Annotated in this window: 249 protein-coding genes, 1 tRNA gene, 2 pseudogenes, 2 riboswitches and 1 other annotated feature (2 of these 255 only partly in view); of the genes and pseudogenes, 218 read left to right on the top strand and 34 right to left on the bottom strand. The window is 44.9% G+C overall.

The genetic code is table 11. The features are described from left to right. A protein-coding gene (locus tag QMA13_RS21440) for a metallophosphoesterase family protein (protein WP_282935768.1) crosses the window boundary here: on the top strand, nt 1-196 show its end. 746 nt of this gene lie to the left of the window's left edge; the window shows 196 of its 942 coding nt (coding positions 747-942); its start codon lies off the left edge, out of view; the stop codon is at nt 194-196. A 64-nt stretch (nt 197-260) separates the two neighbouring features. On the opposite strand, the gene QMA13_RS21435 is transcribed toward QMA13_RS21440, so the two are convergent. Further along, a complete protein-coding gene (locus QMA13_RS21435; RefSeq protein ID WP_282935767.1) occupies nt 261-1,529 on the bottom strand; it encodes a glucuronate isomerase in 1,269 nt (422 codons plus the stop codon). A 326-nt stretch (nt 1,530-1,855) separates the two neighbouring features. After that, complete coding sequence (locus tag QMA13_RS21430; protein ID WP_282935766.1) at nt 1,856-2,062, bottom strand: DUF1657 domain-containing protein; 207 nt, start codon at nt 2,060-2,062, stop codon at nt 1,856-1,858. Between the two features lie 177 nt (nt 2,063-2,239). Here QMA13_RS21430 and QMA13_RS21425 point away from each other — a divergent pair, with 177 nt between their 5' ends. From QMA13_RS21425 to QMA13_RS21390, 8 genes are all read left to right on the top strand, one after another. Next, nucleotides 2,240-3,097: a DUF421 domain-containing protein gene (locus tag QMA13_RS21425; protein ID WP_481858003.1), complete on the top strand. Its 858-nt coding sequence runs from the start codon at nt 2,240-2,242 to the stop codon at nt 3,095-3,097. 49 nt (nt 3,098-3,146) lie between these two features. Continuing rightward, nucleotides 3,147-3,620 carry a stage V sporulation protein AC gene (spoVAC, locus tag QMA13_RS21420; RefSeq protein ID WP_282935764.1) on the top strand — a complete coding sequence of 158 codons (474 nt, stop codon included), beginning with the start codon at nt 3,147-3,149 and terminating at the stop codon, nt 3,618-3,620. Nucleotides 3,621-3,624: 4 nt separating this feature from the next. Next, complete coding sequence (spoVAD, locus tag QMA13_RS21415) at nt 3,625-4,638, top strand: stage V sporulation protein AD (RefSeq protein WP_282935763.1); 1,014 nt, start codon at nt 3,625-3,627, stop codon at nt 4,636-4,638. Between the two features lie 15 nt (nt 4,639-4,653). Next, nucleotides 4,654-5,004, top strand: coding sequence for a stage V sporulation protein AE (gene spoVAE, locus QMA13_RS21410; RefSeq protein WP_282943490.1), 351 nt, complete (start codon nt 4,654-4,656; stop codon nt 5,002-5,004). 253 nt (nt 5,005-5,257) lie between these two features. Next, a complete protein-coding gene (locus QMA13_RS21405) occupies nt 5,258-6,247 on the top strand; it encodes an AAA family ATPase (RefSeq protein ID WP_282943488.1) in 990 nt (329 codons plus the stop codon). Nucleotides 6,248-6,249: 2 nt separating this feature from the next. Beyond that, nucleotides 6,250-7,497, top strand: a complete 1,248-nt coding sequence (locus QMA13_RS21400) for a DUF58 domain-containing protein (protein ID WP_282935762.1) — start codon at nt 6,250-6,252, stop codon at nt 7,495-7,497. Beyond that, nucleotides 7,494-9,719, top strand: a complete 2,226-nt coding sequence (locus QMA13_RS21395; protein ID WP_282935761.1) for a transglutaminase TgpA family protein — start codon at nt 7,494-7,496, stop codon at nt 9,717-9,719. Before QMA13_RS21400 ends, QMA13_RS21395 begins: the two co-directional genes overlap by 4 nt. Before the next feature lie 128 nt (nt 9,720-9,847). Continuing rightward, complete coding sequence (locus tag QMA13_RS21390; protein WP_282935760.1) at nt 9,848-10,822, top strand: patatin-like phospholipase family protein; 975 nt, start codon at nt 9,848-9,850, stop codon at nt 10,820-10,822. Nucleotides 10,823-10,852: 30 nt separating this feature from the next. On the opposite strand, the gene QMA13_RS21385 is transcribed toward QMA13_RS21390, so the two are convergent. Together QMA13_RS21385 and QMA13_RS21380 are read right to left on the bottom strand one after the other, a co-directional pair. Then, nucleotides 10,853-11,119 (bottom strand): hypothetical protein, encoded by a 267-nt coding sequence (locus QMA13_RS21385; protein WP_282935759.1) that lies wholly within the window; start codon nt 11,117-11,119, stop codon nt 10,853-10,855. A 23-nt stretch (nt 11,120-11,142) separates the two neighbouring features. After that, entirely contained in the window at nt 11,143-12,021 is an 879-nt protein-coding gene (locus QMA13_RS21380; RefSeq protein ID WP_481858240.1) for a DUF1385 domain-containing protein, read from the bottom strand. Nucleotides 12,022-12,216: 195 nt separating this feature from the next. Here QMA13_RS21380 and QMA13_RS21375 point away from each other — a divergent pair, with 195 nt between their 5' ends. The 6 genes from QMA13_RS21375 (at nt 12,217) to QMA13_RS21350 (ending at nt 17,050) form a co-directional block, all read left to right on the top strand. Next, on the top strand, nt 12,217-12,723 hold the full coding sequence (locus QMA13_RS21375) for a YqhR family membrane protein (RefSeq protein WP_282935757.1): 507 nt from the start codon (nt 12,217-12,219) through the stop codon (nt 12,721-12,723). 115 nt (nt 12,724-12,838) lie between these two features. After that, complete coding sequence (aroQ, locus tag QMA13_RS21370) at nt 12,839-13,285, top strand: type II 3-dehydroquinate dehydratase (RefSeq protein ID WP_282935756.1); 447 nt, start codon at nt 12,839-12,841, stop codon at nt 13,283-13,285. A gap of 3 nt (nt 13,286-13,288) precedes the next feature. Next, complete coding sequence (locus QMA13_RS21365; protein ID WP_282935755.1) at nt 13,289-14,362, top strand: M24 family metallopeptidase; 1,074 nt, start codon at nt 13,289-13,291, stop codon at nt 14,360-14,362. A gap of 77 nt (nt 14,363-14,439) precedes the next feature. Continuing rightward, nucleotides 14,440-14,997, top strand: coding sequence for an elongation factor P (efp, locus tag QMA13_RS21360; protein WP_028548793.1), 558 nt, complete (start codon nt 14,440-14,442; stop codon nt 14,995-14,997). A gap of 224 nt (nt 14,998-15,221) precedes the next feature. Beyond that, nucleotides 15,222-15,656, top strand: coding sequence for a VanZ family protein (locus tag QMA13_RS21355; RefSeq protein ID WP_282943486.1), 435 nt, complete (start codon nt 15,222-15,224; stop codon nt 15,654-15,656). 137 nt (nt 15,657-15,793) lie between these two features. After that, a complete protein-coding gene (locus QMA13_RS21350) occupies nt 15,794-17,050 on the top strand; it encodes an aspartate kinase (protein WP_282935754.1) in 1,257 nt (418 codons plus the stop codon). Between the two features lie 2 nt (nt 17,051-17,052). Here QMA13_RS21350 and QMA13_RS21345 read toward each other — a convergent pair whose 3' ends face one another. The 3 genes from QMA13_RS21345 to comA form a co-directional block, all read right to left on the bottom strand. Further along, a complete protein-coding gene (locus tag QMA13_RS21345) occupies nt 17,053-17,517 on the bottom strand; it encodes a DUF441 domain-containing protein (RefSeq protein ID WP_282935753.1) in 465 nt (154 codons plus the stop codon). A 71-nt stretch (nt 17,518-17,588) separates the two neighbouring features. After that, nucleotides 17,589-18,329, bottom strand: a complete 741-nt coding sequence (locus tag QMA13_RS21340; protein WP_282935752.1) for a 2-phosphosulfolactate phosphatase — start codon at nt 18,327-18,329, stop codon at nt 17,589-17,591. Between the two features lie 101 nt (nt 18,330-18,430). Beyond that, a complete protein-coding gene (comA, locus tag QMA13_RS21335) occupies nt 18,431-19,264 on the bottom strand; it encodes a phosphosulfolactate synthase (protein WP_282935751.1) in 834 nt (277 codons plus the stop codon). Nucleotides 19,265-19,431: 167 nt separating this feature from the next. On the opposite strand from comA, the gene QMA13_RS21330 reads away from it, so the two are divergent. The 26 genes from QMA13_RS21330 (at nt 19,432) to spo0A (ending at nt 41,511) form a co-directional block, all read left to right on the top strand. Beyond that, nucleotides 19,432-19,698: a YqhV family protein gene (locus QMA13_RS21330; RefSeq protein WP_282935750.1), complete on the top strand. Its 267-nt coding sequence runs from the start codon at nt 19,432-19,434 to the stop codon at nt 19,696-19,698. A gap of 72 nt (nt 19,699-19,770) precedes the next feature. Further along, nucleotides 19,771-20,871 carry a stage III sporulation protein AA gene (gene spoIIIAA, locus QMA13_RS21325; protein ID WP_282943485.1) on the top strand — a complete coding sequence of 367 codons (1,101 nt, stop codon included), beginning with the start codon at nt 19,771-19,773 and terminating at the stop codon, nt 20,869-20,871. Next, complete coding sequence (spoIIIAB, locus tag QMA13_RS21320; RefSeq protein WP_282935749.1) at nt 20,865-21,383, top strand: stage III sporulation protein SpoIIIAB; 519 nt, start codon at nt 20,865-20,867, stop codon at nt 21,381-21,383. The genes spoIIIAA and spoIIIAB overlap by 7 nt, the downstream gene beginning before the upstream one ends. A 124-nt stretch (nt 21,384-21,507) precedes the next feature. Further along, nucleotides 21,508-21,711, top strand: a complete 204-nt coding sequence (spoIIIAC, locus tag QMA13_RS21315; RefSeq protein ID WP_079910804.1) for a stage III sporulation protein AC — start codon at nt 21,508-21,510, stop codon at nt 21,709-21,711. Between the two features lie 16 nt (nt 21,712-21,727). Continuing rightward, nucleotides 21,728-22,117, top strand: coding sequence for a stage III sporulation protein AD (gene spoIIIAD, locus QMA13_RS21310; protein WP_282935748.1), 390 nt, complete (start codon nt 21,728-21,730; stop codon nt 22,115-22,117). A gap of 26 nt (nt 22,118-22,143) precedes the next feature. Next, nucleotides 22,144-23,385 (top strand): stage III sporulation protein AE, encoded by a 1,242-nt coding sequence (spoIIIAE, locus tag QMA13_RS21305; RefSeq protein ID WP_282935747.1) that lies wholly within the window; start codon nt 22,144-22,146, stop codon nt 23,383-23,385. A gap of 30 nt (nt 23,386-23,415) precedes the next feature. Continuing rightward, entirely contained in the window at nt 23,416-24,153 is a 738-nt protein-coding gene (spoIIIAF, locus tag QMA13_RS21300) for a stage III sporulation protein AF (RefSeq protein WP_282935746.1), read from the top strand. Between the two features lie 34 nt (nt 24,154-24,187). Continuing rightward, a complete protein-coding gene (gene spoIIIAG, locus QMA13_RS21295; protein ID WP_282935745.1) occupies nt 24,188-24,823 on the top strand; it encodes a stage III sporulation protein AG in 636 nt (211 codons plus the stop codon). Between the two features lie 40 nt (nt 24,824-24,863). Further along, nucleotides 24,864-25,655 carry a SpoIIIAH-like family protein gene (locus QMA13_RS21290; RefSeq protein WP_282935744.1) on the top strand — a complete coding sequence of 264 codons (792 nt, stop codon included), beginning with the start codon at nt 24,864-24,866 and terminating at the stop codon, nt 25,653-25,655. A gap of 169 nt (nt 25,656-25,824) precedes the next feature. Then, complete coding sequence (gene accB / locus QMA13_RS21285; RefSeq protein WP_282935743.1) at nt 25,825-26,316, top strand: acetyl-CoA carboxylase biotin carboxyl carrier protein; 492 nt, start codon at nt 25,825-25,827, stop codon at nt 26,314-26,316. A 129-nt stretch (nt 26,317-26,445) separates the two neighbouring features. Next, nucleotides 26,446-27,804 (top strand): acetyl-CoA carboxylase biotin carboxylase subunit, encoded by a 1,359-nt coding sequence (gene accC, locus QMA13_RS21280; RefSeq protein WP_282935742.1) that lies wholly within the window; start codon nt 26,446-26,448, stop codon nt 27,802-27,804. Nucleotides 27,805-28,002: 198 nt separating this feature from the next. Beyond that, nucleotides 28,003-28,413: an Asp23/Gls24 family envelope stress response protein gene (locus QMA13_RS21275; RefSeq protein ID WP_028548779.1), complete on the top strand. Its 411-nt coding sequence runs from the start codon at nt 28,003-28,005 to the stop codon at nt 28,411-28,413. A gap of 76 nt (nt 28,414-28,489) precedes the next feature. Next, entirely contained in the window at nt 28,490-29,050 is a 561-nt protein-coding gene (gene amaP / locus QMA13_RS21270; protein WP_282935741.1) for an alkaline shock response membrane anchor protein AmaP, read from the top strand. Nucleotides 29,051-29,064: 14 nt separating this feature from the next. Further along, nucleotides 29,065-29,304 carry a DUF2273 domain-containing protein gene (locus QMA13_RS21265; RefSeq protein ID WP_282935740.1) on the top strand — a complete coding sequence of 80 codons (240 nt, stop codon included), beginning with the start codon at nt 29,065-29,067 and terminating at the stop codon, nt 29,302-29,304. A gap of 142 nt (nt 29,305-29,446) precedes the next feature. Next, complete coding sequence (gene nusB / locus QMA13_RS21260; protein ID WP_282935739.1) at nt 29,447-29,899, top strand: transcription antitermination factor NusB; 453 nt, start codon at nt 29,447-29,449, stop codon at nt 29,897-29,899. Nucleotides 29,900-29,946: 47 nt separating this feature from the next. Further along, nucleotides 29,947-30,816: a bifunctional methylenetetrahydrofolate dehydrogenase/methenyltetrahydrofolate cyclohydrolase FolD gene (folD, locus tag QMA13_RS21255; protein ID WP_282935738.1), complete on the top strand. Its 870-nt coding sequence runs from the start codon at nt 29,947-29,949 to the stop codon at nt 30,814-30,816. A 3-nt stretch (nt 30,817-30,819) separates the two neighbouring features. Further along, complete coding sequence (xseA, locus tag QMA13_RS21250; protein WP_282935737.1) at nt 30,820-32,196, top strand: exodeoxyribonuclease VII large subunit; 1,377 nt, start codon at nt 30,820-30,822, stop codon at nt 32,194-32,196. Further along, on the top strand, nt 32,171-32,428 hold the full coding sequence (gene xseB / locus QMA13_RS21245) for an exodeoxyribonuclease VII small subunit (RefSeq protein ID WP_282935736.1): 258 nt from the start codon (nt 32,171-32,173) through the stop codon (nt 32,426-32,428). Before xseA ends, xseB begins: the two co-directional genes overlap by 26 nt. Continuing rightward, nucleotides 32,425-33,330: a polyprenyl synthetase family protein gene (locus QMA13_RS21240; protein WP_282935735.1), complete on the top strand. Its 906-nt coding sequence runs from the start codon at nt 32,425-32,427 to the stop codon at nt 33,328-33,330. Before xseB ends, QMA13_RS21240 begins: the two co-directional genes overlap by 4 nt. 181 nt (nt 33,331-33,511) lie before the next feature. Next, nucleotides 33,512-35,398 carry a 1-deoxy-D-xylulose-5-phosphate synthase gene (gene dxs, locus QMA13_RS21235; protein ID WP_282935734.1) on the top strand — a complete coding sequence of 629 codons (1,887 nt, stop codon included), beginning with the start codon at nt 33,512-33,514 and terminating at the stop codon, nt 35,396-35,398. Between the two features lie 29 nt (nt 35,399-35,427). Beyond that, entirely contained in the window at nt 35,428-36,261 is an 834-nt protein-coding gene (locus tag QMA13_RS21230) for a TlyA family RNA methyltransferase (RefSeq protein WP_282935733.1), read from the top strand. A 154-nt stretch (nt 36,262-36,415) separates the two neighbouring features. Beyond that, nucleotides 36,416-36,817: a hypothetical protein gene (locus tag QMA13_RS21225; protein WP_282935732.1), complete on the top strand. Its 402-nt coding sequence runs from the start codon at nt 36,416-36,418 to the stop codon at nt 36,815-36,817. Between the two features lie 82 nt (nt 36,818-36,899). After that, nucleotides 36,900-37,349 (top strand): transcriptional regulator AhrC/ArgR, encoded by a 450-nt coding sequence (gene ahrC, locus QMA13_RS21220; RefSeq protein ID WP_079910785.1) that lies wholly within the window; start codon nt 36,900-36,902, stop codon nt 37,347-37,349. Between the two features lie 14 nt (nt 37,350-37,363). After that, nucleotides 37,364-39,058, top strand: a complete 1,695-nt coding sequence (recN, locus tag QMA13_RS21215) for a DNA repair protein RecN (protein WP_282935731.1) — start codon at nt 37,364-37,366, stop codon at nt 39,056-39,058. A gap of 115 nt (nt 39,059-39,173) precedes the next feature. Then, on the top strand, nt 39,174-40,502 hold the full coding sequence (spoIVB, locus tag QMA13_RS21210) for a SpoIVB peptidase (protein WP_282935730.1): 1,329 nt from the start codon (nt 39,174-39,176) through the stop codon (nt 40,500-40,502). 208 nt (nt 40,503-40,710) lie between these two features. Then, on the top strand, nt 40,711-41,511 hold the full coding sequence (gene spo0A, locus QMA13_RS21205; protein WP_282935729.1) for a sporulation transcription factor Spo0A: 801 nt from the start codon (nt 40,711-40,713) through the stop codon (nt 41,509-41,511). Nucleotides 41,512-41,738: 227 nt separating this feature from the next. Here spo0A and QMA13_RS21200 read toward each other — a convergent pair whose 3' ends face one another. The 3 genes from QMA13_RS21200 to QMA13_RS21190 all read right to left on the bottom strand — a co-directional run bounded on the left by QMA13_RS21200 (nt 41,739) and on the right by QMA13_RS21190 (nt 43,988). Then, nucleotides 41,739-43,076: an MFS transporter gene (locus QMA13_RS21200; RefSeq protein ID WP_481858239.1), complete on the bottom strand. Its 1,338-nt coding sequence runs from the start codon at nt 43,074-43,076 to the stop codon at nt 41,739-41,741. A 320-nt stretch (nt 43,077-43,396) separates the two neighbouring features. After that, nucleotides 43,397-43,579: a DUF2524 domain-containing protein gene (locus tag QMA13_RS21195; RefSeq protein ID WP_282935727.1), complete on the bottom strand. Its 183-nt coding sequence runs from the start codon at nt 43,577-43,579 to the stop codon at nt 43,397-43,399. 58 nt (nt 43,580-43,637) lie between these two features. Beyond that, complete coding sequence (locus tag QMA13_RS21190) at nt 43,638-43,988, bottom strand: hypothetical protein (protein ID WP_282935726.1); 351 nt, start codon at nt 43,986-43,988, stop codon at nt 43,638-43,640. 111 nt (nt 43,989-44,099) lie between these two features. Between QMA13_RS21190 and QMA13_RS21185 the strand changes: the two genes are divergently transcribed. The 4 genes from QMA13_RS21185 (at nt 44,100) to QMA13_RS21170 (ending at nt 47,354) form a co-directional block, all read left to right on the top strand. After that, nucleotides 44,100-44,378 carry a hypothetical protein gene (locus QMA13_RS21185; RefSeq protein ID WP_282935725.1) on the top strand — a complete coding sequence of 93 codons (279 nt, stop codon included), beginning with the start codon at nt 44,100-44,102 and terminating at the stop codon, nt 44,376-44,378. Between the two features lie 267 nt (nt 44,379-44,645). Next, the gene (steA, locus tag QMA13_RS21180) at nt 44,646-45,743 is read left to right on the top strand and encodes a putative cytokinetic ring protein SteA (RefSeq protein WP_282935724.1); all 1,098 of its coding nucleotides are present in this window, start codon (nt 44,646-44,648) and stop codon (nt 45,741-45,743) included. A gap of 13 nt (nt 45,744-45,756) precedes the next feature. Continuing rightward, nucleotides 45,757-46,458 carry a glycosyltransferase family 2 protein gene (locus tag QMA13_RS21175; RefSeq protein ID WP_282935723.1) on the top strand — a complete coding sequence of 234 codons (702 nt, stop codon included), beginning with the start codon at nt 45,757-45,759 and terminating at the stop codon, nt 46,456-46,458. Further along, a complete protein-coding gene (locus QMA13_RS21170) occupies nt 46,452-47,354 on the top strand; it encodes a hypothetical protein (RefSeq protein WP_282935722.1) in 903 nt (300 codons plus the stop codon). Before QMA13_RS21175 ends, QMA13_RS21170 begins: the two co-directional genes overlap by 7 nt. Nucleotides 47,355-47,385: 31 nt before the next feature. On the opposite strand, the gene QMA13_RS21165 is transcribed toward QMA13_RS21170, so the two are convergent. Next, nucleotides 47,386-47,655, bottom strand: coding sequence for a DUF2627 domain-containing protein (locus QMA13_RS21165; protein ID WP_282935721.1), 270 nt, complete (start codon nt 47,653-47,655; stop codon nt 47,386-47,388). Between the two features lie 163 nt (nt 47,656-47,818). Here QMA13_RS21165 and lpdA point away from each other — a divergent pair, with 163 nt between their 5' ends. From lpdA to QMA13_RS21145, 4 genes are all read left to right on the top strand, one after another. Then, on the top strand, nt 47,819-49,240 hold the full coding sequence (gene lpdA / locus QMA13_RS21160; RefSeq protein WP_282935720.1) for a dihydrolipoyl dehydrogenase: 1,422 nt from the start codon (nt 47,819-47,821) through the stop codon (nt 49,238-49,240). 147 nt (nt 49,241-49,387) lie between these two features. Beyond that, nucleotides 49,388-50,398: a thiamine pyrophosphate-dependent dehydrogenase E1 component subunit alpha gene (locus QMA13_RS21155; protein WP_282935719.1), complete on the top strand. Its 1,011-nt coding sequence runs from the start codon at nt 49,388-49,390 to the stop codon at nt 50,396-50,398. Between the two features lie 3 nt (nt 50,399-50,401). Further along, the gene (locus QMA13_RS21150; RefSeq protein WP_282935718.1) at nt 50,402-51,382 is read left to right on the top strand and encodes an alpha-ketoacid dehydrogenase subunit beta; all 981 of its coding nucleotides are present in this window, start codon (nt 50,402-50,404) and stop codon (nt 51,380-51,382) included. 173 nt (nt 51,383-51,555) lie between these two features. Continuing rightward, nucleotides 51,556-52,911 (top strand): dihydrolipoamide acetyltransferase family protein, encoded by a 1,356-nt coding sequence (locus tag QMA13_RS21145; RefSeq protein WP_282935717.1) that lies wholly within the window; start codon nt 51,556-51,558, stop codon nt 52,909-52,911. Nucleotides 52,912-52,944: 33 nt separating this feature from the next. Here QMA13_RS21145 and prli42 read toward each other — a convergent pair whose 3' ends face one another. Continuing rightward, complete coding sequence (gene prli42 / locus QMA13_RS21140; protein WP_282935716.1) at nt 52,945-53,043, bottom strand: stressosome-associated protein Prli42; 99 nt, start codon at nt 53,041-53,043, stop codon at nt 52,945-52,947. A gap of 70 nt (nt 53,044-53,113) precedes the next feature. Here prli42 and QMA13_RS21135 point away from each other — a divergent pair, with 70 nt between their 5' ends. Both QMA13_RS21135 and QMA13_RS21130 read left to right on the top strand, forming a co-directional pair. Further along, the gene (locus QMA13_RS21135; RefSeq protein ID WP_282935715.1) at nt 53,114-54,247 is read left to right on the top strand and encodes a M20/M25/M40 family metallo-hydrolase; all 1,134 of its coding nucleotides are present in this window, start codon (nt 53,114-53,116) and stop codon (nt 54,245-54,247) included. A 197-nt stretch (nt 54,248-54,444) separates the two neighbouring features. Further along, complete coding sequence (locus tag QMA13_RS21130; RefSeq protein WP_282935714.1) at nt 54,445-55,590, top strand: DUF3866 family protein; 1,146 nt, start codon at nt 54,445-54,447, stop codon at nt 55,588-55,590. Here QMA13_RS21130 and QMA13_RS36675 read toward each other — a convergent pair. Then, the gene (locus QMA13_RS36675) at nt 55,490-55,765 is read right to left on the bottom strand and encodes a hypothetical protein (protein WP_481858238.1); all 276 of its coding nucleotides are present in this window, start codon (nt 55,763-55,765) and stop codon (nt 55,490-55,492) included. The genes QMA13_RS21130 and QMA13_RS36675 overlap by 101 nt on opposite strands. A gap of 205 nt (nt 55,766-55,970) precedes the next feature. Here QMA13_RS36675 and QMA13_RS21125 point away from each other — a divergent pair, with 205 nt between their 5' ends. From QMA13_RS21125 to fur, 4 genes are all read left to right on the top strand, one after another. Continuing rightward, nucleotides 55,971-56,534: an NUDIX hydrolase gene (locus tag QMA13_RS21125; protein ID WP_282935713.1), complete on the top strand. Its 564-nt coding sequence runs from the start codon at nt 55,971-55,973 to the stop codon at nt 56,532-56,534. Nucleotides 56,535-56,536: 2 nt separating this feature from the next. Then, nucleotides 56,537-57,724: an endonuclease Q family protein gene (locus QMA13_RS21120; RefSeq protein ID WP_282935712.1), complete on the top strand. Its 1,188-nt coding sequence runs from the start codon at nt 56,537-56,539 to the stop codon at nt 57,722-57,724. A gap of 103 nt (nt 57,725-57,827) precedes the next feature. Further along, complete coding sequence (gene spoIIM / locus QMA13_RS21115) at nt 57,828-58,469, top strand: stage II sporulation protein M (RefSeq protein ID WP_282935711.1); 642 nt, start codon at nt 57,828-57,830, stop codon at nt 58,467-58,469. 137 nt (nt 58,470-58,606) lie between these two features. Then, nucleotides 58,607-59,065 (top strand): ferric iron uptake transcriptional regulator, encoded by a 459-nt coding sequence (fur, locus tag QMA13_RS21110; protein WP_079910764.1) that lies wholly within the window; start codon nt 58,607-58,609, stop codon nt 59,063-59,065. 52 nt (nt 59,066-59,117) lie between these two features. Here the strand turns inward: fur and lepB are convergent, their stop codons facing one another. Further along, entirely contained in the window at nt 59,118-59,744 is a 627-nt protein-coding gene (gene lepB, locus QMA13_RS21105; protein ID WP_282935710.1) for a signal peptidase I, read from the bottom strand. A 202-nt stretch (nt 59,745-59,946) separates the two neighbouring features. On the opposite strand from lepB, the gene ald reads away from it, so the two are divergent. The 5 genes from ald to QMA13_RS21080 all read left to right on the top strand — a co-directional run bounded on the left by ald (nt 59,947) and on the right by QMA13_RS21080 (nt 64,522). Continuing rightward, entirely contained in the window at nt 59,947-61,083 is a 1,137-nt protein-coding gene (gene ald / locus QMA13_RS21100) for an alanine dehydrogenase (RefSeq protein ID WP_282935709.1), read from the top strand. 60 nt (nt 61,084-61,143) lie between these two features. Then, nucleotides 61,144-61,377 carry a DUF4227 family protein gene (locus tag QMA13_RS21095; protein ID WP_282935708.1) on the top strand — a complete coding sequence of 78 codons (234 nt, stop codon included), beginning with the start codon at nt 61,144-61,146 and terminating at the stop codon, nt 61,375-61,377. A 102-nt stretch (nt 61,378-61,479) separates the two neighbouring features. Continuing rightward, nucleotides 61,480-62,394 (top strand): site-specific tyrosine recombinase XerD, encoded by a 915-nt coding sequence (gene xerD, locus QMA13_RS21090; RefSeq protein WP_282943482.1) that lies wholly within the window; start codon nt 61,480-61,482, stop codon nt 62,392-62,394. Nucleotides 62,395-62,497: 103 nt separating this feature from the next. Beyond that, the gene (deoB, locus tag QMA13_RS21085) at nt 62,498-63,673 is read left to right on the top strand and encodes a phosphopentomutase (protein WP_282935707.1); all 1,176 of its coding nucleotides are present in this window, start codon (nt 62,498-62,500) and stop codon (nt 63,671-63,673) included. A 21-nt stretch (nt 63,674-63,694) separates the two neighbouring features. Continuing rightward, nucleotides 63,695-64,522, top strand: coding sequence for a purine-nucleoside phosphorylase (locus QMA13_RS21080; RefSeq protein WP_282935706.1), 828 nt, complete (start codon nt 63,695-63,697; stop codon nt 64,520-64,522). A 125-nt stretch (nt 64,523-64,647) separates the two neighbouring features. Here QMA13_RS21080 and galU read toward each other — a convergent pair whose 3' ends face one another. Genes galU through QMA13_RS21060 form a run of 4 tightly spaced genes read right to left on the bottom strand, consistent with a single transcriptional unit; the run spans nt 64,648 to nt 69,171 of the window. Then, nucleotides 64,648-65,571, bottom strand: a complete 924-nt coding sequence (gene galU, locus QMA13_RS21075) for a UTP--glucose-1-phosphate uridylyltransferase GalU (RefSeq protein WP_282935705.1) — start codon at nt 65,569-65,571, stop codon at nt 64,648-64,650. Then, nucleotides 65,568-65,975, bottom strand: a complete 408-nt coding sequence (locus QMA13_RS21070; protein ID WP_282935704.1) for a GtrA family protein — start codon at nt 65,973-65,975, stop codon at nt 65,568-65,570. The genes galU and QMA13_RS21070 overlap by 4 nt, the downstream gene beginning before the upstream one ends. Further along, a complete protein-coding gene (locus QMA13_RS21065; RefSeq protein WP_282935703.1) occupies nt 65,968-66,951 on the bottom strand; it encodes a glycosyltransferase family 2 protein in 984 nt (327 codons plus the stop codon). The genes QMA13_RS21070 and QMA13_RS21065 overlap by 8 nt, the downstream gene beginning before the upstream one ends. Before the next feature lie 33 nt (nt 66,952-66,984). Beyond that, complete coding sequence (locus QMA13_RS21060) at nt 66,985-69,171, bottom strand: ArnT family glycosyltransferase (RefSeq protein ID WP_282935702.1); 2,187 nt, start codon at nt 69,169-69,171, stop codon at nt 66,985-66,987. Nucleotides 69,172-69,433: 262 nt separating this feature from the next. On the opposite strand from QMA13_RS21060, the gene QMA13_RS21055 reads away from it, so the two are divergent. From QMA13_RS21055 to sigF, 9 genes are all read left to right on the top strand, one after another. Further along, the gene (locus tag QMA13_RS21055) at nt 69,434-70,117 is read left to right on the top strand and encodes a response regulator transcription factor (RefSeq protein WP_282935701.1); all 684 of its coding nucleotides are present in this window, start codon (nt 69,434-69,436) and stop codon (nt 70,115-70,117) included. Then, entirely contained in the window at nt 70,114-71,613 is a 1,500-nt protein-coding gene (locus QMA13_RS21050) for a sensor histidine kinase (RefSeq protein ID WP_282935700.1), read from the top strand. The genes QMA13_RS21055 and QMA13_RS21050 overlap by 4 nt, the downstream gene beginning before the upstream one ends. 356 nt (nt 71,614-71,969) lie before the next feature. Continuing rightward, nucleotides 71,970-72,371: a flagellar protein gene (locus tag QMA13_RS21045; RefSeq protein ID WP_282935699.1), complete on the top strand. Its 402-nt coding sequence runs from the start codon at nt 71,970-71,972 to the stop codon at nt 72,369-72,371. Nucleotides 72,372-72,589: 218 nt separating this feature from the next. Then, a complete protein-coding gene (locus QMA13_RS21040) occupies nt 72,590-72,967 on the top strand; it encodes a cupredoxin domain-containing protein (RefSeq protein ID WP_282935698.1) in 378 nt (125 codons plus the stop codon). A 107-nt stretch (nt 72,968-73,074) separates the two neighbouring features. After that, nucleotides 73,075-74,406, top strand: coding sequence for a pyrimidine-nucleoside phosphorylase (locus QMA13_RS21035; RefSeq protein WP_282935697.1), 1,332 nt, complete (start codon nt 73,075-73,077; stop codon nt 74,404-74,406). A 140-nt stretch (nt 74,407-74,546) separates the two neighbouring features. Further along, nucleotides 74,547-75,728 (top strand): D-alanyl-D-alanine carboxypeptidase family protein, encoded by a 1,182-nt coding sequence (locus QMA13_RS21030; RefSeq protein ID WP_282935696.1) that lies wholly within the window; start codon nt 74,547-74,549, stop codon nt 75,726-75,728. A 153-nt stretch (nt 75,729-75,881) separates the two neighbouring features. Further along, nucleotides 75,882-76,235 carry an anti-sigma F factor antagonist gene (gene spoIIAA / locus QMA13_RS21025; RefSeq protein ID WP_282943481.1) on the top strand — a complete coding sequence of 118 codons (354 nt, stop codon included), beginning with the start codon at nt 75,882-75,884 and terminating at the stop codon, nt 76,233-76,235. Beyond that, complete coding sequence (gene spoIIAB / locus QMA13_RS21020) at nt 76,232-76,678, top strand: anti-sigma F factor (protein WP_282935695.1); 447 nt, start codon at nt 76,232-76,234, stop codon at nt 76,676-76,678. The genes spoIIAA and spoIIAB overlap by 4 nt, the downstream gene beginning before the upstream one ends. Nucleotides 76,679-76,690: 12 nt before the next feature. Further along, nucleotides 76,691-77,446, top strand: a complete 756-nt coding sequence (sigF, locus tag QMA13_RS21015) for an RNA polymerase sporulation sigma factor SigF (protein WP_282935694.1) — start codon at nt 76,691-76,693, stop codon at nt 77,444-77,446. Nucleotides 77,447-77,544: 98 nt separating this feature from the next. Here sigF and QMA13_RS21010 read toward each other — a convergent pair whose 3' ends face one another. Continuing rightward, nucleotides 77,545-77,754 (bottom strand): DUF378 domain-containing protein, encoded by a 210-nt coding sequence (locus QMA13_RS21010; RefSeq protein ID WP_282935693.1) that lies wholly within the window; start codon nt 77,752-77,754, stop codon nt 77,545-77,547. 167 nt (nt 77,755-77,921) lie between these two features. Here QMA13_RS21010 and QMA13_RS21005 point away from each other — a divergent pair, with 167 nt between their 5' ends. The 25 genes from QMA13_RS21005 (at nt 77,922) to QMA13_RS20885 (ending at nt 103,626) form a co-directional block, all read left to right on the top strand. Next, nucleotides 77,922-78,554, top strand: coding sequence for a stage V sporulation protein AA (locus tag QMA13_RS21005; RefSeq protein ID WP_282935692.1), 633 nt, complete (start codon nt 77,922-77,924; stop codon nt 78,552-78,554). Beyond that, nucleotides 78,551-78,976, top strand: a complete 426-nt coding sequence (locus tag QMA13_RS21000) for a stage V sporulation protein AB (protein ID WP_282935691.1) — start codon at nt 78,551-78,553, stop codon at nt 78,974-78,976. Before QMA13_RS21005 ends, QMA13_RS21000 begins: the two co-directional genes overlap by 4 nt. A gap of 28 nt (nt 78,977-79,004) precedes the next feature. Beyond that, nucleotides 79,005-80,717 (top strand): spore germination protein, encoded by a 1,713-nt coding sequence (locus tag QMA13_RS20995; protein ID WP_282935690.1) that lies wholly within the window; start codon nt 79,005-79,007, stop codon nt 80,715-80,717. 116 nt (nt 80,718-80,833) lie between these two features. After that, complete coding sequence (lysA, locus tag QMA13_RS20990; protein ID WP_282935688.1) at nt 80,834-82,165, top strand: diaminopimelate decarboxylase; 1,332 nt, start codon at nt 80,834-80,836, stop codon at nt 82,163-82,165. A 130-nt stretch (nt 82,166-82,295) separates the two neighbouring features. Next, nucleotides 82,296-82,727, top strand: coding sequence for a peptidylprolyl isomerase (locus QMA13_RS20985; protein ID WP_282935687.1), 432 nt, complete (start codon nt 82,296-82,298; stop codon nt 82,725-82,727). Nucleotides 82,728-82,884: 157 nt separating this feature from the next. After that, on the top strand, nt 82,885-84,000 hold the full coding sequence (locus QMA13_RS20980) for a phosphodiester glycosidase family protein (RefSeq protein WP_481858237.1): 1,116 nt from the start codon (nt 82,885-82,887) through the stop codon (nt 83,998-84,000). Nucleotides 84,001-84,700: 700 nt separating this feature from the next. Beyond that, nucleotides 84,701-84,859, top strand: a riboswitch (FMN riboswitch). A 276-nt stretch (nt 84,860-85,135) separates the two neighbouring features. Continuing rightward, on the top strand, nt 85,136-86,275 hold the full coding sequence (gene ribD / locus QMA13_RS20975) for a bifunctional diaminohydroxyphosphoribosylaminopyrimidine deaminase/5-amino-6-(5-phosphoribosylamino)uracil reductase RibD (RefSeq protein ID WP_282935684.1): 1,140 nt from the start codon (nt 85,136-85,138) through the stop codon (nt 86,273-86,275). Further along, entirely contained in the window at nt 86,256-86,924 is a 669-nt protein-coding gene (gene ribE / locus QMA13_RS20970) for a riboflavin synthase (protein WP_282935683.1), read from the top strand. Before ribD ends, ribE begins: the two co-directional genes overlap by 20 nt. A gap of 25 nt (nt 86,925-86,949) precedes the next feature. Next, complete coding sequence (locus tag QMA13_RS20965) at nt 86,950-88,158, top strand: bifunctional 3,4-dihydroxy-2-butanone-4-phosphate synthase/GTP cyclohydrolase II (protein WP_282935682.1); 1,209 nt, start codon at nt 86,950-86,952, stop codon at nt 88,156-88,158. Between the two features lie 64 nt (nt 88,159-88,222). Next, complete coding sequence (ribH, locus tag QMA13_RS20960) at nt 88,223-88,690, top strand: 6,7-dimethyl-8-ribityllumazine synthase (RefSeq protein WP_282935681.1); 468 nt, start codon at nt 88,223-88,225, stop codon at nt 88,688-88,690. Nucleotides 88,691-88,806: 116 nt separating this feature from the next. Next, nucleotides 88,807-89,595 (top strand): segregation and condensation protein A, encoded by a 789-nt coding sequence (locus QMA13_RS20955; RefSeq protein ID WP_282935680.1) that lies wholly within the window; start codon nt 88,807-88,809, stop codon nt 89,593-89,595. Continuing rightward, nucleotides 89,564-90,172: an SMC-Scp complex subunit ScpB gene (gene scpB, locus QMA13_RS20950; protein ID WP_282935679.1), complete on the top strand. Its 609-nt coding sequence runs from the start codon at nt 89,564-89,566 to the stop codon at nt 90,170-90,172. Before QMA13_RS20955 ends, scpB begins: the two co-directional genes overlap by 32 nt. Nucleotides 90,173-90,351: 179 nt before the next feature. Beyond that, nucleotides 90,352-91,029: a DUF2953 domain-containing protein gene (locus QMA13_RS20945; protein ID WP_282935678.1), complete on the top strand. Its 678-nt coding sequence runs from the start codon at nt 90,352-90,354 to the stop codon at nt 91,027-91,029. Nucleotides 91,030-91,154: 125 nt separating this feature from the next. Further along, nucleotides 91,155-91,628, top strand: a complete 474-nt coding sequence (gene ytfJ, locus QMA13_RS20940) for a GerW family sporulation protein (protein WP_282935677.1) — start codon at nt 91,155-91,157, stop codon at nt 91,626-91,628. A gap of 155 nt (nt 91,629-91,783) precedes the next feature. Beyond that, the gene (locus QMA13_RS20935) at nt 91,784-92,878 is read left to right on the top strand and encodes an HD-GYP domain-containing protein (RefSeq protein WP_282935676.1); all 1,095 of its coding nucleotides are present in this window, start codon (nt 91,784-91,786) and stop codon (nt 92,876-92,878) included. Further along, nucleotides 92,878-93,567, top strand: a complete 690-nt coding sequence (locus QMA13_RS20930) for an SOS response-associated peptidase (RefSeq protein ID WP_282935675.1) — start codon at nt 92,878-92,880, stop codon at nt 93,565-93,567. The genes QMA13_RS20935 and QMA13_RS20930 overlap by 1 nt, the downstream gene beginning before the upstream one ends. A 215-nt stretch (nt 93,568-93,782) precedes the next feature. Continuing rightward, nucleotides 93,783-94,955 carry a D-alanyl-D-alanine carboxypeptidase family protein gene (locus QMA13_RS20925; RefSeq protein ID WP_481858001.1) on the top strand — a complete coding sequence of 391 codons (1,173 nt, stop codon included), beginning with the start codon at nt 93,783-93,785 and terminating at the stop codon, nt 94,953-94,955. 26 nt (nt 94,956-94,981) lie between these two features. After that, nucleotides 94,982-95,602, top strand: coding sequence for a nucleoside recognition domain-containing protein (locus QMA13_RS20920; protein WP_282935674.1), 621 nt, complete (start codon nt 94,982-94,984; stop codon nt 95,600-95,602). 6 nt (nt 95,603-95,608) lie between these two features. Then, on the top strand, nt 95,609-96,142 hold the full coding sequence (locus QMA13_RS20915) for a spore maturation protein (protein WP_282935673.1): 534 nt from the start codon (nt 95,609-95,611) through the stop codon (nt 96,140-96,142). A gap of 421 nt (nt 96,143-96,563) precedes the next feature. Further along, complete coding sequence (locus tag QMA13_RS20910; protein ID WP_282935672.1) at nt 96,564-97,310, top strand: pseudouridine synthase; 747 nt, start codon at nt 96,564-96,566, stop codon at nt 97,308-97,310. Between the two features lie 64 nt (nt 97,311-97,374). Next, entirely contained in the window at nt 97,375-97,905 is a 531-nt protein-coding gene (resA, locus tag QMA13_RS20905; RefSeq protein ID WP_282935671.1) for a thiol-disulfide oxidoreductase ResA, read from the top strand. Nucleotides 97,906-98,120: 215 nt separating this feature from the next. Then, the gene (resB, locus tag QMA13_RS20900) at nt 98,121-99,800 is read left to right on the top strand and encodes a cytochrome c biogenesis protein ResB (RefSeq protein WP_282935670.1); all 1,680 of its coding nucleotides are present in this window, start codon (nt 98,121-98,123) and stop codon (nt 99,798-99,800) included. Between the two features lie 2 nt (nt 99,801-99,802). Beyond that, a complete protein-coding gene (ccsB, locus tag QMA13_RS20895; RefSeq protein WP_282935669.1) occupies nt 99,803-101,032 on the top strand; it encodes a c-type cytochrome biogenesis protein CcsB in 1,230 nt (409 codons plus the stop codon). 28 nt (nt 101,033-101,060) lie between these two features. After that, nucleotides 101,061-101,777: a response regulator transcription factor gene (locus QMA13_RS20890; RefSeq protein WP_282935668.1), complete on the top strand. Its 717-nt coding sequence runs from the start codon at nt 101,061-101,063 to the stop codon at nt 101,775-101,777. A 1-nt stretch (nt 101,778) separates the two neighbouring features. After that, nucleotides 101,779-103,626, top strand: a complete 1,848-nt coding sequence (locus QMA13_RS20885; protein ID WP_282935667.1) for an ATP-binding protein — start codon at nt 101,779-101,781, stop codon at nt 103,624-103,626. A gap of 131 nt (nt 103,627-103,757) precedes the next feature. On the opposite strand, the gene serA is transcribed toward QMA13_RS20885, so the two are convergent. Next, nucleotides 103,758-105,344 carry a phosphoglycerate dehydrogenase gene (serA, locus tag QMA13_RS20880; protein ID WP_282935666.1) on the bottom strand — a complete coding sequence of 529 codons (1,587 nt, stop codon included), beginning with the start codon at nt 105,342-105,344 and terminating at the stop codon, nt 103,758-103,760. 135 nt (nt 105,345-105,479) lie between these two features. Next, nucleotides 105,480-105,732, bottom strand: a binding site (T-box leader). 267 nt (nt 105,733-105,999) lie between these two features. Here serA and QMA13_RS20875 point away from each other — a divergent pair. After that, nucleotides 106,000-106,326, top strand: a complete 327-nt coding sequence (locus QMA13_RS20875) for a rhodanese-like domain-containing protein (protein ID WP_282935665.1) — start codon at nt 106,000-106,002, stop codon at nt 106,324-106,326. 144 nt (nt 106,327-106,470) lie between these two features. Here the strand turns inward: QMA13_RS20875 and QMA13_RS20870 are convergent, their stop codons facing one another. Continuing rightward, nucleotides 106,471-107,388 (bottom strand): hypothetical protein, encoded by a 918-nt coding sequence (locus QMA13_RS20870; protein ID WP_282935664.1) that lies wholly within the window; start codon nt 107,386-107,388, stop codon nt 106,471-106,473. A 66-nt stretch (nt 107,389-107,454) separates the two neighbouring features. Between QMA13_RS20870 and QMA13_RS20865 the strand changes: the two genes are divergently transcribed. Continuing rightward, the gene (locus tag QMA13_RS20865) at nt 107,455-108,048 is read left to right on the top strand and encodes a CPBP family intramembrane glutamic endopeptidase (RefSeq protein ID WP_282935663.1); all 594 of its coding nucleotides are present in this window, start codon (nt 107,455-107,457) and stop codon (nt 108,046-108,048) included. Continuing rightward, entirely contained in the window at nt 108,049-108,264 is a 216-nt protein-coding gene (locus QMA13_RS20860) for a hypothetical protein (RefSeq protein WP_282935662.1), read from the top strand. It abuts the gene before it with no gap. Nucleotides 108,265-108,336: 72 nt separating this feature from the next. Here QMA13_RS20860 and QMA13_RS20855 read toward each other — a convergent pair whose 3' ends face one another. Then, nucleotides 108,337-109,203 (bottom strand): polysaccharide deacetylase family protein, encoded by an 867-nt coding sequence (locus QMA13_RS20855; RefSeq protein ID WP_282935661.1) that lies wholly within the window; start codon nt 109,201-109,203, stop codon nt 108,337-108,339. A gap of 105 nt (nt 109,204-109,308) precedes the next feature. On the opposite strand from QMA13_RS20855, the gene QMA13_RS20850 reads away from it, so the two are divergent. The 62 genes and pseudogenes from QMA13_RS20850 (at nt 109,309) to QMA13_RS20545 (ending at nt 157,812) form a co-directional block, all read left to right on the top strand. After that, a complete protein-coding gene (locus tag QMA13_RS20850) occupies nt 109,309-109,647 on the top strand; it encodes a hypothetical protein (RefSeq protein ID WP_282935660.1) in 339 nt (112 codons plus the stop codon). A gap of 200 nt (nt 109,648-109,847) precedes the next feature. After that, nucleotides 109,848-110,456, top strand: coding sequence for a genetic competence negative regulator (locus QMA13_RS20845; protein ID WP_282935659.1), 609 nt, complete (start codon nt 109,848-109,850; stop codon nt 110,454-110,456). 124 nt (nt 110,457-110,580) lie between these two features. Beyond that, nucleotides 110,581-111,034 (top strand): annotated as a pseudogene (locus QMA13_RS20840) (Glu/Leu/Phe/Val family dehydrogenase); the annotation flags it as partial. A gap of 24 nt (nt 111,035-111,058) precedes the next feature. Then, nucleotides 111,059-111,751, top strand: a complete 693-nt coding sequence (gene prsW / locus QMA13_RS20835) for a glutamic-type intramembrane protease PrsW (RefSeq protein WP_282935658.1) — start codon at nt 111,059-111,061, stop codon at nt 111,749-111,751. Between the two features lie 51 nt (nt 111,752-111,802). Further along, entirely contained in the window at nt 111,803-111,964 is a 162-nt protein-coding gene (locus QMA13_RS20830) for a hypothetical protein (RefSeq protein ID WP_282935657.1), read from the top strand. A gap of 126 nt (nt 111,965-112,090) precedes the next feature. Next, nucleotides 112,091-113,449, top strand: coding sequence for a germination protein YpeB (gene ypeB / locus QMA13_RS20825; RefSeq protein ID WP_282935656.1), 1,359 nt, complete (start codon nt 112,091-112,093; stop codon nt 113,447-113,449). Nucleotides 113,450-113,667: 218 nt separating this feature from the next. Next, nucleotides 113,668-114,321: a flagellar brake protein gene (locus QMA13_RS20820; protein WP_282935655.1), complete on the top strand. Its 654-nt coding sequence runs from the start codon at nt 113,668-113,670 to the stop codon at nt 114,319-114,321. A gap of 65 nt (nt 114,322-114,386) precedes the next feature. Next, a complete protein-coding gene (locus QMA13_RS20815) occupies nt 114,387-114,599 on the top strand; it encodes a hypothetical protein (protein WP_282935654.1) in 213 nt (70 codons plus the stop codon). 145 nt (nt 114,600-114,744) lie between these two features. Then, the gene (gene cmk, locus QMA13_RS20810; protein ID WP_282935653.1) at nt 114,745-115,425 is read left to right on the top strand and encodes a (d)CMP kinase; all 681 of its coding nucleotides are present in this window, start codon (nt 114,745-114,747) and stop codon (nt 115,423-115,425) included. Nucleotide 115,426: 1 nt separating this feature from the next. Further along, a complete protein-coding gene (locus tag QMA13_RS20805) occupies nt 115,427-116,011 on the top strand; it encodes a lysophospholipid acyltransferase family protein (RefSeq protein ID WP_282935652.1) in 585 nt (194 codons plus the stop codon). A 128-nt stretch (nt 116,012-116,139) separates the two neighbouring features. Next, nucleotides 116,140-117,375 carry a 30S ribosomal protein S1 gene (rpsA, locus tag QMA13_RS20800; RefSeq protein WP_282935651.1) on the top strand — a complete coding sequence of 412 codons (1,236 nt, stop codon included), beginning with the start codon at nt 116,140-116,142 and terminating at the stop codon, nt 117,373-117,375. 100 nt (nt 117,376-117,475) lie between these two features. Next, complete coding sequence (gene fni, locus QMA13_RS20795) at nt 117,476-118,531, top strand: type 2 isopentenyl-diphosphate Delta-isomerase (protein ID WP_282935650.1); 1,056 nt, start codon at nt 117,476-117,478, stop codon at nt 118,529-118,531. Nucleotides 118,532-118,771: 240 nt separating this feature from the next. After that, nucleotides 118,772-119,275 carry a hypothetical protein gene (locus tag QMA13_RS20790; RefSeq protein WP_282935649.1) on the top strand — a complete coding sequence of 168 codons (504 nt, stop codon included), beginning with the start codon at nt 118,772-118,774 and terminating at the stop codon, nt 119,273-119,275. A gap of 17 nt (nt 119,276-119,292) precedes the next feature. After that, nucleotides 119,293-120,207: a YIEGIA family protein gene (locus tag QMA13_RS20785; protein WP_282935648.1), complete on the top strand. Its 915-nt coding sequence runs from the start codon at nt 119,293-119,295 to the stop codon at nt 120,205-120,207. After that, entirely contained in the window at nt 120,208-120,399 is a 192-nt protein-coding gene (locus QMA13_RS20780; protein WP_282935647.1) for a capping complex subunit for YIEGIA, read from the top strand. 107 nt (nt 120,400-120,506) lie between these two features. Continuing rightward, nucleotides 120,507-121,829, top strand: coding sequence for a ribosome biogenesis GTPase Der (gene der / locus QMA13_RS20775; protein WP_282935646.1), 1,323 nt, complete (start codon nt 120,507-120,509; stop codon nt 121,827-121,829). A 13-nt stretch (nt 121,830-121,842) separates the two neighbouring features. Beyond that, nucleotides 121,843-122,436, top strand: coding sequence for a glycerol-3-phosphate 1-O-acyltransferase PlsY (gene plsY, locus QMA13_RS20770; RefSeq protein WP_282935645.1), 594 nt, complete (start codon nt 121,843-121,845; stop codon nt 122,434-122,436). 17 nt (nt 122,437-122,453) lie between these two features. Next, nucleotides 122,454-123,497 carry an NAD(P)H-dependent glycerol-3-phosphate dehydrogenase gene (locus QMA13_RS20765; protein ID WP_282935644.1) on the top strand — a complete coding sequence of 348 codons (1,044 nt, stop codon included), beginning with the start codon at nt 122,454-122,456 and terminating at the stop codon, nt 123,495-123,497. 71 nt (nt 123,498-123,568) lie between these two features. Next, entirely contained in the window at nt 123,569-123,868 is a 300-nt protein-coding gene (locus QMA13_RS20760) for a stage VI sporulation protein F (RefSeq protein ID WP_282935643.1), read from the top strand. A gap of 123 nt (nt 123,869-123,991) precedes the next feature. Then, complete coding sequence (locus tag QMA13_RS20755) at nt 123,992-124,171, top strand: DUF2768 family protein (RefSeq protein WP_282935642.1); 180 nt, start codon at nt 123,992-123,994, stop codon at nt 124,169-124,171. A gap of 30 nt (nt 124,172-124,201) precedes the next feature. Continuing rightward, complete coding sequence (locus tag QMA13_RS20750) at nt 124,202-124,495, top strand: 2Fe-2S iron-sulfur cluster-binding protein (RefSeq protein ID WP_282935641.1); 294 nt, start codon at nt 124,202-124,204, stop codon at nt 124,493-124,495. Between the two features lie 33 nt (nt 124,496-124,528). Next, entirely contained in the window at nt 124,529-125,119 is a 591-nt protein-coding gene (locus tag QMA13_RS20745; RefSeq protein WP_282935640.1) for a nucleotidyltransferase domain-containing protein, read from the top strand. A 40-nt stretch (nt 125,120-125,159) separates the two neighbouring features. Continuing rightward, entirely contained in the window at nt 125,160-125,495 is a 336-nt protein-coding gene (locus QMA13_RS20740; RefSeq protein ID WP_282935639.1) for a 2Fe-2S iron-sulfur cluster-binding protein, read from the top strand. Beyond that, nucleotides 125,496-126,236 carry a hypothetical protein gene (locus tag QMA13_RS20735; protein ID WP_282935638.1) on the top strand — a complete coding sequence of 247 codons (741 nt, stop codon included), beginning with the start codon at nt 125,496-125,498 and terminating at the stop codon, nt 126,234-126,236. Between the two features lie 254 nt (nt 126,237-126,490). After that, nucleotides 126,491-127,969 (top strand): stage IV sporulation protein A, encoded by a 1,479-nt coding sequence (gene spoIVA / locus QMA13_RS20730; protein WP_282935637.1) that lies wholly within the window; start codon nt 126,491-126,493, stop codon nt 127,967-127,969. 288 nt (nt 127,970-128,257) lie between these two features. After that, nucleotides 128,258-128,530, top strand: coding sequence for an HU family DNA-binding protein (locus QMA13_RS20725; RefSeq protein WP_036745644.1), 273 nt, complete (start codon nt 128,258-128,260; stop codon nt 128,528-128,530). Between the two features lie 138 nt (nt 128,531-128,668). Then, a tRNA-Pro gene (locus tag QMA13_RS20720) sits at nt 128,669-128,745 on the top strand. 171 nt (nt 128,746-128,916) lie between these two features. Then, on the top strand, nt 128,917-129,843 hold the full coding sequence (locus QMA13_RS20715) for a phosphatase PAP2 family protein (protein WP_282935636.1): 927 nt from the start codon (nt 128,917-128,919) through the stop codon (nt 129,841-129,843). 101 nt (nt 129,844-129,944) lie between these two features. Beyond that, nucleotides 129,945-130,172 carry a trp RNA-binding attenuation protein MtrB gene (mtrB, locus tag QMA13_RS20710; protein WP_028548673.1) on the top strand — a complete coding sequence of 76 codons (228 nt, stop codon included), beginning with the start codon at nt 129,945-129,947 and terminating at the stop codon, nt 130,170-130,172. 102 nt (nt 130,173-130,274) lie between these two features. Beyond that, complete coding sequence (locus tag QMA13_RS20705) at nt 130,275-130,802, top strand: hypothetical protein (protein ID WP_282935635.1); 528 nt, start codon at nt 130,275-130,277, stop codon at nt 130,800-130,802. A gap of 89 nt (nt 130,803-130,891) precedes the next feature. After that, nucleotides 130,892-131,755: a heptaprenyl diphosphate synthase component 1 gene (locus QMA13_RS20700; RefSeq protein WP_282935634.1), complete on the top strand. Its 864-nt coding sequence runs from the start codon at nt 130,892-130,894 to the stop codon at nt 131,753-131,755. An 11-nt stretch (nt 131,756-131,766) separates the two neighbouring features. Further along, nucleotides 131,767-132,492, top strand: coding sequence for a demethylmenaquinone methyltransferase (locus QMA13_RS20695; RefSeq protein ID WP_481858000.1), 726 nt, complete (start codon nt 131,767-131,769; stop codon nt 132,490-132,492). A gap of 24 nt (nt 132,493-132,516) precedes the next feature. Then, nucleotides 132,517-133,389: a UbiA-like polyprenyltransferase gene (locus QMA13_RS20690; RefSeq protein ID WP_282943476.1), complete on the top strand. Its 873-nt coding sequence runs from the start codon at nt 132,517-132,519 to the stop codon at nt 133,387-133,389. Further along, complete coding sequence (locus tag QMA13_RS20685) at nt 133,386-134,018, top strand: UbiX family flavin prenyltransferase (protein WP_282935633.1); 633 nt, start codon at nt 133,386-133,388, stop codon at nt 134,016-134,018. The genes QMA13_RS20690 and QMA13_RS20685 overlap by 4 nt, the downstream gene beginning before the upstream one ends. Further along, complete coding sequence (locus QMA13_RS20680; RefSeq protein ID WP_282935632.1) at nt 133,978-134,841, top strand: menaquinone biosynthetic enzyme MqnA/MqnD family protein; 864 nt, start codon at nt 133,978-133,980, stop codon at nt 134,839-134,841. Before QMA13_RS20685 ends, QMA13_RS20680 begins: the two co-directional genes overlap by 41 nt. Further along, nucleotides 134,838-135,812 (top strand): heptaprenyl diphosphate synthase component II, encoded by a 975-nt coding sequence (hepT, locus tag QMA13_RS20675; RefSeq protein ID WP_282935631.1) that lies wholly within the window; start codon nt 134,838-134,840, stop codon nt 135,810-135,812. The genes QMA13_RS20680 and hepT overlap by 4 nt, the downstream gene beginning before the upstream one ends. 56 nt (nt 135,813-135,868) lie before the next feature. Further along, nucleotides 135,869-136,312 carry a nucleoside-diphosphate kinase gene (ndk, locus tag QMA13_RS20670; RefSeq protein WP_282943474.1) on the top strand — a complete coding sequence of 148 codons (444 nt, stop codon included), beginning with the start codon at nt 135,869-135,871 and terminating at the stop codon, nt 136,310-136,312. Between the two features lie 15 nt (nt 136,313-136,327). Further along, complete coding sequence (locus QMA13_RS20665; protein WP_282935630.1) at nt 136,328-137,107, top strand: CheR family methyltransferase; 780 nt, start codon at nt 136,328-136,330, stop codon at nt 137,105-137,107. A gap of 78 nt (nt 137,108-137,185) precedes the next feature. Continuing rightward, nucleotides 137,186-137,350: a hypothetical protein gene (locus QMA13_RS20660; RefSeq protein ID WP_197035428.1), complete on the top strand. Its 165-nt coding sequence runs from the start codon at nt 137,186-137,188 to the stop codon at nt 137,348-137,350. A gap of 267 nt (nt 137,351-137,617) precedes the next feature. After that, on the top strand, nt 137,618-138,781 hold the full coding sequence (aroC, locus tag QMA13_RS20655) for a chorismate synthase (RefSeq protein ID WP_282935629.1): 1,164 nt from the start codon (nt 137,618-137,620) through the stop codon (nt 138,779-138,781). 18 nt (nt 138,782-138,799) lie between these two features. Then, nucleotides 138,800-139,894 (top strand): 3-dehydroquinate synthase, encoded by a 1,095-nt coding sequence (aroB, locus tag QMA13_RS20650; RefSeq protein WP_282935628.1) that lies wholly within the window; start codon nt 138,800-138,802, stop codon nt 139,892-139,894. Between the two features lie 3 nt (nt 139,895-139,897). After that, entirely contained in the window at nt 139,898-140,275 is a 378-nt protein-coding gene (gene aroH / locus QMA13_RS20645; protein WP_282935627.1) for a chorismate mutase, read from the top strand. Nucleotides 140,276-140,535: 260 nt separating this feature from the next. Continuing rightward, entirely contained in the window at nt 140,536-142,074 is a 1,539-nt protein-coding gene (gene trpE, locus QMA13_RS20640) for an anthranilate synthase component I (protein ID WP_282935626.1), read from the top strand. A 106-nt stretch (nt 142,075-142,180) separates the two neighbouring features. After that, nucleotides 142,181-143,191 carry an anthranilate phosphoribosyltransferase gene (gene trpD, locus QMA13_RS20635; protein ID WP_282943472.1) on the top strand — a complete coding sequence of 337 codons (1,011 nt, stop codon included), beginning with the start codon at nt 142,181-142,183 and terminating at the stop codon, nt 143,189-143,191. Beyond that, nucleotides 143,181-143,978, top strand: coding sequence for an indole-3-glycerol phosphate synthase TrpC (gene trpC / locus QMA13_RS20630; RefSeq protein WP_282935625.1), 798 nt, complete (start codon nt 143,181-143,183; stop codon nt 143,976-143,978). The genes trpD and trpC overlap by 11 nt, the downstream gene beginning before the upstream one ends. Before the next feature lie 7 nt (nt 143,979-143,985). Further along, a complete protein-coding gene (locus QMA13_RS20625; RefSeq protein WP_282935624.1) occupies nt 143,986-144,693 on the top strand; it encodes a phosphoribosylanthranilate isomerase in 708 nt (235 codons plus the stop codon). After that, the gene (gene trpB, locus QMA13_RS20620) at nt 144,686-145,891 is read left to right on the top strand and encodes a tryptophan synthase subunit beta (RefSeq protein ID WP_282935623.1); all 1,206 of its coding nucleotides are present in this window, start codon (nt 144,686-144,688) and stop codon (nt 145,889-145,891) included. The genes QMA13_RS20625 and trpB overlap by 8 nt, the downstream gene beginning before the upstream one ends. Further along, complete coding sequence (trpA, locus tag QMA13_RS20615) at nt 145,878-146,693, top strand: tryptophan synthase subunit alpha (RefSeq protein WP_282935622.1); 816 nt, start codon at nt 145,878-145,880, stop codon at nt 146,691-146,693. The genes trpB and trpA overlap by 14 nt, the downstream gene beginning before the upstream one ends. A gap of 70 nt (nt 146,694-146,763) precedes the next feature. Next, nucleotides 146,764-147,864, top strand: a complete 1,101-nt coding sequence (hisC, locus tag QMA13_RS20610) for a histidinol-phosphate transaminase (RefSeq protein WP_282935621.1) — start codon at nt 146,764-146,766, stop codon at nt 147,862-147,864. A 57-nt stretch (nt 147,865-147,921) separates the two neighbouring features. Then, nucleotides 147,922-149,013: a prephenate dehydrogenase gene (locus tag QMA13_RS20605; protein ID WP_282935620.1), complete on the top strand. Its 1,092-nt coding sequence runs from the start codon at nt 147,922-147,924 to the stop codon at nt 149,011-149,013. A gap of 410 nt (nt 149,014-149,423) precedes the next feature. Then, nucleotides 149,424-150,014, top strand: coding sequence for an RNA polymerase sigma factor (locus tag QMA13_RS20600; protein WP_282935619.1), 591 nt, complete (start codon nt 149,424-149,426; stop codon nt 150,012-150,014). After that, nucleotides 150,011-150,643 carry an anti-sigma factor family protein gene (locus tag QMA13_RS20595; protein ID WP_282935618.1) on the top strand — a complete coding sequence of 211 codons (633 nt, stop codon included), beginning with the start codon at nt 150,011-150,013 and terminating at the stop codon, nt 150,641-150,643. Before QMA13_RS20600 ends, QMA13_RS20595 begins: the two co-directional genes overlap by 4 nt. 71 nt (nt 150,644-150,714) lie before the next feature. Beyond that, nucleotides 150,715-151,290 carry a histidine phosphatase family protein gene (locus QMA13_RS20590; RefSeq protein ID WP_282935617.1) on the top strand — a complete coding sequence of 192 codons (576 nt, stop codon included), beginning with the start codon at nt 150,715-150,717 and terminating at the stop codon, nt 151,288-151,290. A 149-nt stretch (nt 151,291-151,439) separates the two neighbouring features. Further along, entirely contained in the window at nt 151,440-152,576 is a 1,137-nt protein-coding gene (locus QMA13_RS20585) for a hypothetical protein (protein WP_282935616.1), read from the top strand. Between the two features lie 38 nt (nt 152,577-152,614). Next, a pseudogene (locus QMA13_RS20580) lies at nt 152,615-152,830 on the top strand (gamma carbonic anhydrase family protein); the annotation flags it as partial. Nucleotides 152,831-152,906: 76 nt separating this feature from the next. Continuing rightward, entirely contained in the window at nt 152,907-153,098 is a 192-nt protein-coding gene (locus tag QMA13_RS20575; protein WP_282935615.1) for an IDEAL domain-containing protein, read from the top strand. A 118-nt stretch (nt 153,099-153,216) separates the two neighbouring features. Beyond that, nucleotides 153,217-153,645, top strand: coding sequence for a DUF2487 family protein (locus QMA13_RS20570; protein ID WP_282935614.1), 429 nt, complete (start codon nt 153,217-153,219; stop codon nt 153,643-153,645). A 250-nt stretch (nt 153,646-153,895) separates the two neighbouring features. Then, nucleotides 153,896-154,444 (top strand): Rieske (2Fe-2S) protein, encoded by a 549-nt coding sequence (locus QMA13_RS20565; protein ID WP_028548645.1) that lies wholly within the window; start codon nt 153,896-153,898, stop codon nt 154,442-154,444. Nucleotides 154,445-154,460: 16 nt separating this feature from the next. After that, nucleotides 154,461-155,132: a menaquinol-cytochrome c reductase cytochrome b subunit gene (qcrB, locus tag QMA13_RS20560; protein ID WP_028548644.1), complete on the top strand. Its 672-nt coding sequence runs from the start codon at nt 154,461-154,463 to the stop codon at nt 155,130-155,132. A 149-nt stretch (nt 155,133-155,281) separates the two neighbouring features. Next, nucleotides 155,282-156,163 carry a menaquinol-cytochrome c reductase cytochrome b/c subunit gene (locus tag QMA13_RS20555; protein WP_282935613.1) on the top strand — a complete coding sequence of 294 codons (882 nt, stop codon included), beginning with the start codon at nt 155,282-155,284 and terminating at the stop codon, nt 156,161-156,163. A gap of 70 nt (nt 156,164-156,233) precedes the next feature. Beyond that, nucleotides 156,234-156,899: a DUF1405 domain-containing protein gene (locus tag QMA13_RS20550; protein WP_282935612.1), complete on the top strand. Its 666-nt coding sequence runs from the start codon at nt 156,234-156,236 to the stop codon at nt 156,897-156,899. Between the two features lie 43 nt (nt 156,900-156,942). Next, nucleotides 156,943-157,812, top strand: coding sequence for a sporulation protein YpjB (locus tag QMA13_RS20545; protein WP_282935611.1), 870 nt, complete (start codon nt 156,943-156,945; stop codon nt 157,810-157,812). 4 nt (nt 157,813-157,816) lie between these two features. Here the strand turns inward: QMA13_RS20545 and QMA13_RS20540 are convergent, their stop codons facing one another. Beyond that, the gene (locus tag QMA13_RS20540) at nt 157,817-158,686 is read right to left on the bottom strand and encodes a YitT family protein (protein WP_282935610.1); all 870 of its coding nucleotides are present in this window, start codon (nt 158,684-158,686) and stop codon (nt 157,817-157,819) included. A 185-nt stretch (nt 158,687-158,871) separates the two neighbouring features. On the opposite strand from QMA13_RS20540, the gene QMA13_RS20535 reads away from it, so the two are divergent. From QMA13_RS20535 to QMA13_RS20470, 14 genes are all read left to right on the top strand, one after another. Next, a complete protein-coding gene (locus tag QMA13_RS20535) occupies nt 158,872-159,210 on the top strand; it encodes a nucleotide pyrophosphohydrolase (protein ID WP_282935609.1) in 339 nt (112 codons plus the stop codon). Between the two features lie 47 nt (nt 159,211-159,257). Then, on the top strand, nt 159,258-159,773 hold the full coding sequence (locus tag QMA13_RS20530; protein WP_282935608.1) for a tetratricopeptide repeat protein: 516 nt from the start codon (nt 159,258-159,260) through the stop codon (nt 159,771-159,773). Nucleotides 159,774-159,813: 40 nt separating this feature from the next. Further along, a complete protein-coding gene (gene dapB / locus QMA13_RS20525; RefSeq protein WP_282935607.1) occupies nt 159,814-160,617 on the top strand; it encodes a 4-hydroxy-tetrahydrodipicolinate reductase in 804 nt (267 codons plus the stop codon). A gap of 85 nt (nt 160,618-160,702) precedes the next feature. Beyond that, the gene (gene mgsA / locus QMA13_RS20520; RefSeq protein ID WP_282935606.1) at nt 160,703-161,128 is read left to right on the top strand and encodes a methylglyoxal synthase; all 426 of its coding nucleotides are present in this window, start codon (nt 160,703-160,705) and stop codon (nt 161,126-161,128) included. Next, on the top strand, nt 161,125-161,823 hold the full coding sequence (gene bshB1, locus QMA13_RS20515; protein WP_282935605.1) for a bacillithiol biosynthesis deacetylase BshB1: 699 nt from the start codon (nt 161,125-161,127) through the stop codon (nt 161,821-161,823). The genes mgsA and bshB1 overlap by 4 nt, the downstream gene beginning before the upstream one ends. A gap of 26 nt (nt 161,824-161,849) precedes the next feature. Next, the gene (bshA, locus tag QMA13_RS20510) at nt 161,850-163,019 is read left to right on the top strand and encodes an N-acetyl-alpha-D-glucosaminyl L-malate synthase BshA (protein WP_282935604.1); all 1,170 of its coding nucleotides are present in this window, start codon (nt 161,850-161,852) and stop codon (nt 163,017-163,019) included. Nucleotides 163,020-163,032: 13 nt separating this feature from the next. Further along, complete coding sequence (locus QMA13_RS20505; RefSeq protein ID WP_282935603.1) at nt 163,033-164,322, top strand: CCA tRNA nucleotidyltransferase; 1,290 nt, start codon at nt 163,033-163,035, stop codon at nt 164,320-164,322. Nucleotides 164,323-164,327: 5 nt separating this feature from the next. Further along, the gene (locus QMA13_RS20500; RefSeq protein WP_282935602.1) at nt 164,328-165,320 is read left to right on the top strand and encodes a biotin--[acetyl-CoA-carboxylase] ligase; all 993 of its coding nucleotides are present in this window, start codon (nt 164,328-164,330) and stop codon (nt 165,318-165,320) included. Between the two features lie 279 nt (nt 165,321-165,599). Continuing rightward, nucleotides 165,600-166,454 carry a 3-methyl-2-oxobutanoate hydroxymethyltransferase gene (gene panB / locus QMA13_RS20495; RefSeq protein ID WP_282943470.1) on the top strand — a complete coding sequence of 285 codons (855 nt, stop codon included), beginning with the start codon at nt 165,600-165,602 and terminating at the stop codon, nt 166,452-166,454. Between the two features lie 16 nt (nt 166,455-166,470). After that, the gene (panC, locus tag QMA13_RS20490) at nt 166,471-167,334 is read left to right on the top strand and encodes a pantoate--beta-alanine ligase (RefSeq protein ID WP_282943467.1); all 864 of its coding nucleotides are present in this window, start codon (nt 166,471-166,473) and stop codon (nt 167,332-167,334) included. Between the two features lie 167 nt (nt 167,335-167,501). Further along, entirely contained in the window at nt 167,502-167,885 is a 384-nt protein-coding gene (gene panD, locus QMA13_RS20485; protein ID WP_282935601.1) for an aspartate 1-decarboxylase, read from the top strand. Nucleotides 167,886-167,948: 63 nt separating this feature from the next. Then, nucleotides 167,949-168,581 carry a tetratricopeptide repeat protein gene (locus QMA13_RS20480; RefSeq protein ID WP_282935600.1) on the top strand — a complete coding sequence of 211 codons (633 nt, stop codon included), beginning with the start codon at nt 167,949-167,951 and terminating at the stop codon, nt 168,579-168,581. Between the two features lie 86 nt (nt 168,582-168,667). Continuing rightward, nucleotides 168,668-171,520 (top strand): ATP-dependent DNA helicase DinG, encoded by a 2,853-nt coding sequence (gene dinG, locus QMA13_RS20475; protein WP_282935599.1) that lies wholly within the window; start codon nt 168,668-168,670, stop codon nt 171,518-171,520. 12 nt (nt 171,521-171,532) lie between these two features. Further along, nucleotides 171,533-172,138 (top strand): redox-sensing transcriptional repressor Rex, encoded by a 606-nt coding sequence (locus tag QMA13_RS20470; protein ID WP_282943465.1) that lies wholly within the window; start codon nt 171,533-171,535, stop codon nt 172,136-172,138. Nucleotides 172,139-172,206: 68 nt separating this feature from the next. Here QMA13_RS20470 and QMA13_RS20465 read toward each other — a convergent pair whose 3' ends face one another. Both QMA13_RS20465 and QMA13_RS20460 read right to left on the bottom strand, forming a co-directional pair. Continuing rightward, nucleotides 172,207-173,208: an inorganic phosphate transporter gene (locus QMA13_RS20465; protein WP_282935598.1), complete on the bottom strand. Its 1,002-nt coding sequence runs from the start codon at nt 173,206-173,208 to the stop codon at nt 172,207-172,209. Between the two features lie 27 nt (nt 173,209-173,235). Beyond that, nucleotides 173,236-173,856: a DUF47 domain-containing protein gene (locus QMA13_RS20460; protein WP_282935597.1), complete on the bottom strand. Its 621-nt coding sequence runs from the start codon at nt 173,854-173,856 to the stop codon at nt 173,236-173,238. A gap of 265 nt (nt 173,857-174,121) precedes the next feature. Here QMA13_RS20460 and QMA13_RS20455 point away from each other — a divergent pair, with 265 nt between their 5' ends. The 18 genes from QMA13_RS20455 (at nt 174,122) to gyrA (ending at nt 201,485) form a co-directional block, all read left to right on the top strand. Beyond that, nucleotides 174,122-175,423, top strand: a complete 1,302-nt coding sequence (locus QMA13_RS20455; RefSeq protein ID WP_282943464.1) for an amidohydrolase — start codon at nt 174,122-174,124, stop codon at nt 175,421-175,423. 41 nt (nt 175,424-175,464) lie between these two features. Then, nucleotides 175,465-175,956 (top strand): cell wall elongation regulator TseB-like domain-containing protein, encoded by a 492-nt coding sequence (locus QMA13_RS20450; RefSeq protein ID WP_282935596.1) that lies wholly within the window; start codon nt 175,465-175,467, stop codon nt 175,954-175,956. A gap of 180 nt (nt 175,957-176,136) precedes the next feature. After that, a complete protein-coding gene (locus QMA13_RS20445) occupies nt 176,137-176,670 on the top strand; it encodes a hypothetical protein (protein WP_282935595.1) in 534 nt (177 codons plus the stop codon). Then, nucleotides 176,663-178,168, top strand: coding sequence for an AAA family ATPase (locus QMA13_RS20440; protein ID WP_282935594.1), 1,506 nt, complete (start codon nt 176,663-176,665; stop codon nt 178,166-178,168). The genes QMA13_RS20445 and QMA13_RS20440 overlap by 8 nt, the downstream gene beginning before the upstream one ends. A gap of 275 nt (nt 178,169-178,443) precedes the next feature. Next, nucleotides 178,444-180,099: an N-acetylmuramoyl-L-alanine amidase gene (locus QMA13_RS20435; protein WP_282935593.1), complete on the top strand. Its 1,656-nt coding sequence runs from the start codon at nt 178,444-178,446 to the stop codon at nt 180,097-180,099. A gap of 13 nt (nt 180,100-180,112) precedes the next feature. After that, entirely contained in the window at nt 180,113-180,655 is a 543-nt protein-coding gene (locus QMA13_RS20430) for a GerMN domain-containing protein (RefSeq protein WP_282935592.1), read from the top strand. Nucleotides 180,656-180,707: 52 nt separating this feature from the next. Continuing rightward, complete coding sequence (locus QMA13_RS20425; RefSeq protein WP_282935591.1) at nt 180,708-183,440, top strand: S-layer homology domain-containing protein; 2,733 nt, start codon at nt 180,708-180,710, stop codon at nt 183,438-183,440. A gap of 215 nt (nt 183,441-183,655) precedes the next feature. Beyond that, entirely contained in the window at nt 183,656-184,321 is a 666-nt protein-coding gene (gene nth, locus QMA13_RS20420; RefSeq protein ID WP_282935590.1) for an endonuclease III, read from the top strand. Nucleotides 184,322-184,360: 39 nt separating this feature from the next. Then, entirely contained in the window at nt 184,361-184,633 is a 273-nt protein-coding gene (locus QMA13_RS20415) for an NAD/NADP transhydrogenase alpha subunit (protein ID WP_282935589.1), read from the top strand. A gap of 113 nt (nt 184,634-184,746) precedes the next feature. Further along, nucleotides 184,747-188,433 carry a dynamin family protein gene (locus tag QMA13_RS20410; RefSeq protein WP_282935588.1) on the top strand — a complete coding sequence of 1,229 codons (3,687 nt, stop codon included), beginning with the start codon at nt 184,747-184,749 and terminating at the stop codon, nt 188,431-188,433. Nucleotides 188,434-188,769: 336 nt separating this feature from the next. Next, nucleotides 188,770-190,617, top strand: a complete 1,848-nt coding sequence (locus QMA13_RS20405) for an ABC transporter ATP-binding protein (RefSeq protein WP_282935587.1) — start codon at nt 188,770-188,772, stop codon at nt 190,615-190,617. Continuing rightward, nucleotides 190,614-192,458: an ABC transporter ATP-binding protein gene (locus QMA13_RS20400; RefSeq protein ID WP_282935586.1), complete on the top strand. Its 1,845-nt coding sequence runs from the start codon at nt 190,614-190,616 to the stop codon at nt 192,456-192,458. Before QMA13_RS20405 ends, QMA13_RS20400 begins: the two co-directional genes overlap by 4 nt. Nucleotides 192,459-192,560: 102 nt before the next feature. Then, a complete protein-coding gene (locus QMA13_RS20395; protein WP_282935585.1) occupies nt 192,561-193,946 on the top strand; it encodes a M23 family metallopeptidase in 1,386 nt (461 codons plus the stop codon). 236 nt (nt 193,947-194,182) lie between these two features. Next, nucleotides 194,183-195,007: a GDSL-type esterase/lipase family protein gene (locus QMA13_RS20390; RefSeq protein WP_282935584.1), complete on the top strand. Its 825-nt coding sequence runs from the start codon at nt 194,183-194,185 to the stop codon at nt 195,005-195,007. Nucleotides 195,008-195,057: 50 nt separating this feature from the next. Then, nucleotides 195,058-196,023: an ABC transporter ATP-binding protein gene (locus QMA13_RS20385; RefSeq protein WP_282935583.1), complete on the top strand. Its 966-nt coding sequence runs from the start codon at nt 195,058-195,060 to the stop codon at nt 196,021-196,023. Continuing rightward, nucleotides 196,016-197,008: an ABC transporter permease gene (locus QMA13_RS20380; RefSeq protein WP_282935582.1), complete on the top strand. Its 993-nt coding sequence runs from the start codon at nt 196,016-196,018 to the stop codon at nt 197,006-197,008. The genes QMA13_RS20385 and QMA13_RS20380 overlap by 8 nt, the downstream gene beginning before the upstream one ends. 60 nt (nt 197,009-197,068) lie before the next feature. After that, nucleotides 197,069-199,042: a DNA topoisomerase IV subunit B gene (gene parE / locus QMA13_RS20375; protein ID WP_282935581.1), complete on the top strand. Its 1,974-nt coding sequence runs from the start codon at nt 197,069-197,071 to the stop codon at nt 199,040-199,042. Nucleotides 199,043-199,049: 7 nt separating this feature from the next. Beyond that, nucleotides 199,050-201,485 (top strand): DNA gyrase subunit A, encoded by a 2,436-nt coding sequence (gene gyrA, locus QMA13_RS20370; protein ID WP_282935580.1) that lies wholly within the window; start codon nt 199,050-199,052, stop codon nt 201,483-201,485. Here gyrA and QMA13_RS20365 read toward each other — a convergent pair. Continuing rightward, nucleotides 201,482-201,649, bottom strand: coding sequence for a hypothetical protein (locus QMA13_RS20365; RefSeq protein ID WP_282935579.1), 168 nt, complete (start codon nt 201,647-201,649; stop codon nt 201,482-201,484). The genes gyrA and QMA13_RS20365 overlap by 4 nt on opposite strands. A gap of 258 nt (nt 201,650-201,907) precedes the next feature. Here QMA13_RS20365 and QMA13_RS20360 point away from each other — a divergent pair, with 258 nt between their 5' ends. The 4 genes from QMA13_RS20360 (at nt 201,908) to QMA13_RS20345 (ending at nt 205,040) form a co-directional block, all read left to right on the top strand. Continuing rightward, nucleotides 201,908-202,315 carry a MarR family winged helix-turn-helix transcriptional regulator gene (locus QMA13_RS20360; protein WP_282935578.1) on the top strand — a complete coding sequence of 136 codons (408 nt, stop codon included), beginning with the start codon at nt 201,908-201,910 and terminating at the stop codon, nt 202,313-202,315. Nucleotides 202,316-202,354: 39 nt separating this feature from the next. Continuing rightward, a riboswitch (ZMP/ZTP riboswitch) is annotated at nt 202,355-202,435 on the top strand. Between the two features lie 62 nt (nt 202,436-202,497). After that, nucleotides 202,498-203,337, top strand: coding sequence for a bifunctional 5,10-methylenetetrahydrofolate dehydrogenase/5,10-methenyltetrahydrofolate cyclohydrolase (locus tag QMA13_RS20355; protein WP_282935577.1), 840 nt, complete (start codon nt 202,498-202,500; stop codon nt 203,335-203,337). A gap of 201 nt (nt 203,338-203,538) precedes the next feature. Next, nucleotides 203,539-204,294, top strand: a complete 756-nt coding sequence (locus QMA13_RS20350; RefSeq protein WP_481857998.1) for an ABC transporter ATP-binding protein — start codon at nt 203,539-203,541, stop codon at nt 204,292-204,294. Then, entirely contained in the window at nt 204,291-205,040 is a 750-nt protein-coding gene (locus QMA13_RS20345) for an ABC transporter permease (RefSeq protein ID WP_282935575.1), read from the top strand. The genes QMA13_RS20350 and QMA13_RS20345 overlap by 4 nt, the downstream gene beginning before the upstream one ends. Before the next feature lie 98 nt (nt 205,041-205,138). Here the strand turns inward: QMA13_RS20345 and QMA13_RS20340 are convergent, their stop codons facing one another. The 3 genes from QMA13_RS20340 to QMA13_RS20330 form a co-directional block, all read right to left on the bottom strand. Further along, a complete protein-coding gene (locus QMA13_RS20340; protein WP_282935574.1) occupies nt 205,139-205,840 on the bottom strand; it encodes an RluA family pseudouridine synthase in 702 nt (233 codons plus the stop codon). A 3-nt stretch (nt 205,841-205,843) separates the two neighbouring features. Further along, complete coding sequence (locus tag QMA13_RS20335) at nt 205,844-206,707, bottom strand: class I SAM-dependent methyltransferase (RefSeq protein WP_282935573.1); 864 nt, start codon at nt 206,705-206,707, stop codon at nt 205,844-205,846. A gap of 133 nt (nt 206,708-206,840) precedes the next feature. Then, a complete protein-coding gene (locus tag QMA13_RS20330; RefSeq protein ID WP_282935572.1) occupies nt 206,841-207,965 on the bottom strand; it encodes a peptidylprolyl isomerase in 1,125 nt (374 codons plus the stop codon). 213 nt (nt 207,966-208,178) lie between these two features. Here QMA13_RS20330 and glgB point away from each other — a divergent pair, with 213 nt between their 5' ends. From glgB to QMA13_RS20305, 5 genes are all read left to right on the top strand, one after another. Further along, the gene (gene glgB / locus QMA13_RS20325; RefSeq protein ID WP_282935571.1) at nt 208,179-210,104 is read left to right on the top strand and encodes a 1,4-alpha-glucan branching protein GlgB; all 1,926 of its coding nucleotides are present in this window, start codon (nt 208,179-208,181) and stop codon (nt 210,102-210,104) included. A gap of 5 nt (nt 210,105-210,109) precedes the next feature. Next, nucleotides 210,110-211,273: a glucose-1-phosphate adenylyltransferase gene (locus QMA13_RS20320; RefSeq protein ID WP_282935570.1), complete on the top strand. Its 1,164-nt coding sequence runs from the start codon at nt 210,110-210,112 to the stop codon at nt 211,271-211,273. A 15-nt stretch (nt 211,274-211,288) separates the two neighbouring features. Continuing rightward, entirely contained in the window at nt 211,289-212,389 is a 1,101-nt protein-coding gene (glgD, locus tag QMA13_RS20315; protein ID WP_282943463.1) for a glucose-1-phosphate adenylyltransferase subunit GlgD, read from the top strand. A 63-nt stretch (nt 212,390-212,452) separates the two neighbouring features. Further along, the gene (gene glgA, locus QMA13_RS20310) at nt 212,453-213,880 is read left to right on the top strand and encodes a glycogen synthase GlgA (protein ID WP_282935569.1); all 1,428 of its coding nucleotides are present in this window, start codon (nt 212,453-212,455) and stop codon (nt 213,878-213,880) included. A 93-nt stretch (nt 213,881-213,973) separates the two neighbouring features. Continuing rightward, complete coding sequence (locus QMA13_RS20305) at nt 213,974-214,813, top strand: HAD family hydrolase (protein WP_282935568.1); 840 nt, start codon at nt 213,974-213,976, stop codon at nt 214,811-214,813. Here QMA13_RS20305 and QMA13_RS20300 read toward each other — a convergent pair whose 3' ends face one another. Then, the gene (locus tag QMA13_RS20300; protein ID WP_282935567.1) at nt 214,814-215,038 is read right to left on the bottom strand and encodes a hypothetical protein; all 225 of its coding nucleotides are present in this window, start codon (nt 215,036-215,038) and stop codon (nt 214,814-214,816) included. Between the two features lie 226 nt (nt 215,039-215,264). Here QMA13_RS20300 and QMA13_RS36670 point away from each other — a divergent pair, with 226 nt between their 5' ends. Together QMA13_RS36670 and QMA13_RS20295 are read left to right on the top strand one after the other, a co-directional pair. Beyond that, nucleotides 215,265-215,357 (top strand): helix-turn-helix domain-containing protein, encoded by a 93-nt coding sequence (locus QMA13_RS36670; protein ID WP_481858236.1) that lies wholly within the window; start codon nt 215,265-215,267, stop codon nt 215,355-215,357. After that, nucleotides 215,339-215,464, top strand: a complete 126-nt coding sequence (locus QMA13_RS20295) for a hypothetical protein (RefSeq protein ID WP_282935566.1) — start codon at nt 215,339-215,341, stop codon at nt 215,462-215,464. The genes QMA13_RS36670 and QMA13_RS20295 overlap by 19 nt, the downstream gene beginning before the upstream one ends. A gap of 55 nt (nt 215,465-215,519) precedes the next feature. Here QMA13_RS20295 and QMA13_RS20290 read toward each other — a convergent pair whose 3' ends face one another. Further along, entirely contained in the window at nt 215,520-216,137 is a 618-nt protein-coding gene (locus QMA13_RS20290; protein WP_282935565.1) for a nitroreductase family protein, read from the bottom strand. A 427-nt stretch (nt 216,138-216,564) separates the two neighbouring features. After that, nucleotides 216,565-216,825: a hypothetical protein gene (locus QMA13_RS20280; RefSeq protein ID WP_282935563.1), complete on the bottom strand. Its 261-nt coding sequence runs from the start codon at nt 216,823-216,825 to the stop codon at nt 216,565-216,567. Between the two features lie 128 nt (nt 216,826-216,953). On the opposite strand from QMA13_RS20280, the gene QMA13_RS20275 reads away from it, so the two are divergent. Together QMA13_RS20275 and QMA13_RS20270 are read left to right on the top strand one after the other, a co-directional pair. After that, a complete protein-coding gene (locus QMA13_RS20275; RefSeq protein WP_282935562.1) occupies nt 216,954-217,658 on the top strand; it encodes a PIG-L deacetylase family protein in 705 nt (234 codons plus the stop codon). 32 nt (nt 217,659-217,690) lie between these two features. Beyond that, nucleotides 217,691-217,864: a hypothetical protein gene (locus tag QMA13_RS20270; RefSeq protein ID WP_282935561.1), complete on the top strand. Its 174-nt coding sequence runs from the start codon at nt 217,691-217,693 to the stop codon at nt 217,862-217,864. Nucleotides 217,865-217,903: 39 nt separating this feature from the next. Here QMA13_RS20270 and QMA13_RS20265 read toward each other — a convergent pair whose 3' ends face one another. Next, nucleotides 217,904-218,074 (bottom strand): hypothetical protein, encoded by a 171-nt coding sequence (locus tag QMA13_RS20265; RefSeq protein WP_282935560.1) that lies wholly within the window; start codon nt 218,072-218,074, stop codon nt 217,904-217,906. Nucleotides 218,075-218,207: 133 nt separating this feature from the next. Here QMA13_RS20265 and QMA13_RS20260 point away from each other — a divergent pair, with 133 nt between their 5' ends. The 13 genes from QMA13_RS20260 (at nt 218,208) to QMA13_RS20200 (ending at nt 228,708) form a co-directional block, all read left to right on the top strand. Continuing rightward, the gene (locus tag QMA13_RS20260; RefSeq protein ID WP_282935559.1) at nt 218,208-218,675 is read left to right on the top strand and encodes a DUF2306 domain-containing protein; all 468 of its coding nucleotides are present in this window, start codon (nt 218,208-218,210) and stop codon (nt 218,673-218,675) included. A gap of 205 nt (nt 218,676-218,880) precedes the next feature. Continuing rightward, a complete protein-coding gene (locus QMA13_RS20255; RefSeq protein WP_282935558.1) occupies nt 218,881-220,581 on the top strand; it encodes a molecular chaperone HscC in 1,701 nt (566 codons plus the stop codon). Beyond that, entirely contained in the window at nt 220,581-222,584 is a 2,004-nt protein-coding gene (locus tag QMA13_RS20250) for a J domain-containing protein (protein WP_282943461.1), read from the top strand. Before QMA13_RS20255 ends, QMA13_RS20250 begins: the two co-directional genes overlap by 1 nt. A gap of 25 nt (nt 222,585-222,609) precedes the next feature. Then, nucleotides 222,610-223,257 carry a DUF1266 domain-containing protein gene (locus QMA13_RS20245; RefSeq protein WP_282935557.1) on the top strand — a complete coding sequence of 216 codons (648 nt, stop codon included), beginning with the start codon at nt 222,610-222,612 and terminating at the stop codon, nt 223,255-223,257. Nucleotides 223,258-223,275: 18 nt separating this feature from the next. Then, nucleotides 223,276-224,355 carry a J domain-containing protein gene (locus QMA13_RS20240; RefSeq protein ID WP_282935556.1) on the top strand — a complete coding sequence of 360 codons (1,080 nt, stop codon included), beginning with the start codon at nt 223,276-223,278 and terminating at the stop codon, nt 224,353-224,355. Continuing rightward, the gene (locus QMA13_RS20235; RefSeq protein ID WP_282935555.1) at nt 224,352-224,999 is read left to right on the top strand and encodes a DUF1266 domain-containing protein; all 648 of its coding nucleotides are present in this window, start codon (nt 224,352-224,354) and stop codon (nt 224,997-224,999) included. Before QMA13_RS20240 ends, QMA13_RS20235 begins: the two co-directional genes overlap by 4 nt. A 112-nt stretch (nt 225,000-225,111) precedes the next feature. Then, nucleotides 225,112-225,813: an FAD-dependent thymidylate synthase gene (gene thyX / locus QMA13_RS20230; RefSeq protein ID WP_282935554.1), complete on the top strand. Its 702-nt coding sequence runs from the start codon at nt 225,112-225,114 to the stop codon at nt 225,811-225,813. Nucleotides 225,814-225,853: 40 nt separating this feature from the next. Further along, nucleotides 225,854-226,258, top strand: coding sequence for a GNAT family N-acetyltransferase (locus tag QMA13_RS20225; protein ID WP_282935553.1), 405 nt, complete (start codon nt 225,854-225,856; stop codon nt 226,256-226,258). A 55-nt stretch (nt 226,259-226,313) separates the two neighbouring features. Further along, nucleotides 226,314-226,664, top strand: coding sequence for a VOC family protein (locus QMA13_RS20220; protein ID WP_282935552.1), 351 nt, complete (start codon nt 226,314-226,316; stop codon nt 226,662-226,664). A gap of 119 nt (nt 226,665-226,783) precedes the next feature. Next, a complete protein-coding gene (locus tag QMA13_RS20215; protein WP_282935551.1) occupies nt 226,784-227,179 on the top strand; it encodes a DoxX family protein in 396 nt (131 codons plus the stop codon). Between the two features lie 55 nt (nt 227,180-227,234). Further along, nucleotides 227,235-227,783: a hypothetical protein gene (locus QMA13_RS20210; protein ID WP_349254156.1), complete on the top strand. Its 549-nt coding sequence runs from the start codon at nt 227,235-227,237 to the stop codon at nt 227,781-227,783. A gap of 99 nt (nt 227,784-227,882) precedes the next feature. Then, on the top strand, nt 227,883-228,335 hold the full coding sequence (locus QMA13_RS20205) for a hypothetical protein (RefSeq protein WP_282935550.1): 453 nt from the start codon (nt 227,883-227,885) through the stop codon (nt 228,333-228,335). 16 nt (nt 228,336-228,351) lie between these two features. After that, complete coding sequence (locus QMA13_RS20200; protein ID WP_349254233.1) at nt 228,352-228,708, top strand: barstar family protein; 357 nt, start codon at nt 228,352-228,354, stop codon at nt 228,706-228,708. A 20-nt stretch (nt 228,709-228,728) separates the two neighbouring features. On the opposite strand, the gene QMA13_RS20195 is transcribed toward QMA13_RS20200, so the two are convergent. Next, entirely contained in the window at nt 228,729-229,802 is a 1,074-nt protein-coding gene (locus QMA13_RS20195; RefSeq protein ID WP_282935549.1) for a CHAP domain-containing protein, read from the bottom strand. 376 nt (nt 229,803-230,178) lie between these two features. On the opposite strand from QMA13_RS20195, the gene QMA13_RS20190 reads away from it, so the two are divergent. Next, nucleotides 230,179-230,686 carry the 5' portion of an ABC transporter ATP-binding protein gene (locus QMA13_RS20190; protein WP_282935548.1) on the top strand. It continues 1,682 nt past the right edge of the window, so the window shows 508 of its 2,190 coding nt (coding positions 1-508); the start codon lies at nt 230,179-230,181; its stop codon lies beyond the right edge, outside the window.

Below are 230,686 nucleotides of genomic sequence, written 5' to 3'. Positions count from 1 at the left end.
CAAGCATGGCATTCGATTATGCTATGGCCGCGCTACAGGCTATAATACATACGGTCGAGAAGGATTTGCACACGGAGCGAGAATTATCAGATTACACCAAGGCAAGAGTGAATTCGAGACATGGATTCGCCTTGAAGACGGCTCTAGCTTGACCAATCAGCCGGAGCATCAGCCCGAGTACGTTCATTTATATTAAGAACTCATCTATCTGTTACTACAAAAGAAGGCGCCCCTGTTTTATCCAGGGACGCCTTTTATTATTAACGGTTTAATGCTGGGTCGGGCTTGCCAAGAAACTTCCAGAACGTGCCGCCTAGAAGATCTTCAACATCACGGCGGATTTCTTCTTCCTCCAAGCGCCATCCGGAAGCAAGCAAATCGCTGTATTTGTCGCAAAGAACTTTAGCAATAATTTCACGGGAATGATCCCATTTATACAGCAGCTGATCAAGAATACGGCAGTCCGAGTGCTGTGGAATGATGCTTCCACCCAGAAGCTCAAAGCGCATACGAGTAATTTCCTCGATTAAGCTTGGGTTGTTCAGGAACCACCAACAGCCAAAAATCAGCAGGTTGCGGTTTTTTCGAGCTGTAACTGCAAGCTCGTGTTGGTTCTCACGGGAAAGCATAGTCACGAGGAATTTAACATCCTGATACTTGCTTACGATGCGCTCAACAGCACCAATGTCGCTTTTGCCAAGGCTATCTCCTGCGTCTTTCAAGGAAGGATTCACTTTACGTTTTACGCCGATCATCATCGCAAATGGAATGCCTGCTTCACGAGCAACAGGTACGATACATTCATCGATAATACGTCCGCGAACGGAGTTCTCAGGATAAGCGAAGTCGTTAGGCAAAGAAACGGCCATATATAATGGATTCATACGAGAGATCCAATCATTCAGGAAGCGACGAATTTCTTCCATTGTGTTTCCGGATAAGTCTTGTTTGACGTCATAGCCCTGCTCAGCCAGCTTCGTCCAGCTTGTATCCCAAAGATTAAGCAGAGGATCAATTCTCAGTGCTGCGAGGAAACGAGGGTCCTGAGCGACATTAGCGTCCCATTTGCTGCGCTCGTATGCATCGAAAGGATCATTGGTCATTACAACGGTTTTTACTTTGGCAAGCTCCAGAATACGGTTGATGTAGTCTGCGGAGCTGACGCTGCTGAAATATTCACGGTAAGCATTCAAATCGCGGGATTTCAGGTCAAAGCCAAGACGGTTCAGTACGGTTACAACTCCGCGGCATGCTTCACTATATGGAGAATGTTCGATGAACAGCGTTTGCCAAATCAAATCGGCCTGCTCCTGCTTACTCATATTCCAGAATGCTTCATATGACAAATCGGAACGGAAACGGAAGGTTTCAGCGATTAAATAATGATAAGTAAGTAGTTCATCGACACCCCATAAGAGTAAATCCCCGAAAGATTCTGCGAATAAATGAGTATGTATGTCGGTTACTTGTGTGTTTTGAACGGTTTCCTTTACAAAGGAAATAAGCTGTTCCTTGCTTTGAATGGTCATAAATGAAATGCCTCCCGCAAAATAAGTTTATGTTAACGTGAACAATGAACTTATTATAACATTTTTTTTGGTATAGGCATATACACATTCGAATACAATTCGCCTAGCATACGATAATATGCATCAATGTATTCAATTGCTTCAAGATTGGAGCCGAAAAGTTTGATGGATAAATATACTTCATTGGTTGTCATCCTCGTGCTCTTCATACTGTTGTTGATTTTGTACGTTGTTTTTTTATGACAATGACCTTTTACGGGAATAATAAAACAGCCTCTTAGCCCTTGTTGGGGAAAAGAAGGCTGTTTTATTATGCTGGGGCAAAATTAGAAACCTTTATATTGAGGTTCTTCGTTTTCCAATTGTTGAATGCGGCCGCTAACTTGGTCGACAACGGATTGGGTTGTTTTTGCGGCTTGCTCGAACATGGTTTTTGCTTCTTGGTTTTGAGTGCTCAATGCGAAAGTTTCCAAGCTTGCTTGCGCGCTTTTTAAAGATGCGAGCGTCGTTTTTACGCTAGATGCTACAGTCATTTGTCTCACCTCCTCTTCAAGTCCTCTACTAATGTGTGCAGGATAAAAACATCTGATGACTGGTATAATATGGGAATTAAAATGGAAAAAACTAAGGCCGCGAACATTTTATAACGATCTGTCTTTTGACAAATAATTGATTAGTAAAGTAACTCGTATGAAAAGGAGACTATGGAGATGGAATGGCTACATATCGCATTAAGGTCGCTTGGCGCAATTGCCATGCTGTTCGTCATTACACGTTTGTTGGGAAAAAAACAAATATCGCAGCTTACCTTCTTCGAATATATAACCGGTATCACACTAGGCGAGCTGGCCGGATTTATATCTACGGATTTGGAAAATCATTATTCGCATGGTATCACTGCTTTGCTTGTCTGGTTTCTGGTGCCACTGACTATAGAATTAGTCACCTTGAAGAGTGTTACGCTGCGTAAATGGTTTGAAGGCAATGGAACAGTGATGATCAAAGACGGGAAAGTTATGGGAAAAAACCTAAAGAAGGAACGATATACAGCAGATGAGCTCTTAGAGCAGCTTCGTAAGAAAAGCGTATTTAAAGTAGCGGACGTGGAGTTTGCCGTTTTGGAAGCAAGCGGTGAATTGAACGTGCTTCTTAAAAAAGAAAATCAGCCGCTCACGCCTAAACAGTTGGGCATTAAGGTCGGACCGGAAAAAGAACCTCAAACCGTTATTATAGACGGGAATATTATGGACGAGCCGTTAGCTACTGCCGGATTTAGCCGTGCATGGCTGCGGACCGAATTGGAGAAAATAGGCGTTACCAAAGACAATGTATTTCTAGGGCAAGTAGATTCTTACGGAGCGCTGTATGTTGATTTGTACGACGATATGCTTCAAGTTCCAGCCAACAATGAAAAGCTGCTTTTGCTGGCCAATTTGAAAAAATGCGAAGCTGATTTAACGTTGTACGGCTTATCGACTCAAAACAGTGAAGCCAAAGCTATGTACGAGCAGTGCGTGACCCTCCTTCGTAAGGAAATCATTGATTTGATCCCTGTGTTAAAACGATAATTTTCGGTGTTGAGACAATCATCGTAAGGGTGAGAAAGGACGTGGGACTATGGCTACAAAAGCAAAGCAAAAGATGACTTGGACTCAGGAAGAATATCAAGAGCTGGCCAAAAGCAAAGAACCGCCCAGACCGGTAGCAAAAAACTGCTTTAGAGCTTTTTTAGTCGGAGGGCTGATTTGTATCATTGGTCAAGCATTAATGGAGCTTTTCATACGGGTTTTTGGTTTTACAGAAAAGACAGCGGGCAATCCGACGGTTGCCGTCCTGATTTTCATTTCTGTCGTACTGACTTGCTTCGGTGTATATGACAAAATCGCCCAGTGGGCTGGAGCAGGCTCAGCCGTTCCGGTTACGGGGTTCGCTAACTCAATGTGTTCCGCAGCGTTGGAGCATAAAAGCGAAGGCATCGTCCTTGGTGTAGGAGCGAATATGTTTAAGCTTGCCGGTTCCGTTATTGTGTTTGGTACCGTAGCTGCTTTCGTAATCGGTATTATCCATCTGCTAATTGGAATGGGGAGGTAATCGGATGCTGCAGGGACATCAAAGCTGGATATTCCGCAACAAGCCTGTCATCCAAGCGACAGCTACGGTTGTTGGACCTGACGAGAGTCAGGGACCGTTGGTGGAAGAATTTGATATTGTCCACGGCGACCTTACCTTAGGACAAGACAGTTGGGAGAAGGCCGAGCGAAAACTGATGGAGGAAGCAGGAAAGCTGGCGATTGAAAATGCCGGTTTAACGAAGGAACAAGTACAGTTTTACATCGGCGGCGACCTTATGAACCAGATCATAAGCAATACGTTTGCAGCACGAACGATGTCCATTCCGTATATTGGTATTTTCGGTGCTTGCTCAACCTCCATGGAAGGCTTGGCTCTGGCATCGTTAGTAGTGGATTCTGGGTCTGCCAAGTATGCTATGACTGGAACCTGCAGCCATAACTGTACTTCGGAGAAACAGTTTCGTTACCCGACCGAATATGGATCGCAAAAGCCGCCGACGGCTCAATACACGGTGACTGGGGCAGGAGCTGCAGTATTGTCTCGGCATGGAGAAGGGCCTGTCGTTACTGGAGCAACTATAGGGCGTGTCGTTGATATGGGGATTAAAGACCCGTTCAATATGGGGGCCGCTATGGCTCCTGCTGCTGTTGACACGATGCAAGCGCATTTTAGGGATTTTCGTCGTGAGCCTGGCTATTACGATCTTATCGTCACAGGAGATTTGGCATCAGTCGGTTATGAAATAGCCTGTGAGCTGTTGGATAAACATAAGGTTCCAATGAATCAAACCACTTATAAAGATTGCGGTCTGATGGTCTTTGATGTAGAAAAACAAGCCGTTATGTCCGGTGGAAGCGGGTGCGGCTGCTCAGCAGTCGTAACTTACGGACATATCATGAAAAAGCTGCGCAAAGGCGAGCTGAAGCGGGTGTTGGTTGTAGCAACCGGCGCTTTGCTGTCCCCGTTATCATTTCAGCAAGGGGAAAGCATCCCATGCATTGCTCATGCCGTAGCGATAGAAAGCGGGGAGGTATAGACCGTGGACACATTCATGCATTTCGTTTGGGCCTTCGTCATAGGTGGGGCAATTTGTGTTATTGGCCAGCTGTTAATGGATGTTGGAAAGCTGACACCAGCGCATACGATGAGTTCGCTTGTAGTTGCGGGTGCTGTATTGGACGGTGTGGGTTTGTATGAACCATTTATCAAGTTTGCCGGTGCAGGAGCGACAGTGCCGATTACGAGCTTTGGTAACTCGCTTGTACATGGAGCTATGCAGGAACTTAAGCTGCACGGTGCGATTGGGATTATTACCGGGATTTTCGAGGTGACGAGTGCAGGGATATCAGCTGCGATCATTTTTTCTTTCCTGGCAGCTCTGGTATGCAAACCTAAGGGATAAATATTACGTGATGAGCAACATAATTACAATTCACAGCGTCAGAATATATTGTGTGGTCATTTGCTCCGAGGAAGCTTTTTCCTCGGAGTTTTTTTCATTAAAACCTTCATGAGCGCGATTGAAATGGAGTATCCTGCTGAAAATGTACCAAAATGTGTAATTATACAAACAAATTTAGCATTTTTACATGTATACTGGTTTTTTTGAATCTTGTAGAATAGAATTAGGACTTATTATATCTTTATGACCCACTATTTCCAAAACCCCAAGGAGGATCAGGATCATGGAGCCTAACCTAAAAGAAGATATACAGACAATAAAGCGCATTCAAGCGAATTTGGAATCTTGCATCCTTGGTAAAACGGACGAGATTAAGCTTCTTTTGACAGCCATGCTGGCGGGAGGGCATGTCCTGCTGGAAGATGTGCCAGGGACAGGGAAAACGGTATTGATCAAATCACTCGCCAAGTCAATCCGCGGCCAATTTCGGCGAATCCAATGTAATCCTGATTTACTCCCAACAGACATTACGGGGGTTTCTATATATCATCCCAAAGACGAAGTTTTTATTTTTCGACCAGGTCCTATCATTACTAATATTTTGCTTGCAGATGAAATTAACCGGGCAACGACCAAGACCCAATCCGCGCTTCTGGAAGCGATGGAGGAGCGGCACATTACGGTGGACGGAGAAGCACATGAGCTTCCCAACCCGTTTCTTTTGCTGGCAACGCAAAATCCGATTGATTTTGAAGGGACCTATATTTTACCGGAAGCCCAGCTGGACCGTTTCATGATGAAGTTCAGCCTCGGTTACCCGGATGAAGCAACCGAAACAAAAATGATCCATTCGCAAAGCGTCGTTCATCCGATAGAATTGCTTCAGCCTGTAGCGGATGTTGAAGAGATCAGTACCATTCAGCAGCGCGTTAAGCAGGTCCATTTGGACGATGCGGTTGCTAGCTATCTTGTAGCCATAACACGTCAGACAAGAGAGCATCCGTCTATTTTCTTGGGTGCAAGCCCTCGAGCTACACTCGCACTAGTTCAAGCATCCAAAGCGTATGCGCTTCTTCAGGAACGGGACTATGTCATACCGGATGACATTAAATTTTTAGCTCCTTATGTACTAGGACATCGAATCCTGCTCCACGCAGAAGCAAGAATGGATGGGACGTCGGTGCAGTCCGTACTGCAATCCGTATTCCAGCAGGTTAGAGTGCCGATTCGATTGGAGAAATGAGCATGATGAGGGGATCGATCGTGCAAAAGTTGACGGAGCGGCAGCGTATGAGCAAGCAATTTTGGGCGGTTCTTACCAGCTTTATTGTGAGTCTCGGTTTTCTCTTGTTTCAGGGCGGGAAATTGGCGCTGATGGTTTTTGTAATTATCTGTTTACTGAGCGTTTATCTACTCTTGGGGCAATGGAGCGGGATTAAACGTACCCAGGGGACACGTATCCTTAACAATGTGGATCATGGAGGGACACTGGAAGCTGGAAGTTCACTGGGTGTCTCGATTCACCTGCAAATCCCCGGTTTTTGGCCTATGCCTTATATATTTGTTAAGGATAGGCTGTTTCACAAAAATGGTACGGAGCTTGAGTTCGAAGCAACTGTCGTTCCAGATTGGCGTCGCCGTGGTGAATGGGAATACCGTACCCCGGCTTTGCGCAGAGGTTCCTACACCTTCGGAACTACGGAATGTGTGACCGAGGATATCTTCGGGTTATTCGAGCATAGCGGCACCTTGAAGCTGCCCCATAGCATTGTAGTGCTTCCGCAAACCGTGGCTATTCGTGAGTGGCAGCAGTTCCATCAGATGATGAAAGGGACCAACCATCATTCCACAACAACTCGCGCCGTAAGAGAAACAACTCAAATTAATGGAGTACGTGAATATATTTATGGCGATCGTCTGTCAAGAATTCATTGGAATGCGACAGCGAAGACAGGAACGTGGAAGTCTAAGGAATTCGAGAGGGAATCACTTCCGAAGACCTATCTCATTCTGGATCGGGAACGGAAGGCATATAACGATCTGGATCAATTCGAGTTGGCAGTATCCGTGTCTGCCTCGCTATTTCAGTACGGTTCAACCCGAGGCTTAGCTTTAGGGCTGTTATCAACGGGTGCGGACGATGTGTATTATGAGCCGAAGCCAGGACAAAATCAGCATAAAATGGTCCAACATCATTTTATCCAAGTCGAGGCCGATGGGAGCTACAATCTTAAACAGGTGCTTAGGGAAAAAGCTCAAAACCTGGTTCCAGGCAGCTTTATTACGCTTATCACACCCGTTTATGGTGAGCCGATGCTGCAAATTATTAGTTTGCTTAAGCAGCTGCAGCTGAATCCATGTCATTTGTGGCTTTGTTCGGATCCTAGCAATAAGGAAAGATGGCTGAAGCAGCTCCAATCGATAGGTGTTGCGGGCTACGCGATACAATCTCTGCATGAGCTGCCGGTAATGTTAGGAGGTCGAACGGGATGAACGAGAAACCCTCCTTATTTAGTCGATTATTTCTCAATCAATGGCCGCATAGACTAAGCGTCTTGCTGGTAGGCATACTACTGCTTCAATACGTTTTATGGTTCATGAAGGAAGATCATCTGTGGCTTCCCGAGACGGTATTAATTGTCGAGCTAACATTGCTGGCTACTTTTATTTTGGAGCATTTGCCCAGAATTCATTGGTTAATAAGAGGCTTGCTTCAACTGGTCATGATCATTGTCATTAATAAACAGGTATTATCTCACTATCACGTTATTGAGAGCATGTCTGCATCAAGCTTTTTTACTTCACGTTTATTTCTGAATTTGTACCAACTCACACCTTATTTATGGTTCAGTTTGGCGGCATGGGTGGCCTACTTAGCTTTAATATGGTGGGTGGAGGTTAAGTGGCGTGTTTATGTACTGTTGATAGTCAGCGTACTAGCCATGTGCATTCGCGATTCCTTCTCCAGCATCTACTTGTGGCCTCAAGTCGCTATCACGATAGGATGCGGACTGTTCTTATTGATTCTTAGTCATTTTCAGCAGCTTCGCAAAAAAGACCCCATGGCTTGGAGCTATCTGGCTGATTATCCGGCATCGATTGCTGTACCCATCATTTCACTTATAAGCCTAACCGTTGTGATTGGGTCTATTATGCCGGAAGTGGGCCCGATGGTCACCGACCCATACACGGCTTGGCGTACATTAAGAGGAGAAACGGTTAATTTTACAACTGGAAAAGGAGTCGAAGTGGCAACATCCTCAGGCGACACTTCCTCAGGGTATAGCCGCAGTGATGCCGCGCTAGGGAGTGGGTTTCAATTCGACTATACTCCCGTCATGACAGTGGATACGACTCACCGCGGATATTGGAGAGGGGAAACACGTGCTCTCTATACCGGTAGAGGCTGGGAAGCGGGCGATACGGATAAACGAGCAGCTACAACAGGGGTTCGTCCCGATGCTGTCTTGACTCCGGACCCGAGAAGCTCTGGTAGTAAGATGAAAACCATCGAAGTTAAGCAGATTATCAGCTTCTTATCAGAAGACAAATATCCTGTATTGTTCGGAGCCTTTGATATTCAAAAAGTTACCGATATTAATGGGGTAAAGGGTGGATTTGAGCCATTACAATGGGCACCATCACAATCAGAGCTAAGATTGAATGGTTCTGCTAATCAGCAGTATCCCAAAACTTACACGGTCATCTCTCAAATGCCAGTAATTGATGAAGAAGGATTACGCAAGGTGACCGATACATCGGTTCGCAGCGATATGGGAGAATATCTACAGCTGCCTGATCAATTGCCTGGCAGAGTACGCCAGCTTGCTGCGGATATTACAAAAAATGCAGCGAGTCCATTCGATAAAGCGAAAGCAATAGAAAAATATTTGCGTGAGAACTATCCATACACGAATAAACCGGATTTGAGCAAAGGCCGAAGCCGCGATTTCGTCGATCGGTTTTTGTTCGAGATTAAGGAGGGCTATTGCGATTACTATTCATCTGCAATGGCTGTGCTATCCCGTTCTGTCGGACTTCCTACTCGATGGGTGAAAGGATACGCTTCCGGCCAGTCATCTAATATAGATGAGATGTTCGGAATGTTTGGGAATGAAGGGATGATGGATCCTGATGCTGCCGGGGTGTATACGGTACGTAATGCGGATGCCCACTCCTGGGTAGAGGTCTATTTCAATGGATGGGGGTGGATTCCATTCGAGCCTACCTCCGGATTTACATTACCACGCGCAGTACAACTTGAAGAGCTTTCTGCGGAATCCTCTGTTGTGCCTGAGGTTACACCTGCAGCGCCAGAAGCAACAGTGCTTGAGCGTCACGGGCAGTGGATAGGTATCTCTGCGATCGTAGTTGCCATAGCTGCTGTTGCCGCCTTCCTAGTATGGAAGCTGCAGCTGCTGGAGCTAATGCAAGAGAAGCTGGAACGACGACGGGCCTCCTTGTTAAAGCAAAAAGTAATTGTGGAGTGTGAACGATTGCTTCGCATATGCCGCCGTAATGGTTATATTCGTTATGAGCACGAAACGCTGCGCGAAGCAGTGCGTCGTTGGACCCAGCAAAGCAAATGGATGAAAGCGGACTTGGATCAAGTATTGGCTATTTTTGAAAAAGCAAAGTACAGCAAAGCGGAAATTACTGACGAAGAGTGGCAGCATACGGTCAACATCGTAGAGAAGCTTCGTTCACAATTTTAATAGTCTAGGAGACGTATGCTCGCAAGGAGCATACGTCTTTTTGCTTATATTGGACCGGAGACATACGTACAATCTCTCCCTGCATACATTTTCTATGGTGAAGATTATGTGCGGGAGAAGGGATGCGGATGAAAATCAATGCGGTATTCGAGGGCGGAGGGGTCAAAGGAATCGCTCTTGCCGGTGCCGTGCAAGCAGCAGAGCGTAGAGGGTTGACATTTCATCAGGTTGCCGGAACCTCATCGGGTGCCATTGTCGCATCCTTGGTTGCAGCAGGTTATACGGCGGAAGAAATGAAGAAAGTAATTATGGCAACACCGTTCAGTTCTTTTATGCAGCGAGCACCAATTTTTAATACGAAAATTATAGGCCCTTTATCCCGGTTGTTTATTAAAAAAGGACTTTATTCGGGAGAGGCTTTAGAGCATTGGATCCACCAGCTTCTTTTAGCCAAAGGGATTCGTACATTTAGCGATTTGAAAACAAATCAGCTGCGCATCATTGCCTCGGACATTTCGGATCGCAAGCTCTTGGTCTTGCCGGATGATATTGCTCAATACGGGATTGATCCTAATCAACTCCTTGTGTCCAAAGCGGTTAGAATGAGCACAAGCATCCCTTATTTTTTTGATCCTGTTATTATTCGAAAAGCACCTGACAAGAGATCCAAGAAGCAACCCTTTGCAGATCAGTTCGCCTATATCGTCGATGGCGGATTGTTGAGTAATTTTCCTCTCTGGATTTTTGATAAGGATCATGCACCCGCCATGGAGAAGCTTGTTCCCACAATTGGCTTTCAGCTCGTAGGGAGGGGGAGCGGCCAACCGAACACGATCGTGGGACCCGTTTCTATGTTTAAAGCATTGTTCTCAACTATGATGGATGCTCACGATGAACGTTATATTGAAGAGGTGAACCGGTTCCGGACGATCAAGATACCTACGCTTGGTGTAAGCGTAACGGATTTTGACATTTCGAATGAAAAAAGTCAGGAGCTATACGAAGCGGGGTATTTGGCAGGCGAGGTCTTCTTGAATAAATGGAAGCTGACGGACTACAAGCAAGGATTTGAGCAGCATGTTTTAAGGAAGAAGACGAATTGAACATAAAAAAAACGGCGATCAAGTCGCCGTTTAATGATATTTGGGAGGCTCCTCGGAGCTTCCCTTGTTACCGTCAATAACTCGGAAAGAAGCGTTGCGCGTGCGTTTTTCCTTTGTTTTACTTCCGCTTTTGGTGGAGAAAGAAGGCTTACGCCACCGGTTAGGCGGATATTTATAAAGCAAAAAGATAACCCCAAAAACAAATATCGGTATAAGCAACTGCAAAGCTTTGGAGGCGATTCCGATTAAGGCTAACCCCAGAACAACATAGGTGGCTATGGAAAATCGCTTTTTCATCGCTGCCCCTCCTTTAATCCATATTATGCTCTTGCTTGTTCGTCTAATTCTCTCATTCGGTTAAAAGAAGCGATGGATACTTCGACCATCGAATTATCCGGCTGTTTGGTGGTAAGCATTTGAAGCCATAAACCCGGATATCCAAGATATCGAAGAACAGGAACTTCACGCAAGCTGTTAGTAAAGCGAAGGACTTCATAAGAAACTCCGATAACTACAGGCAGTAAAACAATACGCTGTACAATCCGTTCCACGAAGGAATCGTAGGTAAAGAAAGAATAGATCACTACACCGACCAAGACTGTGAATACAATGAAGCTGCTTCCGCAACGGTAATGCAATGTGCTGAATTTTTGTACATTTTCAACGGTTAGATCGACACCGGCTTCATAAGCACTAATGACTTTATGTTCCGCTCCATGATATTGAAATAGTCGCTTGATCATCGGCGTTAACGAAATAAAGTAAATATAGCCGATCAACAAGATGATTTTGATAAGACCTTCCACTAAGTTATGGCCGATCTGATTTTCAAATACTTTGGAAAACAACAGCTGCTCAATTATTGGAGGGACCAATGTAAATATAAATTTACCAAACAAAAACGATAAGATACCGACCACGGCTACGCCTAAAATCATCGAAATGCGCCCAGCGGCGGATTCCTTTTTTTCTTCTTTTGGCGATCCGTCACCTTCCTCCTCAGCATAAGCTTCCGCAGAGAAGTTGAGATGCTGCGCACCTTTAGCACTGGCCTCAATAATGCCTACAATACCCCGAATGAACGGTATTTTCTTTAAAGGACGAACCCAACCGATTTCTGTCTTGGGCACTTCCAAATACTCAATGGAATTATCTTTACGGCGAACGGCCGTCACGTTTACATTTTGGCCTCCGAACATAACCCCTTCAATCACGGCTTGACCACCGTAAATGGTGCATGGTTTCTCTTTTTGTGACAACGACTACACCTTCTTCTGCTAAATATAAAATGGCGACTCTACATTATTGTATCGGATTCAAAGCGAGAATGCTACCGTTTAGGGGACAAATATTTGTATATACTAACGGTATTCGACCGTAATAGGAGGAACATCATGAATGATCCGAGAGCCAAAGTCCCTTCCAACCGCTGGTTGTTTTCGTTAAATATTGGATTTTTTGCCGGCTTGATTTGGGGTGCGGTGAAAATGCTGGAGCATTATCTGCACTTTACCAGTCTGCCGCCGGGCTTTTTAGTGGAGTCGTTTTACAAACGATCATTTTTGAACAGCTTTCAGGGATATATGGTAGGATGGGTAACTTTTATCGTTTTTTCCATTTTGGCTTCCTTATTGTATACAGCATTGTTTTCAAAGTCTACCGGACCTTGGCCGGGGATAACTTACGGTGCAGTCTGGTGGGTATTGATTTTTCTATTGATCGGACCGGTAACGGGAATGATGAACTGGATAGCATTTTTGGACTGGAATACCATTATTACAGAGATCTGCTTGTTTATCGTTTGGGGGTTGTTTATCGGATACAGCATTTCGATGGAATTCAACGATGAGCGGGAAAGGGAGCCCTTTAACACCAATAATCAGGAGCCTCAGCCAGAATAATTCAGCCGCACCGCGGTATGCTGCAAAAAACAGTTCTCAAACGGAAGAAAGTTATGGTAAAATAATCGGGTGTGTATTTCTGTATAGGATGAGTAACATGGATGGAGGGACCGGATTGAAAAAAATATTGGTGTTAAACGGTCCGAATTTGAACATGCTCGGCATTCGTGAGCCAGGCGTGTACGGCACTACGTCACTTCAAACGATTGAACAGCGGCTCAAACAGCTGGCGGATGAGTTATCGGTTGAGCTGGAATGCTTTCAATCTAATCATGAAGGAGCCTTAATCGATAAGATTCACGAAGCTTTCTCGGATAAAGACGGCATCGTGATGAATCCAGGAGCTTTCACTCATTATAGCTACGCGATTCGCGATGCAATCGACGCTGTTCGGATTCCGACTATTGAAGTACATATATCGAATATCCACAAAAGAGAAGCGTTCCGCCATACTTCGGTGATCGCTCCCGTTGCACTCGGCCAAATAGCCGGTCTAGGTGTAGATAGCTACGAGCTCGGTCTTCGCGCCATTGTAAGCCACCTCAATTCCTTGGAGGGATAACAAATGCATCAAGCACGTATAGAACGCCTTCGCACTGTTTTGCAAGAGCAAGGACTAAAGGCGCTTTTAATTACCAATGCAGTAAACCGCCTTTACATGACGGGCTTTACCGGATCCTCCGGCATTGTGTTAATTTCCGAGACCAAAGCGTACCTTTTGACGGATTTTCGCTACATGACCCAAGCACCTGCTCAAGCTACGGCGTATGAAGTTGTTGAACACGCACCAAATCCGATGGAGACCGTAAAAGATCTGCTCACTAAGCTGGGGATCTCTATGCTCGGATTTGAACAAAACGACATGACCTATGGAGCTTACCAAACCACCGCAAAGGCTTTGAGCGGCATTGAACTGTCAGCAACTGACGGAATTGTCGAAAAGCTGCGTGTTATCAAGGATGAGTCTGAGATAGCTATTCTTCAGGAAGCGGCTGATTTGGCTGACCGTACCTTCACGCACATTTTGAGCTTTTTGAAGCCAGGTGCCAAAGAATCGGATATTGCTTTAGAAATGGAGATGTTCGTACGCAAAAATGGAGCGGCTTCCACTTCGTTTGAAACGATTGTCGCGTCCGGGGAACGTTCAGCATTACCGCATGGCAAAGCAAGCGATCGTATTCTTCAGACAGATGAATTTGTCACATTGGATTACGGCGCTTATTATAAAAGGTACTGCTCCGATATCACGAGAACCGTAGTCGTGGGCAAACCTACAGATAAGCATAAAGAAATTTACAATATCGTTCTTGAAGCGCAAATGACGGCTTTGGACAAGATCAGACCGGGAATGACGGGCCGAGAAGCGGATGCTATTGCAAGAGATATCATCCAGCGCTACGGATACGGAGACTATTTCGGTCATGGTACAGGGCATGGCCTTGGAATGGAAGTCCATGAGGCGCCGCGGCTTTCCAAGAACGGAGACACGGTTTTAACGCCCGGAATGGTTGTAACGGTCGAACCTGGCATCTATTTGCCAGGCTTCGGTGGAGTTCGGATCGAAGATGATATCGTCGTTACAGACACCGGAATTAAAATATTGACGCATTCAAGCAAGGATTTGATTGCATTGGATTAGCACAACATCTTGGTAGAAGCTTGAAACCGAATGGGTAGTCAGGTCTTCTGCTCACATTTTTAGGGAGGTATTTTTCAGTGGTATCAGTAAACGATTTTAAGACAGGCTTAACAATTGAAGTTGACGGTGATTTGTTCACTGTAATTGATTTTCAACACGTAAAACCAGGTAAAGGCGCAGCTTTCGTTCGTTCCAAATTGAAAAACCTGCGTAACGGTAACACCGTTGAACGTACTTTCCGTGCGGGTGAAAACGTAGGTCGTGCACATATCGAAAACCGTGAAATGCAATACCTGTATGCAAGTGGTACAGAGCATACTTTCATGGATACAGAAACTTATGACCAATTCAGCTTGCCAGCAAAACAATTGGAATGGGAATTGAACTTCCTGAAAGAAAACATGATGATCCATATCATGAGCTACCAAGGAGAAATCCTCGGTATCAACCTGCCTAACAGCATTGAGCTGAAAGTTGTTGAAACAGAGCCAGGTATTAAAGGTAACACCGCTACAGGTGCTACAAAAAGCGCTAAGCTTGAAACTGGCTTGAGCGTTCAAGTTCCTTTGTTCATTAACGAAGGCGATGTATTGCTGATCGATTCGCGTGAAGGTAAATACATTTCTCGCGCCTAGTCTTTGTTAGTTTCGAAAACCTGCCATTGCGGCAGGTTTTTTTGTTTTGAAATGAAGAATCTACAGACTGAAGTTTTGTAGCAGGAAGTTAGGCTCTTATCAGGAATTTTGTGGTATTATTTTCCCTAAGGAGCGTTGTCGTTTAATAATAACTCTTACCTTATTTTTTCAAAAAGGTGCTGATTCCATTGAGACAGATCTTGCAGTTAAAGTCGTTAATCAGGATGGCTTGGCTTCTCTTCTTTTCGTATACCTTGCTGATGATATACTTGCTTTTTTTCGGGTTCTCAAGAGGAGCTCGTACAGAAAGGCTGTACAATCTGACACCATTCAAAACGATTTGGAGCTATGTAGCGGATATTCAATATTATAACTTGGATATCTGGGTTATTAATTTGTTTGGCAACGTTGCTGCGTTCGTACCGTTCGGATTTTTGATTCCTTGTTTATTCCGTTCTTATGCAAAATGGTACAAGGTAACGAATCTGTTATTTTGGGCATTGTTATTGGTAGAAACCATCCAGTTAATATTCAAGGTAGGCAGTTTCGATGTTGACGATATTATGTTAAATGTAATAGGTGGGCTTATCGGGTATTATATGTATGCATTAACGGTAGGGCGTAAGAGACAAGGCCTAGAATGCCGTAATCATTCGTGATTTACCAAAAGGGAAAAAAAGGCAGGGGAATGGGATGTAGCGTGGGATAATCCGACATTTTTCTACTTCAACCTTAGGCGTTCTTATGGTATAATGATACATTGTTATGCAAAAGTTTCGGTAGGGAGTGAACAGCTTTGTCTCTTATAGTGATGAAATTCGGCGGCAGTTCCGTTGGTGATGCGGAACGAATGAAACGTGTAGCCAATCGTGTAGTAGAGAGACAGCGGGAAGGCAACCAATGTGTTGTTGTCGTTTCTGCCATGGGTGATACAACAGATGATTTGATAGACTTGTCGAAGCAAATTTGTTCGGTAACGCCTCCTGCACGTGAAATGGATATGCTGTTGACTACAGGCGAGCAAGTGTCCGTAGCTTTGCTGTCCATGGCAATCCAAAGCTTGGGTCAACCGGCTCTTTCCTTTACCGGATGGCAAGCGGGTATGTACACAGAAGCTGTACATGGAAAAGCAAGAATTACAGATATCCAGCCAGAAAGAATCTTGAAGGCTGTAAATCAAGGCAATGTTGTTATTGTAGCCGGATTCCAGGGAATGACTACGGAAGGTGAGATTACGACGTTGGGCCGCGGTGGTTCCGACACGACGGCTGTTGCTTTAGCAGCTGCAATCCAAGCGGATGTATGCGAAATTTTCACCGATGTAGACGGCATTTACTCGACGGATCCACGTGTAGTCAAATGTGCGCGCAAGCTTCCGGAAATTACGTATGACGAAATGCTGGAGCTGGCTAATCTGGGTGCTGCGGTGCTGCATCCGAGAGCTGTTGAGTATGCTAAAAATTACAATGTGCCGCTGGTCGTCAGATCCAGCTTTAACCATAATGCAGGTACGAATGTGAAGGAGGAAGCAGCGATGGAGCAAGGAATCGTTGTTCGTGGGATTGCAAGCGATAAGAATGTGGCTAGAATCAGTATCCTCGGAATAGAAGAAAAACCGGGGCAATTGGCTAAAGTATTTACGGCTTTGGCTAAAGCACAAATTGATGTGGATATTATTGTACAGAGCGGCATCATGAACGGACAAGCTGACTTTTCCTTCACTGTATCTCTTACGGATAAAGACAGAGCTTTGGAAGTTATTCAAGGCATCCGTTCCGAAGTGGGCTTCCGCGAAGTTTCTTCTCAGGAGAATCTTGTTAAAGTATCCATCGTCGGCGCAGGTATGGTAAGTACGCCAGGAGTAGCTGCGAAAATGTTCGAGGTTATTTCTGATCTTGGTCTTAGCATCAACATGGTAAGCACTTCAGAGATCAAAACCTCTTGCGTCATTGATAACAGCCGCTTAAACGAAGTAATCCAAGCTCTGCACACGGCATACGGCTTGGACACAGATCAAACGGTATATGTTGGCGGACCTCAGGATCGTCGCTAAGATCACTTCAACTTGTCGAACATAAAGGTAAATAGCTTCAATAAGAAAGCGGTAATTCCTGCGGCCATTAGCGGACCGACAGGAATTCCTTTTAGAAAGATAATCCCGAAGATAGAACCGATAACAAGGCCCACAACCAGTTGTGGGTCTATTTTTAACAGCTCCAATCCTTTTCCATTCATGTAGGTTGCTATGGCGCCGCCAAGAAGTGCTAAAATCCCCGGCCATGTCGTAAACATGCTGGTTATATCTTTATAAGTGATCCGTTGGCTGGCAAACGGAACAAGTACACCCATTGTTAAAAAAAGTAGTCCCAGCTCTAATCCTCGACGTTCGATTGACGGCAGATAGCGTTCCAGATGGATTAGTTTTACAATGAGTAGGACACAGGCAGCCGTCGTAATAATGGGCGAGCGCCCTATAAGTCCGATAATAATGAGAACTAACAGTAGTATGTCTCCGTTCATCGTAGGACCCCTTGTCTCATAGACTTCTTTACTAATTGTATGAGGGGGACGAGTTTTTAGAACAAGGAGCTCTATGTGCTATGTTGAGAGACGGTGGAAACGACCAATTTTCCTTCACGGACAATTGGAACTAATGGAATGGTATTCATCTGTGAACAATATTTGATGTCCTCCAGAAACCCCAGCTTACAAAGTCTTTTACCGTTGGAACATTGAAGCAATGCTTCTGTTAAGTTGTGCTGAACGTGACGATAAGCATGCAGCATGCTGAGTCCGAAATCATTGATGCTCAGCTCCGTTCTATACTCCCCAGTTGCATTCAGAAGTTCATCCACCAGTTGACCTGCGCAAACGCCATCCTCGAAGGAGTATACATCCTGTGTACCTGAACAGAGGATGACGATGTCTTTTCTCAAGCTTAAGGCTTCCTCCGCACAAGCCTTCCCATTTAATAAAGAAGCGGCAAGAATGGTTCCTGCTTTTCCGGCTTTTTGAATAGCTCGAGTTCCGTTGGTCGTTGTCATGATCAGGGTTTTGCCTGCAATACTTGCGTCGGTGTATTCCAAAGGAGAGTTACCTAGATCGAACCCAGGAATTTTTTTGCAAGCCCGCTCTCCCCCAAGAATATATCCGGGCTGATACAGCTGTTTAGCTTGCAGTACGGTTTCAACGGGATAGATCGCTTTGCATCCATAGGCCAGCGCAGTCAAAATCGTGCTCGTGGCTCGAAGGACATCGATGACGATGACGGTTTTGTTGACTAATTCATCTGCTCGTGCCTCGTTGACGCTGGGTAATACTGTTATGTCCACGCTTGGTGCCTCCTAAGAGTTTTTGCTAGCTCAAACTGTCTGTGATAGCACACACTGAGTTTTTGTAAAACTTGTGATGAAAAGCAGAGCTCGAATCCAGCTTATATTTCCCAGTTTCCATTGTAATCTGATGCCGTCTCCTGACCTAGATGAAGTGTATCCGATCTCAAGCCTCGCCGAAGAGCCTCCAACGATATCAAATCGGAAGGCGCAACGTTGCCTAAGTGGATGTCCGTACCTAATGTATTCAGCAGATGGACCTGCTGTTCTTTGTGAGGCGCCTCCCATAACAGCAAATGCTTACTAGGCACTTGATTGAGCACCAGTTCGATATCGGCATCTTTGCAGCCGCCGTTCTCATCAAAGATTCCTACGCCTTTGCCTGATTCACGTCCCTCAATTGTAATCAGACTAGCCCCTAGTTCGGAATCGATAACAACGGTTTCGATTAAATCCTCAATCTCGATGGACGAGCCCCAGCATTTTTTGCCATACTCCGTAATCACCGTATAGCCAAGCTCCCGACCACGACGGATCAATTCACTTCGTACGGATCTTTCCACCTCAATAGTACCATCCGAGATCTCCAGTCCATTAAAACCAAGAAAACCGGCCATATCGAAAAATTCATCAACAGCACCTTGACACATAGCGACTTCAAGAAAGGTTCCACCGGGGTATACCAAAATATTGTGCTCTTTAGCCATTTCAATTTTCCGTCTCAACAGAGACGTTGAATAAAGCGGTGATGTCCCGAAACCAATTTTTAGCATGTCAACATAATCTCCAGCCGTCTGCAATAAATCTTCAAGAGCATGAATGCCCAAACCTTTATCGATGACCATTGTTTTTCCAAGTGCTCGTGGTTTGTCAGTACGCTTCCTTGTCGGATCGCTAAGTAGGGGATGCCACTTAATATGTGACGTAACCTCCATGATCTATCGCCTCGCTGTTTACATTTTTTGTATTGATTTTCTGTGTCATCATATGCAATTGGATTTAGGGGTGTGCCCATGATGCCTAAAATGAGACGAGCCTGCATAGATTAATAGAGAAGCTGTCATCAGCTCAATAGATGAAGGATATAAGGAGGGAAGAAGCGGTGATCAATAAAATTGTACTCAGTATGGCCTCTCTGCGATTATTTTCAGGAACTATCGAAATATTGGCTGCCTTATTAATGCTCCGCTTGAATCAGATTGATAAAGCTTTAATGGTGAATACTGGGCTGGCAATGGTAGGGCCTCTCGTTCTATTGACCACAACGACGCTTGGACTAGTAGGACTAGCAGAAAAGCTATCTTTTGGCAAAATGATTTGGGTTATAGCCGGGGTGAGCTGTATTTTTATTGGCATTCTAAAAAAGTAAATAGTCATAATTACATCGGCCAAGCATACACATGATTATGAAAAGATTGGACAGCTTGGGGGGATGAACGAAATGCATTCGCTTCTCCGGCTTTTTTCTGTCCCTCTGCGCCAAAGACTAGCAACTCTACCAGAACAGGTCATTCAAGAAATACAAGAGATTCGAGTTCGGGAAGAGCGTCCATTAGAGATTGTATGGGGACAGAAGTACAGCTTTGTGGCAGCCCTCTCGGGTCTGTGCGAAGATCCTACACTTGCATACAGGCCTACTCGGGAGGATTGCTCAACATTGCTTGAGATGCTGACACAGCATTCCCTCTATACCTTCGATGAAGAACTGCGTCGCGGTTATATTACCGTGCAGGGGGGACATCGGATCGGACTTGCGGGTAGAGCTATTTTGGAGCAAGGAAAAGTCAAGCACCTGAAAGAAATCACGAGTTTCAATATCCGAGTTGCTAGAGAGTTAAAAGGGGCTGGAAGCCACGTGCTTCCATTCTTGGTGGACACCTCGTCAGTCAGCATCCATCATACCTTGATCGTTTCTCCGCCGCAGCAGGGTAAGACAACCTTAATTCGCGACCTAGCAAGACTAATCAGCGGGGGAACAGCTTCAGGCTCGATCTACGGTCTAGGCAGAGGCTTGAAAGTTGGCATTGTCGATGAACGCTCCGAAATTGCTGCATGTGATAGAGGGGTTCCACGCTTTGATCTGGGACCGCGTACCGATGTGCTTGACGGCTGTCCGAAGGCCGAAGGGATGATGATGATGATCCGATCGATGTCTCCTGAGGTTCTAATCGTAGATGAGATCGGTCGACAGGAGGATGCGGCAGCCATTCATGAAGCGATTCATGCAGGGATTCGGGTTATTGCTACAGCGCATGGTCTGCATCATGGCGATGTTCGAAGGAGACCGGTTCTCAAGGAACTGCTCGATGGAGAAGTATTCAACCGGATCGTAGTTCTTAACAAACGAGCTGGAGCAGGTACGCTGGAAGGGGTCTATGATGCCAAAGGAGACCGGATGGAGCTTGCCAAGCCTGTAGAATCGATATCTGAAGCTTCTTTGTCCCGACACGATGTGAAAGACTCATTATTAGACTGGACCGGGAATGCAGCCCTCCGAATCGGTAATTATGCAAAGCGGGGAAAGGAGGATGCCAATTGCTGAAGCTGCTAGGTGCAATGATGATTTTACTATCTGCCACCTTATTCGGTTTTTATCAAGCTCAGCAGTATTCCCGAAGGCCAAAGCAAATCGGCGATGTAATCCGGGCCCTACAAAGATTGGAGACCGAAATCGTTTACGGCCACACCCCTTTGCAGGAAGCTTTGATGAAGGTAGCCAAATCGTGTCCGCAGCCGGTTAATGCGATCTTTCGTCATACGGCGGAGGAGCTGAGTCAAGCGGGAGGGCGTTCTACTCAACAGATTTGGCAGCAGTCGCTGCAGGAGCACTGGAAGCATACCTCAATGAAGGCAGGAGAGCAGGATATCGTTCGCCAGTTTGGCTTCACACTTGGCTTGTCGGATAGTACAGATCAAGTGAAGCATTTGCGCTTAGCCATTCAACAACTGCAGGGTGATCTGGACCGTTCAGAAGAGGAACGCAAGCGTTATGAAAGTATGTGGAGAAGCCTGGGGCTGTTGATGGGAGCTTTGATAGTTATATTGATGTATTAATCTGCAACTGTTACTCAAGCGATGCAGAGTCAGTTGTCAGAGAACTGCAACTGTTACTCAAGCGAAGCAGAGAGACCTTCAACGGTTACATAGGAAGTAAGAGGCTAGGGGTGAGGTGCCACGAATGAACGTAGATGTGAACGCGATATTTCAGATTGCCGGAATCGGGATTATTATCGCGATGATCCATACCGTGCTTAAACAGATGGGCAAAGAGGATATGGCTCACTGGGTTACCTTGATAGGTTTCGTCGTCGTACTGTTCATGGTTGTCAGCCTGCTGGATAACTTGTTCAAAGAAATCAAAACCATTTTTTTATTCCAGTAGACGTAGGTGAGGCATAGTGGAGATCGTACAAATCGTAGGTCTGGGCTTAATCGCTACCATACTGGTATTGATCATCAAGGAACAGAAGCCTATATTCGCCTTTCTTCTGGCTGCATTTACGGGTATCGTCATCTTCTTGTTCCTGATCGGCAAGATCGCATCCGTAATTAAAATTTTGGAGGACCTCGCGACGAGTGCGAACGTGAACATGATTTTCCTGAAAACCATTCTGAAAATCATCGGGATCGCGTATATCGCTGAATTCGGCGCACAGATTGTAAGAGATGCAGGACAAGAATCTATCGCCTCCAAAATAGAGCTATCAGGCAAAATACTGATTATGGTTATGGCGATTCCGATTGTATCGGTCATTATCGAAACGGTGGTCAAGCTGCTGCCCGCTTAAGTATATGGTGCCAGGAGATGACGCAAATGCGGCTCACATTGTCGTACATGGAGAAATGGCTTCGAATACGAGGCGCCAAAACATTACTTGTTTTTATACTTTTTACTAGTATTTCTTTGGTTTCAGACCCACTGGCCTTCGGAATTACCGAAGATACAAGTATCGCCCAGGCTACTCCCGTGGAGCAGATTATAAAGGAACAAGCTGCACGGTTAAATACCGACCAGGTAGAACAGTATTGGAATCAGCTAATGAAAACATATGGCGGGTATTTCCCGGATAGAAAAACGCCTTCATTTATGGAGATGCTTACAGGCGCTAAAGGCTTTGGCATAGGATCTATCTTTTCAGGCATATTACGTTATTTGTTTCATGAACTTCTGTATAACGGCAAGCTGCTTGCATCCATCGTTGTTTTAACCATCTTCAGTATGCTGCTTGAGACGCTGCAAAGCTCATTCGAAAAAAACACAGTCAGCAAAGTCGCTTACGCGATTACCTTCATGGTTCTGATGATCTTGGCTATCAACAGCTTTAGCGTTGCCATAGGGTATGCGAAAACAGCGATCACAGACATGATTCATTTTATGGTAGCGGTCATACCTCTGCTGCTAACCCTGCTTGCTTCGATGGGGAATGTAGTATCGGTATCTGTGCTTCATCCGTTAATCGTGTTCATGATCCATGCAGTAGGAACCGCAATCTATTTGATCGTTTTTCCGCTGCTGTTCTTCTCGGCCGTACTGCATATCGTCAGCTCTTTGACGGATAAATACAAAGTAACACAGCTAGCCAATTTACTGCGAAATGTCAGTGTCGGCTGTCTAGGTATCTTCGTGACGGTGTTTCTTGGAGTCATCTCCATAAGGGGCACGACCAGCGCGGTGGCAGACGGAGTGACGATTCGAACGGCCAAATATATTGCAGGCAACTTTGTTCCTGTAGTAGGGAGGATGTTCTCCGATGCATCGGAAACAGTCATAGGAGCTTCGCTGCTGGTGAAAAATGCTGTGGGACTGGCCGGTGTCATCATTTTATTGATTCTTTGCGCTTTTCCGGCATTGAAAATAATGGCTCTCGCCTTGATATACAACTTGTCTGCCGCTGTGCTTCAGCCGCTGGGAGACAATCCGATGATAACCTGCCTCGAAACGATTGGCAAAAGCTTGATCTACGTATTCGCTGCATTGGCGGTTGTTGGGCTAATGTTCTTCCTAGCCATCACGATCTTAATAACGGCGGGCAATCTGTCGGTCATGATGCGCTAATTACCATTTGGCTAGAGAGGGGTGATCGACATGGAATGGTTAGGCGGTTGGCTTAAATCCATCGTACTCATCATCCTGCTTGCCACGTTTGTGGACATCCTGCTGCCGAGCCAATCGATGCAGCGCTACGTCAAAACCGTTATCAGCTTGTTCATTTTGTTAATCCTGCTCCAGCCTTTACTCTCGATTTTTCAAAAAAATGTTCCGCTCGACCAGCTGCTGGCGGATGCGATGAACACTAAGGGAGGCGGCTTATTCGGATCGAACCTAGCTCAAGGTGATTCCAGCCAAATGGCGTCGCTGGGAAGTATTCAACAGCAGGCGGAGCAATTGAAAGCCCAGCAGGAGCAGCAGTCACAACGGATTGCCCAGCAGCAAATCGAAGATTTGATGAAACGGGGCATCGAACAAACAGCCGCAATGGAAGTGCAGAATGTTAAGGTCCAAACGGCCAAAGACAGCAGCGGACAGCTGCAAATTGTTAGGGTGGATGTCAATGTAACTCCAAGAGAAACGACCACGGCAGCTCCAAAAGAGAAGGGATCGGTGCCAGTGAAAAGTGTCACAATTGAACCCGTCAAGCCGGTTACCGTCCAAATCTCTACCGACAGCAAGACACCACCGGCCAAAGACAATAACGAGCAATCTGCCGCAGTTAGTGCCTATGAGCAGGAAAGGACTCAAATTCGGATGTCCATTAACAAGGAGTGGCAGGTACCGCTCAATCAAATTTTCGTCGATGTAACAGCAGATAAACTGAAGTCATAAGCAGCGCAACCCGATGCTAAGGAGGTGTGAACCGATGGGTGGCTTTATGAAATGGATGGAGACTTGGTTAGGCGGAGGGCCGAACGGAACAAAGCGAGTAAAGACGTTTCGCTGGTTAATCCTGCTGGGGCTTGTGGGAGCAGCATTTATGATTCTCAATTCTTTCATTACAGTGAAGGATGTTGACCCCATCAATGAAGGGAGGGCATCTCCGGACCCGCAGACTCAACCGACGTTTACTGCTTCTGCCAATAAAGAGCGTACAGCTTTCAGAGATTATGAAGATGCGTACGAAAGCCAATTGAAGGACATTTTGACGAAAATCGTTGGTGTTGGCGAGGTGGAGGTGCTGGTGACGATTGATTCGACCGAGGAGGTAACCGTAGAACGGAATACAAAGGAAACCCAACAGGTGACGAATGAAAAAGATCAGCATGGCGCGACCCGTCATATCACCGATGTTACACGCAGCGGCGAGGTCGTTCTATATGAAGTATCGAACGGCAAGCAGCCACTCGTTCAAAAATACATCAAGCCAAAAATAAGGGGAGTCTTGGTTGTTGCTAAAGGCGCTGAGAATTTGACCGTCAAAAAAATGATTACAGAAGCAGTGGAAAGGGGACTGGACGTTCCCGCCAACAAGATTTCTATATTACCCCGTAAGCAATAACAATTAAAATATAAAACCCATTTCAAGGAGGAATAAAGAAATGAATACGAAAAGACAAACAATTTGGTTAGTTTCCATGCTTAGTTTAATGGTCGTTCTGTCCGCTTATTATTTGTTCACGGAAGATGTGAGCAAGCTGGAAATGAGCTCATCAACGACGGCAAACAGTCCTACGGCCAAAGAAATTGTAGTTAACACAAACGATCTGAACGTCAAACAAACACCGTCTGATACTAAATCCGACACGAAAACGGATACTAAATCGAATGCAACCGCACCTGAAGCCAAACAGTCGGGAGCTGTACAACAGACCCCTGATCAAAAAGCAAGCAGCGTGAAAACGGACACCCCATCTAATGCCAAAACAGATACTAAAGCAAAAACGGATACAACCACTAACAGTCAGTCCACTAGTAAAGCAAATGAACAAGTAAGCCCAGCCGACGCCAAAGTACTACAGCAAGTGCAAACACAAGCCAAATCCGGCGTGGACTACTTCATCAATCTCGGCTTGAAGCGTGATGAGGATATCGCTAAGCAATCCGAGAAATGGGTAACGATTCTTTCTGACTCGAAACAAACCCAAGAGGCAGCAGCGAATGCCGCAGCCGAGCTGCAAAAGCTTCAAGACAATGAAACCAAAATATCCAACCTGGAAGAAAACCTGATGAAAGACTTCCCGCAAGCTGTAATTACACAAGAAGCTTCCAAATGGAGAGTGACGGTTCAAAGCAATAAGCTGGAAAAAAGTCAAGCCGTCAGCATTGTCGAAAAAGTAATGCAGGAAATGAATGTAGGAGCAGACAAAATCGTAGTTCAGTATATTCCATAATGTGAGTTAATGAAAAATTCTCGCCGGCTTCCGCCTGGCGGGAGTTTTTTATTGTAATGAGTTCATTCGTCTTGTGGAAAAAGTATGTTACAATAAACTCTTTTCTTCAAGTAAGATTGTGTTATAATAACAACGTCGTTGTTTCACCATCGTTGAAGGAGTGAATCTTGTGTTTAAATTAAACGAAATTAAAGAATTGATACAGCTTATTGATCAAAGCTCATTACATGAATTGGAAATTGAAAGCGAAGGCTCCCGCCTTACAATTCGTAAACCTAATAAAACGGAATCTGTTGTCGTTACAGCAGCTCCGGTTCAGCAAGCTTTTGCTCCAGTTATAGGACAACAGTCCATTCAACAGCCGGCAGTACAAGCTACGGTTACAGAAAGCTCACCAGCGGCATCCAAGCAGGAAGCAGGATTACATACTATCGTATCCCCAATGGTGGGAACATTCTATGAAGCTCCGTCGCCAGGCGCCGCAGTTTTTGTTGCCAAAGGCAGCTCGGTAAAAGAAAAATCGGTTGTATGCATTATCGAAGCTATGAAGCTTATGAACGAAATCGAAGCAGAAATCAAAGGCGAGATCGTCGACGTACTGGTTGAAAACGGTCAGTTGGTTGAGTACGGCCAACCTTTGTTCCTGGTTAGACCTCTTTAAGGTCAAGCGTTTTGCTTCTGGCAAAACATCAAGTCATGCTTACGACGTTAGTTTTGCGTATGCAAAACTCAATAGTCATGCTTTCGAAGAAAGCTTTGCTTACGCAAAGCTCTCAGGAGGAGAATCTTAGTGAAGTTTCAAAAAATACTTATCGCCAACCGAGGAGAAATCGCGGTACGCATAATAAGAGCTTGTCAAGAAATGGGAATATCAACAGTTGCCGTATATTCTGAAGCGGATCGTGATGCGCTTCACGTTCGTCTAGCGGACGAAGCATACTGCATCGGACCGACATTATCCAAAGACAGCTATCTAAATTTGACCAATATCTTAAGTGTCGCTACTTTGACCGAGACGGATGCAATACATCCCGGCTACGGATTCCTAGCTGAAAATGCGGATTTCGCAGAGATTTGTGAAAGCTGCAATATTACTTTTATCGGCCCTTCTGCCAATGCTATTAGCAGAATGGGGGACAAGTCCGTTGCCAAGCAAACGATGAAAGAAGCCAATGTCCCTGTTATCCCTGGTTCGGACGGGCTTGTTGAAGATATGGAGGAAGCGATCCGTCTTGGACGTGAAATCGGGTATCCAGTTATCATCAAGGCTACTGCAGGCGGCGGAGGTAAAGGCATCCGTATTGCGGACAACGAAGAAATGCTGATCCAACAAATTACGACCGCACAACAAGAAGCCCAAAAAGCTTTTGGTAACGCAGGCGTCTATTTGGAAAAGTATTTGACTGGTATGAAGCATGTGGAGATCCAGATTCTGGCTGACAAGCATGGCAATGTCGTTCATCTTGGCGAGCGCGATTGTTCGGTGCAGCGCAGACGTCAAAAATTGGTCGAGGAAGCTCCTTGCTCCATCCTGACACCTGAAACTCGCGCCCAAATGGGTGAAGCGGCTGTTCGTGCGGCACAAGCGGTTAACTACTCTGGTGCAGGAACGCTCGAATTCTTGTTAGGAGCCGATGGTCAGTTTTACTTTATGGAAATGAACACTCGTATTCAGGTGGAACATCCGGTAACGGAATTGATTACGGGGATTGATATTATTAAGGAAATGATTCATGTTGCAGAGGGAGAGCCTCTTTCCTTCTCACAAGAAGATGTACAGATCAATGGCTGGTCCATTGAGTGCCGGATCAATGCTGAAGACTCGACTCGTAATTTTATGCCTTCAGCAGGTCAAATTCAATTCTATTTAGCACCGGGTGGATTCGGTGTGCGTGTTGATAGTGCTGCGTACCCCGGGTATACTATTTCACCGCACTACGATTCAATGATTGCGAAGCTGATCGTATGGGGTAAAGACCGTGATGAAGCGATTCAGCGTATGAAAAGGGCATTGTCGGAGTTTACGATTGAGGGCATCCACTCTACCATTCCTTTTCACTTAAAATTGCTGGAGCACAAGAAGTTTATCGCCGGTGATTTTGACATTAAGTTCCTGGAAGAGCATGATGTGAACGATCCTAATTCGTAATCCCTCGTTTGTCATATATTTAGGATAATGGTATAGTAATCGATAAGACAAGTTTTGTGAAATGACGCATATGCATAAAGTAAGCGCTGAATATAGGCTGCATGTTGGCAAGCTGTAGGTAAAGCCGTTAAGGTCTTTGCCTTTCAGCGTCTACTAAGTATGTTTTGCTATCGCAAAACTTCCAAGGAGGATCCTTTTATGACAATCATTGCTGCCGATTATGAAAAAACCGACATGGGCACGATACAAATTGCTCCTGAGGTAATCGAGATCATTGCTGGAATGGCTACCATCGAGGTACCTGGCGTAGCTGGGATGAGCGGTGGATTTGCAGGCGGTATTGCTGAGCTTCTGGGCCGCAAAAATATGTCCAAGGGCGTTAAAGTGGATGTAGGTCAACGTGAAGCAGCCATTGATGTTTCGATAGTGATTGAATTCGGCACTAGAATTCCGGAAGTGGCTTCTGGTGTGCAGCAAAATGTTAAGCACGCAATAGAATCAATGACAGGCTTGAGTGTTGTGCAAGTTAATGTACATATTCACGATGTTATCTTCAAGGGTGCAGACAAAGTGGAAGAGGTCGAAGTTACGCCAAACAGAGTCAAGTAGACACGTAAATATGCTCTTGGCAAACCCCCTTCAAGCCGTAAGGGGGTTTCCTCTAATTCGGAAGGAGTCCGGTTGTGTGATCAAAGTAATTGACAGATTGCTTTTATTCATTTTTAGTCTGGCTGTTTTGATCGGATGCGTTATTATGCTATTTTGCGCATTCGGATGGATTTCTTTTGAAAAGACCAAAACCTTTACATATGACGTATATTACGATATGGACACGGCACTTGTCTTCATTGCTATAACGGTTATCTTCGCATTGATCAGTATTCGTTTCTTGTTTGTATCGGTGCGCAGAGGCAAGTCCAATGTTCCATCCATTGATCAACGTACGGATTACGGCGACATTCGTATTTCTATGGAAACGGTAGAAAATCTTGCGCTGAAGGCTGCTCGTCGCGCTCGTGGCGTTAAGGATCTGAAAGCCCGTGTAAAGGTAAGTCCTGCTGGCTTGGAGATTATTATTCGTGCAATTGTAGATGGAGAAAGCTCTATTCCGCAGTTGACCGAGGAAATGCAGTCTGGGATCAAAGAGCATATTGAAGAAATTACAGGTATCCCTGTTGCTGTAGTCACTGTTTTTGTAGCCAATATTCAACAAGCATCCCCCACTTTTAAAAGTAGAGTGGAATAGAGGTGAGCTCCTAGATGTGGATACGGCTGTGGGAACAACTATGGGCAAATCATAGAGGCAAAACGATGCTGTCCATCATCGGAGTGCTGCTCGGAATCATCTATTTGATTTGTGGACTATGGGATATGTTAATTTTTGTCCTTATCGTATATACTTGTTATCATATAGGGAAAAGAGTCGATCGCGGCGAAACGGCGATTCCCGTTAAAGAAATGTGGCGCTGGTTAATGGACAAATGGAGATTGTTTAGATGAAATCCCTGGTTCTTTCCAAGGATTTTTTTGTTTGACTAAGAAGAACATGCATATGAACAAGGCTTTTTTTACGAAAAGCCAAAGCCTATGCTTACGAAGACGGCTTTCCTTTCAGGAAAGCCCTTAGGAGGAAACATATTTAATGAGACGCAGATTGGCAAGGGAACTGGCGCTCCAAAGCCTGTACCAAATGGAAATGAACGAAGTTAGCGCAAATGTTGCTATTGCACACGTAGTGGAAGAAGCGCAGACGGAGGACGAGGCACAGCTGACCAAGGAGCAGGACAAAATCGCTACCGAGGACATCCTGGAGCTGGTTGAAGGTACAGTGTCCCACAAGGAACGGATTGATGAGCTGTTGATGGATTACTTGAAAGGGTACAAAATGGACAGGCTATCCAAAGTGGATCGTGAAATTTTAAGATTGGCTACTTATGAAATGGTTTATCGTGATGATGTCCCTTCTAAGGTAGTCGTCAATGAAGCCATTGAATTGGCAAAACATTTTGGATCGGACGAATCCGGTAAGTTCGTAAATGGAGTTCTCGGGAAGATGATCAAGGAGCTTGACAGCATTAAGACGAAAAGTCTGTAATCGTTGATTGGATGTTTACCACACATCGTTGAGAGGGGAATTTCTTCATGCCTGCGCAGGTCATTAACGGAAAAGAGATTGTAAGTGCCTATCGAACACAAATCAAGGAAGAAGTGGAACAGCTGAAGCAAACGGGTTGTCAGCCGGGTCTTGCTGTTGTAATTGTCGGTGATGATCCAGCTTCCCATGTTTATGTTCGTAATAAAGCCAAAGCCTGCGAAGAAGCAGGTATTTATTCCGAAGTGCACAGTCTTCCGGAAAACACTCCCGAAGCCGATGTATTAGCTTTGATCGAGCAGTTGAACGGAAATGAGAAAATTCACGGGATTCTTGTTCAATCTCCCTTACCTAAACATATTTCGGAAGAAAAAATTGTTGAAGCGATTGCCGTTGAAAAGGATGCAGACTGTTTCCATCCTGTGAATGTGGGTAATCTAATGATAGGGAAAGAAGGCCCTGCTCCATGTACACCTGCGGGAGTTATTGATATCCTCAAACGCGTAGGAGTCGAAATTGCAGGTAAACATGCTGTTGTTATCGGTAGAAGCAACATTGTAGGTAAGCCAATGGCTATTTTGCTGCTAAGAGAAAACGCTACAGTAACGGTAGTGCATTCCAAAACTCCTAATATGGCGGAGATTACTCGCCAAGCTGATATTTTGGTAGCAGCTGTGGGCAAGCCGAAAATGATCAAAAAAGAACATGTGAAGCCGGGGGCTGTCGTTGTCGATGTCGGCATTAACCGTTTGGATACGGGGAAGCTCGCTGGAGATGTTGATTTTGACGATGTTCTTGATACAGCAAGCTACATTACACCAGTTCCAGGCTGTGTAGGTCCAATGACGATAACGGTACTGCTTCGCAATACATTGGAAGCAGCAAAACGGACTGCGGTCCAGTCCAAAGTGAACGGATAAGCGATGAGCCAAAAATCGATATTTTCAATCAAAGAATTAAATCGTTACATAAAAATGAAGCTAGAAAGCGACAATGTCATTCAGGATGTGTGGGTTCGGGGAGAAATCTCGAACTTTACCCATCATTCCAGCGGGCATATGTATTTCACATTAAAGGATACAGACAGCCGACTGAAGAGCATTATGTTCGCATCCCATAATCAACGACTTGGGTTTATTCCGCGGGAAGGCACGAAAGTGCTTGCTTGCGGAAATATTTCCGTGTATGAGAGAGACGGGCAATATCAATTTTATGTCACACAAATGCAGCCTGACGGCATCGGAAGCTTATATTTGGCTTTTGAGCAGCTGAAAAAAAAGCTGGAGAACGAAGGGCTCTTTGCTGTCTCCAGAAAGAAGGCTATCCCTAAGTACCCTAAAGCGATAGGTGTCATTACTTCACCGACAGGGGCTGCGGTACGTGATATTATGATTACACTGCAGCGGCGCTATCCGAATGTGCCTGTGCTGTTATATCCTGTCCTTGTACAGGGCAATCAAGCAGCGCCTTCGATTGTGAAAGCTATTGAAACGATGAATGCCATGAATGAAGTAGATGTCTTGATCGTCGGTCGTGGAGGCGGATCCCTAGAAGAGCTGTGGGCATTTAACGAGGAGAAGGTTGCGCGAGCGATATTTGCGTCATCGATTCCGATTATTTCTGCGGTCGGTCATGAAACCGATTTTACGATATCGGATTTCGTAGCGGATCTTAGGGCAGCGACTCCTACAGCAGCGGCTGAATTAGCAGTACCACACCACATGGAGCTTAAGCAGCAGCTGAGCTTCCTTAATCAGCAGTTATATGGCGGCTTGTCCAATCAATTGAAACGCGGCCGCGAAAGGCTGCAGCGCTTACAGCGTTCTCCAGTATTGCTGAATCCGAGACGTCAGCTAATCTTGCAACCGATGGAACGTTTGGATCGTACTAAAGAGCAGCTGGTTTTTCAATTGCGTGGGAAAATCGCCAAGCTGCAGGAACGGCATATGAAGCTGGATAAGCATTTATCCACTTTTAATCCAAGAGAGCAAACCATTTACGCCAGAAAACGGCTTGATGGGGCTGGCAAACAGCTTTTGCAAGCCATGCATCAGGCTAAAAAACAAAAACAGCAGCAACTCGTATCCGTGATGCGACACTTGGATGCGCTTAGTCCATTGAAGGTGATGCAGCGCGGTTACAGTCTCGTCTATGATGAGAGCGAGAAGCAACTAATAAAATCCATACAGCAGGTGCAACTTGGGGATGTACTTAAGCTGCGACTAGTAGACGGGCAAGTGGATTGTCATGTGTGGTCAATGGAGGAGAAGCAAAATGACAAAACCGGAAGCGACACCTAGCTTTGAAGAAGCAATGGACAAGCTTGAAGAGATTGTAGCAATGCTCGAAAGCGGAGATGTTCCTTTGGAACAAGCTATAGAGCTGTTTCAGGAAGGGATGAAACTGTCCCAATTATGCGGGCAAAAGCTCGAGCAGGTGGAAAGAAAAATCGAAATTTTGATGGATCAAGAAGGCGGACTAGTCAAAAAGCCATTCAATCCTTCATCTGATGAGGAAGGTGAACTTAAATGAGCACGGACGCTTCCATACGACACTATTTAGAGCAAAAGACAGCATTGATTGAAGCGGAATTGGCCGCATCTCTGCCCGAAATATGGAATATCCCTGACAGTTTGCGAGAATCCATGATGTATTCCCTGTTGGCAGGTGGAAAACGACTGCGTCCCGTTCTAGTGTTGGCTGCAGTTGAAGCATTGAGAGGAAGCACGGAGGAAGCAATTCCGGTGGCGCTTGCTGTTGAGATGATCCATACGTATTCGCTCATCCATGATGATTTACCGGCAATGGATAATGACGATTACCGAAGGGGCAAGCTTACGAACCATAAAGTGTATGGCGAGGCTATGGCTATTTTGGCCGGAGACGGTTTGCTTACCCATGCATTTTATTCGATCGTACAAGCCTATCGGGCTTATGATGTCCCGGCTGAGAAAATCGTGGAGATCGTTGAAGATTTGTCAAAACTTGCAGGCGCACCGGGTATGGTTGGTGGACAAGCGGCAGATATGCTCGGTGAGCAGGGCATTACAGGCTTGGAGCAGCTCGAGTATATCCACTTGCACAAAACTAGCGATTTAATCGTCTTTGCCTTGAAAGCAGGCGGGCACCTTGGCGGAGCAACACCAAAGCAGCTGCAAGCGCTGGAGAAGTTCGGACAACATGTCGGACTGGCATTCCAGATTCAAGATGATATCCTTGATCTGATCGGTGATGAAGAGAAGCTGGGTAAACCTGTTAAAAGCGATGAGAAGCAGCAAAAGGTGACCTATCCATACTTTGTTGGGATTGATGCATCCAAAGAAAAGGTCAGTCAACTAACCGATCAAGGCAAGCAGGCTCTCATTGATGCCGACTTCCCCTATGTGGAAAGGCTGCTTCAGCTTGCTGATTATTTACTTCAGCGAGACCACTAATCGATCAGGATGATACGCTGTTATCATTGGGTTCTCATCGATGTTTCATTTGAGGGCTTCTTGACCGGTGTGTTATAATAGTCTAAACCATTTTTTCATGATCTCGGTTTATGTACGGCTAATTAACTACTCAGTTCGATATATAGAAAAAAATTCAATCAAGGAAAGCGAGGGAACAAGCGTGCTGCTCGAACAAATCAATCAGCCTGAAGACTTAAAGAAGCTGTCAATTGAGCAACTGGAGCAATTGGCTGCAGAAACTAGACAGTTTCTTATTCAAAAGCTTTCAGTCACTGGTGGACACCTCTCGTCTAACCTTGGAGTCGTTGAGCTTACAATTGCGCTGCATTACTTGTTTAACAGTCCCGATGACAAATTTATTTTTGATGTGGGACATCAATCCTATGTCCACAAAATGTTTACCGGACGTATGGACAAGTTTGATACTTTGCGTAAATACAAAGGAATGTGCGGGTTTGTAAAACGCTCCGAGAGCGAACATGATGTCTGGGAAGCCGGACATAGCAGTACTTCCTTATCAGCAGCTATGGGTATGGCCATGGCACGGGATTTAAAAGGGGAGCATAACAAGGTTATCGCCATTATTGGTGATGGTGCATTGACTGGTGGTATGGCTTTTGAAGCTATGAACCATATCGGTCATGAGAAAAAGAACCTGATGGTTATTTTGAATGATAATGAAATGTCTATCGCTCCTAACGTAGGAGCCCTTCATAACTATTTGGGCAAAATACGCTCGGACCGCAACTATGTGAAAGTAAAAGAAGAAGTCGAGTATTTGATCAAAAAAATTCCGGCAATCGGAGGCACTTTGGCGAAAACGCTGGAGAAAGTCAAGGATTCGCTGAAGTATATGGTCGTTAGTGGAGTTTTGTTCGAAGAGCTGGGCTTCACTTATTTTGGACCTGTTGATGGAAATAACCTTCCTGTACTACTAGAAACACTGAAGCAGGCTGAGAAGGTGGAAGGACCGGTTATGGTCCATGTGCTGACTCTTAAAGGAAAGGGCTATACTCCAGCTGAAAAAGATTCCTATGCATGGCATGGAGCTAGTCCTTACAAGATCGAATCCGGACAAATGCTGAAATCAGTAGGTCCTCCTATGTATACCGACGTTTTCGGTAACACATTGATTGAACTTGCCAAGCAGGACGAACGGATCGTCGCAGTGACACCGGCTATGCCTAGCGGTTCCGGTTTGACCACCTTTTCAAAGCATTTCCCGAATCGTATGATCGATGTTGGCATCGCTGAGCAGCATGCAGCTACGTTATGCGCGGGACTCGCTAGTGAAGGAATCAAGCCTGTTTTTGCGGTTTACTCGACCTTCCTTCAGCGGGCGTACGATCAAATAGTGCATGATATTTGCCGTGCGAACTTGAACGTTATTTTTGCAATCGACCGTGCCGGATTTGTCGGTCCTGATGGGGAGACGCATCAAGGAGTTTATGATATTGCTTATATGCGCAGTATTCCTAATATCGTTCTCATGATGCCTAAGGATGAGAATGAGCTTCGGCATATGCTCAAAACTTCGGTTGAGTATGACGATGGTCCTATCGCTGTTCGTTATCCGCGAATTGCCGGACTCGGAGTCTCTATGGATGAACCGCTACGCACGATTCCTATCGGCAGCTGGGAAGTGTTAAGACCAGGAGATAGCGCAGTAGTGCTTGCAGTTGGACCTATGATTCCTATAGCAATGGAAGCAGCGGAGCAGTTGAGTAAAGAAGGCGTGCAGCTTCGGGTTGTCAACGCAAGATTTATTAAACCGCTGGATGAAGCGATGCTGCTTCAGTTGGCGAAAGAGCATGTTCCGATTATTACATTGGAAGAGGGAGCTCAACCAGGCGGTTTCGGAAGCGCGGTGCTTGAATTTTATTCCAGCCAAAGCATTTACGGATTGCAAGTTAAAATTATCGGAATTCCCGACTATTTTGTAGAGCATGGTTCTGTCCCTGAACAGCGTAGAGAAGTCGGACTTACAGTAGATCGTCTTGTATCCGATGTGCAAGCGCTGATGCCGCGTAAACGGCAGCGGGCCTAGCATGCCCGAGAAAGTAGGAGCAACAATAGATGGCAGCAGATAAAGAACGTTTGGATATACTCCTCGTGGAGCAAGGATTTTTTGAATCAAGGGAAAAAGCGAAAGCTTCCATCATGGCTGGACTTGTATTGGTTGATGATGAGCCGTTGGATAAAGCGGGTACGAAAATTGCCCGCAGCTCCAAAATTATAGTGAAGGGTGCCATTCATCCTTATGTCAGCCGCGGAGGTCTTAAGCTGGAAAAAGCGTTAAAGCTATTCCAGATTGATCTTAATGGAGTGACCATGCTCGATATTGGGGCTTCGACTGGGGGATTTACGGACTGCGCCCTTCAAAATGGGGCATCTTATGTTTATGCTATAGATGTTGGCTACAACCAATTGGATTGGTCCCTTCGCAGTGACTCACGCGTAAATGTCATGGAGCGCACCAACTTTCGTTTTATGCAGCGGACGGATTTGCAAGGCCCTAGCCCTTCGTTCGCTTCGATAGATGTTTCGTTCATTTCGTTGAAGCTGATTTTGCCGCCTCTCAAAACGCTCCTAGTCGAGAATGGTGAGGTGGTTGCCTTAATCAAGCCTCAATTTGAAGCTGGACGTGAGAAAGTCCCAAAAACAGGCGTTGTGCGCGAACCGGCGGTCCATACGGAAGTGTTGCAAACGATACTGAGCTTCGCGGCAGACAACGGCTTTGTACTGAAGGGGCTGACCTTTTCGCCTATTAGGGGCGGTGAAGGGAACGTTGAATTTCTTGCCTTCTTCCGCTGCAATACCGAAGAATCTCCGATTTTTCCAGAAGCCATGGAAGATCAGATTAAGCAAGTGGTTAGCGATGCACAAAAGCTTCAAAACTCATCAGTTTGATGAGTTTTTTTCCGTTTTTGGAGGATATTGCTCCTGTTTTCTCGAATACTAAGGCTTGAGGTGAAGTGATGCCATGCAGAGCGGGGATGGATTTATAATCTTTCTCATTTTACTGGTGTTGGGAACCTGGCTTTTTTGGTACGTTCGGGTACGGATGAAGGAAACAGTAGAGCAAGGGCTGTATCCAGTTCCGGAAACTCAGGAAGTACCGGAGGATGAAGCAACGCGTCTTCTGGAAAGCGCAGGTTATACCGTTGTAAGCGGCAAACAGCGTATCCCCATGCAAATCACTATCAACGACGATGAACAGCTGCGAAGCCGATTGTTTATTGACTATTTTGCAGAGCGAAAAGGGTTGTATTACGCGGTAAAAATAGCCAAAGACCGCAAGCCCATGGAAATGACGGGAAGCTCCGTGCGTGATCATTTGCTCGTTTATCAGCTGCTGTATCCACAGACATCAGGAGTTCTTTACCTCGAGCTTCAACAAAGCAAAGTGAAGTTAATTATATTTAACTTGAATATTGACGATTCTGATGAGGAAGAAACAGGGTAAACCTAAACCTGACTCATGCTTTAAAAACTCAGCAAATGCTTACGAAGATGGCTTTCTATCGAAAGCCTTTAGGAGGTAAATCATGAAAGGCCAAAGGCATATTAAAATTCGGGAAATCATCACGAACAATGAAATCGAGACGCAGGACGAGCTGGTAGAACAGCTTAAAACGGCAGGATTTCCCGTTACACAAGCTACAATATCAAGAGATATTAAAGAGCTTCATCTCATTAAGGTGCCGTTGGATGACGGTCGCTACAAATATTCGGTTCCTGCTGACCAGCGCTACAATCCTATGCATAGATTAAAAAGAGCGTTAAACGATCATTTTGTACATATTGATTATACGGAAAATTTAGTGGTAATGAAGAGCTTGCCGGGAACGGCAAACGCTATTGGAGCGCTGATTGACAGTCTGGAATGGAACGAGATCATGGGCACGATTTGTGGGGATGACACCATTCTTATTATATGCCGCACTAAAGAACAGAGCGGAATGGTAGTTAATCAAATTTTATCCATGTTGAGTTAACGGGAGAGATAAAGATGCTGCTTGAAATGTCGATACGTAATTTAGCGGTTATTGAGGCCGTGCATTTGCATTTTCGCAAAGGGTTTCACGTGCTGACAGGGGAAACTGGAGCCGGTAAGTCCATTATTATTGATGCTTTGACTTTGATAGCGGGGGGGCGAAGCTCAGCCGATTTGGTTCGATATGGGAGTGATAAAGCGTCCATTGAAGCCTTGTTCCAGATCGAAAACGGCCACCCTGTGTGGAATACACTATCAGAGCTAGGAATCGAAGCGGATTCGGAGAACCATTTAATCATACGTAGAGAAATTACTTCACAAGGTAAAAGTACAAGCCGAATTAATGGGCAATTGGTCAATCTATCGGGTCTGAGGGAAGTCGGAGAGTGGCTTGTTAATATTCATGGACAGCATGAGCATCAATCATTGTTTCATGTGGAGGAGCATATTCGTTGGCTCGATATGTTCGGTGAACCCGAAATTGGTCCGGTGAAGCAGCAATATCAGCAGGCATTTCATGCCTACTCTAACATTCGGAAAAGCTTGAGGGATCTTGAGGAAGCAAGTAAGCAATCCTTACAAATGCTTGATTTATATCGCTTTCAGGTTGAAGAAATAACATCTGCTCAATTAAAACGCGGCGAAGATGAATTATTATTCGAAGAAAAACGCAAACTAGCAAATGCGGAAAAATTATATCAGCATGCCGCAGACGCTTATGATCTTTTATATTCTGGGAACAAAGGTCTCGACGCGATCAATAAAGCGATTCAAAAGATGGAGGATATTACAGGACTGGATCCCGAAAAGCTGAAACCTTTAGTTGAACAAGCGCAAAGTGCTTATTATCAATTAGAGGATGCGGCTTATCAAATCCGCGATTATAGAGATGATATCGAGTTTAACCCCTCACGTCTAGAGTATATTGAGCAACGACTGGATACCATCGCTTCTTTAAGAAGAAAATACGGGGAAAACGTAGATGAAATATTGAAGTATCTCGATAAAGTAACTGCGGAATTAGACCTGATTGAAAACAAAGATGAGAAGCTGCAGGAGCTGCAGAAAGAAGAAGAAGCAGCATTGCAAAAAACAAGAATACTAGCACAACAGCTTTCAGAAAAGCGTCAAATTATTTCCGAAAAGCTGGCACAAGAAATTGTTACCGAGCTGCGGGACTTACATATGGAAAGAACTCAATTCAAAGTTCAAATCATTTATCGCGACAATGCTCTAACCATCGATGGAGCAGACGAGGTTGAGTTTCTTATCTCAGCGAATCCGGGCGAGCCGCTGCGAAGTTTGAGTAAGATTGCTTCCGGAGGAGAGATTTCTCGGGTAATGCTTGCTTTAAAATCGATATTTGCACGAGTTGATCGTATTCCTGTGCTTGTGTTTGATGAAGTGGATACTGGAGTTAGCGGACGCGCGGCACAAGCGATTGCGGAGAAAATGTCCAAGCTGTCACGCGGCTGTCAAGTATTCTCCATTACCCATCTGCCTCAAGTCGCTTGTATGGCGGATGCTCATTACCGTATCCATAAGAACTCAGATAATGAACGGACTTATACTCATGTAGATGATCTTAATGTAGAAGGCCGAATTCACGAATTGGCACGGATGCTCGGTGGAGTCGAAGTGACGGGCAAGACGTTGGAGCATGCTCAAGAAATGCTGGATTTGGCTAATGAAAAGAAATCAAGGATATAAAGAAACAAGCGTGGCATCATTTTCACTTATAAAAGGGTAGGCGTGAGGATAACTTAAATGTACACAAGCGGCAATGAACAAAGCCGCAGCGAAGGAAGCAAGGGAGCGTGACACCGTGAGTTCCAACCACAGAAAAAGAATGATTGGATTAATGCTCGTCTTCTTCGTTTGTCTGGGTAGTTTATCCACGCCCTTCCAGAGTTTTGCGTCATTCCCTGAGGAGCTCAGGCTCTTCACTGGTCAACAGACTCATCTTCAATTGGCAATGCCGGTTAGCGCACAGGTGACAGTGAATGATCCGGAAATTTTGAAGGTCAATGGCTCGACTAAGCACTCATTTCAAGTGGATCTCCATCACCCCATTTCATTGGAATCCTACAAAGCAGGCCAAGCAGAAATGAAGCTGAAGCTGTTCGGAAAGATTCCTCTCAAAACCGTTAAGGTAAGTGTAGTTCCGGATCTTAAAGTGATTCCTGGCGGGCAAACCATTGGCGTAAAGTTAAAATCGGCAGGCGTTCTTGTTGTCGGACATCATTTGGTTGCTGTGGCGGAAGATAAAAAAATATCGCCCGGGGAAGACGCTAAAGTTCAGCTTGGAGACCTTATTGTCAAAATCAATGGGAAACCGTTGAAGGAGATATCGAGAGTTGCAGAGCTAACAGCGGAAGCAGGTAATAACAAAAAGCCTTTGACTTTAACGTTGAAGCGCAATAATGAATTAATTGATATTCAAATTCACCCTGCTTACGATATTGTAGACAAGGCTTATCGATTAGGTTTGTATATCAGGGATTCCGCCGCGGGTGTAGGTACTTTGACCTTTTATGCACCGGATCAGGGGGTATACGGAGCCCTAGGACATGTTATCACTGATATGGACACACAGACACCCATTACTGTAGGTTCAGGAGAAATTGTTCATTCCAATGTAACTTCTATTTCAAAAAGCCAGAATGGTGAGCCTGGGGAGAAGAGAGCCCAATTTTCAAAAGAAAGCAAAATATTGGGTAATATCGAGAAGAATACTCCATTCGGCATTTTTGGTAAAATGGAAGAGCTTCCCGAACATGGAATAACAAAAGAAGCGCTGCCTGTCGCTTTTGCTGAAGAGGTAAAAGAAGGCGCCGCTCAAATCTACACCGTAGTAAACGGTCAAAAAGTGGAGAAGTTCGATATAGAAGTGGTTCATGTGGCGAAGCAGGATTTTCCGGCTACTAAAGGGATGGTTATTAAAATAACAGATCCTCGCTTGTTGGAGAAGACCGGAGGTATTGTTCAAGGAATGAGCGGCAGTCCGATTATTCAGAATGGTAAAGTAATCGGCGCTGTAACACATGTCTTTGTTAATGATCCTACAAGTGGCTATGGCTGTTATATTGAATGGATGCTGCAGGATGCAGGAATCATGCTTAGAAACTCAAAACAGGAACTAAAGGCAGGATAAAATGCCTTTAGTTTTTCTTTTTGATGACTTCTATGTAGATTTGTCGAATAATGTACTTATTTGGTGCAAATTTAATATTATAAATTAAAACTTAAAAAAAATCTAGAAAAATAATTTTCGACAGAAGGAATTTAATTGCTGTTGTCGAAAGTATACATAGGTAAATAATGTTAATCTTATTTGTTGCCATTTGAAGGAGGATGTTACGTTGCAAATGATTGAAGTATTGTTGGCTGATGATAATCGCGAATTTACAAATTTACTTTCCGAATTTATCGATGAACAAGACGATATGCAAGTAACTGGGGTTGCGTATAATGGGAACGACGTTCTTCGATTAATCGAGCAGGGTAATCGTTTGCCGGACGTATTGATATTGGATATCATTATGCCGCATTTGGACGGACTAGGTGTACTGGAAAAGCTTCGTGAAATGGACTTGCATCCTCAACCGAAAATTATTATGTTAACGGCATTCGGACAAGAAAACATTACACAAAAAGCAGTACAGCTTGGAGCTTCCTATTACATATTGAAACCTTTTGACATGGAGATATTGACGAACCGCATTCGTCAGCTGGTCTCCAATAATCAAACTAGCTCAGTAATGACACACTCTCCTATGAAGGCCAATGTCGTTCAACTGCCAAAAACAAAAAATCTCGATGCCAACATCACGACAATCATCCATGAAATCGGCGTCCCCGCTCACATCAAGGGTTACCAATATTTACGGGAAGCCATTACAATGGTCTACAATAACATCGAAATCCTTGGAGCCATCACCAAGACGCTTTACCCGGCGATTGCCGAAAAATACAAAACGACGCCGTCCCGCGTCGAACGCGCGATTCGTCATGCGATTGAAGTCGCTTGGACCCGCGGCAACATCGACAGCATCAGTCATCTGTTCGGATATACGATTAATATATCGAAAGCGAAACCGACGAATAGCGAATTTATCGCGATGGTGGCGGATAAGCTGAGAATCGAGCATAAAGTGTCGTGAAAGGATGATGAAGATTGATGTGATGCGGTTGTCATGAATTAATGTAGACCGCGAAAAACAAAGAATACCACCTTTTTATTGGTTAACGTATAACCAATGAAGAAGTGGTATTTTTTATTTCAATTCATCTATTTTATCATGATAATGTATACCAAATGGGGTATGTTCAAATGTATAAATAAAGCAGACCTCATGGTTACGACCATGGGTTCTAACTTGAAAACAAATTATTGTGTGCGACGATAATTTAGCAAATAAAGAGCACCGCCTGTTATTGCCACAATGATAAAGACTAACAGCATATTGCTGTACACATAAGCAACTGGTTTCTCAAGATTTATCATAAAAGGAGAATGAAGAAGTTTTTGGCTTAGCAACCCACCTACAAAGGCAATGCCGATGCCCTCCGATAGGAAACATGCAAAATTAAGCATACCCATTCCTGCGCCTATGTTTTCTGGTTCTAGACTATCGGCAACGGTGTTTGAAATAACAGTCTTAATAAACGAAAGTCCTCCTAGGATAAAAATCAATACGGCAGTCGTTACCCAAGGAGATCGATCTAATAAGAAGGAGAGAACAAGAAAACTAATAACTATCATGAATAAACCAATTGATAAGGTGAAACGATTTCCCCATTTATCAACCAGTGTTCCCCCGATGATACCGAACAGAATGACGCCCATCGTTCCTGGAAATAAAATCCCGCTTCCGATCAAGCCTACCGAAAGATGATGTACCTCCTTCATCATATAAGGGACCATAGATAAGAATCCAGCTGTTGTTCCTAACAAAATACATCCCGATAAAACGCCAAGAACAAATTTACGATTTTGGAACAAAACAGGCTCAATAAAGGGATTCTTGGAACCCTTAAGATGAAAGGCAAACCATCCTAATATAACAACGCTTAATACAAGACTGCTCCAGTGATAATGCGTCGTATAAAGGGAGAACAATACCATTCCGATAGAAAGTAATATAATACCGAACCGATCTATCTTTCCACTGGATACGAGAGACTCATTCGGCAATAGTTTATAAAGGAACGGCAGTGCAATCAGTGTCATTATTGGAATTAAAAACAATAAAGACCAATGAACATACTGAGTGATAAAACCGCCCAAAGCAGGTCCTATTCCTTCGCCCAAGGCTACTAGGGATCCAACCACTCCGAATGCTTTGCCGCGACCTGTAGGGCCGACAAATCGGGCAATCATCACCATAATAAGGGCTGGAACAGCTGAGGCGCCTATACCTTGTATAAATCGTGCTGCAATCATGGCAGGTAAATAAGTGTGGGCAAGTAATCCGAGTAAGGATCCACCGCTATATATCACTATCCCAATGACAAGCAGCTTTTTGATGCCGAACCTTTCAGATATTTTACCGTATACAGCCGAGCCGATACTGAAGGAAAGAATGAAGCTAGTATTAACCCAATTAGCTACCGCAGGCATTATACCGAACTGTTTTGCAATATCCGGCAAAGCGACATTAAAAACGGTTTCGTTCAGCACGCTGAAAAAAGCAAGAAAACTAAGCCAAGCAATGGCCAGTTTCACATTTCGAAATGTTTGATGTGGTAATGGGCTATCGGACTCAAACTCTTCATTGTTCAGATTGGTTTGAACATCTTGATTCACTAGGACAATTCCCCCAACTTATGGGGTTACGCAGTTTATAGGGTTAGTAATGCGATACCCCTTCGTTTTGTACCCTAGGTCGTTTCGTGCACTTCATATGAACGCCTCCTATTTTTAATGAGCAAATTATATCATCATTAGACGAAATCATCTTGGGCAAATATAATTATAAAAGAACTGTAACCATGCTAAAAAAGCACAACGGCCAAGCGCTGTGCAAGATTGAAACTTAAGTTTTATTACGGGTGGATATCGCATTTGTTTTTAATGAAATGAATTTGATTTTCCAAACGGTTGATATGATCTTGCTGCTCTTTGCTTCCATTGGAACTGCTTTGGAGTGAATTTAACTCCTGCTGCAGCGAGTGAAGATCGGATCCTGCTTGAGCACAGTCATAATTACTTTCCAAATTATTGTTCATGTTGGTGCCTCCTCGCGGTTAGTCAAGATTAGTATGGGTGAACCACGAAGGATTATGCTTATAAGCTTTTGGGGATACAAGGAGAATTCGTTTCCGTTGTTCTTGATGTCGATTGTGATGATGAAGCGGGCTGTAATTCCTCTTCGTAATTTTGTTGAGACCATTGAAGCCACCCTTCAGGCAGCTGCTGGCTAATAAAATCGCGGAGATGAGGAAAGGAATGCGCCAAGTCATGAATTAATGTTTCATAGGTGTTAAGTATGGATTCAAAGTCCAAACCCACATCATCCATTAGTAGTTCCTTCAATGCACGATCATTGTCCTGAAAGCTGCGGTATCGTAAGCCATCATAAATTTCCGTAATCAGACCGTTCTGAACACGAACAATTTTTTGACATATTCTTTGCATTGATCCTACTCCTTGCGCTAAGATAAAGTTCATTATACCATTGAAATTTTGCACAAAATGTAGAATACTGTTGCCTAAAAAGAGAAATAGTACTTTTTTTGGAGGGATAAAATGGAGTTCGATTACTGCAATGTAGATCAAGATGAGATGAAACAACAACTGCTTCTTGAAATTGGATGTAAGTTTCAGGATGAGCCGGATGAGCTCTACGTGATTCAGCTAACAGGACAAAAGAGCGGATCTTTGAAAGAAGTCCGGCTTTTGTTCAATGCAATGGATTGCAGGTACAGCTTTAAGGAGGACGAGCTCGTCGCATTAATGAACTATGTGCGTGATAAGCTAAGCTCATCGGAATACGCGGAATGGTTTCAAGGAGAACTTCATTATTAAGTTGGGTATAGGAGGGATTGTTCCCTGTCGTTATCAGCCACATGAAAAAGCTTATGCCAATGACCCACAATGCATACCATCAATTTACATAAACCCAAGTAAATGGAGATAACGCTGAAGTCCGACAACATAATGTTCGGGCTTCTTTTACGTTTTGTTAAATAATGATGTATGAGATGACCGCTGCTAACTAAAGATAAAACAGAGTAGGTAGAAGTCAGCAGTTGTTTTAAACCTAAAGCACAAGGAAAGCGATGTGTGCAAAAGATGGTTGTAAGCAAATCAATACAGGTCGCTGCTTCACAAACGATTAAAGGCATAGCACGCGTACACTATAGTACTAAAAGGCTGCTGTCTGATATTGAGCCGGATTGTATTGCTGTTCTATGCCATCATGACTTGGATGATCTAGCGGCGGAGGGCTTGATAGCGGCGAAGGTTGTTGCTGTAATCAATACCGGACAGACCATGACGGGAACTATTCCCGTAACAGGACCGCTGTTGCTTCTAGAAAACCAAATTCCCATTTTCGAAATTGAACCGGCCTGGTTACCACTCCTTAAAGATCATGCGCCTTTGGTAATCAATGAGGAAGGCATAGAAATAGGGGAGACAATCATTCCATGCTCCTCTTTTACGAAAGACAAGTGGTTGGCGCTCTACAGTCATGCGCATGATAGTTATAATGAGAGGCTTCTGGATTTTATTAGCAACACTCTGGATTATGCCAATAGAGAAAAAGACTTGGTTCTAAAGCCGCTGTACTGCCCAGAACTGCAAGTTTGTTTGGAAGGCCGTCATGCTCTTGTCGTTATCCGCGGAAAGGGGTTCAAGCAGGATTTGGCGGCTCTCCATCAATATATTCGATGTTATAAGCCGGTGCTGATAGGTGTGGATGGTGGAGCAGATGCTTTATTAGAGCAAGGCTATATGCCGGATCTTATTATTGGGGACATGGATAGCGTTACTAATCAAGCGCTGCAATGTGGGGCCGAGCTGTTGGTCCACGCATATACAAATGGATATGCGCCTGGATTAGACCGATTAGAACAATTAGGATTAAATGCGATTCGATTATCAGCTTGTGGAACCAGCGAGGATATCGCTCTATTGCTTGCATATGATCATCAGTGTGAGCGCATCGTAACCGTGGGAGCACATAGCCATATGTTCGATTTTTTAGAAAAAGGCAGGAAAGGCATGGGAAGCACCGTTCTTGTTCGGATGAAAATAGGTAGCAAGCTGACTGATGCAAAAGGAATCGCCTTGCTTTATGGCTCAGCGAAGAGGAACTTTGCGTCAGAATCGCGTTGGAAACTGGCTTTCAAGGATACTCTAAAAAAGCTTATAATTCGAATAAAATAAAGGAGTTGCCCTTATGCAGCCAATCATCTCTGTCGTTGTACCGGCTCTAAATGAGGAGAATTACATACAAGAAACCTTGAGCGCAATTCGAAAAGCATGCAAGCAGGTGGTTAGTCATGGAAACGATATTGAAATTATCGTGATTGATGACGGAAGCCGCGATGATACTTTTGCAATGGCTGTGCCTTGGGCAGACTTGATTGTGCAGCATCCAAGGCCATACGGTAAAGGAGCAGCCCTTCAGACAGGCTGCAAGATGGCGAAGGGGCGTATTCTTGTCTTTCTTGATGCTGATTTGGGAATGACAGCGGAGTGGTTTCCTTCGTTAATTGAGCCCCTTACATCGGGACAGTCGGATATGGTTATCGCCCGCTTGCCTGCAGTATCTCAAAAGAGCGGATTTGGGTTGGTCAAGAATTTGGCTAAACAAGGCGTATACCGCTTGTCAGGCTTTGAACCGTCTGCTCCATTATCAGGTCAACGCGCAGTACATCGTGAAGTGTTGGAGAGAATAGGCAGGCTATCTGGGGGGTTTGGTGTCGAGGTGGGTTTGACCATTGATGCTGTAAAGCTAGGCTACCGCGTAGCAGAGCTGCCCATTCCTTTTGCTCATCGGGTATCAGGAAGAGACATAGGTGGATGGCTGCATCGGGGCAAACAACTGTATGCGGTCAGCGGAACGTTGTGGAATCGATGGAGACAGCCCATATGCTAATGATTTGGTTGCTTTACGGGATGATCATGGTTGGTCTTGTACGTGGAATACTGCCGGGATGGATGCGTTTTATGGACAATCATAAGCTGACGGAGTGCAATTTTGCAGGAGAACGCATTCCAACGGCAGGAGGACTTCTAATATGGTTGATGCTCCTTGTTCATACAATGATTATGAAAGTGGTAGCATATTTCAATGGGGATACGCTCATATCGAATTTGGATATCAATCCGTTCTTGCTGAACGAATTTGTTTTGGCCTCAAGCTTGGTTGTTTTTCTTGGATTTCTTGACGATACGGTGGGGAACAAAACATTCAAAGGCTTCGCAGGGCATTGGAAGCTCTGGAAGGAACACGGGGTAGTCAGTACCGGTTTATTAAAGGCAGGGGGCATTTCATTGGCTTCTATGCTGTTCATTCTTCATGGAGGCTCTGAAATAAGAGAGCCAATACTATGGGTCGGGGGTCAATATTTATTGATAGTTCTTGCTACGAATGGAATTAATTTGTTAGATACGAGACCTGGTAGGGCCATAAAGGGATTTGGGGTGTTGTTCATACTGTTAGCTGCAGCGCTGCTAATCGATCATCCCAGTCGATGGCAGGAGTTCTTGGTCTTGTCACTCCCAGTTCTCGTATCGGTCTTGGTTCTGGCTATACCTGATCTAAAAGGGAACATGATGCTCGGCGATACAGGGGCTAACCTTCTTGGATTTGTCCTTGGCTGCTGGGCGGTTTATATAACCGACTGGAAGCTCCAGCTGCTTCTATTGGCTTTCTTCATCGCCCTACACGGCATCACATGGCGTGTATCCTTATCCAAGCTAATCGATAGCAATCGTGTGCTATCTTACCTTGATTGGCTTGGCCGTGATTCAGGCCCGAACAAAATATAAGGAGCCCGCTCCCGTCTCTATGGGCTGGCTCCTATTGCTTTTTGCGCTTCTTTTTAAATCGGGGAGCGACATAATTACGCTTGCGGTCTCTGAAAAAAGTCCAACCGCCGATAAAGGCTACTCCCGCGAGGAACAATACTAATCCTAATGAAAATTTACCCCATTGAATATGTGGATTCAGCTCGGCTGCTCCAAACTGGGCGAAGAAAGCATCCTTCATCGCCAGAAAACCATAGGTAGCCATAATGCCCGGGATAACCAGCATCAGGACGGCAATAAACCGATAAAACGTTGCTCTCATGATGTACTCCTTTATTGATCATTTACAACCGCTATGAAAATCCTACCTACTAAAGTACCATATAATCGTTAACATTTCATGTATCTTTCTTAAATTGTACTATATTTCTCACATCGATTAGAGTTACAATAAAAGAATCATAGATTTCAGGAGGTTTATACATATGACGCAAGCTTTTGATATCGTTGTTCTTGGAGGAGGCACGGGAGGATATATTGCCGCCATTCGAGCTGCTCAATTAGGAAAAACGGTAGCGATCGTAGAACGCGATAAGCTTGGAGGCACTTGTCTGCACCGCGGTTGTATTCCGAGCAAAGCACTCCTGCGCAGCGCTGAGGTGTACGCAACGATGCAGGATAGCGATCGTTATGGCATAGAAGCGGATTCCGTTCGTTTGAATTTTCCCCGGGTACAAGCCCGTAAACAAAGCATCGTAGATCAGATGCATAAAGGCGTTCAGTTTTTGATGAAAAAGCACAACATTCAGGTATTCTATGGTAACGGCAGGCTTCTTTCTCCGAGCATTTTTTCACCTCGCTCAGGGTCTGTATCTGTAGAACAAGCAGATGGAGAAATCTTAACGCTGGTTCCTGAGAAGCTGATTATAGCAACCGGCTCAAGACCAAGAAGCTTGCCGGGATTGGATATAGATGGGCAAATGATCATTAACAGTGATCAAGCGCTTCAGTTAGAAGAGCTGCCGCAATCGATTCTCATTGTAGGCGGGGGCGTCATCGGAGTTGAGTGGGCTTCGATGTTAAACGATTTTGGGGTTCAAGTGACTGTTGTGGAATATGCGGATCGGCTGCTCCCTACTGAAGATAGCGATATTTCTCGTGAGCTCGAGCGACTGTTGAAAAAAAGAGGCGTTCAGATTTTGACGGGTGCCAAGGTTCTTGGTGAAACCGTCAGCAAGCAGGAAGGGTCCGTACAGCTGCAGATCGAACGCAAAGGACAAGCAGAGGAGCTGCAAGCGGAGAAGGTCATGGTTTGTGTCGGGCGTCAAGCCAATGTTGAAGATATCGGTCTGCAAAACACTGATGTGAAAGTGACTAACGGATACATTGAAGTTAATGAGTACATGCAGACCGTAGAATCTCATATCTATGCAATCGGTGACGTGAATGGCGGACTTCAGCTGGCCCATGTGGCCGGACATGAAGGCATCGTGGCGGTGGAGCATTGTTCCGGACAAAGCACCCATACGTTCGGAGCACACCAAGTACCGCGCTGTGTCTATACAAGACCAGAAGTAGCTTCAATAGGCTGGACGGAGCAGCAGGCAGTCGATCGCGGACATGATGTCAAAATCGGACGCTTTCCTTTCTCGGCAGTCGGCAAGGCTGTATTGTACGGGGATTCGGATGGTTTTGTTAAAGTCATAGCTGACAAGAAAACGAATGACATTCTCGGCGTCCATATGATAGGGCCTCATGTAACGGACTATATATCCGAAGCTGCACTTGCCCAACTGCTGGATGCAACTCCATGGGAAGTCGGGCAGACTATACATGCTCATCCAACGCTATCGGAAGCATTAGGAGAAGCCATGCTGGCTGTGGACGGAGGGGCATTCGGAATTTAATAGTTCCGAGCCCTTTGCTCTGCAATGTTGTAACATTTTGCAATGAAACGGAAATTGTATTCATAAGGGAAACCGTTTATAATATACTTATAGGGGCAAGTATTAGTACCTAGTAATAATTTTAGTTGAATGAAGGGGGTTACACCCATGTCCATCGGCCAACTTATGAGGCACCGTAAGCTTGGATTGTCTGACGAGCAGGCAGTTGAAATGTATAAATACATGCAGAAGGCCAGAAAATTTGACGAGCGGTCCTATCTTCTGCAAAGAGCAGGAAAGATCGGCTTTCATGTTTCGGGTATCGGGCAAGAGGTTTCTCAGGTTGCTACTGCATTTGCGTTGGAGAAAGGCAAGGACTACTTTTTACCTTATTACCGCGATTATGGATTTGTACTTGCAGTAGGAATGTCGATGAAGGAATTAATGCTGTCCGTGTTTGCCAAGGCAGAAGACCCTAACAGCGGCGGACGCCAAATGCCTGGACATTTTAGCCATAAAAAGCTGAACATCGTAACGGGCTCTAGTCCGGTGACGACTCAGGTTCCCCATGCAGTAGGAATTGCACTTGCAGGCAAGATGAAGAAGCAGGATTTCGTAGCCTATGCTACCTTCGGAGAAGGTTCCAGCAACCAGGGCGATTTCCATGAAGGTTGTAACTTCGCGGGAGTTCATAAGCTGCCTGTGATCTTCTTATGCCAAAACAATCAATATGCGATATCCGTACCTTTACATAAGCAAATTTCGGGCAGTATCGCCGAGCGCGCTATCGGTTACGGGTTTCCAGGAATCAAGGTTGATGGCAACGATGCTTTGGAAGTATACCGGGTCGTAAAAGAAGCTCGCGAACGTGCTGTTCGTGGAGAAGGTCCAACTCTAATCGAATCCGTCATGTACAGAGTATCTCCTCACTCCACCTCGGATGATGACATGCTGTACCGTACGAAGGAAGAAGTAGAAGAAAACCGTGCAAAAGACGGAATTCCTAAATACAGACAATATCTAGTGGACTGCGGATTGTGGAGCGACGAGCAAGAAGAAGAACTGCAAGAGCAGATTAAGCAGGAAATTAACGAAGCGACTCAATACGCCGATCAAGCTCCATACCCGCTGCCAGAAGATACCTTGAAGCACGTGTATGCGGAAAAAGGGGAGGTATAGGCTATGGCGGTTATCACTTACTTGGAAGCGATTCGCTCTGCAATGAAAGAAGAGATGGAGCGGGACGAAAATGTATTTGTCCTCGGCGAGGATGTTGGCAAGGGCGGCGTATTGAACGCCACCAAAGGTCTGCGCGAGCAGTTTGGTGAAGAACGCGTGCTCGATACTCCATTGGCTGAGTCCGCTATTGTCGGTGCGGCTATCGGTGCGGCGATGTATGGTATGAAGCCCATTGCTGAAATGCAGTTCGCCGATTTTATATTCCCTGCAACGAATCAAATTATTAGTGAGGCGGCCAAAATCCGCTATCGTTCCAATAACGATTGGAGCTGCCCTATTGTAATTCGCGCTCCTTACGGCGCAACTAGCGGCGGTGCTTTATATCATTCGCAATGTCCGGAATCCGTATTTTTTGGAACGCCAGGGCTGAAAATGGTAGCTCCATCCAATCCATATGATGCTAAAGGCCTGATGAAAGCAGCTATTCGCGATGCGGATCCTGTGTTGTATTTCGAACATAAAAAATGTTATCTTGGCATAACTGGCGAAGTGCCTGATGGCGATTATATCGTTGAAATCGGCAAAGCGGATGTCAAACGGCAAGGAACGGACGTTACTGTCATTTCATATGGCATTACGGTTCAATATGCTCTTCAGGCAGCTGAGCAGCTGGCTAAGGAAGGAATTAGCGCTCATATTCTTGATTTGCGCACAATTCAGCCATTGGACAAAGCTGCAATTCTAGAAGCGGTAGCCAAAACCGGTAAAGTGCTTATTATCCATGAGGATAATAAAACAGGCGGGGTTGGAGCTGAGGTTTCGGCAATCATTGCCGAAGAACTGTTGTTTGAATTAGATGCCCCAATTATGAGGCTTTGTGCCCCTGATGTTCCAGCGGTTGGCATGAACCCGAGCATGGAAAAGTTTTACCTGCTTAGCGTAGATAAGATTAAGGGCGCTATATCCGAGCTGGCTGTGTTTTAATCCAACTCGTAGTTAGGAGTGAGTTGAGCTTTGCTTGAATACGAGGACTCAGCTCATCCTACGAACGGATTTATTGGAGTCATGGAACAATCATGTTTGCCTAGGGCATAACTCAGTGAATGCTTACGAAGTAAGTTTTGCCTACGGCAAAACTCTTAGGAGGAAACCACCTAATGAACTTAGATGTAAAGGAAACCGAAGTGACCGTTCCGCATCTCGCGGAAAGTCTAGTTTCAGCAACGATTGGCAAATGGCTGAAGCAGCCGGGCGATTACATAGAGCAATACGACGTTTTATGTGAGTTGATAACGGATAAGGTGAATACCGAGATGCCGTCACCAGTAGCTGGGAAATTGACCAAACTGCTGGTAGCCGAAGGACAGACCGCTGCCGTCGGAGAAGCGATCTGCGTCATTGAAGAACAATCTGCGGCTCAAGGGGTCTCTGCACCTCAGCAAGCTTCGTCATCCGTTGGCGGCACTGACCGCCAATCCACTGATGGAGCAGACGAAGGAATGCGTAATCGCTATTCTCCATCTGTATTAAAGCTTGCAGGCGAGCATGGCATTCGCTTGGAGGATGTTCAAGGCACTGGACTAGGCGGACGCATTACGCGCAAAGATATCGAAGCGTACGTTGAATCGGGGAGGAATCGTGCGTCAAGTGCAAGCACCGCAGCTCCTAGAGCGGAGCAGCGCTCGGAAGCCCGCACGACGGAAGAGGTGTTTCTCTCAAGCCCGACGAAGGGACCACTGCGTTCTACAGGTATCCACTTGTCCGAAAATCCACCGCTTCCACGCATTGAAGTGGAAGGTCAGCAGTTAGAAGGCAGAGGCGAATACTTGGTTGATGTGACGCCGATTCGCAGTGCGATTGCGCGCAATATGCGTCAGAGTGTTACCGAAATTCCTCATGGCTGGATGATGATTGAGGTTGACGTAACCAACATGGTTCTTTTGCGCAATAAGCTGAAGGATGAGTTTAAGCGTCAGGAAGGTGTTAATTTAACGTATCTTTCCTTTATGATGAAAGCTGTTGTAAGTGCAATTAAGGATTATCCGATTATGAACTCGGTGTGGGCTGTAGATAAAATTATTGTGAAGCGGGATATTAATATATCGCTTGCTGTAGGCACGGAGGATTCCGTATTAACGCCGGTCATTAAGCGCGCCGATCAAAAAAATATTGCCGGCATTGCACGGGAAATCGAAGAATTGTCCCGAAAAACAAGAGCCGGCAAGCTGTCGCTTAATGATATGCAGGGTGGTACCTTCACCGTAAATAACACAGGCTCATTCGGTTCGATCCTGACGCAGCCGATTATTAATTATCCGCAAGCTGCAATTATTACCTTCGAATCGATAGTGAAAAAGCCAGTCGTTATCCAGGATATGATAGCGGTACGCTCCATGGCCAACCTGTGCTTGTCCCTTGATCACCGTATTTTAGACGGCGTCATCTGCGGACGCTTCTTGCAGCGCGTAAAAGAAAACATGGAGTCGTACAATCAAGAGACGAAGTTATATTAAAATTGCTTCCAATGAAGCAATTGACTTCGCGAATTAGAGGAACATATTGACAGTAAATAATACGGTTGATAAAACCATGCAAATCAGCATAACGTAAATAATAACTTTAAAAATAATCTTGTTGTTGCGCATCCTATTCAACTCCTCTTCATGCAATCGAGATAATTATATTTTAACTTAAAGTGTACATAGGAGGAAAGAGATGATTCAGGAAAAACGTTTAGTGGACGAATTTATCGAGCTGGTGAAGGTTGACAGTGAGACCCGGTTTGAACAGGAAATTAGCAAGGTTCTCAAGCAAAAATTCAGCGCATTAGGATTATCTGTGGACGAGGACGACTCGTCTTCCCGCAGCGGGCATGGCTCGAATAATCTGTTTTTTACACTTGCGCCGAATTCGGATAAACCGCTGCCGCGTCTTTTTTTCACTTCTCATATGGACACGGTCACACCAGGCAAAGGCATTAAACCACAAATTGGAGCAGACGGTATTATCCGCAGCGACGGTACGACGATTCTCGGTAGTGATGACAAAGCAGGCTTGGCCGCTATGCTAGAAGCGATCCGGGTGTTAAAGGAACAAAACATTAAGCATGGACAGATACAGTTTGTTATTACGGCAGGCGAGGAATCAGGCTTGAAAGGCGCTCGCGCAATGGATGCCAAATGGCTGCAGGCTGATTATGGCTATGCCCTTGATTCCAACGGAGAAGTTGGAGCTATTGCGGTAGCTGCCCCTACTCAAGCTAAAATTTATATTTCTTTCTCTGGCCGCTCTGCTCATGCCGGTGTAAACCCGGAAGCTGGAATTAGCGCCATTACGGTTGCTAGTAAAGCAGTGGCAAGAATGCCACTCGGACGTATCGATAAAGAGACCACAGCTAATATCGGACGTTTTGCGGGCGGTGTGAACGGTGCAACGAACATCGTGGTGGATCGGGTTGAGCTGGAGGGTGAGGCACGCAGTATCGTGCAGGAGAAGCTCGATCGTCAGATTGCCGCCATGCGTAAAGCATGTGAGGATGTAGCTGCGGAAATGAATGCGAAGGTCGAATTTAAAAGCGATGTTATCTACCCAGCCTTCATGTTCGACGAGGATGCCCCTGTAGTGAAGCTTGCAATGGAAGCCCTAAGAAAAATTGGTTGTAAGCCGAGCACCTTCCATTCAGGAGGAGGCAGTGATGCCAATGTTTTCAACGGTTTCGGGGTACCGACGGTAAACTTAGCTGTAGGCTATGAAAAGATTCATACGACGGAAGAACACATTGCCATAAGCGACATGGTAAAAGTTACTGAAGCCGTAGTTCAAATCATTAAAGAAGCGGCTCAATCGTAATATATAGTGCTTGTTTTTAATGGACTGTCAATCAACAGATTGACGGTCTTTTTTATGAACGAATCCAGTGACAAAAGCGTCCATCCAACATTTCATGTATAGAATTTTATATAAAATGATCAAAGGATTGCTGCACATGAGAGACAATGTGCCCACATACATTTACTACTACAGGGATTTTAGGGGAGATGGACACATTGATCGAGTGGAAAACAGCAGTTGTAACCGAAGTAGTCAATACGGGATTGAAGAACAATTATCGTGAATTAAAAGTTAAATTCAACGATGGAACCGAAGGTATAGCCGTTTACGATTTCGATGACCATGGACAGAGCATCAAAGTGGCTGATCAAGTTCTGCTTAATACAACGGCTGTGACGTTAGGACTAGGAACAGGGGGAGTTCACTTCGTTCATACCATTCTGAATGAGGGAACGAGCAGCGCGGAGAGGGACGTATTTCCAGCTTCGAAAGAAACTCCAATGAACGGACATATTATCAAATTGAGATACACATCGCTTCAGCGGTCTGTTCTAGCGGTGGAGGAGCAGTCGAGCCCGTATCATGAGCTGTTTACTCAAAAGCTGACTTTAGAGGGGATGCCAGTACTTGTCGGAGAACTGCATAGCATGCTCCCAGCGCTCCTTTGCACCCTGCAGCAAAGGGTCAAAGAGGAAAAGAAGGCTATACGAATAGCTTACATTATGACAGACAGCGCGGCTCTTCCGCTTGCTTTCAGCATGCATGTCAAGGAGCTGAAACAGTTAGAATGGGTAGTCGGATGCATCACTTATGGGCAAGCATACGGAGGCGATATAGAAGCCGTTAACAAACATACAGCCCTTCTTGCTGCCAAGCACGTGCTTCATGCAGACCTGGCTATCGTGCTGCCTGGTCCAGGAAGCGTAGGGACAGGAACATCGCTTGGATTCAGCGGAACGGAAGTAGCTGAACTGTTGAATGCTGTAGGGGCCCTTCAAGGGATGCCAATAGCTTTACCGCGGATCAGCTTTGCTGACGCTCGTGAACGTCACCGCGGCATTAGCCATCATACGCTAACGGTTTTGAGTGATCTTACGCAGATTCGAGCTTTTGTTCCACTGCCTATATTGGATGGGGAACAATCGGAACGGATTCGGAATCAGGTACTTGAATCACAAATTGCCTATAAGCACTCCTTGATCTGGCAAGTACCTCTAACCAAGAAACAGTGGCAATGTGCCGTGGAATCTTACCGTCTGCCTATTGCTTCGATGGGAAGGGGATTACTCGAGGATCCTGCATTTTGGTCTGCTGTGGGTGTGTCTGCCAATTTTGCTTGGCATTACTCGACACGTCCGTAGGTTGAGATAATCCGTCATCCAACATCAGGCTGCTTCTTCCTTCATTCTTATATCCGGTTTGTTCCGACAAAAAGGCAAGCAGGCTGACATCAGTGGTCATTCTTGCCTGGGCTTGCTTCAAGTAGCGTCTAATTTCCCATACACGTCCTACTAAACGAATTTGCTGCTCTGACAAATAGGTTTTCAAGAGAAATCCCTCTTTTCTGATAATGTTCCAACTGTTACACCCTATGCGTTCGAAGGACAAGTTATGCTATCCGAAACTATGATTTTGCACTATATGATATAATAGATAAGGATCCTGAAGTTTGAGTAAAACAAATGAAGGAGATCGACGCATCTGAACATCTCATTACTAGTTGAATCTGGAGGAGTTGCCCATGAGCAAACCGCTTAATGATAAAAAGTTTGAAGAAGTGACGTTGTCAACCGAACCGATTTTTCAGGGAAGAGTCATTTCCTTACAGGTAGATACCGTTAGGTTGCCCAATGGAGACATTGCCAAACGTGAAATCATTAAACATCCAGGAGCCGTTGCCGTGCTGGCGATAAAAGACGATCATATGCTCGTCGTAGAGCAGTACCGCAAGCCTTTGGAAAAAAGTCAAATAGAAATTCCTGCGGGCAAGCTAGATCCGGGTGAAGAGCCTCTTGAAGCCGCTAAACGTGAGCTAGAGGAAGAAACGGGCTATAAGGCTGGAACGATTAAGCACATTTGTTCATTCTATACTTCACCTGGATTTGCCGATGAAATTCTTCATCTATACGTTGCCGATGATCTAATCAAAGGAGAGGTTCATCTCGATGAGGATGAATTTCTGGAATGCGAGAGCATTACCCTGGAGCAAGCGAAGCAATATATTCAGGACCAGCGCATCAGCGATGCCAAGACAATAACGGCCGTATATGCATGGCAGTCCTATAAACTGACGGGGTCGTTTTAATAATGAATGTACGTTCATTTTACGCAGACCTGCACATTCACATTGGACGGACAGAAGAAGGACAGGCCGTAAAAATCAGCGCAGCGAATAATTTAACATTTTATAATATTGCTCATGAAGCATCTGAACGCAAAGGGATGGATATTGTCGGCATTATTGATTGTCAGTCTCCTTCGGTCCAGCGAGAAATGATGCAGTACCTGGATAAAGGAGAGATGGAGGAGGTTGCCGGTGGCGGCATCCGATACCACCAGACAACGATTATTCTTGGCAGCGAAATTGAAGTTCGGGATCCCGGGATGGGTACCGCACATCTTCTTGCATACATGCCGACAGTATCTGTCATGGCAGAGTTTACATGTTGGCTTTCAAAGCATATGAAAAATGTGGGCCTGAGCTCGCAGCGTATTTACGTAACGGCTAAAGAGCTTCAGAAGGAAGTGTTGGATAGGGGAGGCATGCTAGTACCTGCTCACATCTTCACTCCCCATAAGAGCGTCTATGGGAGCTGTTCCACAAGAATGGAGCATTTGCTCGATATGGACGGAATTGCCGCGGTGGAGCTTGGCTTAAGCGCCGATTCTGAAATGGCTGGCTATATCTCTGAGCTGGATCGTTATTCGTTTCTAACGAATTCAGATGCCCATTCTTTAGCGAAGATCGGCCGGGAATACAACAAGCTTCTAATGGCAGAGCCGAGCTTTGAGGAGCTGCGCCAAGCATTGGCTGGAGAGAACGGTCGGGGTATTGCCGCCAATTACGGATTGAATCCTCGTCTAGGGAAATATCATCGAACCTATTGTGCAAGCTGCGGTACCATTGCGGATGATGGGCAAATGAGTGTAGAGCGCTGCTTGTATTGCGGGAGCAAGAAAATTGTCCGTGGCGTCATGGATCGCATTCTCGAGCTTGCGGATCGGGAGGAGGGTGCGCCTTACGTGCCCGATACTCGACCTCCCTATTATTATCAGGTCCCTTTGGAGTACATTCCAGGATTAGGACCAAAGAAGCTAAATGCTTTACTCTCGCAGTTTGGCACCGAGATGAACCTGCTGCACCAAGCGACGGCTGAAGAGCTGGAACGGGCTGCAGGAGACGAGATTGCCCAGTTTATTTTACAAGCTCGGGAAGATAAGCTAAAGCTCCAGGTAGGCGGTGGAGGCAAGTACGGTAAAGTTACCGGTAAATAATCGTATGACCCTTCACATGCACGAACGAATCTCTTAATATGGTCATATCCGTAATTTCCTGATCATATGCTTGTACTAATCGTGCAAGGGGGGATTATGCATCATGAACCGTAATCGTTCGCTGCAGCTTTATATGAAGGAGCATCTGTCGCTGTACGTTTTTGTTGGAATCATATTTGTCATAGGTGTAGTGTTCGGCGCGGTCATGGTCAATGCGCTGTCTTTGGAGCAAAAGCAGGAGATTTTGCGGTATTTAGGCCATTTTTTCTCCACAGTGGATCAAGGTGAGTTTGACGATGTCAAACAGTCGTTTCAGCAGTCATTTAGTCTGCATATTAAATGGATTCTTATTATTTGGATACTCGGGATGTCCGTAATTGGGCTTCCCCTTATATGGATACTTGATTTTTTAAAAGGTGTGTTAGTGGGCTTCACTGTTGGTTATTTGGTTGGGCAACTGTCCTGGAAAGGATTGCTGTTTGCGTTAGTCTCTGTAGCGCCGCAAAACTTAATTGTTATACCGGCACTCATTGTTTGCAGCGTTACGGCAATGGCTTTTTCCATTCATATGGTCAAGCATCGGTTCATGACCCGGAAGGGCGCATTCTATGAGCCGTTCATGAAATATTCGGCAACGATTTTGCTGTCTGGGGTCCTTTTGGCGGGAGTGGCGCTGTTCGAGGCCTATGTATCTCCGGTCATGATGAAGTGGGTCACACCCATGCTGATTACAATGTCGTTTTAAATGTTTGACTTTCCGGGCACCCTCAACCTATAATGAAAGAATGAAGCCCAGCAAAAGCTGAAGCTCTTGCCGCACCATTCTGGGCGCAGACTTACGCAGCAGGTTTTGCTTTTCGCAAAACCCGTAGGGGGAGTAGCATGGAATCTCGCATTGATAAAATTAAACAACAGCTGCAGTCACAGGGCTACAAACTAACTCCTCAACGGGAAGCTACAGTCCGTGTACTGCTTGAAAACGAAGAAGATCATCTAAGTGCTGAAGACGTATTTATGCTCGTTAAGGATAAAGCTCCAGAAATCGGTCTTGCAACGGTTTATCGGACGCTTGAATTGTTAACCGAGCTTCATGTCGTTGAGAAGATGAATTTCGGAGACGGTGTTGCCCGTTACGATCTGCGCAATGACAGCACTCATCATCATCATCATCATTTAATCTGCGTGCAATGCGGCGCCGTCGATGAGATTATGGAAGATTGGCTTGGTCCTCTTGAAGAACGGCTGGAGAAAGAATACCGGTTTCAAGTACTGGATCATCGTCTTGATTTTCAGGGGATTTGTCACCGCTGTATCGACAAGACGGACAAAACTAAAAATTAATTTGAGCGAAACCTTCTGCTTGTATACCACAAGCAAGAGGGTTTTTTACTTTTTATCCCCCTTGTCTACGCAATAGGGTGGGGTAAAAGTAAAAAAACGGCGCATGAGAGCGCCGATGCTTAATAGTGCTATATTTTTTTCCTAAAACATGGTCTAAAGGAATAAAACCGATATTTCGGCTGTCCTTACTGTTATTACGGTTGTCGCCCATAACGAAAATATGATCTGCAGGGACAGTAAGCTTCTCGCTGCTGGAATAGTTCATGGTTTCATTGAGATAGGGCTCATTGAGCGGTTCGCCGTTTCGGATAACTTGATGGTTCTTGAATTCCAGAACATCTCCGGGTTTGCCAATGACGCGTTTTACATAAATGGTCTGATTGTCTTCTTCATGGGTAAATAATGAAATCAAAGGATGCTCGACCAAGTCGTCCGCGAAGGTTCTCTCACGATCTACACGGCTATCCAGAATGACAATGTCGCCATACTGAGGCTCGAGATTGAACGTATGCGATATTTTCGATATAAAAATGCGCTGCTGATCATGAAGCGTGGGATCCATAGAATGTCCCATAACCTTGGTCGGCTGGATAATAAATATCCCGATTAATAAGGCGCAGCCGATTGCAGCTCCTATGGAACCTACCCAGCTCCGTATCTCAGCTCCTAATTTTTTCATTCATGTTCCCCTTCCCCAATATCATTTGCTGAATAAAGTATATCATGAGAAAGGCACAAGTTCCAAAGCTGAAATGGGTGAAAGATTTTAGGCACAGCGGATGTCTTCCTAATTGGATAGCAGAGAAGTGATTAATGCGTGCGGATTACGGGGAAATTAAGGTTATAGTATGTGCAGGCAACTGAAAGGAGTGGTCAGAGACATGAGTCAAGCATGTGTGATTGGGGTTCCAAAGGAAATTAAAAATAATGAGAATCGCGTTGCACTAACTCCGGGTGGAGTCGGCATGCTGCATCAATTAGGCCATAAGATTCTTGTTGAGCGCGGTGCAGGTGCTGGTAGCGGTTTTGCGGATGAGGACTATGCCAAGGAAGGCGCTGATCTGTTGGATCAAGCGGCGGACGTATGGTCTCAGGCGGACATGATTATGAAGGTCAAGGAGCCGCTGCCGGAGGAATATGGTTTTTTTCGAGAGGGTTTGACTTTGTTCACTTATCTGCATCTTGCAGCTGAGCCAAGACTAACTGAAGCACTGATTGAAAATAAAGTGACAGGCATCGCATATGAGACGATTCAATTATTGAATGGGAGTCTTCCTCTGCTCACGCCCATGAGTGAAGTAGCGGGCCGTATGTCCGTACAGGTAGGCGCGCAATTTTTGGAAAGATTTTATGGTGGCAGAGGGATACTGCTAGGAGGTGTTCCTGGGGTACCGCCAGCCGATGTGATTATCCTTGGTGGGGGAATAGTCGGAACGAACGCAGCCAAAATGGCGTTAGGTCTCGGAGCGAACGTCGTTATTATCGACCGCAATGCGGAGCGTCTTCGTTATTTGGACGATGTGTTCCACGGGAGAATACGAACCTTGATGTCCAATCCGTATCATATCGCGAGCGCTGTCCAGAAAGCGGATCTTCTTATAGGTGCTGTACTGATTCCAGGCGCCAAGGCGCCGAAGCTCGTTACGGAGGAAATGGTACGCCAGATGAAGCCAGGTTCGGTCATTGTGGACGTTGCTGTCGATCAAGGGGGGACTATTGCTACTGTGGATAGGGTGACCACGCACAGCGATCCGGTTTATGAGAAGCATGGGGTTATTCATTATGCGGTAGCCAATATGCCGGGAGCGGTTCCACGCACATCCACTTTGGCATTGACTAACGTGACGCTTGCTTATGCCGCGGAGCTAGCAGGTAAGGGACTGATCCGGGCTTCTAAGGATCACCGTGAGCTTAAGCATGGCGTGAACACGTATCAGGGGCATGTAACACATCCGGCAGTAGCATCGGCGGTAGGTAAACCCTATGTCGAGCTGGATTCGCTGCTTATGCATCCTTAAACGATGCAACATAAATAGCGAAAGCAGATCATAGTCTATCCTAAGAGGGAGGTACAGGCTATGATCTTTTCTTTTCGTAAATGGGTTGGGCGGTTCAAGTTTATGCTCGTATTTGTTGTATTTTCGTATGCTCTGTATCATATGCTGTTGGCGCTGACACAGTGGATCGAACCCACTCAAAGATATAAAGAGCCGACAGGGAGAGCGGTTAAAGTATTTCAGAATCATGTGATTATGACAGATCAGGGCCCGATGAGTGAACGATTGAAGCTCTTTTATTGGATCGGGGAATAACGATTTGGACAAAAAGCAGGATTATCCTTTTCCGTGTTGAATTTAGTAACGGATTGGCCAACAGGTGCAATCGCGGGGACTGACATAGAAAGGGAAATCAGCATGAAAAAGGAACTGGACTCGTTTATTCAATATTTGTCCATCGAACGGCAGTTGGCGAAAAACACGCTGGACTCGTACGAAAGAGATATCATCCAGTATCTCGATTTCTTAGAGAGTCAGGCCATTTATTCGCTAGCTGAAACGAAAAAAATACAAATATCGAGCTATATGCAGCGTTTAAAAGGAAAGGGACGGGCTGTCGCGACGCAATCCCGAAGCTTGGTATCCATCCGGGCGTTTTATCATTATTTACTTAAAGAACATAAGGTGGATCACGATCCGACCCTACATATGGAAATGCCCAAACTGGAAAAAAGGGTCCCCAATGTCTTAACGATAGGGGAAGTAGAGTCTCTTTTGGATGCGCCTCAGACCACGGTGCCTAACGGTTTAAGAGATAAAGCGATGCTGGAGATTTTGTATGCTACAGGAATCCGTGTATCGGAACTGATCTCGCTTGATGTGGATAATGTGAATTTGGAGATGGGATTCCTGCGTTGTATCGGCAAAGCCTCCAAGGAGCGTATCATCCCTCTTGGAGCTATTGCTTCTGAATGTATTGGCCTATACATATCGACCATGCGGTCCAAAATGCTAAAACAGTCCCAAACAGAGCAAGCCTTGTTCTTAAATCATCTTGGAACGAGAATGACTAGGCAAGGTTTCTGGAAAATTATTAAGAAGTATGCGGCGGAGACTCAGATCGTTAAGGAAATTACGCCACATACGCTGCGCCATTCGTTTGCTGCTCACCTGCTCGAGAATGGGGCAGATCTGCGTTCAGTTCAAGAAATGCTGGGACATGCCGATATTTCGACGACGCAAATCTACACCCAAGTCGCCCGAGGCAAAATGAAGGAAGTGTACGATAAGGCACATCCAAGAGCCAAAAAGATGTCGGTTGAGCAGGGATGAAGTCCGGACAGCTTGCTTGAATATAAGCGGGCTATTTTTTTGCAAACGAACGTTTGATTTGCGATAATAGCATCAGACTAAGGATGAACAGGAGGTGTCATGAATGAAGTTCCAACGTATTTGTTTAATTGTTCTAGATAGTGTCGGCATTGGCGAGCTTCCGGATGCGCCTTCTTTCGGCGATTCCGGCTCCCATACGCTGGGACATATCGCGGAGAAGAATCCTTCATTTGCTCTGCCCCATTTGCAGCAGTATGGACTCGGCAATATCGCTCCGATACAAGGCATCGATCCTGCAGAGAAGCCGCTTGCTTCTTACGGTAAAATGGCGGAGGTATCCGTAGGCAAAGATACGATGACAGGCCATTGGGAGATTATGGGGCTAAAAGTAAGTATTCCGTTCAATGTATTCCCAGATGGCTTTCCGAAAGAATTGATCGATCAGTTCGAGCAGGAGACGGGACGTAAAGTGTTGGGCAATAAGCCGGCTTCAGGCACTGAAATTTTGGACGAGCTTGGCGAAGAACAGATGAAAACAGGCTCTTGGATTGTGTATACTTCGGCAGACAGTGTGTTTCAATTAGCTGCTCACGAAGACATTATTCCGCTCGATGAGCTTTACCGTGCTTGTGAAATTGCCCGTAAGCTGACCTTGGAAGAGCCTTATGCTGTGGGCCGTGTTATCGCACGACCTTATGTAGGCCAGCCAGGGGCGTTCAAAAGAACTCCGAATCGGCATGACTACGCAGTAAAGCCGCCTGAGCCTACGGTGATGAATCATTTGCGGGAAGCAGGGCTTGACTGCATTGCCATCGGCAAAATTAACGATATTTATTCCGGTGAAGGAATCACGGAGGCACGTTCGACCAAAAGTAATTTGGACGGAATCGAGGCCACCATCGAGCATATGCAGAAGCCATTCAACGGATTATTGTTTACGAATCTTGTTGATTTCGATTCCTTATACGGCCATCGGCGTGATCCGCAAGGATATGCCAAAGCTTTGGAGGAATTCGATGAATGGCTTCCTAAGCTGCAGCAAAGCATCGGCCCGGATGATCTGCTCATCCTAACGGCGGATCATGGGAACGACCCGATTCATCATGGGACAGACCATACCCGTGAATATGTGCCTTTGCTTGTGTACAGCCCTAGCTTGAGTAATCAAGGCTCCTTGGGTATCCGAACTACGTTTGCCGACGTAGGAGCTACGATCGCCGATAATTTCGGCGTCAAGTCTACCGGTAACGGAAACAGCTTTTTACAGCAATTATCTTAAGTGTCAGGGAGAGAGTCAACGATGGAAGATAAAACATTGATTAACAAAATTAAAGAGGCAGCCGCCTACATACAAAGCAACTATTCCTCAGCTCCGCAAATCGGACTTATTCTTGGCTCCGGTCTTGGCGTTATTGCCGATTTGGTTGAGAACGCTACGGTTATTTCCTATGGAGACATTCCACATTTCCCTGTGTCCACTGTAGAAGGACACGCAGGGGAACTGCTCCTCGGTACGATTCAAGGCAAGCATGTTCTGCTGATGAAGGGCCGCTTTCATTTGTATGAAGGGTATGGTGTGGAGGTTGTATCCTTCCCTGTGCGCGTCATGAAAGAGCTCGGTGTTAAGACGCTGCTCGTAACCAATGCTGCGGGCGGGATTAACACATCTTATGAAGTTGGCGATTTGATGCTGATTAAAGATCATATCAACTTCACTTTCCGTAATCCTCTCATCGGACCTAACCTGAATGAGCTGGGGGTTCGCTTCCAGGACATGTCCGAAGCTTACAACCGTAAATTGCGTCAAACCGCTAAAGAGGTTGCTGCTGAGCAAGGTATTAAACTGCAAGAGGGAGTTTATATCGGTTTGTTGGGTCCTACCTATGAGACTCCTGCTGAAATCCGTATGATGCGCACTCTTGGAGCCGATGCAGTAGGGATGTCTACCGTTGCAGAGGTCATCGTTGCTCGCCACGCGGGTATTGAAGTGCTGGGTTTCTCCTGCATCAGCAATATGGCAGCAGGAATTTTGGATCAACCATTGTCTCATGAAGAGGTCATGGAAACGACAGAGCGCGTGAAACCTAAATTCCTTAAATTGATTCTTGGTATCGTAGGTAAGCTGTAATTAACCTTTAGCAAGCTGTATGCAGGTTTGCCTTCATAGCTCATATATCCAGATGATGTGAGGATGAAGGCAAGCTAGCTGCAGCTGTATAGCTCAGGCTCTTCTATCCTTCTAGCATCCCTCTTTCAATACACCTCTACGGAACCATTGTGGAACCGTAATTTCAACCCTTCCTTCTCCGACTCGCGATTCAATAACTGCTGCAAGTAGGAAAGCAGCTGAGGGCGCAGTTCTTCACGTTGTAAGCCGATTTCTGCTATAGCTTTCATGTAACCTAATTTATCCCCGATATCATAGCGGTTTGCTAGTAAATCCAAAGCCAACAATTGTTCTTCCCTGCATGCTTCACGAAGTGCATCCGTCAGCTGGAACTCGTTCCCGGCGCCTCGATCAATCCGTTCGAGATAAGAGAAAATCGATGGCTTCAATATATATCTTCCCATAATGGCAATAGTAGAGGGAGCAGAGCCCGGATCAGGCTTCTCGACCAGATCCTGTACTTCATACACTTGATGATGCTGGCTGGACGGAGCGATAATGCCGTATTTATTGACCTCAGCCGCTTCGACTTGTTGTACGCCGATGACCTGTGCATCGAACGCCTCATACACATGAATCATTTGCTGGAGTGCAGGAGTTTCGGATACCATAATGTCATCGCCAAGAAGAACAGCAAACGGCTCGTCGCCTATAAACTGCTGGGCGCACAAGATGGCATGTCCTAATCCTAGTGGTTCTTTTTGCCGGATATAGTGTATAGTTGCCATATTGGAAATGCGCTGAACCTCGCTTAATACGTCCAGCTTCCCTTTTTCCAGCAAGGCTTGCTCCAGCTCGAATGATTTATCGAAATGATCCTCTATCGATTTCTTATTGCGCCCCGTAACTATAATGATACTTTCAATTCCGGATTGGACGGCTTCTTCTACAATATATTGAATAGCAGGCTTATCTACAATGGGAAGCATTTCTTTGGGCTGTGCTTTGGTAGCAGGGAGAAATCGGGTCCCTAATCCTGCAGCAGGAATAACGGCTTTTCTAATTTTCATAAAATTCCCTCCTTTTTTTCTCTCGATAATCGAAACACCCACAATCGGCTGCCGGCAAAATTAAGGAATGCACCGGAAACAGCAGACGCCAATTTGCAAATTAGGAGCGGTAGGCTCGCCTCGGTATATAAAATGGACAGCACCCATGAGGTAAAGAGCAGTACGACTAAATTGAGCATGAAAAATTTGGTGAATTCGCGTTTATCGACTTTCCCTTTTTGTTGAAACGTCCAGGAGCGGTTAAACGTATAGCTGTTCAACACGCCGCATAAGAAAGAAATACATTGGGCGATTAAGTAATGGGTACCCAAATAGCTGAGCAGTGCAAATACGGATAAATCAATTCCGGAATTCATCACACCAACGATACTGAATCGGACTAAACGCTGCAGTGGCTTACTCATAACGCGATCCCGTCCTCTTGTTCAGATCGCCATCTTTCATCTCGACACCATAGCTTTTGCGCACAATGTACAAGGGACGACCTTTGGTTTCATCATAAATACGTCCGATGTATTCACCTACGATCCCCAGCATGATAAGAATAAAGCCGTTAAAGAAGAGCTGAATGATCGTAATGGATGTCCAACCAGGGATAGCAGCGTCAGTAAAAAGCTTGGCATACAAGACATACAGCATGTAGATGAATCCGGATATGGATAGGATAAACCCTAAATAGCTTGCCAGCTTCAGTGGCTTATAGGAAAACGAGGTGATTCCATCCAAGCTTAGCTTTAGCATTTTTTTGAGCGGATAATGGGTTTCGCCCGCAAGACGTTCATCCCGTTCATACTCAATCGCGGTTTGCCGAAACCCTACCCAACTGACCAGCCCACGGACGAATCGGTTACTTTCCGGAATTCGTTTCATCTCGTCGCAAACTCTGCGGTCCAACAGCCGAAAGTCGCCTGTATCGATGGGAATCGCGATATCGGTTGATGCGCTGAGGAGCCGATAGAAGAGGCGAGCGGTCAGCTTTTTGAAGTAGGTTTCACCTTTACGCTTCGTTCGTTTGGCGTAGATGACGTCGAAGCCTTCTTTCCATTTGGAGATCATTTGTAAGATCAGCTCCGGCGGGTCCTGCAGGTCTGCGTCAATGACGACGACGGCTTCTCCTGATGAGTAATCCATTCCTGCCGTTATAGCGATCTGATGACCGAAATTTCTTGAGAAATCGATGAGTTTGACTGTATCGTCCAATTGACTGTATTCCATTAGGATAGCGGCCGTATTATCTCGGCTGCCGTCGTTGACGAACAGAAGCTCGTAGGTTTCGCCAGTACGGTTCATTACGGTTTTGAGCCGCCGGTATGTCTCGTGGATGACGGCTTCTTCGTTATAGACAGGAACGACTATGGAATAACGAATACGTGTATCCATTTTCTCAACCTCCTTTGAAAGGATAGTTATTTATTATTGAGTTGTTTTTATTTCATAAAGGGTTAAATTATCGTTTCTGCCGAAGGCTCGATTCTCGGAAATGGATGCATTCCCGGATTGCCATTCGGTTTGGGGAACAATCTCACTGTTGTCCTTAATCCATTGAAGCACTTCCGAGCTGCCGCCTGACCCTCCAGGTCCTCCGCCAAATCCTCCGGTCGAGGGGAGCAAGAAATATTTGATTTGTTTATCGGCAACCAGCTTTTTCATTCTGTCTAACGTCATAATAGGATCAGAACCGCTGTATCCGCCCATTGCCATCACGGCTTTACTGGACTCGATGATATATGGAGCCGCTGTTGTTGCGTTGGTCGTTCCGAATAAAAAGGTTTCGCCCGTATTATGACTAGTGACGTATGATAGCAGTCCAGCATTGATTTGTTCGTCTCCGCCAAATTGCATTCCTCCGCGACCGCTACTCGAAGCTTGCGGTCCTGCTTGAGGCAGCTTGCTGTTTTGTCCGTAAATAATTGGAGTAGCTGTCCAGTACAATGGAGCTGCCAATAGGATAAACAAGCTGGCCAGTGCGGCGTAATAGGTGTACGGCTTGTTTTGTTGTCTTATCAGAACGAGTACTAGGGTTATAATCAAGCCTGCTGCCCCGACCACATACAACCATGCAGCATGGATGGATTGGATGTTCTCATATAAAATAACGACTTCCATTGCGGTAGTGGCAAGAACTGCGGCTGGCAGCAGCCATGAAGTCCAACCCTTTCTTTGCTTATACATGCTCCATAGGGTGGCCCAGCCAGCGCCCGTAAGGGCTGCAATAGGAGGTGCCAGCATGGTGAGATAATATTGATGAAAGAAACCAGCGATACTGAAGAAAATCATTCCAGGAATGAGCCAGGCCAGCCAAAAGAACGTTTCTTTGTGCCGAGGTGTAAGGCTTGTTTTTCTGCGGATACCCGCAAGTAGCCCGATACAACCTAATGCGGTAAAAGGAATGAGCCAGCTGATTTGTCCTGATAATCCGGACTGGAACAAGCGTAGAGGTCCAGGGCTGCCAGTTCCAAACATGCCGCCACCGTCAGGTCCGCCACCGCCCATTGGTCCACCAACACCACCGTTTCCACCATCTCCAGGATTAGGCATTTCGCCGCGAGAATCATTTCTGTACTGCATCGCTCCATCCGGCTGTCTTTGTGGTTGAGATGAACTATATGCCCCTTCAGTGCGTTTTGATGGTTGAGAATTGCCAGTATTCCCGTCAGACCGGTTAGGTGACATCCCAGTACTGCTGCCGGACTCTGTTGACCCTTGTGGCTGTGGAGTGCCTGTACGGTCTCCAGGCTGCCCTTGCAGCCGATCAGAGACATTGCTATTTGGAGCTCCATCGTTCTTTCCGGCGCCTCCGCCATTTCTCCCTGTCAACCTTTGAATCCCGTTATAGCCGAATGCAAGCTCAAGAACCGAATTCGTTTGGCTGCTTCCGATATAAGGACGATCCTCCTTAGGAATGGAGTCTACAATGACAGGCCACGACATGGATACGAGCAGCAAGACGGCGGCCGCTCCTGCCAACAGGCTGATTTTCTTTTTCCAATTCACTTTAAAAGCAAGCAGATAAAAGAGACCGAACGCGGGCACAACCATATAAGCCTGCATCATCTTCATATTGAAGCCGATGCCAATGACGGCAAAGGCGGCTAATATCCACCAAGCTTGCTGATGCCTAACAGCCCTGAACAGCATCCATGCAGCAAGGAGAAGAGTGAATACAAGTAAGCTATCGACATTGTTCGTTCTAGCGACGGCCGTAGCTACGGGGGTGCAAGCCATGACCAAAGCGCCAATGCGAGCAGCAGCTCTCCCGAAAGTCGGTTTTAGTAAAAAATAAATCAATAATACCGACCCTATGCCTGCTAAAGCTTGAGGGAGGATAACGCTCCACCCGTGCAGTCCAAAGATGGCTGCGCTAATCGTTTGAACCCAGAAGGTAACTGGGGGCTTATCGACGGTTACGTATCCTGCAGGGTCGAAGGAAGCGTAGAAGAAATTATGGAAGCTTTGCAGCATGCTTTGTACCGCAGCGGTGTAGTATGAATTTACATAATTCTCTTTCCAGATATTGAACATATTCAGAAAAGCGGACAATGCGGTTATAAGGATAAGAGCCAAGTCTATTTGCTGGCTTCGATTCCGATGTTGATTCATATGAATACATTCACTCCCGATCTGTATTGGCTGTCATTAGGTGATTGACTTTCTTGGCAACATTATGTACCTGCAACCTTAATTGAACGTGAGTGTCCGCTGAATCTTTGCTGAGAGATAGGCTCCTTTTACGGACAAGATAAAGGCGAATTATTTTCAGCGGGCGTTCAGCTTTCGTTCAGATCGTTTTCAGATCGAAATAGGATAATAAGAAGGCATAAAGGATAAAATGGTGTACAATGGAATCCGGGGGGATTAGAGGATGAATCAACTAAAAGGAATTAAAATATTACTCGTAGATGACGAGCCTAATATACTGCAATTTTTGGAGCTAGGCTTATCCAATGAAGGCTTCGAGGTGGAAACTGCGATGGACGGCTTTGCAGCTATTAACGCAGCAAGGCAGTTCCAGCCACATATTGCGATACTCGATGTCATGATGCCTGGTATGGACGGCTTTGAAGTGTGCCGAATGCTCAAAAAAACGGAAAATATTGCAGTCATCATGCTGACGGCAAAAGAAGAGGTTGAAGATCGGGTCAAAGGCCTTACGTTGGGTGCGGATGACTATATGTCGAAGCCATTCAGCTTTGAAGAACTTCTCGCGCGCATCCATGCAAGAATCCGCAATCATTTTCCGAATTTACTAGGGGAGGTTGCTATAGGACCTTTCCGAATCGATGACCGTCGCAAGGAAATCAGTTACGACAATCGGGTTTTGGAGCTATCACCGACAGAGTATGAGCTGCTTTCATTTCTCGTTATTAACCATGGACTGGTGCTTAGTAAAAGCAAAATTTTGGACAAGGTATGGGGCTATGATTTCGGCGGGGAAGAAAATATAGTCGAAGTGTATATCCGATCGCTCAGGGACAAATTGAATGATAAGGAGCACCGGCTGATTCGCACGCTGCGTGGCGCCGGGTATAGGGTCGATTTGCCATGAAACGCAGCGTTCTGAAACGGTTCGCCAGGCTGTTCGCGCCCCGTTCCTTACGATATCAGCTTTTGTCCCGCTCCCTGTTAATACTGGCCGGATTGCTGCTGCTTATCGGTATTTTCCAGTACTTATTCATGCAGCAATTCGTATTTAAAAACAAGGCGGAGAGCATTCAAAGCCAGATTATGTCCATTCCTCGTGAAGCATGGCCAAATATGAACAAGGAACCACAGCAGGGGCCAAGAAGGGACCCACCGATGCGGCTGTTATTTTTTTCACAGGATTCATCGGTAGCTTTTGTCGATACAGACGGCAATTATAAACTGATTGTCGATCCTCCTGAGACCGGTACAACGGTGAAGCTCTCTCAGCAGGAGTATCTGGAAGCGATGAATATGAAGCCCGAGCTCAATTACAAAATCGTTCAAGATGACAATGGAGTGGAACAACTGGTCGTTCTTCAACCGATTGTCAATCGAGGTAAGATCTACGGGCTTGCTCAGGTTAACACGGGAACGGCACCATTGAAGGATGTGCTGCTGCTCCAGTTGGTTACCTTTATGGGTCTTTCGTTAATTGCTTTAATTTTTGGTTTGCTAACCTTTATACCGGTTCTAAAACGCACCTTGGTTCCATTGTCCAAGATGGTTGGAACTGTAGAAAAGATTGATGCGGGCAATCTTGATGAAAGGCTGCCAAGCAGGCAAAATCAGCTGGAGATTGACAGACTATCGATATCTTTCAATCGGATGCTGGAGAGGCTGGAGGCCTCATTCGAAGCCGAGAAGGAAGCGAAGGAAAGGATGCGCCGATTTATTGCTGACGCATCGCATGAACTTAGGACACCGTTAACCTCTATTCACGGTTTCCTGGAAATATTGCTGCGCGGAGCTGTCAATCAGCCGGAGCAGCTTCACAAAGCGTTGACCAGCATGTATTCTGAATCCGAAAGAATTAACAAACTGGTGCAGGATCTTCTCATGTTGGCACGGCTTGATCGTACGCCAACAGCGGAAATGCAGACAGGAATGCTAGATGAGGTTATTCTTAGCATGGAGCCACAGCTTCTTCTTTTAGCAGGAGATCGAAAGGTAAGCTTTGATCTTCAGCCTCTGTCGAAATGTATTTTTGATCAGGATAAAATGAAGCAGGTCGTACTGAATTTATTCCATAATGCGGTACAGCATACGAGTGCAACGGCTGGACATATAGATGTCAGTACAGCCACCGTTTCGGGAGGAGTCCAACTAACCGTAAGGGATAACGGATCGGGTATTCCCGAAGAGCACTTACCCAACTTATTTGACAGGTTTTATCGCATCGATACTTCTCGTGCGCGGAAATATGGAGGAGCAGGTCTGGGCTTATCCATCACCAAGACAATTATTGATCTTCATGGCGGTACGATAGCGGTTGAAAGCGAGGAAGGTAAAGGGAGTGCATTTCATGTGCTCATACCTGATGAGCTGCCTGCTGGATTAGTTGAACACAAGAACGAATAGACTGCTGGCCCTACGGCGCTGCTAATAAAAGCAGAACTGTAGGCCGGCAGTCTTTTTTCTCATACCCAAAAGATCAATTAGCGTTTATTCGATTTTTTAGAGCCTTTGTCGCTCGTACGGGTTGTTGTATTTTGGTTAGCATGGCCTTGTTGTTTGTCCGACATTCTCGTCACCTCCGAGCCAATGAAATCTGGTAAGACAATTTATAGTATGACAAGCTTCTGTCTCGCATATACATAGAACTAAGGCGCTGAAGGGATGTTCCACGGTTGTGAAATTAGACCTATTATCGGTAGTTCTTTCATGCTATAATCTAGGCACAAAGTACTTACATACTAGGTTGGGAAGTGGTGGCGATGAGTATTTTGGCGGTGGCCAATTGTCCGGGATGCGGCAAAGTATTTCAAAGAAACCTGCGTAATATGTGTATGGACTGTATCCATACCATGGATAAAGAATTCGAGGCGTGTTACCGATTCATGCTCCATAACCGTAAAGCTACGACGGAACAATTGAGAAACGCGACAGGAGTCAGCAAGCATCTCCTGACCCAATGGATTAAAGATAATCGTTTATCCGTAGCGGATTTTCCATATTTGACTTATTCCTGCAACAGCTGTGGATCTCCGATCCGTCAGCATCACTTATGCTTTCCTTGCAGCAGCAGATTGTCTCGCGATATTCGAGAGCTTCAGGCTAAAGAAGCCAAAAAGGCTTCGAAAGGTACAGGCTATTACAGCATCAATCGAGGTCGTTGATAAAATAGAATGGGTTGCAATTGGCTCGTCTCCAAAGGTTGTGGAGGGGCTTTTTGTTTTTGTAAAAAGTTGTGTTAGAATATCTGAAGAAACGAATTGTGATAAATTGTCACAAATTTTTCACCGGATTCCCTCGAAAAGGAATAGGTAAACCGCGTTTCATTATGTACAATAAGGCTATACGTCTGATGGTAAAACTGTAAGGGGGATATTTCCAAATGCAAAAGTGGATCATGTTTACTTTGTTTATCGTAGCCTGTCTTTTAGGTGCAGGGGTGTTGTTCCAAAATATTTCTGAACGTCAAGCCGAAATGGCGTCGGAAGCAAAAGCCGGACCCCAATTGAAATTCGTGGCATCGAACTACCAGTTCGACAAGCCTGAATATACAGTGAAAGCTGGCGAAAAAGTAACGGTTTCTCTTATGAACAAAGAAGGTCTTCATGCGATGGAAATCGTAGGCTTGAATGTGAAGCTCGACAACAACACGAAGTCGGCTGAAGTTACATTCGACAAACCAGGTACATACGAAGTTCACTGCGTACTTCCTTGCGGTCCTGGACATGCAGATATGAAAACAAAATTGATTGTTCAATAATTTGAACAGCCAGAAGGAAGCCGATGATTCGGCTTCCTTTTCTTTTTGTCTTAGGGCGCTTATAATGGGTGGAAAAAGTTGTAATCCCCAGTGGTGAGGTGATTCGAGTGAGAACGGTAGATATCATTCAGAAGAAGCGGGACGGTGAAGAGCTGTCGACCGAAGAGATCCAGTTTTTGATTCAAGGCTACTGCGAGGGAGGAATTCCAGATTATCAAATGTCGGCGTTCGCGATGGCTGTCTTCTTTAGAGGGATGACGGCAAGAGAAACAGCGGATTTGACGCTTGCTATGGCTTCGTCAGGGGACCAGGCCGATCTGCAACCGATTCCAGGCATTAAGGTCGACAAGCACAGCACAGGAGGCGTAGGAGATACGACTACACTCATTCTAGGACCTCTTGTAGCAGCTGCTGGAGTACCGGTTGCAAAGATGTCTGGAAGGGGCCTTGGGCACACAGGAGGTACAATTGATAAGCTTGAAGCGATAGCTGGCTACAAGGTAGAGCTTACCAAAGAACAATTTTTGGAGCAGGTGCAACGTATCGGTGTGGCGGTTATCAGTCAATCCGGCAACATCACTCCTGCAGATAAGAAATTGTACGGCTTGAGGGATGTGACCGCTACGGTGGAATCGATACCTCTTATCGCGAGTTCTATCATGAGTAAAAAAATTGCCTCTGGCGCAGATGCCATCGTCCTAGACGTCAAGACTGGAAGCGGGGCTTTCATGAAAACACTCGATAGCTCCATCGAGTTAGCCAAAGCCATGGTAGAAATCGGCGAACAAGTAGGAAGAGAAACTATAGCCGTCATTACGAATATGGATGAACCTTTAGGTCTAGCTATCGGCAACGCACTAGAAGTGCGAGAAGCCATTGATACACTGAAGGGCGAGGGTCCAGATGACTTGACTGAGCTTTGTCTTGTTTTGGGTGCGCATATGATTCAATTAGGAGGCAAGGCTTCCTCGTATGACGAAGCCAGAGCGCTGATAGATCGGCTGATTCATGACGGAACTGGTATACATAAGCTAAAAGAGCTCATTGATGCTCAAGGCGGCGATAGCAGCGCTGCAGACGACCCTTCACGGGTCCCGGCAGCAGCATATCAAATCGAGGTTCTTGCTGAAGAGGACGGTACGGTGTCCCATATCGACGCGGAGGAATTGGGTGTCACGGCAATGCTATTGGGAGCGGGAAGAGCGACCAAAGACGATAAGATTGATCTTGCAGTGGGTATGGTGCTGTGCAAAAAAGTGGGAGATCGCGTTGTGTCTGGTGAGCCCCTTGCGGTCTTGCATATGAATAAGAATGATGAGGGATTTACTGGCGAGATGATCGGTCGGACCCTTTCTTCGTTCACAATTAGTCAAGGCGAGGTCTCGAGGCTCCCGCTTATTTACGCCGTAGTTTCAAAGCTTGGCGTGCAGATGCTTTAAATGCAATTATACGATTTTACATCTACAGTCGGGACGATAGTGTCCCGGCTTTTTCTTTTTCCACGGATTGGAATATTTAAAGCCAAACTAGTCAACACTGATTAGCAGGAATATAACTTTTTTTGGAGGGGTAGAAAGGTATGCTCAACAAGGTACTTAAACTGTTCGTTTCTATCTCGCTGCTAGCGTCATTAGCTTGGCCTGCGGCGTTTGCGGAGGAGAAAAAGGCTCCGAACCAAGCTGTTGATTTGGCACCGAATGCAATGTCGGCAGTCACTATTGATGCAGATACAGGGACGGTCATTTTCGAGAAAAACAAAGATGCGAAATTACCCCCTGCCAGTATTACCAAAATCATGACGATGCTGCTTATTATGGAAGCCATTGATCACGGAAAGCTCAAGATGGACGATAAGGTCCGTACTAGCGAATACGCGGCGTCCATGGGCGGATCACAAATTTTTCTCGAGCCGGGAGAAGAAATGACCGTGCAGGATATGCTTAAGGGGATCGCTATGGCATCCGGCAATGATGCCTCTGTCGCAATGGCGGAGAAGCTCGGAGGTTCAGAGCAAGCCTTTGTGCAAATGATGAACGACCGTGCGCAGCAGCTGGGAATGAAGAACACTCATTTCGCGAACTGTAACGGTCTCCCTGCGGACAATCATTATTCCTCTGCTCAAGATATTGCTATCATGTCGCGAGAGCTATTGAAGCATGAAGAAATTACTCAGTTTACAGGAGCATATCAAGATTATTTGCGCAAAGAAACGCCGAAGCCATTCTGGCTCGTCAATACGAACAAATTGGTTCGTTTTTACAGCGGCGCAGATGGTTTGAAGACCGGATATACGGGTGAAGCCAAATTTTGCTTGTCAGCGACAGCCAAAAGAGACAACCTGCGTGTCATCAGCGTCGTGATGGGCGAACCGAACACTAAAACCCGAAATGCGGAAGTATCCAGCTTGTTTGATTACGCCTTCTCTCAATATACAAACATGCCTATCGTCAACAAAGGGGATGCCTTGGGACAGGTGAAAGTAAGCAAAGGCGAACAGCCGTTGGTGCCATTGACCGCAACGCAGCGGTACAGCCTGCTGCTGAAAAAAGGCGAGGCTGCCGAAGGCATTCGTCATGAAGTACAGCTGAATCAAGACTTGAAGGCTCCGATTGCGATGGGCCAACAGGTCGGTAAAATTGTTGTATACAAGGGCGATCAAGTGTTATCCGAATTCCAGCTAACTTCCCCGGTAGATGTAAAAAAAGCCGGACTGTGGGTTCTGACGAAGCGTTCGGCTAAACGTTTGTTCTTTATCGATTAAAGGGCGATATGCCCCGTTCCTAAGTGTGCGGCTCAAGCGCAAAATGTCACATTTCTTCTATTTCTAGCGCATTTCTTCTAGTTTTGTCGGAGGGCAGGAAAAGGCAAATCCAATGTAGAAATGAGTGTGCAAGAAAGGGAAGGAGTGAGCAGCTTGAGTCTGCATATTGAACTGGAGCATAACCGCAAAACTCTGATCGTCAGGCTAAAGGGCGAGTTGGACCATCATACCGCGGATTCCGTAAAAACGCGGATGGAGGAAGCTCTGCTGAAAGGCAACACGAGCCATATCGTACTCAGCTTGAAGGATTTATCCTTCATGGACAGCTCGGGGCTCGGGGTCATTCTTGGCCGCTATAAACAAGTTACGGCCAAGGGCGGCAAAATGGTGGTTTGTGACGTTAATCCGTCCGTATACCGTTTGTTTGAAATGTCCGGTTTATTTAAAATTTTGTCTATTCAGGATACCGAAAGACAAGCTCTTACCAGTTTGGAGGTCGTATCATGAGTGAACGAAATTTTATGACACTGCAGTTTGCTAGCCGCTCTGAGAATGAATCTTTCGCCCGCGTTACCGTCGCTTCCTTCGTATCGCAGCTTGACCCAACATTGGATGAGTTGACAGATCTGAAGACCGTCGTTTCCGAAGCGGTAACGAACGCCATTATTCATGGCTACAACAATCGGCCGGACGGGATCGTCACGATTCATGCCGAGATGGAAGATGACACGGTCTACTTGACCGTTGAGGATCAAGGGGCCGGTATCGAAGATTTGGAATTGGCCAAACAGCCGTTGTTTACCTCCAAGCCTGAGCTGGAACGTTCGGGAATGGGCTTTACGATTATGGAAAATTTCATGGATGAGATCGAAGTGACTACCGAAGTCGGGATCGGAACAAAAATTAAAATGAAAAAGCGAATTGAATCTAAAAAAGCTTTATTCAATTAGGGGTCTGATCTTATGGATGTCGATTTGAAACATGCCTCCCACAGCTATTTGGATGATGCCGAAGTCAAAAGGTTAATTGCTTTGAGTCAATCCGGAGACGCGCTCGCCAGAGAAACCCTGGTGAACTGCAATATCCGTTTGGTTTGGTCCGTTGTGCAGCGCTTTTTGAACCGCGGGTATGAAGCCGAGGATCTGTTTCAAATTGGCTGCATCGGATTGTTAAAGTCGGTCGACAAATTCGATTTATCCTACGATGTCAAATTTTCTACATATGCAGTCCCTATGATTATTGGTGAGATACAGCGTTTTCTTCGGGATGACGGGACTCTGAAGGTGAGCCGTTCCTTGAAGGAGCTGGCGAATAAAATTCGCAAAACGAAGGATGAATTGTCCAAGCGCAATGGTCGTCTGCCAACTATTACCGAGGTGGCTAACGAGCTGCAGATTTCTCCTGAAGATGTTGTCTTTGCGCAGGAAGCGAATAAGCCATTGTCTTCCATTCACGAGACGGTATTTGAGAATGACGGCGATCCGATTACACTAATGGATCAAATAGCGGATGATGCCCAGGATAAGTGGTTCGAGAAGCTGGCGCTAAACGAAGCGATCGGGAGCTTATCGGAACGGGAGCGACTGATTGTTTACCTTCGTTATTTCAGGGATCAGACGCAGTCCGAGGTTGCGAGCCGCTTGGGAATATCCCAGGTTCAAGTCTCCCGACTTGAGAAAAAAATATTGCAGTCGATCAAAGACCAAATAGCCCAATAGGCTGTTTGGTCTTTTTGTCTGCGGCAGAATACAAAAACCGGACTACTTGTGGATATGAACACGCACAAGTCATCCGGTTTTTGTTAGGTATTCTCTTGTTAACGTGCTCTGGATTCATCCATAAACAAATATTTCAGGCAGTATAGTCCGGACAAGCCGACAAGTGTATATACAATGCGGCTGATACCTGAAGAAGTACGATGGATATCTCCACCGAATATAGCCGTCACAAGGTCCCATTGGAATAGACCCACAAGCAGCCAGTTCAAAGCTCCGATGATAACTAGCGTTAAAGCTACTTTACCCATTTGAAACACCCTTTCTTGGAAATGAGAGTCTGTGTCATATCTTTAATCTTTCATAAATAGCAAAAATTTATGCAAGCCTTCAAGTGAATTTTTGGCAAGGGAGCAAATGACTATGAGTGCCGTTAATTATTCATACTATGGGATAAATGCACAAGGGAGTGAATGGGATGAACGCTGCTTCCAATCCAACCTTGTATATCCGATTGCGCAAACGGGTTTGCGTACGCCGGGGTGAGGCGATCTACCTTGGCAGGATAGCACAATTGTTGGTCGATACGGATTACGAAGAACCGTTGAAGAACTTATTGCTTCATCAGCCTAAGGAAAATGAGGGCAATAAAATATTAATCGATATGATGCTTATCGTTAAACATGTGAAAAAGCTGTATCCATTTTTTCAAATTGAGCATTTCGGTGAGCCGCATTGTTTAGTCGATATCTATGAATCACGCAAGCCGCCTAACATCATCCAGATTATCTTGGTCTGGTTTCTTTTGTTTATCGGCTCAGGGCTGGCCATAATGAACTTTCATGCCGATGTCAGCATGGCTGAAGTGCATCAGAGAATTTACCAGCTGCTTACCGGTAAGTGGGTTCAGCATCCATTGATTTTGCAAATCCCTTATTCAATTGGGATAGGAGTCGGAATGATTGTCTTTTTTAATCACCTTTTCAAAAAGAAGTTCAACGAGGAGCCGAGTCCTCTCGAGGTTGAAATGTTTTTGTATCAAGAAAATGTCAACACTTACGTAGTGACGGAGGAGTACGCCAAAATCCATGAAACGAGGGATCGGCAATGACCGGATGGTGGACGATACCGCTTCAAATATTTATCGGTTTGGCGGGCGGTATCGCGGTAGGCAGCGGGATGGTTGCTTTTCTCGTCGTTCTTGACGTCATCCCCAGGCTGGCACAAATATCCCGGACCTATCATTTGATCCGCTGGTATGAAATGTCCGTAATAGCAGGCTCCTTGTTTTTTACATTATCCGATTTTTTTAATTGGTCGTATTCCTTCTTTCCGATGGCTGCAGGCTTATTTGGGTTGTTCGCAGGAGGTTTTGTAGGAATGCTGGCAGGGGCGCTCACGGAGGTAGTGAATGTGCTGCCTATTTTGACCAAAAGAATTGGAATGGGTTCTTATATGATCTGGCTTCTAATGGCCATGATATTCGGGAAGGTGTTAGGTTCCTTGCTGGATTGGTTGAATTTTCTAGGTTAGTACAGATGTAGGAGGGAGATGGCGCATCATGAAAAAAATTCCAATAAGACCCAAACAACTATCCAGCCGCGAAGAGGCGGGCGAAGAAGCGAAGCTTGAAATTGACCGAGAGGGCAATATTATTTCGTCTTACGACTGGATGCCTCCGGAGTTTGAAGAGAAGGCGAAGCAAGAGGAAAACAGGTCATCGGGAGAGTTGGCTCAGTCCAACGACAATCAACCCAAGGAAGAACGTATTCCGGATGATTTCAAGCAGCTTGTAAAGCTTCTGGAGAAAGAAGTCGGCTTGAATCAAAGCTTTGACGTCGTGTTCAGAGAAATGGTGTTCGGAGGTTACAAGACGGGGATTTTTTATTACAACGGATTCGCTAAGGATACGGTTCTTACGATGATACTCGACCGTATGTCAGCTGCGGAAATTTCAAACCGGACACTGGAAGGCAAGATTACGGAATCCCCGGTTTCTCATCAGGTTACAGGAGGCAAAGGACAAGACGCGGTTCAACTGTTTATGGATGCGATTATTCCACATATTCAGGTGAAAGAAAGCAATAAGCTAAGTGAAGTGATTGATAACGTATCTATGGGTGCTAGCGGATTTTTCTTTGAGGGCTCTACCACGGCGATTATTGTGGATGCTAAAACTTTCCCTGTCAGGTCCACAGAAGAACCTGATTTAGAACGGGTAGTGCGAGGAGCAAGAGACGGATTCGTCGAGACATTGCTCACTAACGTCACGTTAGTCAGACGCCGTATACGCGATCCGAAGCTGAAGCTGGAAATGCTAAGAGCAGGGAGAAGGACTCATACCGATATTTGTTTAGCTTATATCGATGATATATGTGACCCGGCCCTGGTGGAATCGGTGCGCGATAAAATTCAAAAGGTGGAAGTAGATGGACTGCCTTTGGCCGAGAAGCAGCTTGAGGAAGCAATAGTCGGAAAGAGCTGGAATCCTTACCCGATGGTTCGTTACTCCGAGAGACCGGATATCGTCTCCGTCCATTTGCTTGAAGGACATGTCGCTATATTCGTCGATACGTCACCAAGCGTTATTATATTGCCGACAACGTTTTTTCATCACGTCCAGCATGCGGAAGAATACAGACAAACCCCAACCGTGGGAACTTACTTGCGATGGGTTAGGTTTATCGGGATTGCAGCTTCCATCTTTTTGCTACCGCTTTGGTTCCTGCTCGTTACTTCTCCTGAGCTTAAGCCAGCTGGATTAGAGTTTTTGGGTCCTCAAAAATCGGGCAGACTCCCTTTGCTGGCACAGTTTCTAATAGCTGAGCTAGGGATTGATTTGATGAGGATGGCCGCCGTACATACCCCTTCGCCATTAGCAACTGCGATGGGTTTGGTTGCTGCTATTTTGGTGGGTGACGTTGCGGTTAAGAGCGGTCTGTTCGTCAATGAAGTTATTTTATACTTAGCTATCGCTGCGGTAGGAACGTTTGCGACTCCTAGCTATGAGCTCAGTCTTGCAAACCGTTTGGCTAGGCTCGGTCTATTAATCTTGGCGGCGATATTTAAAGTGCCAGGCGTGGTGGCAGGCTTCACCTTACTTCTGGTGTATCTCGCAACGAGAAGGTCTTATAACGCACCCTATATGTGGCCGTTCATTCCGTTCAATTTTAAGGCGCTGAACGAAATTATCGTACGCCGTCCGTTTATGGCACGTAAAAATCGTATGAGCTTAACGCAAACGACGGATAACACGCGGCAGCCGAAATCGTAAGGTTATCGAACTAACCTGTGCCCATTATCAAACAATAACATCGTTTCTCTTATTGTCAGCCTGCGTTCGGTTATGGTACCTTAGAAGTAATGCTCAGGGGGAAGAGGGAAACCGAAATGTACTTACATGGAACCAGTAAAATTAATGATAAAGGGCACCTCCAAATAGGCGGCTGCGATACGGCAGAACTCGTCGAAAGTTTTGGCACGCCGTTATATGTTATGGATGAAGATTTGATACGCCAAAGATGCGGCGAATACGTAGAAGCTTTCCGTGCTTCCGGCTTGAAATTCCAGGTTGCTTATGCGAGCAAAGCATTTTGCGTGATGGCTATGTGCCGTATTGTGGAAGAAGAGGGGATGTCGCTTGACGTCGTTTCTGACGGTGAGCTGTACACTGCCCTTCAGGCAGGATTCCCTGCCGAACGAATCCATTTCCACGGCAACAACAAGTCGCCGCATGAAATTGAAATGGCTATTGATGCCAAAATCGGCTGCTTTGTCGTTGACAACATGGTAGAGCTCCATTTGTTAAACGCGATTGCCGGTGAGAAACGCCAAAAAGTTAAAATATTATTCCGTCTAACGCCTGGCGTTGAGGCGCATACCCACGAATACATTTCAACGGGGCAAATCGATTCCAAGTTCGGTCTGGATTTGGATAACGGGTCTGCATATCGTGCGATACAAGAAGCGATTCAGCTTCCGAACATTGAGCTGTTGGGAGTACATTCTCACATAGGCTCGCAAATTTTTGAAGTCGAAGGCTTCCAACTGGCTGTAGATAAAGTCATTGCATTTGCGGCCAAAGTCAGAGAAGAATTAGACGTTGTGTTCAGTGTCGTCAACTTGGGTGGCGGCTTCGGTATTCGTTATGTAGATGGAGACACTCCACTTCCAGTCAGCAAATATGTTGAAGCTATTACGCAATCGATCAAAACCAACTTTAGCAAATTCAACTATCCTACACCGGAGATTTGGGTTGAACCGGGCCGCAGTATTGTTGGTGAAGCGGGTACGACTCTTTATACAGTCGGTACCTACAAGGATATCCCTGGAGTGCGCAAATACGTTGCCGTGGACGGCGGAATGACAGATAATCCGCGCCAAGCGCTGTATGAATCTCGTTACGAAGCGATGCTTGCTAACCGAGCAACCGAAGCTGAGGATGAACTGGTTTCCATCGCAGGCAAATGCTGTGAGAGCGGCGATATGCTCATCTGGGACGTCAATCTGCCTAAGGTTAACAGTGGGGACATTTTAGCTGTTTCCTGCACAGGTGCTTATAACTACGCTATGGCAAGTAACTATAACCGTATCCGCAGACCAGCCGTAGTGTTTGTAAAAGACGGGCAAGCGGATGTCGTTGTGCAGCGTGAGTCCTACGACAATATTGTCGGAAATGATGTTATCCCTGCGCGCATGAAACAAGTAACTAAAATGGTGTAATTTTATCAGAGCCGGCTCTGGTGAACTGCCAGAGACTCGGCTTTTTTTGCTGAGCGGAAATACTAATTTGTGAACGCGTTCCGGTTATAGTACAATAGGACACATTGAATAATAAAGGAGTGTACATATTATGGCAAAACAAGCTCAAATCAAATTGGCAAACGGTAGCGAAGTCGTTATCGATTTGTTTGAAAAAGACGCACCTAACACGGTTGCAAACTTCGAGAAATTGGCAAACGACGGTTTCTACAACGGTTTGGTATTCCACCGTGTCATTCCTGGCTTCGTAGCACAAGGCGGTTGCCCTACAGGTACTGGTACAGGCGGTCCTGGCTACAAAATCAACTGTGAAATCAACCCTAACAAGCATGAACGCGGTTCCCTTGCAATGGCACATGCTGGACGCAACACAGGTGGCAGCCAATTCTACATTTGCTACCAACCGCAGCCGCATTTGGACGGTCAACATACTGTATTCGGAAAAGTGGTTTCCGGTATGGAGCATGTAGACGCATTCCAAGGCAGAGATCGTATGGAAACAGTAAAAGTAGTCGAAGTATAATAAGCGACTATAAGGCATAAGGCCGAAAGCCCTATCATTTAGGGTTTTCGGTTTTTTTTGTGTCTATGAATAATTTCTTTTCATTCCCAGTTCATTTTCAGCTTTTTTTCAAGTATTGTTTAATAGACATCTTAGATTACTAGAATGAAAGTAGGTTATCACCTTGGATAGCAATCAAGGCTTGCCCTTGCAACCAAACCGAGCCGCAACCGGTAAGAAAGCCCGTAAGAGACGTACAAAACGCAAAGTGACCTATACCCTACTGGTGTTGATACTACTTGCGCTGACAGGGCTCATATGGTTTTACGGAACTACATCCGGTTCTACGATTCGCTATATGATGGCAGACACACTGATTACAACGCAGCACCGCCAATGGGCGAAATATCTGATCGGTGAGGAAGAGTTGAATCGCAGAGTCAGTGATTATGAGAAGAAATTCGATGAGATGGCTCAGATCAAAGACCAACACAACATTGATCTGGAGAACAAAGCTAACAAAAATGTGGAGATTGAAGACATAGAGGGAAAGAACTTTAAAGGACACATTATGTATGTCCACGATCCCAAAATGGTCCGGGTTGTGACCACAAGTATTGTCGGACAGGGAGAGCAAATTTTAAGCATGGTTCAGCGGACCAAAGCAATAGCTGGTGTGAATGGAGGAGCTTTTGATGATCCGAACTGGGACGGCAATGGCTTTAAGCCGGCTGGAATCGTTATGTCTGGCGGTAAACTGCTGTACAGTGATGTGGGGATGGAAGACCCTGTCAATGTCGTAGGCATCGATAAAAAGGGTCTTATGGTCGCTGGGCGATACAAGCCATCTGAGCTGCTGGAAATGGGCGTGAGAGATGCCGTAACCTTCCAGCCCAAATTTATCGTTAACGGCAAGGGACTTATCAAGAACCAAGCTGATGGCTGGGGGATTGCACCGAGAACCTGTATGGCTCAGAAGCAAGATGGGACGATCATGTTCGTTGTTATTGACGGACGTCAGCCGGGGTATTCCATTGGGGCAACCTTGTATGATGTGCAAAATATTTTGCTGGATAGAGGAGCCGTCACAGCTGCCAACCTGGATGGAGGCTCATCGTCTGTCCTTGTGAAAGATAATCAGGTGGTCAATAAGCCTTCGAGCAGCTACGGGATGCGTTATCTGCCTACCGCTTTCTTGGTATTTAGCAAACCGGATCAGGTCAATGTGAAGAACATATGGGAAAATATTGATATGGATCACTTTAACTCTTCCTACAAGCCATTTAATCCATAATCTAAGGTTACTAATCTCCCCTGATGAAGGTCGGTAAGGAACCCCTGATGATGAAAAAAAGCCGAAACTCTTTGGTATTAAAGGGTTTCGGCGTTCTTATTCCTTTAAGGAAGCTATTACTTGACTTCAAAAGCATAACAGTTGATAAAGATGAATTCAAAATAAGCAAGACCTCCGTTAGATAAACGGAAGTACATCGGTCTTATCTCTTGGATTTTTTTCTCAGATTCCGAGTTCTTACTGAAGCCGTAGGTATATTGCAAAATTCATCACGTTCTGTGCAAGTGACAATGTGTTTTATTACTGGAACACAATGATGACAATTAACAATTTCGATTGGTTGGATAACCTGTAGCAATTGAGGATGATAAAAATCTCGATAAACTACTCTAGAGGGTATGTTAGATATTAACTATTGGACTGTACAAGTATCTTAAGCCAAATACACTATAAACATCAGCCGTTGTTAAAAGGTGAGTCTTAGGATGAATACTGTGAACGTTTCATTGATGGGAAGCTGTCAGCATAGCAAATAAAACCCTAAGTCTTGCTTTTTTTAAATTCTGGTGTTAATATTTGTACTCAAACAATCGATTATTTTATAGTGTTCTTAATGCTTATTCAGACCTTGAAATAATTGAGAGTTACTACCGTTAATTCTGTTAACTATCGATAACTAACGGTAACTAAATTTTATATGTTTATCCTTCGGGGCGGGGTGCAATTCCCCACCGGCGGTGATGTATTGCGATGAATCGCAATGCTTAGTCCGTGACCCGCGCAGTGGCTTTGGCCACAGCTCGGCTGACTCGGTGTAATTCCGAGACCGACAGTATAGTCTGGATGGGAGAAGGAAAAATGCAAAACGGCGATATTTCGTCGCGGCTGTTAATGAAACTGTAGGGATCATTTTCATAAAAGGGAAATGCTTATTTCCGTATGGCTGATCGGTGAAATCTGCCTTAGTGAAAATCCTCTTTTGTTAATCTTATTTAGCCGTGTCGTATGGAGCTTTAGTTATGTGTTTTTTGCGTATGCCTATCAAAGCCAGGCCCCTTTTCTCATGAAGAAAAGAGGGCCTTTTCTGTTTGATCTGAAGGAAAATGCAAGCCGCAAGTAGGAAGGAGATGGAGTGGTGGAGCTGATTAACGATGAGTTCTATATGAAGCTGGCTATTCAACTTGCCGAAGGAGCTTCAGGCCAAACAGGCATCAATCCTGCCGTAGGTTGCGTGCTTGTGAAGGAAGGCCGTATCGTCGGGATGGGTGCCCACCTGAAGCGTGGAACGCCTCATGCCGAGATCCACGCGCTGCAGATGGCCGGGACTGAAGCAGAAGGCGCGACAGCCTACGTCACCCTGGAGCCCTGCAGCCATCATGGCAAAACCCCGCCTTGCAGCGACAGACTCATTAAGGAGAGGGTGAAGCGGGTTGTCGTTGGATGTACGGACCCGAATCCGCTAGTAGCCGGAAACGGTATTGAACGCTTGAGACAGCATGGTATTGAAGTAAGTGTCGGTTTACTGCAAGAGCAGGCAGCATCATTAAATGAAGCCTTCAACAAGTATATTGTGTCTAAGAAGCCTTTTGTCACGCTGAAGACGGCCAGCACGCTGGATGGGAAGATTGCATCGAGAACCGGTGACAGCAAGTGGATAACGAATCCTGAATCCCGAGCCTTCGTTCATACGCTTCGCCACAGAAACCAAGCGATCATGGTTGGTGTAGGAACCGTCTTAAGCGATGACCCTCTTCTGACAACCCGATTGGATGTGCCTGCGCTGAATCCTATCCGAGTCATCGTGGATTCCAAGCTTCGAGTGCCTCTCAAGGCTCAGGTCGTTACGGATCGGTCTGCGGAGACAATCATTCTAACAACAGCGGATATGGATGCGGAGAAACGCCGTGCACTAGAAGCAGCCGGTATAACGATTCTCGTCTGCGGAGAAGGCTCCAGGGTCGATTTGCCTAAAGCAATGGAACTGTTGGGTGAAAGGGAGATTGCATCCATCCTGCTTGAAGGAGGAGGGCAACTGAACGGCGCAATGCTTGAGCAGCAACTGATTGATAAAATGCTGCTGTTCTTTGCACCCAAGATTATTGGCGGAGGATCCGATGCATCATCCAACTTCCAGTTTGCCGGTTTCGAGTTGATGAAAGAGGCAATCGAGTTAGAACGGGTTTCAGTAAAGCAATTTCAAAAGGATGTTTGTATCGTCGGATATCCTACATACGGGAGCGAGGTGAGTATACCGGATGTTTACGGGCATCATTGAAGAAATGGGTACGATGAGAAGAATATCGAGGCAAGGACAAGCGATGATTCTAACCGTTGGCGCTAAAAAGATACTGGAAGACGTGCATTTGGGTGACAGTATTGCCGTTAATGGTGTTTGCTTAACGGTAGTTCAATTCGATGAATCATCGATTACAGTCGATGTTATGCCGGAGACGTTCCGCAAAACCTCTTTGCAAAAGCTGCATGTGGGTGAATCAGTAAATTTGGAGAGGGCCATGCTGGCAGGGGGACGGTTTGGAGGTCATATCGTACAAGGGCATGTTGATTCCACCGGAGTCATTACAAGTAGGCATCAGGAAGAAAATGCCGTGGTGTTCCAGGTAGAGCCGACCGAGCTGTCCATTCTGAAGTACATGATTCCTCATGGTTCTATTACGATTGACGGCATTAGTCTCACCTTGGTTCAAGTAACGGAGCAGCGGCTTACGGTCTCTATCATTCCGCATACACTTGCCCAGACGGTTCTTCAACATAAAAAAGCCGGTGATGAAGTGAATCTGGAGGCTGATGTCCTGGGCAAATATATGGAGAAGCTGCTGACACACCGTACATCAGGAAATGGCGAATCTTCACGAAGTCGGGGAACTTTGACAGAATCATTTTTGGCGGAGAACGGATTTATTTAAACCACCTAGAAAGGCAGGAGTGAACATGGAAACTTCGTTTCAGTTTCATACGATCGAGGAAGCCATTTATGATTTGATGCTGGGCAAAGTGGTAATCGTAGTCGATGATGAGGACCGCGAGAATGAAGGAGATTTTATCGCTCTTGCAGAGAAAGCGTCCCCCGAGATTATTAATTTTATGATCAAGGAAGGCCGCGGCCTTGTTTGCGCCCCTATCACCGAAGAGCGCGCTCAAGAGTTAGAACTGCCTCCTATGGTTTCAAGGAATACGGATTACCACGGAACAGCCTTCACCGTTTCGGTGGATCATATAGAAACGACCACCGGCATTTCTGCTTCAGAACGGTCAATGACGGTGAAATCACTTATCGACCCTATGACAAAACCTCATAGCTTTCGGCGTCCTGGACATATTTTTCCATTGATCGCCAAAAAAGGCGGTGTGCTTCGCCGTGCAGGCCATACCGAAGCGGCTGTAGATTTGGCACGATTGTGCGGCGCTTATCCTGCAGCGGTCATTTGTGAAATTATTAAAGAAGACGGGGAAATGGCTCGCGTCCTTGAATTAATGGAATTTAGCCGTAAGCATGATTTGAAAATCATTACAATTCAAGATCTGATTCAGTACCGCAACCATAAGGAGAAGCTGGTCAAGCGCGAGGTAGAAGCGAAGCTCCCAACCGATTATGGAGTTTACACAGCAATTGCTTACTCTAATGTGGTGGATCAAAAGGAGCATGTGGCTCTAGTCAAAGGTAAAATTGACGGTTCCGTACCTACGCTTGTAAGAGTCCATTCCGAGTGCTTGACCGGAGATGTATTTCATTCGCACCGGTGCGATTGTGGGCCTCAATTGGATGCGGCTTTAAAGCAAATTGATGAGGAAGGCTCTGGCGTGCTGCTCTATATGAGGCAGGAGGGCCGCGGGATTGGTCTTATCAACAAGCTTAAAGCGTATGTTCTGCAAGAGCAGGGGTTGGATACGGTGGATGCTAACTTGCAATTAGGCTTTCCTCCGGATTTGCGGGATTATGGAATCGGCGCACAAATATTGAAGGATCTAGGTATAACAAAAATCCGGTTGTTAACGAACAATCCGCGTAAAATTAAAGGTCTTGAGGGCTATGGTCTAACCGTAGTGGAGCGGGTTCCGATCCAAATGGAAGAGAATGAGTCGAACACGAACTATCTGCACACGAAGCAAGAGAAGCTAGGTCATATGCTAAAATTTTAACATTTGTCGAAAAATACACATTTTCTTAATAAAAAATGATTCGTTGGAAGGATGTTGTAAAAACATGGCGAAAATATACGAAGGACATTTGATTTCAAAAGGTTTAAAATACGGTATCGTCGTTGGACGGTTTAATGAGTTTATTACAAGCAAGCTGCTTGGCGGTGCGCTGGATGCATTGAAACGGCATGGAGCTACTGAAGAAGAAGTCGAGATCGCTTGGGTTCCAGGAGCTTTTGAAATTGCTTTGATTGCGCAAAAAATGGCGGAAAGCGGCAAGTATGATGCAGTTATTACGTTAGGTGCGGTGATCCGCGGATCCACTCCGCATTTTGACTATGTATGCAACGAAGCAGCTAAAGGAGTTGCTGCAATCAGTCTAAAAACCGGCGTACCGACTATTTTCGGCGTATTGACAACAGATTCCATTGAGCAGGCGGTTGAACGCGCTGGTACTAAAGCCGGCAATAAAGGCTGGGAAGCAGCTACGACGGCAATTGAGATGGCGAATTTGACCAAACAGCTTTCCTAAATTACAATGGATAATTAGGGCGATGCGCAAACCTTGTCATAAAAGGATGAAAAGGCTCGCCGAGTGCTGCTTTCGAAGATGATTTTTCTTCGAAAAATCTTAGGGGGAAATTCTACTTGGAAAAGGTTACATACAAGCTGGATACGTTTGAAGGCCCCCTCGATTTATTGTTACATTTAATTGATAAATCAGAAATTGATATCTATAACATCCCGATCAAAGAAATAACCGATCAGTACATGGAATATTTGGATGCTATGCAGGAGCTGGAGCTGGAGGTTACAAGCGAATTTCTCGTCATGGCGGCGACGCTTCTGTCGATTAAAAGCCAAATGCTCCTGCCTAAGCCTCCGGTTATAGAGATGGATTACGATGATTATATGATGGATGAGGATTATGATCCGCGCGCCGAGCTTGTCGCGAAGCTGATCGAGTATCGTAAGTATAAAGCGATAGCTGATCATTTGAGAGATAAGGAAGCGGAGCGGAGTCTGATCTACACGAGGGAACCGGAGGATTTAACCCAATACGTTCCTGTCATAGTTGAGAATCCGGTAAAAGGGCTGCATATAACGGACTTGGTACGTGCGTTTCAGAGAGCTCTGAACCGCATGTCCAGCCGGAATATGGTTGCCAAGATTCGCAAGGATGAAATTTCGGTAAAGGACCGGATGAGAGAGGTAGTTCAGTATTTGGAGGAAGCCGGGGGCAAAGTGTTATTTTCCAAATTAGTGGACAACGAGACGACCAAAGAAGGGATTGTAACGACTTTTTTGGCTTTACTCGAGTTAATGAAAGTAAAAGTTGTCGTCTGCTATCAATATAAATTATTTGAGGATATTGTGATTCAGGCAAGAGAGGAAGGAACAGCAAATGGATTTTCAACAGATGAAGTCAGTTATTGAGGGCTTGCTGTTTGTGGCAGGAGACGAGGGTCTGGATGTCAAGCAGTTGGCTGAAGTATTAGAGCAAAATACTGATTTTGTCAGAGAACTTGTGCTGGACCTTCAGGCTGATTTTCGAAGAAGCGGCCGCGGATTACAAATCGTTGAATTAGCAGGTGCTTATCAGTTAACAACACTCCCGGCTCATGCTCCTTATTTTGAACGGCTGGCATACTCTCCATCCCGTTCTTCTTTATCTCAAGCCGCATTGGAAACTTTAGCGATAGTGGCTTACAAGCAGCCGATTACAAGGGTTGAAATTGAAGAGATTCGTGGAGTTAAGGCAGATCGTGCGCTGCAAACGCTTGTAGCCAAGGATTTGATTCAAGAGGTTGATCGGGCGGATGCACCAGGTCGTCCTATTTTATATGGAACAACCAAAGCGTTTTTGGATTATTTTGCTTTGGGTACTATCGACGAGCTGCCTGAAACTTCGTTATTTCAAAATGATGACAATTTGGAAGAAGAGACAAGATTACTTTTTGAAAAGCTGGACGGTCAGCAAATTACATTCGAGGACGTATCCCAATCCGAATAGCAATACAGTTTTAAATCTGCGCATGTTTTACCATCACAGGGCTATACTAACTCCTAAATGAACGGAAGCGGTGCTTCTTGAATAAGGAGTTATTTTTGCTTTGTACAAAATGCTAAACGTATCGTTCCGGTGCGTTGGCCCCGAAGTTGGGGAAGGTAATGACCTGCGGGAGGTAGAACATGATTTGGCCTTGGATTTTGGGAGCTGTAGTTGTCCTTATTGTTTTCTTGGCTTGCAGCAGTATGCAATGCAGGTTTACCGTCGTTCGTAAACAGCAGGATGATGAGATTGTTGTAGATTTGCATACGATGTATGGATTAGTGAAACAACGCATAGCCATTCCGGTTATCAAGTTTTTGAATCTACAAGAGGGTGTGAATTTAAAAACAGAGGTTGTTAACAAATCCAACAATCAGCTTATGCAAGGAAAACAAAGCAACATTACACACCATACGATTAAAGAAGCCTTCAATAATTTCCAATTGCTGTTGGCTCATTGTTTTGAGTTTAACAGTTGGTTTAGAGAAACACTCCGGCATGTGCGCTGCACCGAATTTTATTGGAAATCAAACGTTGGAATCGGAGATGCAGCAGAAACGGCGATGACTGCTGGGATGGTGTGGGGCCTTAAATCTTCAATCTTAGGTTATTTGTTCCGCTTTGTGCAGCTGGAAACCAGACCTGTTATCCAAGTCGTTCCTCAGTACAATATGGTCACTTTTTCATCGGAAATTCAGGTGTTGGCAAAAATTCGCGTTTATGAAATCATTCTCGCCTTATGCCGGTTATTGTTCCGCATCATGAAGGTGAAGGGCGGTCTGCGGATGTGGCGCAAAGTACTGTTCAAAGCTTCGTAATAAAATCGCGGCATGCGGTGTTCTTTAATAATTTACCATTACATAGGCCCCTCTTCTTCGGGAGATGCTAAAGATGCGACAGGATTCTAAGTATCAAGCGATGAGACGCAGAGGAGGAGACTATTTTGACTACACATCCGATCGAAGGCTTAATGAAGGTTGCAATGGAAAACATCAAGGAAATGGTTGATGTCAACACCATCGTCGGCGACCCGGTAGAAACTCCGGACGGCAGCGTAATTATGCCGATCTCCAAAGTAGGCTTTGGTTTCGCGGCAGGAGGCAGCGAGTTTGCAACGGATGAAAACAATGTTGGAAGCCATCGGAATGATTCGATGAATGCACAGGTCGCACTGCCTTTCGGTGGAGGTAGCGGCGGTGGGGTATCCATTACACCAATTGCATTTCTAGTCGTTGGCAAGCATGGTGTTAAAATTGTACCGTTGGATAATCAGACACATTTGCTGGAGCGTCTTATCGATTCAGCGCCAACGGTAGTGGATCGTATTCAAAGCATGATGAAGGGCAACAAGACCGGAGCGACCGAAAATGGTGCGCACGTGACGAACAATATAGAGAACCAAAATTTCATTGTTTAGCGGCATTTTATAAGTCTTTGTACGGATTTAAATGTTTGCCAGCTGCTCAAATTGGTTTGGGCAGCTTTGTTTTGTTTCTTGCTAATGATGGTTGCTCTTTGAAAGGCTTTATTTTATATTAAAGTTATGAGTCAATAATGAAAGAGGTTTTTTTTGTGCGTTTAATTCCTACGCGATCCTGTATTCCCGGCATGAAGCTAGGGAAATGCATTTATAACGAGGAAGGTGTCATTTTACTTAAAGAGCACGTTGAGCTCACACAAACAGTCCTCAACCGACTTCAGCAGCTAGGCATCGACTTTCTATACATTGAGGATGAAGCCACGAGCGATGTTGTTGTAGTAGATCCGATATCGGACGAAACGAAAATTAAAGCTCTTTCAGAAATCCGAACTCAGTTCAGATTGATAATTGAAGGGAACAGCAGACAAAAATTTTCCAAAAATCATTTCATGGGAAAAGCGTTCGGCAATGTCATGAAGATGATTATAGAGGATTTAGATTCCAGAGAAGATGCACTTATAATGTTAATGAATATGAACGTTATGAATACATATTTATATCAACATTCACTTAATGTTTGTATTTATTCCACTATGTTAGGAATGGCTAACGGATACAATCGAGATGAAATCCTGACACTAGGTCTTGGAGCTCTATTGCATGATATAGGAAAAACAAAGATCAATCAGGATATGTTGAAGAAACCTGGGCCATTAACCGAAGCGGAGCGTGCCGAGGTACAGACTCATGCAGAGATAGGATTTAAACTATTGAAGGACGAGCCTAACATCCCGCTTATTGCAGCCCACTGCGCCTTCCAGCATCATGAACGTCTAGATGGCAGCGGCTACCCTCGCGGGATTAAAGATAAAGAAATTCATGAATATGCCAAATGGATTGCAATCGTAGACAGCTATGATGCAATGACGACGCACCGTCCTTATCGTTTAGCAATGCTGCCTCATCAAGCGATGGAAATATTGTTTGCAGGGGTGGGGACCTTATATGAGCATAAAAAAGTTGCTTTATTCAGAGATAATGTCGCCATCTACCCTCTCGGGCTTTCTGTTGTTTTGAGTACGGGCGAAAAAGGTGTGGTTGTGAACATTAATCCCGCTGTTCCGCAGCGTCCAGTCATTAGAATCTTCGAGAATGCGGAGGGACAGAAAACACAGCCGTATGAGGTTGATTTGTCAGAGAAGCTGACCGTCTTTGTAAGTAGTGTAGACGATTGGGGTGGGCAGTGATGTGCGGCAGGTATACAATTACCGTCACGTTCGAGGAGCTGATGCTCCACTTTTTATTAGGCGATAACGTGACAGCCAAGTATGAACCTCGATACAATATTGCGCCAGGTCAATGGATTCCCGCAATAATTGGCGGAGAAACACCGGCAGATCGTCGCTTAGGAGAACTGCGCTGGGGACTTGTTCCGAATTGGTCTAAGGAAGAGAAGAGCGGCGTGAACCCAATCAACCTGCGGGCTGAGACGGTATCGGAAAAGCCCTCATTTCAGAAACTATTGACTCGCAAACGCTGCCTTATTCCGTCGGACGGGTTCTATGAGTGGAAAAAGTCAGGGAAAAGCAGCAAACAGCCTGTTCGTTTTACGCTCAAGACGGGTTCGCTCTTTGGAATGGCAGGCTTATATGATACATGGGTTCAAGCGGATGGCGGCAGGCTGCATACCTGTACCATCCTGACTACGACACCCAACAAGCTTGTGTCTGAAGTCCATGAACGAATGCCTGTGATATTAACAGAGGAATCGGAATCCATTTGGTTGGATCGAAAAGTTACGGAGGTACAGAAGCTGCAGCCTTTATTGGTTCCTTATCCAGCCGATTTGATGACCTCTTACGAGGTGGACAGCAAGGTAGGGAATGTCCGTTATGATAAACCGGATTGTATCGATCCGCTGCATGCTCTGTGGTAGTAGGGCATTAGCTCTGTTTGAACGAAGTATCGTTCAAGCAGAGCTTTTTTTATTTGTTCGCAAACAACTCATAACGAAGGTGGATAAGCATATATATGTACAAGATGTCCCGTTTAGCGTAACAAAGCAAGGATGTTGTATACGCAACAACATTAATGGTGGATCGGTAACGCAAACGCCATGTGTTGCAATACGTTTAGGAGGATCGGAGCCACATGAAAAGATTGGGTTTGTTGATGATTCTGGCTATATTCCTGTTTGTCTCGGCAGGATGGCCTGCAGCAGTACAAGCTGCTCCCCCTGTGTCTACACATGCTGAAGCGGCAGCATTGATCGATGTGACCTCTGGTCGGATATTGTACAGCCAGCAAGGGGACAAACAGATGCGGATAGCCAGCTTGACGAAAATCATGACCGCTATTGTCGCTATAGAGAACAGCAAGCTTTCGGATATGGTGAAGGTTAGCCGAAATGCAGCTGGCAAAGAGGGCTCTTCCATTTATTTAAAGCTGGATGAAGAAATGAGTTTGAATCATTTATTGTACGGCATGATGCTTCGATCCGGTAATGATGCAGCAACGGCTATAGCAGAGCATGTGGGCGGAACGGTGGAAGGGTTTGCTTATATGATGAACGAAGAGGCGAAGCTGATCGGAATGACGCGTTCAAGCTTTAAAAATCCGAGCGGGCTTGATGCCGACGGTCATTATTCCACCGCTAACGATATGGCTAAGCTGGCCGCCCATGCCTTACATAATCCGGTTTTCCAAGAAATCGTCAAAACTAAGGTTAAGAAAGCGCCCAACCCCAATGAATCTTGGGATTATTCCTGGTTAAACAAGAACAAGATGCTTACCTTGTACGAAGGTGCGGACGGAGTGAAAACAGGCTATACAAAAACGGCCAAGAGGTGCCTCGTCTCGTCAGCTACCCGCAATGGTCAGCAGTTGGCTGTCGTAACGCTGAATGACGGCGATGATTGGGTCGACCACGCCAAGCTGCTAGACTATGGTTTTAAAAATTTCCCTTTGCAGCAGTTTATCGGTAAAGGGGATATCGTACAGGGGACAGACTTCGCAGCTGGTACAAGCTTTGCCTATCCGGTTCTCGATTCGGAGAAAGGACAATTTTCTACGAAAATACAGCTGATCGATCCAACCTCAACGAGCTATCGCCTAGGAGATAGAGGAACGCTCTTATACAGTTTGAACGGAAATTCCATCGGCAGTGTGCCATTATATGAAAAAGATAGTCCGAGGTTAAAGCAGAAGGAGAACTCCGCTTTTTCCTTCCAAGCATCTGAGCGGGGAACCGCCACGTACACCCCAAAATGGCTGTACATTGTGCAGTTTCTGGTCCGTGTTTTATTCACAGGGAGCGCGGCATAGCGATAGCAGAGAGGAGACGCGGGTCTATGGTGAATTTCATTTGGTTGTTTTTCATTGTTGCCGGTTTTATTGTCGCTGCCGTTAAAGGGAATATCGAGTTGGTTACTCAGGCAGCATTTGAAGGGGCTAAAAGCGGAGTCACTGTCTGCTTCGGGCTTATTAGCGTCATGGTATTCTGGCTTGGTATGATGCGTATTGCCGAGGATGCCGGACTTCTGCAAAAGCTGGCCGTTCTGCTGCGCCCGTTCGTTCGCTTCCTGTTTCCGAGCGTGCCAAAGAATCACCCTGCTATCGGTTACATAATGTCTAATATGAGCGCCAATATATTGGGATTAGGCAATGCGGCTACCCCGATGGGAATTAAAGCGATGCAGTCACTGCAGTCACTTAATCCTAACAAAGATATGGCGAGTCCTGCGATGTGTACACTACTCGCTCTCAATACCGCCAGTATAACGCTGATTCCTACGACTCTCATTGCTATTCGAATGAACTATCAATCAGTGAACCCCACAGAAATCGTAGGCACTACTCTGGTGGCCACCTTTATATCAACCTTAGCGGCAATAGCCGTAGATAAATGGTACCGCCGGCGCAACAGACCAACGTTCCAAAGTCCGCCTGCCAACCCCCGAGGGAAAGGATGATCGAATTTGTACTCATTTGTTAATATGATCTCCGCTTGGGCCATCCCGGTAATTATCGTTTTTATCCCCTTGTTCGCCGCATACCGCAAAGTACCCGTCTACGAGTCGTTCGTGGACGGGGCAAAAGAAGGTTTCGATACAGCCATTCGAATTATTCCGCATCTGGTCGGCATGATGGTGGCCATTAGCGTATTTCGCGCTTCTGGAGCCATGGAGATGCTGATCGGCTGGGTTAGGCCGTTATGCGCCATGATCGGCATTCCTAGTGAAGTGCTGCCACTTGCTATTTTGCGTCCACTCACAGGCGCAGGCTCATTGGCCTTCACTACCGATTTGGTTCAGCAATTCGGACCGGATTCCATGATCGGTCGAATTGCCTCTACTATACAAGGAAGTACGGACACAACTTTGTATGTCATTACGGTTTATTTTGGCGCTATTGGCATCCGCAAGGCTAGCTATGCTCTTAAGGTTGGCTTGATATCTGATGCAGTAGGCTTCATCGCTTCTATTGTCATTTGTTATTTAGTCTTCGCCTAGAACCCCCTAAATTCTCCGCACATATACTGTACCAGCGAACAGATAAGAGGTGAGCTGTGTGCAGTATTACGGCATTATAATCCATCATTCAGTATGCCCCTCCATAAACGGTAAAGGCTACGATTTCTTCATATCCCGTGACGGATCCATTATTCCATCCTCCGAACAAACAGACCCCCTTTACATTCACGTTTGTATAGAAGGTGACTTCTCAGAGCCTCGACACAACTATACGTTAGAAGAGAAGGAACAGCTGTTTATATTGAATAAATTAATTATTCGTTTGGCAGAAACGTGCCGATTTCAACCGGATGACATATTTCCGCACAGTATTTCGTGTCCAGGTCCGTTTTTCCCATGGTCTCAGCTTGTGATTTCACCTGATGATAGGTATCATTAGGTTTGAGGTGAAGAGAGTCCAATGGAACGATTACAAAAAGTATTGGCAGAAGCGGGAGTGGCCTCCCGGAGAAAGTGTGAGGAATTAATCACAGCAGGCCGCGTGCAGGTGAACGAAAGTGTAGTCACAACTTTAGGGGTTAAGGTTGATCCCCAAAAAGATGTGATTCATGTAGATGGACGGGCTATCCGTCAACAAAAGAAGGTTTATGTACTGTTCAACAAACCGAAAGGCGTTATAACTAGTGCATCCGATCCGGGCGGCCGTAAAATCGTTACGGATTTCTTGAAGGATATTAAAGAGCGGATTTATCCTGTAGGACGCTTGGATTACGATACGGAAGGCTTGCTGCTTCTCACCAATGACGGTGAATTCGCCAACCTGCTCACGCATCCCAAGCATCACGTACCGCGTACATATCATGCAACCGTCAAGGGAGTACCGCATGGCTCTCTGTTAGACAAGCTTAGAGAGGGTATTCAACTTGAAGACGGGATGACCGCTCCTGCCGAGGTTGAATATTACGATGTCAATCCGGAAAAAAATGAAACTATAGTATCCATGACCATCTATGAAGGACGTAACCGTCAGGTACGCCGGATGTTCGATGCTATTCAGTTCCCGGTTATCAAGCTGAAACGCGTTCAGTTCGGGCCGATTCCTTTGTTGGGAGTAGCAAGGGGAAAATACCGTCCACTTAAACCACAGGAAATAAAAGAACTGATCGATAGCGCGCTCAAGACACATAAAATTCAAAAAGGGAAATAAGCGCTGACGCCAAATTTCGATATAATGGGGATAGACTCGACTAGATCGTTTGAGGTGTAAAACAATGGGAAAAAATAAACGGTGGGTTCAAATAGCGATTTTTGCTGTTGTTATTGTTATCGGGGCATTAACGCTGTTTAACAATCTGTATGCTACGGACAAAAAACCTGTCGAAGGCTCCAAAGCTCCTGACTTTACGCTAACAGGCTTGGACGGTAAGCAGCACAATCTTTTCGATTATAAGGGAAAAGCGGTTATGGTCAACTTTTGGGGTACCTTTTGTCCGCCCTGTAAAAATGAAATGCCGGCGATTCAACATCAATATGACAAGATGAACAAAGATACGACGGCGATTCTCGGGTTAAATTTGGGTGAAAGCAAGATTACGGTTCAAAGCTTTATGGATCAGTACAAAATCAACTTTCCCATATTGCTGGACGATAACGAAGAGACTCGTAAACGATACGGGGTCATGCAGTATCCTACTACTTTTTTTATTTCACCTGACGGAAAGATTGCAAAGATTAAAATCGGAGAAATGGACGAAGCTTATATAGAGCAAACGCTCGCCTCTATTTCGACGTCCGGTAAATAAAAATCCCGTTACGAAGCTCATATTTGTGTATGCATTACGTAAAGGCGTGCTATTCCCACAATACTCCCTTTACGTAATGCTGCATGAACTCGACAACAAACATGGGAATGCTTACAATCCATAATTGAATGCAATGTAGCGAGGCTGGTTTCCTATGGAGACGCAGCTTAAGCTTATGACGTAAGCTTTTCGCGAAAAGCTCACAGGAGGACACCATGATTCAAAATACAAAATGCGAATGCGGCCATCAAAATTTAGTCGGGACTGTACTTTGTGAATCATGCGGCAAACCGCTGTATGATGATGAGAGCACTGAACCGCTCGAAATGCGCTATGACGGTGTCGCAAGACGTTCGCAGAAAGCTAACCCAGGCTTGCTCGACAAGGTATGGAACTTTTTCTCATCCGTGAAGATCGCCATCTATCTTATCATTATCACGCTGTTGGGAGCCGCACTGGGCACTATCTTTACGCAAGAAAGCAACTTTATTAACTTCGATCCCTCTACCTACTACAAGGAAACGTACGGAACGATCGGCGAAATCTACTATATGCTGGGTTTATCGCGTACATACGAATCGTGGTGGTTTATTACACTGCTTTTTATGATAGGAACATCACTTGTTGTCTGCAGCTTGGATCGGGTGCTTCCGTTGTATCGCGCCTTGAGCAAACAGCAGATTCGCAAGCATAGCAGCTTTATTTTACGGCAAAAAGTGTCTTATTTTGGCCACATCAATGACAACCATGGGACAGCCGACATAGACCAGCAATCACGAGCTTGGATTGATCAAGCGGCCAAGGCTTTAAAGAAGCAGAGATACCGCGTACATACGGATGGTACGGCGCTTCTGGCGGAGAAGAACAGATTCAGCCGCTGGGGCCCTTATATTAATCACATCGGGCTTATCATATTTTTGATGGCCGTTCTAATGCGCAGCCTTCCTGGCTGGAACATGGACCAATACGTAGCTTTCCCTGAAGGAACCCCTGTGAAAATCCCTTCAACATCCTACTACTTGAAGAACGAAAAATTCACCGTGGATTATTATTCGGAAGATGAGATGTCGGCTGATTTCCGGGCCAAACAACAAGCTGTCGCTAAAATTTACGAAACCAAGGCTGTCTTGTACAAATGTACGGCTTACTGTGATGATCCGCTGAAGGAGCCAACGCTCGAGGAGGTTCACCGCCAAGATATTGTCGTAAACAAGCCGCTTAATTATAAAGGATTGCTTGCTTATCAATATGATTATAAAGAAAATCCTTTGTTGATATCCGTTAAACCGTCTCTGAAAAACAAACAAACCGGAGAAGTATACGGAAGTATGGAGCTTTCGATGAGCCGACCCGCTGATGAGTACAAGGTAGGGCCATATCAATTTAAGCTTAAAGGGTACTTCCCTGATTTCGGCTTGGATGATAAAGGGTCTCCAATGACGAAATCCAATGAAGCTAAGGCACCTGCGTTTATCTTTTACATAACGGGACCCGGGCTCGCTACAGAAGGCCAACCATTCATCTATTTTCCTAGACAAGTAGATAAAGAGACATTTGCTCAGGATCAGATTAATGGTGACATTGCCCAAAAATTCGATCTTTCCGTCAATTCGATGGCTGATGTGAATTTCTCTTCTTATACCAGCTACTTGAATATCCGGGTGGATCGCGCGCTTCCGTTCATTTGGGTTGGAGCAGCCATATCGATGATCGGTTTGATCATGGGCTTCTATTGGCATCATCGCCGCGTTTGGGTAAGAATTGACGAAGGTCAGCTGTCGTTAGGTGCGCACACCAATAAGAATTGGTTCGGCATTCGAAAAGAAGTGGCGCATATTCTCCATAAATCCGGGATAAAAGTAGATCCCAAGACATTAGAGGCAGGGGTGTTGTAGTAGTGGACAGCAGTACGTTGTTATTTCTTGCTTTCATTGTGTACAGCGTTGCATTTTTGATCTTTGTAATCGGTATTACAGGTAAGAATTTGAATCGGCAAGATTCGGAAGCTAAAAGTGAAAAGTGGGGGAAAGCTGGGATTACTTTTTCCATTATAGGTTTCCTCTGTCATGCAGCTTTCTTCTTTACACGGTGGGCGGAAGCGGGTCATATTCCAACGAGCAACATGTTTGAATTTATGACATTCCTTGCTATGATGGTCATGCTTGCCTTTATTATCGTATACTTCATTTATCGTTCCCAGGTTCTTGGAGTGTTCGCTTTGCCGGTAGGTATTATTATTATTGCGTACGCATCGGTGTTCCCTAAAGAAGTTCAGCCGTTAATTCCAGCTCTGCAAAGCTATTGGCTGAAAATTCACGTGACCACGGCTGCTGCAGGTGAAGCGTTCTTTGCGGTAGGCTTTGCAGCTGGATTAATGTATTTGCTAAGAACTATTAACTTTAACAGTAAAGATCAAGCCGGTAAAAAAGAGAGATTCGGCGTAGAAATAACGATGTTTTTCTTAGTAACCATTGTTGCTTTCGTTATCACTATCTTCAGCTTCAATGCAGCAGGATACAGCGCTAAATTCGCTTTGCCTGCAACAGAAGGATCTTCGATCCAGCAAACTGCAGAATACGTGCTGCCGCCAATTGTTATGCCTAAGGACTCCCAGGTTATCGAAATGAAGCCTTTCATTGGAATGACCGAGCCTTTATTCGAATCTCCTTCCTGGTTTAAAGGAAGCGGTGCAGCGAGAAAGCTGAATACCGTGCTTTGGTCATTGATCGGTGGTATCATTTTATATGCCGTGCTCCGTTTGATCGCAAGAAAATCGTTATCAGCTGCCATTAGTCCTTTGATGAAAGGCATCGATCCAGAAGATATTGATGAAATCAGCTACCGTGCCATCGCAATCGGTTATCCGATCTTTACATTAGGTGCATTAATCTTTGCCATGATCTGGGCTGCTGAAGCATGGGGACGCTTCTGGGGATGGGATCCCAAAGAAGTATGGGCACTTATTACTTGGCTTTATTATGCAGCCTATCTGCATTTCCGTCTTTCGAGAGGCTGGCAAGGGAAAAGATCTGCTTGGTTGGCCGTTATCGGTTTTATCGTCGTTATGTTTACCTTGATCGGTGTCAATCTGGTCATTGCAGGATTGCATTCATACGCAGGTGTTTGATAATTGAATAGGAAAGGGATGAAATCAAATGACAGAAAGAAAAATGACTATATTGGTCGTGGATGATGAAGAGCGTATCCGCCGTTTGCTTCGCATGTACCTGGAAAAAGAAAACTTTACGATAGAAGAAGCGGAAGACGGAGAAACTGCTTTGAAGAAAGCAGTGGAGAACGACTACGATTTAATTTTGCTTGATATCATGCTTCCGGGCATTGACGGTAACGAGGTATGCTCCAGATTACGTCAGGTGAAATCAACTCCCGTTATAATGCTGACGGCCAAAGGCGAAGAGACGAATAGGGTGCAGGGCTTTGAAATGGGTGCAGACGATTACGTCGTTAAACCTTTTAGTCCACGTGAGGTAATATATCGTGTAAAAGCGATTTTACGCCGTTCTTCCGTCACTGCTTATTTGTCCAAAGAGGTGAACACGAGTAATAACATCGTATTCCCGAATCTCGTTATTGAGCATGACGCTCATCGTGTAACGGCTGGAGGGCAAGAGGTCGCGCTGACACCAAAAGAATACGAGCTGCTTCATTATTTGGCTGTATCTCCGGACAAAGTATTTTCCAGAGAAGAGCTGTTGAAGGACGTATGGAACTATGAATTTTTCGGTGATCTTCGGACGGTGGATACTCATGTGAAAAGACTTCGTGAAAAGCTGAATAAAGTTTCGCCGGATGCTGCTGCCATGATTACTACGGTTTGGGGCGTAGGCTACAAACTCGAGGTGCCTAAATAAGGTGTTTATTTTAAAAAGTATTGTCGGGAAGCTTTGGTTAACAATCATCGGGCTGGTTGCTGTTATATTGATGGTATTAGGTTTGTTCCTTTTTCAATACCTGCAAACCTCATTTCCTAAATCGCAGGACCAGATTGAAAGCTTGCATAAACTGGGCTTGAAGGTTGCTGACGGTATATCGGTTCACAGCGAAGATAACCATTATATTACAATGGTTAACGACTTACTAAGCGCTCAGGAAGCTACGGTGTTTATTGTAGACAAGCAATTTAAGCAATCCGGCTTTGTTGCTGAGGCTGGAAGCATGGCTGACCTGCATTATGATGACTTTTTTAGTAAGCAGGATATGCAACAGGTTTTTGCTGGACAAATCATCGATAATAAAGTTGTCGGGAAGGGTGGCATTAAGCAGCGAACCAACAACCTGTATTCGGCTGTTGCTGTGCCTTTAAAAGACGCATCGCAGCAAAACATCATCGGGGCTGCGGTATTGTTCCAATCAACTCAATCGGTTGAAGAAACACAAGCTTATGTCATGCGCTTATTTGCCTACGTTTCACTGGCTGGATTCCTTATGACGACGTTCTTCGCCTTCTTCCTGTTAACCAAAATAACACAGCCGCTGCAGCAGCTGAAAAAAGCCGCTGATTTGATATCGCATGGAGAATACGGTACGCGGGTACCGATCTCTTCAGACGATGAAATCGGGGAGCTGTCCAAAACATTCAATCGGATGGGAGAAGAGCTATCCGATACGATCAAGGCGCTTAACCATGAGAAAGAGCATTTATCCAGCGTATTGCGAAGTATGGCAGATGCCGTAATTACGTTCGATGCGGATGGACAAGTGATTCTCACTAACCCTCAGGGCTACAAGATTGTTAGAGACTGGGGACAGATTCAATGGAAAGACTTTGGCTCGGAGAAGGAAGTCGATACAGAGCAGAACATGCATATCGACATGATACCGCCGCCTGTTCGCCCACTGTTCGAGGAAGTCATAAATGGTGCGAACGAAATTACATCCAAGCTGCATGTGCATAATGAGGTATGGTCGATCGTTATGGCTCCGTTGTATTCACGTGACGTAGTGCGCGGCGTTGTTGCGGTTATGAGGGATGTTTCAGAAGAATTTATGCTGGATAAGCTGAGAAAAGATTTTGTTGCTAACGTATCGCATGAGCTACGCACTCCGTTATCTATGCTTCAAGGATACAGTGAGGCTTTAGTCGATGATATCGCTTCTTCTCCTGAGGAGAGGAAGGAGCTGGCTCAGGTTATTCATGACGAGTCACTTCGTATGGGCAGATTGGTTCGTGATCTTCTAGATCTGGCGAGGATGGAAACCGGCAATATGGAGATGCATTTCCGTGAAGTAGATCTGAATAGCTTCATAAGGCGTGTGCATAGGAAGTTCGCCGCATTGTCTAAGGAACGGGGAATTACAATGACAGCGGAGCTTCCTGAAGAAGAGCTGCTGCTAGCTCACGCTGATGAAGATCGACTGGAGCAGGTAATGACCAATCTTCTCGATAATGCTATACGTCATACACCGGCGCAAGCGCAGATCCAAGTAAGTGCTCAGAAACATGTGTATGATGGACGAGATGCGATTCTGCTTGAGATTACGGACCAAGGGCAAGGTATTCCTGCTGGTGATCTTCCTTACATTTTTGAACGATTCTACAAGGCGGATAAAGCACGCACGAGAGGAACTACCGGTGGCACTGGTCTAGGCCTTTCTATTGTCAAGAGTATAGTGGAAGCCCATAAAGGAACTGTGCAAGTCAAAAGCGCTGTCGGTCAAGGAACGACCTTTTCCATTATACTTCCTTGCAATCCTCAATAACGGCTATTTTCTACATGATTCGCATCAAAACTCGACATGAATAAAAAAGAGCTTCCGATAAACATATCGGAAGCTCTTTCTTTTTGTTGAAATTAGGAAGTTAATCTTGTTGTCCGTGAAACAAAATAAAATTATTGTAAAGTAAGCTCGCTTACGTTTTCGATTTCAGGCAGTTGTCCAAGCTGCTCCAACACTTCTTTCGGAGTGGCTTTATCTGTTGTGAGTACCATGATTGCGGATCCGCCAAATACTTTACGTCCAACCTGCATTGTAGCAATGTTAACGTCATTGCTTCCGAGTAATGTGCCCACTTTACCGATGATACCTGGTTTATCGTTGTGGGAGATCAGCAGCAGATGACCGTGTGGAGCGATATCAACCGGATATTGATCAATCTGTACAATTCTTTCTCCATAACCGGAAAGCAAAGTTCCAGCCAATGTGCGCTCTTCATTTTTCGTTTTCAAAGTAACGGATACCAGGTTAGTAAATGTTTTGGAAGCCGTCGACTTTTGGGTAACGATGTTCACGTCGCGAGTTTTTGCCAAGTGCATAGCATTAACAATATTAACACCTTCAAGCTGGTTAGCCAGAATGCCTTTTACAATATAACGGGTAAGTGGAGTAGGATCTACATCGCTCAGATCGCCGGAGTAGTTCACTACGATTTCTTTTACTGCGCCCTCAGTCATTTGACCAACAAATTGTCCAAGATGCTCACCTAGGTTGAAGTAAGGTTGCAGCTTATTCAATACGGTTGGTGGAACTGGAGGCATGTTAACTGCATTTTTGAACGGCTCGTCACGCAAAATATGAAGTACTTCTTCGGAAACGTCGATCGCTACGTTCTCTTGTGCTTCTACAGTGGAAGCGCCCAAGTGTGGAGTAACGATAATTTTAGGGTTATTCAAGAAAGGATGATCTGCTGTAGGTGGCTCTTGCTCGAATACGTCGAATGCCGCACCGGCAACGATACCCGATTCAATGGCCTCAACCAATGCCATCTCGTCAATAATGCCGCCGCGAGCGCAGTTGATGATGCGAACGCCTTTTCTCATTAATTCAAACTGAGGGCGGGAAATAATATGGCGAGTTTCGTTAGTCAACGGTGTATGAACCGTAATGAAGTCGGCTTGCGCTGCGATCTCATTGACAGTACCCAGCTTCACGCCGATTTTTTCCGCACGCTCTTCTGTTAAGAATGGATCGTATCCGATAACGTTCATGCCGAATACTTTGGCACGCTTGGCAACTTCGCTACCGATGCGTCCCATACCCAAGATGCCTAGTGTTTTATTGCGAAGCTCTACGCCCACGAAAGTTTTGCGATCCCATTCGCCGCCGACTGTTTTCTTATAAGCTTGAGGAATGGAACGAGCAACCGACATCATCATAGCGAAAGTCAGCTCGCAAGTTGCAATGGTGTTACCATCTGGAGCGTTAATAACAACGATACCGCGTTTAGTGGCAGCTTCAAGGTCGATATTATCAACGCCGACGCCTGCACGACCGACAACTTTTAAGTTTGCAGCAGCATTCATAATTTTTTCGGTTACTTTCGTTTGGCTGCGGACCATCAAAGCATCATAATCAGCAATAATAGCGATAAGCTCGTCCTCGGACAAACCGTTTTTCTTCTCTACGGTAACATCCTCTGCATCATACAGCATTTGAATCCCCATGTCGCTGATGCCATCCATAACTAACACTTTAAACATTGTTCAGACCTCCAAATTAGTATAATTTCTAGCGGCTCAAGTTCAAAAGTGAAGTGCGGAATAACCAGTTCTTAAAGCCCATCACTTTGAAAATGAGCATAAAAAAACTCCTCATCCCCATACGATTGCCCGTATAAAAGGGACGAAGAGTTACTTTCGTGGTACCACCCTAGTTCGCTGCACGTTCACACGAGCAGCCTCGCGAGTCCTAAGACTCAGAAATGTAACGGTTTCTACCCGGCTGTACCTACTTTATCTTCCGACCTGATCGAAAGCATTTCAATACAGCAACTCTGGAGTGCTCTGTATAAAGGATAATGTCCGACTCGCACCAACCATCGGCTCTCTGCGCATTACCGGTTCATACTGTCTCCGTCAAAGTCGATTGTAAAATGAATTTTCATTAGCGTACCATGACCCCTAGAGTCATGTCAATAGGTGTCGAAAAGGATGATCGGACCCATTTTGTAGATGATCTTAGGAAACAAGATCTACGTACGCTAGACACGATAAAGGCGATTATTGTTCGCTTTTATGTGCTAACAAATCATATTTTATGGCAATTTCGTTAGGAATGCAATGGTTTTTACTTGATCAATTGTGAATTTTTCGTTATTGTTCTTTACAGGGCGTTGAGTAAAAGGAGATGTGTTGAATGGAGTCTTTTGAAATGATTGACCCTAGATCATTTGTGGATAAATTGGACCAGAAGGATCTGGGCGATTCGTTAATAATTGATGTAAGAGAGCCTATGGAATGGGATTATTATCACCTTGATGAGGCAAAGCTAATCCCGATGAATACGATACCTGCTCGTATGACGGAGCTTCCGAGGGATCGAACGCTATATATCGTATGTGCCCACGGCGTTCGTAGTGCTAACGTATGCTATTATTTGCGACAGCAGGGCTATGAGGACGTCATCAATGTTGAAGGCGGCATGGCTGCCGTTGCTATGATAAAAGGGTTCCAATACGATTGATCGTAACTGGAAGCATAGAAGCCGCTTCAGTGCAGCCAACCTTGGTCTGTCTGAAACGGCTTTTTTAACCTATAGAATTCCAGGGCTCCCCGCAAAATACCCTGAATCGACTTCGAAGCTAAAGGCTCCACTTTGGGGGAAATATTAGTTTTGATTGATAAAGAAGGGCAGCTGAGGGAGGGTTTCATTAGGGTACCATCTGCTCTTATTGCGGATAAAATCTCCGGATCGAACGGCATCGGTAGCTAAGAGTACGTCAACCACAGGCTGAATTTGATTCAAGTTATATTTAGCGGCTTGTCCTGTTGTAATCATCTCGTCTATTCGAATAGCTAGATCCTGAGGCGTAAACGGTTTATACGTCTTGGTGCCGGTCAACAGGTTTGCGATATAATCGTTTTTTACGTTTAAGGGAAGTGTGTTCCAATCTTGAATGGTCAGAGGTTTGCTGACATCTGTGTGCTTTAATTGAGGCGTCACAGATTCCTGCCATTTGACGATGGAGTCATAATAGTTTTTTTGCGCGGCCAACGCGAACTTTTTGGCTTCAATCAGATAGGAATTAAGCTCCATTTCCTTAAGAAGCTCCGTTCCAGGAATGGAATTGGCTTTGGGCTGCATGCTGCTTAGAGCTTCATAAAACAGTTTGAGGCTTTTAGCATAGTTTTGCTGTCCTTCTTGCAATAGGGGTGAGGAGTCAGGCATGGATTTGGTGCTGACTTCGTCATATTTCTCTTTGGCAAGCTTAGACAAGCCCTTGAGTATTAGAGAGGCATCCGTAGAGCGATTGACCTCAAGTTCGTTTAATTTATCAAACCAGCTCGTTTGAAATTCCCTGTACGGTTGATAAATGGTATGATAGTAAGACACCAGATACTGTTGATGATAAGCAGAATACACTTTGGCAGCTTCCTGCTGCTGGGAGATTTGATTTTCGTACTTCGCGGCGGAACGTTCTTGACCCAATTTGACTCCGAAGAAAAAGGTGCCGAGAGCGAGTACGAGCATAAAAATGAAGATGAGGACAAATAAGTAATCTGTACGGGTCAACCTTTTCTCCATGTGCAAGCTCCTCGATGTTTTTTATTGATAGTATAGGTGATCCTGTCGAAAAAAGGAATAATTTGCATGAAAAAATTTAATTTCAAACAATTCAAATTCAGGCAGGTCAATGTCGATGAAATCGATGATCGCTTTCTGATTATGAATTTGTACATGACGCAGTTGTTAGTCGTTTTGCTGGGTGCCATTATTATGTTATTCCAAAGGCCATCACTAACTCAAATGTTCTCATTAAAGCAAGGAATATGGATTCCGGTATGGGGAGTCACTTTTGCTTTGGTTGTACTGGTTGTCGATGTGCTCATATCCAGATGGGTACCGCCTGAAGTGACGGATGACGGTGGCATTAATGAATTATTGTTCAAAAACCGTCCTTTATGGCATATTATCGTTATGTCGCTGGTAGTGGCCATTTGTGAGGAACTATTATTCAGAGGGGCTATTCAAGCTTCCTGGGGACCCTATTGGACAAGTATTTTGTTCGCGGCAATTCATATTCGCTATTTGCAGCATTGGCTAATGACAGGCCTTGTGTTTAGCATAAGCTATGGCCTTGGATGGATTTATATACAAACAGGGTCGTTGTTAACGCCTATTGTGGCACATTTTGTGATTGATTTAATTATGGGGTGCATTATTCGTTACAGGAGAGAGGATTAAATGCGTTCAAGTCAACAAGATATGGACATACAAGACAAACAAGGCCCGGAAGAAGAAGTGGAGGACGATCGCTTTCTTCCCCCGCGCAATACGGTGCACCCTACGGAGAAGGAGAGATGGCTCCCGGTCTTTTACCGGACCTTGCTGTGGTTGTTCATCTTGCTTGTAGTAGGCTTACTGATTTGGGGCTGGAATTATCTTCAGAAACATGGATAGAAATCATTTATATTTAACTACTATCCGCCTATTATGGCGGATTTTTTTATTTGTGATTGTCTGTCCGTATAATCAAGGCGTTATCTCGATGGTAGACGGATCAATAAAACCATATTGCTTTTGCTCCAGCTCGGTAAGCAGCTTATCCAAAGCTTTATCAGTCCACGGAAGTTCGTGCATCAAGATGTTGCTGCCCGGTCGGAGCTGCTCCAGCACATTAGCTACGACTTGATCCGGATTGTTGCTTTTAGTGCTCATCTCCCAATCCTTCGAGCCGTTGGACCATGTCATGAAGAGCATGTTCTCCTCTTTCACCTTGGCTTTGACCAGATCCCCACCTGAACCGAAAGGTGGTCTGAAAAAGCGAGGGGCTTCTCCAATGACATCCTTTACTATGGCTTGAACATCACTGATTTGCTGATTCACCTTTTCCTGACTTTCCTTTTTCAGATCGATGTGATCCCAGGAGTGATTACCGATCGTTTGTCCGCGTTCATGTACGAGCTTCAGGAGCTCTGGCTTTTGTTTGACCCGATACCCGTTAACAAAGAAAATCGCCTTAGCATGATGCTTGTCCAATGTATTTAACATGGAGTCCAGCATTTCCTTATCTTTAGGCCCATCGTCAAATGAAAGCAGGACCATCTTTTTTTCGGTTACGGAAGGATCGATGGGCAGGATGTCATAGCTTTTTGGATTCAACCTGTACTTCTTGGGTGTCTCAGCTGGAGCTGCAGTCGGTTGGGGTTGAGGCGATGCGTCCGTCGGTTTGACTGTTTGTATTGGTTGGGCTGGATTACTATTGACGTTATCCGATGCACCGTTTGAATTCCCAGCTGCTGGTTGCATGGCAGTATCAGATGGCTTAGCCGGATTTTGACAAGCGGATGCTGTAAGAAGAAGAAAGGCGGTTAGCCCCCAAAGCAGCTTTCTGTTCATAATGAGTAGTCTCCTGTTCTGTGGTGATTTCCTAATTTTATCATGCATGGTCCGTCACTTCATAGCGGAAAATACGGGTGTAATCAAACGGATGGAGGGATAGCTATGAAAGTCGGATCTTTCTTACTTGGTGGGCTGGTTGGTGCAGCCGCTGTTATTTATTTCAATAATAAAAGCAAATCGATGCTGTTCTCCGCTATCAGCAGTAAAAATCAATCGCTAGGCAACCAATCGGATAAATCAAAGGAACGATCCTCGGAACGTTCTGCCGATAAGCCGCATCATGCATCCGAGTCGTTTTCCAGTATGAAAAAGGATGAGTCTTCAGTGTCCGATGGGCTTGGCAGGGTGGAAGCAATCATCAACAAAGAGCCTGAAATCAAAGCGGTGGTTGATGAAATCCTGGCGGAGAATCAACAAAAAGAAGTATATCAGACTCAATGAACCCTGTAGATGGATCGGAAGTACCAGACATGAGCAGAACCCATGCTTATGTCTTTTCTTTTTTTCAGGTCATTCGTACATTTATTGTTATGTTGTGATATAATAGTCATATAATTGAATACAAGCCATAAATGCTTACTCACCTTTTTAACCTTACTTCATAAGCTATAAATATACGCGTCGGCAAGGAGGAATCCTGTATGAAAATGGAGCGTTTAAGTCAGGACAAGATACGGATTTTCCTCACATTCGACGACTTGACGGAGCGAGGCATTCAAAAGGATGATATGTGGAGAGAAATCCCTAAAGTACATGAACTGTTCAGCGATATGATGGATCAGGCGTATTCCGAGCTTGGCTTCGAGCCGTCTGGACCGCTTGCCGTTGAGGTGCTGCAGCTTCCTGCACAAGGTATGGTCGTTATCGTTACGCGCGGTAAGGTCGATTTCCATCATTCCGTTGAGTCCTACGACGAGGAAGTCGAAGAGATGTATGAACTTGAGGTTACGTTAGAGCAAACCGATCAAATCTCCTATGTATTTCATGATTTTGAAGACTTACTGCGTATGGCCAAGGTGCTGAATCCATTAGTCGCTGATTCTGATGGTGGAATTCTGTTCTCGTACAAGAACAAATGGTTCCTGCAATTAAACTCAGATGAATTGGATGAGAGCGGATACCAAGCTGTTATTGCGGTTCTGTCGGAGTTCGGTGATGCGGCTACCGTAACTCGTGCGGTTCTTGAGGAGTACGGCAAGACGGTTATTGCGTCCGATGCTGTGAAGGTGCTCTGTACCCATTTTAAATAAAAAGCAACATCACACATAGCTATGAATAAGCCCGCAAAAAGCGTTCAGCAAAAACATTTTGTTTTTGAGGAATGCTTTTTTTTGCGGTTGATGACTAACGATCATTAGGGTATCAAGAAAAAATGCGTTTACTGTTACCAAATTGTTCGAAAATAACTTGACGAATAAGGAACTACTTGAGCAAGAATGTGATATTCTGGTTCCAGCGGCTATTGAAAATTCAAATAACTTCAGCCAATGCGGATCGTATTCAAGCTGCAATTGTTGTTGAAGCGGCAAATGGCCCGACAACCCTGGAAGCTACCAGAATATTATCGGATCGAGGCATACTGCTCGTACCTGATGTTTTGGCAAGCGCCGGAGGCGTTGTCGTATCCTATTTTGAATGGGTGCAAAACAATCAAGGATATTACTGGACAGAAGCGGAAGTGCATGCCAGACTGCAAGAAGTAATGGAAAAAGGATTTGAAAATGTCTATAATATTCATATTGCAAGAAATGTCGATATGCGTCTGGCCGCGTATATGGTCGGTGTTCGTAAAATGGCTGAAGCCGCCAAGTTTAGAGGGTGGGTCTGATCATATAGGAATGGAGGGGGACACATGAGCGTCTTCTCGATCTTAGCGGCGGCGATAGCGCCCGGTGTCGCTCTATTAGCGTATTTTTATTTGAAGGATCGTTACGATACGGAGCCTATTCATTTGGTTCTGAAAGTATTCTTGTTCGGCGTTCTGCTCGTTTTTCCTGTTATGGTATTGCAGCGTGCGTTTGTTCATGCTCTTGGAGAAAATCCATTCATATTCAGCTTTGTTATTTCCGCAGGAATCGAAGAGTTTCTAAAATGGTTTCTCGTTTATTTTATTATTTATAAACATACATCATTTGACGAACCTTACGATGGCATTGTTTATGCGGTAGCAGCATCACTCGGGTTTGCGACCTTGGAAAACGTCTTTTATGCTCTGCTGAACTCGTCATCCATATCCAGCCTACTTTTCAGAGCGCTGCTCCCCGTATCGGGGCACGCGATGTTCGGCGTCATCATGGGCTATCATTTGGGAAAAGCCAAATTCATCTCGCATCAATCTACAAGACATTTGGTATTCTCACTTTTATTTCCGATTTTTTGGCATGGCGTATTCGATTATGTACTGGCTACAACCAAAACGTATTGGATCTGGTTTATGATACCGTTGATGGTTTTTTTGTGGATACGGAGCTTGCGTAAAGTAGCAAATGCTAATGCCACATCACCCCTTCGCGTTGTTCAGAGGGAAGAGCGGGTTAAAATTTAACCGGTTTGTCAATACTTGACAATATTCAACTATACAAACCGGAGGGAATGCATGTCTTTAAACGATCGCGTGAAAGTGACCATTCGCTGCAATAACTGCGGTGAGAGATTTATTTTAAGAGGCAGGAAAGAGAAGGGCAAGATCGATACAGGGTTTAAACAGTGTATCTGTAATAATGCGAATGACTTTGAGATTGAGACTCATGATTTTTAACGCAAAAGAAGCCAACGATGGACCGCATTACGCGCGCCTTCAAAAGCTTCTTTTTTTGTGCATAAGACTTCTTCCTAGAGCGAAAACTAAAGCCAAGTTTGGCTGAAGAAGGGAGATTTCACAACCATGTACAGTAGATTAAGTATTGTTATGTTTCCGATTTTATTGGTCGCTTTGATCGGAGCCGGTGTGTGGGGCTATTTGGAGCATCAAGAAAAAAACTCGATACTCATTAAAGCAGAGAATCAATACCAAAGGGCTTTTCATGACTTGTCCTTTCACGTAGATAAGCTGCATAACGAGCTGGGCAATACTTTAGCCGTTAATACAGCTTCCCAGGACAGCTACAAAAAAGGTTTGATCAATGTTTGGCGCATAACGAGTCAAGCTCAGAGCGAGATCAATCAGCTTCCATTATCCTTGCTGCCATTTAATAAGACAGAAGAGTTTCTGGCCAATATGTCTAACTTCTCGTACAGAGCAGCCTTAAGAGACCTTAACAAGCAACCATTAAGTCAGGAAGAGATGGGAACCCTGAACGCCCTGTACCAGCATGCCTCTGAAATATCTACAAGTCTTCGGGATATGCAGTCTCAAGTGCTGGCAAGCAATTTGCGCTGGATGGACGTTGAGACCGCGTTGGCGACAGAAAAAGAACCGATGGACAATGCGATCATTGACGGGTTTCAGACCGTGGACAAAAAAGTATCGGAATACTCTGATGTGAAGTGGAGTCCATCGGTGATGAACATTTACCAAAAACGAGACATGAATATGCTCTCCGGTAATGATGTGACTGCTGAAGAGATTAAAACAAAAGCTGCCCAATTCTTAAATATGCCTGACGCTTCCGCGCTGCAGGTCGTTGAGAACGGGCCGGGAACAGAGTACCATTCCTTCAGCGTTACAGCTCCTCGTAATCAATCGTCTGATGGAGTGCACCTCGATTATAGCACCAAGGGAGGACAGCTGCTATGGTTCACGGCACCTCGCAGTGTTACTGAGAAAAAAATCGAGGCTCGCCACGCGCGCGATACGGCTGCCGAATTTTTGGACACTCATGACTACAAGAATATGACAGCTGTATCTTATGACGAATACAATAATAATGCCAATATTACGTTTGCTAGCCGCAAAAATGATGTCATCAATTACTTGGACAAAGTTTCGGTAAAAGTAGCGCTGGATAACGGTGAAATCTTGGGTCTGCAGGCGAGTGATTATGTATTTGACCACAAGGATCGCGAGTTCAAAGCACCTAAGCTTACTGCGGAAGAAGCACGCAAAGCTTTGAACTCGAATTTGAAAGTGGATAACGAATCGATGGCCTTGATACGCAACGATGCACAAGATGAGGTTATGTGTTATGAATATACAGGGCGTATTAACGGAAGCGTCTACCGGATCTACATAAATGGGGAAACCGGGACTGAGGAGAAAATTGATCGCCTTGGAAAAGATGAGCAGCAAGTAACACAATCTTAACATCTAAAAGAAGAGGCTGTCAGCAGCTTCTTCTTTTTTTATATATTTTATAAGTTTCGGGGCTTCCCGCAAAGTACCTGAATCCACTTCGATACTAGAGGCACCACTTTGTAGGGTTATTTTATGCTTCCCATATGTTGCCTTCATGTTATAATAAATAGGGAAATGTAGTGCTTTGGTACTGCTTTTTTGCTAACTTCTAGGGGAGGTGTGCTTCTTTGCTGCCGAAAGTGAATGAGATTTTACATATACAAATCAATTCGATTGACGAAGACGAGGCAAAACAAGAGTTCAAATCCAGAATTGCCGACATTACGGATCGCCAGATCAGCATGGAAGTGCCGATGAATGAGCGGACAGGCCGCTTGAAAAGACTTTATATCGGGGACGAGCTGTCAGCCTTTTTTATCACCGATGGCGGTGTGAAAAACTATTTCACTACGACCGTGCTTGGCTTCTCGGATGATGTCATCCGAACCGTACATATAAAAAAGCCCGACCCAGAATCCATAACGAAGGTTCAGCGCCGTAACTTCTTGCGGGTACCGGCAGAACTGGAGATTGCCGTTGCTTACTCCGAGCAGCTAAAATTCGTTGCTGTTACCGATGATGTCGGTGGCGGGGGGATATCGTTTCTATGCGATGGTTACATTCCGCTTACCACTCAGCAAACCGTTAACTGCTGGCTGTTACTGCAATTCAAGAGCAACCAGGTTGAGCATGTTCCTTTCAAGGGAGAACTAGTTCGTATCAAGCCATTGGAAACCGGCAAACAGCAAGTTATGCTGAGGTACGCCGAGATAACAGACCAAAACAGGCAAAAAATTATTCGTTATTGCTTCGAACGTCAACTGGATTTCCGCAAAAGGTAGAGCATGAAATGAGAAATAATGGGTAGACTACCACGAAATGAGCAATTGATGGAGTGGTGGTGCAAATGAGCGGCAGACCAAGGGAGAAGAATGATTCGGAATATGATGATTTATTTGTTAGATTCTCTGGATTTGTTGAAAAGTGGCTGAAGAGAGCGTTATATGTCCTTCTTTCCTTTCTTATAGTTTTTCAATTACTGCTGCAAATACCAGCACTTCGTTATTATCTGGTAAAAGTAGAGCAAATGGAAGGCATCCCTTACAATCATTCCAAGTAGAGCCAGCGTCGTTAAAAGGCGAATGGTCTCGAAGAGTTTTGCAATCCTTCTTGCACCTATGGTATAATTTTCTTCGATCACAGGCAGGGCCTGTTTTATTATTTGTTGCATCATTGTTCATTTTTATTGCTGGGAGGCCCGCGTTTTGGAAAAAATCAACATTGCTATAGATGGCCCGGCGGGAGCAGGGAAAAGCACGATTGCCCGGCTAGTCGCCAATGAACTTGGTTTCGTTTATGTAGATACCGGGGCTATGTATAGAGCCGTCACATGGAGCATTTTGCAAGCAAATCTTCGACCCGAGCAGGAAGCGGAAGTGATTTCCGTTGCGCAACGGCTTCATATTCGTCTCATTCCTGGAGAAGAGGGGCAGCAAGTGTTTGTGGACGGGCAGGATGTTACTGCTGAGATTCGTTCAGCTGCCGTTACCGGCAATGTATCCCGTACATCGCAAATTGCAGAAGTGCGGCGCATATTGACGGAGATGCAGAAGCAGCTTGCGGAGGATAAAGGCGTTGTGATGGACGGTAGAGATATCGGAAGTCATGTGCTGCCCGACGCGGAATTAAAAGTATTTTTGACAGCCAGCGTAAGGATTCGAGCCGAAAGGCGCCACAAGGAGATTCAGGACAGCCGTCCGGAAGTCACTTTGGAGCAGCTGGAACAAGAGATCGCTTCCCGCGATAGGATGGACGAGCAGAGGGAGACTTCTCCTTTAGTTCAAGCAGCGGATGCCATATTGCTGGATACGACAGAAATGACGATTTCTGAAGTGGTTGAACGTATTTTGGAACTTTGCAGATCCAAAGTCGGCGGGGGGAAGTAACATGCTTTACTCAACGCTTCGCGCCATATTTCATTTTTTGTTCCGGACATTATATCGTCTGAAAGTTGTAGGAATTCATCATATTCCAAGTGGAGTTCCTGTTATATTGTGCGCGAACCATACCAGTAATTTTGATCCTCCATTATTGGGAAGTCCATTGGTCACCAGGCGTGTACACTATATGGCCAAGGCAGAGCTGTTCGATGTACCGGTGCTTGGATGGGTTCTTCCGAGAATCTGTGCGTTTCCCGTTAAGCGCGGAGGCGTTAGCAAGGAATCGATTCGACTCTCGCTTCAACTGCTCAAGGAAAATAACATTATTGGGATTTTTCCTGAAGGCTCCCGACACAATGCGGGAGGCATGGGCAAAAAAGGGGCTGCAAGCTTGGCTTTGAAGTCGGGTGCGACGGTGATTCCGGCAGCTATCGTGGGGAATTATAAATTATTTAAAAGAATGATGCTAGTATACGGCCCACCGGTCGATATTAGTGAATTCGCCGATGCAGGCTCGGAAGGGTTAGAGCAAGCAACGGAAAAGATTATGGGTGTCATTCGATCGTTAGTGAAAGAATACGAATCGAAATGATAAAATGTGGAATACTTAGAAAAACAATTAACCGCGTATACTTATTGCGCCGGTAAATTATATTAGATAGCAGCAATTGTAACTACATTTCATTGAGTTAGGTTGCTAATCAAGGAGGGTATTGGACCATGTCAGAAGAGACAAAAGTGGAAAACGTACAAGAAGAGCAAGCTCAACAAGAAGTATCCCAAGAGGAATCCATGGGTAATGTATCTGTACTGAAAAAGGGAGATACCGTAAAAGGCAGTATCATTAAAGTGGACGACGATCAGGCTATCGTTGACGTAGGCTATAAATACGACGGCGTTATCCCGGTTCGTGAGCTTTCTTCCGTTACTTTGGGCAGCGCAGGAGAAGGCGTTCAAGTAGGTCAAGAAGTGGAATTGAAAGTATTGACCATTGACGATAACAAAGAGAAGCTTGTGCTTTCCAAACGAGTAGTGGACAGCGAAAAAGCATGGGAACAGCTTCAATCCGATATGGAAAGCAAAACGATTCTTGAAGCGAAGGTTGCCGAAGTTGTTAAAGGCGGCTTGGTAGTTGATGTAGGCTTAAGAGGTTTCGTGCCTGCTTCGATGGTAGAGCGCACATTCGTTGAAGATTTCAGCGACTACAAAGGACGCACTTTAAGATTGCGCGTTAAGGAAATGGATCGCGAGAAAAACAAAGTAATCCTCTCTCAAAAAGATGTATTGGATGAAGAGTTCGAAGCTAAGAAAAAAGATATGATCTCCCAGCTTACAGTGGGTCAACAACTGACAGGTACAGTTCAACGTTTGACTCAATTCGGTGCTTTTGTTGATATCGGCGGTATTGATGGTTTGGTTCATATCTCTGAAATGGCTTGGCACCATGTAGAAACTCCGTCCGAGGTTGTTAAAGAAGGCGATCAAGTGCAAGTACAGATCTTGAAGCTTGATCCAGCTAACGAGCGTATCAGCCTTAGCATTAAAGCGACCCAACCAGGCCCTTGGCAAAAAGTAGCTGAACAATTCCAAGTCGGCGATATCGTAACGGGTACAGTGAAGCGTCTTGCTAATTTCGGTGCTTTCGTAGAAGTAGCTCCTGGAGTTGAAGGTTTGGTTCATATTTCCCAAATCGCACATCGCCATATTGCAACTCCTTTCGAAGTATTGAAAGAAGGTCAAGAAGTTAAGGCTAAAGTTCTGGACCTGAACGTGGATGAGAAGCGTATCAGCTTGAGCATCAAAGAAACGGAAGAAGCTCCGGAAGCTCCAGCTCCTAAAGCAGACAGACCTGCAAGAAATCAAAAGGAAACTGTGATTGCGGAAGAATATCAAAACCAAGGTCTTAATTTGACATTGGGCGAGCGTTTCGGTGACAAATTAAGCAAATTCAAATAAGTTTGAATTGAATAGTAGACCCCATTAGAGTGAATGAGCTCCGTGCTTGTTCACTCTAACGGGTTATAAGGGGGAAAGCAAGGTGCGGATACCAAGGAAGATGGAGCATGTTCATCATGCTCTTCAGCTTGGGCAAAGCGGTAATCAAGGATTCGCGGATATTAAGCTAATCCACAATTGTTTACCGGAAACTTCCACTTCGCTTATCTCATTGCAAACTCTAATCGGCGAACTCAATTTGAGCTCGCCGATTATTATTAATGCGATGACTGGCGGAGCTCATGAGACAGAAGAGATTAACAGAGAATTAGCGGTTGCTGCAAGAGAGACTGGACTTGCAATGGCCGTAGGCTCGCAAATGTCAGCGCTTAAAAATCCGGAGGTAGCCGCGAGCTACCGAATTGTCAGAGAAATCAATCCTAAAGGAATTGTATTTGGGAATTTAGGCAGTGAAGCAACTCTAGAGCAAGCCTTGAGAGCTGTGGACATGCTTCAAGCTGATGCTTTGCAAATTCATTTGAACGTGATGCAGGAGCTTATCATGCCAGAGGGAGACCGGGATTTTCAAGGGATGCTTAAACGTATCTCCACTATTGTTGATAATGTAGGAGTACCGGTTATCGTTAAAGAAGTGGGCTTCGGTATGGCAAGAGAAAGTATGAATGCTTTGTGTGAGATAGGTGTAAAAATCATCGATGTAGGAGGCTATGGCGGGACCAATTTCGCAGCTATCGAGAATATGCGTCGTACGCTGCCTATCGAATGGTTGAACGAATGGGGTTGCTCGACGGCAACCGCTTTAGTAGAAGCTGTGAATACGACTGCTAAGCGACATCATGTATCTCTGATCGGCTCAGGGGGCATCAGAAGCAGCTTGGAAGCTTGTAAAGCACTAATTCTGGGGGCTTCAGCGGTAGGCATTGCAGGAGCGTTTCTAAAGACGCTGCGCAGTGAGGGGACATCCGCCTTAGTGACGCAAATCAACGAGATGCTGAATGAGCTGAAGCTCGTGATGACGGCGCTTGGTGCGCCTACCATTGCGGACTTACACCGCGTGCCAGTGGTCATCTCAGGTGAGACGGCTCATTGGTGCTATGCGAGAGGTATTGATATCCATAGCTTCGCGAATCGAACAGGTTTTATAAAAATTACATAACCAAGCCATACTAAGTACGGGAAAGGAAAGCTGCTTTGTTAGAGGATTCACAATGAGACAGACTAACGAGGCCAGCTTTACTATGCTACGTTCTAAGGTGGGTGCGATGAATCCAGGATACTTATCTTTATTGCTTATGGTCGTTACGCTGATCCTGTTCGCCAGTGGCTGGAAAGACATTATTATGAGAGGTATAACTTCAAAGGTCATACTTCTTTTTTTATTTCGTGGCTTATCAGCATGAATCTTTCCTTACCTTTAGCAGGAGGGCGTGTGAATCTGTGCTTCGGCATGCTCCTATTGGTTATTCTCTATGTACTATGGCGTGTTCACGGCATCGTTTACAGAATGCATCTTCTCTCTGTAGGTGCTTTAATAGGCTCGATCAGTTTTTTTATGCTGGAGACAATTCATCTGGTGCCCAAGCTAATTCTTGGCAGCTCCGAAATATCCATGGCTCTAACACTTAGTGTTCTTGCAAGCCTTCTTACCCGTCATCCAGCGGCGCAAATAGCCTCCTTGTCCATAGGACTCATGCTAGCCGAAATGTATCATGGTTATCTTCACCGTAATTATTTGGGGGTTCAACTTGGCTTCCAAACCTTTCAGGATCGTTGGTGGCTGACTCTTTTTATGACGAGGATGATTTCTATTCTGTTATTACTATCGATCCAGGCATGTAAAAAAAGTGTTATTTGGGTTTCCGATGGTATAAGGCGCAGATACAGCGGCGATAGTGAGTAGAGAGGAGTGAAATAAGGATGCTGCAATGGATAGCTGAACAAAAGTACACTGTAGGCATTATCATGGGGGTATTATTCGGGTTAGGCGCGAGAATAAGCATGCTGCAGACGGATTATCGGCAATATCCTACGTATCCACACGGTAAAATTATCCATATCGCGCTTGGGGTCATCGCTGCCGGTTTAGGCTCTGTGGCCGTACCCTCCTTACTGGACAAAAACTATACGGCAATCACTTTTCTGACTGTTGCTGCTCAGCAATTTCGAGACGTAAGAAACATGGAGCGGCAAACGTTATCCAAAATTGATAGTATGGAACTTGTACCACGTGGAGCTACTTATATCGAGGGCATTGCCATGGTATTTGAGGGACGCAACTATATGGTTATTTTTACTTCTTTTGTTGCTGCTTTGTTCAGTATTATATTTGCATGGTACTGGGGGATAGTCGCAGGGATTCTTGCTATTCTTGTGACGAATCATTTTAAGAGCGGGAAAAGCATCTCCCATATAGCGGATGTACAGAAGGCAGAAGTACGAATGGATGGTCCCAACCTTTTCGTAAATGATATTTACATGATGAACATAGGGCTGGATGATACACGGAAGAAAATTTGTGAAAAAGGGATCGGGCTGATTCTGGTTCCCAAAAATCAGAACTGCCGTGTGACTTTGGCTAATTTAGGTCAGAGGCAAGCACTGCTTCACGATATTTCTACGATTATGGGCGTTTATCGGGATGATGGGGAGCCTTCACTGCTTCCACTAGCAAAACTCGATATGGGTGATGGCCGATTAGGCATCTTCCTGCTTCCTCAAATTCATAATGCTGAACAAGCAAGAAAGGTCATTATGCAATCCCCGGTGCTTGAAAGCGCGGTACGGATGCCGTCCGAGGCGGATTTAACTCCAAGTGGAAAGGAAGGCGCTTAAATGGCTAGAATCGTGGCAGTAGTGACTTCTGATAAGGAACAAGTGGCAGGAGGAGCACCGATATTTATTACGAAGGATGCGGATGAGCAGCAAAAGGTTGCGTTCAAATTGGAAAAAATATTAGATGCTATGGCACATGATTTGGAGAATGGAACGATGATTCTTGTCGACCATAAGAGTGCTTCCGTATAATGGAAACAGACGGAATTCATTGCTTTGTAGGAAGGCAAATGCTATGATGTAGATTGTGAAATTTTTCATGTTGCGTACGCGTGCAGCCAGGAAAGGAATGAAGTTGAGTGGCAAGACCCATTGTGGCCATCGTTGGCCGTCCCAATGTCGGGAAATCTACTATTTTTAACCGCATTATAGGGGACAGACTTGCAATTGTAGAAGATATGCCGGGAGTTACCCGGGATCGATTATATGGAGTCGGAGAATGGCTGGACCAACAGTTCAGTGTAATAGATACCGGCGGTATTGAAATCGACGGGGAAAATGAAATATTGAAATCGGTTCGTGTGCAAGCGGAACTGGCAATTGAAGAAGCTGATGTCATCGTTTTTATGGTGGATGCTAAAGCAGGGATCACCCCTAACGATTCGGAAGTTGCCGAAATGCTGTTTCGTGCAAAGAAGCCTGTTGTTCTAGCTGTAAATAAGGTAGACAACATTAAGCGCCAGGATGATATTTATGAGTTTTATAGTCTCGGATTTGGTACGCCATTCGGCATTTCAGGCTCACATGGTACTGGGATTGGTGATTTGCTTGATGAAGTTATTCATCATTTCCCGGAAATGGTTGAGGAAGAGTACGGTGAGGAAGTCATTCGCGTCGCGTTGATCGGTCGTCCGAATGTCGGTAAATCCTCTTTGACGAATGCTATTCTGGGTGAGGACCGGGTTATTGTAAGTGATGTGGCCGGTACTACACGTGACTCAATCGATACCCCTTTTGAGAGAGAGGGGCAAAAATATGTAATTATCGATACGGCCGGAATGAGGAAACGCGGTAAAGTTTATGAGAACACGGAAAAATATAGTGTAATGCGTGCAATGAAAGCGATTGAACGTGCAGATGTGGTGCTGGTTCTTATCAACGGTGAAGAGGGAATCATTGAACAGGATAAGCATGTTGCAGGCTATGCTCATGAAGCTGGTAAAGCAGCAATCTTTGTCGTAAACAAATGGGATGTTGTTGAAAAGGACGACAAAACCATGCAACAATTTTCCCAAAAGATTCGCGACCACTTCTTGTTCATGACCTATGCTCCGATTATTTTCTTGTCGGCAAAAACGAAACAGCGTCTCCATAAGCTGCTGCCTGTTGTCATTCAAGTGGCTGAGCAGCACGCGATGCGTATAGCAACTCATGTTCTCAATGATGTTATTTCGGACGCTGTTGCTATTAACCCTCCACCAACAGATAAAGGAAGAAGACTTCGTATCAATTATGCAACGCAAGTAACGGTTAAACCGCCTACTATCGTCTTGTTTGTTAATGATCCGGAACTGATGCACTTCTCCTACGAGCGCTATTTGGAAAACAAAATCCGTGCCGCTTTCGGATTTGAAGGAACTCCACTCAGGTTGTTTACTCGTAAAAAATCGGACGATGAATAGGGAGAGATAAGCAGTGTTATCTGTCATTTCCATTATTATTGCTTATTTGCTAGGTTCTATTAGTTTCAGTTACTTGGCGGGGAAGATGCTTAAAGGAATTGATATTCGCAATCATGGAAGCGGAAATGCAGGAGCGACGAACACGCTTCGCGTACTAGGCGTAGGCCCAGCCGTTACGGTACTCATTCTCGATGCGTTAAAAGGCGTGGCCGCCGTTCTTGTGGGACGATGGCTAGGTCAGGGAGACGTACTTGTTGAAGTGCTGTGCGGCCTAGCTGCCATATCGGGACACAACTGGCCGATCTACTTTGGTTTTCGAGGCGGTAAAGGGATAGCGACTACCATCGGCGTGATGATTACTCTAGCGCCTATGGCTGTAGTCTATGCGGGAATCGTTTGTATATTGGCTATAGCTCTGACACGATACGTTTCACTCGGTTCTCTGTTGTTTACAGCCCTCTTACCTTTATTTATTTGGTTTATGCGGGGACCGATTGAAATTTTCTGGTTAAGCTTGTTCGTATTTGTATTCGCCTGGGTGCGTCATCGCTCCAATATCGTGAAACTAATTAAAGGACAAGAAAATAAGCTCGGCTCCAAAAAATAATCCGGAGGTGTGGGCACATGCCCAAAAAAGTATCCGTGTTGGTTGCAGGAAGCTGGGGTACGGCTATTGCTTCTGTTTTGGCGGAAAACGAAATGGATGTCATGCTGTGGACTCGTAACGAACAGCAGGCGGCAGAAATTAATACGGAGCACCGCAATCGACGTTTTTTGGATGATGCAGCTTTGTCACCACGTATTCGTGCAACGTCTTCTATGGAACAAGCGCTGACCGGCTCCGATGCCGTTATCGTTGTTGCTCCTTCGGCGGCTATGCGTGATGTGGCGTCGCAGATGCGTCCGTTTTTAAATAAAGAAACCGTTCTTGTGCATGCCACTAAAGGCTTTGAAGCTTCTACGCTAAAAAGGATGTCGACTGTGCTTGCTGATGAGCTGCCTCATTATGATGCATCGAAAATCGTCGTGCTTTCCGGTCCAAGTCACGCGGAAGAAGTGATCAAGCAGAGCCCGACTACTGTTGTGGTAGCTTCGGAGGATGCAGCGGCTGCAGATGCCGCACAAGATTTGTTAATTAACAACAGCTTTCGCGTTTATACGAATCCCGATGTGGTAGGCGTAGAGGTTGCTGGCGCTCTGAAGAACATCATCGCTTTGGGAGCGGGACTTACAGACGGCTTGGGGTATGGCGATAATGCCAAGGCTGCACTGCTTACCCGAGGACTTGCTGAGATATCCCGCCTTGGAACGGCGATGGGGGGCAACCCATTAACCTTTGCCGGATTGGCTGGCGTTGGAGATTTGGTCGTAACCTGCACCAGCAAGCACAGCCGCAACTGGCGTGCCGGCTATTTGCTCGCGCAAGGTCTTCCGCTGGAAGATGTTCTTCGTCAAATGGGCATGGTAGTTGAGGGGGTCAAAACGACCCAAGCGGCTTATAAGCTTTCTCGTGAGTTTGATGTTACAATGCCTATTGCCGATGAGCTGTATGCCGTTCTTTTCGAAGGGAAGACTCCGGAAGCTGCTGTAGAGGATTTAATGGGCAGAGGAAGGACACACGAGCTGGAGGAAGTAGCCAAGCCTGTGCAAACAAAATGGTTCGGCTAGATTCCCGCCTACACGGTTAATGTCACTCGTTCATACAATACCTTAGATCATGCTCCGATCCTTATGGAGTTATGAGGTTAAGGAGGGACAGGACAGTGGCCGATAAAAACACACCTAAAGATGTGTTAAACGCTGTAAAAAAGAAAACCGGCAAAAACGTTAGCGAAAAAGACATATATAAGCTGGCCAGCGGCGTAAAACCATCTACGATGCAAAGCGAAGCTCAATTGAGACAATTGATCAAGCAAGTATCGGGACTTGTGAATGTACCGGTTTCCGAATCTACGATTAACGAAATCATTCAATCGGTACAAGGAAGCAAGAACGGCAATACGTTGGAGCAGTTAATGAAATTAATATCGAAAAAATAACAGTTTCGTGGCATGAGCGGCCCTCCGGCGCGCTTGTGCTTTTTTTATGTTATAATAGCAAAGAATATTTTGGGATACATAATGTTTACCATATTTCAGATACGTTAGGGGTCGTTATATCGTATGTCATCCATGGATAAAATGTGGGCGTCATTCATTGCCATAGGGCTAATGGTACTCGCATCATTATTGATTTCATTTGCAAGAACGAGAACCAAGGGCATCGTGCGTGGTGTTCTTTCTGTCGTAGCCTTTTTGTTGTTCATTCCCATTTTGTTATACGTACTTGTATCCATGCTTTAACATAGATTACATAATAGGGGGTCCAACACGATGATTTCATTATTGGGAAGAAAAGTACAAAAACAGGTCGAATATGACAGCGGCCTTACTATATTGGATTTGGCAATGAAGCACGAAGTAGATTGGTCCTTTTCCTGCACACGAGGCACCTGCGCCAGATGCCGATGCTTGGTTAAAGAAGGAAGAGAGTATATGAACGAGCCTAATGATGCCGAGTTGGACAGACTGGAGCCAGAAGAAATCGAAGCTGGGTACCGATTAGGGTGCCAAGCTATGGTGAAACAGGACGGACCTGTTACAATCGTTTATAAGCCCTACTTTTAAAGGAACAAACAACTTGAGAAAAGGGGATTATAAGTGGAGTATATAGACAAACTGGGGGATGCGCTCAGGACACTACAGATAAAGCTTCATGACATAGAGCAGCCTTGGTTAGTTGGAGGAAGCTGCGGTCTTCTTATGCAAGGAGTACCGATAGCTGAAGCGCCTAAGGATCTGGACTTGTATGCTGACCCCGCAGGTGCAAAGGAGATCCATGGTATCTTAGCCGAATATGCAATCGATGAGCAAGTAGAAGACCGTTCTCCCATCTATTATTCTTTGTTAAGTCATTACAGTATTAACGGAATTAAGGTTGAATTGGTCGGTGGGTTCCAAGTTACGATGCGGGATAGCATATATAAGGTGAATGCTGCTTTACTTTATGACCGATACGCAATGAAGTATTCGTTAAACGCCGGGGAAGGTTATGCTCCTATCAAGCTGATGCCGCTAGAGCATGAGCTTATTTTCAACTTGCTTCGGGAACGGCCAGATCGCTATGAAGCGATAGCCAAGGTGATGTTAAACCGTAATGGAGGAACTACACATGCTCTCAAAGAGCTTATCCTACAAAATAGCATAGATGAAGCTTTAACCGATCAAATCCATCGGCTGCTGCAACGTTAAGTTAATAATAGAGTAGAGTAAAGTAAAGGAGTACAACAGGATGACAGCTCGTGTGACGTTTTTACCTGATGACAGATCTGTCGACGTGCGAGCGGGAACGACCTTACTGGATGCTTCCAGGAGAGCGAGAGTCCAAGTCCGTACTCGCTGCGGTGGAAAAGCCGCCTGTTTAATGTGTAAGGTGATTGTTGAGGATAGCTCAGGTCTGGGTCCGCCAAATCAGAACGAGCGATTGAAGCTAGGTGGTCTTCAGGAGCAAGGCTACCGGCTGGCTTGTCAAGCTAAGGTTACAGGCGATGTTACCGTTACACTCCCAGAGGACCCGTTAAAAGCAGCCATAAGGAAGCAGATGGAACGCCAGCAGGAGGAAGATTAAATGCGTTTTTTGAATTTACGAAAATCCAGTATCATGCTTTGTATAGTCATTTTATGTGTAATCCTGTCAGGATGTATGTACCCTAAGGATATGCGCAAGGAGAATCAAATAGCCTCCGGTGAGTTCGTGGTTGTCGTACAGAACGCCATCGATCAGTTTCATACCAAGACGGGTGTGCTGCCCATTAAAAACAGTGACCAGATGACACCCTTGTATGAGAAATATCCAATTGATTTTAAGAAGCTGAAGGAAAGAGGCTTAATAAGCAACATACCGGCTAACGCTTTTGAAAATGGCGGCTCAGCGATCTATGTTCTAGTGGATGTAGAGACTAAGCCTACAGTTAAAATGATGGATTTAAGCTCGTTTCAGCAAACGGTAGAAGTTCAGAAACTGGTGGATGAGTATAAGTCCAAAAATAACGGACAGCTTCCGAAAGGGGAAGAGATTGCGCCTTCCTTCTATCGAGTGGATTTTGCCAAAATGAACAAAAAATTAGAGCAGGCGAGCAGCATGTATACCCGACAAGTAATGCTGCCGTTTATGTTGGACGACGCTGGAAGAGTGACTATTGATTATTCAGAAGAGCTGATGCGTCTAATCGACAAAAAATCACTGCAAAGGAGCCTTAATGGTAACCAAGATTTGAGAGAACTGCTCGTTAAGGAGTCCTACTACGTCCCTGCGCGGACTGGCCCATACCATTGGATGAATAACAGACCGATTCCGGTGCTTGAATAGATCTTGCAAGCCTCTATTAACCTCTTCGAGGGAGATAGAGTTTTTTTTATTTTCCAAAGAATAACCTGAACCTTGGGTTCATATATTCTCATAGAGATTAAGCTGCGGTACGAATGCCGTTGGTTAACAAGGAGTGATCAAAATAAAATATGATCTTGATTCATCATATTTTGTTAGCTAGTACATATAATTTTAATAGTCCAAGATGCATGTGTACGAGTTTCGTCTTAAACAACCTGTAGGAGGGATTCTCATTGGAAAAAGTGGATATCTTTAAGGACATTGCAGAGCGTACTGGCGGGGATATTTACCTGGGGGTCGTTGGAGCGGTCCGTACGGGAAAATCAACGTTTATCAAGCGCTTTATGGAATCAATCGTTCTTCCGAACATTCAAAATGAAGCTGATCGGATAAGAGCGACGGATGAATTGCCACAAAGCGCAGCGGGCCGAACCATTATGACGACGGAGCCGAAATTCGTACCGAATAACGCGGTACAGCTGCACGTTGCTGAAGGGCTGAATGTCAATATTCGTCTGGTGGATTGCGTCGGTTATGTGATCGAGGGTGCCAAAGGCTATGAAGATGAAAACGGCCCTCGCATGATAAATACACCTTGGTTCGACGAAGCGATTCCTTTCCAGGAAGCGGCTGAAATCGGAACCCGTAAGGTCATTCAGGAGCATGCGACTTTAGGGGTAGTCATCACAACGGATGGCTCCATTGCAGAAATTCCGCGTTCGTCGTATGTGGATGCAGAAGCAAGAATTATTGCTGAGCTCAAAGAAGTCGGCAAACCGTTCATCGTCATTGTGAACTCCACCAAACCTAACGGTGAAATAGCTCAAGAATTGAGAAACGAGCTTCAAGCACAGCATGACATCCCTGTCGTAGCTATGAGTGTGGCAAATATGAACGAAGACGATATGATTTCTGTTCTTCGTGAAGTATTGTATGAATTCCCTGTACACGAAGTTAACGTCAACCTTCCTAGCTGGGTCATGGTGCTGGAGGAAAATCACTGGCTGCGCTCCCATTTCGAGAATTCCGTTAGGGAAACGGTACAGGATATCCGCAGACTTCGTGATGTGGATAGAGTCGTCAGCCACTTTGAGGAGTATGAATTCATCGATAAAGCGGCATTGGCCGGCATGAATATGGGCCAAGGCGTAGCCGAAATCGATTTGTACGCTCCGGATGAGCTGTATGATCGAATTCTGATGGAGGTTGTCGGCGTCGAGATTCGCGGCAAAGATCATCTACTTCAGCTGATGCAGGATTTCAGCCACGCGAAGCGGGAGTACGACCACTTTGCCGAGGCGTTGGAAATGGTGAAGACGACAGGCTATGGAATTGCACCGCCTACGCTTGCAGATATGGCATTGGAAGAGCCGGAGCTGATCCGTCAAGGCTCACGCTTTGGTGTACGCCTGAAGGCCACTGCACCGTCGATCCATATGATTCGAGTCGATGTAGAATCGGAGTTCTCTCCAATCATCGGTACGGAAAAGCAGAGCGAGGAGCTCGTTCGCTACCTGATGCAGGATTTCGAGGACAATCCGCTCAAAATGTGGGAATCCGATATTTTTGGCAGGTCGTTGCACTCCATTGTGCGTGAAGGCATACAAGGCAAGCTGTCTATGATGCCGGACAATGCCAGATATAAATTGCAGGAAACACTCGGGCGTATTATTAACGAGGGCTCCGGTGGACTTATCGCTATCATATTGTGATATAGATTACAGAAGTGCTGCAAAAATGCATCCAAAGGGTGCATTTTTTTGTTTTCACTTGAAAAAGTGCCATGGGTGTATTACTATAGTCTTGATTTACAAGGTTTTCGCTTGTTTTATGTATATTTTCTGACTTTTCAGTTAACAAAGGAAGTAATAAGACAAACGGCTAATGGCGTAAATTCGAGATGAGCGGCCTCCAAGACAGAATTGCCGACATTCGCTTTGCGGCACTAGTTCTTCTTGTGAAGTACGTTTTGAACATTGATTTGGGGGGAGGTGAATGGCATGAATAAATCTGAATTGATTAACAAGGTTGCAGAAACTAGCGAGCTTTCCAAGAAAGATGCTACTAAAGCGGTTGAGGCTGTTTTTGAAGCAATCTCCGAAGCTTTGCAAAGCGGGGATAAAGTACAGTTGGTAGGATTCGGAAACTTCGAAGTTCGTGAACGTTCCGCTCGTAAAGGACGTAACCCGCAAACTGGCGAAGAAATCGAAATTCCATCCAGCAAAATTCCAGCTTTCAAACCGGGCAAAGCGTTGAAAGACGGTATTCAATAAGAATGGCGATCTAGTACATAAGCTTTCATTCGGTGCAAATACAGAACATCTGAATCCATGAGATTCAGGTGTTTTTCATTTTAACCACTTTACAAGGAATAGATTCCCATCATATAATATGAGTGTTTCAACGATAATCGGGGTATGGCGCAGCCTGGTAGCGCGCACCCTTGGGGTGGGTGAGGTCGCACGTTCGAATCGTGTTACTCCGACCATGGAAGAGACATCGTCAAATCGGTGTCTTTTTCTTTTGTGCTGCTGGAATAGATTCATGTAATTTACTTGCAGTTTTGTTAAAATTACATGAAGAAAGATGGCACTGAATTTGATATACTGGATAAATGTTGATTTAGCAGCGTTAAACTGCACGAGGGGGATTGCTAGAGTTGAAAGAAAGAGCACAAAGTTGGCTTGCAGCCAATGACTGGACCATGTATGGAATCATCGTCTCCATTTTTTTGATTTGGCGTATTGGAATTGAGGGCGGTTGGAGTACGGCTTGTTGGGTTCTGCTGCTTATATGCTTATTAGGCGTCCGAAAAGACCAAATTGATGTGGATTGGAAACGTTTTTTTATACTAGGTTTACCTATGCTCGGTATTTTTTATTATTTTTACGGATCTGGTAACGGAATCTGGTGGAAAATTGCGAACTGGATGTTCGAAAATAATCGCCATCCCTGGAACTGGGATCAAATGATGAAAAGCATCCCTTACAACGATGGTGCATGGGCTAGAACTTTTCATCGAGTTAAGCTCGACAACTTGATGGTTTGGGTCTATAACTACGGTTTTGTGCTCTCCTTGTGGATTTGTATCGTTCGCAGCTTCTGGACTCGCAGCATTAAGAAAATGCTGTCTTATGCGTTGTCTGGACATTTGATGCAATTCCCGTTAATTTTACCGTTCTACAATTTAATTTTGCTTCGTGAAGTATGGTGGGTTAAAGGTCAGCCGGATTTACTGGGACGCAACTTTGCGACCGAGAACGATCTTCTGGTTAACGTAATGAACTGTTTCCCTAGTATGCACACATCGATCTCGTTTGCCATGCTGTTGCTGGCGCTTCGTGAGAAGGACCGTATCTTCAAGTACATGATGGTGGCCTATTGCGCATCGATTATTTTCTCCACGATGTATTTGCAAATTCACTGGGTGCTGGATGTTATTGCGGGTATGGCCTTCGCTTACGGTATTGTCAAACTGGCCGATCTTGTGATTCATTTAGGGAGCAAGTGGATTCCTAGCAGCTTTAAAAGCTTTTATAATGGCAAGAAAGACAAAGCATTCAATAAAGAGACTATGGCCGCCTAATAAGGTGGCTCTTTTTTTGGGATTTGCATATGACAGTTGACATCGTTCATATTTTTTTGCATCATACTAATAAGATAGACAGGACAGGAAGGAAGATAATAATGGAAGCTAATCAGAATCAAGCGGATTATTTTATTATAAAAGCGAAAGAAAACGGGGTACAGGTCATTGGCTTGACTCGTGGACAAGATACCAAGTTTCATCACACGGAAAAGCTGGACAAAGGCGAAGTGATGATTGCCCAATTTACTGCGCATACCTCGGCAGTCAAGATTCGCGGCAAAGCAGTAGTGATGACGAAACATGGCGTGATGGATACGGAGGAATAATTTTTCAATTTCCGCAGGCATAGCCTGCTTTTTTTCGTTGTACAATGATAGAAGAGGGATTTCGGTCAAGCAATCGCATCTACGCGAAGGAGGAATTGTCCGATGAAATGGTTTACCCGACTTCTGATCACCATTGTACTTTCGGTTGGCCTTGCTGCCGGCCTATCTATTCTTCCGCAGCTTGAGAGCAAGTGGAGCTTGCCTATGTTTCATACGGTCAAAGCACAGCCGGTATCGGAAACCAACATTGTTGATGTTCTGAGCAAATCTCAGCTTCATCTGCGCATCCGCAAAGTGGAGGTCACTCATGCCATCGTTTCCATTGACCTGTTCGCTTCACCGGCTTCAGATAAAAAAGAAATAGTGCAGGACTTATATGAGCTGCCGCGGCATCTGTTCCGCAGTTCTACCAACCTTAATCAAGTTTTAATTCGTGTGTTGGACGGATCGAATGATGGGAAACAAAGCACATCCCTATTGATCGCACAAGAAGCACGAAGAGAGAAATGGCTGCCGAGCGAGATATCTCTGAGTACTCAGAGCACGGAGGAAATGGAGCAGTACTTGCAGTCCCACTTTCGGGTTACATACACGGCTAAATGGCAGGATCGTTTCAATGTAAAAAGTTAAGACAGGATATTGTGCGTGAATATGCGTATTGTGCTATAATAATTTAGATTGTTTTGTTGTGATTCTTTGCATTGGTTCGGAGGCTAATTATGAATTCTTATCGGATCCCGGAAATGGCCCGAAAATATATGGAGTACGACATGATCCAGGCCCACACGGACTTGCCGCATTTTCCAGAATTTCGTACGCGTTTGTTGTATGCGTTCTTAAGCAGGCACAGTACTTTGTCGGGCTTTAGTGAGCTATTTAGCTTAGTAACATCATTGGTTCAAATAGGGATGGATACACATGATTTGGTGAGTATTACGAATAACGCCAAGGAGATGAAAGCGGCGAGGTCAAGGCAGCTGAAAGTGCTAGCAGGCGACTATTTCAGCAGCCGTTTTTATTATTTGCTCTCTCATGCAGGGCAAGTGGATCTGATCGGTATCCTTTCCCATGCAATCTGTGAAGTTAATCGCCTAAAGTTGAATTTATATCAATTAATGAAGCAGCTTAAGCTGACCGCTGACGAATACATAAAACAAACGGTAGAAGTCAGAACTCGGCTTTATATGGCTTTTGCTGGTTTTATGGAAGAGTCTCTTCATGGTGCATGGCCTGAAATTTTAAGGCTGTTCACTCAATGTGAAGTCATTCTGCAAGAGATATCGCGATCGGAGACAGCGCAGCAGTATCGTGACAGCTGGGGGTATTGGCTTGTCCTGCAGCAGGGGACGAAGGAAGAATGCAAGCATATCCAAGCCGATGAGCCGGATTATTCCAAGCTCCGTACGATTTGGCTGAAATATAAAGTTACACCGCAATTGTACCAAATGCTAAATAACTGTATGAAACAATTACAAGATAAGCTGCAGACGCTGGAATCGAAGGAATTAAGCAAAGAGCTTCTGTCCATTGGCGAGCCATTTAAGCATTACCTCTCGACACCTAAAGCGCTGGAAGAAATATGAGGTGAGACATTGTGCAATCCAAAACCGAATCCAAAGAAAAGTTTGTTCATTCCGTATTTGAAAGCATCGCTCCTAAATATGATTTAATGAACGACATTCTAAGTTTCCGCAGGCATAAAGCCTGGAGGAAATTCACGATGAAGAAGATGAACGTGAAACCGGGTAGCAAAGCGATCGACTTGTGCTGTGGAACGTGCGATTGGACGATCAGCCTGGCCCAGGCAAGTGGAACCGGTGATATGGTCGGACTTGATTTCAGTCAAAACATGCTTGATTACGGCGCCATGAAAGTGCGTGAAGCAGGACTGGATAAACAGATTACACTGGTTCGTGGAAATGCGATGCAGTTGCCTTTTGAGGATAATTCATTTGATTATGCAACTATTGGCTTCGCCCTAAGGAATGTACCTGACTTGGTGAAGGTCATTGAGGAAATGCAGAGAGTCGTTAAACCAGGGGGATTGGTTGTATCTCTGGAGCTTTCCAAACCGACATGGCAGCCCTTCAAGGGTCTTTACTATTTTTATTTTCAAAATATTTTACCAATGCTCGGCAAGTTGATTGCGAAGCGTTATGAGCAGTACAAATGGCTGCCGGAATCATTGATTCATTTTCCTGATCATAAACAGTTGGCTGATATTTTCAGAAAAACAGGGTTGACCCATGTACAAGCTTATCCGCTTACCGGAGGCATTGCGGCACTTCATATAGGCATCAAGAAGAATGAAGCGGAATAAGGAAATGGGAGTGGGGCGAAAATGTTGTTGAAAAAAGCTAAAATTTTTATGGAAATGATTAAAATTGAACATACGCTGTTTGCATTACCTTTTGCATTTATGGGGGCTTTGGTCGGGTCGGTGGTCATCTTTCAAAAGCTGCCCAATTGGGGGCAAATCGGCTGGATCATATTAGCGATGGTAGGGGCGCGAAGCGCGGCAATGGGCTTGAATCGAGTCATTGACAAAGTATTCGATGGACGCAATCCAAGAACAGCTGCAAGAGCAATACCTGCCGGACTCATATCGTCGAAGGAAGCTATATTGTTCATTGTGATTTCCTTCACATTATTATTTTGGGCAACCGCGAATTTGAGCTCATTATCGATGAAGCTGCTTCCTATAGCGGTGTTTTTCCTGGTCTTTTATTCTTACACTAAACGATTTACATGGGCTTGCCATATATTCCTTGGCTTCACTATTGCATTAGCTCCACTTGGCGGCTGGGTTGCAGTCACGAACGGAGTGACGCTTTCAGCACTTATATTTTATGTTGCTATCGCATTCTGGGTTGCCGGTTTTGATATTATCTATGCTTGTCAGGATTCCGAGTTCGATAAGGAAGAAGGACTGCATTCCATCCCAAGTCGGTTCGGTGTAGCCAAAGCACTGAAAATTGCTCGCTGGTTCCACGTCATTACCGCTGCCGGTTTGTTAGCGTTATTTCTTATGACAGAGCTTAGCTGGGTTTACTTAACGGGTCTTATCATCGCCAACGGCCTCTTGTTTTATGAACATAAAATTGTAACACCCAAAAATTTAAACCGTTTGAATACAGCGTTCTTTACTTTGAACAGTGTGCTCAGCGTATCGATGTTCGTATTTACCCTTATTGATTTGGTGGTGCTGCACGGATGAGCAAGCCTTGGGTCATTGGCATAACGGGTGCGAGCGGAGCTGCGTATGGTGTGCGCCTTTGCCGCTTTTTGCTCGAGAACGGCTATGATTTGCATTTGCTAATAACCGATGCCGGATGGCGAGTGCTCAAGGAGGAATTGGGATGGGACGCATCGAAGCGTAAAGAAACGCTTGAAGCTCATTTCGGAGCCTTCCCAGGTAAATGCACTTACAACCCCATACAAGATATCGGAGCGAGTACAGCCAGTGGTTCCTTCAGAACAAGCGGGATGGTGATCATTCCATGTTCGATGGGGACCTTATCGGGAATTGCACAAGGAGCTTCCGATAATTTGCTGGAGCGAACGGCGGATGTCATGCTGAAGGAAGGCAGACAATTGATCATTGTTCCAAGGGAAACGCCGCTGCATACGATTCATTTGGAAAATATGCTTAAGCTTTCGCGAATGGGTGTTCGAATTATTCCGGCAATGCCTGCTTTTTATCAAGGCCCTCAAACTTTGAACGATATGGTTGACTTTATGGTTGGAAAAGTTCTGGACACCATGGATATCGAGCATGAATTGTATAGAAGATGGGGGATGACGGATGAGCAGCGCGAACAAAACGATCCGCATCGGCCGGATTGATTTTACGAATGTGTGGCCATTATTTTATTATTTCCCATATGAGCGGCTCCAGCAGGAAGTGGAACTTGTTACCCAAGTACCTACACAGTTAAATGCCGCCATGGCAGCAGGAGAGGTTGATATAGGTCCGATCTCTTCCTTTGCATACGGTGAAAACTTCGAGCAGTACCTGCTATTGCCGGATATGTCGGTGAGTGCATTCGGTAATGTGAAATCGATCCTTTTGTTTCATCGCAAACCGCTGAGCGAGCTTGGCGGGGCTTCGATCGCTCTTCCTACAACCTCGGCTTCTTCTGTCAATTTATTGAAAATTATATTGCGGCGGTTTTATCAAGTCGAGCCGGATTATCATTATTCCCCTCCACTGCTGAACGAAATGATGCAGTCTTCCGACGCCGCTCTGTTGATTGGTGACCATGCGATTCGGGAAAGCTGGAAAGAACACAGCTGGATGGTAACCGATTTGGCTGAAGAATGGTTGAAGTGGACGGGACATTGGATGTCTTTCGCTGTTTGTGCAATTCGAAGACAAGTCGTTGAACAACAACCGGCACTGGTTGCCCGTATTTATCAAGCTTTTATGGAGAGCAAGCATAAATCGTTGAGCGATTTGACAGCGCTGGTTCAGGAAGCTCGCCAGCAGATTGGCGGTACGGAAGCGTATTGGCACGATTATTTTTCAACCTTAACCTATGAGTTCGGTTCGGAACAGCAGGCAGGATTGCAGTTATACTACCGTTATGCTTGGGAGCATGGTTTTCTGAACAAAGAGGTGCAGATTCAATTGTGGAACGATAATTTATTGACACAGGTGACGGAATGAAGCTGATAGATTTGTACGCAAAAATGAAAAAAGATATTTCGTACATAGAGAAAGAGCTTGAGCGAAATATCGATACCGACCATGCCTTGCTGCGCGAAGCGTCGGTACATTTATTAAAGGCAGGCGGTAAACGGATCCGGCCTGTTTTTGTTCTGCTAGGAGCCAAATTCGGTACATACGATATGGAGCGCATCAAGCATGTCGCGGTACCTCTTGAATTAATTCATATGGCATCGCTTGTCCACGATGACGTTATTGACGATGCTATGACTCGGCGTGGCCAACTAACCGTAAGATCCAAATGGGATAATCGCGTTGCGATGTACACTGGAGATTACATATTTGCAAAAGCACTGGAAGTAGCAACAAAGCTTGAAAATCCGCGAATACATCAAATCCTTTCCAAAGCCATTTTGGAAATGAGTATAGGGGAAATGGAGCAAATACGTTTTTTCTTCAATCCGGATCAGTCAGTCCGTGATTATATGCTGCGCATTCGCAGGAAAACGGCTTTGCTGATAGCCATCAGCTGTCAACTGGGTGCTATTGCAGCAGGTGCGAGCGAGAAGCTGTCCAACCGGTTGTATTCTTTTGGTTATAACGTGGGAATGGCTTTCCAAGTGAGGGACGATTTGCTGGATTTGATCGGGACGGAGAAGGAAATCGGTAAACCGCCGGGCAGCGACATTCGCCAAGGGAACATTACGATTCCTGTCATTTTTGCATTGCAAGAACCTGAGCTGCGCACGCCGCTGTTAAGTGAATTGAAACGGATACAAGAGGTGGACGGTCAGACAGACATCCACCATTTCATTAAAATGATCCGTAACAGTAAAGGAATTAAGCAAGCGGAGCAGTTGGCCAGTCGTTATATTGATAAAGCCATAGGGCAGCTAAATGAGCTTCCTGACATTCAGGCTAAGAAGGATCTAATCAGTGTCGCTCACTTTATTGGGAACCGATCTTACTAGCAAGGTTTATCAGAGGACGAAATTTGTGATATATTGGGATTAAAGGAGGAATGATGATGGAACGCACCTTTTTGATGATAAAGCCAGACGGCATTCAACGCGGTCTTATTGGAGAAATTATTAAACGATTTGAGCAAAAAGGGTTTCAATTGGTTGGAGCGAAGCTGATGCAAGTTTCTTTTGAGCTGGCGGAGTTTCATTACGAAGAACATAAGGGGAAAGATTTTTACGATAGACTGGTTACGTTCATTACATCGGGTCCTGTATTTGCTATGGTGTGGGAAGGTGATCAAGTCGTGGCGTTGTCCAGAGCAATGATTGGCAAGACTAGCGCTCTGGAGGCGGCTCCTGGAACGATCCGGAGCGACTACGCGGTACATACGAATTATAATTTGATTCACGGGTCTGATTCTCCAGAAAGCGCGAAGAGAGAAATAGCTAATTTCTTCGGAGAGCAGGAACTGGTGAATTACACCAAAGTGATACAACAGTGGATTTAGGATGGGGATAGCGGCATGGAGGATCAGGATTTTCTTTTATTTATAAAAAAGGTCAAAGATTATACATCCATAGATTTGTCGCAATATAAAGAAGCCCAGATGAAGCGGCGCTTGACGACCTTGAGAATGAAAAAAGGATATAATACATTTGCTGCTTTCTTCGAGGCAATGACAAAAGATAAAGAGCTGTTCTACGAATTTCTTGACCGGATGACGATTAATGTCTCGGAATTTTGGCGTAACCCGAATCGATGGGAAGTGTTGGAGAAAACCTTCCTTCCGGACATGCTTCGCAAAAACCGTAAGTTGAAATGCTGGAGTGCTGCATGTTCGACAGGGGAAGAGCCCTACACTTTGGCAATGATTTTAGCTGAATTGAATGCATTGAAGGATGCACATCTGCTAGCAACGGACATAGATGACGGTGCGTTGGCCAAAGCCAAGAAGGGCATTTATTCGGACCGCTCGGTCAGAGAAGTTCCAAGCCTTTATTTAAAAAAATATTATAAGCAAGAAAATTTAACCTTCTCTATAGCGGAAGAGCTGAAACGCGAAATCCGGTACCAGAAGCAGAATTTATTGGTAGACACATTCGATACTCAGTTTGACTTGATTATTTGCCGTAATGTGATGATCTATTTTACGGAAGACGCCAAGCACTTATTGTATCAAAAATTCGCTAATGCACTGAAGCCAGGCGGCATTTTGTTTGTTGGCAGCACGGAGCAGATTTTTTCGCCGGGCCAATACGAGCTGGAGTCAGCTGAAACGTTTTTTTACCGGAAAAAGGCATAAACCTTCTTGCTGATGTATATCTTCTTCCATCCCTTCCAATACTGAAAAACATGGACAACTACTTGCAGGAGGGACCCAATGGATAAAAGAAAAGTGATCATGGCATACCGAAGAGGGTTTATTACGATGCAGGAATGCGCTCAGATATTGGGTATCGATTCATTACAGGTCATGGGCATGGTAGATGATCCGGAGCTCAACGAAATGCCGAGCCCCCTAAAAAGGCAGCCTGTTAACGGCTAGGTTGGACTAAGTAAGATAATGAAATAACTGAGTAAAGAGGTGCTGTCACGGCTTTTAAGCTGTAGCAGCGCTTCTTTGTTTATCACAGCTGCCGCTAAGGCTCAACCTGTTGATGAGTTCGATATATGGCGATTTGACGCCGTTTTCTTGTCAAACGGTGACACCTATACTATAATTAGCACATGAATGGAGTACATAAAAGCGCTAAAGCGTGCCGACAGGTACTTTGTGCTTTTTTGGGGTATAGGATGAAAGGGGAAAACGAGTGTGAGATATTTAACGGCAGGGGAAACCCATGGCCCGCAGCTGACTGCGATTATTGAAGGATTTCCAAGCAATGTAACCATAGACTTTGAAGAGGTGAATTTTCAACTGGCACGACGTCAAAAAGGTTACGGCCGCGGACGTCGGATGCAAATTGAGAAGGATACTGCCAACATTGTCGGCGGTGTGAGACATGGTAAAACTACCGGCGCGCCTATCGCTTTGGTTGTTGAAAACAATGACTGGAAGCACTGGACTTCGGTTATGAATATCGAGCCAATTGAAGGAAATGACGAAACGAAACGCCGTGTTAACCGTCCTCGTCCTGGACATGCGGACTTGAATGGCGGCTTGAAATATAATCAAAAGGATTTGCGTAACATTCTGGAGCGTTCGAGCGCTAGAGAGACTACGATGCGTGTTGCTACAGGCGCTGTTGCCCGTCAGCTCTTGTCTGCATTCGGAATCAAAGTGGCTAGCCAAGTCATCCGTATCGGTGAAGTGGAAGTGAAACGTCAGGAACTGCCAATCGACGAGCTGATCCGTATTACGGAAGAATCGCCATTGCGTGTGGTAGATAAAGAAGCGGAAGCTCAAATGATTGCTGCCATTGATGCAGCTAAAGAAGAAGGCGATACACTGGGCGGTATCGTTGAATGTGTCATCGAGGGAGTTCCTGTTGGATTGGGCAGCCACGTACAATGGGATCGCAAGCTGGACGGGCGTATCGCACAAGCCGTATTATCGATTCAAGCATTCAAAGGCTGCGAAATCGGTATCGGTTTCGAGGCGGCTAAGCTGCGCGGATCCAAAGTACATGATGAGATTATGTACAATGAGGAACAAGGCTTTTATCGCGCTTCCAATCGTGCCGGCGGCTTTGAAGGCGGGATGACAACAGGTGAGCCTATCGTGGTTCGCGGCGTTATGAAGCCGATTTCGACTCTTTATAAAGCATTGCAAAGCGTTGATATTGACACGAAGGAAGCTTTCACTGCACAGGTGGAACGTTCCGATACTTGTGCCGTTGCAGCGGCAGGCGTCATTATGGAGAACATCGTCGCTTGGGAAGTTGCAAATGCATTTTTGGACAAATTCGGCGGAGATTCGCTTGAAGAGATCCGTAATAACTACAATAGCTTTTTGGCACAAGTAAAAAGCTATTAGAAGTGGAGCGTGAAATCGGTGAAGGAGCTTACGGTTGACTTAGGGGAACGTTCATACCCGATTTATATCGGGGAAGGAATATTGGATCAAGTAGGCGAGTTTTTTACCAAGCATCAAATCAGTAAGGTTTCTCCTTTACTGCTCGTTACGGATACGAATGTAGCTAAGCTTCATCTTGATAGTGTAGTAAGTAAAATTAGAGAAGCGGGCTATATAGTGGCCACTCATATTGTAACAGCTGGAGAAAAGTCCAAGTCATTGACCGTCCTTGGAGAAGTCGTACAAACGGCTTTAGAGGCAGGCTTGGACCGCAAGTCCACCGTTATTGCTCTGGGAGGTGGCGTTGTAGGTGATCTGGCAGGATTCGTAGCGGCAAGCTATATGCGCGGCGTGAGATTCGTACAGATTCCTACAACCATTCTGGCTCACGACAGCAGTGTCGGAGGGAAGGTTGCTGTCAACCATCCGCTGGCGAAGAACATTATCGGTGCGTTCCATCAGCCGGAAATGGTTCTCTATGATACTGCTACACTGAAGACTTTGCCGGATCGGGACGTAAGAGAAGGCTTGTCGGAAATGATCAAGCATGGCCTTATTTGGGATGCTGGCTTCACAGCTTGGCTGGAGGAAAACAGCGAGAAGCTGGTTTCTTTAGACCAAGAGGCGTTGCAATACGGCTTGTACGAAGGCTGCAAAGTAAAATCCTATGTCGTATCCCGTGATGAGACGGAGAACGGCCTCCGGGCTATTCTCAATCTGGGGCATACAATCGGACATGCACTTGAAGCCGTTGCAAGCTATAATGAGCTTCATCATGGCGAAGCGATTTCCATCGGCATGGTGGGAGCAGCGAAGCTGGCTGTTAAGTTGGGACATCCTGAGCATATCTATACAGTGACCAAGCGTATTTTACAAAAGTTCGGGCTTCCGACTCGTTTGCCTGCACATTTAGATACGGATGAAATTATGAGTGCAATGATGCACGATAAGAAATTTCAAGAAGGAACGATGGTGTTTATCATTCCGACTGAAATTGGTAAGGTTGAAATCAACAAATCGGTTTCTGCGGCTGCCGTAAGAGAAGTCGTAGAGCAATTGAAACAGGAGGCTTAAACCATGCTTGTTCGGGGAATTCGCGGTGCGACAACAGTTGAACATGATGAGAAGAATGAAGTACTGGAAGCGACAAGAGAACTGCTGCATCAAATTATTATTGAAAATGCAATTATTCCTGAGGAAATCGCTTGTGTGTTTGTTACGGTAACGAACGATCTGACAACGACCTTCCCTGCGGTGGCTATTCGTCAATACCCAGGTTGGGAGCTAGTTCCTTTGATGTGCTCGTTGGAAGTGCCTGTCGAAGGCAGCTTGCCTAAATGTATCCGTCTGATGGTTATGGCCAACACGGAGAAAAAACAGGATGAGATTATTCACGTGTATTTGAAAGAAGCTATGCGCCTTCGTCCTGATTTATCTAAATTGACAAAAGCATAAATCCCATAGTATAGTTACAGTAGCGATTTGTAAGATCAGTTGAGAAGAGTAGAGATGAGTTTAGCGTGAGCAGAGTTGAGAAGAGCCGAGTGTAACACTGAGTCCCGTGCATTGTACTGCACTTATTTTATGTTCCCTTTTTTTAGGGCACAGGACTACGGTTATGATCATCTGCGATACCAACCTCTACTTTGACGTAGAGGTTTTTTTTGTTTTTAATAGACTGAGTTAATTTTGAGTTGAGAAGAGGAGAGATAAGCATGTATACACCAGAAGCTAAGGAAGTTATTCGATTATCCAAGCAGTACAATTTGATCCCGGTCGTTCGTTCGTTAATGGCAGATACGGAGACGCCGATTCGCGTATTTCAGCACTTTTACCAGGAGAGCCGGGCATTTTTGCTTGAGAGTGTAGAAGGTGGAGTGAAATGGGCTCGGTATTCTTTTATCGGGACGGATCCCTTCCTTATGATTACTGCAAAAAATGGTGTAACCAAAATTGAGAGCCAGAAAGAAACGAAGCATTCGGTGGAGAAGCCGATCGATGTTTTGAAAGGATATTTGCGTGCTTATTCGAGCCCTTCCCTTCCGGAATTGCCTCGCTTTACTGGTGGCGCGGTAGGATTTTTCGGATATGACTTACTGCAGTATTATGAAAAATTGCCTGCTCATCGTGTAGATGATTTGCAAATGAACGATATCCAGTTTATGTTTTGCGATCAAGTGATCGTGTTCGACCATTTCAAGCAGCAGATCAAAGTCATCTCCAACGTCCATGTACCCCAGCATGGCTCGGATGCGGAGATTGTTGCTGAATATGATAAGACTTGCGCTAAAATCGATGAGACGATCGAGCGTTTGAAGCGTCCGTTACCTGTATTGTCTATGGCTCAACAGCAAATTCCGGATGACGTTGAGCTAGGCGAGTTGAAGTCGAATCTAACTAAAGAGCAGTTTATCGATAATGTTGAGAAAGCCAAGGAATACATCCGAGCGGGGGATATTTTCCAAGTTGTTCTATCGCAGCGCTTTGAGATCGAGACGGATGTTTCTCCCTTGCATGTTTACCGAATTTTGAGAACCATGAACCCATCGCCATACATGTACTGTCTCAAAATGGATGACGAGGTCATCGTGGGTACTTCTCCTGAACTATTGGTTCGCGTGGAAGATGAGAAGGTGGAGACACGACCAATCGCAGGAACCCGTCCGCGCGGCGCAACGCCGGAGCAGGACCAAGCCTACGAAATCGAGCTGCTGGCAGATGAGAAGGAGCGTGCCGAGCACTTGATGCTGGTTGATTTGGGACGCAACGACATCGGACGCGTATCCGAGTTCGGAAGCGTACACTGTGACACTCTTATGCAAGTAGAGCGCTATTCACACGTGATGCACATTGTATCGAATGTAACAGGTAAAATCGCGAAGGATAAAGATTTCTTCGATGCTTTTATCTCCTGCTTACCCGCAGGAACCGTATCTGGAGCGCCTAAGCTGAGAGCGATGGAGATTATTGCAGAAGTGGAAAATGAAGCGAGAGGCGCGTATGCCGGAGCTATAGGCTATTTGGGCTTTTCCGGCAATATGGACACTTGTATCACGATTCGTACGATTATTTTCAAGAACGGTAAAGCTTATGTTCAGGCTGGAGCGGGAATCGTATGGGATTCCGTTGCTGAAAGCGAGTATCTGGAGACAGTGAACAAGGCTAAAGGGATGCTTAAATCCATTCGTACTGCGGAGGTTGTTTTCTCCCAAAAATCGTATGCTCACTCGGTCATTAATCACGACTACTATTAATTAATCTAAGCTCTGCCAGCCGCTGCGGCTTCGGGCTCATTGTCGGCTGCTAATGAAATTATGGGGAGGCAGTTAACATGGAAAAAAAGTTACGGTTCAACAAGCGATACAACAAATTATCGGTGCTCAGCATCTGACTAGAGCAGAGGCAAGAGACGTGATGTCAGATATTATGGATGGATTGGCGACACCGGCACAAATCGGAGGCTTTCTTACTTCGCTTCGGATGAAAGGTGAGACCATAGAAGAAATTACTGGGTTTGCTGAAGCCATGCGGATGAAGGCTAACCATGTCCAAACCGAGCGGAGCCAACTGCTGGACACTTGCGGAACCGGTGGAGATGGAGCAGATACATTCAATATTTCAACTACAGCAGCCATTGTTGCTGCAGCGGGAGGAATACGCGTTGCCAAGCATGGCAATCGTGCGATGTCCAGTAAAAGCGGCAGTGCAGATGTGCTGGAAGCTTTGGGGGTAAACATTGATCTTGACCAAGAATTTGCAGCAAAATGTTTGGAGCAAGTAGGCATTTGCTTCATGTTTGCTCAGAAATATCATCAGTCAATGAAGCATGCAGCACTTCCTCGCAAGGAATTAGGCTTCCGTACGGTATTCAATTTGCTGGGGCCATTAACGAATCCAGCTGGGGCTGACCGCCAGGTACTAGGTATTTTTGACCGCGGCAAAACGGAGACAATGGCTCATGTTATGCGTGCACTGGGTGTGAAGCGTTCATTAGTAGTAGCTAGCCTGGATGGCTTGGACGAAATCAGCATCTCGGATGCTACGCAAGTAACGGAACTTAAGGATGAGGAGATTGTAACTTATGAAGTAACACCAGATTTGCTGGGACTCCGAAGCTACAGCATTAAAGAAGTTGTGGGCGGAGATGCAGTGGTAAACGCTGAAATCATTCGCAATGTATTCCATGGTGAAACCGGTGCGTGTCGCGATATTGTGCTTGCCAATGCAGGGGCTTGCTTCTATGTGACGGGTAAATGTGCTACTCTGCAAGAAGGCGTTAAGTATGCGGCACATGTGATCGATTCGCGACAAGCATTGAATAAATTGCAAGAACTAGTCCAATTCACGGGAGAAATCAGACATGTTTCTTGATAAAATCGTAGCAACGAAAGTGCAAGAAGTTGCAGCTTTGAAGCAAACTATTACTATAGCCCAGATGGAGCAGCGTATTGCGACGCTGCCTCCTTGTCTAGGTTTTGAACAGGCGCTCTCTAAGGGCCGTAAACGCCCTATGGGGCTCATTGCCGAAGTAAAGAAGGCATCCCCCTCCAAAGGGCTGATTCGTGACGATTTTGAGCCTGTAGAGCTGGCACAAGCTTATGAGAGAGCAGGGGCTGATTGTTTATCGGTTTTAACCGATGTGGACTATTTTCAAGGTTCCAACGATTACTTGAGTCGTGTAAGACAATCCGTACAGCTTCCTCTGCTTAGAAAAGACTTTACGATCGATCTTCATCAAATTTATGAAGCGCGTTGTATTGGCGCAGATGCTATACTGTTAATAGCCGCGATCTTAACTACCGAGCAGCTGAAGCAATTTTCTGAAGCTGCCAAAAGCATAGGTCTTGATGTGCTGGTCGAAGTTCATGACAAAGAAGAGCTGGATCGTGTGCTCACCTTAGATGCTACATTAATTGGGATTAATAACCGTAATCTGAAAACATTCGTTACGGATCTTAAGACGACAGAAGAGCTGATCTCCTTTATCCCTAAAGAGGTCACCATTGTGAGCGAGAGTGGGATTTCTCAGCCTTCTGAAATAGAATATTTACAGTCTATTGGAGCCAAAGCGGTTCTTATCGGAGAGCATTTCATGCGTCAGCCGATTGTAGAACAAGCAGTTCACGACCTAATGGGAAATGCTGCGGTAAAGGGGTAAGACAGTTATGACGAGCATAAAAATATGCGGGCTGAAGGATACGGAAACGCTAAGCTCTATTCTACATCTTCCTATCGACCACATTGGCTTTGTATTCGCCAAAAGCAAGCGTCAAGTTACTCCACAGCAAGCGGGTGAATTAATTCGCGTCATTGCCGACTGGAAAGCAGCTGGAAACGCGGCTCCTTTGACTGTAGGGGTTTTAGTTAACCCGTCTCGTGAAGAACTGACAGTTATCTTGAATGAAGCGCCACTTGATATCTTGCAGCTGCATGGACATGAGACGCCTGAGGAATGCCAATGGATAAAAAATGAATTTCCAGGGGTTCAGCTTTGGAGAGTCGTTTCCGTAACACAAACGAGGCAAGAGGAGTCTAATTATGAGGCTCACAGACTAACCGACGCCATTGCATTGCAATTAGACCCCTACAAGGATGTAGTGGATGCGATCTTATTGGATACTTTTGATCCTGTATACGGCGGCGGATCGGGAAAAACATTTTCCTGGGAGACGATTCCGCCTTATCAGGCGTGGAGTCGTGCTACGGGAATTCCACTGCTCATTGCAGGGGGGCTTCAAGCGGATAATGTTGGAGAGCTGTTAGATGCTTACAGACCAGACGGTGTGGATGTATCAAGCGGAGTAGAAACGGAAGGCGTTAAGGATATCGCAAAAATAACCAGCTTTGTCGAAAGGGTGAAGCATCATGTATAACGTACCAGATGAGCAGGGGCGCTTCGGTAAGTTCGGCGGACGTTACGTTCCCGAAACACTAATGAACGCACTGATTGAATTGGAAGATGCCTACAAGAAATATGTGAAGGAAGATAAATTTCAAGAGGAATTGAAATACTTGCTTCACCGTTACTCGGGAAGACCGACTTCGCTGTATTATGCAGAGCGTTTGTCTGCGCATTTAGGCGGCGCCAAAATATATTTGAAGCGTGAAGATTTGAACCATACCGGAGCTCACAAAATAAACAACTCTTTGGGACAAGGCTTATTGGCCAAATGGATGGGCAAAAAGAAGCTGATAGCTGAGACTGGCGCAGGCCAGCATGGTGTGGCAACGGCAACGGTTGCGGCGCTGCTCGGTTATGAGTGCAAGGTGTTCATGGGTGAAGAGGACATGAAGCGCCAGCAGCTCAATGTGTTCCGTATGAACCTCTTAGGTGCGGAAGTCGTACCTGTCACATCAGGTACTCGAACGCTGAAGGACGCTTGTAACGAAACGCTTCGTTACTGGGTGAGCCATGTCGAAGATACATTCTATATCCTGGGTTCGGCAACAGGACCGCATCCTTATCCGATGATGGTTCGCGATTTCCAACGTATTATCGGGGATGAATCCCGTAAACAAATTCTGGAGCAGGAAGGTAAGCTGCCTGATGCTGTTATCGCCGCGGTTGGCGGGGGAAGCAATGCAATCGGTATTTTCTATCCTTTCGTTCAAGATGAAGGCGTGCGTCTGATTGGTGCGGAAGCAGCTGGACGCGGGATCGATACCAAGGAGCATGCAGCAACGATGACTATGGGAAGCCACGGTGTATTCCAAGGCTCAATGAGTTATTTGCTTCAGGATCAATATGGACAAGTTCAAGAGGCACATTCCATTTCCGCTGGTCTGGATTATCCGGGCATTGGGCCGGAGCATGCTTATTTAAAAGATTCCAACCGTGCTGAATACTTCCCGATTACGGATAAAGAAGCTTTGGATGCATTGCAACTGCTGAGCCGTACGGAAGGAATCATTCCAGCGCTCGAAAGTGCGCATGCGATTGCTCAAACCATGAAGGTTGCCCCAACGATGGGTAAAGACGAGATCATTGTCGTCAGCTTGTCCGGACGTGGAGATAAAGACGTTGAAGCGATTATGGGCTATTTGGGAGGTGCTGTTCATGAATCGCATTGATCTTAGGTTCGCTGAGCTCAAAGAACGTAAGCAGCCGGCCTTTATTCCTTTCTTATCGATAGGTGACCCGGATTTGAAGACCTCGGTCGATATTATTAAACAGCTGGAACAATCCGGTGCCAGCATGGTGGAGCTTGGAGTCCCATACTCCGACCCTTTGGCCGATGGACCTGTTATTCAACGCTCCTCGATGCGGGCCTTGAAGAAGCATCAAGTTTCCATCAAAGATGTTATGGATGTGGCTAGGCAAGCGCGCAATGAGGGCTGCGAGCTGCCGTTCATTCTTTTTACTTACTTTAATCCCGTACTGCAATTTGGTTTGGACAAAATTTTCGCCCAACTGCAAGAGAGTGATATTAGCGGACTTATTATCCCTGACTTGCCGATGGAAGAGGATGCAGAGGTACGAAAGCTGGCGGATGAGCATAACATTCATTTGATTCCTTTGGTTGCGCCTACGTCCAATGAGCGGATCAAGAAAATTGTGTCCCGCGCTTCCGGTTTCGTTTATTGTGTTTCCTCATTAGGGGTCACAGGTACTAGAACCGAGTTTCACAGTGGTATTGACGAGTTCCTGAAGACAGTGAAGGAATCCACTTCTTTGCCTATTGCTATCGGTTTCGGGGTCTCGACGCATGAGCAATTTGCTAGATTTGCCGAGACATGTGATGGTATCGTTGTAGGTAGCGCGCTCGTCCGTCAAGTGGAGGAAGCTCTTCCTTTATTTGAACAGGATGTGACGCGTCCACAAGCACTCTTGCAAATTCATGAATTTGTGAGAAAATTAATAGGAAGCAACTAACAGAGAGCGTGTTCTTATGGAACACGCGCTTGCCATAATTGGAACTATAATTTTGAACGAGGTGACCTAAGTGCAACCCAAGAAGAACATTGTCCACCTGCCGGTCTACAAACCGGGCAAGCCTATGGAAGAAGTAAAACGTGAGTTAGGTTTAACAGAAGTCATCAAACTGGCTTCCAACGAAAATCCGTTCGGCTCTTCTCCGAAAGTGAAAGAGGCGATCATGTCGCTTCTCGACCAAACAAGCATTTATCCGGACGGCGGTGCCGTAGATCTGACGAAGGCGGTAGCCGACTATTTTGGCGTGGAAACGAATCAAGTGATTTTCGGAGCGGGCTCCGATGAAATCATTTTGATGCTAGCTCGTGCCTTCTTTGTTCCAGGTGACGAGACGATTATGGCTACACCTACATTCCCGCAATATAAGCACAACGCTGAGATTGAGGGAGCTGTTTGCGTAGAGGTGCCTTGTATCAATGGCTACCAGGATCTGCAGGGAATGCTCAACAAAATTAATGACCGTACCAAAATTATTTGGCTATGTAATCCTAACAATCCTACAGGAACGATGCACACGCATCAAGAAGTGGTTGAATTTATTAAAGCCGTGCCAGCTCATGTGCTTATCGTATTGGATGAAGCTTATGCTGAATACAACGTTAGCGGCGAATACCCTGATAGCATCGAACTTGTAAAGCAATATAAAAATGTCATTAGTCTTCGCACTTTCTCCAAAATCTATGGTCTAGCTTCGCTTCGTATCGGATATGGTATCGGTCATCCGGATGTGATCAAATCGATCAATCAAGTTCGCGAACCGTTCAACACAACAGGTTTTGCACAAAAAGCAGCATTGGCCGCTCTTGCGGACGAGCAATTTATTGAGGACTGCCGTCAAGCGAATGCAACGGGAATTAAATACTTATCCGCTCAATTCGAGCAAATGAAGCTAAGCTACTATCCTGCACACGGTAACTTTATTATGGTTGATGTGGAGCGTCCGGGTGGACAAGTGTTCGATGCTATGCTGCGCAAAGGCATCATCGTACGCCATGATCCAGGTTGGGGTATGCCTACCATGCTTCGTGTTACCGTAGGAAGCCAAGAGCAAAACGAGAAATTTATTAGCGCACTGCAAAAGACGCTTGAGGAAGTTGCAGTTAACGCATAATACCTTTGCACTGCATTGCTTTAGTGTCTGTTAGTAAATCTAAAAAAGGAAACTGTTATGACGAAAATTGCTATTTTTGGCGTAGGACTCATCGGGGGTTCGTTAGCCCTTTGCTTTAAAGGCAAGCCCGGAATAACCGTGGTAGGTCACTCCCCGAACGAAAAATCGGTGGAAAGATATTTGAAACGCCAAGTGGTTGACCATGCGACTACATCTATGGAAGAGGCTGTACAGGATGCCGATTTTATTTTCATTTGTGTCCCTGTAGGCAATTTGGAAGAATACTTGGCTAAAATATCTGAGCTCCCGTTAAAGCCAGGCTGTATCATTACAGATGCAGGGAGCACCAAAGCCTCCATAGCTGCTTTTGCCTCCACATTGGAGCTGAAGGATGCGTACTTTATCGGAGGTCATCCGATGGCAGGGAAGGAGAAGTCAGGAGCAGAGGCAGCAACGTCGCATTTGTATGAGAATGCATTTTATGTGCTCACTCCAGACGACACCATCTCTGATGAGGTGTATAACCAGCTTGCGGAACTGCTTCAATGGACGAGGGCGCATCTGGTCAGACTGAATCCTCAGCTGCATGATGAAGTGGTAGGGGCGATCAGCCATTTGCCTCACATCATTGCAGTTGCACTGGTTAATCAGATTGCTGGGTATAACAAGACGAATGAATATTATCAAAATTTGGCTGCTGGCGGATTCCGGGATATTACCCGTATCGCATCAAGTGATCCGATTGTTTGGCGAGATATCTTAAGCGACAACAGGGAAGTGATTCTGCGGCTACTTGAGGACTGGAACGCTGAGGTTGCACAGTTCATTGAGCTCTTGAAGCTCAATGATCGTGAAGGTATTGAAGAGCAGTTCCGCCGTGCTAGCGAGTTCCGTTCCGCGTTGCCGGAGCGGCGCAAAGGCGTGCTGACGTCTGTCTATGAGGTATATGTGGATGTGCCAGACCATCCTGGAATCATCGGACAAATCACAACGCTTTTAGGTAACCATCGGATTAATTTGAGTAATATTCAAATAATTGAAAGCCGTGAGGATATTCCTGGAGTGCTTCGTCTCTCATTCCGAGATGAATACCAAATGGATAAGGCAGTTGAACTATTGAAGAAGGAAAACTACGCGGTTCACGTGTAGTTTTTCTTTTTTTATCCAAAAATAAAACGTTTTCAAAAAACTGTTGACATTTTGAAAACGTATACATATAATAAAAGTACAGTATGGTTTCTCTCCACTCCTATCCGAATAATGGCACTATGTGCAGCCACCTCATGCAGGTGGTTCTTTTTTTATGTTTATAACCATTTTTTCTAGTATAAGTAATAGAATAGTTAGTGGGAATATACACCTTTTTTTGGAAGTTATTCTGAAAGTTGTATGAAAGCTGTCGATTAAGCAGGATTTTTGACCAAGTTTACCGAATAAAATTATGATATGATATATTCCTAAATTTTTTTTAAATTTTACCGCAACTTTTTACTCCCTTTACAGTAATACAAGTAGCATCACTGGGAGTAAGCTAGGAATCACAAGGAGGGTCGTACTAAATGACCGATTCCCAGTTGATCAGAGAGATCAAGGATGGCAACGTCCAATTATATGATGAGTTAATGCGTCGTTACGAACGTAAAATTCTAGCTTTTATCTATCACATGTTGAAAAGTGCGCAAATGGAATCGTTCGCCGAGGATCTGTGTAACGAGACATTTTATAAAGCGTATCGAAGCTTGAACTCGTTTCGCGAGGTGGAAGCAACTTTCTCTACATGGCTGTATACGATAGCTAGGAATACGGTACTTAGCGAGCTGCGTAAAAATAAAAATATCAAAGTATCTTTAGAACAAAGCGGACATGAGCCTCATGCCGGCGCTGATGTGATGCCGGAGTTGACGGTTCTTCGGAATGAGAAAGTTACGATGGTTCGAGAGGCCATAAACAATTTGCCTGAGAAGCAAAGGTCAGCACTAATCTTGCGTGAGTACGATCAGTTAGATTATCAGGAAATTGCTAATATCCTTGGGCAAACCGTGAGTTCGGTGAAATCCTTATTGTTCAGGGCCAGAGCCAGTGTGAAGCTCCAGTTGGAACCATACTTTCTTGATCCGATTTTTGAGGAGTATGAAGGGATGAAACGATGATGAAATGTGAAGATATTCAAGAGCTGCTCGGCGTCTATTGGGATTTGCCGGAGAATGACTTAAAAAGACAACGCGTGGATGAGCACATTAAGAGCTGCAGCTGCTGCGCTATTGAATTTGAAATATGGCAAGAGAGTACTGAGCTAATCAAGTCCGCGGCAGACGCCGAAGAGTTAAATGAGATATCTACGCCGATTTCCCGCAGCGTCATGAACCGTATATATGAAGATGAGTCATGGAGAGTCCCAGTAGCGGATCGGATGTATGCATTTTCTTTTAAGTTTCGCAGAAATATTACAGCGGTCGTGGCTTTTTGCTTAGCTTTATTTATTTTCTCTTTTGTGTACTCGATCACGCATCAGGCTGCTCCAGAGACCGTAGCTTCATCAGGCAGCTCCGCGGTATTCGGACGTATTGGTGATCCAGTTGTCGTAGCAGGCAGTATATCCGAGTCGATGAACGTACATACGATGCCTTCAGCGGTTGCCAGCTTAAAGGGCTTTAGCGAGCCGTTTATGTACCAAGTGGGTCCGATCCATACGTTCAAGGACTATTTAATCTTTGTATCGTTATTAGGGCTTACCTGCACGCTGCTTATTATGAACTGGTTGTCGAGAACGAGATCATAGGTTATTCTGTTTCGCCCCTTCTTGGGGCGTTTTCTATCTATAGGCTAATCAAAGAAAGTGAGTTGGACTGAGTGATCACATTAGGATTTATTCGTCATGGAACGACGGAGTGGAATATAGCTGGGAGAATGCAAGGGCAAATGGATACGGCTTTAGCTGAAGTCGGAGTGAAACAAGCACAACTGCTGGCAGAAAGATTGAAAGGGGAAACCTGGGATGCCATTGTGACGAGCGATCTGGTCCGCGCACAACAAACAGCAGAAACCATAGCTCATGTAACAGGTACTCCACTGATAGGTAGTGACATTCGTCTACGGGAGCGATCCTTCGGGCAAGTAGAAGGGACAACTCTGGAAGAAAGAATTTCACGTTGGGGTGAAGGCTGGAGAGAAGCGGATGTTGGAATGGAAGCAGATGAGGCGCTGTTAAAGCGTTGGCATACTTTTATGGAAGAGCTGCAAGCCAAACATGCTGGCAAACGTATTCTTATTGTCAGTCATGGAGGCTACATCGCCCCCGTTGTCGAAAGGATGCTGGGTAGACGTATTGAAGAACATCTTAACAACACCTCGCTTACTATAATTGAAGGCGATCCTACTGGATGGAACTGCAAGCTGCTGAATTGCACGATCCATCTGAACACCTAAATGAATACCATTAACTTCGATAACGCTCTCTTCTGGGGGCGTTATTTTATATTGTTATAAGAAGTAATACAATTTTCTGAAAACATAGTGTTTTAAAAGCGCCATATCTTCCCATAATGGTACTAAGCCTATTTTGGAGGTGCGGTGCCATGAATTTAGCAGATATGTTGAGTTATGCGGATATTCACGACTTGAGCCGGATTGCCAATACGTACAACTGTGATTGCAGCGGCCACTCCAAAAATGAACTTATCCAGTCGATATTGTCGACCGTGAATCGAAGAGAGATATTTGAACGCCAAGTTATCGATCTTTCAATTGAGGATATTCGATTCTTGAATTCTTTAATCTTCGATCAACGAGGATCATTTAGTCTGGAAGAGCTTATTGCCCGAGTACAGCAAAGCCGATTCGTTAAAGTAGAGGATGAGTTGTGGAATCCAAGGGACATGATTTCCCGATTTAAACAACGAGGGTGGCTGTTCAATGGATATTCTCAAAACACCCGCTATTTGTTCCAGGTACCGGCTGATCTTAAGAGAAGATTCAGTGATGCTCTAACTAAGCAGTTTAGACAGCAGCTTGTGACCACTAACGAACCTATTGTATATCGTGACGAGCAGAAGCTGATCACCGACGACATCTATCACTTCCTCCATTTTGTAAATCAAAATGAAGCTGCGCTGACATCGGACAATACAATGTACAAAAGACAGCTTCAGCAGGTTCTCGATCGCCTTTCCGTGAAGGAAGAACCTGTAGGCAAAACAGCATGGCGCTTCGGATACGGGCGGTTTTTCAAGGAGTACCCGAATCGGTTCTCTCTCATCTATGATTACTGCTATTACGCTGAACTGATAACAGAGCACAACCAGGTGTTGGCACTTAGCGATAAAGGTAAGGATAAGGTTGCTCTTGGCCACAAAGAAGATGTCATGCAGGTGTACAAGTTTTGGCTTCGATTGTACAAAAATGCAATTCCCAATCTGCAGTCGCTTCTATACTGGATTGAAAAACTTGCAACAAACTGGGTTACATTAGCCTCTATGAAATCCGCTTTGCTGCCCTTGGTTCGTCCATTCTACTATGATTCTGCGGAATCTGTGCTGGAGCAGCGGATATTGCAAATGATGATGCATTTGGGATTGATCCGGATCGGTGAGACGGAAGAGGAAGGGACAGTCATTCAAATGTCCAAATTAGGCAGCAGCGTCGTTCAAGGCATCTATGTGAGCGATGAGGATAAAATTAGCCTTACGTTTGACCATCGCGGAAACCATGGCTAAAATCTCTCAACATGATTTGTCCCAATTCGAAGTATGGCATAGGTAAAGGCACATTAATCGGTATGGGGGCTATTGTACTCAACGGAGCCGATGTTGGTGAATATGCTTTAGTAGGGGCAGGTTCGATAGTAATGGAGAATTAGCAAGTCTCCTTATCCCCCCTCTCACTAGGTTCACCGGTACAAACAGTAAGAGAATTGCAGCAGTTGGACTTACAATGGATGCAACGAACGATGCAAAGCTATGTGAAGAAGAGTATCGATACCGACAACAAGCGAGGCCATAAGCGTAAAAATATTGAAATGCGAGACCGGTTTGGAGGTAGGTTCTATGGGCAAAATGAATGTTTCCAATGATATGATGCTGGGTTTGTTTGCGGAAATGGTCCTCGATGAAGCCATACGCAAATATAAGGAGCAGTATTTGTACAGAGAGATTGATTTGGCTTTGGCAAAGGGAGACGAAGTTTCGTTTCTAGCCCTCACTACAGAACTGAAATCGCTCAATACACAAGGTAAATAAAGCGTAGCACCCAGGCCTAAATTATGACATTTTTTTGAAAGGCATGTGAAGATCATTCATATGTCTTTTTTTTGTGTTATTGTGAGTTGGAACTTAATTGAACGTGGAGGCGAAAAAAATGAAATTTAGCGACGTGGAAAGTAACTCTTGGGAAGAACTGCGGCCTTATGTGGATACCTGCCTGCTGCCTGTAACCGGCTTGACAGGAAATGAGCAGCCTTGGGAGGCGACTAAAGCGTTGGAATGGCTTAGAGATGCGTTGGATTGTTTTGAAATTCCGTATAAAGGTCGCGTACTAACTTATCCAGCCTTTCATTATATAGAAGGAGAAGAAGGTCGGGCTCTTCTAGAACGAGTGTGTGAAAGACTGAAGCAAAGCTTTCCATATGTCATTCTTGTTTCGGCATCACAAGAGGCTCAAGCGCTACAGAACGTAGAGAATTGCGACTTGGTATTCGTCCTTACAGCAGAGCAACTGGGGGAATCTTTGGCGGATATTAAGCAGAACATTTCAGCTCAATTGCAAACCCTATGGACGCAGAAGTAAGGTTTGAGGGATGTGTATGATTGATAACATTTTTGCTAATTCTAAGTAATGGGACAAAGAAATGAGCTTTGTGAACAGATGTGACAATTTCGTTAAATGTTACTGCTGGGACAAGAATTGATGGCTCTAAATGGAAGTTAACATTCTTGACGCACCTAGAGTCGTAGGCTATTATTAGTAATGTCCTAGTATGTGGTGTAAAGTTATGTCGAACGACGTGATATATGTTGCAAAAGGGGGTAGAACGAGAATGAGTGAGCACAATAGCCATGATGCGCAACATCAGGGAGAGAGACCAGTGAAACGTCGCGAGATGTCCCGCAGACAGTTTCTGTCCTATACCCTTGGTGGTGCTTCGGCTTTCATGGGCGCCGGAATGATTGTTCCTATGCTTCGATTTGCTGTCGATCCGGTCCTTCAACCGAAAACGCAAGCGGCTTGGGTTAAAGTAGTTGAAGATTCTAAGGTTGCGAACGAACCTAAATCCTTCAAATTCAAAGTGCATCAGGTTGACGGCTGGTATGAGAGCGACGTTGAACTGGAAGCTTGGATTTCGAAGGATAAAGATGGCAATATCTTCGCATTGAATCCGACCTGTAAGCATCTTGGTTGTACGGTTAACTGGAACGCAAATCCGGAGTACAAGGATCAGTACTTTTGTCCATGCCACGGCGCACACTATACAGTAGACGGTAAAAACCTTGCTGTTGCGCCATTGCCTTTGGATCAATACGATCTGAAGGTAGAGAACGGCTTTGTTTATTTAGGACAACTTGGTCCTAACAAAAGGGTGAAATAAGGAGGCGTAACATCGGATGTTTAAAACTATGTATAACTGGATTGATGAACGTCTTGATATCACGCCGATGTGGAGAGATGTTGCCGATCACGAGGTTCCTGAGCACGTTAACCCGGCACACCATTTTTCCGCATTTGTTTACTGCTTTGGTGGATTGACGTTTTTTATTACGGTTATTCAAATATTGTCCGGGATGTTCTTGACGATGTACTATGTTCCGGATATTATCAACGCTTATGCAAGTGTTGACTATCTCCAGCACAAAGTGGCATTTGGCGTAATCGTACGCGGTATGCACCACTGGGGAGCGAGTTTGGTTATCGTAATGATGTTCTTACATACGCTTCGCGTGTTCTTTACAGGTTCCTATAAAGCGCCACGTGAAATGAACTGGGTTGTAGGCGTGCTTATCTTCTTTGTTATGTTGGGTCTTGGTTTTACAGGATACCTGCTTCCATGGGATAACAAAGCTTACTTTGCAACGCAAGTAGGTATAAAAATTGCCGCTTCTGCTCCTTATATCGGCGATTACATCAAAACCTTCTTACAAGGTGGCGAGATTGTTGGAGCGCAAACCTTGACAAGATTCTTTGCTTTGCACGTGTTCTTCTTACCAGGTGTATTGCTGGCATTGTTGGCAGGACACTTCTTCATGATCCGTAAGCAAGGGATTTCTGGTCCGCTTTAATGAGATATCGCAGTGCATTAATTGTCCGATAAGGCCGTTCAAATGTACTGCCACTGTAGTTTTTCTTGAGTGCGGAGAGCTTGTGCGCTCTTGTATTCGAGCCAACTCAGCTATCTGACACAAAAAGAAGTAAGTAAGGAGGGGCGAAATTGGCACACGGCCATAAGTCTGACGAAAAAATCGTTTATGTAGGAGATTCTCGCGTTCGTGCAAAATCTTCCCATTTGGTTCAACCGGATTACTCCTCATTTCCAGGAAAATCCGAAGTGTTCATCCCGAACTTCCTACTGAAAGAGTGGATGGTAGGGGTAGTCGTTCTGGTTGGAATTTTGGTGTTAGTTGTGTCGGACCCGGCTCCGCTTGGTTACCCTGCAGATCCGACCAATACACAATTTATCCCGATGCCAGACTGGTACTTCCTATTCATGTACCAATTACTCAAATACCCGTATACTTCTGATCAATTCGTTGTTATGGGTACGTTAATTGTTCCGGCTATCATGTTCGGTGGTTTGATGATAGCTCCTTTTTTGGATACGGGTAAAGAAAGACGTTTCTATAGACGTCCAATCGCTTCTTCTTTGATGATTTTAACCTTAATTGCTTGTACTTATTTGACAGTTGTTTCTTGGACGCACTATGAGCATGAAATGAAGGAAAAGAACATGGTTCCTGAGCACATTAAGCGTGAAGAAGAAATGCATGCAGGCAAAGGAGAAAGCGGCGGAGGTGGGGCTAAGAAGCCTGCTGCTGCAGCGGCTGTGGTAGCTGCTGACGATCCGGCTGCTGAAATTTACAAAAAAGCAACTTGCGTATCTTGTCACGGAGGCGAACTGAAAGGAATGCCTTCTTCCGGAATTCCTGCATTACGTGGAGTCGGCGACAAGCACAGCAAGGATGAGATTATGAACATCATTAAAAAAGGGCAAGGCAACATGTCCGCTCAATATGATGATAACATCAAGAAAGGCTTGACTGACGCAGACATCAATAAAGTGGCTGAGTGGTTGGCTAAGCAAAAGAAAGAATAGTTAAAAAGACCTGACCGTTGCTTACGGTCAGGTCTTTTTAGATGAATGATTTTGTGCGGGAGGAAACTGAATGCTTAGCATGTCGATTCGCACTTATTTTTCCAAAGCTTTTTTAGGCAGCCGATTTATGCTTTGGACTTTGTTCTGGATCAATTTCTTAGGTACGGTTTATGGATATGAATGGTACTGGAAGCAGATGCAGTATACGATGGAGACTATGTCCGCATGGTATTTGCCATTTGTACCGGATAGTCCGACTGCCAGCTTGTTTTTTACAGGTACGATTCTGTACCTTCTTGTGGATTCTTATAAAGGAAGAGAGCTACATCCTAAGGTAAGCGCATTTAGAAGCTTTGTTGAAGCGTTTACAGTGGTGACTTCCTTTAAATATGGAATCTGGGCAGTCACCATGATATGGGCAGGAGTCTACCAAGGAAGTGAAGTTAGCTGGCAGGATTGGATGCTGACGATTTCTCATCTTGGCATGGCTGCTGAGGCTCTGTTGTACTTGCGCTTATACACCTATCGAGTATGGCCTCTTGTATTTGTAGGCGGTTGGGTACTGTGGAATGATTATATGGATTATGTTGTGGGTGTCTTTCCTTGGCTTCCGGAAAGCTTGATGGATGATCTTCCTACAGTAGAATCATTTACGATTGAGTTGAGTTTCGTTAGCGTCATTGTTGCGTTTGTTATGTTTAAGATTAGACAAGTTTTGGCTAAGCGAGAGGTCTAAATGTGGACATCCCTCCATAGGATGATGGTAGGAGGGATGTCCAATGTTATTTAAGCGTGCATGGAAAGGCATTGGCCTCATGCTGGTTATGTTCTTATGTATTCAATTACTGGCAGGATGTTCACGGATGGACAAGCCGAAACAAGAAGCTATCGATCCTAAGCCATCTACGGAACAGCTGCAAAGGGTTGATCTGCTTAATCAAACGGCTGATGAAATGTACAAAAAGGTGATGCAGGGGGATATTACCGGTGGACGAGCTGTGCTTCAGCAAGTGAGTGATTTGGTCACAACGATTCGGTACGAAGGCCTGACAACGTTAGAAGGATTGAATGCCCTCACCGAAGCAGTAACTCAGGGAAAACGTGTCTTTAATGCTGTAGGCTTTAAGCCGGATGAAGGGCAAGTAGCCGCTGCGCAAATTCGTTTAGCTACAGACGCGCTCTCACATCCGGAACAACCAATGTGGCTTCAGTATTACAAACTGCTGCAGGAGGACTTGAATGGAATTGAACAGGCTGCCAAAAGCGAAAAGCTGTCTGATTTCCAGAAATCTGTTGGTGTTTTTGAAAGGCATATCTCTATTCTGCATCCAAGTCTTTTAATAAGCCGAGATCCAACGGATGTAGAGAAGCTGGATTCACTAGTTACATTTGTATCTGGACAGGCTCGTTCTGAGAAATCTCCTTATCAGCCCGTAGTTAATTTGCTTCCAACGATTCATCAGATTATTGACAAGTTGTTTTTGAAAAAGGATACGACTGCTTTTCTTCCGGTAGTGGATGATAAAAATCCAATATTATGGACTTTAGCTATCGGGTCCGTTATTCTTACGGCTCTAGGGTTCGCAGGTTGGCGTCTAGCCAAAAAAGACAACGGGATGGTCCTTGTTAGAAAAAAAGAGGAAAGATAATCGTTTATTCAGGCTTGAAGCCTTCACCGACTACGTCGTGGACCTCGCTTATGATTATAAAAGCGCGAGGGTCGATAGATCGGGCGAGGTCTTTGAGCCTTTTCATTTCTTGGCGATACACAACGCAGTAGACCATATTTTTATTGGTCTTGGAAAAAGCGCCGACTGCTGGGATTAATGTCGCCCCACGTTCCATGGTTTCCGTAATTTTCGCTGCGATTTCCTCTGCATGGTCCGTAATAATAGTAAAAGATTTAGCAGCGTAAGCTCCCTCGATAATAATATCAATGACTTTGGATGTTATAAAAACAACCACAAAGGTGTACAATATTTTTTCTTTTGGGATAAAGAAGAATGACGCACCAATGACCAAACAATCAAAGGCTAGAACCACTTGTCCCATACTCCACCCGAGAAACCTTTGACCAATAGTTGCTATAATATCTGAACCTCCTGTAGTTCCTCCATACCGAAACACCAATCCTAAACCTACTCCCAAAGTTAGGCCTGCATAGGCAGTAGCTAAAAAATAATCGTGCTCCGAGCGAAAAGGAACGAGCCATCCACTTCGAATTAACTGCTCCATAATCCACAAAAAGAAGGAAAGCGAAACCGTTCCGACGATCGTATTGATCATCGTTTGTTTGCCGAGCGCTTTTAAGCCGAGATAAAATAAAGGAATGTTAATTAATAAGGTAGTTAATGAGGGTGGAAAATGAAAAATGTAATTTAACAGCAGAGCAATACCTGTAATCCCACCTTCCATCAATTCATTGGCGATAACGAAATAATGTAACCCAAACGCATAAATGGCGGTACCCAGCATAATAGGCAAGAAGCTTTTTAGCCTCTTATACAGGTTGTTGGTCACCATATCAATCAGCCTCCCTGAAATAAACAGATAGATAATTGCTCTCGCGTGATGTTAGATTTTATCTAGTATACCTTATCTTTGGGCAAAAAAAATTTGTCATCCCTACATGTTTGCGATAACATGGTAATTGGAATCAAGATATAGTATGTTATAGTTACAAGTACAAGGTTGGTGAGAATGACTATATGGCAAAACGTTCGTTAAAAGAGCTGCAGCAGGAAGTGGATCAATACATATCGCAATTTAAAGAAGGCTACTTCAGCCCTCTAGCCATGCTTGCCAGAATGAGTGAAGAGGTTGGCGAGTTGGCCCGTGAGGTCAATCATCAATTTGGCGAAAAGCCGAAAAAGTTATCGGAAGAGGACAACTCGATTGAGTTGGAGCTCGGAGATATTATGTTTATAACGATTTGTTTTGCGAACTCGCTAGGTATTGATCTTACGGAGGCACATGACAAGATCATGCATAAATTCCAAACGAGAGATGCGAACAGATGGACGAAAATTAACACCGATAACGAGTAAAGGTCATATGCTGTACCATCACCTTTAGAATGAAGGAGGATGGGCAGTTGAAAGGGAAAGAGCTAATCAAGAAAGCTTACGAAGCTATTTTAAATCATGATTTTGAACTTGCGATTGAATGCTTTGATCAGGCGATTGCGATGGAACCGGACAATGCCTCCTACCATTATAGATTGTCTATTACCTATGCAAGAAGCAATAAGCTTAGTAAGGCGCTTGAGCATGCCGCGCAGGCAATTCAATTGGATCCTGAGGAAGAGCATTTCCATTATCACCTTCAGCACTTGAAGGCCAAGGAAATTATTCTGAATGCGGAGAATTATATAGATGAATCAGGAGAACAGACTTGGCTGGCTATCGCATTATTAAAGCAAGCCGTGGCACTGGACTCGTTGTCTTCGGAAGCTTATTTATTGTTAGGTATTGCTTATTCACAAGTGAATGAGTACAATCTGGCAATACAAGCTATTAGAGAACTGCTCAAGCTGGATCCGCATCATGAGACGGGGATTGAGCTGTTGGAGCAATTTAGAAATAAATTGAAGCAATACATGCAATCTTAGAGGCAACTTATTATTAGTGAATGAAAGGAAAGAGTTAGATATGAATCGAATTCGTGTAGCGGTAGCAGGTGCAAGTGGCAGAATGGGCCGTGAGGTTGTTAAGATGGTATTGCAGGATCCTGAACTGGAGCTGGTAGCTGCAGTAAGCCGGACATCTGATCCTCAGCTGGATGCAGGACGACTGGTAGGTCTTGATCCATGCGGTATTCTGATGAGCAATGATTTGGAGATGGCATTAGTTGAGGGGAAACCAGATGTACTAGTAGACTTTACAACCCCTCAATCGGCTTTCGAGCATACGGCCTTGGCAATCCGTCACAAGGTTCGTCCCGTCATGGGAACGACCGGGTTCACTCCGCAGGATATTGCCAACTTGGACGAGCAATGTAAGCAGCATGGTATTGGAGGAATTATTGCTCCGAATTTCTCGATCGGTGCTATTTTAATGATGAAATTTGCTGCTCAGGCTGCAAAATATATGCCTCACTTGGAAATAATTGAATATCATGGAGATCAGAAGCTGGATGCTCCTTCAGGTACAGCGGTTAAAACGGCGGAACTCATTTCGCAAAATCGCCAGGAGCTTCGTCAAGGCAATCCGAACGAGGAAGAAACCATTGAAGGATCACGCGGCGGATTATACAATGGGTTCAGAATACATAGCGTGCGATTGCCAGGAGTATTCGCTCAGCAGGAAGTAATATTCGGAGCCTTCGGCCAGACGCTGAAAATTCGCCATGATTCTTATGATCGTGCAGGCTATATGCCAGGAGTTAATGTTGCGGTCAAAAAGGTTATGGAATTCACAGGAATGGTGTATGGTTTTGAACATTTTATAGATTAAACGAACGGACAAAGGACTTTGGAATCCGCCTTGGTAGCGGGTTCTACGTCCTTGTTTTGTAAGTAATGTGAAGGAGCAGATAGAGATGTCTTTGAAAATTGCATTAATTGCACATGATAGAAAAAAAGATGAAATGGTTAATTTTGTTACAGCTTATGAAACGGTTTTCGAGCATCATGAGCTATTTGCCACAGGAACAACAGGTACTCGTATTATGGATAATACGAAACTCCAAGTACATCGTTTCATGTCAGGTCCGCTTGGCGGCGATCAGCAGATTGGAGCCATGGTTGCAACCAATGAAATGGATTTGATTATTTTCTTACGCGATCCCTTGATGGCACAGCCACATGAACCGGATATCATTGCATTGCTTCGCCTGTGTGACGTTCAAGGCATTCCCGTGGCGACGAATATTGCTACCGCTGAAATATTAGTGAAAGCGGTCGACCGTGGCGATTTTGCCTGGAGAGAGCTTGTACATAAATATAAACCGGGTATCGAAGAATGACAGAGCCGTTGGATATTCTAATCTTTGGTGCACATCCGGATGATGCTGAGATCGGTATGGGTGGAACGATTTATAAACATGCGGCCGCAGGTTATCGTGTGGGGATTTGCGACCTCACTTATGCGGAGATGTCCTCTAACGGTACAGTAGAGCTTCGTCAGCAGGAGGCAAGCATGGCCTCGCAAGTATTGAAGCTTTCTATGAGAAGCAATCTAGGACTTCCGGATCGGGGATTATGGATAGGGCCAGAGCATATTGTGGCCATTACCCGTGAAATCCGCAAGCATAAGCCTAGAATTGTCTTCGCTCCTTATTGGGAAGATCGTCATCCTGATCACATTGCTTGCAGCAAATTGGTGCAAGAAGCCGTCTTTAATGCGAAGCTGCGCAGGTATGAGACTGAAACGCCTGCGCATACGGTAGAACAATGCTATTTTTATTTTATAAATGATGTTGCAGAATCAGACCTTTTGGTAGACATTACGGATTGTCATGAGCAGAAGATGGAGGCGTTAAGAGCTTATCGCACGCAATTCGAGGCGGTTGGATCGAATAACGACTTTGTTCAAACTCCGCTTAATCAAGGCTATCTGGAAAGAGTGGAAGCGAAGGATCGAATGCTAGGTCAAAAGAAAATGATCCCTTATGCAGAAGGCTTCGTCACTAAGTTACCTTATATGGTCAACCTATTTTAAAACGAAGAGGCAAGGGAGGAAGCCGTGTGAAAGAACGGTTAAAAATAGGAATAACCTGTTATCCTACGCTAGGCGGTTCTGGTGTTGTTGCGACAGAGCTTGGCAAGCTTCTTGCCGAAAAGGGCCACGAGGTTCATTTTATTACTCATAGCATGCCTTTCCGTCTGGGAAAGTTTGATAAAAATATTTTTTATCATGAAGTTGAAGTAAACGATTATTATGTATTTAAATATCCTCCATATGATTTATCTCTGGCCAGTAAGCTGGCTCAGGTGATACAGCATCAAGAATTGGATTTACTGCATGTACACTATGCCATTCCTCATGCCGTTTGTGCTCTGCTTGCCAAGCAAATGGTGAACGATCGGATCAAAGTGGTAACAACACTTCATGGTACCGATATCACCGTGTTAGCGCAGGATGAATCCTTAAGCGATCTGATCCGTTACGCGATTAATCGAAGTGATGCAGTAACGGCCGTTTCGCAAGATTTGATACAAGAGACACGGAACCTGCTATCGATAGATAAACCGATTGACTTGGCTTATAATTTTGTGGATAAAAGAGTGTACTATCCGCGTGAAGTAGCCGCTCTTCGTAAGGAATTTGCACATCCAGATGAGAAAATATTAATCCATATTTCTAATTTCCGGCCTGTCAAACGGGTAACTGATGTTGTGGAAATTTTTGATCGTGTGAGTAGGGACGTTCCGTCCAGGCTGCTATTTGTTGGTGAAGGTCCAGAGTTATCCAAAGTTCTTTGTCAAGTTAAAGAACGTGGCTTGTTGGATCGAGTTACATTTTGCGGAAAACAGGATGATGTTGCACAGCTGCTCTCATTGTCGGATGTTATGCTTCTTCCTTCAGAGAAGGAAAGCTTCGGCCTTGTCGCACTGGAGGCGATGGCATGTGGTGTTCCAACAGTATCCTCCAATGCGGGCGGCATTCCAGAATTGATCACCCATGGTGAAACGGGGTTTTTGGCGGATATCGGTGACGTTGAGCAGATGGCACAGTATGTAAGAACCTTGTTAACAGATCATGCTTTATATGAAAGAATAAAAGAAGCTTGTCTTCATAGGGCACGTTATACTTTCTGTAATGATGTTATTACACGGCAATACGAAGAAATCTATTATCGAGTGTTAGAGCGTCCGCTTCCGGATGAATTGAAGATGAAGCCAATGAATTGTTAGTACGGAGGTCGTCATGAAGGATTCGCTGGAACAAGGTGCTCTTAAAATAATTGATACGCTTTTGAAACACGGATACGAGGCCTATATGGTTGGTGGCTGCGTGCGGGATAAGCTTTTAAATAGGCCTGTAAAGGACTATGATATTGCCACTTCAGCCCTGCCAGAGCGAGTGGAACGTTTGTTTGCGAGGACAATACCTACAGGACTGCAGCACGGCACGGTAACTGTAGTCATTGAGGGGCAACCATATGAAGTCACCACTTTCCGTAAAGAAGACGTGTATGAGGATCACCGAAGACCTACAGAGGTTCAATACATAGATAGCTTGAATGAGGATTTGCGCAGAAGAGATTTTACGATGAATGCCATGGCTATAGACTATGAAGGCAATCTGCTGGATCCGTTTCATGGTACGGAGGATATCCGCAATGGGATTTTACGCTGTGTAGGCGAAGCAAGTGAACGGTTCCAGGAAGATGCACTTCGTATGCTGCGCTGTATTCGTTTTGCAGCGGAGTATCGTTTAGTCGTTGAAGATCAAACTTGGAATGCGTTGTGTGAGCATGCCCCATTGTTAAAGCATATCGCTATGGAACGCGTAAGAATGGAAATGGAACGCATGATGGCAGGCGCTTCACCTAACCGGGCTATAGAATTGTTGTCATCAAGCAATGTGCTGCAGAATTCTAAGGTACCACTGCTTATAGCCAATATGAAACGGATGACAACCCTTTGTGATACATCCCAACTCATCCATCCGCTGGAACGTTGGTCATACCTGTACTTGGTTCTGGGAATCGAAGCCGTGGCTGTAGAAGAAGAGCTGCGACTCATGACGTTCTCTAAGCAGCAGATTGACGCTGTGCGACTTCCGATTGCCGCAGCAGCCTATTTAGGAAGCCATCTGCATGATGTGTCTGAACTGAATGTCAGGGAAGTAGAACGTCAATGGAAGCTTGCCGCTATCCAATATGGTAAAGAGTCATTGCAAGCATTGGTACACATCCTTTCACTAGATGGATCGGGCGCTCAGCATGCAGGGGTAATGGTTCAGGTAAGTAGTTTGTGCGTAAATGAAGGGTTGCGTTGGTTACAGGAGATGCCCGTTGACAAGTTAGTCGGACTGCATATCAGCGGCGGAGACCTTATTGCAAGAATTGGCGCACCAGCAGGCCCGTGGGTTGCCAAAGTGCTGCAACAAATGCTTAGAGAAACGGCGCTTGGCGTGATTCCTAATGAAAAAGAAGTTCTTCTGGAAAAAGCCGAGCACTATTATAAAGAACATTACTCTGCAGGAATGTGATAACTATGGCAATCAACGAACAACTGATTCGAATGTTTGAGGAACGGCCCCAGCAGTTTCTTTCGGGTGAAGAAATAAGCACTAAGCTTAATTGCAGCAGGACAGCCATTTGGAAGCATATTGAGCGGTTAAGACAGGAAGGCTATGAGTTCGAGGCAGTTTCACGAAAAGGCTACCGACTCACAGCTAAGCCTGAGAAGCTGGATGTACAAGATATTTTAAAGCGGCTTGAGACCAGTGTATTGGGGAGAACCATTCATTATTATGATGAGGTGGACTCTACTCAAACGGTGGCACGCAGTCTGGTAAGTCAAGGAGCTGAGGAAGGGACTCTCGTCGTAGCTGAGCAGCAAACAGCCGGTCGGGGGCGATTGGGGCGCAAATGGCATTCTCCTAAAGGAAAAGGACTATGGATGAGTCTGGTGTTAAAGCCGCGCATTCCGCTCCAATTTACACCCCAGCTCACCCTTCTTATAGCCGTTGCGCTGTGCCGCGCTCTTAGGCAGATAACGGCTTTACCTATCGGAATTAAATGGCCAAACGATCTTTTAATCGAAGGTAAAAAAATAAGTGGTATCTTGTTAGAATCCAGCGCGGAAGATGAAAATGTACAGCATGTCGTAGCAGGAGTAGGAATTAGTGTAAACTTGACTGCTGAAGATTATCCTGATGATGAATTGCGGGCAAAAGCTACTTCCCTGGCTATTGAAGCAGGAAAGAAGCTGGACAGAACCGATATTTTGTGTCAGTTTTTGAAGGAGCTGGAGACTGTATATGCCTTGTATCATGAGCAAGGGTTCGCTCCGATCAAGCTTCTTTGGGAGGCGCTGAGCGTTTCATTGCATCGGCCCGTTACATGTCAAACCCCTAAAGGTTTACTAGAAGGCTATGCTGTAGGTATTGATGACTCAGGTGCTTTAACGGTTCGTTTATCGGACGGAAGTACAACGCAGTGGTACTCGGGAGATATTCAATTCGTTGCTCCAGAAAAGCGATAAATGTGACGAATAAGTGTATTCGAATTATGAAATGTCTGGTATAATGTTGACTACAAGGCGATATCCATGGTGAATCGCACTTGTAGTGAACAAAGGCAAGACGACAACTTCATAGTTTAATCTGGAATATGTCGGATTCTGCTCTGAGCCTAACGGACCGAGACAGAAGGATCATATGATTTTTTTTGCCATGTGAACCTTTTAGCTCCCGTAGGCTAAAAGGTTTTTTTGTTCATACTAATGAAATCGACAAAAACTGAAGGAAGGTGTGTGGTTAAAGTGGAGAAACGGAGACCGATTACAACTGCAAAGCTGAAAAAAATGAAAGACGATGGCATACCGATTTCAATGATAACCGCTTATGACTATCCATCTGCCAAAATAGCGGAAGAGGCAGGTGTGGACGTTATTTTGGTCGGAGATTCTTTAGGAAATGTTGTCCTAGGTTATGATTCGACTATTCCAGTTACTCTTGATGATATGATTTATCATTCAAGAGCCGTAGCCAGAGCAGCTCAATCATCCTTTGTAGTTACCGACTTATCCTTCATGACTTATCATGGCAGTATAGATCAAACGATTCGTAACGCGGCGCGTATCATGCAAGAAGGTGCTGCCAAAGCGGTAAAGATGGAAGGTGGAGCGGAAATTGCGGAGGCTGTAGCTACATTAACCCAATCGGGAATTCCTGTAATGGGGCATATAGGCTTAACACCACAATCCATTCATCAAATCGGAGGCTACAAAATTCAAGGTAAAAATTCAGCGCAAGCGCAAAAGCTGTTGGATGATGCCAAAGCCTTGGAGCAAGCAGGGGCTTTTGCCATTGTATTGGAGCTTGTAACGGAGCAACTGGCTGCACATATTAGCAAGGAGCTATCCATACCCACTATAGGTATCGGTGCCGGACCTCAGTGTGATGGACAGGTCTTGGTGTTCCACGATGCATTGGGATATGGATCGGATATTATACCAAAACGATTTGTTAAGGAATACGCCAACATTGGCAGTATCATTAGAAATGGTATTAAGCAGTATGTGGATGAGGTAAAGCAGCGCCAATTCCCGCTAGAAGAGCACTCCTTCCAAATGGAGGATGAAGTTGCGGAATTTTTGTATGGAAGCAAGAAATAAGATGGGAGCTAAACCTATGCAAATCATTCATCATATACAAGAGCTAAGACAATTGGTTCGCGAAGCCAAATCTGCACGTGGTGGAATCAAAGTAGGTTTTGTTCCAACTATGGGATATTTGCACCAAGGCCATGCAAGCTTGCTGGAAGCTGCTCGTAAACAGTGTGATTTGGTTGTATTAAGTATTTTCGTCAATCCACTTCAATTTGGTCCTAACGAAGATTTATCCCGCTATCCGCGGGATGAGGAGAGAGATTTGGCTGTTGCCAAAGCGACAGGAACAGATATTGTATTTTTCCCATCTGTTGAAGAAATGTACCCGCGGCCAACTAAAACCATTGTTTCTGTAATTGAAGTAACCGAACGTTTGTGCGGTGCTTCGCGCCCAGGGCATTTTGATGGTGTAGCTACGGTAGTAACTAAATTGTTTAACATCGTTCAGCCAGACTATGCATTCTTTGGCATGAAGGACGCTCAGCAAATTGCTGTCATTCAACAAATGGTGGACGACTTGAATATGCCGGTAGAAATCGTTCCTTGTAAAATTGTTAGGGAAGAAGACGGGCTTGCTTTAAGCTCACGTAATGTTTACTTGGAGCCTGAGGAGCGGGAACAAGCCCTTATACTGTCTTCGGCCTTGAATATGGCTGAGAAGTTAGTGCGGGAACATAAAGGTCCGCTTCTAGCAAGTGAACTGCAGGAAGCAGTGAAGCAGCATATTGACCAATCTTCCATAGCGGAAATCGATTATGCGGATATCTTGGCGTATCCTTCACTGGAACCTATTACTGATTTGCGCTCCGTTCCTGCATTTATCATTGCTCTTGCCGTTAAATTTGGAAAGACTCGCCTGATTGATAATACGATCATTCGCTGGTAATCTATAACGAGAATGTTTTCGCATTTGATAATTATTTTTATACTTACGTAGACCGTTTTGTACGCAAAACTCAAGCTTATGCTTACGATGAAAGTTTTGCTAACGCAAAACTCAACAATGCTTACGATGACAGTTTCGCATTCGCGAAACTCTTAGGAGGTCCCATCATGTTCAGAACAATGCTTAAATCCAAAATACACCGTGTAACGGTTACCGAAGCCAACCTCAATTATGTAGGGAGCATTACGATTGATGAAGATTTACTCGATTTGATCGATATGCTACCAAATGAAAAGGTGCAGATCGTCAATAACAATAATGGCGCACGCTTAGAAACTTACATTATTCCCGGTCCTAGAGGCTCCGGTGTGATCTGTTTGAATGGCGCAGCGGCTAGACTCGTTCAGGTTGGCGATACCGTTATTATTCTCTCTTACGTCATGCTGACGGATGAAGAAGCACGAAATCATAAACCACAGGTAGCCATCATGGGTGAAAATAATAAGGTCGTCAGCGTTATTAAGGAAGAAATTCATTCCACTGTAATGTAACGAATGAAAAGGGCTGTCGGGGCAAAAAATGAGGGTATGCTCAGCTTAAGGTGGGATGCGTACATGTTCAAACATTTATTTGCCTCCATGAATGAAATGCTTGATGAAATTTCAGCGCAGTTCGCAGCCGCAACAGGTTCGAGGAAAAAAGAGCTTCAGGAGAAGCTTAGAGTATTGAAGGCCATGAGTGATACGTTTATTGAAGAATGGCTTTTGTTCGAAGAGAAATTAGCTTTGTTTCATCAGCAGCACCAGCAGGCTGCCTCTGCATCGAATTCAATGGACCCGGAATTAGGTGACAAGCGTTCCGATGAATTTATACGGGGGCAGGGTTTTTACAAGCTGCTGATGTATGATGAAGCAATACGCGAGTTTACCGCCATGATTCGCAAGTACCCTGATTTTACATTAGCGCGTATTTATTTAGCTATGAGCTATTTACGCAAGGGTGATATCGTTGAAAGCTACAGTCATTTTCAGTTTACTTCTCAATTAACCGACAATAACCAAATCAGGGCTATTTCTTACAATGCTATGGGATGTATCCAAGCACAGCACCGTAATTTGGACAAAGCGTTCGAATATTTTAATTTGGCGTTCCAGACAGATCCGTCCAGTGTTCAACCTCTTGTGGATATGGGACTTTGCAGTGAAAGGAAAGGACAGCTCCAGTTTTATCAACACCCGAATCGATAGCTGAGAATAAGTTTACTATTTCCTTTTCCCGAGAGTATTGGTATGCTAAGAAGAAGAGTGGGAATGAAGGGATTGACATAAAGTAAATGAAATTCGCGGTTTTGGATTTTGAAACAACCGGGAGTCAGCCTACGGATCGTATTATCCAGGTTGGTCTCGTCATCATACAAGACGATCATATTACGGACAGGTATACTTCACTGGTTAATCCCGGGATGAGTATACCTTCTTCTATAACAACGTTAACGGGCATTGACGATGAAATGGTCAGCGAGGCTCCTGAACTCGATGCAGTTATTGGAGAGCTTGTCCCTCTGCTTCAGGATTCCGTTCTTGTTGCGCACAATGTTGCTTTCGATCTGGCTTTTCTCCAGAGAGCCTTGGATGAGCACGGTTATTTCCCATTTGACGGTAAAGTACTGGATACCATGGATTCACTGCGAGTGCTGTTCCCATCTTTGGCCAGCTTGCAGCTATCCATGGTAGCCCATGCTTTCAATATAGAACATGAGAGACCTCATCAAGCGGACAGCGATGCTGAAGTAACGGCTCTTATTTGGCTGCGCTGTATTGAGCGCTTTCAACAATTACCATTGCTCGCGCTTCAACGTATTTCCATGATCTTTGACGAAGTAACAACCGATTTCGGTTGGTTTGTTCAGGAAATGAGAGTGTATAAAGAAACATTCAACCCAGTTGATACGGATACAGGGAAATATTTTCGCCAATTTGCGATTAATGTGGATGACTGGGGCGAAGAGGAGCCTGTTCGTGAAGAGGGCGACGTAGTAGCTATTCCAGACGATTTTGCAGAGTTCTATGAGCAATTAAAGCAACAGCTTCGTCAAAGATTCGAGTCCTACGAGGACAGAGAAGCGCAGGTCAAGATGCTGGAAGAAGTCGAGGCCGCATTCAAACAAGGACTGCATCTGATGGTTGAAGCTGGAACAGGAACCGGCAAATCGTTAGGTTATTTAATCCCTTCCATCTATTATGGTCTCAAGCAGGACAAAAAAGTATTGGTCAGTACTCATACCATCAATCTGCAGGAACAAATTCGCGAAAGAGATATTCCACTGCTTCATAGCTTATTTCCTGTTCCGTTCCGAGCAGCTGTGTTAAAAGGGCGGAGCCATTATTTATGCTTGCGCAAATTTGAACATAAGATGAATCTTCTGGATTTCGAAAATGGAAAAGAAGATCGGATCAATGCGGGACAAATGTTGGTCTGGCTTAGTGAAACGAAAAATGGAGATGAAGAAGAGCTTCATTTCGCTAATAAAGGAATGCAGTTTTGGCATTCGGTAGCCAGTGACTCGGATTCCTGCTTGAACCGGGCTTGTCCTTGGTTTAAAAAGTGTTTTTACCATCGTGCCAAACATGAAGCAAACTCGGCAGATGTTATCATAACGAACCACTCGATGCTATTCACCGATACGAAGGCGGAAAACCGTCTTTTGCCAAGCTATAAGCACCTGGTTATTGATGAGGCTCACCATTTTGAAGAAGTAGCCAGCAAGCATTTAGGTATTGAGTTGTTCTACGGCTCCTTTTTGAATACATTATGGTGGTTATATAAGGATGGTCGGAGCGGCCAGTTGTCCTCGCTCTTAGCAAGACTTCAAAGAGAACCATCGGAAAAAGCACAAGCTTGGTGTGAAATGATCGATACTCTAACGCCTACTTTAGTCAAAATTAAAGAAGATTGGGATGAACTTGCGGAGCTGTTGTATCAGCTGCTTGCGGCTCGTTCCGATCCTTCTCAGATGGAAGGCGGACAGCTGGTTTATCGCATCAAGAAAGGGGATACCCCTTCCGTATGGGAAAAGCTGCTTGTACACGAGGAAAATATCTTCTTGAATGCAAGCGACGTTCTTAAAAGGCTGGACAAGCTTCTTTCCGAAATGAAGGAACTGCAGGACGAGCTGGATTTGCAAGGTATGGTGACAGATATCTCTGGGACCGTCAAGGAACTCTACAGACATCGTGACAATCTGCATTTCTTCATGACGATGCCGGATGATAATTACGTATATTGGTTGGAAGCGGGACAATTTAATAAAAGTAAGTCACTCCAATTAGTATGTGTTCCGATAGATGTCAGTCCTATGCTGCAGCAGCATTTCTTTGATGTTAAAGATAGCGTTATTATGACCTCGGCGACTTTGTCCGTTGGAAAATCGTTCGATTATACCTGTGAGCAGTTAGGATTGGACATTAAAGAAACAGACAGTAAGTTGAAGACGGTTCAGCTTCCTTCACCTTTCAATTATCGTCAGCAGGCACTTGTGGCAATTCCAAGAGACTTTCCAAGTATTCGAGGGAACTCTGGCGAGAAGCAGTTTCTTGAGCATTTGACCCAGTCTTTAGCTGAGGTGGCTCTCGAAACAAAGGGGAGAATGCTCGTATTATTCACCTCCAACCGTATGCTGAAGCTCACTCACGCCGCTTTAAAGGACGTTCTTAGCCCGTTTGGGATACAAGTGCTAGGACAAGGTGTGGACAGCAGCAATCGCAGCAAATTGACTCGGTTATTTCAGAATAATCCCGCCAGCGTGCTGCTTGGAACGAGCAGCTTTTGGGAAGGTGTAGATATACCGGGGGATGCTCTTACTTGTTTGGCGATAGTCAGGCTTCCATTTCAACCGCCTAATCATCCGTTGGTAGAAGCCAAAACGGAGAATTTGAAAAAGCTGAATCAAAATCCTTTCATGAAATTATCGGTACCGCAGGCGGTTATTCGGTTTAAACAGGGCTTTGGAAGATTGGTTCGAACAGCCAAAGATAAAGGCATTGTTATCATTTATGACACCCGCGTCATTGATACGACATATGGAAAGTACTTTTTGTACTCGCTGCCCGGCCCCAAAATCGAGCACATGCCGACCAATCAATTGGTTTCAAGAATTAAGCAGTGGATGGGGGAAAACGGTGCATGAAAACTTTAAAAAATATCCGAAGCGGTAGTTCGAAGACTACCCATTTATTTACGGTTTCTTAACGAGTTGAACAAGAAAAGCGTCCATACCGTATCTTCGCAGGATCTGGGGCAAAAGCTTGACCTAAATCCTGCACAGATTCGTAAAGATCTAGCCTATTTCGGAGAGTTCGGTAAAAAAGGCATTGGTTATGATGTCGCTTATTTGATCGAAAAAATACGCCAGATTTTAAAGCTGGATAAAGTTATTCCCGTAGCGCTTGTCGGTGCTGGAAATTTAGGAAGAGCCTTGTGTAACTATAACGCGTATCTTAAAGATAACATGAAAATTGTAGCTGTCTTTGACGCACATGGGCCTAAGATAGGTGAATCCATCAATAATTTGAAGGTAAAACCTATGGCTGAGCTGCAAGAGAGCATTCAAGCGCTTCATGTTCGGATAGGTATTATTACGGTTCCGGCAGCAGAGGCGCAAAATGTTGCGAATCAGTTCGTGGAAGCGGGCGTAGAGGCTATCTTGAATTTTGCGCCGATTATAATCAAGGTGCCCAATGAAATCCGTGTACATCATGCTGATTTTACGACTGAACTGCAAAGCTTGGCCTACTATTTGGATTAATCGCAGCTTAAAGAATAGCAGAAATAAAAAAAGCCTACACCGCTGTAGGCTTTTTTGTTATATGTTCATTATGTAGTCAGATGGAATACGATTTTGTAAATTAAGAAAGACAATACCATACTGATAGGAATCGTAATAATCCATGTCATAACCATTTTCGTAACCGTTGCCCATTTCACATCATAGAACCTCATAACTGCACCGGTACCAATAATCGATGATGAGATAACATGCGTAGTGGATAATGGCATCCCCATGGCTGTAGAGACTTGAATGACGATAGAAGAGTTTAAGTCCGATGCAAAACCGTTGATAGGCTCGATCTTAATAAGCTTTTTACTCATCGTCTTAATAATTTTCCAACCACCGATCGATGTACCCAAGCCCATAGCGGTAGCCGCGCACAATTTAACCCATAAAGGCACGTCCAATGTAGTTTGATATCCTAGAGTAACCATACCGAATACGATAATACCCATTGCTTTTTGAGCATCGTTACCGCCATGGGACAGTGAAAGCAGACCCGCTGAGAAAATTTGAAAAAAACGGAACATTCGATTCAGCTTGGATCTGGAGTGGTTGCCGCTGGCAAAAATGAGCTGACGGATAATCCACATGATGATAAATCCTGTTAAAAAAGCGACGATAGGAGAAGCAACTAAGATGATAATAATTTCTTTAAAACCGCTCCAATTGACAGAAGATGCGCCAGCACCTGCAATAACGGCACCGGCCAGTGCGCCGATCAACGTATGTGAGGATGATGAAGGGATGGCATAATACCAAGTGATGAGATTCCAAATAATGGCTGTGATTAAAGCGGCGATAACTATTTGAACACCATTATCTATAGTGGCTGGGTTTGCTACTTTGCCGCCGACTGTTTTTGCAACTTCAGATGAATAGATAGCACCGACAAAATTTAATGTAGCTGCGTAAAATATAGCGAACTTGGGCGACAACGCTTTGGTTGATATCGATGTTGCGATAGCATTAGCTGTATCATGAAAGCCGTTGATGAAGTCAAACAGAAGGGCTAGCGCAACAATGATGATTAATAGGGTTAACATAATGACCTCCTACCGAGTTCGAACAGCTTACGAATAACGCAATACGACGCTTTCCAAAATATTCGCTACGTCTTCACAGGCATCCGTTGTTTGTTCGAGCCGCTCGTACAGCTCCTTCAATTTAAAATCATGGTAAGGATCCTTCGGATTCATGAAGATTTCGCGAATGCCTTCACGCATTAGTCGGTCTGCTTCATTTTCCAAGCTGTTGATTTGTACGGTATGTTCAGTAATTTGCATATATTTCTTTTTGGATAACAGCTTGAAGGAGTCCAGAATATGCTGGCAGCTATCCACGAGGACCGCTGAGAATTCCCTCATATAGTTATCGCTTGTATTTATGTTCAAATAATCAAACCGGGCGATACTCGCTTCAATCCCGTCAATAACATCATCTACCTTCGAGGCAAGCTCCATAATGTCTTCCCGTTCCAAGGGAGTAATAAAAACTTTGTTCAATCCTTTAAAGATTTGGTGGGTGATTTGATCTCCATTGTTTTCCAAATCCTTCAACTGAGGACAGAATGCTGCAGGCGGTTGATCTCCCATGACGGCATTGCGGAATATTTGCGCCGCGTGAAGCGTGTTCTCTGATGCTTTAATCAGCAAGAGCAAAAAATCGATGTCGTTCTTCTTAGCAAAAAGCATGAAAGAGCCTCCTCAAAATGTATCTTAATAAAAAATTAACATTCTAACGCAAATTATGTAGAAAAAAAGCGATAAATTTCACACAAAAATAAAAATAACACAACACACTAATGCTTTGCAATCATAGTTTATCCAAATCAGAATATGTTCATGAATCTGTTATTATGTTGTCACAACAAACTGGGAGGACGAAGCTGCTTGATTTATATACCATGAAGTTGTACAGTGAAGAGTGATGCTATTTGTTCGAAAGGATAAGGTGATAATGAAAAAAACGACGATTATTACAAATGGAACGTTCATTACTTTGAATAGTGAGAAGCCCGTAATTCAAGGCTGCATGGTATTGGAAGATAATCTAATTACATATATAGGTGAAAAAGCGCCGCAGCCGCTTGAGACATATGATGTACAAATTAACGGCAAAGACAAGCTGTACATGCCTGGATTGGTCAATACACATTGTCATGCAGCTATGTCACTCCTTCGCGGCTATGGGGACGATCTGGCGCTTCAAGTGTGGCTTCAGGAGAAAATGTGGCCAATCGAAGGCAAGTTTACTGCCCATGATGTGAAGTGGGGAACTCAGTTATCCATCCTTGAAATGATCAAGGGGGGAACAACAACCTTCGTCGATATGTACGATCACATGAACGAGGTAGCGCAAGCAGTTGAAGAAAGCGGTATGCGTGCTTGTCTTACTCGTGGGGTAATCGGACTTTGTCCTCCTGAGGTTCAAGATGCCAAGCTGAAGGAAGCAACGCAATTTGCTCGTGACTGGCATGGGAAGGCTGGAGGTCGCATCACAACGATGATGTCTCCTCATGCACCGTACACTTGTCCTCCTGATTATATTGAGCGTATTGTCCAAGCTGCTCATGATTTGAATCTGCCTCTGCACACTCATATGTCGGAAACTGCACGTGAAGTTCAAGACAATGTTGATCAATACGGTACGAGACCGGTGGCTCATCTCGAGAAGCTGGGTTTGTTCTCTAGACCTTCTTTGGTTGCTCATGCAGTCCATTTGACTGATGAAGAGATTCAGATATTGAAAAAATATGATGTAAGAGTTTCACATAATCCGGGAAGTAACCTGAAGCTGGCAAGCGGTGTAGCGAGAGTCCCTGAATTATTGAAGCAGGGCGTTAAAGTATCACTTGGAACAGACGGAGCTGCAAGCAATAACAACTTGGATATGTTCGAGGAAATGCGATTGGCTGCATTGATTCATAAAGCAGTAACGGGAGACCCTGTTGCCGTTCCGGCAGAAGCTGCTATCCGAATGGGGACAATCGAAGGCGCTCAATCCATCTGGCTGGATAATGTAGGAGCTCTTCAACCGGGCATGAAAGCGGATTTCATCTCCTTGAACATAAACCAACCGCACTTTTTCCCGAAAACCAACTATATCTCTCATGTGATATACTCTGCTTCTGCCAAAGATGTAGCAGATGTGTGGGTTGATGGACAAATGCTTGTCAAGAACGGCGAATGCCTTACCTTAGATGAAGAGAAAGTGCTCTATGAAGCGCAACGCTGCTTTGAAAGACTGACAGGAGAGTAATGAAATAGCTTAAGTATAAGTTTTGTAGGAGGATTTCCCCCATGAAAATCAAAATAACAATTGTAGCGATAGCCGCAGTTGCACTTATTTTGTTTTTTGGAGGCCGGTTCATAAACGCGGTACAAGAGGATGAATGGAAAATCCAACGAAGCGCAGTGCAAACGGCATATCAAAAAACGTTGTTAACAAAAGCCGTGAAAGTGGAACGGTTCGTCGGAGATAAGTCCTATACAGTGATTTATGGAGAAGATAAGATCGGGCAGCAGGTCATTGTTTGGGTCGGGGAAGATGAAATATTTTCTCAGATGGCTGCTGACGGTGTGTCGGAAGATAAGGTCGATTCTCTGGTTCAAGCCAAGCATGCCAATGCGGATATACTTAGAACGATGCCAGGAGTGTTGGGCGGCAAGTTAATCTGGGAATCCATGTACAAGCTGCCGGCCGATGAAACGGGAAGTGAAAAGTATTACTACGATTATTATTCTTTCAATGATGGGGCTTATTTGGATACATGGCGTTTAAGTATTCAATAAAAACATGGAGCTAGCGCTGGTTTCTTGAATCTAATTCAAGGAGTCAGTTAAGGCTTCTTTTTTTATTTGGAGACAAATAGGGAGCATTACCACACATTACATCGGACTGAATGATATATTATGTGATATACTCAACGTATACTTTTTGATATATCAACTTAGAAAGGGGGACGTCGGCTTATGAAGTTGCGTCTCTTACCTGTTATATTGAGTGTTGCTATTTCAGCTACCGTGTTATTTGGCGGTTGGTTTGCATATCAAAGCTTTGCTATGGAGAATCCATTGGCTAGTATCGTTGAATCTACGCCAGGTGTGGAACTGGTGAATACCAAAATAAATACCAATGATGCTGAAATCGAGCTGAAGCTCCAACCTGGTACCAGCATGCGTGAGGTGTATGATAATATCCAGAGCAAAGGTTCCGCTATATTAGGAAAAAAAGCTTTGAAGCTTAAAGTTTCGAATGATTCGTCCCAGGAGTTGGATCAATGGTGGTCGTCGGCTTTATTTGATGTGGCTCAAGCTATGGAAACAAAGCATTATGCCCAAATTCCAACTACGCTTCAGTCTCGTGTAGATGCGTCGTCAGGCATGAAGATTTCTACCGAAATGAACGATAAATTCGTTTTTATAACAATGACAGATGGTGATAAAAGCAAATATGTGATGCTGCCTCGAACTCCAGAGAAAATGGGGGTGTGGCCGAATGAGTAAAATATATAAAGAGATATTTATCGGGGCTATACCTGTTGTTATTATTTTTCTCTTTTTCATCGGTGTTAATGCAATTCCATTGGTATTCCTGACCGTTATCTTAGGAACCATATTTTACATGAACCAAATGCGCAGCGGCAGTGCCGGTTTCGGTGGATCAGATCGTAAAGCACGCAGGCAGCAGGCCCCGAGCTATATGACTTTTGAAGATATAGGCGGTCAACAGCGTGCTAAGACTGAGTTAAAGGAAGCATTGGATTTTCTTATTAAGCACGAAGAAATCCGCAAGCTTGGGATTCGACCTTTGAAAGGTATTTTGCTCGAAGGTCCTCCCGGAACAGGGAAAACATTATTGGCAAAAGCAGCTGCACATTACACGAATTCAGTTTTTATGGCTGCTGCTGGTAGTGAGTTTGTAGAAATGTACGTCGGGGTCGGAGCAAGTCGAATCCGTGAAATGTTCAAGGAAGCTCGGAATCGTGCAGTGAAGGAAAATAAGGAGAGCGCCATTGTTTTTATTGACGAAATTGATGTTATTGGCGGTAAAAGGGACGGCGGTCAGCATAGAGAGTATGATCAGACGCTTAACCAGCTTTTGACGGAGATGGACGGTATTCATACTTCGGAAAGTCCGCGAATTTTAATAATGGCCGCTACGAACCGTAAGGAAATGCTTGATAGCGCGCTTCTTCGCCCTGGTAGATTTGACCGACATATCGAGGTGGATTTGCCGGACAAAAAGGGCCGCTTGCATATCCTGAACATCCACGGCAAAAATAAACCTTTGGCACCGGAAGTTAATTTGGAATTGGTTGCTGAAGAAACATTTCAATTTTCCGGCGCACAGCTTGAAAGTGTAATGAATGAAGCAGCCATTTACGCAATGCGTGAAGAATCGCTGCTCATCAGTCAAAGTCATTTATCCCAAGCGGTGGATAAAGTGATGATAGGCGAGAAAACAGATCGTGAGTCAACTAAGGAAGAACGTGATCGGGTAGCGCTTCATGAATTGGGACATGCTATAGCTGCTGAAGTGGTTCGTCCGGGTTCGGTATCTCAGGTTGCATTGAGCCCTCGCGGTAAAGCGCTCGGTTATGTAAGGCATAATCCGCAGCAGGATCAATATTTGTATACGAAAGAGCAGTTGGAGGAGCAAATTATCATTGCTCTTGGCGGAGCCGTAGCGGAAGAAATGTTCTATGGCGGACGCAGCACCGGCTCGCGCAACGATTTTGAGCAAGCTTTGCATTTAGTACGTACTATGATGGATTCCGGATTAACCGGCTTGGGAATCATGGATAGACAAATGGTTACGAAAGAAGAACTGATGAAAGAAAATGCATCTATTCTCGAACAGTTAACGAGCAGAACCCGTGAGCTGCTGGAGCAGCACCGCATTGTGTTTGAACAATCACTCTATATTTTGGTTAAAGAAGAAGTTCTCTCAGGGGATCAGTTCCGTGATCTATTGGAGAGTTCCCGCTTACAGACAGTCTAGGTTATGAAAATAAAAGCTTAAGCACAGGCGATCAGTCTGCGCTTTAAGCTTTTTTTGTTTGCCTGTCGGTAAGTTCGTGAATAATTAACAGCATTTTCTAGTAAAAGCATTATAATCTTAAAATATCGGTCAAATTCAAGAGAAACTTATCATTTTTCGCAACTTTTTCGTATTTTTTGAGTCTATTTTTATGGTAAGTTTCGCCATTAAGAGATAGTTTATGTCATAATAGTAGATATCATTACAAAATTAAAATACATAATCTGAGGTGTATAATGAGAGTTGTTACTACGTTGATGTCTTTTTTGCTGGTTTCTCTGTTAGCGTTTCCGATGATGGTTTTTGCCGCGGTTCCACAGATTCAATTGTATTTGAACGGAAAGCAGCTGGCTGCGGAAGTGGCGCCACGAATTATTAAAGAAAATACGGTTGTTCCGGTACGGATCATCGCGGAATCGACTGGAGCCAAAGTTCAGTGGGATGAGAAAAATCGCAAAGTCACCGTAGACAAATCAGGCATGAACATTCAATTGTTTATCGACAAGCAGGATGCTCTGGTCAACAACAAGAGCTTTAAGCTGGAAACAGCGCCTTCCATCGTAGACGGGAATACGATGCTTCCGCTGCGCTTTGTAAGTGAGCAGTTGGGTGTTAAGGTGACTTGGGACGAGCTGACGCGTTCGGTATTTTTATTCCAGCCGGAAGCGGATGTCAAAGAAGTCGTTTCATCCCCAATCGAAGGGGGAGAGAGCAAGCCTGATGCAGGAACCGGAACTATTCAGAAGGATTCGTCCATAGGGGATAGCGCAGCAGGAAAGCAGCCTACGACACCTACGGAAAATAAATCAAACGATAAGCCTGCTGAGAAGCCGTCGGTAGCGGATACAGGAAAGAATACGGATAAGGCGACAGACAAACCTGACAAAGATAAGAACAGTACAAGCACGCCGGGTAAAGACACAGGTTCAACGGTTACTTCGCCTAACAAAAATGAAACGGCCGGAGATCAGCAGCCATCTCAACAAACGAAGCCTGGCGATAAAGGAAAGGAGCCGGTCACGACCATTCGTTCCATTTCGCTTGAGGGAGATCAGTTTGTTGTAAAGACGAGTGGAGCTGAGAGCAAACCGAACGTATCCATGCTCTCTGAGCCAAACCGGATTGTAATCGATATTCCTTATGGACAGTTGGATCCTTCCTTGAAGTTGAATGATAAAGGCGAAGGCATGATTAAAGGAAATCAAAATAATATCTCGCAAATCCGATATTTGCTATTTTCAAAAGAATCGTCTATCGTTAGAATAATAATAGATTTGTCTAAAAAAGTAGATTTCAAGCTGTCTTCAGCAAAGACACCAAACCAGATGGTATGGACTTTGTCGCCTGCAAAGGAACAATTCAAGGTCGTCATTGATCCTGGACATGGAGGCAAGGATACGGGAGCTGTTTCCGTAACGAAACGTTATGAGAAAGACTTCGTGCTATCTCTTAGTACAAAAGTGTACAAGCTGTTGGAGAAGGAATCTCGAATAGAGCCGGTCATGACAAGAAAAGACGATACCTTCGTCGAACTGGCGGATCGCGCATCATTTGCTAATGAAATGAAGGCAGATCTATTTGTTGCAATCCATGGCAATTCTGCGGGAAAAGAATCAGTTGAGGGTGTTGAAACCTATTATTATACCGATCAAAGCTTGCCGTTTGCCAAAATTATGCATGAGCAATTATTGAAATCTACGCAATTTCCAGATCGCAAAGTGAAACAAAATAATTTCTATGTCGTTAAAAATACGACAATGCCTTCGTTGCTTCTGGAAATCGGATTCTTGACGAACCGTTCCGAGGATGCAGCCATGTTCCAAGATGCATTTCAGGATCAAGTTGCCGCGTCTATCGTTGCTGCTATCAAACAGCAGTTGAATATCGACTAAGGAGAGGATAGCGATGCAAAGACGGTTACTCAACGGCGCCATAGTCGGTTTAACGCTGGTCGTATTAATATCGGGTTGCGGACAGGCTAAACAGGCTCCAAACGCTTTAGAAGGACAAAAGTCAAGTTCGCCAACAACACAAACATCGACGTCCGGGTCCGAAACCAAACAGACGAAAATTAAAGTCTATTTCGGGGATGAGAATGGTGAGAGATTGGTTGAGCAAGAAAGCACAATCTCGTATAAACAAGATAACGAGAAGTATGCTTCGGCTCTTAAAGCGCTGACTACAAGCTCCGATAGTAAAAGAATTGCACTATTAAAAGGCTTTACTTTCAATACCGTGTCTTTAAAAGATCAGACTTTAACCGTAGATTTATCTATGGCGCCGGAATCTAGATTAGGTGCAGGCGGGGAAGATTTAGTGCTGCAAGCTTTGAAAAAAACGGTTTTTCAGTTTTCAGAGATTCAAAGCTTAAATATTTTGCTGGATGGCAAAGCCGTTGATAGTTTAATGGGACATATGGAGCTCCCGCATCCAATTAAGCGCGGATAACCGTGCTTTTTTGGGGGCTTCGCAACATCAATTAACCGGGAGGAGCAATATCATGAGCAACAAGCAAAAACATACTAAGAAAATGGCAGCAGGATTAATAGCGTTATCGGTTCTTGTTAGCAGTCCAGTCTATGCTGCGGAAACTGTCAAAACGAATGGAACCGCCGTTACGAACACAAGCTCGGCATTTACGGATGTTAGCAGTGATCATTGGGCTATTAAACATATAACCAAATTGGCTGCACTTGGGATTATTCAAGGGGTCGATAAGGGTAAATTTAGCCCTGACACACAAGTGTCCCAGCAAGATGTTATCATTATGGCTATTCGTATGATGGGACTCGAGAATGAAGCATTGAAAAATAAGACCGAGACCATCCTTCCTGTAACCGTGGATAGTTATGCAAAGCCATACATAGCGTACGCTTTTGATAAAGATTTAATTGATGTGAAGGAAGAAACGGATGCCGCGGGCACCAACTCGAAAAATGCTTGGGGTTCGCGTCCTGCGACACGTGAATGGGTGGCGAAGCTAGTCATTCGTTCTATTAACAAACAAGATTTGGCTAGACAAAAAAATGCCGATCCATCCATCTTTAGTGATGCGAAAGATATGTCCTCTTGGGCAGTCGGTTATATTAACGCGGCAGTTAGCTTGAACCTTGTTAATGGTGTGGATGATCATAATTTCCAACCTAAAGGGAACGTGACTCGTGCTCAGATGGCAACCTTCTTGAGCAGAGCGGATAAAGAGCTGACGACTCGTTCTGATCGTGTAGTTATTGGCTATATGATGGGAATTAAGGATCGCAAGATGACTATTCTTGATAAACAAGGCAAGACAACAGAATACACGGTTACATCCGATACGGCGTTCTATAATGCCAAGGATGACAGTCGGATCCCTTCAACCCAATTGAAAGATACTAACGAAGTGTATGTCATTCAGTCCGCTGGCACTGCTGCTTATGTTGAGCTAACTAACGATGCTGAGCAAATGGAGTCTTATGAAGGAACACTTGATCAAATCTATGTTGCAAAAATGATGGTATCCATAGCTCAAGGCGGTAATAAAGATCTTAAAGAGCTTGATCAGAACGTAACGGTTACCGATAAAGCAGGTGGCGGGCTTAGTCTGGGCTCGATTCCAATCGGAAGTATTGTTGAGCTTAAACGGAATCTTCTTATCCCTAATGCCAAGTACTCGAAAATCATCGTGAAACAAGTTCCTATAAGCAAAACGGCTGAAGGATCAGTAGTAAGTATCGACAAGAATGCCAATACGATAACCTTCATGGAGAAAACCACAGGCCAAAACGAAACGTTCCCATTCAGTGTGAAGCTTGCTATTACCTTGTCTGGCGGAGCTTCAGGAGATCTCTCCAAGGTTCGTGTAGGTGATGTCGTTTCTTATGAAATTAAAAATAACGAAGTGGTTGGGATTAAGGTCAGTAAACAGGCCGATGTAGGAACCTCGGTAGAGGGAACTTTAACAAGTGTAAGCGACGATAAGAAAATCTTGACGATAAACAAACAGGATAATACACTAGGCGCTTATTATATTGCGGACAACGCTATTGTATCTATTGACGGGTTAGGCAACGCCGGTTTCTTTGATCTAGAGGTGGGAGATCAGCTGAAACTCGATATGGTGAACGATAAGATCGTCAAGGTTTCTGTCACCAGCCGCTCAATTAAACAGTTGGCATTCGCTAAAATCGTTAACTATGACGCAGAATCGAAGCTATTAACAGTAACCGACGATAATGGTTCCCCGTATGCTTATAAGCTGACGGAAACTACAGGTATTAGCTACTGGGATTCTCCGATGAATTTGAATGATTTTGCAGACAAATTCGTAAAGACCAAAGGAACCAAAGTGGATCTCAAAGTATCCAAGGACAAAGTTGTAAGCATCAAATATGCTATGAACGCAGAAGGTACTGTAACGCAAATCAATGCAGAGGCGAACCAAATCACATTGCGTGCCCCAGGAGGTCAGAATGTGACCTTCGGATTGATGACTGCCATTGGCGTAGACTCTCTTGCTAAACCAGGAGCTACACTGAAAGATTTGAAAATCGGTGACAATATTGTGGGTACGTTGAACCGTGACCAAGATCTTATTACACTTATTCAAGTGAAGAGAACATCCGTCTATAAAACGTTGATTTCCAATACGACAGAAAGACAACTGAGCGTCAAGGACGAAAGCGGCGGTTTGCTCGTATTCCAAATTGAAAGTAATGACAAAATCGTAAATCCAGGAAAAGCAACTCACAGCTTCGAAGATATTTTGGTTGATGAGTATATTAAAGTAGCTTATACAGGTAAAAAACTGGAAAGCGTTGAAATGTTAAATACGATCCGCGGCAAAGTGACAGGAGTCGATGCGGGAGCGGGTACCATTACTGTTCAAGACTATTACAGCGGTGTTCAGGTGCTTCCGGTTGGTAAAAAGTTCGTTATTAAGCAGAACGGAACTACATCCGCTGACTTGAATTCGATTGCAGCTAATGATCGGGTAGAAATCATTAAGGATGCTAATGATCAGTTTATTATTTCGAAAGCTACAGCCAGCAAGCGTAAAGTGGCTACCTACGATTCAGTTCTTAACTTAATGCAATTGAAGCCGGGTGGTTCCAGTGAGAAAACAACATACAACTTCTATGCAAAAGCTTATCTGCATCAAGGAACGACAACCGTTGTCCCAAGTTCCTTCGCTGAAAACGACGATGTGACGATTTATGTTCTTGACGATAAAATCTATGAGATGGAAAAATAAAAAGATATTTTAAAGATCAAAGAACATTTTATTAGAGAACGCCGTCTAAAGGGAAGAAGCGTTTATCTTCCTTTAGACGGTTTTTTCATCCTGATTTTATTTTTTTATAATAAATTTCTAGAAAAGTTCGCATTTTGTCGGATGAAGTCATTGATTCCTTTGTCATGATTAGTTAAACTGATTTTTATACTACTAGAAAGAGGTAGCTTGTAACTATGAACAAGAAGCAGGTTCGCAGCATTCTTGATACGATCGCTGAGATGTTCCCGGATGCCCATTGCGAGCTCAATCACTCCAATCCATTTGAGCTGACTATCGCCGTTTTGTTGTCGGCACAATGTACGGATGAAACCGTTAATAAAGTGACTGCTGATTTGTTTCAAAAGTATAAGCGTCCCGAAGACTATCTTGCTGTTCCATTGGAGGAACTGGAGCAGGATATTCGCAGAATCGGGTTGTTCCGAAATAAGGCGAAAAACATTCAGGCATTGTGCGCCATTGTATTGGACAAGTACGGTGGGGAAATACCCGAGCTGCATGAACAACTCGTCGAGCTTCCTGGCGTTGGCCGCAAAACGGCTAATGTAGTTGTTTCCAATGCGTTTGGTGTTCCCGCAATTGCAGTCGACACTCACGTTGAACGCGTTTCTAAGCGTCTAGGTATGACGAACTGGAACGATTCGGTTCTGGAAGTGGAAAAGAAACTGATGAAGCTGGTTCCAAGGGAAGAATGGACCCTGACGCATCATAGGCTCATTTTCTTTGGCCGTTATCACTGCAAAGCACAAAACCCGCAATGCGAAAGCTGTCCACTGGCTGAATCATGCCGTGAAGGAAAAAAACGTATGAAATCCGGTAGTCGTAGGAAACCTATACAGTAGCAAACTTTACCACAGCAAACAAATAAGGATGGGATTATTATGAAGTGTATTTCGGTTTATACAAGCAATTTCGAAGTGTTTTCTGATATTTATGAAGAAATATTGAATACGCCGTTGGCTGAAAATGAAGAAAAGCAAGTAGAAGGCGTAACGGTAATGGAGTCAGGAGATGTGCCTGATAATTACCTGGATCGTATGAAAACAAAGCCGGAAGTAGTCGTTATGAAAGTAAAAGACAAAGATATTACAATCTTGCAGCACCGCAATTTGTTCGAAATTTTTATCCCTGTGAATGAAAGTGTGGTACACTAAAAACCGAAGAAATTCGGTTTTTTTTGTTGAATAGGATTGTTTTGCGGCGAACCCTCGCCAGAAAATCGAAATATCCTATGAAGATATGAATATAGAGATACGGGGAGAATGGGATGAGCAACTTAACGGTTCTTGGGGAAACCATGGAAAGTACGATTCGTTCTTTGCTAGAACAAGTGGAGAAAGAAAAGGATGGAGAAAACGGGAAGAAAATCAAACAGCTGCTGCAAAAGGCGCATAGCGGCAGTTTTTATATTGCATTCTGTGGACACTTCTCGGCAGGAAAATCAAGTCTGATTAATAGCCTATGCGGTCATCAGCTGCTTCCTTCGAGTCCGATTCCAACCAGTGCTAATATTGTAAGCATCAGCAATGGGGAATCTGGCGCAAGAGTCGTTCATAGGGTAGAAGACGATATGGCTGAACCGAAGGTACAAACTGTACCATTAGATGAACTAGCTGCGTATTGTAAAAATGGAGAAGCGATAGAGACGGTAAATCTCCGTTATCCAATTCCTTTCCTAGGAGAACAGGCCGCATTGCTGGATACTCCAGGAATTGACTCTACGGACGATGCCCATCAACTGGCTACCGAATCTGCGCTTCATTTGGCAGATGTTGTGTTCTATGTTATGGATTACAATCATGTACAATCGGAGATCAACTTTGCTTTTACCAAGAAAATGAAAGAGTGGGGCAAGCCGCTTTATTTGTTGATCAATCAGGTCGATAAGCATCGGGATCAGGAGTTGTCGTTCGAAACGTACAAAGCCGGAGTGAAGGAAGCTTTTGCGAACTGGCACATTCAACCGGATGGGATCTTATATACTTCTGTCAAGGTTCCGAATCATCCTCACAGCGAGTGGGGGAAGCTGGATTGGCTGCTCGGCAAGCTGATTGAAGGTCGTGAGCCGTTGTCAGCTCTAAGTCTGGAAAAATCGGCTAAGCATTTGGCTGCGGCACATGCCAGCAAGCTGGCTGAGCGCAACGAGCCCATCAAGGAGCAGCTGCGTGCACAACTGGCTGAAGACGAGGAATCCGAGACAGCGAAGCAGCAATGGGCGGAGCTAAGCAAGGAACTTGCGGATGTGGAGGCGAAGCCAGAAGCGCTCCGCGCTGCATTGCGCAAAGAGACTGGAGCCATATTGGATAATGCCAATATAACTCCAGCGGTAACGCGCGACTTAGCGCATGAATACTTGCAAAGCCGCAAACCTGGATTTAAGGTTGGGTTTTTCGCCGGTGCCGCGAAAACAGCGAAAGAAGTTGAACGGCGCTTAGCTGTTTTTCATAGCGATTTTACTGGCCAAGTGGCTACGCAAATCGAACGTCATTTGCAGCAGGTACTGACCAAAACTTTTGATGAAATATCTTTACTCCATGCGGATCAGGTTCGGGAAACCGCAGAACGATTGCATGTCACTGTTGAGCCCGAATGGCTCGCAGAGCAAGTGAATGAGTCAGCTGGTTTCGGCGGCGACTACACGTTGAATTACAGTAAGCAGATTGCTGCTGAAGTGAAGCTGCTTTACCGCAAATGCGCTTACGAGCTCATTGATGAGCTTAGCGATGCGGTGGCCAAGGCGCTGGCACATAGGCTCAGCAGCCTAAGAGAGCAGCTCGCGGTGCTCGAAGGGCGCCTTGGCAGCCTGCGTGAGCTGGAGCGGCTTGCAGCCGCTGAGGCGGCCTACGCCGCGCAGCTGCAAGCGCCACTGGCCGCGCTGCACGCGACTGCGCCGGCGCTGCCGGACCCGGCTGCAGCTACCGCAGCAGCTGGCGCGTCCAGCAGCGCAGTGCCGCAGGCTGGCGGCAGCACCGCCGCCGACGCTGCGCGCGACGCCCTCGCGGCGGTGGCCGCTACGGCGAGCCGCACAGCGCGCTCCAGTGCCGCACCGCTGGCGCAGGGCGGGCATCGCGCCCGTCTGCGTGAAGCAGCGGGCAAGCTAGCTGACGGCGCAAGCGAGCTCGCGGGTCTCTCGCAGCTGCAGAGCATTTGTCGCTCCTTGCAGGAGAAAGCGGAACGGCTTGAGAACAACCGCTTCACGATCGCGTTGTTCGGTGCTTTCAGCGCAGGCAAATCATCGTTTGCCAATGCGCTGATCGGCGAACGGATCTTGCCGGTTTCACCGAATCCTACTACGGCGGCCATCAATAAGATTATGCCGCCGGAGCCGGAGAACGGCTGGCCGCATGGAACGGCCAAAGTGAAAATGAAATCGATGGAGCGATTGACCGATGACGTTCGCTACTCGCTTGAAGTATTAGGAATTGCCGCTGCTGATTTCAAAGACGGACTAAGCGCGATTCGCCGCTTATCGGCTGAGCAAGTGTCGGCAAAGGGTAAGCCTCATTATACATTCCTGAAAGCCGTAGAACGCGGCTGGTCGGCTGTAGAGGGCCATATTGGAGGCGAACTGCGCGTCGATACGGAGCAATTCGGACAATATGCTGCGGATGAAGCCAAATCGTGCTTCGTCGATCTGATCGAGCTTTATTATTCCAATCCATTAACCGACCAAGGCATCGTCTTGGTTGATACGCCGGGAGCGGATTCTATTAACGCCCGTCACACAGGGGTTGCCTTTAACTATATCAAAAACGCGGATGCTATTTTGTTCGTAACTTACTACAACCACGCATTTTCCCATGCGGATAAAGAATTCCTGCTCCAATTGGGACGCGTGAAAGATAGCTTTGAGCTGGATAAAATGTTCTTTATCGTCAATGCGGCAGATCTGGCCTCTTCGGTTGAAGAGCTGGAGGGCGTAGTATCCCATGTGGAAACCAATTTGCAGCAGCACGGAATACGTCATCCTCGTATTTATCCATTATCCAGTTATTATGCTTTGGAGGGTAAGCTCGCAGGGGATGCCAATACCATTCAGGCGTCCGGTATTTCTTCCTTCGAAACGGATTTTGTCCGGTTTTCATTAGAAGAGTTGACCGAAATTGCTATTCGGTCAGGGCATAGTGATCTGATGCGAGCATCGGATGTATTGAAGCAGTGGATTGCCAGCGCTCAATCGGATGAATCGGAGCGTCAGAACAAGGCGCGTGCCATTCGTCAAGCTTTGGATGAAGCGACCCAAATGTTAAAGGCCATTTCAACCGAGCCTGAGGAGCGGGAGCTGCGCAAGGAAATTGATGAGCTGCTGTATTATGTTAAACAGCGTGAAGTGTACCGATTCGGGGAGCTGTTCAACCTGGCATTTAATCCGTCCGTCTTTGCCGAAGAAGGGAAAGATGTGAAAAGCCTGATTCAATCCGCTTGGGACGATCTGCGTCGAATGATATCATTCGACTTATCCCAGGAGATACTTGCCACTACGTTACGAGTTGAGAATTCGATCAATAAGACGGCAAAGAAACGAAGAGAGCAATGGATGCAATCCTTTGGCTCACATCTTGCGGATTTCCAGCCTGCCTCCTATGAACCGCATGCTTTTACGCCGCTTCAGGAAACAGAGCCTTTCCGTGCACAAGAAGAAGTTACTGTGAAATGGCTTGCCGGTTTCTACAAAAATGCGAAGCATTTCTTTGAGGGCGACGGTAAACAAAAACTGCGCACCGAGCTTGAGACGAAATTAAATGATCCATTAACGGTCTATGCTCAGCAGCAAGCAGATCAACTGGAGCTTGTCTATCGTCAGCAGCTGCAAGCTTGGTATCTGGATTTATCCGTTCGTCTTCAGCAGGAGCTAAGAGAATATGCGGATGGCCAGTTGGCTGCTTTGGAGATGCAGATCGATATTGAAGAGCTTCAAATGAAGCTTGTCCGCATGCAGCAATTTCTAGTGTAAAATATAGTTTTAATCAAACTTTATCTTTTTTTCAAAGTAATTGCAGAGTCGGTTGTCCATACCTGGACAGCCGATTTTATTTGATTTGTTGAAAGGGTTTTCATTTGGCGAGATTTGGCATTAATGATGTGATATAAGTGGATTGTGTTGGTATTTTGTGATTAAATGCGCTTATTTCTCCCTTAAAGGAGATTTATGACAGCATTGGATGTTGCTGCACCCTATGGATGATGTTAATATTCAAAAAAAGCGAACGCTTTCGAACGCAGTCCCATCTGCTTCGAAAGCAATTTTTGCTTAAAGCGGTCTTTTGGGCTGCTAATGGAGGGGGACACCATGGAAGTCTTTAGGCAGTTAAAGGAGTTTTACTGGTCAGAGAAAAAGTATTTGTTCGCATCAATTTTCTCACTGATGACCGCAACGGCATTAGGTTTGGTGTATCCGAATCTGCTGCGCTATTTGATTGATGATGTGATTGCGAAACAAAATTTTTCCGTGGTGCCGTACTTAGCGTTACTAGTGGTTGGGGTCGTTAGCTGTAAAGCGCTGTTTCAATTCCTGCATGGAATAAGCAGCGGGAAGCTGGGTAACAAAACTGCATTCAATCTAAGAAATGCGCTGTACAAAAAATTGCAGTATTTGTCGTTTCAGTACTACGATAAAGCCCGCACAGGTGATTTGATGTCTCGTCTAACGGCGGATTTACAAGCGGTGAGGGATTTTGTCGGATTCGGTTTTGTACAAATATTAAACGTTTTCATGATGTTTACTTTCGGAACGATAATGATGATGACTATCAACTGGAAGCTGACGCTGATTACGATGGTATTCATGCCTTTCCTAGTATTTACGGCAATTCGGTTTGAAAGTAAAATTCATCCCGCATTTCGATCGATTCGTAAATCAATGAGTTCTATGACGACTTCGGTTCAGGAAAACATTACAGGTGTCCGTACGGTCAAATCATTTGCGCGTGAGCCTCATGAGATCAATAAGTTTTCGGAACGGAACGAGGATTACAAGGTTAACAACGTAACGACTTCCGGAATTTGGGCGCGTTATTTTCCGCTGATGGAGTTATTTGCCAATATGAGTGTCGTCCTGCTGCTTGGGATTGGCGGTTATATGGTCATTAACAAGTCGATATCTCTTGGTGAACTCGTTGCTTGCTTCAGTTTAATTTGGTACATTATCGGTCCGATGTGGGGAATTGGGTTTCATATTAATAACTTTACCCAATCCAAGGCAGCCGGGGAACGTATTCTCGAAATTTTACATCAATATGTTCATGTAAAGGATAAGGATAATGCCATTCAATTACACTCAGAGCAAGTAAGCGGGCATATTCGCTTCGATAATGTAACGTTCGCTTATACAGATAAGCAGCCTGCCTTGTATGATTTTGAACTGGATGCCCCGGCCGGATCCGTTATAGGCATGCTGGGTGGAACAGGCTCAGGTAAATCTACGGTGATTCAATTGCTGCTTCGCGCTTATAACATCAAGGACGGTCAAATTACGGTGGACGGCCACGATATCCGTGACGTATCGTTAGAAAGCTTGCGCGATCAGATGGCGATCGTGTTCCAGGAAACCTTCCTGTTCTCATCAACGATTCGTAATAATATTGCGTATGGAGTTAAGAATGTATCGACGGATCAGATCATTCACGCCGCGAAGCTGGCGAAAGCCCATGATTTTATTATGGAGCTTCCGTTAGGCTATGACACTATTGTAGGAGAACGCGGACTAGGTCTCTCTGGCGGTCAGAAGCAGCGGATTGCAATTGCCCGAGCACTGCTCAAAAATCCCAAAATTCTTATTCTTGACGATGCAACCAGCGCTGTAGATATGGAGACAGAGCATGAGATACAGCAAGGCTTCCAGGAAGTGATGAAAGGCCGGACGACATTTATTATCGCCCACCGTATATCCTCCTTGCGTCATGCAGATGAAATTCTCGTTCTCGATCAAGGACGTATCGTTCAAAGAGGGTCACACGATCAATTAATGAAGCAGGAAGGTCCTTATTTGGATACATATAACATCCAATTCGCCGATCATCCTGACGAAACAGAAGAAACATTAGCAGCTAATGGCATGCAGTCCGCTCTTGAACCGCAGCAAGCTGTGAACCAGGTGGCAGCAGCAGGACATGTCAAGTTGAGGGGGTACGCACAGTGAGCCAGTCAGCGAAAACGGCGACCGGGAAGGCAAGCCCGACAGGGCAGGAAGGTCAACGTTTTGTATATCAAGACGACGAACAGCTGGATAAGGAATTCGACTGGGTGCAGATCAAGCGGCTCAGTCAGTACATAAAACCTTATTCCAAGCAAATATTACCGGTTATCATAACGATGATGATCGTAGGCGCGCTTACGAAGCTGCTCAATCCGCTTCTTATAGCCTATGCGATTGACCATGCGCTGCGTGAAGGAAATACGAAGCTTTTGCTAATGTGTGTGGGGGGGATGCTCGCCTTATATTTAATCCAATGGGCAGCCAACAACTATCGTATCCGTTACACCAATATGATCGGTCAGAAGGTAATCTATGATCTAAGGCATGACTTGTTCAGTCATGTGCAGAAGCTTTCGTTCAAATTTTTTGATAAATGGCCTGCTGGGTCGATCTTGGTAAGGATTACGAACTATGTAAACTCGCTTCAAGATTTGTTTACAAACGGGGTTGTTAACTTACTTATTGACTGTGTTCAGCTTATCGGAATTATACTTATTCTCTTATTTTATAACTTTAAATTAGGTACGGCCATCATCGTTACAGTTCCGATTATGTTTGTGATTTCTACTAAGCTGCGTGTCCATATCCGACGTTCTTGGCAGGTTGTGCAGACTAAGCAGTCGAGAATTAATGCGCATTTAAACGAATGTATTCAAGGAATCAAGGTGACTCAAGCCTTCACGCAGGAAAAGGAAAATATCGCATTCTTCGACAATATGAACCTTGATAATCATAAGTCATGGAATCGGGCTACCACTTTGAACCAATCGTTCAACCCAATTATTGAGGTAACGGGCGCAGTGGGCTATTGCATTTTATTCTGGTTCGGCGCGCATTTGATTCAACAGGGTGAGATTACGGTTGGTTTGTTGGTTGCCTTCGCTACTTATATCGGTCATTTCTGGGAGCCTATCAATCGTCTTGGACAGATGTATTCGCAGATGCTGATCGCTATGGCATCCTCCGAACGAATATTTGAGTTTATCGATGAAAAGCCGAATGTAGGTGAAGCACACGGGGCTAAAGAACTACCTCGCGTCAAAGGGGATATCGAGCTTAAAAAGGTTGAGTTCGAGTATGAACCGGGAAGACTTGCTTTAAAAGGAATCGACCTCAGTGTCAAAGCTGGTCAATCTATAGCGCTAGTCGGTCATACCGGCTCTGGCAAAAGCACCATCATCAATTTGCTGTGCCGATTTTACGATATTACGAGCGGCTCCATTACGATTGATGGCCACGATATAAGAGATGTCGCGATCTCAAGTCTCCGATCTCAGGTGGGAATTGTGCTTCAAGATACGTTTATTTTCTCGGGTACGATCCGTGACAATATTCGGTTCGGCCGATTGGATGCGACAGATGAGGAGATCGAATTCGTTGCGAAAGCGGTTCGTGCTCATGATTTTATTGTCAATTTGCCTCAAGGCTATGATACCGAGGTACAGGAGCGGGGCAATGTGCTGTCAATGGGTCAAAGGCAATTAATTTCGTTCGCAAGAGCGCTGCTTGCCGACCCGCGTGTTCTTATTCTAGACGAGGCGACAGCAAGCATCGATACGGAGACCGAGCTCAAAATCCAAGAGGCGTTGAAGACGCTTCTTGCTGGCAGAACCTCCTTCATAATCGCCCATAGGTTGTCAACAATCCGTAACGCAGATCATATCGTCGTTCTGGATCACGGCAACATTATGGAGCAGGGAAATCATGAGGAATTGATGAAGCAAAAAGGAATATATCACGGCTTAATCCAAGCACAATATCGCTTTTTACGTGAAGTAGGCTAGAATGGAAGGCACCTCTTGAGGTGCCTTTTTTGTGCTATTTGGAGATAGGAGAGAATAGGATAAGGAGGTGGACATTACAAAACCTGATTTTGGGAGGTACACGTGGATTACATAATAGGCTGGAAAAAGGATAAATGGTTGGTCGTCGGATTAAGTTTTGTGACGGTGCTCGTTGTATTTTTTTCCTCTGCTTATGTCTATATGCTGAACCATATGGTAACCCGCTATCATGTTTTTGTAGGAACGGAAAGAATCGGTGCTGTAGATTCGACGGGGATCGTCCAGGATTGGCTGCTTTGGAAGCAGGAACAGGCCAAGCTCCTCTATCCAAGCGTTCAGGCGGAGCTGTTGATTGGTGACGTTCATTTTATTCAAGAGCGTGAGTATAAGGCTGCCTACGACAATACGCAGGTAATGGAGAGGCTGGAACAAAGAGCGACGATTCGGACAAGCGGCGTTCAGATCCGGATCGACGGCAGCCCCCTCGGTATTTTAAAAGATGAGACAGCCGTAAACGAGCTTTTGGATGGATATAAAAATAAATTTGTAAGTCCTAATTCCTCGGAGCCGTCATCTAGGCTTCAATCCGTGGAGTTTATTCAGCGCGTCGAGTTAGCAAAGCTTGAAATCAAGCCTGAAGAGGTTGGAAACAGCGACGATTTATTGAAATCAATTGAAACGGGAGGCGTACAACCCGTCCATTATACAGTTCAGCGGGGAGACTGTGTATCGTGCATTGCTTACAAATTTCATATCAGTCAAAAAGCGATATACGATAACAATCCTTTTATCAAGAATACGGTTATTCATGTCGGAGACGTGTTGAATTTAACCGTGCTTCAGCCTTTGCTTTCGGTCAAAACCGTAGAAATGCACTCTGAAACGGTTGAATTACCTTATTCTATTGAATATGTTGACGATGCGACTATGAAGGCAGGAAACAAGGAAACGATAACGCCTGGGGAAAATGGAATTATGGAGAAAAGTTATTTAACTACGAAAATTAACGGAGAGCTAACGAGCGAAGCCTTATCCGAAGAAAAAGTCATTCAACCAGCAAAGCAAGCCCTTGTGAAAAAAGGGACGAAGATTATTCCGGGAGAAGGTACCGGCTTATTCGCATGGCCCGTTTACAGGCCTAAGCTAACGAGCGATTTCGGACAGCGGTGGGGCTCGTTTCATCCAGGAATGGATATGGTATCGGAGCAGTCGGCTATAATGGCTTCTGACAGCGGGAAAGTCGTATTTGCAGGATGGAAGACGGGGTATGGGAATTGTATCATTATCGATCATCAAAATGGATACAGCACACTCTATGGGCATCTAAGCAAAATAGGAGTAAACAGCGATGAAGCCGTGCAAAAAGGTGAAAAAATCGGCATTATGGGAAGTACCGGCAATGCTACGGGTGTGCATCTTCATTTTGAAGTACGGAAAGGCGAAGAGCAGCAAAATCCTTTGAAATTTTTGGGGAAGCTGACGGATTAATAAAGAATGCAGGTGCAGATTTCGCCGTGTAATCTGATAATTGCGAAAGAAGTTTGAACCGACAATTTGAAGGATATAATAGGATGTACCGCCGGGATTTGAGCGAAATCACCGGTTTTTTTGCTGTACTCAGATAATCTGGTTCTTGGTACACATTTGCAAATCTTCGCATAAACCGCTACTCTAAAATGAAAGCGACTTAAAATGTCGAATGTTGGTAAAGGGGAGAAGTTGTCTTGCTATCCACTCGATTTTTGTGGCGAACCGTCGGTTTGGCGGCATTGCTGTCCACTTTGCTCTGCGTATTTGGCTTTGCGTATGCGATAAACCAGATTATTTTTCCGAAAAAAGCGGAACAGACGGAAGCTGCAGCCCCTCAAGAGACGGCTAAGCCTAAAGATTCATCGCTCGCTGCTAAGGATAAAATCCAAATCGTAGCATTGGGTGATTCCTTAAGCGCAGGAACCGGTGATTTATCTGGAAGAGGTTACGTTGGACAAACAAAGGAAAAACTCGAGAAACAATTTGGCAAGCCCGTTTTTATTCTTAATAATTTTGCAATTCCAGGGTTTAAAACAAGCGATGTATTAAAGGATATGGCTGCGAAAAAAGATATGGGTACCGCGATTGGCCAGGCGGATCTTGTTCTGCTAACAGCAGGGGGCAATGATTTGTTCGAAGGAGGCCAGGGCATTTTCACGGGACAATCCGATGAAGGCTTTAATCCTAAAGCCGCCTTGGAAAGAATGCCTGAGGCGTTAAAACGGTTGGAGCAAATTTTCGATTCAATTGCAAAGCAAAATCCAAACGCGATTATATGCTACGTTGGGCTGTATCATCCTTTTCTAGATTTAGACGAAAAAAGAGAGGGCTCGCTGCTTATTCAAAAATGGAATCAAGCTGCGTTCGAAATCACAAATAAATATCCTCATATGGTGGTTGTTCCAACGGCGGATTTGTTCGAGTTGAATCTCAACAAATACCTATACACGGATCATTTTCACCCTAATCAAGACGGGTATGAGCGGATAGCCGATCGAATTGTACAAGTTGTCAAATAAAGCGTATAGAAAGAATCACCGGACTATTAGGTAAGGGAGAGAATAGATCCATGAGCAGCCAACTTGAAGTCGTCTTGTCAGTGAATAATGTCAAAAAAACAATCAAAAAGAAGCAGATCATCAAAGGGATATCATTCGAAGTTTTCGCTGGTGAAATATTTGGGTTTCTCGGTCCCAACGGCTCGGGAAAAACGACTACGATCCGCATGCTGGTTGACTTGATAGCGCCGACAGAAGGATCTATCACCATATGCGGGTATGATGTGCACAAGCATCATGACCAAGCACTTCAATACGTCGGCTGTATCGTCGAAAATCCGGAGCTGTATTCCTATTTAAGCGGATGGGAGAACCTGGAGCACTTTGCCAGAATGCTGCCTGGAATCGACGATGAGCGTATTCAAGAGGTTGTTGACATTGTAGCTATGGATGCACGTATTCACGATAAAGTGAAGACGTATTCTCTTGGTATGCGTCAACGGCTTGGGATTGCTCAAGCACTTCTGAATCGCCCGAAATTGCTGATTTTGGACGAGCCTACGAATGGGCTTGACCCTCAAGGGATTAAGGAAATGCGTGAATTTATACAAAAGCTTGCCAAGTCCGGCTTAAGCCTATTCGTATCCAGTCATTTGCTGAGCGAAATTCAACAGATGTGTGATCGGGTTGCGATCATTACCCATGGGGAAGTTATCAAAGTCGGTGCAGTAGAGTCCTTAATTGACGATTCGGCAAGTCGCGTCATTTGGAGGGTAGATCCTGTAGATAAAGCTCTCCAGCTGCTTAAGGCAAAGGATGGCATTGAGGTGCTTGAAGTTGTTCAGAAAGCTGACGATGGGATAGGGGGCAACGAAGCTGCACTTCACGACATTATTACGCAGCTCAATCCGGAAGAGATTCCGGGCTTAACCCGTTCAATGGTGGAAGCAGGTATCCAGTTGTATGGAGTCGAAACGAAGAGCCCTACACTCGAAGATTTATTTTTAAGCTTAACGGAGGGGAAACGTATTGGTTAACGTATATCCGTTGGTGAAGAACGAATGTATCAAAATTATTAAAAAGAAGCGGCTGCTTGTCGTGCTGCTTATTTTGGCCGCTCTTATACCGATGTTTACTTATGCCCAGTTGAAGGTATCCCAGAACAATCTTAAACAGTTCGGCACTACCGATTGGCGTGCGGAGCAAAGGCAGAAGATTGTTGATTATACGAGAAGCATCGGTAGTGCGCGCGTTCCAGAGGAGTGGAAGCAGTTCCGCCGCGTCGAAGTGATGCTCGCTCAATATTACTTGGATAAAGATGTGAATCCAGCCGCTCCAAACGGGGTAACCTTTACAAGAGAATTCATCAAAAACGCGGTAGGTTTGTTCATTCCACTTATGGTCATGGTGATTGCATCGGACCTGGTTTCTTCCGAACATTCGACAGGTACGATAAAGCTTCTCTTGACAAGGCCCGTCGGAAGGTGGAAAATCTTGCTGAGTAAGCTGATCAGCCTAATCTTATTTACATCATTGATTGTAATCTGTACCGCGCTGCTTTGTTATTTAATTTCCGGCGTTGTTTTTGGTTATGGTGGATGGGATATGCCTGTGTTCTTCGGGTTCAAGATTGTCGGCTCCGAAGTCGATACTTCCTTCGTTCGACCTGTGGATCAGTGGCTGTACTTAATCATGGAATTCGGCTTGGTATGGTTTGCCGCGATTATCGTTGCCGTGATGTCCTTGATGGTTTCCGTGCTAGTTCGCAGCACTGCTGCTGGAATGGGACTTATGCTGGCCGTTCTAATATCCGGTACCATCTTGACAAATATGGTATCCTCTTGGGAGACGGCAAAATATTTATTCATGGTTAACTTACGATTGACCGACTATTTAACAGGCAGCTTGCCGCCGATAAAGGGAATGGATTTACCGTTTTCTTTAACAGTTTTGACCGTTTGGGGAATCGTATCTATTATCGTCTCCTTTACGGTTTTCACGAAAAAAGATATATTGAACTAACTTAATGAGATGTTATAATGCACAATAGAACTAGAGCTTCAGTAGTAAAGGGGGGCTTCGATGACGGAACAGGTAGATTTGATTACCAACACAACCACCGAGCGTTCGGATTACGGCGCTGACGATATACAAGTACTTGAAGGACTTGTTGCGGTTCGCAAAAGACCCGGAATGTACATAGGCAGCACAAGCACATCGGGACTGCATCATTTGATATGGGAAATTGTGGATAATGCGGTCGATGAGCATTTGGCCAAATTTTGTAGTAAAATCGATGTCACTATTCATAAAGATCAATCGATTACCGTACAGGATAATGGACGCGGTATTCCTACGGGAATGCACAAAACCGGTATTCCAACACCTCAAGTGGTGTTTACGATTCTTCATGCCGGAGGGAAATTCGGCGGTGGAGGGTACAAGAAATCCGGTGGATTGCACGGCGTTGGTGCTTCAGTTACGAACGCGTTGTCCGAATGGCTGGAAGTCATCATTTACCGGGAAGGTAAAACACACCGTCAACGTTTCGAGTATTGGGTAGATGATAAAGGAATCGAGCATGTTGGGGAGCCGACAACTGGTCTGGAAGTCATTGGAAATACTAGACAAACAGGAACTAAAGTTACATTTAAACCTGACAAAAGAGTGTTTCAGGGTGGAACGGCTGTTAACTACGACACGCTGCTGGAGCGCTTACAAGAGATTGCTTTCTTAAACTCCGGACTTCAGGTGACGATTAAGGACGAGCGCTCAGACAAGCAAGAAACGTTTCAGTATGAAGGTGGAGCCAGACAATTCGTTCAATTTTTGAATGAAGAGAAAAACGTTCTGCATGAAGTGATCCATTTTTATGCGGAGAAAGACGATATTGAAGTTGAAGTTGCCCTGCAATATAACGATGGTTATACGGAAACGATCGTCTCATTCGTTAACTCCATTCCGACCCGTGGCGGCGGTACCCATGAGACGGGCTTCAAAACGGCGTACACTCGCGCAATGAATGATTATGCTAGAAAAACAGGGATTTTGAAGGAAAAAGAAAAAAATCTGGACGGTCAAGATTTACGTGAAGGCATGATGACCGTTATCAATATCAAGATGGGCGAAGTGGAATTCGTCGGACAGACGAAGGACCAACTCGGCAGCGCCTCTGCTCGTAGCGTAGTTGATTCGATCGTCTCGGACAAAATGGCTGTTTTCCTTGAGGAAAATCCCCAAGTAGCACAAATGATCATGAAAAAGGCAGTCCAATCCGCTAGAGCGAGGGAAGCGGCGCGTAAAGCCCGCGAGGAAATTCGCAGTGGTAAAAAGGGAAGAAGTGAAAGCTCCAATCTAGGTGGCAAACTCACCCCCGCACAGTCCAAGGATTATACCCGCAACGAGCTGTTTATTGTGGAAGGTGACTCGGCAGGCGGTTCTGCTAAGCAGGGGCGGGATTCCAAGCACCAAGCAATCTTGCCTTTGAAAGGTAAGCCGATGAATCCGGAGAAGGCCAAGCTTCTGGATATTATGAAGAATGATGAATATAAAGCGATCATTGCCACTATTGGGGCTGGAGTAGGGCCGGAATTTGACGCATCGGAAAGTAATTATGCGAAGATCATTATTATGACGGATGCGGATACGGATGGCGCTCATATTCAAGTATTGCTGCTTACTTTCTTCTATCGTTATATGAAGCCGTTAATTGATTCGGGTAAAGTATTTATAGCCCAACCACCGCTATATAAGCTTTCGAAAAAGTCAGGAAAGAACTCGACCATTCGCTACGCTTGGACAGATGAGCAGCTCCAGACGCTCACCAAGGAGATGGGCAAGAATTTCGAGCTTCAGCGTTATAAAGGATTAGGTGAAATGAACCCGGACCAATTGTGGGAAACAACGATGGACCCGGCTACCCGCACACTGCTGCAGGTACAGATTGAGGACGCGGCTAAAGCGGAACGGCGCGTTTCGACGCTCATGGGAGAGAAAGTAGACCCGCGTAAGCGTTGGATTGTTGAGAATGTCAACTTTACCGAGTTCGAGGAGTAGGTGAATCGTGACCATATTAGAAAAATTTTTACCCGCTTATTTGGAAGAAGTAGTAGGAGACCGATTCGGTCGCTACTCTAAATATATTATTCAGGACCGCGCGATTCCCGATGTGCGGGACGGCTTGAAGCCGGTGCAGCGCCGTATTTTGTATGCTATGTATGATTCGGGCAACACACCGGATAAACCTTACCGGAAATCGGCTAAGACTGTCGGTGACGTGATGGGTAACTATCATCCACATGGTGACGCTCCTATCTACGAAGGAATGGTACGGATGGCGCAGCATTGGAAAATGGGCCATATGCTGGTTGACGGCCACGGTAACTGGGGATCGATCGATGACGATCCTCCGGCTGCTATGCGTTATACCGAAGCCCGCCTATCGGAAATCGCGATGGAGTTATTGCGAGATATTGAGAAACGCACCGTGCTGTTCAAAGATAACTTCGATAATACGACGAAGGAGCCCGTGGTGCTGCCTGCGCGTTATCCGAATTTGCTCGTAAACGGCGTAAGCGGGATTTCATCCGGTTTTGCAACGGAAATCCCCCCTCATAACCTTCGTGAGGTTATCGACGCATGTATAGCCATGATGGATCGTCCCGACATCGAGTTAGACGACCTAATGCAGATTATGAAAGGACCGGATTTCCCTACAGGAGGCATTATTATGGGCTCTGAAGGAATCCGTGAGGCTTTCGGATCAGGGAAAGGTCGAATTTATCTCAGATCGCGTACAGAGATCGAAACGATGCGTGGAGGCGTTCAACAGATCGTCATTACGGAAATTCCTTATCAAGTGGTTAAGTCAAGACTTGTCACTGCGATGGAAAATATTCGTTTGGAGAAAAAGATCGAAGGCATATCGGTTGTAAGGGACGAGAGCGGACGCAATGGTTTGCGTATCGTTGTGGAATTGAAAAAAGATGCCGATGCTCAAGGCATATTGGCTTACTTATTCAAGAAGACGGATCTCCAGGTCACTTATAACTTTAATATGGTGGCCATCGTAAATAAAACGCCGAAACAGATGGGTGTAAAAGAAATTTTGCGCGCCTACATCGAGCATCAGAAGGAAGTGGTTACTCATCGCTCCCAGTATGAGCTGGAAAAGGCAGAGGATAGAGCCCATGTACTCGAAGGCTTGGCCAAAGCTCTTAACATATTGGATGAAGTTATCGCATGCATTAAAGCATCCAAGAACCGTCAAGACGCTCAAAATAATTTGGTTGCCCAGTTCGGTTTTACCGAACGTCAGGCAGATTCGATACTCACTTTGCAGCTGTATCGTTTGACCAATCTGGAGATTCATTCTATCGAGAAGGAATTGAATGATGTCCAAAAAACAATCGCTTATTTGCGTGGAATATTAAGCAGCGAGAAGAAGCTTATGTCGGTCATCAAGGAAGAAATGACTGGAATTCGTAATAAATACGGCATAGATCGCCGTTCGGACATTCAGAATGAGGTCGAAGAGCTGAAGGTTAACCTAGAGGTTATGGTTTCAGCTGAGGACGTCTTTGTCACCTTGTCCAATGAGGGATATATCAAGCGGACAAGCAAGCTGTCTTTTACCCGCTCGGGTGGGGAATTAGAGAAGACCGGCTTGAAGGAAGGCGATTATATTCGTCACCTTCTAGAAGTAAATACACTGGATAACCTGCTTATCTTTACGCAAAAAGGCCAGTACTATCTGCTTCCTGTTCATCAGGTGCCTGAATATAAGTGGAAAGAAAACGGGACGGCTATCGTGAACGTCATTCCGACACCAAAAGATGACCGTATTGTTAATGTGATACCGGTACGCGACTTTGAGGAGCCAGGCAAATCGCTTGTGTTTGTGAGCAAGAGAGGGCAAGTGAAGCGTACAGAGCTGAAGGATTACATGACCAATCGTTCCATTGGTATTGTGGCGAGTAAAGTTGGCGAGAATGACGCCATTCTCGATGTTCAGCTTAGCACGAATGACAAAGATATCTTGCTTGTAACTAAGCAAGGGATGGCGATCCGATTCAAAGAGGATGAGGTGAACCCGATGGGTCGCGCCGCGGCCGGGGTTCGCGGAATTCAATTAAAGGATGATGATGAAGTCATCAGCGCTGAGTGGATTGACGGGGAAGAGGGCGAACTGCTTGTCGTCACGGATCTAGGCTACGCCAAGCGTTCACTAATTTTGGACTACCCGGTTCAAGGCAGAGGCGGCAAAGGAATCATCACGTTTGAATTCAAAGACGGAAAACGTGTTAAGCCTAACGGTTCCGCACTTGTGAAGGCTTATGCCGTAAAAGAGGAAATATTGATTACCGCTGTTTTACAAAGCGGAGAACGTGTATCCTTCTCGTCGGAAAGCACACCTATTGAACAGCGCAAATCAACCGGAAAACAAGCGGTTGCTATATCTAAAACGGATCTGATTACAGACTTGCTCAAGGTCGATTAATCGTAGCTGCTATAGTCGGATTCCATTCGCTCCATACATTTTAAGATTAGTTCCAGTACGACCCACACAGGCATCGGTTCATCCAATTTGCCAAGCCATTGTGGGTCGTTTATTATTCCTTTCTCCAATGCCTTTTCTCCGATTAATTGTTTCCATGCTTCCATCTGGAATCACTCCTTCGCATGAAATGACAAGCTCCGCTTATAGTCAAAAGCCCATGTAGCAATATATGTTGAATAGGGTCTAATGTTCCTGATTTTTATCGTTTAATGTCTTAAAGTATTTATGCTGTTAACCTTTAAATGGGATGAATACAATGGTATAATAAGGATAACAGCAAGAAAGATTCGGATGAATCATAGCAGAGTACGCAGCAAATGAGAATGATATTAAAAGTATAGTAGATGCAGGAGTGATGATCAGTGATTACTCAGGAATTTGCTAAGTTGTGGTGGAAGCTGTCTAAGGATTTGCGCAGCCACATGGAAACCGAGCTTTCTCCTACATTGACGGAAGGACAACTAACGGTACTTGAGCTTTTGTCAGGACATGAGAAGATGAAACCGTCGGATTTCATTGAATTTTTGGATACAACACCGGCGGCCATTACGACTTTACTGGACCGGATGGAAAAAGCCGGATTAATATCTAGAGAACGCGACGGCAAGGACAGACGCATCGTTTGGGTACAAGTAACGGATAAAGGAAATGAGGAATGCGAGCGCGGTGTCGTTATCCGTGAACGTTTTCTGCAAAACTACTTAAGCCGCATATCTGCTCATAATCAACAACTGCTGGTGTATTTACTGGGTAAAGTTGCAAATGCCTAGTTGCGAGTTGATGAAATAAAGGTTATTATAATCTTAATTTAAACTATGTGTAACTGGCGGAACATGGGGAACCATGAGGGAGCACATAGGTAGGTTTAGCCGTACGCCTGGGCAAAGGTAAGAGGGAAGTTCCCTCTTGCCTTTTTGCGTTCTATTCTAACAACCGAAAGGATGATCGGCAAATGAGCATGATTTTGGATGGAGCAAGCGTAGCAGCACGTATTAAAGAGAAGTTGGGACCAAGAATTCAGAAGCTAATAGCTGGCAACGTCACCCCTTGTCTAGCTACGATTCTAGTAGGAGCCGATTCGTCGTCTGAGACGTATGTACGCATGAAAGGTAACGCCTGCAGGAAACTAGGGATGGAATCCAGACGTATTCATTTGGATGAAAGTACAACTACGGAGCAGTTAGTGGATGAGATTCGTAAATTGAACGATGACGCTACGGTTCATGGTATTTTGCTGCAGCATCCGGTGCCTCATCATATCGATGAGCGTGCGGCTTTCGAGGCTATCAGTATTGATAAGGATGTAGATGGCGTTACAACACTAGGTTTTGCGCAAACGGCATTCGGGTTCGGGTTATATCCTTCTTGTACGCCAGCCGCAATTATGACTATCCTGGATGCTTATAACCTTCCAATCGAAGGCAAGCATGCGGTTGTCATTGGACGGAGTCCGATCTTGGGCAAACCGGTTTCACTAATGCTGCTAAATCGTAATGCTACGGTAACGATATGCCACTCGAAGACGGAGCGTTTGGACGAAATCGTAAAATCTGCGGATATCGTTGTTGCAGCGGTAGGAAAACCGAAATTTGTTCAAGGCGATTGGATCAAACCGGGTGCCGTCGTAATGGACGCAGGCTACAACAAAGGAAATGTGGGTGACGTCGATTACGATGCCTGCTTGCTTAATGCTGGTGCTATCACTCCAGTACCTGCCGGAGTCGGTCCTGTGACGATTGCTATGCTGCTTAAACATACGGTAGATGCTGCCGAGAGAATGTGTTCCAAGTAATTTTTTGATAAAGGGCTCTCCCAGAAACCATGAAAATGGTTATGGGTGAGCCTTTTTTTATGAAGGCTCCGCAATTCACTTAATCTGTTATAGACATAGCCTTTTTTAACCTATGTCTATGCTAAACCTTATGGAAAAAGTTATAATAAACAGGATTCGACAGAACGGTATCGTCATTGCAGCTTTAGGAAGGAGTATTAAGTGAACCAATATTCGTTATTAGAGATACAAGAGCTTACAAAAAATATAGTTCAACAGGAAGAACGGAAATGTTTATTTTCTGGAGTGAATGGTCGTATTACGGAGCCAACGATTATCTCCCTGCTTGGGTTGTCAGGTCAAGGGAAGAGCACTTTATTACGTATCATTGGGATGCTGGATGCAGCTGATGAAGGAACGATTCAATATGAAGGACGCCATTCAACGGAGTGGAGCCCGCAAGCTTGGCGTAAAAAAGTATGCTACGTTGCTCAGCATGCGGTTATGCTGGAAGGATCAGTAGAGCATAATTTGCAGACGGTTAGCCTTTTGCATCGCCAGCCCTTTAATCAACCCCTTGCGGAACAATTGCTTAGCGATGTTGGATTGGACTATTTGGATTGGAGCAAGAAGGCGTCAGATTTATCAGGTGGTGAGAAGCAGAGAGTCGCTCTTGTCCGTTCATTGCTTTTACAACCGCAAATTCTTTTGTTGGACGAAATTACAGCTTCATTGGATATGCATAGCAAACAGGCAGTAGAACAGCTGCTGAAAGCGTGGCACAACAAGGAAGGAACCTCGATGATATGGGTAACGCATGATTTGGAGCAAGCTCGTTTAACCAGTCATCGCGTTTGGTTCATGGCGAATCATACTCTGTTGGAGAATAATTCGACGGAAGCCTTTTTCGAGTGTCCGGAATCGGAACTTGGGCGGCAGTTTTTACAAGTTACGAAGGGCAGTGAAGATAGAGCATGAATAATGTAGCGTTAAGTTTTACTCTTGTGTTTATAGGCATTACAATCCTTATTTCCATGTGGCAAAAGCTAGGCTTGGGCAAAGAAATAGCAATAGGTACCGTTCGTTCAGCCGTTCAATTACTTTTGATAGGCTATGTACTGCAATTTGTATTTAATGCTCAACAAACAAGCTTTCTAGTTCTTATCCTTTGTATGATGATTGTAGTAGCTTCATGGAATGCAGGATCGAGAGGGAAGGGGCTTTCAGGTATTCGATGGCGAATCGCACTTGCGATTACAACAACGGAATGTATGACCATGGGGCTTCTGCTAGGGTTAGGAATTATTGAGAAGACTCCCCAATACATCATACCAATGAGCGGGATAACCATCGGAAGTGCTATGGTTGTTTCTGGCTTGTTCATTAACCAAATGAAGCGGGAGGTTCAAGCTTCCAAGGGAGAAATTGAAGTGCTTTTATCTCTCGGAGCGACGGCGCGGCAAGCGATTCATGAACCATTGAAGCGATCCGTCAAATCCAGCATGATTCCTACAATAGATGGAATGAAAACGGTAGGTTTGGTACAACTGCCCGGGATGATGACAGGGATGATAGTCGCAGGTGCTAATCCGGTCGAGGCTGTAAAGTATCAGATTCTAATCATGTTTACTCTAGTATCGTCAGCTGCTCTAACTAGCATTATATTAAGTCTGGTAAGTTATAAACTCTGGTTTACAAAAGATGATAGACTTCGCTCAGTTTGAGTGAAAAGAGAGTTATAGAATAAAATATATAGAACCGAGAGAATATCATAATAATAGAAAAGACCTGGCTTAGCGGCCAGGTCTTTTCATAATCCTTCTTATTGAAATCTATCGTTCCACAAAAACCAAGGGTAAGCCTTTGGAGGCTGCGAATGAAAGCTTAATGTTTCTTTCGTCGTAGGATGCTCGAAGCTGAGCTCCGTAGACCAGAGAGCGATTTGCTGTCCCGGCTTCGTTAAATGAGCGCCGTAACGCTGATCTCCAACTAGCGGGCATCCAATGGTAGAAAATTGAACCCTTATCTGGTGGGGGCGTCCGGTATGCAGCTCCACTCGAACTAGAGACAGTCCTTCGATATGATCGACGACTTGGTAGTCGAGTACTGCTTCTTTAGCCCCTGTTTTATTGGCAGGAACTACGGAAACCATGTTGGTTTTGGAGTCTTTAAGCAAGTAGTGGGTCAAAGTTCCTTGAGGCTGCTTCGGTTTGCCGTTCACAACTGCCGTATATACTTTGCGTATGGAACGGGTTCGAACTGCGTCGGATAAACGTGAAGCCGCTTTTGAGGTTTTGGCAAATACCATGACCCCTCCCACAGGTCGATCTAATCGATGCACGAGTCCCAAGTAGACGTTGCCGGGCTTTTGGTGCCGATGCTTCAAGTCCTGCTTGATCATCGTGAGCAAATCCGGATCATGCGAATCATCTTCTTGTGTAGGGACGTTCACCGGTTTGACGACAACAATGACATGATTATCCTCATACAATACTGGAATGGAAGGAATAGAGGCTTGCGCCATCTGTTAAGCCTCCCAACGTCCCAGTATGCCGCAAGGAAGCATCAGCTTGGAATTCGTGATCGGCAATCCGATTTCACCGCAAGTAATATTCCCTCCATAAGATCTACCCATGGACATAGCCAAAATATTTTTCAGTACGGTTGCCGAAATTCCTGTTGTATACGAATTGATAAGCATAAATAACGGCTTGTCCGACATAATTTGCATGCAGGACTCGACAAATGGGTACAGGTTGGTCTCCAGCTTCCACGTTTCACCGTTAGGACCGCGGCCATAGGACGGAGGGTCCATGATGATCGCATCGTATTTACTTCCGCGGCGCTGTTCGCGTTGCACGAACTTAAAGACATCGTCCGTAATGAAACGAACAGGGCGCTCACCAAGCCCGGACAGCTGCAAGTTATCTTTGGCCCATTGAACTACGCCTTTAGATGCATCAACGTGAACTACCTCAGCTCCGGCATAAGCGCAGGCTACACTTGCACCTCCAGTATAGGCAAATAGATTCAGTACGCGAATTTTACGGCCAGATCCTTGAATCTTATCGATCATCCATTTCCAGTTCGCTGCTTGTTCCGGGAATAGGCCGGTATGCTTAAAGCTTGTAGGTTTGATATGAAATGACAATTTATCGTAGGAGATGGTCCAACGTTCCGGAATATCCCGCTTATTCTCCCATTGGCCGCCGCCGCTGGTGCTTCTATGATAGTGAGCATCAGCATTTCTCCATTGGCCTGTCTCCTTGCCGATCGGCCAAATGATTTGCGGGTCAGGCCGCCGAAGCACGATGCTTCCCCAACGCTCCAGTTTCTCTCCGTCGCCCGTATCGATTAATTCATAATCTTTCCAATCGTGTGCTGCAAACATGACGTTACCTTCCTTCTATGGTTCTACCCATGTATATCTAATCAATTGATCCTACCACATTTTACACTAATTGCTTGCACAATGCCATGCGGAAAAGGCCGGGGAATATCCCCGGCCTTTCACCAATATTATTTTATTTAGGCAAATCGACTTTTTTGATGAGGGCTGGAAGCTCTTTTGTCATAAATTGGTTATAATTAGTATGGATTAAGCTATTTTTAAACGTTTCCTTGACTTCCTCGTAAGGAATGAAGCTTCTCGACTCGACACGAATAATATGGTATCCATATTCGGTTTCTACAGGCTCACTGATTTTGTTGAGCTCCAGAGAAATCGTCGCTTTCTTGAATGCATCAGTCCATTTAACAACAGGTGTGTCGGTGTACAAGCCGCCGTTATTACTGGAGCCCGGATCTTCGGAATACTGTTTGGCTAATACAGCGAAATCCTCACCGTTCTTCAACTTATCTTGTACTTCTTTCACTTTTTTATCGATTGCATCTTTGGAACGTGCCTGCCCTTTATCATCCTCTTTCATGATGAGAATATGGCGTACCGATGCGGTGATCACATTTTCGTCATTACTGCTTACTTTCTTGTCATAATCTGCTTTGATAGTTGTTTCGTCGGCAGTCGATTCGAACCACGTCTGGGCAGCCACGATGTTTTGCACGAAATCCCGCATATCGTTCTGAGTGATTCCTTGTTTGTTCATTTCTGCAGCGTGAGCGTCCAAAAACGCTTGTGCTTCATCGATTTGCTCCTCAGCGGATTCGGCTGCTGATGCTCGCAGTTCTTTACTTAATTTGCTGTCGATGATACGAGATGCGATAATTTGGTTAATAACATATTGTTTGAATGCATTGTCAGGTTCTTTGCCAGCATATTGTTGATCGGTCATACGCAGAATGGATGCGAATTTCTCGTAATCGCCACGGGTTACTTGACCGCCTTCATAGGTAGCTACTACAGCAGCCATATCGATTTTTTTACCGATCCATGCCGTTTGGGTATCGCCGTCCCATTGTACTTCCTTGCCCAAGGCTTCGCTGACAAATCGGAGAGGTACATAAGTAGTTCCGTTATAGATAAACCCTTGACCCTGTTCTTCGGTCGGTGTTTTCACGATTCCGTCAAACATATATTTGATGTTCTGAAAATATACTTCAATCTGTGATCCGCTGGCATAGGCGACAGATCCTGTCAGCATAACGCCTAGGGATAGTCCAAGCACGAGCCCTTTCAACTTGTCATTCATTGGGGGTAATTCATCCTCTCTTTTTCTGGTTCCATGTTTTTGTCCAATAGAAGGTATTCAAGCTGAAGAGGCGATTTCCTGCCTACAGATGAAAAATAAGCATGTTTTCAGAATTGCTGTAGAATTTGCAAAATACGTAAAGGAATTTGCAGCCCGATGTAGTATTTGATTAATAGAGGCCGCAAAATTGAACAAAAAGGGGATGTATGACCTATGATGAGCGTAATCCCCGGTCCGGAAGATCTTTACCTGTTTCATGAGGGGAGCTTATTCCGCAGTTACCGGGTACTGGGAGCGCATTTTACGGAACATGAAGGCACCCTTGGCGTTCGGTTTACCGTCTGGGCACCGCATGCCCGTGAAATCCGAGTTATTGGGGATTTTAACTTCTGGAACGGAAGCAATCATGTACTTCATAAGGTTAGCACCTGGGGAGTATGGAGCTTGTTTATTCCGGGAGTCAGGGAAGGCGAGTACTACAAGTACGAAATCGTAACCGCACAAGGCACATTAGTGTGGAAGGCGGACCCGTATGCTTTTTACTCTGAGCTTAAACCGGGAACGGCCTCACGTGTAACATCGTTAGAAGGCTACGAATGGCATGACCAGGAGTGGCGGCTTCAGCAGCAATCGCCTTATACAAGCCCGATGAACATCTATGAAGTTCATATGGGCACTTGGAAAAAGAAGGCTGAGGATCAGTACTACACATACAGGGAGCTTGCCGACGAGCTGGTAGATTATGTCGTTCATATGGGATATACCCATATTGAGCTGCTTCCGCTGTCCGAGCATCCGTATGATCGTTCCTGGGGTTATCAGGCAACAGGATATTTTTCGGTGACTAGCCGTTTCGGAACACCCAAGGACTTCATGTATTTTGTGGACCGTTGTCATCAGTTCGGTATCGGCGTCATTATGGATTGGGTTCCTGGACATTTTGTCAAAGATGATCATGGACTGCGCCACTTTGACGGCCAGCCGCTGTACGAGCACAAGGATCCAGCACGGGCAGAGAAACCGCAGTGGGGGACGATGGCGTTCGATTTTTCCAAGCCTGAAGTCGTCAGCTTTCTCATCTCCAACGCATTGTTCTGGATGGATATGTTCCATATTGATGGCTTGCGTGTAGATGCAGTAGCTAGTCTCTTGTACTTGAATTTCGGAAAGCCACGGGAGCAGTGGGTTAAGAACGAGCAAGGCGGGGATGAAAACCTGGAGGCAATAGCTTTTTTGAAAAAGCTTAACCAGACGGTGTTCGCACACTACCCTAACGCGCTCATGATGGCTGAGGATTCTAGTGATTGGCCGCTTGTAACGGCGCCTGTTCATTCTGGAGGTCTTGGATTTAACTACAAATGGAATATGGGCTGGATGAACGATATGCTCCGTTATATGGAGACCGACCCTTATTTCCGTAAAGGCAAGCATAACCTGCTTACTTTTTCTTTTATGTATACTTACTCCGAAAATTACGTGCTGCCTCTGTCGCATGATGAGGTCGTTCACGGCAAAAAATCGCTTCTCAACAAAATGCCCGGTGATTACTGGCAAAAATTCGCTAACTTACGGGTGCTGCTCGGTTATATGATGGCACATCCCGGTAAAAAGCTGCTGTTCATGGGCGGTGAATTCGGTCAGTTTGACGAATGGAAGGATCTCGAAGATTTGGATTGGGAGATGCTCACCTATGACAGTCACCGCAGTATGCATCAATATGTCCACGATTTAAACCACCTTTATTTGCAGGAGAAGTCCCTTTGGGAGCTTGACCATAGGCCCGAAGGCTTTACTTGGATTGATCCGCATGATCGCAACCAGAGTATCGTCACCTTTATCAGACAATCAAACGACCCAGATGATTTCTTAATTGCAGTATGCAACTTTACACCGGTAACTCACGCACGATACCGAATCGGCGTTCCGCATGCAGGAGAATATAGGGAGTTATTTAACAGTGATACCCCTGTCTATGGCGGGTCTGGGCAGTTGAATACGGGCAAGCTGAAAACCGATAAGATGGCATGGCATTCGCAGCCGTTCAGCTTGCATATTACGATTCCACCGTTAGCAACCGTCTTAATAAAGCCCGTCAAGATTCGACGTAAAGCAACCACTGGTAAAAGAGAAAGGGGATAGGTTGGATGCGAAAAAAAGAGTGTGTGGCCATGCTGCTTGCGGGAGGTGAAGGACGTCGTTTAGGCGTGTTGACCAATAAACTGGCGAAGCCTGCGGTTCATTTTGGAGGAAAGTACCGTATTATTGATTTTACGCTAAGCAATTGCACGAACTCAGGGATTGATACCGTTGGAGTCCTTACACAATATCAACCTTTGGTTTTAAATACATATATCGGCATTGGAACGCCTTGGGATCTAGACCGCAAAAACGGCGGTGTTACTGTTCTGCCTCCGTATATGGAGCAGCAGGGCGGGGATTGGTACAAAGGAACGGCTAACGCCATTTACCGCAATATTTCGTTCATTGAGCAATATGACCCTGAGTATGTGCTTGTCATTTCGGGTGATCACATCTATAAGATGGATTACGACGCCATGCTTGATTTTCATAAGCAAAAAGAGGCCGATGCAACTATTGCTGTCATCGAGGTGAAGTGGGAGGAAGCAAGCCGCTTCGGTATTATGAGTACGGACGATGAAGAACGTGTCGTCGAGTTTGCCGAAAAGCCGAAAGAGCCTAAGAGCAATCTGGCTTCCATGGGCATTTACATATTCAATTGGCAGGTGCTCAAATCGTATTTGAGTAAGGATGAAACGAATCCGGATTCAAGCAAAGACTTCGGAAAAGATGTTATTCCGCTTATGCTGCGGGAAAAATTAAACCTGTTTGCTTATCCGTTCGAAGGCTACTGGAAAGATGTGGGGACGATAGAAAGCCTATGGGAAGCCAACATGGACTTGCTGGAAAATGAACCGCAATTCAACCTTAATGACCGTGAGTGGCGTATTTATTCAGTTAATCCATGCCATCCGGGTCAATATATAGCTCCAACTGCACAAATACATCGCAGTTTGGTTAACGAAGGCTGCAGTGTCTTCGGGGAAGTAGACCATTCCGTCTTGTTCTATGGAGTACAGGTAGGGGAAGGAAGCTTTATTAAAGATTCCGTCATTATGCCGAATGTACGTATCGGGAACAACGTAAAAATATACAAAGCCATCATTGGCGAAGGTACTGTCATTGAAGATGGCTGCGTGATTGGTGAGCCAGATGAGAACTCCAACATTGTGTTGATCGGCGGTAACGAGATTATCAATATGGCAACGATGGCCAATTTGAAAGGGTGAGTTCTTATGAAGCGTATGATGGGCGTAATCAATCTGGTGAACGAACCGGATGACCTGGAAGAACTGACCTATTCTCGCTGCGTGGCCTCCGTGCCGTTCGGAGCGAGATATCGCTTGATTGATTTTACGTTATCGAACATGGTGAATTCGGGCATGGAAAATGTTGCTGTGTTTACTCAGCATAAATTCCGTTCCTTGATGGACCATCTCGGCTCGGGCAAGGAATGGGATCTGGACCGCAAACGCGGGGGCTTGTTCCTGCTGCCAGCGATCCTTCATGAAACGACAGGAATGGCGCGCGGCGATTTATTTCAATTCTATAGCCATCGGGACTACTTCTACCGTGCCAGGGAAGAGTATGTCGTTATTTCCCGCAGCCATATTGTGTGCAATATCGATCTGAACGACGTATTGGATCAACACCTGGAGAATAACGCAGATATCACTGTTGTCTATAAGCAGGCTGAGGATGAGGAATTTGCTAAGTTTCGCCGGCTTGCCGTCAAGGAGGACGGTCAGGTAACCGTTATGGAGGATCATTCAGGGCGCTTGCGGAATGATAACATCTCTATGGAGATGTATGTGATGAGCAAGGAGCTGCTTCTGGATATGGTCGAATCTTGCTTGGCGCAGGGTTATGACCATTTGGTAAGAGATGGAATTATGAAAAATATCGATAAGCTCAGCGTCTATGGTTATCTGCATACCGGGCATACTGGCATAGTGAATACGATACAAAGCTACTACAAGCATAGCATGCAGCTATTGAATCCGAAGGTATGGCGCGAACTGTTCTTCCAGAAGAATCTGATCTTCACTAAGGTTAAGGATGAGCCTCCTGCCCGCTATGCGGAAAACGCACATGCTCGCAATGCATTGATTGCCAATGGATGCACCATTGAAGGCAAGGTGGAGAACAGCATCTTGTTCCGGGGCGTTAAGATCCGCAAAGGAGCTTACGTGAAGAACAGCATCATCTTGCAAAACTGCGAAATTGAAGAAAACGTCATTATTGAGAATGCGATTCTGGATAAGGATGTGTTTATCAGTCGAGGACGAGTACTGACAGGAGACAAACAAGCACCGTTTATTGCTTCCAAGACCAAGGTTATTTAGATAAAATAGCGTGTTGGAAATTATTTTCCAACACGCAAAATAATAAAGGAGTGGTAGGAAGCCATGAAAGTGTTATTCGCCGCGTCGGAAGCCGTACCTTTTGCCAAAACGGGAGGCTTGGCCGATGTTATTGGATCATTGCCTAAGGAATTGGCAAAGCAAGGGATCGATGTTAGAGTCATACTGCCCAAGTATGAGGATATCCCCGAGACCTATACCCAAGCTATGGAGACTGTTGCTACCTTCACATTACAAATGGGTTGGAGAGAGCTGTATTGCGGCCTTTTCAAGCTAGAGCATGAAGGCATCCAGTTTTATTTTGTAGATAACGAATATTATTACAATCGCCGGGGCTGTTATGGTTATGGCGATGATGCGGAACGGTATGCTTTTTTCTGTCGGGCAGTCATGGATTCGATGCAGCATATGGATTTCATTCCAGACATTATTCATTGTCATGATTGGCAAGCCGGCATGATCCCCGTGCTCTACAGGGCTCATTTCAGCTATCAACCAGAGTACGCTCATATAAAAACGGTGATGACGATTCACAATCTGAAGTACCAAGGTGTGTTCGCCAAAGAGCAGTTTAAAGATTTCTTCGCTTTAGGAGATGAACACTTTACGGGGTATGCACTGGAGCAGTATGGGGGAGCCAGCTTTATGAAAGGCGGCTTGCTGTACTCGGATTACATTACGACTGTAAGTCCGACTTATGCCCAGGAAATTCAGACTCCTTTTTACGGTGAGTACTTGGATAGCCTGATGCGCAGCCAAAGTGGACGACTTCTTGGAATTGTCAATGGGATAGATTACGAAGAATTTGATCCGATGAACGACCCCCATTTGGAAGTCAATTACCGGGATTCCATACCGAAAAAGCTGCTGAACAAAGTCAAGCTGCAAGAGAAGCTCGGCCTGCCGGTGAATAAGGATGTTCCGTTGATAGCGCTCGTTACGCGTCTGGTCGATCAAAAAGGCCTTGCTTTAATTGATAGGGTTATTGAAGAATTAATAAGAATCGACGCGCAATGGGTTATCCTGGGAACAGGTGAGCATCGATTTGAACAGCTGTTCCGCTGGGCTGCAGACCGTTATCCGGACAAGCTGTCGGCGAACATTGGGTTCAATGAAGGATTGGCACGCCAAATTTATGCTGGTTCAGACATGTTCCTTATGCCGTCCCAGTTCGAGCCGTGCGGAATTGGACAGCTCATAGCGATGCGTTATCGCTCTGTTCCAATTGTACGCGAAACAGGAGGATTGAAGGATACTGTACAGCCTTACAACGAATTGACCGGAGAAGGAACGGGGTTCAGCTTTACTCATTACAATGCGCACGATATGCTGTACACCGTGGAAAGAGCCGTGAATCTGTATCATGATGAAGAGTCCTGGGGCAGGATCATGGCCAACATCAAGAAAAAGGATTTCAGCTGGCGCAAATCCGCCCAGCAATACGCTGCCTTGTATGAGCAATTGATCCATTAGAGAGTCGGCTATAAGCTAATAGAACGACCATAAACCAACGTCTTATAGGCGTTGGTTTACGTTTTTAATATGCAAACAAAAGAGGGGATACGTTTGGAAAAATACTACGTAGTCACTGATTTGGACGGTACGCTGCTTCGTTCGGATGCTGTATTGTCGCCTTTTGCCGAAGAAGTGGTTCATTCTGCGTTGGAGCAAGGCATTGTCATGAGCTATGCGACAGCCAGAAGCTATAAAAGCTCTACAGCCGTTGTAGGCAATGTTAAATGGAAGTATCCATTGATTCTTTATAATGGAGCACTCTTGTTCGATCCACTTGAAATGAAAAAGCTGGATGGAGCCTTTCTTGACCCATCGCTCACCGATCAAGTGATTCGTTTAGGTAAAGGATTTGGTTTAAGTCCGTTATGGTTTGCTTTGGATAACCACAATGAGGAAAGAGTGCTGCATGAACCACTCCAGCGTAAAGGTGATCTGGAGTTTCTTGCTAGCCGTCCTAATGATACAAGATTCCGCGAGCTCCCGGAGCTGCTCTACTCTGAGCTTTTTCAAACGTTGATCCTTACCTATATAGGTCTTAAAGAAGAGCTGGAACTCTTAGTGCAGGCGATCCGTGATCAGTTTCAGGATGGAGTCCACCTGCATTTCATGCCGGACAATTACATTGCGAATCATTATTTTCTGGAAGTAAGCCATCCGAAAGCTAACAAACGAGACGGATTGCTGATGTGGGCGAATCATATAGGCTGCTTACCAGAGGATATTATCGTGTTTGGCGATAATTTGAACGATATCGGATTGTTTGAAGCTGCCGGCTTAAGAATTGCTGTTGCCAATGCCCAGCCTGAGCTTAAAGCGATAGCGGATAGGACAATCGAATCGAATTCGGAAGACGGAGTAGCCAAGTACATTCAGGGTTTGCTGGAGACCTAATTACGAATGATCGGCAGCCAAATCATCGTAGTACATAGTCTCATTATTAAAGGAACGATTGATCGATAAAAACGTATGGATGAGCTCGAAAAGCTCGGACTGATCTAATTGCAAAGAAACGGTTTCGTCGTTCATAGGATTTGTGGAGACGTTAAGCATAATCGATTTATGATCTTGGTCGACTTGAATTTCCCATTGTTCTTTTTTTAGTACGCTTTCCCACACGTGCAATCACGCTCCCCTTTTTGCTATAGGCTCATGCTTGTTCCATAATTGGACATGATATTCATTATATGTATCCGCATTATTGAATATGACATAAATAAGGTAGGAACCTCGTGCGTAGAGTGCGAGGTTTTTTCTGTTGTGTCGCATATGTGATAGACGGAGCTAGCTTATTCCAAGTACACTTTCCATGTGAGCGCTATTATATAGAAGAGGGAGAGGAAGCATCTCGGTATCCCAACAATTTTTAGCTCAATGCTGTGGTTTGACTAGACAAACAGTTGCTCGCATACTGGGCGAATGGCGACGTTCCAGCTGAATGTTACCCAAAGAGGGAAGATTAAAATTATTGACCGCTCTGCGCTGCACCAAGTCGTGCTTCAGCCTGTGAAGGAGACGGAGAAACAAACGTATTATCAGACTTAACGCAAGTGGAATCATTAAAAAAAAGCGGAGCACTGGATGCTCCGCTTTAGTGCGTTTATTTGGATGCTACGCTTCCTTCATAAATAACTTCTTGGAGCGGTCTCCGCTCATTAGGTACTTCACGCTGCTGGAGCGGCTCTGGCAGTATGCTTGCATCCCCCTGATAACCGATCGTCACCACGGCATGCAATTCAAATTCGTCAGGTACATTCAACAAAGCGCGAGCTTGAGCTTTATCAAAACCGCCTATGGCATGAGTTGCCAAACCAAGCAATTTGGCCTGAAGTGCCAAATAGCCCCATGCGGTTCCCGCATCAAACGAGTGAGCAGGGTTTGCATCTCCATTGGCTCTTGTTTTGTCTGAAGCAATTAACACCAGAACAGGAGCTTTATCAGCCCATGACCGGTTAAATTCATTTAGGAACTGATGAAATACGGCTAGCTGCTCATCCGTTTTGGCAACGATAAAACGCCAAGGCTGGTCGTTAAACGAGGAAGGTGCCCAATGAGCGGCTTCCAAGACGGTGAGAAGGTCTGCGTCTGATACCTTTTGATTGGAATAGGCACGAGGTGACCAACGATTCAGAAAGACAGGATTGATGGGATATTCGGATTTGCGATGAGCCTGAACCTCTTCATGAACCTGATTAAGAACCAAACTGGAATTACTCATACTAAAATACCACCTTTCCAATAGGAATTATATGTAATATAACACACTTATCATTTGTAAGCAACGGTATATTGATTACTCTCTAAACTAAACTATATAACAACAAATCATCGTATACCATTATTTACAAAAATTTCACAAAAATCTGCATAATAATCATATTTTCTTCATAATAGTATGTGTAAATTGATATTGATTAAGAAAAAAGAGGTGCGACTTATGTACTATTGTATCTTTTGTAAAAATCTGCATCATTTTAACTATACGAAAGATGAAGTCGTATTCAAAAGCGGATTTCATTATTTTGATACTAAGTTATACCATGCAGGTTTGTGCAGCCAAGTTCATGTATTCTTAAAGAATGAACAGCCGGCTACGGCATGAGTTGTTAATAAAAAAAAGCCCCTCATAACAGAGGGACTTTCGATTAGAAGCAGCCGCGACCGAACCGGGGTCTACTTTCGAACAGAGCAATGACAAGCAAATCAAATAAGACAAGTGGGAGTATGAAAGGGAAGAAAGAAACGGTAGCTTTATTTTTTCCGGCAGGGCGAACAGCTTGAATATATACTTTATTTTTATCCACTTTTACAATTTTGCCAACATAGGTTTTACCGTGAACGGTAGTGATTCGGACCTGACGGTGCATATATTGCTTGCATTTTTTATAATTATGATGAGTAGACATAATACTCCTCCTTTCGAGTGGGACATGGTATAGTATATGTTTTTCTATTAATATGGTTCGGGCTTAATATGGTTTCGCTCCTCTTATGTCTATCGCAAAGTATTGATATAATAAGTGGGAGGAGGAGGATGATGATGAGTCGATCAACCGCTTTTATATTTGCTCATCCCGATGATGAGACCTTTCTATGCGCGAGTTTAATTAAACGCCTTGCAGAGCAAGGGGAAGCGCCTGTACTATTGTTGGCTACCCGAGGGGATGCCGGGAAGAAGAATGGCGATGTAGGTCATCTATCGAACGAAGAGCTCGGAGCACAGCGTGAACGGGAGATGATTAATGCGGCTAATATTCTTGGATTAGGCAAGGTGGAGCATCTGGGGTATCCGGACGGGAAATTAAAAGAAATCGAGGCAAGTACATTTACGGAACGAGTGATCGATTTTATTCGTGAACATAGGCCTGAGGTGGTTGTCACTTTTCCGGAGGATGGGGGTAATTTTCATCCCGATCATATGACTATATCTAAAATTGCTACCTCTGCCGTTTTAAGTGGACGCTGCCCTTCGGTTCAAAAGCTTTATTACATTGCATCCAATACTTTGAAAGAGAACGGTCATCATCCCTCGATTACTTTGGATACGGAACCGTATTGGGCTATGAAAGCCGAAGCTCTGCGCGCCCATGCATCGCAAATTTATGCTATTAAAAGATACTTTGGCGATCTGGAATCGTTCCCTGAAAACCGGCGGTATGAATCATTTGTTCTTGCATGGGAAAGAGGAGCCTGGTACCCTTCAAGATTAGAGCAGTGGATCTATGATGGAATCATCTGATTAATGAGGATGGTAAAAGGGGAGTCGTTCATTTGACAAAACAATACGCTATCGATATGGCCAAAAAGTTGTTCAGAGAGAACAGTAAATCGTATTTTGTGATATGGTTTCCTGATTCGAACGAATATGCCGTCATGGATCAAGATGAATTTGTTAAAAATAAGGATGAATTGAATAAATGGGTTGTCTTCAGCATTGAAGGCTAACGGTGTAATCTAAGATTTGGAGGGGGGGGGCCCCTCCTGTTAGTCCCAGCCCTTCGGCTGCGTCTTCGGTTTGTTAAACAACGAAAATTTTTGCCACCATTTCTGCTGCTGATTGGTTGATAGAATCGATTTTACCTGATGCATCAGTAATTTAGCTCGATCTTCGCCACGATAAAGCTTTAGTTCTTCATAAAACTTTTCCGAATCCATTAGTCTCACCTGATGTAAGTTATTTGGGGTAGAGCATTATATTAGCAATTATTAGCAGCCAATACAAGAATAGAACTGGAAGGTCAAGGGAATTGAGAGTGGCAATTTAATAAGAGGGATGAGGCATTGTATCGTGGATGTTTTTAGACTGATTCTTATATTGCATATCGCTGCAGGTACAATTTGTCTGTTTACGGGCGCGATATCGGCTTCGGTCAAAAAAAGAAAAGGATTGCATACTGCTTCTGGGGAAATCTATCATGCTTGTTACGTTGTGATTCTGCTAAGTTCTATTTGTATGGCTATTATGCATTGGTCGGAGAGCGCGTATTTATTTTATATTGCCATCTTCTCTTATGCCTTAGCGTTGTATGGATACACAGCCAAAAAAAGCCAACGTGCGGGCTGGCTTAGTAGGCACATTGGCGGTATGCTAGGCTCTTACATAGGAATCATAACTGCCGTGCTTGTCGTAAACGGACATCACATTCCAGGCTTGAATCAGCTGCCTGTGCTGGTCATTTGGTTATTACCGACAATAATAGGAACTCCCATTATTATCATGGTGGGCAGGAAATATAAACGTACGAGAAAAGCTTGAGAGATCAAGCTTTTTTTGTTGTTAAATAGGGACAGTACGGATGTCAGGATGTTACTGACATCCTGTTTTTATTCGGAAAAGTAATAGTATTCGTTTCATGCTAAAGCGGACTTTAAAAAATGAATTCATTTTCCGATAATTAACAATATGGGAAATGAAGATCCTTTTCCTAAAACAATACAAATTTGAATCGAGGTAACAAGCAATGACAATGATTGGCATTGATTTGGGAACGACAAACAGTCTGGTTGCTTATTGGACTGAAGACGGTCCCGTAATTATACCGAATGTACTTGGGGAGCGCTTGACCCCTTCTATAGTCAGTGTAGATGAAAACGGTGAAATCCTTGTCGGACAAATAGCGAAAGAACGGCTAATTACTCACCCTGATCTTACGGCGGCGACTTTCAAGAGATACATGGGAACGGAGAAAATATTCCGTCTGGGGCGATACTCCTTTTCGCCTGAGGAACTGTCGTCTTTTATCGTAAAGTCATTGAAATCGGATGCAGAAGCCTTTCTTGGACAAGAAGTGACAGAGGCAGTGATCAGTGTACCTGCATATTTCAACGACACCCAGCGTAAGGCAACCAAGCGCGCGGCAGAGATTGCAGGTCTGAAGGTAGAGCGACTTATCAGTGAGCCTACAGCTGCTGCCATTTCTTACGGTCTTCATCAGCAGCAATCGGATACGAAGTTCCTAGTCTTTGATTTAGGTGGAGGAACTTTCGATGTATCCATTTTGGAGTTTTTTGAAGGTGTCATGGAAGTACAGTCCATTGCCGGAGATAATTATTTGGGAGGCGAGGATTTTACCCAACTGCTCGTTTCTTATTTTTATGAAACCAAGGGGATCGACTACCAGGAATTGGATTTCAAGGCGCGTTCTGCTCTTTTCAAGCAGGCTGAGATATGCAAGCGTGCCCTGGGCAGCGGTCAAGCTGGACAAATGAGCTTTAACTGGAAGGAGCAAGAATACGAGCTGACTATAGACCGGAATGATTTTGAGAAAATAGCGGGTCAGCTCATACTGCGGCTGCGTCATCCTATTGAACGAGCGCTTCGCGATGCTTCCATTTCACCGGATGAATTGGATGCGGTCATCTTGATCGGCGGTGCCACACGTATGCCAGTCATCAAATCGGTCGTCAGCAAAATGTTCGGGAAGCTGCCTTATAGTCAGATCAACCCAGATGAGGCGGTTGCCTTAGGGGCAGCCATACAGGTTGCCCTAAAGGAAAGGAACGAGGCACTGAAGGAAGTCGTACTAACAGACGTATGTCCTTATACATTGGGAATCGAAATTACTAAGACAATGGGGAACGGCCATTTCGACAGCGGTCACTTCAGCCCCATTATTGAACGAAATACCCCCATCCCGGTCAGTAAAGTAGAAACGTTCTATACGGTTCACGATCAGCAGAAAAGCATTCGAGTCAACGTATACCAAGGAGAGAGCCGCAAAGTAGATCAGAACATTAAACTTGGTGAGCTGTCCGTGCAGGTGCCTCCAGATGATGCGGGCGAGCAAGCGATTGATGTGAGATTCACCTATGATATCAACGGTATTTTGGAGGTGGAGGTCACCACCATAAGCACCGGAGTAAAGCAGAAAACCATTATTGAGAAAAATCCGGGCAAGCTGACGCAGCAAGAGATCGAGGAAAGATTGAAGCAACTGAAGGATATCAAGATTCATCCTCGTGAGAGGACGGAGAACCGATTGCTCCTAGCCAAGGGGGAAAGGCTGTACGAGGAAGCGTTAGGAGAGAAACGATCAGAAATTTCATTTCTGCTAGAGCAATTTGAACGAGTCCTTGCCTCTCAAAATGAGCAGGAGGTTAAAAAGGCTGCTGCCACTCTCAAGAAACAGCTGGTGCACTTGGAGAGGTGGCGTGACTATTGATGCAAATATGGAATATTCTCGATATAGCACCAACGGATGATGTGTCAGCAATCAAGAGAGCTTATGCAGCCAAGCTGAAGGTTTATCATCCGGAGGAAGATCCAGAAGGCTATCAAAGGCTAAGGGAAGCTTATGATCAAGCGCTGAAGCTGGCTAAGCAGCGTAACAAAAAAGAAGCGAACCCCATTTCTTATGAGAGTCAAAGTGAGAGTGAGGACCATAAGCTGGAAGCGTCCGCAGCCTCGGAGCTTGAGCAGGAAAAAGGAGAAGAGAGCTTCGTTCATGAAGAGATCCATTATGAGCTGAAGGATAATGAGGATTACGATTCAGAGGATGAGGATGAGACAGAATCGGATCATCCGTTTCAGGTACATCGGTTATTGTCCTATTTGGATCAGAATGAGCCCCGTATTCCAGATAACCCGGTGGAACTGTTTATTGAACAGGTCGAAGCGTTATATGGAAACTTTTCTTTGCGAGTGGACACAGATGCCTGGCTGGAGCTGTTAAATACGGATGTCATGTGGAATGTGAATGTGCAGAGCCGTGTATCCCACAGATTGCTTGAATATTTAGAAAAACACCATTTTTTACCTGATGCCGTGTGGAAGCTTCTTGTTAAGGCATTTCAGTGGAAAGAGCTTGCATCAGAGGATGAGGACAAGTTCAAGGAGCAGTACCCTAAAGTGTATGCTTATGCGATCGGGCATGAACAACTAGTAAATAGAGGATACTCAGCTCTTTTGAATGTTAAGAATTTGGATTATGATGCTTTTCTGCTGCATAGGGAACAAGGTTTATTGGCTTTACTGGAACAGGACTATCAAGCGGCCGAGAGCTTCTTAAGAAAAGCAGCAGAAAGGTTCCGATCCGATCCCGATGTGATTAGACTGCAAATCGAATGTTATTTACAATTAGGCAACTTGTCACAGGCTTTATTAGCAAGCAATATCCTCATTGAAGTCATGCCAGACTCATGGGAAGGGTATTTGAAACGGGCTCATATCAAGCTTGAGCAGGGAGAAGCGCAGGATGCGCTGGAGGATCTCTCTCGGGTTCTTGATCTAGCTCCGAACCATCCTCTTGCTCTTTCCTTAGCGGGAAGCTCATATAGAAAGCTCGGAGATCATGACAGGGCTCTTGAAGTATATAAAAGGATGGAGAAAGCAAATCCCAATGATATAGAAGCGATGCTTGCCATAGCTGAAATCCAAGCTCAAAGAGTAGAAATGATTAAGAAGCACAGGGGAAGCGGCAAGAGAACGGAACTGAAGCAGCTTAAGCAGGATCTTGGAAAGACACCTTTAAGTAAACGTCTGAAGCTTGGTGCTTTACTTCTTGTTGGTGGTAAATGGTTCAGCTTGATTGCGGTTATTTCGCTTCATTTCCTCATATCTTCTTCTTTTATAAAGCATACGGGAGAGACTCCGATTAGTTATATGGTCAATGTGTTTAAACCTGTGGAAACCCAGACGGTTACATCATTGGGTGATCTTGATTATCTTCCTCCGAAGGTAAACGCTGTGCATATGAAGCTGTCGAATGCAGTTTACATGGGGATTAATCAGATCAAGATGAAGGACGATAACGGGCAAGAGAAGACCTTGTATCTCTCTACAGCTGAAGTAGAGAAACAAGATTTGCTGTCATATGTTGAAGGCTATTTATGTGTAGGCTATTTAAATGGCGAACCCATTATGATATTGAGCAACTATAAGCAGGCGAAAGAAATATACGATAACAAATCGATTGAAGTCGACGGAACGGTTCGTCCCTTGGATTCGGAAGCACTACGGGGTGAATACGATAAATGGCAAAAGAAATACCCCAAGGCCATACAACATCCTTTAAACGAAAAATATTTGGATTCCGTATCGAAGCCGGTCCAAAATCATAACAGCGTGCCGCTGCGGATCTACTTATATATTTTCGTATTGCTCTTGTACTACATTTCTGTATTTAAGGAAGTCCGGAGAGTATGGAGGTTCCTCCGTTATACTTAATGGATCATAGAGGAGAGACTAGACATTGAATGCTTCTGCTGTAAATGCGAAATTCGCTTCTCAGCCTTATATCGATGCACTGACAGCGATGTGTATCGTTGGGAGAGATGGCGACTACCATGTCCAAAATCCGAATTGGATTTATTCGAAAAGAAACTACTTGCGAAATTTTTGTAATCATTGGGGTGTTGGGAGTTCCGATGAGCTCAAAGAAAATATAAGCTGGTCCTTGAAGGTAGGGAGCAGAGCAGAATTTGCGGACATGAGCCGTACATTATCTGTCCTTTCAGAATCAGATAGAACGCGATATATCGAATTGGAGAAGGATAATCCGACGCAGAGCTATAAGCTGTCCATCGTAAATGAATATTTAGGACGGATGCCTGCAGGGGGGATAGCTGCCAATGATTATGCATGGGTAGTATTCAAGTGCTGCGCCGGCTATAAGATGGACTACTTAACTGAGGAGGAAAAGTGGACTTATCTAAATGAAGTGATCCAGACTGTTAAGAGCCGTTATTCCAATTGGAAAGACTTTTTAATCAGTTTCTCAGTGGGTTCTGCCTTTATTTCCGTAAATCAGAGTGCCGACTATATTAGTGAGAACAAAGCGCTCCTCACTAAATTGTTAACATCCCATTACAGTCCATTATGGCAAGCAAATTTAAGGTAGTTAGGTGGGAGTGGATCATTGGATATATGGGATCAATTGGGTATCAATCCAACGGAAGATAGTTCGGTTATCAAGAAGGCCTATGTTCAAAAACTGAAGCAGCATCATCCTGAAGAAGATCCCGAAGGATACCAGAAGCTTAGAGAAGCTTACGATCGGGCAATTATGGTTGTTAAACGGAAAAGGCAAGCAATGAATCACAGCACGAGGGAAGAAGACGTTGTCTTCCTCCCTTCCTTGCGTTCATTACATGCTATATCTCATCAACGGACTAATCAGGAAGAGCTTGTAGAGGTATTTATGGAAAAGGTTCATGAAGTCTATCAGGATTATGCTTCCCGGATTGAACCAGCCTCTTGGCTTAATCTGCTGCAAGAAGATGTTATGTGGAATATAAGACTGCAAAAAGCGGTGCGAGAGCAAATGTCCGTTTATATAGAACAGCATCCCTATTTACCTAGGGAAGTATGGAGAATGTTGAATGATGGCTTTCATTGGACAGACACGATACGAAACGATGCAGACTCATTTGCTAAACGGTTTCCTACTATTTTTCTTCATGTATTTGCTGATCCTCACTATATATCTAGCTTGCGGTACACGTATATTGAAGAATTTGCGGAAGTCGACGCATTTCTCGAATACCGATTGAAGGCCCTCATTGCACTAAAGGAAAACAACATGCAGCTTACAGAAGCAATGCTTACGAAGGCGCATACTTTATTTGCGGATGATCCGGATTTATTGCGTCTGAGAGGGGAGTTTTATCTCAGGCAAAGCAGCTTTCCGGAGGCATTAGAAGCCATTGAGCGATGTATTCGAATCGTCCCGAATGAGCTTGATTTGTATATGTACAGGGCACGAATCCATTTTGAAAAAGAGCTTTTTACCAAAGCGATTCTAGATTTACAGCATATTCTGTCTCTTGACCCGGAGCACCTGGACGCATTGTCGTTAGCAGGAAAATGCTATAGAAGGTTAAGGGAGCAGGAGCAGGCTAAGGAAATGTACCAACGCATCATCCATATCCAGCCATTGGATATCGAAGCGGTTATACAGCTTGCTGAGCTTGAAGCGAAAAGGGTGAACATTCGTTGAATTACTATGATCCGAGAGTCCGCAGGCAGTTGGCTTTATACGTTAACGCACTGTCTTCTTTTTGCATGAAAGGACAGATGGCCTATTCTCTAGCTAATAAAATGCACATGGTGTTCGAAAATAAAACACGCCTGCGAAATGCACTTGAGCTGTGGGGAAGCGATGATCAACATTCCATAAGACCAACTCTTCAGTGGCTGTTTGATACGGGCCTCCGTAAAGAGTTTCAAGATTATCGCATGCTCCTATCAGGGCTTACCGAAAGGGAGAGAAGCCGATACTTGCAAGAGCTTCCGGAGAAGGAAAGGCGAACGAACAGGATGCGGGTCGCCAACTATTATTTGACACGCCTTCCTATGGAGGGCATAGCAGCATTTGATCATTCCTGGTGTGTCTATTTATGCTGTGCTGGATATCATCTTGGTTACTTGACGGAAGATGATCAATGGAGGATTGCAGCAATGAGCCTTAGCGACGCAAGGAAATCGTATTCTACCTGGAATGAATATTTAATTAGCTATGCGGCGGGAGCTGATTTTTTTGATGCGAGTCCTTCCTTGGATTACGTGAAGAATTACAATGGTTTCTTGATCAAGCTGCTTACGGGAGCTGAAAGCCCATTAGCCGGTTTAAATCTAAGGTGATGATTACCTGTAAAAAATGGACACATTTTCATGATGATATGGTATAATCTCCCTGTTCTGTAACCTGCATTTATTTGTGTTATGACCACACTGTAAAGGGATGTTGATGTTAATGTCATTTATTCAAGTTCTAGATAAAGGCTACGTAAGGCTTGTCAATCATATGGGATCGGATTTAACGATTGTTAACGCGGCGCGTGTATCCTATGCCAAAGAATCCAATGAACTGGATAGTAAAGATATTCGATTGATTCAATTTCTAGCGAGGGAAGGCCATACTTCGCCTTTTAGACATGTCATGCTGCAGTTCGAGGTGTACGCTCCATTAATGGTAGCAAGACAATGGTGGAAGTATGTAGTTGGCTCCGCTCATATGGAGGGAACAGGGGACAGTCTTGAGGGATGGAATGAATCCAGTAGAAGATACATTACGGAGGAGCCGACATTTTATATTCCGAAGGAAGAAGAATGGAGAGGCAAACCGGCCAATTCCAAACAAGGCAGCGGCGAAGCGGTACATAAGGAATTAGGGATGAAACTGACTCAGCAATTAATCGACTATATCGAGCTGGGTATTCAAAAGTATGAAGCTGCTCTAAACGACGGAGTGTGTGCGGAACAGGCGAGATTGTTTTTACCATCGTATGGCATGTACGTTCGTTGGTACTGGACTGCTTCACTTCAATCCGTGTGCCATTTCCTTAATCAAAGACTGGAGCATGATGCTCAAAAGGAAATACAGGATTATGCAAAAGCGATTTTGGAGCTGAGCAAGCCGTTATTCCCTTATTCTGTTGCTGAATTGATGCAGTAGATTGGATACCTAATGAAGTTAGATGAGGTGTATTCAAATTATGAAACTGAATTATCAATCTGACAGGGCTTGTAGTTCTGAAGAAGTCGCTGAACTATTCAGAGCATCGGGAATACGACGGCCGGTGGACGATTTGGAACGTATTCAACGGATGATCGACCATGCAGATGAGATCATGACAGTACGGAACGGCGATAAGCTTATCGGAATTCTAAGAGCGGTAACGGATTACTCCTACTGCTGTTATATATCGGACCTTGCGGTAGATCGCGATTATCAAGGCTTAGGAATAGGTAGAGAGCTTATTGCTATGTTAAAAAGAAAACTAGGCGTTGATGAGATTCAGTATGTGTTAACCTCAGCGCCCAAGGCTGTTGGATTTTATGAAAAAATCGGTTTCGAGCGAGCCGATAAGGCATTTGTAATTAAAAGGAAAATAAATTAGATTAAATTGGAAATATGAAAAAAGAGGCGCTGCCAATAGATGGAGGTAGGTTGTTATGCTCGTCAAACGAATTGTAGCCAATATAGCTACGAAAGATATTGAGGCAGCCAAAAGTTTCTATCAAGATGTACTCGGCCTTGATTTATTGATGGATCATGGGTGGATAGCGACATACGGGTCTAATCAGGAAATGAGTGTTCAAATTAGTGTCGCATCGCAAGGCGGTTCTTCGACACCTACGCCAGATCTATCGATTGAAGTCGATGATGTGGAGCTTGCTTATGCTCGTATGAAAGAAGCAGGGTTTCACATTGAATACGGACCGGTAAATGAGCCGTGGGGGGTTCGACGATTTTATGTCCGAGATCCATTTGGCAAGCTGGTCAATATTCTAGCCCATACCTGAGGGAATAATGTTGAAGATTCTGTATGTCAGCCCACATAAAAGAGCAATTTAGAAGAAATGTGGCAGAAGGTTACATGCTATTATGGGTTTATCATCATTTTGAGAGAGGTTGATAAATCATGACTGCTCGTATGTCAAAAGGTCGGCTGTGGACAGCAAGGATAATGGGCTGGCTAGTTATTCTGTTCATGTTATTTGATGGTGTATTCAAATTTATTAAACCGGCTCCCGTTGTAGAGGGTACCGTCTCGCTTGGCTATGCCGAGCATCACATCACTCTAATTGGTGTCCTGGGGCTGATTCCTACCCTTTTGTATTCCATTCCACGTACGTCTGTTTTGGGTGCAATGCTGTTGACCGCATATTTTGGCGGAGTCGTTGCCACTCATATTCGAATGGATGCTCCGCTTTTGACTCATACTTTATTTCCAATCTATCTAGCTGTTTTGACTTGGGGAGGATTATGGCTGAGAGATGAGAACGTACGCAAGCTAATTCCATTCATTAAATCATAAGTGAAATCTAAGACCCTTCTGCTGCGGAGTGGTCTTAGTTTGTGAGGGAAATAGGATGATGAGCGAACATTATTTATACCATTACTACGAATCGGAACGTGGGTCCTTCGCTAATTTATCAAGCTTGAGCGACGAGATGGCTCAGAAAGTGATAAATGATTTAAAGCGGGATAGTCGACTATTCGCTAGTCAACGATCAGAGACGTATTTAACCATAAGGCGTGAAGTGGAGAGCACAGCCAGAGCGCTTTTTATAATGAAGGGCGGGAAGCCAATAAATCATTATCCTCATAATATGACGCTTGGTCCATGCCATTGGATTAAGGATTGGTATAGAAATGGTCAGGAGCTTAAGATCGCAATGGATGAGTTTGAAGATCAAAGCATCAGCTTCACTTATGGGGATTTATTCCCTACAATGCGTTATAAGGATGGCAAGCCATACCGGGGCAACGTCTATACGAAACCAGAAATCCTAGACTTGATTCAGCAGTATGGTTTTCCTCAAGAATGGAATGCAGATGGCAGTCATGGTCCGGAACGGTATATCGAGGTTCAAATCTGGGATGAGACGATTATAGGGAAATATAAAGGCTGGAAATGATGGGACAGCTTAAACGGAAACGAAAGCATGAGGGGAGCGAAGTCTTTTAGAGACTTTGTAAGCCTCTTTTTTAATATTCGGTAAGAAAGGAATTTGTTGATGTTAAACAACCCACAATCTTTTGATACGATACATCCAAAAGCTCTTTTTAACATCACGGCAATGTTGCTACTAGAAGGATGTCTTATTCTCAACTTATTAAATAGTAGAAATATCTTCATTAAGTACTTTTATGTTCTTGTGATGCTTATCGTTGTAACGATAATAGGAGTCTTAGTGAAACGGCGATTTTTTACAAAGCTTAATATTACTTTAGGAATCGATTACGTAATATCAACAAATGGAAAACTATATACTGCATCTCAAATTGAATGTATTTTCATGAATTACAATAGGATTGGCTTTAAATTATACGGAAAGAGAATAGTTCCTATTGATTTATGTTTTTATTTTAACAAACAGCAAGAAGCAATTGGATTAGAAAAAGTCAAAGAATGGGCGGATCAAAATAATAAAGAAGTGAAGAATAGATTTTTTCAAACTTTAATATAGTTGATTCTTTACTAGGATTTTTGCAGGTAATATTAGAATAGTTGATAAGATACAAGATAAGAAGAACCAAATTTATTACTTAGACGGATTATTTATTAAAGATCAAACATCATTCTTTTGTGCTTTAGGTGAAGCAATAAATGGGCCTGGTGGGTATTATGGAAGTGGTCTAGACGGTCTCTCAGATTGCCTTTGTGGAGGATTTGGGGCAAGAGCGCCATTCAAGATCCATTGGGATAAAGTAGATAATTTTCTTAGTAATGAAAATTTAGAAATTAATAATGACAACATAAAATCTGATAATAAATCGTTTATGATAACACTTATAGCGCTGTTTCTTAACCGTAATGTAACGATTATCTTAGAACCGTGAGAAACAGCCCCTTGGTCTATTCAATTCAATATAGGCTCATACTCACCTGTAAATGAGTACTGATATTCGTTAGCTACACGGATGTAGCCAGCTACGTATTTTCTGCGATCCCGATGTACTATTGCGGATTGGTTCTTGTTATCCTTATTTCCTTCGGCCACGATCAGTACGTCGTTATCGCAGGACAGTACAATCCCGATATGGTCATGGGGATCGTCGGAGAGTAACTTTTCATAGATTACGATATCCCCTCTGGATGGCGTGAAATCCTCCTCCATTCCACTATGGAAACAACGGATATCAGGAAGCTGAGCCCATTCAAGCCATGCAGCGACGCCTGCGAATCGGCATACTCCATTCGGGTATCTTATCGGCAGAAGCAATCCTGCTTGTCTGCAGCAATAGTAAACGAAAGCTGCGCACCAGCTGTCTTTTAATACAACGTAGATGTTACTGTCTGGCCAATGTGCGCACAGATCCCGGTAATCTTGATCGCCAGCCATTCCCCAAATCCCCTTTGAAGCGTGCTCCTCGGCAAAATCCGCCCATAATTGTCGTCTGTTGATAGTGGGAACGCTTGAGGGAGTATCAGTAGGAGCTATTTGTTCTACAGAAGTGCCAATCGGTATTGATAAATCTAATAGTAGTGATTGCAATCTATTGCTCTGAAAGGGTTCATCCTTCGGATTGTGAAAGTAATGATGCAGCATCACTGCGTCTTTTATTGTCTCCTCATATACGCCATGCTGGTTCATTTGATTGTTATGATAAAAAATGGAGCGAAGGATGGTTCGTAGTTCCTCTTTTGAAAATAGCCCCGTATTTCTAAGAATAGGTCTTACCGCTTCTGCGCTGTTCTCGGCATGAAAGGTCGAAATTCCCGTTTTATAAAAATAGTAATCATGAAGCATACCTGCTATAGCTGCAAGTTCTGCATGAAGTCCTCTTTTGTGGGCCAGCATAGAAGCAAAGTTGGATACACCGTACAGATGAATATAAGCATTGCGTCTTCTGTCTGCGTCGGATATGGTTAGCAGCATCTCATCAACTATGATACTGATACTATCCAGTCGTTTAGTACCTTCCCTATACATCTTGTTTCCTTCCTGAGTAGTTAATGTTAAATGAAATTATTTCAACACAAGGCTTCCTTATTATTCCATACCATAAGATGAAATCATAGGGGGATTTTTTAAAAAATGAACGCACTTAATTTATGAATATTAGGAAAATAATGGTTTACTTTAATGTGGAGCTCTGTTAAAATAATCTTCGGAGAACATATGTTTGTAATTATTATGGTATATTTTGTTATAAACGTTCTTTCCCTTGGTATTTTGGATGTAGTCATCATAAGATAAGTAAGGTCAGAGGAGTCAGGTCCTCTAAGCGATTCGTTGATTAACTCCCTGAAGAGACATCAGAATCGGGTTCAAGTCAGATGCGCTCAGGTAAAGGAGAGAAAAGTTCATGTCCATTTTGGAAAAACTTCCACAAGCCGTAGAGGCCAGCTTGTCAGCACAGCCCATGTTTGCTGCAATGGCCGATGTGGATGAGGAAGGCCATTTCGGTGAGCGATGGCTCATTGTGATGGATGATGAAGTAATGGTTTTCAATGCTGAAGGTGAAGTCCTCAAGGAACTGCCGATCGGAGGAATATCCGAATGCCGTATTGTTTCGGCTATCGGAGGTGGCACATTAATTGCAGACACAGGAAAAGGACCCGTAGCGCTAATCCGCTATACTTCGAGCCACGCGGGGAAATTCGGATTTGCTGCCAAGTTGATTAAAGCGCTTTCTATCAACGAAGAGGTTCCCGTGGCGTCCGTGAAGGATTTGCCAAGACGATGTACCCAGTGCGGAACGCCCTTGTTAGAAGGCACCCAGGTATGTTCGGTGTGTACCGATAAAGGAAAGGTCGCGGCAAGACTTTTAAGCTATGCTAAGCCATATCGAGTACAGATGACGACGGCTGCGC

The sequence above is a fragment of the Paenibacillus sp. RC67 genome (assembly GCF_030020805.1).
In the GTDB taxonomy this organism is placed as follows: Bacteria; Bacillota; Bacilli; order Paenibacillales; family NBRC-103111; genus Paenibacillus_S.
Note: the sequence above shows the minus strand (reverse complement) of the source record. Positions and strands in the feature narration are given on the sequence as shown.

Coding starts and splice junctions, on each gene's coding strand:
- QMA13_RS21435 (WP_282935767.1), bottom strand. CDS start 1,529: ATGACCATTCAAAGCAAGGAACAGCTTATTTCCTTTGTAAAGGAAACC.
- QMA13_RS21430 (WP_282935766.1), bottom strand. CDS start 2,062: ATGACTGTAGCATCTAGCGTAAAAACGACGCTCGCATCTTTAAAAAGC.
- QMA13_RS21425 (WP_481858003.1), top strand. CDS start 2,240: ATGGAATGGCTACATATCGCATTAAGGTCGCTTGGCGCAATTGCCATG.
- spoVAC (WP_282935764.1), top strand. CDS start 3,147: ATGGCTACAAAAGCAAAGCAAAAGATGACTTGGACTCAGGAAGAATAT.
- spoVAD (WP_282935763.1), top strand. CDS start 3,625: ATGCTGCAGGGACATCAAAGCTGGATATTCCGCAACAAGCCTGTCATC.
- spoVAE (WP_282943490.1), top strand. CDS start 4,654: ATGCATTTCGTTTGGGCCTTCGTCATAGGTGGGGCAATTTGTGTTATT.
- QMA13_RS21400 (WP_282935762.1), top strand. CDS start 6,250: ATGATGAGGGGATCGATCGTGCAAAAGTTGACGGAGCGGCAGCGTATG.
- QMA13_RS21395 (WP_282935761.1), top strand. CDS start 7,494: ATGAACGAGAAACCCTCCTTATTTAGTCGATTATTTCTCAATCAATGG.
- QMA13_RS21390 (WP_282935760.1), top strand. CDS start 9,848: ATGAAAATCAATGCGGTATTCGAGGGCGGAGGGGTCAAAGGAATCGCT.
- QMA13_RS21385 (WP_282935759.1), bottom strand. CDS start 11,119: ATGAAAAAGCGATTTTCCATAGCCACCTATGTTGTTCTGGGGTTAGCC.
- QMA13_RS21380 (WP_481858240.1), bottom strand. CDS start 12,021: ATGTTCGGAGGCCAAAATGTAAACGTGACGGCCGTTCGCCGTAAAGAT.
- QMA13_RS21375 (WP_282935757.1), top strand. CDS start 12,217: ATGAATGATCCGAGAGCCAAAGTCCCTTCCAACCGCTGGTTGTTTTCG.
- QMA13_RS21365 (WP_282935755.1), top strand. CDS start 13,289: ATGCATCAAGCACGTATAGAACGCCTTCGCACTGTTTTGCAAGAGCAA.
- QMA13_RS21355 (WP_282943486.1), top strand. CDS start 15,222: ATGGCTTGGCTTCTCTTCTTTTCGTATACCTTGCTGATGATATACTTG.
- QMA13_RS21345 (WP_282935753.1), bottom strand. CDS start 17,517: ATGAACGGAGACATACTACTGTTAGTTCTCATTATTATCGGACTTATA.
- comA (WP_282935751.1), bottom strand. CDS start 19,264: ATGGAGGTTACGTCACATATTAAGTGGCATCCCCTACTTAGCGATCCG.
- spoIIIAA (WP_282943485.1), top strand. CDS start 19,771: ATGCATTCGCTTCTCCGGCTTTTTTCTGTCCCTCTGCGCCAAAGACTA.
- spoIIIAC (WP_079910804.1), top strand. CDS start 21,508: ATGAACGTAGATGTGAACGCGATATTTCAGATTGCCGGAATCGGGATT.
- spoIIIAE (WP_282935747.1), top strand. CDS start 22,144: ATGCGGCTCACATTGTCGTACATGGAGAAATGGCTTCGAATACGAGGC.
- spoIIIAF (WP_282935746.1), top strand. CDS start 23,416: ATGGAATGGTTAGGCGGTTGGCTTAAATCCATCGTACTCATCATCCTG.
- spoIIIAG (WP_282935745.1), top strand. CDS start 24,188: ATGGGTGGCTTTATGAAATGGATGGAGACTTGGTTAGGCGGAGGGCCG.
- QMA13_RS21290 (WP_282935744.1), top strand. CDS start 24,864: ATGAATACGAAAAGACAAACAATTTGGTTAGTTTCCATGCTTAGTTTA.
- QMA13_RS21275 (WP_028548779.1), top strand. CDS start 28,003: ATGACAATCATTGCTGCCGATTATGAAAAAACCGACATGGGCACGATA.
- QMA13_RS21265 (WP_282935740.1), top strand. CDS start 29,065: ATGTGGATACGGCTGTGGGAACAACTATGGGCAAATCATAGAGGCAAA.
- nusB (WP_282935739.1), top strand. CDS start 29,447: ATGAGACGCAGATTGGCAAGGGAACTGGCGCTCCAAAGCCTGTACCAA.
- folD (WP_282935738.1), top strand. CDS start 29,947: ATGCCTGCGCAGGTCATTAACGGAAAAGAGATTGTAAGTGCCTATCGA.
- xseA (WP_282935737.1), top strand. CDS start 30,820: ATGAGCCAAAAATCGATATTTTCAATCAAAGAATTAAATCGTTACATA.
- xseB (WP_282935736.1), top strand. CDS start 32,171: ATGACAAAACCGGAAGCGACACCTAGCTTTGAAGAAGCAATGGACAAG.
- QMA13_RS21240 (WP_282935735.1), top strand. CDS start 32,425: ATGAGCACGGACGCTTCCATACGACACTATTTAGAGCAAAAGACAGCA.
- QMA13_RS21230 (WP_282935733.1), top strand. CDS start 35,428: ATGGCAGCAGATAAAGAACGTTTGGATATACTCCTCGTGGAGCAAGGA.
- QMA13_RS21225 (WP_282935732.1), top strand. CDS start 36,416: ATGAAGGAAACAGTAGAGCAAGGGCTGTATCCAGTTCCGGAAACTCAG.
- ahrC (WP_079910785.1), top strand. CDS start 36,900: ATGAAAGGCCAAAGGCATATTAAAATTCGGGAAATCATCACGAACAAT.
- recN (WP_282935731.1), top strand. CDS start 37,364: ATGCTGCTTGAAATGTCGATACGTAATTTAGCGGTTATTGAGGCCGTG.
- QMA13_RS21195 (WP_282935727.1), bottom strand. CDS start 43,579: ATGAACAATAATTTGGAAAGTAATTATGACTGTGCTCAAGCAGGATCC.
- QMA13_RS21190 (WP_282935726.1), bottom strand. CDS start 43,988: ATGCAAAGAATATGTCAAAAAATTGTTCGTGTTCAGAACGGTCTGATT.
- QMA13_RS21185 (WP_282935725.1), top strand. CDS start 44,100: ATGGAGTTCGATTACTGCAATGTAGATCAAGATGAGATGAAACAACAA.
- steA (WP_282935724.1), top strand. CDS start 44,646: ATGGTTGTAAGCAAATCAATACAGGTCGCTGCTTCACAAACGATTAAA.
- QMA13_RS21175 (WP_282935723.1), top strand. CDS start 45,757: ATGCAGCCAATCATCTCTGTCGTTGTACCGGCTCTAAATGAGGAGAAT.
- QMA13_RS21170 (WP_282935722.1), top strand. CDS start 46,452: ATGCTAATGATTTGGTTGCTTTACGGGATGATCATGGTTGGTCTTGTA.
- QMA13_RS21165 (WP_282935721.1), bottom strand. CDS start 47,655: ATGAGAGCAACGTTTTATCGGTTTATTGCCGTCCTGATGCTGGTTATC.
- lpdA (WP_282935720.1), top strand. CDS start 47,819: ATGACGCAAGCTTTTGATATCGTTGTTCTTGGAGGAGGCACGGGAGGA.
- QMA13_RS21155 (WP_282935719.1), top strand. CDS start 49,388: ATGTCCATCGGCCAACTTATGAGGCACCGTAAGCTTGGATTGTCTGAC.
- QMA13_RS21150 (WP_282935718.1), top strand. CDS start 50,402: ATGGCGGTTATCACTTACTTGGAAGCGATTCGCTCTGCAATGAAAGAA.
- QMA13_RS21145 (WP_282935717.1), top strand. CDS start 51,556: ATGAACTTAGATGTAAAGGAAACCGAAGTGACCGTTCCGCATCTCGCG.
- prli42 (WP_282935716.1), bottom strand. CDS start 53,043: ATGCGCAACAACAAGATTATTTTTAAAGTTATTATTTACGTTATGCTG.
- QMA13_RS21135 (WP_282935715.1), top strand. CDS start 53,114: ATGATTCAGGAAAAACGTTTAGTGGACGAATTTATCGAGCTGGTGAAG.
- QMA13_RS21125 (WP_282935713.1), top strand. CDS start 55,971: ATGAGCAAACCGCTTAATGATAAAAAGTTTGAAGAAGTGACGTTGTCA.
- QMA13_RS21120 (WP_282935712.1), top strand. CDS start 56,537: ATGAATGTACGTTCATTTTACGCAGACCTGCACATTCACATTGGACGG.
- spoIIM (WP_282935711.1), top strand. CDS start 57,828: ATGAACCGTAATCGTTCGCTGCAGCTTTATATGAAGGAGCATCTGTCG.
- fur (WP_079910764.1), top strand. CDS start 58,607: ATGGAATCTCGCATTGATAAAATTAAACAACAGCTGCAGTCACAGGGC.
- lepB (WP_282935710.1), bottom strand. CDS start 59,744: ATGAAAAAATTAGGAGCTGAGATACGGAGCTGGGTAGGTTCCATAGGA.
- ald (WP_282935709.1), top strand. CDS start 59,947: ATGAGTCAAGCATGTGTGATTGGGGTTCCAAAGGAAATTAAAAATAAT.
- QMA13_RS21095 (WP_282935708.1), top strand. CDS start 61,144: ATGATCTTTTCTTTTCGTAAATGGGTTGGGCGGTTCAAGTTTATGCTC.
- xerD (WP_282943482.1), top strand. CDS start 61,480: ATGAAAAAGGAACTGGACTCGTTTATTCAATATTTGTCCATCGAACGG.
- deoB (WP_282935707.1), top strand. CDS start 62,498: ATGAAGTTCCAACGTATTTGTTTAATTGTTCTAGATAGTGTCGGCATT.
- QMA13_RS21080 (WP_282935706.1), top strand. CDS start 63,695: ATGGAAGATAAAACATTGATTAACAAAATTAAAGAGGCAGCCGCCTAC.
- galU (WP_282935705.1), bottom strand. CDS start 65,571: ATGAAAATTAGAAAAGCCGTTATTCCTGCTGCAGGATTAGGGACCCGA.
- QMA13_RS21070 (WP_282935704.1), bottom strand. CDS start 65,975: ATGAGTAAGCCACTGCAGCGTTTAGTCCGATTCAGTATCGTTGGTGTG.
- QMA13_RS21065 (WP_282935703.1), bottom strand. CDS start 66,951: ATGGATACACGTATTCGTTATTCCATAGTCGTTCCTGTCTATAACGAA.
- QMA13_RS21060 (WP_282935702.1), bottom strand. CDS start 69,171: ATGAATCAACATCGGAATCGAAGCCAGCAAATAGACTTGGCTCTTATC.
- QMA13_RS21055 (WP_282935701.1), top strand. CDS start 69,434: ATGAATCAACTAAAAGGAATTAAAATATTACTCGTAGATGACGAGCCT.
- QMA13_RS21050 (WP_282935700.1), top strand. CDS start 70,114: ATGAAACGCAGCGTTCTGAAACGGTTCGCCAGGCTGTTCGCGCCCCGT.
- QMA13_RS21045 (WP_282935699.1), top strand. CDS start 71,970: ATGAGTATTTTGGCGGTGGCCAATTGTCCGGGATGCGGCAAAGTATTT.
- QMA13_RS21040 (WP_282935698.1), top strand. CDS start 72,590: ATGCAAAAGTGGATCATGTTTACTTTGTTTATCGTAGCCTGTCTTTTA.
- QMA13_RS21030 (WP_282935696.1), top strand. CDS start 74,547: ATGCTCAACAAGGTACTTAAACTGTTCGTTTCTATCTCGCTGCTAGCG.
- spoIIAB (WP_282935695.1), top strand. CDS start 76,232: ATGAGTGAACGAAATTTTATGACACTGCAGTTTGCTAGCCGCTCTGAG.
- sigF (WP_282935694.1), top strand. CDS start 76,691: ATGGATGTCGATTTGAAACATGCCTCCCACAGCTATTTGGATGATGCC.
- QMA13_RS21010 (WP_282935693.1), bottom strand. CDS start 77,754: ATGGGTAAAGTAGCTTTAACGCTAGTTATCATCGGAGCTTTGAACTGG.
- QMA13_RS21005 (WP_282935692.1), top strand. CDS start 77,922: ATGAACGCTGCTTCCAATCCAACCTTGTATATCCGATTGCGCAAACGG.
- QMA13_RS21000 (WP_282935691.1), top strand. CDS start 78,551: ATGACCGGATGGTGGACGATACCGCTTCAAATATTTATCGGTTTGGCG.
- QMA13_RS20995 (WP_282935690.1), top strand. CDS start 79,005: ATGAAAAAAATTCCAATAAGACCCAAACAACTATCCAGCCGCGAAGAG.
- lysA (WP_282935688.1), top strand. CDS start 80,834: ATGTACTTACATGGAACCAGTAAAATTAATGATAAAGGGCACCTCCAA.
- QMA13_RS20985 (WP_282935687.1), top strand. CDS start 82,296: ATGGCAAAACAAGCTCAAATCAAATTGGCAAACGGTAGCGAAGTCGTT.
- ribE (WP_282935683.1), top strand. CDS start 86,256: ATGTTTACGGGCATCATTGAAGAAATGGGTACGATGAGAAGAATATCG.
- QMA13_RS20965 (WP_282935682.1), top strand. CDS start 86,950: ATGGAAACTTCGTTTCAGTTTCATACGATCGAGGAAGCCATTTATGAT.
- ribH (WP_282935681.1), top strand. CDS start 88,223: ATGGCGAAAATATACGAAGGACATTTGATTTCAAAAGGTTTAAAATAC.
- scpB (WP_282935679.1), top strand. CDS start 89,564: ATGGATTTTCAACAGATGAAGTCAGTTATTGAGGGCTTGCTGTTTGTG.
- QMA13_RS20945 (WP_282935678.1), top strand. CDS start 90,352: ATGATTTGGCCTTGGATTTTGGGAGCTGTAGTTGTCCTTATTGTTTTC.
- QMA13_RS20930 (WP_282935675.1), top strand. CDS start 92,878: ATGTGCGGCAGGTATACAATTACCGTCACGTTCGAGGAGCTGATGCTC.
- QMA13_RS20925 (WP_481858001.1), top strand. CDS start 93,783: ATGAAAAGATTGGGTTTGTTGATGATTCTGGCTATATTCCTGTTTGTC.
- QMA13_RS20920 (WP_282935674.1), top strand. CDS start 94,982: ATGGTGAATTTCATTTGGTTGTTTTTCATTGTTGCCGGTTTTATTGTC.
- QMA13_RS20910 (WP_282935672.1), top strand. CDS start 96,564: ATGGAACGATTACAAAAAGTATTGGCAGAAGCGGGAGTGGCCTCCCGG.
- resA (WP_282935671.1), top strand. CDS start 97,375: ATGGGAAAAAATAAACGGTGGGTTCAAATAGCGATTTTTGCTGTTGTT.
- resB (WP_282935670.1), top strand. CDS start 98,121: ATGATTCAAAATACAAAATGCGAATGCGGCCATCAAAATTTAGTCGGG.
- QMA13_RS20890 (WP_282935668.1), top strand. CDS start 101,061: ATGACAGAAAGAAAAATGACTATATTGGTCGTGGATGATGAAGAGCGT.
- serA (WP_282935666.1), bottom strand. CDS start 105,344: ATGTTTAAAGTGTTAGTTATGGATGGCATCAGCGACATGGGGATTCAA.
- QMA13_RS20875 (WP_282935665.1), top strand. CDS start 106,000: ATGGAGTCTTTTGAAATGATTGACCCTAGATCATTTGTGGATAAATTG.
- QMA13_RS20870 (WP_282935664.1), bottom strand. CDS start 107,388: ATGGAGAAAAGGTTGACCCGTACAGATTACTTATTTGTCCTCATCTTC.
- QMA13_RS20865 (WP_282935663.1), top strand. CDS start 107,455: ATGAAAAAATTTAATTTCAAACAATTCAAATTCAGGCAGGTCAATGTC.
- QMA13_RS20860 (WP_282935662.1), top strand. CDS start 108,049: ATGCGTTCAAGTCAACAAGATATGGACATACAAGACAAACAAGGCCCG.
- QMA13_RS20855 (WP_282935661.1), bottom strand. CDS start 109,203: ATGAACAGAAAGCTGCTTTGGGGGCTAACCGCCTTTCTTCTTCTTACA.
- QMA13_RS20850 (WP_282935660.1), top strand. CDS start 109,309: ATGAAAGTCGGATCTTTCTTACTTGGTGGGCTGGTTGGTGCAGCCGCT.
- QMA13_RS20845 (WP_282935659.1), top strand. CDS start 109,848: ATGAAAATGGAGCGTTTAAGTCAGGACAAGATACGGATTTTCCTCACA.
- prsW (WP_282935658.1), top strand. CDS start 111,059: ATGAGCGTCTTCTCGATCTTAGCGGCGGCGATAGCGCCCGGTGTCGCT.
- QMA13_RS20830 (WP_282935657.1), top strand. CDS start 111,803: ATGTCTTTAAACGATCGCGTGAAAGTGACCATTCGCTGCAATAACTGC.
- ypeB (WP_282935656.1), top strand. CDS start 112,091: ATGTACAGTAGATTAAGTATTGTTATGTTTCCGATTTTATTGGTCGCT.
- QMA13_RS20815 (WP_282935654.1), top strand. CDS start 114,387: ATGAGCGGCAGACCAAGGGAGAAGAATGATTCGGAATATGATGATTTA.
- QMA13_RS20805 (WP_282935652.1), top strand. CDS start 115,427: ATGCTTTACTCAACGCTTCGCGCCATATTTCATTTTTTGTTCCGGACA.
- rpsA (WP_282935651.1), top strand. CDS start 116,140: ATGTCAGAAGAGACAAAAGTGGAAAACGTACAAGAAGAGCAAGCTCAA.
- fni (WP_282935650.1), top strand. CDS start 117,476: ATGGAGCATGTTCATCATGCTCTTCAGCTTGGGCAAAGCGGTAATCAA.
- QMA13_RS20790 (WP_282935649.1), top strand. CDS start 118,772: ATGAATCTTTCCTTACCTTTAGCAGGAGGGCGTGTGAATCTGTGCTTC.
- QMA13_RS20785 (WP_282935648.1), top strand. CDS start 119,293: ATGCTGCAATGGATAGCTGAACAAAAGTACACTGTAGGCATTATCATG.
- QMA13_RS20780 (WP_282935647.1), top strand. CDS start 120,208: ATGGCTAGAATCGTGGCAGTAGTGACTTCTGATAAGGAACAAGTGGCA.
- QMA13_RS20765 (WP_282935644.1), top strand. CDS start 122,454: ATGCCCAAAAAAGTATCCGTGTTGGTTGCAGGAAGCTGGGGTACGGCT.
- QMA13_RS20760 (WP_282935643.1), top strand. CDS start 123,569: ATGAGGTTAAGGAGGGACAGGACAGTGGCCGATAAAAACACACCTAAA.
- QMA13_RS20755 (WP_282935642.1), top strand. CDS start 123,992: ATGTCATCCATGGATAAAATGTGGGCGTCATTCATTGCCATAGGGCTA.
- QMA13_RS20750 (WP_282935641.1), top strand. CDS start 124,202: ATGATTTCATTATTGGGAAGAAAAGTACAAAAACAGGTCGAATATGAC.
- QMA13_RS20740 (WP_282935639.1), top strand. CDS start 125,160: ATGACAGCTCGTGTGACGTTTTTACCTGATGACAGATCTGTCGACGTG.
- QMA13_RS20735 (WP_282935638.1), top strand. CDS start 125,496: ATGCGTTTTTTGAATTTACGAAAATCCAGTATCATGCTTTGTATAGTC.
- QMA13_RS20725 (WP_036745644.1), top strand. CDS start 128,258: ATGAATAAATCTGAATTGATTAACAAGGTTGCAGAAACTAGCGAGCTT.
- mtrB (WP_028548673.1), top strand. CDS start 129,945: ATGGAAGCTAATCAGAATCAAGCGGATTATTTTATTATAAAAGCGAAA.
- QMA13_RS20705 (WP_282935635.1), top strand. CDS start 130,275: ATGAAATGGTTTACCCGACTTCTGATCACCATTGTACTTTCGGTTGGC.
- QMA13_RS20700 (WP_282935634.1), top strand. CDS start 130,892: ATGAATTCTTATCGGATCCCGGAAATGGCCCGAAAATATATGGAGTAC.
- QMA13_RS20685 (WP_282935633.1), top strand. CDS start 133,386: ATGAGCAAGCCTTGGGTCATTGGCATAACGGGTGCGAGCGGAGCTGCG.
- QMA13_RS20680 (WP_282935632.1), top strand. CDS start 133,978: ATGAGCAGCGCGAACAAAACGATCCGCATCGGCCGGATTGATTTTACG.
- hepT (WP_282935631.1), top strand. CDS start 134,838: ATGAAGCTGATAGATTTGTACGCAAAAATGAAAAAAGATATTTCGTAC.
- ndk (WP_282943474.1), top strand. CDS start 135,869: ATGGAACGCACCTTTTTGATGATAAAGCCAGACGGCATTCAACGCGGT.
- QMA13_RS20665 (WP_282935630.1), top strand. CDS start 136,328: ATGGAGGATCAGGATTTTCTTTTATTTATAAAAAAGGTCAAAGATTAT.
- QMA13_RS20660 (WP_197035428.1), top strand. CDS start 137,186: ATGGATAAAAGAAAAGTGATCATGGCATACCGAAGAGGGTTTATTACG.
- aroH (WP_282935627.1), top strand. CDS start 139,898: ATGCTTGTTCGGGGAATTCGCGGTGCGACAACAGTTGAACATGATGAG.
- trpE (WP_282935626.1), top strand. CDS start 140,536: ATGTATACACCAGAAGCTAAGGAAGTTATTCGATTATCCAAGCAGTAC.
- trpC (WP_282935625.1), top strand. CDS start 143,181: ATGTTTCTTGATAAAATCGTAGCAACGAAAGTGCAAGAAGTTGCAGCT.
- QMA13_RS20625 (WP_282935624.1), top strand. CDS start 143,986: ATGACGAGCATAAAAATATGCGGGCTGAAGGATACGGAAACGCTAAGC.
- trpB (WP_282935623.1), top strand. CDS start 144,686: ATGTATAACGTACCAGATGAGCAGGGGCGCTTCGGTAAGTTCGGCGGA.
- trpA (WP_282935622.1), top strand. CDS start 145,878: ATGAATCGCATTGATCTTAGGTTCGCTGAGCTCAAAGAACGTAAGCAG.
- QMA13_RS20605 (WP_282935620.1), top strand. CDS start 147,922: ATGACGAAAATTGCTATTTTTGGCGTAGGACTCATCGGGGGTTCGTTA.
- QMA13_RS20600 (WP_282935619.1), top strand. CDS start 149,424: ATGACCGATTCCCAGTTGATCAGAGAGATCAAGGATGGCAACGTCCAA.
- QMA13_RS20595 (WP_282935618.1), top strand. CDS start 150,011: ATGATGAAATGTGAAGATATTCAAGAGCTGCTCGGCGTCTATTGGGAT.
- QMA13_RS20585 (WP_282935616.1), top strand. CDS start 151,440: ATGAATTTAGCAGATATGTTGAGTTATGCGGATATTCACGACTTGAGC.
- QMA13_RS20575 (WP_282935615.1), top strand. CDS start 152,907: ATGGGCAAAATGAATGTTTCCAATGATATGATGCTGGGTTTGTTTGCG.
- QMA13_RS20570 (WP_282935614.1), top strand. CDS start 153,217: ATGAAATTTAGCGACGTGGAAAGTAACTCTTGGGAAGAACTGCGGCCT.
- QMA13_RS20565 (WP_028548645.1), top strand. CDS start 153,896: ATGAGTGAGCACAATAGCCATGATGCGCAACATCAGGGAGAGAGACCA.
- qcrB (WP_028548644.1), top strand. CDS start 154,461: ATGTTTAAAACTATGTATAACTGGATTGATGAACGTCTTGATATCACG.
- QMA13_RS20550 (WP_282935612.1), top strand. CDS start 156,234: ATGCTTAGCATGTCGATTCGCACTTATTTTTCCAAAGCTTTTTTAGGC.
- QMA13_RS20545 (WP_282935611.1), top strand. CDS start 156,943: ATGTTATTTAAGCGTGCATGGAAAGGCATTGGCCTCATGCTGGTTATG.
- QMA13_RS20540 (WP_282935610.1), bottom strand. CDS start 158,686: ATGGTGACCAACAACCTGTATAAGAGGCTAAAAAGCTTCTTGCCTATT.
- QMA13_RS20535 (WP_282935609.1), top strand. CDS start 158,872: ATGGCAAAACGTTCGTTAAAAGAGCTGCAGCAGGAAGTGGATCAATAC.
- dapB (WP_282935607.1), top strand. CDS start 159,814: ATGAATCGAATTCGTGTAGCGGTAGCAGGTGCAAGTGGCAGAATGGGC.
- mgsA (WP_282935606.1), top strand. CDS start 160,703: ATGTCTTTGAAAATTGCATTAATTGCACATGATAGAAAAAAAGATGAA.
- bshB1 (WP_282935605.1), top strand. CDS start 161,125: ATGACAGAGCCGTTGGATATTCTAATCTTTGGTGCACATCCGGATGAT.
- QMA13_RS20505 (WP_282935603.1), top strand. CDS start 163,033: ATGAAGGATTCGCTGGAACAAGGTGCTCTTAAAATAATTGATACGCTT.
- QMA13_RS20500 (WP_282935602.1), top strand. CDS start 164,328: ATGGCAATCAACGAACAACTGATTCGAATGTTTGAGGAACGGCCCCAG.
- panC (WP_282943467.1), top strand. CDS start 166,471: ATGCAAATCATTCATCATATACAAGAGCTAAGACAATTGGTTCGCGAA.
- panD (WP_282935601.1), top strand. CDS start 167,502: ATGTTCAGAACAATGCTTAAATCCAAAATACACCGTGTAACGGTTACC.
- QMA13_RS20480 (WP_282935600.1), top strand. CDS start 167,949: ATGTTCAAACATTTATTTGCCTCCATGAATGAAATGCTTGATGAAATT.
- dinG (WP_282935599.1), top strand. CDS start 168,668: ATGAAATTCGCGGTTTTGGATTTTGAAACAACCGGGAGTCAGCCTACG.
- QMA13_RS20465 (WP_282935598.1), bottom strand. CDS start 173,208: ATGTTAACCCTATTAATCATCATTGTTGCGCTAGCCCTTCTGTTTGAC.
- QMA13_RS20460 (WP_282935597.1), bottom strand. CDS start 173,856: ATGCTTTTTGCTAAGAAGAACGACATCGATTTTTTGCTCTTGCTGATT.
- QMA13_RS20455 (WP_282943464.1), top strand. CDS start 174,122: ATGAAAAAAACGACGATTATTACAAATGGAACGTTCATTACTTTGAAT.
- QMA13_RS20450 (WP_282935596.1), top strand. CDS start 175,465: ATGAAAATCAAAATAACAATTGTAGCGATAGCCGCAGTTGCACTTATT.
- QMA13_RS20445 (WP_282935595.1), top strand. CDS start 176,137: ATGAAGTTGCGTCTCTTACCTGTTATATTGAGTGTTGCTATTTCAGCT.
- QMA13_RS20440 (WP_282935594.1), top strand. CDS start 176,663: ATGAGTAAAATATATAAAGAGATATTTATCGGGGCTATACCTGTTGTT.
- QMA13_RS20435 (WP_282935593.1), top strand. CDS start 178,444: ATGAGAGTTGTTACTACGTTGATGTCTTTTTTGCTGGTTTCTCTGTTA.
- QMA13_RS20430 (WP_282935592.1), top strand. CDS start 180,113: ATGCAAAGACGGTTACTCAACGGCGCCATAGTCGGTTTAACGCTGGTC.
- QMA13_RS20425 (WP_282935591.1), top strand. CDS start 180,708: ATGAGCAACAAGCAAAAACATACTAAGAAAATGGCAGCAGGATTAATA.
- nth (WP_282935590.1), top strand. CDS start 183,656: ATGAACAAGAAGCAGGTTCGCAGCATTCTTGATACGATCGCTGAGATG.
- QMA13_RS20415 (WP_282935589.1), top strand. CDS start 184,361: ATGAAGTGTATTTCGGTTTATACAAGCAATTTCGAAGTGTTTTCTGAT.
- QMA13_RS20410 (WP_282935588.1), top strand. CDS start 184,747: ATGAGCAACTTAACGGTTCTTGGGGAAACCATGGAAAGTACGATTCGT.
- QMA13_RS20405 (WP_282935587.1), top strand. CDS start 188,770: ATGGAAGTCTTTAGGCAGTTAAAGGAGTTTTACTGGTCAGAGAAAAAG.
- QMA13_RS20385 (WP_282935583.1), top strand. CDS start 195,058: ATGAGCAGCCAACTTGAAGTCGTCTTGTCAGTGAATAATGTCAAAAAA.
- parE (WP_282935581.1), top strand. CDS start 197,069: ATGACGGAACAGGTAGATTTGATTACCAACACAACCACCGAGCGTTCG.
- QMA13_RS20365 (WP_282935579.1), bottom strand. CDS start 201,649: ATGGAAGCATGGAAACAATTAATCGGAGAAAAGGCATTGGAGAAAGGA.
- QMA13_RS20355 (WP_282935577.1), top strand. CDS start 202,498: ATGAGCATGATTTTGGATGGAGCAAGCGTAGCAGCACGTATTAAAGAG.
- QMA13_RS20345 (WP_282935575.1), top strand. CDS start 204,291: ATGAATAATGTAGCGTTAAGTTTTACTCTTGTGTTTATAGGCATTACA.
- QMA13_RS20340 (WP_282935574.1), bottom strand. CDS start 205,840: ATGGCGCAAGCCTCTATTCCTTCCATTCCAGTATTGTATGAGGATAAT.
- QMA13_RS20335 (WP_282935573.1), bottom strand. CDS start 206,707: ATGTTTGCAGCACACGATTGGAAAGATTATGAATTAATCGATACGGGC.
- QMA13_RS20330 (WP_282935572.1), bottom strand. CDS start 207,965: ATGAATGACAAGTTGAAAGGGCTCGTGCTTGGACTATCCCTAGGCGTT.
- glgB (WP_282935571.1), top strand. CDS start 208,179: ATGATGAGCGTAATCCCCGGTCCGGAAGATCTTTACCTGTTTCATGAG.
- QMA13_RS20320 (WP_282935570.1), top strand. CDS start 210,110: ATGCGAAAAAAAGAGTGTGTGGCCATGCTGCTTGCGGGAGGTGAAGGA.
- glgD (WP_282943463.1), top strand. CDS start 211,289: ATGATGGGCGTAATCAATCTGGTGAACGAACCGGATGACCTGGAAGAA.
- glgA (WP_282935569.1), top strand. CDS start 212,453: ATGAAAGTGTTATTCGCCGCGTCGGAAGCCGTACCTTTTGCCAAAACG.
- QMA13_RS20295 (WP_282935566.1), top strand. CDS start 215,339: ATGGCGACGTTCCAGCTGAATGTTACCCAAAGAGGGAAGATTAAAATT.
- QMA13_RS20290 (WP_282935565.1), bottom strand. CDS start 216,137: ATGAGTAATTCCAGTTTGGTTCTTAATCAGGTTCATGAAGAGGTTCAG.
- QMA13_RS20280 (WP_282935563.1), bottom strand. CDS start 216,825: ATGTCTACTCATCATAATTATAAAAAATGCAAGCAATATATGCACCGT.
- QMA13_RS20275 (WP_282935562.1), top strand. CDS start 216,954: ATGATGATGAGTCGATCAACCGCTTTTATATTTGCTCATCCCGATGAT.
- QMA13_RS20265 (WP_282935560.1), bottom strand. CDS start 218,074: ATGGATTCGGAAAAGTTTTATGAAGAACTAAAGCTTTATCGTGGCGAA.
- QMA13_RS20255 (WP_282935558.1), top strand. CDS start 218,881: ATGACAATGATTGGCATTGATTTGGGAACGACAAACAGTCTGGTTGCT.
- QMA13_RS20250 (WP_282943461.1), top strand. CDS start 220,581: ATGCAAATATGGAATATTCTCGATATAGCACCAACGGATGATGTGTCA.
- thyX (WP_282935554.1), top strand. CDS start 225,112: ATGTCATTTATTCAAGTTCTAGATAAAGGCTACGTAAGGCTTGTCAAT.
- QMA13_RS20225 (WP_282935553.1), top strand. CDS start 225,854: ATGAAACTGAATTATCAATCTGACAGGGCTTGTAGTTCTGAAGAAGTC.
- QMA13_RS20220 (WP_282935552.1), top strand. CDS start 226,314: ATGCTCGTCAAACGAATTGTAGCCAATATAGCTACGAAAGATATTGAG.
- QMA13_RS20215 (WP_282935551.1), top strand. CDS start 226,784: ATGACTGCTCGTATGTCAAAAGGTCGGCTGTGGACAGCAAGGATAATG.
- QMA13_RS20210 (WP_349254156.1), top strand. CDS start 227,235: ATGATGAGCGAACATTATTTATACCATTACTACGAATCGGAACGTGGG.
- QMA13_RS20205 (WP_282935550.1), top strand. CDS start 227,883: ATGTTAAACAACCCACAATCTTTTGATACGATACATCCAAAAGCTCTT.
- QMA13_RS20195 (WP_282935549.1), bottom strand. CDS start 229,802: ATGTATAGGGAAGGTACTAAACGACTGGATAGTATCAGTATCATAGTT.